Source organism: Enterobacter sp. Taxon_2 (genome assembly GCF_058355295.1).
Genome location: NZ_CM178024.1, coordinates 1,545,635 through 1,775,048 on the forward strand (window position 1 = coordinate 1,545,635; position 229,414 = coordinate 1,775,048).

Genomic DNA, 229,414 nt, shown 5'->3' on the forward strand with positions numbered 1-229,414 from the left:
GGGTGCAAACCCGTTCTCGCTGTCTGATTTTGAATTCTCGCCGATGAAGGATCTGGTGGATGATGGCCCGAGCGAGCCTTTATTTACCCCGAGCGTGATGCCGGAAGCAGAGCCTGTGCGCCAGCAGCCAGCATCACAGACATACTCGCAGCCTCAACAACCTGTTCAGCAGCCGTATGCGCAACCGCAGCAGGCACCACAGCCGCCGCAGTTCCAGCAGCCTGTGCCTCAGCCGCAGGAGAGCCTGATTCACCCGCTGCTGATGCGTAACGGTGACAGCCGTCCGCTGCAGCGTCCAAGCACGCCGCTGCCGTCTCTGGATCTGTTAACGCCGCCGCCGTCAGAAGTGGAACCGGTCGATACCTTCGCGCTCGAACAAATGGCGCGTCTGGTCGAAGCCCGTCTGGCTGACTTCCGCATCAAGGCGGACGTGGTGAACTACTCGCCGGGTCCTGTTATCACCCGTTTTGAACTGAATCTGGCGCCTGGCGTTAAAGCCGCGCGCATTTCCAACCTGTCCCGCGACCTGGCGCGTTCTCTGTCGACCGTGGCGGTACGTGTGGTGGAAGTGATTCCGGGCAAGCCTTACGTTGGCCTGGAGCTGCCGAACAAGAAGCGTCAAACCGTCTACCTGCGTGAAGTGCTGGATAACACCAAATTCCGCGATAACCCATCCCCGCTGACCGTGGTGCTGGGTAAAGATATTGCGGGTGATCCGGTGGTGGCAGATCTCGCGAAAATGCCTCACCTGCTGGTCGCGGGTACTACCGGTTCCGGTAAGTCTGTCGGTGTGAACGCCATGATCCTCAGCATGCTGTATAAAGCGCAGCCGGAAGATGTGCGTTTCATCATGATCGACCCGAAAATGCTCGAACTGTCGGTCTATGAAGGCATCCCGCATCTGCTGACCGAAGTTGTGACCGACATGAAAGATGCTGCCAACGCCCTGCGCTGGAGCGTCAATGAGATGGAACGCCGCTACAAGCTGATGTCTGCGCTGGGCGTGCGTAACCTGGCCGGTTATAACGAGAAAATCGCCCAGGCGGTGCGCATGGGACGTCCGATTCCGGATCCTTACTGGAAACCGGGTGACAGCATGGATGCCCAGCATCCGGTGCTGGAAAAACTGCCTTATATCGTCGTGCTGGTCGATGAATTCGCTGACCTGATGATGACCGTCGGTAAGAAGGTGGAAGAGTTGATTGCCCGTCTGGCGCAGAAAGCGCGTGCGGCCGGTATTCACCTTGTGCTGGCGACCCAGCGTCCTTCCGTGGACGTTATTACCGGCCTTATCAAAGCGAACATTCCGACGCGTATCGCCTTTACCGTATCAAGTAAAATTGACTCCCGTACCATTCTTGACCAGGGCGGCGCAGAGTCGCTGCTGGGTATGGGTGACATGCTCTATTCCGGCCCGAACTCCACCTCTCCGGTGCGTGTCCACGGTGCGTTCGTCCGCGATGAGGAAGTTCACGCCGTCGTGCAGGACTGGAAAGCGCGCGGTCGTCCACAATATGTTGACGGCATCACCAGCGATACGGAAAGCGAAGGCGGCGGCGGTGGCTTCGACGGCGGCGAAGAGCTGGATCCGTTATTCGATCAGGCGGTTAGCTTCGTTACCGAAAAACGCAAAGCGTCCATCTCTGGGGTGCAGCGTCAGTTCCGCATCGGCTATAACCGCGCGGCGCGTATCATCGAGCAGATGGAAGCGCAGGGCATTGTGAGCGAGCAGGGGCATAACGGTAACCGCGAGGTGCTGGCACCGCCGCCGTTTGATTAACCTTCAGCGATTGCAAAGAAGGGTAAATCAGCCAAAATTAAGCATTTTCTTCTGTCGCCTGCCTTCGGGCAGGTCCAGAATAGAAGACGGAAACCCCATATCGGGAAGACGTATTTTAAGGAATAACAATGAAAAAAATCGCCATCGCCTGTGCATTACTCACCAGTTTTGTCGCCAGCAGCGTCTGGGCTGATGCAGCCAGCGACCTTAAAAGCCGACTGGATAAAGTAAGCAGCTTCCACGCCAGCTTCACGCAAAAAGTGACTGACGGCAGCGGCAACGCGGTGCAGGAAGGCCAGGGAGATTTGTGGGTAAAACGCCCGAATCTGTTCAACTGGCACATGACCCAGCCGGATGAGAGCATCCTGGTGTCTGACGGCAAAACCTTATGGTTCTTCAACCCGTTCGTTGAGCAGGCTACGGCGACCTGGCTGAAGGATGCCACCAGCAATACGCCGTTTATGCTGATTGCCCGTAACCAGGCCAGCGACTGGCAGCAGTACAATATTAAACAGACGGGTGACGAGTTTGTCCTGACGCCGAAAGGTAGCAACGGCAACCTGAAGCAGTTCACCATTAACGTAAGCACCAACGGTACCATTAATCAGTTCGGCGCGGTTGAGCAGGACGATCAGCGCAGCAGCTACCAGCTTAAATCTCAGCAGAACGGCGCCGTTGATGCATCGAAATTCACCTTTACCCCGCCGAAGGGCGTAACGGTGGACGACCAACGCAATAAGTAAGAGGCGTGAGTGGGCAATCTGTCGCTCGATTTTTCAGATAATGCGTTTCAACCTCTGGCCGCTCGCATGCGGCCAGAAAATTTAGCGCAGTACATCGGCCAGCAACACTTGCTGGCTGCCGGTAAGCCATTGCCGCGCGCCATTGAGGCCGGGCATCTTCACTCCATGATCCTCTGGGGGCCTCCTGGCACCGGCAAGACCACGCTTGCAGAAGTAATCGCCCGTTATGCCAACGCGGACGTCGAACGCATCTCGGCGGTCACCTCCGGTGTGAAAGAGATCCGTGAGGCGATCGAGCGTGCGCGGCAGAACCGCAATGCCGGGCGGCGCACCATCCTCTTCGTGGACGAAGTCCACCGCTTCAACAAGAGCCAGCAGGATGCCTTCCTGCCGCATATTGAAGACGGCACGATCTTCTTCATCGGCGCGACCACCGAAAACCCGTCGTTTGAGCTGAACTCGGCGCTGCTTTCCCGCGCGCGCGTTTACCTGCTCAAATCGCTGACGACCGAGGATATCGAAAAGGTTCTTACTCAGGCGATGGACGACAAAGCGCGGGGCTACGGCGGGCAGGATATCGTTCTGCCTGACGACACGCGTCGTGCGATTGCCGAGCTGGTCAACGGCGATGCGCGTCGGGCGCTGAATACGCTGGAAATGATGGCCGATATGGCCGAAGTTGACGATGCCGGGAAGCGGGTGCTGAAGCAGGAGCTGCTCACCGAAATTGCCGGGGAGCGCAGCGCGCGTTTCGATAACAAAGGCGACCGTTTTTACGACCTGATCTCGGCGCTGCATAAGTCCGTGCGCGGCAGCGCGCCGGATGCGGCGCTTTACTGGTACGCGCGCATTATCACTGCGGGCGGCGATCCGTTATACGTCGCGCGTCGCTGCCTGGCGATTGCATCAGAAGATGTCGGCAATGCCGATCCTCGCGCCATGCAGGTCGCGCTGTCGGCCTGGGACTGCTTCACCCGCGTTGGACCCGCGGAAGGCGAACGTGCCATAGCGCAGGCGATTGTCTATCTGGCCTGCGCGCCGAAAAGCAATGCGGTTTATACCGCCTTCAAAGCGGCGATGTCCGACGCGCGCGAACGCCCGGACTACGATGTGCCGGTTCATCTGCGTAACGCGCCGACCAAGCTGATGAAAGAGATGGGTTACGGGCAGGAGTATCGCTACGCTCACGACGAACCCAATGCCTACGCTGCCGGGGAGGAATATTTCCCGCAGGAGATGGCACAAACGCGCTATTATCGCCCCACAAACAGAGGTCTTGAAGGCAAGATTGGTGAAAAGCTCACCTGGCTCGCCGGACAGGATCAAAATAGCCCTATAAAACGCTACCGTTAGTTCAATCGTTGCGGTAATGTTGGCAATGTATCCTTGTGGCCGCAGGCTGTGGTCACATTTTCCTATTTTAATTCGATAAGCACAGGATAAGCATGCTCGATCCCAATCTGCTGCGTAATGAGCCAGACGCAGTCGCTGAAAAACTGGCACGCCGGGGCTTTAAGCTGGATGTAGATAAGCTGCGCGCTCTTGAAGAGCGTCGTAAAGTTCTGCAGGTACAAACTGAAAATCTGCAGGCAGAGCGTAACTCTCGATCGAAATCCATCGGCCAGGCGAAAGCGCGCGGGGAAGATATTGAGCCATTACGCCTGGAAGTGAACAAACTGGGTGAAGAACTGGATCAGGCGAAAGCTGAGCTGGACGTTCTTCAGGCCGAGATTCGTGATATTGCCCTGGCTATCCCGAATATTCCTGACGACAGCGTGCCTGTCGGCAAAGATGAAAACGACAACGTTGAAGTGAAACGCTGGGGCACGCCTCGTGAGTTTGACTTCGAGGTGCGCGATCACGTGACGCTGGGCGAAATGCACGCGGGCCTGGACTTTGCGGCAGCGGTTAAGCTGACCGGTTCTCGCTTCGTGGTGATGAAAGGCCAGATTGCCCATCTGCACCGTGCGCTGGCGCAGTTCATGCTGGATCTGCACACCGAGCAGCACGGTTACAGCGAAACCTACGTACCGTATCTGGTTAACCACGATACGCTGTACGGTACGGGCCAGCTGCCGAAATTTGCCGGCGATCTGTTCCATACCCGTCCGCTGGACGAGGAAGCAGACAGCAGCAACTACGCGCTGATCCCAACCGCGGAGGTGCCGCTGACTAACCTCGTGCGTGATGAGATCATCGACGAAGACGACCTGCCAATCAAACTGACGGCGCACTCTCCGTGCTTCCGTTCTGAAGCCGGTTCTTACGGTCGCGACACGCGCGGTCTGATCCGTATGCACCAGTTCGACAAAGTTGAGATGGTGCAGATCGTTCGTCCTGAAGAGTCCATGGACGCGCTGGAAGAGATGACCGGCCACGCTGAGAAAGTGCTGGAGCTGCTGGGTCTGCCGTACCGTCGTATGGCGCTGTGTACCGGTGATATGGGCTTTGGCGCCTGCAAGACCTTCGATCTGGAAGTGTGGGTGCCCGCGCAGAACACCTACCGTGAAATTTCCTCCTGCTCTAACGTCTGGGATTTCCAGGCGCGCCGCATGCAGGCTCGCTGCCGCAGCAAATCTGACAAGAAAACCCGTCTGGTGCATACCCTGAACGGTTCTGGTCTGGCTGTAGGCCGTACGCTGGTTGCCGTGCTGGAAAACTACCAGCAGGCAGACGGTCGTATTGAGATCCCTGAAGTGCTGCGTCCATACATGAAAGGCCAGCAGTACATCGGCTAATATTTGTCTTAAAACAAAAAAGCGCCTCAGGGCGCTTTTTTTATGCCTTTGATTTGATACGAAGCAATAACCTCTCCCTCTAAAGTAGTAATACTCCTCCGAATGAAAGTCAGCACAAAAAGCTGATAACGAAGACATTCGTTATATATAAAACTACATAGCGGTATGCACCGCCTCTCTTTTCTTTGTGAGCAACCAAAGTGAGTCTCTATGAAAATCAACGCGCCTGAAGCATTAATGGCTGCCGAGGTCACTCGCCGTGGGTTGATGAAAACCACGGCCATAGGCGGCCTGGCCGTAGCCAGCAGTGCCTTCACGCTCCCCTTTACCCGACTGGCGTCGGCGGCAGAGGCTCTGTCTCCGGCCACTTCGCCGGAAAAAGTGGTGTGGAGTGCCTGTACCGTCAACTGCGGTAGCCGTTGTCCGCTACGTATGCATGTGGTGGATGGTGAAATTAAATATGTCGAAACCGACAATACCGGGGACGATAATTACGAAGGGTTACATCAGGTCCGTGCCTGCCTGCGTGGTCGCTCCATGCGTCGTCGTGTCTATAATCCGGACCGCTTGAAATACCCGATGAAGCGCGTCGGTAAGCGCGGGGAAGGGAAGTTCGAGCGAATTAGCTGGGACGAAGCCTACGACATCATCGCCACCAACATGCAGCGTTTGATTAAAGAGTACGGTAATGAATCTATCTACCTGAACTACGGTACCGGGACGCTTGGCGGCACGCTGACCCGCTCCTGGCCACCGGGTAAAACGCTGGTGGCGCGCCTGATGAACTGCTGCGGCGGTTATCTCAATCACTATGGCGACTACTCCTCGGCGCAGATCGCGGCAGGGTTGAACTACACCTACGGCGGCTGGGCTGACGGCAACAGCCCGTCCGATATCGAAAACAGTAAGCTGGTCGTGCTGTTCGGTAACAACCCGGGTGAAACCCGCATGAGCGGTGGCGGAGTAACCTACTACCTCGAACAGGCTCGCGCTAAATCCAATGCCCGCATGATCATCATCGATCCGCGCTATACCGACACCGGTGCCGGACGCGAAGATGAGTGGATCCCCATTCGTCCGGGCACTGATGCGGCGCTGGTCTCGGCGCTGGCGTGGGTGATGATCACCGAAAACCTTGTCGATCAACCTTTCCTGGATAAATACTGCGTCGGCTATGACGAGAAAACCCTGCCCGCCAGCGCGCCGGCTAACGGTCACTACAAGGCGTATATCCTCGGTCAGGGCAGCGATGGTGTAGCAAAAACGCCGGAATGGGCGTCCACCATCACCGGCATCCCGCCAGAGCGTATCGTTCAGCTTGCGCGTGAGATTGGCTCAGCCAAACCGGCCTACATCAGCCAGGGCTGGGGGCCGCAGCGTCATGCGAACGGTGAAATCGCGACCCGAGCCATCTCCATGCTCTCCATTCTGACCGGCAACGTCGGCATTCACGGCGGTAACACCGGCGCGCGTGAAGGCTCATATGAAGTGCCGTTCGAACGTATGCCGACGCTGGATAACCCGGTTCAGACCAGCATCTCCATGTTTATGTGGACCGATGCGATCGAACGGGGTCCGGAAATGACCGCCCTGCGCGACGGCGTACGCGGCAAAGACAAGCTGGACGTGCCGATCAAGATGATCTGGAACTATGCCGGTAACTGTCTCATCAACCAGCATTCAGAAATCAACCGCACCCATGAAATCCTGCAGGATGACAAGAAGTGCGAGATGATTGTAGTGATCGACTGCCACATGACCTCCTCGGCAAAATATGCCGATATCCTGCTGCCGGACTGCACCGCCTCTGAGCAGATGGATTTCGCGCTGGACGCCTCCTGCGGCAACATGTCCTACGTGATCTTTACCGACCAGGCGATTAAACCGCGCTTTGAGTGCAAAACCATTTATGAGATGACCTCTGAGCTGGCGAAACGTCTTGGCGTTGAGCAGCAGTTTACCGAGGGACGTACTCAGGAAGGGTGGATGCGCCATCTGCATGAACTCTCCCGTAAGGCGATTCCTGACCTGCCGGACTTTGATACCTTCCGCAAGCAGGGGATGTACAAACAGCGCGATCCGGAAGGGCACCACGTGGCGTACAAAGCGTTCCGTGAAGATCCGCAGGCGAACCCTCTGACCACGCCGTCGGGCAAAATCGAAATCTACTCCGAAGCACTGGCAAACATTGCGTCAACGTGGGAGCTGCCGGAAGGGGACGTCATCGATCCGCTGCCGATCTACACGCCGGGCTTTGAAAACTACAACGATCCGCTGACGGCGAAATTCCCGCTGCAGCTGACCGGTTTCCACTACAAAGCGCGCGTGCACTCCACCTACGGCAACGTCGACGTGCTGAAAGCCGCCTGCCGTCAGGAGATGTGGATCAACCCGATGGATGCGAAAGCGCGCGGCATCAGCAATGGCGATCGCGTACGCATCTTCAACGGTCGCGGCGAGGTGCACATTGAGGCCAAAGTGACGCCGCGCATGATGCCAGGCGTGGTGGCGCTGGGGGAAGGGGCCTGGTACAGCCCTGATGCCAACCGCATCGACCAGGCGGGCAGTATTAACGTGCTGACCACGCAGCGTCCGTCGCCGCTGGCGAAGGGCAACCCATCCCACACAAACCTTGTCCAGGTTGAAAAGGTTTAAGGAGTAGCCGATGACAACCCAGTATGGATTTTTTATTGATTCCAGCCGTTGCACCGGGTGCAAAACCTGCGAGCTGGCCTGTAAAGATTACAAAGACCTAACCCCGGACGTCAGTTTCCGCCGCATCTACGAATACGCCGGAGGTGACTGGCAGGAAGATAACGGCGTCTGGCATCAGAACGTCTTTGCGTACTACCTGTCGATTGCCTGTAACCACTGTGAAGATCCGGCCTGTACCAAGGTCTGCCCGAGCGGAGCGATGCACAAGCGCGAAGACGGTTTTGTGGTAGTGGATGAAGATGTCTGTATCGGCTGCCGCTACTGCCATATGGCCTGTCCGTATGGCGCGCCACAGTACAATGCCGCTAAAGGCCATATGACCAAATGCGATGGCTGCCACACCCGCGTAGCGGATGGCAAAAAGCCGATTTGCGTCGAGTCTTGTCCGCTGCGCGCGCTGGACTTTGGTCCTATTGAAGAGCTGCGTCAAAAACATGGTCAGCTTGCCGCCGTGGCGCCGCTGCCGTCTGCGCACTTCACGAAGCCAAGTATTGTGATTAAACCTAACGCCAACAGCCGTCCTACAGGTGACACCACCGGCTACCTGGCAAATCCGAAGGAGGTGTGAGATGGGAAGTGGATGGCATGAATGGCCGCTGATGATCTTCACGGTCTTTGGTCAGTGCGTGGCGGGTGGCTTCATTGTGCTCGCGATGGCGCTGTTGAAGGGTAATCTCAATGCTGAACAGCAGCAGCGTCTGGTACTGAGCATGTTTGGCCTGTGGGTACTGATGGGGCTTGGCTTTATTGCTTCTACGCTGCACCTCGGTTCACCAATGCGCGCGTTCAATTCTCTGAACCGCGTGGGGGCCTCGTCACTGAGTAATGAGATTGCCAGCGGGGCAATTTTCTTTGCCGTCGGTGGGCTAGGCTGGCTGCTGGCCGTGCTGAAGAAATTACCTGCGGGTCTGCGCAGCCTGTGGCTGATCGTGACCATGGTGCTGGGCGTGGTGTTCGTGTGGATGATGGTGCGTGTCTATAACACTATCGATACCGTTCCAACCTGGTACAGCGTCTGGACGCCGATGAGCTTCTTCCTGACGATGTTTATCGGCGGGCCGCTGCTGGGCTACCTGCTGCTGCGCGTGGCGGGCGTAGACGGGTGGGCAATGCGTTTGCTGCCCGCTGTTTCGCTGCTGGCGCTGGTAGTGAGTGCGATGGTCGCCCTGATGCAGGGTTCTGAACTGGCAACCATTCACAGCTCTATCCAGCAGGCCTCTGCCCTGGTGCCGGACTACGGTTCTCTGATGGCCTGGCGTATCGTTCTGCTGGTCGCCGCGCTGGTATTCTGGATTGCCCCTCAGCTCAAAGGTTATCAGCCTGCGCTACCGCTGCTGTCACTGGCTTTTGTGCTGGTACTGGCGGGTGAGCTGATTGGTCGCGGCGTGTTCTACGGGTTGCATATGACCGTAGGTATGGCTGTCGCCAGTTAACGGTGTATTGGGTTATATCAAGCCGGGCCTGAGTGCCCGGCTTTTGCTTTTTTCGATCATGAAATTTTTCGACTGTCGTTTTGTTTTAATTTTGCCCATTAATAAATGAAAACAGAGACATAATTAATATCTATAGCAGGCGTGGCATTAGCAGGATAAGTTTTTTAAATCGACAGGGAACATATTGTGCGAGGCGGCTAAATCAGTGGATTGACTTTGTTTTTGCCAGTGGCATGATGCGCACGAAATCTGAACTTCCTCACGGTTTTTAATCCATGACCACCTATACCCGGCCAGTGCTGCTGTTGCTCTGTGGCCTGCTTCTGTTGACCCTGGCGATCGCAGTGTTAAATACGCTCGTCCCGCTGTGGCTCGCCCATGAAAACTTACCGACCTGGCAGGTGGGTATGGTCAGCTCGTCCTTTTTTACCGGGAACCTGCTGGGTACGCTGGTGACCGGGAGCCTGATTAAGCGCTTTGGCTTTAATCGCAGCTATTATCTGGCATCGCTGATTTTCGCCGCCGGGTGTGCCGGGCTTGGCCTGATGGTCGGCTTCTGGAGCTGGATGGCATGGCGCTTTATCGCTGGCGTAGGCTGCGCGATGATTTGGGTGGTGGTTGAAAGTGCGCTCATGTGCAGCGGCACCACCCGCAACCGCGGTCGGCTGCTGGCGGCCTATATGATGGTTTACTACGTCGGCACCGTGCTGGGACAACTGATGGTCAGCAAGCTGCCAACCGACCTGATGAGCGTTCTGCCGTGGGTAACGGGCATGGTGCTGGCCGCGATCCTGCCGCTGCTCTTTACGCGCATTGTGAACCAGAACAGCGAGCATCAGGAAGCGACACACGTCTGGCCAATGCTCAGACTCCGTCAGGCGCGTCTGGGCGTTAACGGCTGCATTATCTCGGGGATTGTACTGGGCTCGCTCTATGGCCTGATGCCGCTCTATCTTAATCATCAGGGCGTCAGCGATTCCGGAATTGGCTTCTGGATGGCGGTCATGGTAAGCGCGGGTATTGTCGGGCAGTGGCCGATTGGCCGTCTGGCGGATCGTTTCGGTCGTCTGCTGGTGCTGCGCGTTCAGGTCTTCGTGGTGATCATGGGCTGTCTTGCCATGCTCAGCAACGCCGCGATGGCGCCTGCGCTGTTTATTCTCGGGGCCGCCGGCTTTACGCTCTATCCGGTTGCGATGGCCTGGGCCTGTGAGAAAGTAGAACATCACCAGCTGGTGGCAATGAACCAGGCGCTGTTACTGAGCTATACCATCGGCAGTTTATTAGGGCCGACGTTTACCGCGATGCTGATGCAGAATTACTCTGATAATTTATTGTTTATCATGATCGCCAGCGTATCGTTTATTTATCTTTTAATGCTGCTGCGCAAAGCGGGAGAGCACCCAACGCCTGTGGCTCATGCCTGATGAATTAAAAGTCTGTCGATGACAGGCTTTTTTGTCCCCACCACAACTCAGAGTTTTACTTATTGTTTGTTTATTGTGCCGGACGATAATTCAGGTGACTCCTACCACAATAAGGCAGCAATCATGTCTATTCGTCGTTTTTCCACTACCGCACTGGCCGTAGTGTTGTCTTTAACGTTTGCAACGGCTCCGGTCATGGCTAATCCTGGCAACGGGAACGGCAATGGTCACGGAAACGGAGGCGGACAGGGTAACAGCGGCAATCATGGTAACGGGAATTCTGGTAATGCTGGTAACCATGGTAATAAGCAAAATAACGGTCAGGATAACCCTGGTAAATCGGATAAGAACTTCAAAAACAGCAAAGATGTCGGTAATGACGTTGATGCTCGCGTGAGCTTCGATCATGCCCGCCATCTGGCCGTGAATTACGGCTTAACGGGCTATAAGTCTCTGCCTCCGGGGATCGCAAAAAACCTGGCGCGCGGTAAACCACTGCCTCCAGGTATTGCGAAGAAGGCCGTGCCGGCCTCAATGCTGGACCAGCTTCCTTCCTATCCCGGCTATGAATGGCGCGTAGTGGGTGACGACCTGGTCTTAATTGCGCTGAGTACTGCGATTGTGACGGCCGTTATTAACGGCGTCTTTAAATAGAATATAAAAAGGCCCGGTTTTTACCGGGCCTTTTCTTTAATACATCACTTTGTGACCGTACTGTTCAAGAATACCTTTGACGCGTTCCATCGTCTCTTTTTTCGGCGGCTTCACGCCATCGAGTTTGTACTCTTCACCCATTGCTACCCACTTATGTTTACCCAGCTCGTGATAGGGCAGAAGCTCGATTTTCTCGACGTTGCCCATATCGCGGGTAAATTCCCCGAGGCGGTGCGCGGAGTCGTCGTCGTCTGACCAGCCAGGCACCACCACGTAGCGGATCCAGGTTTTAATGCCTTTATCGGCAATGTATTTGGCAAATTCCAGCGTGCGGTGGTTTGAAACACCAACGAGGTTCTGGTGGATCTCATCGTTCATCTGTTTGAGATCGAGCATCACCAGATCGGTCACTTCGAGCAGCTCGTCGATAACCGGATCGTAGCGACGTACAAAGCCGTTGGTATCGAGACAGGTATGAATGCCTTCTTTGCGGCAGGCGCGGAACCAGTCGCGGACAAATTCAGCCTGCAGAATGGCTTCACCGCCGGATGCGGTGACGCCGCCGCCGGAGGCGTTCATAAAGTGGCGATAGGTCACCACCTCTTTCATCAGATCGTCGACGGTGACTTCTTTACCGCCGTGCGTGTCCCAGGTGTCACGGTTATGGCAGTACAGGCAGCGCATCAGGCAGCCCTGGAAAAAGGTGATAAAGCGGATACCCGGGCCATCGACGGTGCCACAGGATTCAAAGGAGTGAATACGACCAATAGTTGACATTGCGGTGATATCTCCATCATCGGCCCGTCCCGGGCCTGTGTATGCACAGCTCAAAGCCGGCTGTGTTAAGTCTGTTTTGGCTGTTATCCATTCAGTATAGATAGCGGACAAAAGAGACTGAGGTGGAGAGGGTGCTAAAAAGGCCCCACTGACGTGGAGCCTTTATTGTACGCTTGTTAACGCGTGATTTCAGTCAATTCCACTTACATGGACTGAGTGAAAGTACGGGTGATAACGTCCTGCTGCTGTTCTTTAGTCAGGGAGTTAAAACGTACTGCGTAGCCAGATACGCGGATGGTCAGCTGAGGATATTTCTCAGGGTGTTCCATCGCGTCGAGCAGCATTTCACGGTTCATAACGTTCACGTTCAGGTGCTGACCACCTTCGATGGACGCTTCGTGGTGGAAGTAACCATCCATCAGACCCGCGAGGTTAGTTTTACGCACTTCGTCGTCTTTACCCAGCGCGTTTGGCACGATAGAGAAGGTGTAAGAGATACCATCTTTCGCGTAAGCAAACGGCAGTTTAGCAACGGAGGTCAGAGAGGCAACCGCACCTTTCTGGTCACGACCGTGCATTGGGTTAGCACCTGGGCCGAATGGCGCGCCAGCACGACGACCGTCTGGGGTGTTACCGGTTTTCTTACCATACACAACGTTAGAGGTGATGGTCAGAACAGACTGAGTCGGGATAGCGTTACGGTAGGTAGTCAGTTTCTGAATTTTCTTCATGAAACGTTCTACCAGGTCAACCGCCATGTCATCAACGCGAGAGTCGTTGTTACCAAACTGCGGATATTCACCTTCGATTTCGAAGTCTACAGCCAGGCCGTCTTCGTCACGAATTGGTTTAACTTTCGCATATTTGATTGCAGACAGGGAGTCAGCAGCAACGGACAGACCAGCGATACCACACGCCATGGTGCGGATAACGTCACGGTCGTGCAGCGCCATCAGAGAGGCTTCGTAGCTGTACTTGTCGTGCATGTAGTGGATAACGTTCAGTGCAGTGACGTACTGTTTAGCCAGCCAGTCCATGAAGTGATCCATGCGGTCCATGACTTCATCGAAGTTCAGAACGTCGCCTTTGATCGGCTCAGACTTAGGACCAACCTGCATTTTCAGTTTTTCATCAACACCGCCGTTGATTGCGTACAGCATGGTTTTCGCCAGGTTTGCACGCGCACCGAAGAACTGCATTTGTTTACCAACAACCATTGGGCTTACGCAGCAAGCGATAGCGTAATCGTCGTTGTTGAAGTCCGGACGCATCAGGTCATCGTTCTCGTACTGCAGAGAAGAGGTATCGATAGACACTTTAGCGGCGAATTTCTTGAAGTTCAGAGGCAGTTTTTCAGACCACAGAACGGTGATGTTCGGCTCCGGAGAAGGACCCATGGTGTACAGGGTGTTCAGGAAGCGGAAGCTGTTTTTGGTTACCAGAGTACGGCCGTCAACGCCCATACCGCCGATGGATTCAGTTGCCCAGATTGGGTCACCGGAGAACAGCTCATCGTATTCTGGAGTACGCAGGAAGCGAACCATACGCAGTTTCATGACCAGGTGGTCAATCATTTCCTGAGCGTCTTGCTCGGTGATTTTGCCTGCTTTGATATCACGCTCGATGTACGCATCCAGGAAGGTGGATACGCGACCGAAGGACATTGCTGCACCGTTCTGAGACTTAACTGCGGCCAGGTAGCCGAAGTAGGTCCACTGGATAGCTTCCTGAGCGTTGGTAGCAGGACCAGAGATATCGCAGCCATATTTAGCCGCCATCTCTTTGATCTGACCCAGCGCGCGGTGCTGTTCAGCGATTTCTTCACGCAGACGGATAGTCGCTTCCAGGTTTACGCCGTTTTCCAGATCGGACTGCAGAGACACGAACTGAGCGTATTTGTCTTTCATCAGGAAGTCGATACCGTACAGCGCAACGCGACGGTAGTCACCGATGATACGGCCACGGCCATACGCATCTGGCAGACCAGTCAGAACGCCAGATTTACGGCAGTTCAGAATGTCTTTGGTGTAAACATCGAATACACCCTGGTTGTGGGTTTTGCGGTATTCGGTGAAGATTTTTTTCAGCATTGGGTCCAGCTCGCGGTTATACGCTTTGCAGGAACCTTCAACCATTTTGATGCCACCGAACGGGATGATTGCGCGTTTCAGTGGTGCTTCAGTCTGCAGACCAACGATTTTCTCAAGGGCTTTGTTGATATAGCCAGCATCGTGAGAAGTGATGGTGGAAGCAACGGAGGTGTCAAAATCAACTGGCGCGTGAGTGCGGTTTTCCAGTTTAACGCCTTCCATTACGCTGTCCCACAGCTTGGTGGTCGCGTCAGTTGCGCCAGCCAGGAAGGATTCGTCACCTTCATACGGGGTATAGTTTTTCTGAATGAAGTCACGTACGTTTACTTCATTCTGCCAGTCACCTTTCGCAAAACCTTCCCAGGCTGTGGCTAACTTTTCATTAAGCTCGGACATGTAACACCTACCTTCTTAAGTGGATTTTTTATTTACTGCCTGAGAAAACCATCAATGATGATCATCGCCACGCAGGTAAATGACCCAGTATGTCAACCCAACTAACAGACCCCCACCGATAATGTTCCCGATAGTGACAGGGATCAGGTTATCAGTAATGAAATTCATAATAGTCAGGTGAGAGAAACTTTCCGGGGATGAACCAACTGCGGTCCAGAACTCCGGGCTCGCAAAGTCGCGGATAACAATGCCCATTGGGATCATGAACATATTCGCGATACTGTGCTCAAAGCCGCTGGCAACGAACATCGCAACCGGCAGAACCATAATTAAGGCTTTGTCCATCAGGCTACGACCCGAGTAGCTCATCCATACAGCCAGGCAGACCATCAGGTTAGCGAGGATGCCGAGAGCAACGGCTTCGATAAATGTGTGGTGCATTTTGTGGTCGGCGGTTTGCAGGACGTTAAGGCCCCAGCCACCGTTGGCGGTCATGTACTCGCCAGAAAGCCACATCAACAAAACAAAGAGCAGACAGCCAACCAGGTTACCCACGTAGACGTTAAGCCAGTTACGTGCCAGCTGACCCCAGGTAATTCTTCCGCTGGCCTTGGCCACGACAATCAGCACCGTTGAGGTGAAGAGGTCGGCGCCGCAGATGACGCAGAGAATCAGACCCAGTGAGAAGCAAATGCCGCCAATCAGTTTGGCCATGCCGAAAGGCATTCCGGCAGTACCGGTGGTGGCGGTGATATAGAAGACGAAAGCGATAGAGATGAACACACCAGCCGTGATCGCCAGATAGAACGTCTTCATCGGGTGTTTCGTTGCTTTATAGACACCCGCTTCTTCGGCAACTTTAGCCATTGCAGCGGGGAGTAAAAGATCAAAAGGGTTGTCAGCTTTCACACTAACTCTCTCTTTATTAAGTCGGCGACGAGATACTAACAAAGCATTATAGAAGAGAAATTGATATAGATCATATCTCGCCTGGCTTATAGGCCCGCAGTGTGTATGGTTTTACGACAAATGCGGAGTAAGTATTTGATTATCCGTATAAAAATAAATTTTAAAAGTTATGAAAAGAGTTGAATTTTTTCGTTCAGCCACCTCTGAAGCAGTTAATTAATATGGAGTATTAACCATAAAAAGTAACAGTAAAGCCCAGATCAATATTATTATATTTACCCGTATTTAACTTTATTATTACAATCAACAATCATTGCCGAAGAAAATAAAAAACGGGGCAATGAAATTGCCCCGTAATATAGCCCAGACGATTGAATACGCCTACTGCTGGTAATGTTATATGCGCTTATTTTGACCAGTAAGCGGCTTTAGCTTTCTGCAGCTTTTCGTAGGCCTTCAGCAGCGACTGATGCGCCGGGAAGGCTTTCAGATCGCTATCAACAGCCTGCAGGCCATAGAACGGCGCTTCGCCGCTCAGGGCCGCGCTGGCTGCTTCTACGGCTTCAGCGCCGTACATGCGCACGAAAGCATTCAGGTATTGCAGCGGTTCGCGATCCTCTTCCTGTGCAAGCAGCAGCAGGGTTTGCAGGCAGCGGTAATAATTGGTGCGCTCGGCAGAGAAGACCGACTGGTTGAATTCCATGGTCCACTCGGTCCAGGCCAGAGCCTGATCCAAATCGCCACCCGCCAGGGCCAGCATTGCTTTCAGCTCACCGATACGCAGGGTATACCAGCCGTTGTCTTTACCGGTCGCCAGACCCAGCAGTTCGCGTACGCGGGTGAAGTCATCGTGGCCTTCTTCGTCCAGTTGAGCGATCAGGTTCAGATAATCTTCTTTCTCCCATTCGCTGCCCGGCAGTGCCAGCAGCGTTTCGCGCAGGTGCGCACCCATGCTGTTATTCGCCAGCCAAAGATCTTCAGCAGGGTAGATGTCGGACATGCCCGGAACAATAATGCGGCACGCGTAGACGCCAAGATGCTCGTAATCGGCAATGTACACTTCCTGATCTTCCGCATTGAAGATCGCCATCAGCGTAGCGAACTCTTCTTCCGTGGTTCCGGCAAAGCTCCAGTCCACGAACGGATAGTCGGCGTCCTGCTTGAACATATCCCAGGAAATTAAGCCGCTGGAATCGATGAAGTGGGTTTCAAGGTTGGTATGCTCGGCCACTTCTTCGTCGTCAAACGTTGGCGGCGTAAACACGTCGAGATCTTTCAGGCTACGGCCCTGCAGCAGCTCGGTAACGGTACGCTCCAGCGCCACGCCGAAGTCCGGGTGCGCGCCGAAGGAGGCGAAGCAGGTGCCGTTGGTTGGGTTAAACAGCACGACGCAGATGACCGGGTACTTACCGCCCAGAGAGCCGTCATAGGCAAAGATTGGGAAACCTTCTGCTTCCAGCTTGGCGATGGACTCCACTACGCCCGGGTAGCGTGCCAGCACGTCTGCCGGAATTTCAGGCAGGCTGATGGATTCAGCGATGATGCGGTTTTTGATGTGACGTTCAAAGACTTCAGACAGACCCTGCACGCGCGCTTCATTGCGGGTATTACCGGCGGACATACCGTTGGACACATACAGGTTGCCGACGATGTTCATCGGGATATAGACGGTCTGCTCGTCAGACTGACGGGTAAACGGCAGGGCGCAGATACCGCGATCCTCGTTACCGGACTGCAGATCGATCAGCATGCTGGCGGTCAGTTCGTTGTCCGGATCGTAGAAGGCACGCAGGCGAGCGTCGAGAATACCTTTCGGCAGTTCGTCATCTTCGGTCAACGGGAACCATTTTTCATTTGGATAGTGAACGAACGGGCCGTTAGCGATGGTCTCGCCCAGCCAGAAGTCAGCGAAGAAATAGTTGGTGGACAGACGCTCAAAATACTCACCCAGCGCAGAGGCCAGTGCCGCTTTTTTTGTCGCGCCTTTACCGTTGGTAAAGCACAGGGCACACTCTTTGTCGCGAATATGCACGGACCAGACATGAGGCACCGGATTGAGCCAGGAGGCTTCTTCGATGTTAAAACCCAGGTCGGTCAGTTTCTGCTGGAAGCGAGCGATGGAATCTTCCAGGGCGGCGTCTTTGCCGGGGATAAACGTTTGAGTCATGGCGGTCACTTTTATCGTACGTAAAGCGCGCAATGATACGGGTTTTGCGTGACGGGTGCTATCTTCGGCGAAAATAAATGGCTGGACTATGCTTAGTGGCAGTAACTGACTGTTAAGGCATAGAAAAATGAAAGCATTTGATCTCCAGCGGATGGCGTTTGATAAAGTTCCTCCTGAATTTCTGGGCGAAGTGGCGCTGCGCAGCCTGTATACCTTCGTACTTGTCTTCCTGTTTCTTAAAATCACCGGTCGTCGCGGCGTAAGGCAGATGTCGCTCTTTGAGGTGTTGATTATTCTGACGCTGGGTTCCGCGGCGGGGGACGTCGCCTTCTATGATGATGTGCCGATGGTGCCGGTGTTTATCGTTTTTGTCTCACTGGCGCTACTTTACCGTCTTGTCATGTGGCTGATGTCGAAAAGTGAAAAGCTGGAAGATCTGCTTGAAGGGAAGCCGGTCGTTATCGTCGAGGACGGACAGCTGGCCTGGGAAAATGTACAAAGCGCCAATATGACCGAGTTTGAGTTCTTTATGGAGCTACGCCTGAACAGCGTTGAACAGCTCGGGCAGGTGCGTCTGGCGATCATGGAAACCAACGGGCAGATCAGCGTTTATTACTATTCTGACGACGAGGTGAAGCCGGGACTGTGTATCCTGCCGGATATGCTGGTCGAGCGTTTCAGAACCGTACCTGAGTCAGGCGAGTATGCCTGCGTGAGATGTAGCCATGTCGTCGCGATGCAGCCGGGGGATCGTCAATTATGCCCCCGCTGTGCAAATCCGGAATGGACGAAGGTTAGCCGGGCCAAACGCATCACCTGACAGCCATTTTGTCGGTTTTGTCTTAACGAGGCGGCAGATTGTTTTGTGTGACGTGGGGCACATTTCACGGGTCATAAGTTTTAGACATTGCGGCGCGTGTCACTGAATGATAAAACCGATATCCACAGTTATAACTTATGGCTTTTAGCGTGGTGAGGGGAAATGGCTCAAGTCTTTAATTTCAGTTCAGGTCCGGCAATGTTACCGGCAGACGTGCTTAAACAGGCTCAACAGGAACTTTGTGACTGGAACGGTCTCGGTACGTCGGTGATGGAAATCAGCCACCGGGGTAAAGAGTTTATTCAGGTGGCAGAAGAGGCAGAAAAGGATTTTCGCGATCTGCTGAATATTCCCTCGAACTACAAAGTATTGTTCTGTCACGGCGGTGGACGCGGCCAGTTTGCGGGTATTCCGCTGAATATCCTCGGTGACAAAACGACGGCTGACTACGTTGATGCGGGTTACTGGGCAGCAAGCGCCATTAAAGAAGCGTATAAATACTGCACGCCGAATGTGATCGACGCCAAAGTGACCGTTGACGGTCTCCGCGCTGTGAAGCCAATGCGCGAGTGGCAGCTTTCTGATAATGCAGCGTATCTGCACTACTGCCCGAACGAAACCATTGACGGGATTGCCATCGACGAGACGCCAGACTTCGGCAGCGATGTCGTGGTTGCCGCCGACTTCTCCTCCAGCATTCTGTCTGCCCCAATTGATGTCAGCCGCTACGGCGTTATCTATGCGGGCGCGCAGAAAAATATCGGTCCGGCCGGTTTGACTATCGTCGTCGTGCGTGAAGATCTGCTGGGTAAAGCACATAAATCCTGCCCGTCGATTCTTGATTACACCGTGCTGAACGACAACGATTCTATGTTCAACACCCCACCGACGTTTGCCTGGTACCTCTCCGGCCTGGTCTTCAAATGGCTGAAGCAAAACGGCGGCGTGGCGCAGATGGACAAAGTAAATCAGCAGAAAGCTGAACTGCTGTATGGCGTGATCGACAAGAGCGATTTCTACCGCAACGATGTAGCGAACGCTAACCGTTCCCGCATGAACGTACCGTTCCAGCTGGCGGACAGCAACCTGGACAAAGTGTTCCTGGAAGAGTCCTTCGCGGCAGGTCTGCATGCGCTCAAAGGTCACCGTGTCGTTGGCGGCATGCGTGCCTCCATCTATAACGCGATGCCGCTGGAAGGCGTTAAAGCCCTGACGGATTTCATGATCGACTTCGAACGTCGTCACGGTTAATTTGCTGTTTTTCACCCCCGCAGCGCCCCTGCGGGGTTTTTATTATGTTGAGTTGAGAGTTTAGTTTTCATGGAATCCCTGACGTTACAACCTATCGCGCGGGTAGATGGCACCATTAATCTGCCTGGTTCAAAAAGTGTCTCGAACCGCGCTCTGCTGCTGGCAGCTCTGGCAAACGGCACCACCGTCCTTACAAACCTGCTGGACAGCGATGACGTGCGCCATATGCTCAATGCGCTGAAAGCGTTGGGCGTTCATTACACTCTCTCCGACGATCGTACCCGCTGCGAAGTGACCGGCAACGGCGGCGCGCTGCGCTCGGGTGAAGAGCTTGAGCTTTTTCTGGGTAACGCGGGTACCGCGATGCGTCCGCTGGCGGCGGCCCTGTGCCTGGGAAGCAACAATATTGTGCTGACCGGCGAGCCGCGCATGAAAGAGCGCCCGATTGGTCACCTGGTGGATGCCCTGCGTCAGGGCGGCGCGCAGATTGACTATCTGGAGCAGGAAAACTATCCGCCACTGCGTCTGCGCGGCGGTTTTACCGGCGGTCACGTCGAGGTTGACGGCAGCGTCTCCAGCCAGTTCCTGACGGCACTGCTGATGACCGCGCCGCTGGCCCCGCAGGATACAGTTATCACGATTAAAGGCGAGCTGGTCTCCAAACCGTACATTGATATCACGCTGCACCTGATGAAAACCTTCGGTGTTGAGGTAGAAAACCAGTCTTATCAGCGCTTCGTGGTGCGCGGGGCACAGCAGTACCAGTCTCCGGGCAACTACCTGGTTGAAGGGGATGCGTCATCCGCGTCCTACTTCCTGGCCGCGGGTGCGATTAAGGGCGGAACGGTAAAAGTGACCGGTATTGGCCGTAACAGCGTGCAGGGCGATATCCGTTTTGCGGACGTGCTGGAAAAAATGGGCGCCATTGTCACCTGGGGCGATGACTTTATCTCCTGTACCCACGGTGAGCTGAACGCCATCGACATGGACATGAACCATATCCCGGATGCGGCGATGACCATTGCCACGGCGGCGCTGTTCGCCAAAGGCACCACCACGCTGCGTAACATCTACAACTGGCGCGTAAAAGAGACGGACCGCCTGTTCGCGATGGCGACAGAGCTGCGAAAAGTCGGTGCCGAGGTGGAAGAGGGCGAAGACTACATTCGCGTCACGCCTCCTGCAAAACTGCAGTTTGCGGAAATCGGAACCTACAACGATCACCGTATGGCGATGTGCTTCTCGCTGGTGGCGCTGTCAGATACGCCTGTCACGATCCTTGACCCGAAATGTACCGCGAAAACCTTCCCGGACTACTTCGAACAGCTGGCACGCATTAGCACGTTGGCCTGATAACGCCTTGCCGCATCGCCCGATGCGGCATTTGCTTACGCTTCATTACGAACACCTCCGCTCATTTCTTCTACACTCTGCTTCAATCATTCCGTAATTTGCACGCAAAGGTAACAGTTGCGCACGTTGGCGCGTATAATGCGCGGCGTTCATGTAAACGGTATGCCTTATTTAAGGAGAAAAAGATGACGGCAATTGCCCCGGTAATCACCATTGATGGGCCGAGTGGCGCAGGGAAAGGGACTCTGTGCAAAGCGATGGCGGAAGCATTGCAATGGCATCTTTTAGATTCGGGAGCAATCTATCGCGTGCTGGCGCTGGCCGCGCTGCATCATCACGTGGATGTCGCGTCTGAAGAGGCGCTGGTTCCGCTGGCTGCGCATCTGGATGTGCGCTTCGTGTCAACCGATGGCAACCTGGAAGTCATCCTTGAAGGGGAAGACGTGAGCGGGGAAATCCGTACTCAGGAAGTGGCGAATGCGGCCTCGCAGGTCGCGGCCTTCCCGCGCGTTCGCGAGGCGCTGTTGCGTCGTCAGCGCGCGTTTCGTGAAGCCCCGGGTCTGATCGCGGACGGACGTGATATGGGAACCGTGGTCTTCCCTGATGCACCTGTGAAAATTTTCCTTGACGCCTCTTCGGAAGAACGTGCGCAACGCCGCATGCTTCAGTTGCAGGAAAAGGGGTTTAGTGTTAACTTTGATCGCCTTTTATCCGAGATAAAAGAGCGCGATGACCGCGATCGTAACCGCGCCGTCGCCCCACTTGTTCCAGCAGAAGATGCATTAGTTCTGGATTCAACCAGTTTAACTATTGAGCAAGTGATTGAAAAAGCGCTACAATATGCGCGCCAAAAACTGGCACTCGCGTAATCGCGACCGATTTAGCAGTACCCCCGCTGCAATGGATTGACGGCGGGTATGTGAAACAACCCCATCCGGCACGGAGCCAGGTGGACGTTAATATTAACCTGAAGATTAAACATGACTGAATCTTTTGCTCAACTGTTTGAAGAATCCTTAAAAGAAATCGAAACCCGCCCGGGTTCCATCGTTCGCGGTGTTGTTGTTGCTATCGACAAAGACGTAGTACTGGTTGACGCCGGTCTGAAATCTGAGTCCGCCATTCCGGCAGAGCAGTTCAAAAACGCCCAGGGCGAGCTGGAAATCCAGGTTGGCGACGAAGTTGACGTTGCTCTGGACGCAGTAGAAGACGGCTTCGGTGAAACCCTGCTTTCTCGTGAGAAAGCGAAACGTCACGAAGCATGGATCACGCTGGAAAAAGCTTACGAAGAAGCTGAAACTGTGGTCGGTGTTATCAACGGCAAAGTTAAAGGTGGCTTCACTGTTGAGCTGAATGGTATTCGTGCGTTCCTGCCAGGTTCTCTGGTAGACGTTCGTCCAGTTCGTGACACTCTGCACCTGGAAGGCAAAGAGCTTGAGTTCAAAGTAATCAAGCTGGACCAGAAGCGTAACAACGTTGTTGTTTCCCGTCGTGCCGTTATCGAATCCGAAAACAGCGCAGAACGCGATCAGCTGCTGGAAAACCTGCAGGAAGGCATGGAAGTCAAAGGTATCGTTAAGAACCTCACTGACTACGGCGCATTCGTTGACCTGGGCGGCGTTGATGGCCTGCTGCACATCACCGACATGGCGTGGAAACGCGTTAAGCACCCAAGCGAAATCGTGAACGTGGGCGACGAAATCACTGTTAAAGTGCTGAAGTTCGACCGCGAGCGTACTCGTGTATCCCTCGGCCTGAAACAGCTGGGCGAAGATCCATGGGTAGCTATCGCTAAGCGTTACCCAGAAGGTACTAAACTGACTGGTCGCGTAACCAACCTGACTGACTACGGCTGCTTCGTTGAAATCGAAGAAGGCGTTGAAGGTCTGGTGCACGTTTCCGAAATGGACTGGACCAACAAAAACATCCACCCATCCAAAGTTGTTAACGTTGGTGATGTAGTGGAAGTGATGGTTCTGGATATCGACGAAGAACGTCGTCGTATCTCCCTGGGCCTGAAACAGTGCAAAAACAACCCATGGCAGCAGTTCGCGGAAACCCACAACAAGGGCGACCGTGTTGAAGGTAAAATCAAGTCTATCACTGACTTCGGTATCTTCATCGGCCTGGACGGCGGCATCGATGGCCTGGTTCACCTGTCTGACATCTCCTGGAACGTTGCAGGCGAAGAAGCAGTTCGTGAATACAAAAAAGGCGACGAAATCGCTGCAGTTGTTCTGCAGGTTGACGCAGAGCGTGAGCGTATCTCCCTGGGCGTTAAACAGCTCGCAGAAGATCCGTTCAACAACTGGGTTGCACTGAACAAGAAAGGCGCAATCGTAAACGGTAAAGTAACTGCAGTTGACGCTAAAGGCGCAACCGTAGAACTGGCTGACGGCGTTGAAGGTTACCTGCGCGCTTCTGAAGCTTCACGTGACCGCGTTGAAGATGCCACTCTGGTTCTGAACGTAGGCGACGACGTTGAAGCTAAGTTCACCGGTGTTGACCGTAAGAACCGTGCAATCAGCCTGTCTGTTCGTGCTAAAGACGAAGCTGATGAGAAAGATGCAATCGCAACTGTTAACAAACAGGAAGATGCAAACTTCTCTAACAACGCAATGGCTGAAGCTTTCAAAGCAGCTAAAGGCGAGTAATATCAGGTTCTCAGCATCATTTGCGCTGTAACGCATTTACAGCGCGAAGGATGAGGAGCAAACTTGACAGATTGCAGGATTCGTCCTGTAATCAATAACAAAGGGCGGCTACGGCCGCCCTTGTTTAATGAGCTGTTCAGCTAATTGGTTTGAAAGGAACCGGAGGAATCATGACCAAGTCAGAATTGATTGAAAGACTTGCCAGTCAGCAACCGCATATCCCTGCCAAGGCAGTGGAAGATGCCGTAAAAGAGATGCTGGAGCATATGGCCTCCACTCTTGCCCAGGGCGAGCGCATTGAAATCCGCGGTTTCGGTAGTTTTTCTCTGCACTATCGTGCTCCACGTACCGGGCGTAACCCGAAAACTGGCGATAAAGTCGAGCTGGAAGGTAAGTACGTTCCACACTTTAAGCCGGGTAAAGAACTGCGCGATCGCGCCAATATTTACGGCAACTGAGTTTAGCCAGCCGGTTAAACTGGGTTCGAAAGAAAGCACCTGCGGGTGCTTTTTTTGTCTCTGTCGCTTTCATTCTGAATGTGTCCCGCATTTTTCGTTTCGTTTTCTGCAACCCGTTAAATACCTTGCTGCGCTTGCTGTAAATCGCATCCTTCACACCTGACGACCCGCTCAACCTGCTTGCATACTGCCACCCTGAAACAGGGAGGAAGCAATGGGAATTCCCGCGCTTAGCGTCTGCGCCATTCTGGCGATAGTTCCGTTACTCTGGTTACCTGAACTGCCATCACCTTACACCGTGTGGGTCATGGTGGCTGGCGGGATAGTCCTTGCTGCATGGCAAAACCATCGAGTGAAGTATGCTGGTATTACGCTGTTATTTTGTGCGTGGGGCATTCTGGCCGCGCAGGAGAGCGTCTGGCCGATGCAGCATTTAACAACAGGAGCTGTGCAGGCTGAGGTAGAGCTCACCGCGACCGACGGCGCTACTCTGCATCAGGGAAACATTCGCAGCGTCGATGGCAAGCGCTGGTGGGCCTCCACCGGCGTAACGCTGTATGGCAATTATCTGCCCCAGAAATCGTGCGCCGGTCAGCGCTGGACCATGACGCTCAGGCTCAGGCCTGCCCATGGCGAACTGAACGAAGGAGGATATGATTCTCAGCGCAGCGCTTTTGCCCAACATCAAACGCTAAGCGGGCGCTTCACCCGCGCTGAACTCGTCGATGGCCGCTGCAGCCTGCGAGCGCAATACCTGATGTCACTGCAGAACCGACTTTCGGCTTACCGCTGGGGGGCGGTTATCCTCGGACTGGGAATGGGAGAACGTCTGGATGTTCCCCGGGAAATAAAAGACCTGATGCGTGAAACCGGCACGCTGCATTTGATGGCGATTTCGGGTCTGCATATCGCGCTGGCGGCATCCCTCGTCTGGTTACTCGCACGTGGGCTCCAGTTTTTATTACCCAGCCACCGGGTCCACTGGCAGATGCCTCTCCTGGCCGGGTTGTGCTTTGCCGCTTTCTACGCCTGGCTTACCGGTCTGCAACCTCCTGCGCTACGAACGGCCATCGCGCTTGCTGTGCTTGCCATATTGCGAATCGCTGCCCGTCAATGGTCTCCCTGGCAGGTATGGGTGTGCTGTATCGCGGCGATCCTCATAAGCGATCCCCTAGCCGTACTTTCGCAGAGTCTGGCCCTGTCCGCATTTGCCGTCGCCGCGCTGATTTTCTGGTTCCAGTGGCTGCCTCTTCCTGACTGGCACCGGGCACGACGTATACGGCCGCTACTAAACCTGATCCATCTGCAGGTCGGCATGCTGATGTTGCTCATGCCGTTACAGGTCCTGATTTTCCATGGCTTCAGTATCTCCTCCCTGGTCGCGAATCTCTTCGCCGTTCCCCTGGTGACGTTTGTCTCCGTGCCGCTGATCCTGCTCGGTATGCTGCTTCATCTGCTGCCGCTGGCGGCACTGGAAAGCGTCGTCTGGTTCGCAGCCGATAAGTCACTGGCGGGGTTGTTCTGGCTCCTCATGCGCCTGCCTGATGGCTGGCAGAGTGTCGACCAACGCTGGCAATACATGACATTACTGCCGTGGTTGAGCATCATTGCCTGGCGTTTTCGCGCATGGAAAACCCTTCCTGCCGTTTGTCTTGCAGGAAGCGTCTTACTGGCATTTCCTCTCTGGCGAACGGCAAAAAGCGAGAGCTGGACGCTGCATATGCTGGACGTGGGGCAGGGGCTGGCGATGGTTATTGAACGGCAGGGGAAAGCCATTCTCTATGATACCGGGCTCGCCTGGCCGGGCGGGGATAGCGCGCAGCGGTTAATTATTCCGTGGCTGCGCTGGCATCATCTGCGGCCTGAAGGCGTAATTCTCAGTCATGAACACCTCGACCATGCGGGAGGCCTCGCATCGTTGCAAAAAACGTGGCCTGACGTGTGGGTAAGAAGCCCCTTGCGCCAGTCGGGACATCGTCCCTGTTTTCGCGGGCAGAGATGGCAATGGCAGGGACTCACCTTCAGCGTCCACTGGCCCCCTGAAAATTACCCGGCTCAGGGAAACAACCGTTCCTGCGTGGTAAAGGTGGGCGACGGCGAGCAGAGTGTTCTGCTCACAGGGGACATTGAAGCGCAAGCGGAACAGGCTATGCTTAGCCATTACTGGCGTTATCTGACGTCCACGCTCATACAGGTGCCCCATCATGGCAGTAATACCTCGTCTTCATTGCCGCTGGTAGAGCGGGTGGAAGGCGAGATCGCTCTGGATTCAGCGGCACGGTATAACGCATGGCGATTCCCGTCGGCAAAAGTTGTCCGACGTTATCGAAAAGAGGGGTATATCTGGCACGATACTCCCCATTCTGGACAAATATCGGTGACATTCTCGCAACATCACTGGCAAATCCGGCGCTTGCGAGAGCAATTTTTACCCGTTTGGTATCATCAGTGGTTTGGCGCGCCCGTCGATAACGGGTAGAATATGCGGCTATTTCAACGAATGCTGGTTTTTTGAATGCATAACGACAAAGATCTCTCCACGTGGCAAACCTTCCGCCGACTCTGGCCGATGATTGCGCCCTTTAAAACAGGCCTGATCGTGGCGGGAGTAGCGTTAATCCTCAACGCAGCCAGCGATACTTTTATGCTATCGCTTCTCAAACCGTTACTGGACGACGGTTTTGGTAAAACGGATCGCTCAGTGTTGCTATGGATGCCTCTGGTGGTTATCGGACTGATGATCTTGCGCGGCATCACCAGCTATATCTCCAGCTACTGTATTTCCTGGGTATCCGGGAAAGTGGTGATGACCATGCGCCGTCGCCTGTTCAGTCACATGATGGGGATGCCGGTCTCATTCTTTGATAAGCAGTCTACCGGGACGCTGCTATCCCGTATTACCTACGACTCCGAGCAGGTTGCCTCCTCGTCATCAAGCGCACTGATCACCGTCGTGCGTGAGGGCGCATCGATCATTGGCCTGTTCGCAATGATGTTCTATTACAGCTGGCAGCTGTCGATCATCCTCATCGTTCTGGCGCCGATAGTTTCTATTGCTATCCGCGTCGTCTCAAAGCGCTTCCGCAATATCAGTAAGAATATGCAGAACACGATGGGACAGGTAACGACCAGCGCGGAACAGATGCTGAAAGGACACAAAGAAGTCCTGATTTTTGGCGGTCAGGAAGTCGAAACCCACCGCTTTGACAAAGTCAGCAACAAAATGCGTCTGCAGGGGATGAAAATGGTCTCGGCCTCTTCCATCTCTGACCCGATTATTCAGCTGATTGCCTCCCTGGCTCTGGCATTCGTCCTGTATGCGGCAAGCTTCCCGAGCGTCATGGAGACGCTGACGGCGGGTACCATCACAGTGGTCTTCTCCTCTATGATCGCCCTGATGCGTCCGCTGAAATCACTGACGAACGTCAATGCCCAGTTCCAGCGCGGGATGGCCGCCTGCCAGACGTTGTTCAGCATTCTGGATTCCGAGCAGGAAAAAGACGAAGGTACACGCGAAATTGAGCGCGCCCGTGGCGATGTCGAATTCCGCAACGTTACCTTCGCCTATCCTGGTCGTGAAACGCCGGCGCTGCGTAATATCAATCTGTCCATTCCGGCGGGTAAAACTGTGGCGCTGGTGGGGCGTTCCGGCTCGGGTAAATCGACCATTGCCAGCCTGATCACCCGTTTCTACGATATTAACGAAGGTGAGATCCTGTTAGACGGTCATGACCTGCGGGAATATACCCTGCAGTCGCTGCGTAATCAGGTGGCGCTGGTTTCCCAGAACGTGCACCTGTTCAACGATACCGTGGCTAACAACATTGCCTATGCGCGCACAGATGAGTACAGCCGCGAGCAGATTGAGAACGCCGCGCGGATGGCCTACGCAATGGACTTTATCAACAAGATGGATAACGGTCTGGATACGATAATCGGTGAGAATGGGGTACTGCTCTCCGGTGGTCAGCGTCAGCGTATCGCCATTGCGCGTGCGCTGCTGCGCGACAGCCCGATTCTGATTCTGGACGAAGCGACTTCGGCGCTGGATACGGAATCTGAACGCGCTATTCAGTCGGCACTGGATGAACTGCAAAAGAACCGTACCTCGCTGGTGATTGCGCACCGCCTGTCGACTATCGAGCAGGCTGACGAAATCGTCGTGGTTGAGGACGGCATCATTGTTGAACGCGGAAGCCATGCTGATTTGCTGGAACACCGCGGCGTTTACGCCCAGCTTCATAAGATGCAGTTTGGCGAATGATTGCACGCATCTGGTCCGGTAAATCCCCGCTGTGGCTGCTGCTTTTGCCGCTCTCCTGGCTATACGGCCTGGTGAGCGGCACAATCCGTCTGCTTTACCGTCTGGGGCTGAAGCGTGCCTGGCGCGCGCCGGTTCCGGTTGTGGTTGTCGGTAATCTTACGGCGGGTGGCAACGGTAAAACGCCGGTGGTGATCTGGCTGGTGGAGCAATTGCAAAAACGCGGCATCCGCCCGGGGGTGGTATCGCGCGGATATGGTGGTAAAGCGGCGCGTTATCCGCTGCTGCTGACGGCGGAAACCACGACCGCCGAAGCGGGTGATGAACCGGTATTGATTTTTCAGCGTACCGGCGCACCGGTTGCGGTCTCCCCGGTGCGCAGCGACGCCGTTCAGGCACTGCTTGCCGAACACGCGGTGCAAATCATTATCACTGACGATGGCCTGCAGCATTACGCCCTGGCGCGTGATAAAGAGATTGTGGTCATCGACGGCGTTCGCCGTTTTGGTAACGGCTGGTGGCTGCCGGCTGGCCCCATGCGCGAACGCGCTTCGCGTCTTAAGTCCGTTGATGCGGTGATCGTGAACGGGGGGGAGGCAAATGCGGGTGAAATCCCGATGCATCTTCAGCCGGGTCTGGCGATCAACCTGGTGACGGGGGAACGCCGGTCGGTTGCGGAGCTGCCTTCACTGGTGGCGATGGCGGGGATTGGCCATCCGCCACGCTTCTTTACGACGCTGGAACAGTGTGGTGCCCGGCTGGAAAAACGCGTTCCGTTGGCCGACCATCAGGCGCTGGTGGAAGGGCAGGTAGACGCCCTGACCGTACCCGGACAGGCGCTGATCATGACCGAAAAAGATGCGGTGAAATGCCGTGCCTTTGCGAAAGATAACTGGTGGTATCTGCCGGTTGACGCTGAACTCAGCGGCGAGCAGCCGGAACAATTGCTCAAGGAACTGATTGCGTTGGTGCAGTAAAGGCTTACGCGGTTCTGGTGGCGCTTTGACTGACAGGAAAACGCATGTCTTTACCGCAACTCTCGCTTTCAGCCGCACGTCATTTACACCTTGCCGCGCAGGGGCTGCTCAAAAAGCCCCGCCGCCGCGCGCAGCCTGCCGATATTCTCTCGACCGTTCAGCGCATGTCGCTACTGCAAATCGACACCATTAACATTGTGGCCCGCAGCCCTTACCTGGTCCTGTTTAGCCGCCTGGGGAGTTATCCTTCTCAGTGGCTGGATGAGGCGCTCAGCAAGGGGGAGTTAATGGAGTACTGGGCGCACGAAGCCTGCTTCCTGCCCCGCAGCGATTTTGCCCTGGTTCGCCACCGTATGCTTGCCCCGGAAAAGATGGGCTGGAAATACCGACAGGCGTGGATGCAGGAACATGCGGCCGAAATTGAGCAGCTTATCGCGCATATTCAGGAAAACGGTCCCGTACGCTCCGCCGATTTTGAACACCCGCGCAAGGGTACAAGCGGCTGGTGGGAGTGGAAGCCGCACAAACGTCATCTCGAAGGGCTGTTTACCTCTGGCAAAGTCATGGTGATTGAACGGCGTAATTTTCAGCGCGTCTACGACCTGACGCATCGCGTGATGCCGCACTGGGACGACGAGCGCGACCTGCTTACCCTGGAGGCGGCCGAGGCCGTTATGCTGGAGAACAGCGCCCGAAGCCTGGGGATTTTTCGCGCGCAGTGGCTGGCAGATTATTATCGCCTGCGTCAGCCCGCGCTAAAACCGCTGCTGGACATGTGGCAACGCGAACAGCGCGTCATCCCCGTCACGGTGGAAACGCTGGGCGAAATGTGGCTGCATGCGGATCTCCTCCCGTTATTGCCTCAGGCTCTGGAGGGGAAACTTCAGGCAACCCACAGCGCGGTATTGTCGCCTTTCGACCCGGTTGTCTGGGACAGAAAACGCGCCGAGCAGCTCTTTGATTTCAGCTACCGGCTGGAATGTTATACCCCGGCCCCAAAGCGCCAGTATGGTTACTTTGTTTTACCGCTGCTGCATAAGGGACAGCTGGTCGGGCGCATGGACGCCAAAATGCACCGCAAGACCGGCACGCTTGAAATCATTGCGCTTTATCTGCAAGAGGGCGTCAGGGTGACGGCGAGCCTGGAAAAAGGATTAACGTCCGCCATTAGCGAATTCGCGCGCTGGCAGGGTGCCGACGACGTGACGCTGGGACGGGTACCCGACGGACTGTTTACGTCCTGTCGAAGTGGCTGGGAAACAGGCACGCCCTGAAAAGGGAATGTGTTAAGCTTTAGCGATTACCCATACGGAGGAACTATGGATCACCGTTTACTTGAAATTATTGCCTGCCCGGTATGCAACGGCAAACTCTACTACAGCCAGGACAAACAGGAGCTGATTTGCAAGCTGGACAGCCTGGCTTTCCCGCTGCGTGACGGCATTCCGGTACTGCTGGAAAATGAAGCGCGTTCACTGGTGGCAGAAGAGAGCAAACCATGAGTTTTGTTGTCATTATTCCTGCGCGCTACGCGTCTACGCGTCTGCCGGGTAAACCGCTGGTGGATATCAACGGCAAGCCAATGATTGTGCATGTCCTTGAGCGTGCAAGGGAATCCGGTGCCGACCGCGTGATTGTTGCAACCGATCATCCCGACGTCGCCCGTGCGGTTGAGGCGGCAGGCGGTGAGGTATGCATGACCCGCGCCGATCACCAGTCCGGCACCGAGCGTCTGGCGGAAGTGGTTGAGAAATGTGGTTTTAGTGATGATACGGTCATCGTTAACGTGCAGGGTGACGAGCCGATGATCCCGGCGGTGATTATCCGTCAGGTGGCAGAAAACCTGGCGCAGCGTCAGGTCGGTATGGCGACGCTCGCGGTGCCTGTTCACCATGCGGAAGAGGCTTTCAACCCGAATGCGGTGAAGGTGGTCATGGATGCCGAAGGCTATGCGCTCTATTTCTCCCGCGCCACGATCCCGTGGGATCGCGATCGCTTTGCGCTCTCTAAAGAGACCATCGGTGATACCTTCCTGCGTCATATAGGGATCTACGGCTATCGGGCCGGTTTTATTCGTCGATATGTGACCTGGGCACCGAGTCCGCTGGAGCATATCGAAATGCTGGAGCAGCTTCGCGTGCTCTGGTATGGCGAAAAAATTCACGTTGCCGTTGCCAGCGAAGTGCCTGGTACGGGCGTTGACACGCCGGAAGATCTTGAGCGCGTTCGCGCTGAGTTGCGCTAATACCGCCTGCATCCCTCCTGACGGGGGGATGTTCCTCTCCTCGTTAATTTCCCTTTCTTTTCCCTAATTGATCTCTTCCGGGTGACATCTTCCTTCAGGACGCTCATTATAAAAGCAGTAGTCTTAATGGGGGTAATCTCATATGGAACAGCTGCGTGCCGAACTTAGCCATCTGCTGGGTGAGAAATTAAGCCGTGTCGAATGCGTGAGTGAAAAGGTCGATACCGCGCTTTGGTCGTTGTATGACAGTCAGGGCAACCCAATGCCGCTGATGGCCAGAAGTTTCACCTCACCGGGTGTGGCCAGGCAGCTTGCCTGGAAAATGTCGATGCTGGCGCGGGAGGGAACCGTCCGTATGCCGACGGTGTACGGTGTGATGACCCATGAGGAACATCCCGGCCCGGATGTGCTGCTGATTGAGCGCTTGCGCGGCGTGCCCGTTGAAGCGCCCGCGCGCACGCCGGAGCGCTGGGAGCAGTTAAAAGATCAGATTGTCGAGGCGCTGCTCGCCTGGCACCGTCAGGATAGCCGCGGACTTGTCGGTCCGGTCGACAGCACTCAGGAAAACCTGTGGCCGCTGTGGTATCGCCAGCGGGTTGAGGTTCTGTGGGGGACGCTTAACCAGTTCAACAATACCGGTTTAACCATGCAGGATAAGCGAATTCTGTTTCGCACCCGCGAGTGTTTACCGGCGCTGTTCGACGGTTTTAATGACAACTGCGTGCTAATCCACGGTAATTTCACCCTGCGCAGCATGCTCAAAGACTCCCGCAGCGATCAGCTTCTGGCGATGCTGGGGCCGGGGATCATGCTCTGGGCTCCGCGCGAATACGAGCTGTTCAGGCTCAGCGACAGCGGGGCGGCGGAAGGTTTATTGTGGCATTACCTTCAACGCGCGCCCGTTGCAGAAGCGTTTCTCTGGCGGCGCTGGCTTTATCTGCTCTGGGACGAAGTTGCGCAGCTGGTCAATACCGGACGTTTTAATCGCGCAAACTTCGATCTGGCAACAAAATCACTCCTGCCCTGGCTCGCCTGACGATCCTTTCAGCCACTGCCAGAGGCGTCCGAGCGTCTCATAACCGACGCGATCGCTATGCATCAGCCACGCCGGGGACGGTATCGCCCGTTCCCACGGGTTGAGCGGCGCGTCGATAGCCATCTGGTTTGCCGGTGCGGGAAGCGGGTGCAGGCCTTGCTTCTCAAAGAAAATCATCGCGCGTGGCAGGTGCGAGGCGGAGGTCACCAGCAAGAACGGAACATCGCCAATTGCCTGCTTCACTGCGACAGCCTCTTCTTCGGTATCTTTTGGGCTGTCCAGGGTGATGATGGAGGAACGTGGCACACCGAGCGATTCCGCGACTCTGGCGCCCGCTTCAGCCGTACTCACCGGGTTCGTTTTGGCCGCCGCGCCGGTGAAGATCATTTTTGATCCTGGATTCGCCAGCCACAGGCGAATGCCTTCGTTTAGCCGTGGTAGGCTGTTGTTGATCAGGTTTGAACTGGGGGCCCAGTCAGGATCCCAGGTATATCCGCCTCCCAGTACCACGATGTACGCCACTTTCTGATTTCCCTGCCATGTCGGGTACTTGTTTTCGATGGGGCGTAACAAACCATCCGCGACTGGTTGCAGGCTCAACAGCAGCAGGATAAACCAGCCGAGCGTGATAAGCGTTTTGCCACTCTTCTGAAAGCGACTGAACCACACCAGCGCCAGCCCCAGCGCGATGATGATGAGCAGCAGCGGAAGGGGAAGCATCATCCCTCCAATGTATTTCTTAAGGGTAAAAAGCATCCTTTTTGGTTCCTTTTTTGACCATATAGCAGGTGATTACCGGTGATATTACACCAGAGAGGTTCATTCTCCGCGCGGGTGTGACAAAATAGCGGTTTTGCAGTTAGCGAGTGGAACTCTCCCAATGCGGGATCGCAATTTTGATGACATCGCGGAAAAGTTTTCGCGCAACATTTATGGCACCACGAAAGGGCAGCTCCGTCAGACGATCCTCTGGCAGGATCTGGACACCATTCTGGCTACCTTTGGCGGTCAAACGTTGCGCGTGCTGGACGCTGGTGGCGGTGAAGGGCAGACGGCGATAAAAATGGCCGAGCGCGGCCATCACGTCACGCTTTGCGATCTTTCTGCTGAAATGGTCGCCCGCGCGACGCGTGCGGCAGAAGAGAAAGGTGTGAGCGACAACATGCATTTTATACAATGCGCCGCTCAGGACATCGCGCAGCATTTGGAAACCCAGGTTGATCTGATATTGTTTCATGCGGTGCTGGAGTGGGTTGCCGATCCGCAAAGCGTGTTACAAACCCTGTGGTCGATGTTGCGCCCGGGCGGCACGCTGTCGCTGATGTTCTACAATGCTAACGGCTTCCTGATGCACAACATGGTTGCGGGAAACTTCGACTATGTTCAGGTCGGGATGCCCAAAAAGAAAAAGCGCACGCTTTCCCCGGACTATCCGCGCGATCCACAGCAGGTTTATGGCTGGCTGGAAGCGATTGGCTGGCAGATTGTCGGGAAGACGGGCGTCAGGGTGTTTCATGATTATCTGCGTGAAAAACACAAACAGCGTGACTGTTTTGACACCTTAACAGAATTGGAAACGCGGTATTGCCGTCAGGAGCCTTTTGTCAGCCTTGGCCGCTATATTCACGTCACCGCGCACAAGCCGCAGATGCAAGGATAACCTATGAGTGAATTTTCCCAGACAGTCCCCGAACTGGTTGCCTGGGCCAGGAAAAACGATTTCTCCATCTCGCTGCCGGTAGACAGACTCTCTTTCCTGCTGGCGGTCGCCACGCTGAACGGCGAGCGGCTGGATGGTGAAATGAGCGAGGGTGAACTGGTGGATGCGTTCCGCCACGTCAGTGATGCGTTTGAGCAAACCAGCGAAACCATTAGCGTGCGTGCCAACAACGCGATCAACGATATGGTGCGTCAACGTCTGCTGAACCGCTTTACCAGCGAGCAGGCGGAAGGAAACGCCATCTATCGCCTGACGCCGCTGGGCATCGGCATCACCGATTACTATATTCGCCAGCGTGAATTTTCCACGCTGCGTCTTTCCATGCAGCTGTCGATCGTGGCGGGTGAGCTTAAGCGCGCCGCCGACGCGGCGGATGAAAACGGTGACGAATTCCACTGGCACCGTAACGTCTACGCGCCGCTGAAATATTCGGTGGCCGAAATCTTCGACAGTATCGATCTCACCCAGCGCCTGATGGACGAACAGCAGCAGCAGGTGAAAGACGATATCGCGCAGTTGCTGAATAAAGACTGGCGAGCGGCTATCTCCAGCTGTGAACTTCTGCTGTCAGAAACCTCCGGCACACTGCGCGAACTCCAGGATACGCTGGAAGCCGCAGGGGACAAGCTGCAGGCTAACCTGCTGCGCATCCAGGACGCGACGCTGGCGCATGACGATCTGCATTTTATCGACCGTCTGGTATTCGATCTGCAGAGCAAACTCGACCGCATTATCAGCTGGGGCCAGCAGTCGATCGACCTGTGGATCGGCTACGACCGACACGTGCATAAATTTATCCGTACCGCGATTGATATGGATAAAAACCGCGTCTTTGCCCAGCGTCTGCGTCAGTCGGTGCAGACCTATTTCGATGCGCCGTGGGCGCTGACCTACGCCAATGCCGATCGTCTGCTGGATATGCGCGACGAAGAGATGGCGCTCCGCGATGAAGAGGTGACCGGTGAACTGCCACCGGATCTGGAATACGAAGAATTTAACGAAATTCGCGAGCAGCTTGCGGCGATGATCGAAGAACAGCTCGCTGTCTACAAAACCAGACAAGTGCCGCTGGATCTTGGGCTCGTGGTGCGCGACTATCTGGCGCAATATCCGCGCGCGCGCCACTTCGACGTTGCCCGCATTGTGGTAGACCAGGCGGTGCGCCTGGGCGTCGCGCAAGCAGATTTCACCGGACTGCCGCCGAAGTGGCAGCCAATTAACGATTACGGAGCCAAGGTACAGGCGCATGTCATTGACAAATATTGAACAAGTGATGCCAGTTAAGCTGGCACAGGCGCTGGCGAATCCGTTATTTCCGGCGCTGGACAGCCAGCTGCGTGCCGGTCGTCACATTGGCTTAGACGAGCTGGATAATCACGCCTTTTTGATGGACTTCCAGGAGTACCTGGAAGAGTTTTACGCACGCTACAACGTGGAGCTTATTCGCGCGCCGGAAGGTTTTTTCTACCTGCGTCCACGCTCCACGACGCTGATTCCGCGTTCCGTGCTCTCGGAGCTGGATATGATGGTTGGCAAAATTCTTTGCTACCTCTATCTCAGCCCGGAACGTCTGGCGAATGAAGGGATCTTCACCCAGCAGGAACTTTACGACGAGCTGTTGACGCTGGCAGATGAGAGCAAACTGCTCAAGCTGGTGAACAACCGCTCCACGGGGTCGGATCTTGACCGTCAGAAATTACAGGAAAAGGTTCGCTCTTCCCTGAACCGTCTGCGTCGCCTGGGGATGGTCTGGTTTATGGGCCACGACAGCAGCAAATTCCGCATCACGGAATCTGTCTTCCGCTTTGGCGCCGACGTGCGTGCGGGCGATGACGCGCGTGAAGCGCAGCTTCGCATGATCCGCGACGGTGAAGCGATGCCGGTGGAAAACCATTTGCAGCTCAATGATGAGCATGAAGAGAATCTGCCGGATAGCGGGGAGGAAGAGTAATGATTGAACGCGGTAAATTTCGCTCACTGACGCTGATTAACTGGAACGGCTTCTTTGCCCGAACGTTCGATCTGGATGAGCTGGTCACGACGCTCTCCGGCGGTAACGGAGCGGGTAAATCCACCACCATGGCGGCCTTTGTCACGGCGCTGATCCCTGACCTGACGCTGCTTCACTTCCGTAACACCACCGAAGCGGGGGCCACAAGCGGTTCCCGTGATAAAGGCCTGCACGGGAAGCTGAAGGCCGGCGTCTGTTATTCGGTTCTGGACGTCATTAACTCCCGTCATCAGCGTGTGGTGGTGGGCGTACGCCTGCAGCAGGTTGCCGGTCGCGACCGTAAAGTGGATATCAAACCGTTTGCGATCCAGGGGCTGCCAACGTCCGTGCAGCCAACGGCGCTGCTGACGGAAACACTGAACGAACGTCAGGCGCGTGTGCTGACGCTGCAGGAGCTGAAAGATAAGCTCGAAGCGATCGAAGGCGTACAGTTCAAACAGTTCAACTCGATTACCGACTACCACGCTCTGATGTTCGATCTGGGCGTGGTAGCGCGTCGTCTGCGCTCGGCATCAGACCGTAGCAAATACTACCGCCTGATCGAAGCGTCTCTGTATGGCGGTATCTCCAGCGCCATCACCCGCTCCCTGCGCGACTACCTGCTGCCGGAAAACAGCGGCGTGCGTAAGGCTTTCCAGGATATGGAAGCGGCGCTGCGTGAAAACCGCATGACGCTGGAAGCGATTCGCGTTACCCAGTCTGACCGCGACCTGTTTAAACACCTGATCAGCGAAGCCACCAACTACGTGGCGGCGGACTACATGCGTCACGCCAACGAGCGACGCGTGCATCTCGATCAGGCATTAGAATATCGCCGCGAGCTGTTTACCTCCCGTAAACAGCTGGTGGCCGAGCAGTACAAGCACGTCGAAATGGCGCGCGAGCTGGGTGAGCACAACGGTGCAGAAGGCGACCTGGAAGCCGATTACCAGGCCGCCAGCGATCACCTGAACCTGGTGCAGACTGCGCTGCGTCAGCAGGAAAAAATCGAGCGCTATGAAGCGGATCTCGACGAGCTGCAAATTCGTCTCGAAGAGCAAAATGAAGTGGTGGCCGAAGCCGCCGACATGCAGGAAGAGAACGAAGCCCGTGCCGAAGCGGCCGAGCTGGAAGTGGATGAGCTGAAAAGCCAGCTTGCCGATTACCAGCAGGCACTTGACGTGCAGCAGACACGAGCGATTCAGTACACCCAGGCATTGCAGGCATTACAGCGTGCGAAAGAGCTGTGCCATCTGCCTGACCTGACGCCGGATAGCGCCGACGAGTGGCTGGATACCTTCCAGGCCAAAGAACAGGAAGCCACCGAGAAGCTGCTCTCCCTCGAACAGAAAATGAGCGTCGCGCAAACGGCGCACAGCCAGTTTGAGCAGGCTTATCAGCTGGTGGTCGCAATTAACGGCCCGCTGGCGCGTAACGAAGCCTGGGACGTTGCCCGTGAACTGCTGCGCGACGGTGTGAACCAGCGCCATCTGGCCGAACAGGTTCAGCCGCTGCGGATGCGTCTGAACGAGCTGGAACAGCGCTTGCGCGAGCAGCAGGAGGCCGAGCGTCTTCTGGTGGAATTCTGCAAGCGTCAGGGAAAAAATTACGATTTCGACGAGCTTGAGGCCCTGCATCAGGAGCTGGAAGCGCGTATCGCGGCCCTGTCCGATACCGTATCAAACGCCAGCGAACAGCGTATGACGCTGCGTCAGGAGCTGGAGCAGATTCAGTCCCGTTCGAAGACGCTCTTGCAACGAGCGCCGGTCTGGCTGGCGGCTCAAAGCAGCCTGAATCAGCTCAGCGAACAGTGCGGCGAGCAGTTCGAATCCAGCCAGGAAGTGACCGAATACCTGCAGCAGCTGCTGGAGCGCGAGCGCGAAGCCATTGTTGAGCGTGACGAAGTCGGCACGCGCAAGCGTGAAGTCGACGAAGAAATTGAACGCTTAAGCCAGCCGGGCGGTGCGGAAGACCCGCGCCTCAATGCCCTGGCGGAGCGTTTTGGCGGCGTGCTGCTGTCCGAGATTTACGACGATGTCGGTCTGGACGACGCGCCATACTTCTCCGCGCTGTACGGTCCATCCCGTAACGCGATTGTGGTTCCGGATCTGTCGCTGATTTCTGAGCAGCTTGCCGGCCTGGAAGATTGCCCGGAGGATCTCTACCTGATCGAAGGGGATCCGCAGTCGTTCGATGACAGCGTCTTCAGCGTCGACGAGCTGGAAAAAGCGGTGGTGGTGAAAATCGCCGACCGTCAGTGGCGTTATTCCCGCTTCCCTGAGCTGCCGCTGTTTGGCCGCGCCGCGCGCGAAAGCCGCATCGAAAGCCTGCACGCCGAGCGTGAAACGCTGTCTGAACGTTTCGCGACGCTGTCGTTTGACGTGCAGAAAACCCAGCGTCTGCACCAGGCGTTCAGCCGCTTTATCGGCAGCCATCTGGCCGTGGCCTTTGAAGCTGACCCGGAAGCGGAAATTCGCAAGCTCAATACCCGCCGTGGCGAGCTGGAGCGGGCGATTGCCAGTCATGAAAGCGACAACCAGCAGAGCCGCGTCCAGTTCGAGCAGGCGAAAGAGGGCGTCGCGGCCCTTAACCGCATTCTTCCGCGCCTGAATCTGCTGGCGGATGACACGCTGGCCGATCGCGTGGACGAGATCCAGGAGCGTCTGGATGAAGCGCAGGAAGCCGCGCGTTTCGTTCAGCAGCACGGCAATCAGCTGGCGAAGCTGGAGCCCGTCGTGTCTGTTCTGCAGAGCGACCCGGAACAGTTCGAGCAGTTAAAAGAAGATTATGCCTGGTCGCAGCAGGTGCAGCGCGAAGCGCGTCAGCAGGCGTTTGCCCTGACGGAAGTGGTGCAGCGTCGGGCCCACTTTGGCTACTCCGATTCGGCAGAAATGCTGAGCGGTAACAGCGACCTGAACGAAAAGCTGCGTCAGCGCCTTGAGCAGGCGGAAGCGGAACGTACTCGCGCCCGTGAAGCTATGCGCAGCCACTCCGCTCAACTGAACCAGTACAACCAGGTGCTGGCCTCGCTGAAAAGCTCCTTCGACACCAAGAAAGAGCTGTTAAACGATCTGCAGAAAGAGCTTCAGGACATCGGCGTGCGTGCCGACAGCGGGGCAGAAGAGCGCGCGCGTATTCGTCGTGACGAGCTGCATTCGCAGCTCAGCAATAACCGTGCGCGTCGTAATCAGCTGGAAAAAGCGCTGACCTTCTGCGAAGCGGAAATGGATAACCTGACCCGTCGCCTGCGCAAGCTGGAGCGCGACTACTTTGAGATGCGTGAGCAGGTTGTGACCGCGAAGGCGGGCTGGTGCGCGGTGATGCGCATGGTGAAAGACAATAACGTTGAGCGTCGTCTGCACCGCCGTGAACTGGCATATCTCTCAGCCGACGAACTGCGTTCCATGTCGGATAAGGCATTGGGTGCGCTGCGTCTGGCGGTGGCGGATAACGAACACCTGCGCGACGTGCTGCGTATGTCGGAAGATCCAAAACGTCCGGAACGTAAAATCCAGTTCTTCGTAGCGGTTTACCAGCACCTGCGCGAACGTATTCGTCAGGACATCATCCGTACTGACGATCCGGTCGAGGCCATCGAACAGATGGAAATCGAGCTGGGTCGCCTGACGGAGGAGCTGACCTCCCGCGAGCAGAAGCTGGCGATCAGCTCCCGCAGCGTAGCGAATATTATTCGTAAAACCATTCAGCGCGAACAGAACCGTATCCGCCAGTTGAACCAGGGCCTGCAGAGCGTGTCGTTTGGTCAGGTGAACAGCGTGCGCCTCAACGTCAACGTGCGTGAAGCCCACGCGACGCTGCTGGAAGTGCTGTCTGAGCAGCACGAGCAGCATCAGGATCTGTTCAACAGCAACCGTCTGACCTTCTCCGAAGCGCTGGCGAAGCTGTATCAGCGCCTGAATCCACAGATTGATATGGGCCAGCGTACGCCGCAAACCATCGGTGAAGAGCTGCTGGATTACCGTAACTACCTGGAAATGGAGGTAGAGGTAAACCGTGGCTCAGACGGCTGGCTGCGTGCGGAATCCGGGGCGCTCTCTACCGGTGAAGCGATCGGTACCGGGATGTCAATTCTGGTGATGGTTGTCCAGAGCTGGGAAGATGAAGCGCGCCGTCTGCGCGGCAAAGACATCTCGCCATGCCGACTGCTGTTCCTGGATGAGGCGGCGCGTCTTGATGCCCGCTCCATAGCCACGCTGTTCGAGCTTTGCGAACGTCTCGATATGCAGCTCATTATTGCGGCGCCGGAGAACATCAGCCCCGAGAAAGGCACTACCTACAAACTGGTGCGTAAAGTGTTCCAGAACAGCGAACACGTTCACGTTGTGGGGCTGCGTGGCTTTGCGCCGCAGCCGCCAGAGTCATTGCCGGAAACCACAGCCGACGCTTCCTGAAGTATCTTCTGACCCGAAGCGGCGCCCTGGCGCCGCTTTTTTTTTAAACTTAACTTGTGCTTAGGGCTGCGTTATCTTTAAACTTCTTTACATAAGGTAAGGCAACAGCTTAGCCGTCTACCTATAATGAAAGAAAGCCCCAACGTGATGGGCATGTCGTGAAAACAGGGGGCAAGGGATGTTGCTTAAGAAAGAATGTGGTCGTCAGCTGTCGGCGCTAAGTTTATGCCTGGCAGTGATGTTTGCTCCACTGTTAACCGCCCAGGCCGACGAGCCTGAAATTGTGCCGACTGACAGCTCGGCAACGACAGGCGCACAGCCTACGTCGTTGTCCCAGCCGCTGGACCAGTCTCCGGCGACGGCTGTCATGGCCGGTATTAAACCGCTGCCGGAAGGCATCGACGCCGAATCGCTCAGTCAGCAGCTGCAGTCAGGGCTGCCGTCAGGCTACACGCCTGTCTATATCAATCAGCTCACGCTCCTCTATGCTGCCCGCGATATGAAACCGATGTGGGAAAACCGCGATGCCGTGCGCGCCTTCCAGCAACAGCTGGCGGAGGTCGCGATTGCAGGGTTTCAGCCGCAGTTTACAAAATGGGTTGAGCTGTTAACCGATCCTGCCGTCACCGGGCAGGCGCGGGACGTGGTGCTTTCCGATGCCATGATGGGCTACCTGCAGTTCGTGGCGGGTATTCCTGTCAATGGCAACCGCTGGCTGTACAGCGATAAACCTTACAAACTGGCGACGCCAGCGCTATCGGTGATTAATCAATGGCAGCTAGCGCTGGATAATGGCGAACTGCCGCGCTTTATCGCCAGCCTGGCACCGACGCACCCACAATATGCCACTCTGCACCAGTCGCTCCTCGCGCTAGTGGGGGACACGCGTCCGTGGCCGCAAATGCGCGGTACCGCGACGCTGCGTCCGGGGCAGTGGAGCAGCGATGTGCCCGCCCTGCGCGAGATCCTGGTGCGTTCCGGTATTCTGGAAGGCGGGCCAAAGATTGCTCTCCCGGGTGATGATCCACAAAACGTCGCCGTCAGCCCGTCAGCTCCCGTGAAAGAGAAGAAAGCCGATGTCCTGAGCAGCAAACCCGCGGCTTACGATCGCGAGCTGGTTGCGGCTGTTAAGCAATTCCAGGCCGCTCAGGGGCTGGGGGCCGATGGCGTCATTGGCCAGACGACGCGTGACTGGCTGAACGTATCGCCTGCGCAGCGGGCAGGGGTGCTGGCGCTCAATATCCAGCGTTTGCGCTTGCTGCCGGGAACGCTCTCTACCGGGATTATGGTTAACATTCCGGCGTATTCCCTGGTCTATTACCAGGACGGTAGCGAAAAACTGGCATCGCGCGTGATTGTCGGGCGTCCGGATCGTAAAACACCGATGATGAGCAGCGCGCTGAATAACGTGGTGGTAAACCCACCGTGGAACGTGCCGCCGACTCTGGCGCGAAAAGACATTCTGCCGAAGGTCTGGAACGACCCGGGTTATCTGGAACGTCATGGCTATACGGTGATGCGTGGATGGAACAGTAAAGAGGCCATCGATCCTTATATGGTCGACTGGTCGACGATCACAGCGTCAAATCTGCCGTTCCGTTTCCAGCAGGCTCCCGGGGCGCATAACTCTTTAGGGCGCTACAAATTCAATATGCCGAGTTCAGAAGCTATCTATCTGCACGATACGCCGAACCACAACTTGTTCCAGAAAGATACCCGCGCGCTGAGTTCTGGCTGCGTGCGCGTGAACAAAGCCTCGGAGCTGGCCAATATGCTGCTTCAGGATGCGGGCTGGAACGATACGCGTATTTCGGATGCCCTGAAGCAGGGGGATACGCGTTACGTTAATATTCGCCACAATATTCCGGTCAATCTTTACTATCTGACGGCGTTTGTGGGTGAGGACGGGCGTACCCAGTATCGCACAGATATTTACAATTATGATCTCACCGCGCGATCCGGCGCACAAATTTTGCCAAAAGCGGAACAATTAATCAGGTAAATGAAGCAGTTCGGGAAAAATGATTGTCGTAAGTTATGGTGAATAAGCGGCTATATCGCTGCAAGCCGCGTATTCACTGGGGTTGGGCGCCTTGACGTACCTGGTTTTGCCAGTTATGGTGCCCTTCGTGCGCTAAGCATATTACGATTTCTTTTACCTGTAGACCTGATTATCATGGACAAATTTGACGCTAATCGCCGCAAACTGCTGGCGTTAGGTGGCGTTGCGCTCGGCGCAGCGGCCATCCTGCCGACGCCAGCATTTGCCACCCTCTCGACACCTCGTCCGCGAGTTTTAACGCTCAACAATCTTCATACCGGTGAGTCGCTAAAAGCGGAGTTTTTCGATGGCAGAGGCTATATTCAGGATGAATTAGCAAGACTTAACCATTTTTTCCGTGATTTCCGCGCGAATAAAATAAAAGCCATCGATCCAGGACTGTTTGATCAGATTTTCCGCCTTCAGGGCCTGCTGGGCACCAGCAAGCCGGTGCAGCTCATTTCTGGCTATCGCTCGATTGATACCAACAATGAACTGCGCGCCCACAGTCGCGGGGTAGCGAAAAAAAGCTATCACACGAAGGGACAGGCAATGGATTTCCATATTGAAGGCGTTTCGTTAGCCAATATTCGCAAAGCTGCGTTATCTATGCGCGCAGGTGGTGTAGGATATTACCCCAGCAGCAACTTTGTACATATTGATACCGGTCCGGTTCGGCACTGGTAATAACGAAACACAGGAGCAGTATGAACTATCGTATTATTCCGGTTACCGCGTTCTCCCAGAATTGTTCACTCATCTGGTGCGAACAAACTAAACTGGCCGCGCTTGTCGATCCCGGTGGCGACGCTGAGAAAATCAAGCAGGAAGTCGCTGACAGCGGTGTCACGCTGATGCAAATATTGCTGACGCATGGTCACCTTGACCATGTTGGCGCAGCGGCAGAACTGGCACAACATTATGGTGTGCCGGTGATTGGTCCGGAAAAAGAAGATGAGTTCTGGCTGCAGGGGTTACCCGCCCAAAGCCGCATGTTTGGCCTTGATGAGTGTCAGCCCCTGACGCCCGATCGCTGGCTGAACGAAGGAGAGCGCGTTAACGTAGGGAATGTGACTTTACAGGTGTTGCATTGTCCTGGACATACGCCAGGCCATATTGCCTTCTTTGATGACCAGTCTCGTCTGCTGATTTCCGGCGATGTGATTTTCAAAGGCGGCGTAGGACGCAGTGATTTTCCTCGCGGCGATCACGGGCAACTGATTCAGTCGATTAAACAGAAGCTATTGCCGCTGGGTGATGATGTGACGTTTATTCCTGGACACGGTCCGATGTCGACGCTGGGCTATGAACGGCTCCATAACCCGTTCCTTCAGGATGAAATGCCTGTCTGGTAACCCGAATAAAAAAAAGCCTGCATAACGCAGGCTTTTTTTATGGGCGCAAATTACAGTACGGCGACAATCGCTTCGCACAGTGGCGCCATGTTGTCAGGCGTCATGCCTGCAACGTTCACGCGGCCAGAGGCCACGGCGTATACGCCAAACTCTTCACGCAGACGCAGAACCTGCTCTTTGGTCAGGCCGCTGAACGAGAACATGCCGTTCTGTTTGATGATAAAGCTGAAGTCGCGGTCTGCGCCTTTCTCAGCCAGGGTGTTCACAAACAGCAGGCGCATGCGCTGAATACGCTGGCGCATATCGTTCAGCTCTTGTTCCCAGATAGCGCGCAGCGCATCGTTGCTCAGGATAGTGGCAACAACAGACGCACCGTGTGCCGGTGGGTTAGAGTAGTTAGCGCGGATAACCGATTTCATCTGGCTGAACGCACGATCGACGGTCTCTTCGTTAGCAGCAACCAGCGTACAGGCACCCACACGCTCATTGTACAGACCGAAGTTCTTGGAATAAGAGCTGGCGACAATCAGCTCCTGATGCACGGCTGCGAACGCGCGCAGGCCTTCGGCATCTTCTTCCAGACCACGGGCGAAGCCCTGGTAGGCAAAGTCAAACAGCGGCAGCCAGCCTTTCTCTACGGACAGCTTCGCCAGGTGTTGCCACTGCTCAAGCGTCGGATCGATACCGGTTGGGTTGTGGCAGCAGCCGTGGAACAGCACCACGTCACCTGCCTGCGCTTCGCCGAGGCTCGCCAGCAGGCCGTCAAAGTCCAGAGAGTGGTTTGCCGCGTCGTAGTAGGCGTATTCACGCACTTCCAGACCCGCAGAGTTAAACACGCTCTTGTGGTTCGGCCAGCTTGGGTTGCTCACCCAGACACGCTTAACAGAGGTGTTTTTCGCAAGGAAATCCGCCGCCACGCGCAGCGCACCGGTACCGCCCGGAGTCTGTGCTGTACGGGCACGTTTGTCACTCACAATTGCACTGCCTTTACCGAACAGCAGCTCCTGGGTGCAGCGACCAAATTCAGGGATACCATCAATACCGAGGTAGTTTTTGGTGGTTTCGTTTTCCAGCAGATACTGCTCGGCTTTCTTAACGCTGGTCAGTACCGGAGTTTTGCCGGTTTCATCTTTATATACACCAATACCCAGGTTGATTTTGCCAGGGCGGTCGTCGGCACGAAACAGATCGGCCAGGCCCAGAATAGGGTCGGCAGGAGCGGCGGTAATGTTCTCAAACATGACGAAGTTCCATTGTGATTACAGAAGTGAAATCCGCTATCAGGTTAACGGTAGATTTACAAAATGCCAACCGTTTGCGACGAAAAGCGTGCGGCTTTTCAAAAGTCGCCATTATTTTCTGTCACGCATAAAAAAACAGGGCCGAAGCCCTGTTCATTAAGCATATAACAAAGTGGTGTTCTGATTAGAACTGGTAAACAGCAGCCAGACCAACCTGGTCGTCGGTACCAACCCAGCCGCCGCCAGTGCGCTTGGCCTGATCTTCGTCGATCAGGTTGATGCGGTAATCAGCAGACACGTTGAAGTTTTTGTTGAAGTAGTAAGTAGCGCCAACTTCAACGTATTTAGCCAGATCTGCATCGCCGCCAGATACAGTGTTCAGGTTTTTACCTTTACTCTGGACGTAGGACAGGGATGGACGCAGACCGAAGTCGAACTGGTACTGAGCGATAACTTCGAAGTTCTGGGTTTTGTTCGCTACGTTGAACACGTCACCAGAAGCATCAGGGGTGTTGGAACCGGTGGTGTTAGCCAGGAGGCTCAAATTGCGGGTTTCTGCGTATACAGCAGCCAGATACAGGCTGTTTGCATCGTATTTACCGCCAATTGCCCATGCTTCGGCTTTGTCGCCTTTACCATCGGCCTTCTGGTCAAGAGTACGGTTAGCATTGCTGTACGCGCCAGTCAGAGCAAAGCCACTGCCGAAGTCATAAGCTACAGAGTAACCAACACCGTCGCCATTCGCACGACGCAGGTCAGCGCGTTCGTTTTTAGCCTGGTACTGGAGGCCGAAGCTCAGACCATCAACCAGACCAAAGAAATCGTTATTACGGTAGGTCAGCAGGCCAGTAGAACGGCTGGTCATGTAGTTATCAACATTGCCGCCGCCCCATGTTTCGCCGGACCAGGTTGGCGCCATGTCGGTGTAGGATTCTACATCGTATACGATGCCGTAGTTACGGCCGTAGTCGAGGCTGCCAGCGTCAGCCATTTTCAGGCCAGCGAATGCCAGACGAGTACGAGTAGAGTTGTTTGCAGACTGTTCACCTTCCGCAGAACTGGCCAGTGCACGGTATTCCCACTGACCATAACCGGTCAGTTGGTCGTTGATCTGAGTTTCGCCTTTGAAACCGATCTGTGCGTAGGTTGAGTCTGAGTTGTTGGTGTTATCGCCATTGGTAACGAAGTCACGCTCAGCATTAACTTTTCCGTACAGATCAAGTTTGTTGCCGTTCTTGTTATAGATTTCTGCAGCGTTAGCTGCACCGGCTACCAGCAGGGCAGGGATTACCACTGCCAGAATATTGCGCTTCATCATTATTTATTACCCTCATTGGTTTTTTTATGACACTCGCCACTGCCGTCAATAAATTCTGTCAATAAATATTTCCGGAACTATTGATGAGAGTTTGGTGTCTTTATGTATCTGACAGGCATCTTTCCATTCGGCGAAGCGTTTCGCTAGCCTGAAAGTGCTACAATTCTCAAGATTAAGTAACCGAAAGAAAATATGTGTAACCAAATGTGTATTTTTGGGAACTTTGTGAACCACCTCAAACTTCAGAGCGCTCTGGCGAATTAAACAACAAAACCTATCCTATATATATGAATTGCTTATGATTAATTGAGATAAAGGCGATTCATATAAACAGACGTTAAACGACTCTGTTTTTCTTATGACCCCAAAAAGACTTCTGGACGGCTGAAAAAGTGGTTGAAATTTGTGCTATCGCTTGAGGATGTAATAATCGCAATAAGAATGGGGTTTATTTTTTGTGGCTGGATATTTCGCGGAAACAAAACGTAACAGGTAGTGGTTGTGACGGGGTGAAGGTTTAAAGATGCTGACTTTACGCTGACGAAAACTGACAATGCAGAATAAAATAATGGCCAGCACAGGCTGGCCATTTTAGTTTTTACCGATTAGAAGCTTGCGTTACGTGGTGTACGTGGGAATGGAATCACGTCGCGAACGTTCTGAACGCCGGTAACGTAGGCGATCAGACGCTCGAAGCCGAGACCAAAACCGGCGTGCGGTACGGTACCGTAACGACGCAGATCGCGGTACCAGCTGTAGTCAGCTGGGTTGAGCCCCATCTCTTCCATACGCGCGTCCAGCACGTCAAGACGCTCTTCACGCTGAGAGCCACCGATGATTTCACCAATGCCCGGCGCCAGGACGTCCATCGCTGCCACGGTTTTACCGTCTTCGTTAAGGCGCATATAGAAGGCCTTAATGTCTTTCGGGTAGTTTTTAACGACAACCGGCGCTTTGAAATGTTTCTCGGCCAGATAGCGTTCGTGCTCAGACGCCAGGTCAACGCCCCAGTAAACCGGGTTCTCGAAAGTCTCACCGCATTTCTCGAGGATCGCCACCGCGTCGGTATAGTCCACCTGCGCAAAGTCGGCAGAAACAAAACGCTCCAGACGCGCCACAGCATCGCTGTCTACGCGCTCGGCGAAGAATTTCATGTCGTCAGGACGCTCTTCCAGCACCGCTTTGAACACGTACTTCAGCATCGCTTCCGCCAGACCCGCAACATCGTCCAGGTCGGCGAACGCCACTTCCGGCTCCAGCATCCAGAATTCCGCCAGGTGACGGCTGGTGTTGGAGTTTTCGGCACGGAAGGTTGGGCCAAAGGTGTAGATCTTAGACAGCGCACAGGCGTACGTTTCGCCGTTGAGCTGACCAGATACCGTCAGGAAAGCTTCTTTACCAAAGAAGTCTTTGTCATAGTCCACTTTACCTTCCGGCGTGCGCGGCAGGTTTTCCATGTCCAGCGTCGAGACGCGGAACATCTCACCCGCACCTTCTGTGTCGGACGCGGTGATCAGCGGGGTAGACACCCAGAAGTAACCCTGCTCGTCGAAGAAACGATGCAGCGCCTGCGCCAGCGTATGACGCACGCGCGCCACCGCACCAATCAGGTTGGTACGTGGACGCAGGTGCGCCACTTCACGCAGGTATTCAATGCTGTGACGTTTTGCTGCCATCGGGTAGGTATCTGGATCTTCAACCCAGCCGGTGACTTCAATGGCTGAGGCCTGAATTTCGAAACTCTGACCCTGGCCGGGGGATGCCACAACCACGCCGGTGACAATAACGGAACAGCCCGTCGTCAGGCGCAGAACGTCATCATTGTAATTGGGCAGAGAATTATTAATGACGGCCTGTACAGGATCAAAGCAGGAACCGTCATAGACGGCAAGGAAGGAGATGCCAGCTTTAGAATCTCGGCGGGTACGCACCCATCCGCGCACGGTGACCTGTTGGTCAACGGCGACACGGCCCTGGAGTACGTCGGCTACAGGCACAACGCTCATAATATTCTCTCTGTTAATAGTCGGAAAAAATAAACACTTGTCCACCCTTATGGGGGGATATCTATGTTACCTGCCATCCGCTATCAGACAAGTAAATTTCGCAGTCAAAAGAGAAGAATTAAGAAATAAATAAGAAGAGGGGAGCCATAAAGGCTCCCGTAAGCGCTTAACTGGCTTTTTTGATCTGAGGAAGATCGAAGGCTTTGCGCAACGCGCGAACAAACGCTTTGTCATGGCAGATGGTTTTGCCCGGGCTGTCGGAGAGCTTCGCCACCGGCTTGCCGTTACATTCCACCAGTTTGATGACAATATTCAGAGGTTTTACCTGAGGAATATCGCAGGTCAAACGGGTACCAATGCCGAAGCTCAGGTTCACCCGGGTGTTGAAATGGCGATAGAGTTCGACTGCTTTCGCCAGGTCGAGATTATCGGAGAAGACCAGCACCTTGCTCATCGGATCAATGCCGAGTTTCTCGTAATGGGCAATGGCCTTCTCGCCCCATTCAACCGGATCCCCGGAGTCGTGGCGTAATCCCTGGTAACGTTCAGCGAACTCGGGACCAAAGTCGCGCAGGAAGGCATCCATCGTAATACAGTCGGTGAGGGCGATCCCGAGTTGATTCGGGTACTCCTCAAGCCATGCGGCCAGTGCCGCGCGCTGGCTGTTAGCCAGATCGGGGCTGATCTGCTGATGCGCCTGGAACCACTCGTGCGCCTGGGTACCCATTGGCGTCAGGCTGAGGCGACGCGCCAGATCGTAGTTACTGGTGCCCACGAACCACGGTTCCTGCTGCAGACGTTTAACGATGGCCTCCTGAACGTCGCGCGAGAAACGACGACGGGTGCCAAAGTCCATCAGGCGGAAGCGGGACATGTCTAACCCTTCGGTCAGCGTGGAGAAGGCAGTGAGTTTATTTTCCAGCGCGGCGACCGCCTGCTCGACGCCCGTTTCCGGCGAACGGTAGCGGTGAGCCAGTTCGCTGATCACCGCCAGAAGCGGCACTTCCCACATGATCACTTCCCGCCACGGACCTTCAAGGCGAATATCCAGCTTGCCGTTATCGTTAAGCACGGTGACCTGCTCCGGCTTATAGCGGAAATCGCGCAGCCAGTTCAGGTAGTCGGCTTTGAAGAAAGGCAGGCCAGAAAGCCACTGATATTCCTCGTCCTGCAGCGTCAGATGCTGCATAGCATTGACCTGTTCACGAATGGCGTCTGCGTAGATACCGAGCAAGTCGTCGCCACGGCAGCGGAATTCCGCCGCGACATGAACGTCATAGTAATGGTGGAAAACGGCTTGCTGCATATGCAGTTTATACGCGTCGGTATCCAGCAACGTATGCAGAACTGGAGAAGCGAATTGAGTCATAGTTGCGCAGTAGCATCCTCTCACAGGAGCGTTTAGTACAATAAACAACTCCGGAGTATACCTTGTTTAGTGATTTATTGAACCCCGATCACAACATAAGCGCGTTTTATGGTCGAGGGCATTTTGTGCCCCGTGTTATACAAATGTAGCAAAAAAAGGTTTTGACCCTGAAAAGATGAACATTCTGCATAGCGCGTTTTGCGCAACAGGAATATATTGAAACGTTACTCGACAAACGATGCATAAGGTTTTCTATGACACAACAGCCACAAGCCAAATACCGCCACGACTACCGTGCGCCGGATTACCTGATTAGCGAAATCGATCTGACTTTTGACCTGGATGCCACTAAAACCGTTGTCACGGCGGTAAGCAAGGTGACGCGCCACAGCGCAACTGCGGTGCCGCTGCGTCTGGATGGTGAAGACCTGACGCTGGTCTCCCTGCATATTAATGATGAAGCCTGGTCAGACTATAAAGAAGAAAACAACCAGCTGGTCATCGACAACCTGCCGGAACAGTTTACGCTGCGCATCGTGAATGAAATCAGCCCGGCCGCCAACACCGCGCTGGAAGGGCTTTATCAGTCAGGCGTGGCGCTGTGTACCCAGTGTGAAGCGGAAGGGTTCCGCCACATTACCTGGTATCTTGACCGCCCGGACGTCCTGGCGCGCTTCACCACCAAAATCATCGCCGATAAAACCCTCTATCCCTTCCTGCTCTCCAACGGTAACCGCGTAGGTGAAGGCGAGCTGGAGAATGGCCGTCACTGGGTGCAGTGGCAGGATCCGTTCCCGAAACCGTGCTACCTGTTTGCGCTGGTGGCGGGGGACTTCGACGTGCTGCGTGACACCTTCAAAACGCGCTCAGGCCGTGAGGTGGCGCTGGAGCTGTTTGTGGACCGCGGCAACCTTGACCGCGCGCCGTGGGCGATGACCTCCCTCATCAACTCCATGAAGTGGGACGAGGAGCGCTTCGGCCTCGAATATGATCTCGACATCTATATGATCGTCGCCGTCGATTTCTTCAACATGGGCGCAATGGAGAATAAAGGCCTGAACGTCTTTAACTCCAAATACGTGCTGGCGCGTACCGATACCGCAACGGACAAAGACTACCTCGATATCGAACGCGTCATCGGCCACGAATATTTTCACAACTGGACCGGCAACCGCGTCACCTGCCGCGACTGGTTCCAGCTCAGCCTGAAAGAGGGCCTGACCGTCTTCCGTGACCAGGAGTTCAGCTCCGATCTGGGTTCACGCGCGGTAAACCGCATCAACAATGTGCGTACCATGCGCGGCCTGCAGTTTGCGGAAGATGCCAGCCCAATGGCGCACCCGATCCGTCCGGATAAAGTCATCGAGATGAACAACTTCTACACCCTGACGGTGTACGAGAAGGGCGCCGAAATTATCCGCATGATCCACACCCTGCTGGGGGAAGAGAACTTCCAGAAAGGGATGCAGCTGTACTTTGAGCGTCATGACGGCAGCGCGGCCACCTGCGACGATTTTGTGCAGGCAATGGAAGATGCCTCTAATGTCGATCTCTCTCACTTCCGCCGCTGGTACAGCCAGGCCGGTACGCCGATTGTTACCGTCAAAGACGACTACAATCCGGAAACCGAGCAGTACACGCTGACCATCAGCCAGCGCACGCCGCCGACGGCAGAGCAGGAAGAGAAATACCCGCTGCATATTCCGTTCAGCATTGAGCTGTACGATAACGAAGGCAAAGTCATTCCACTGCAGAAGGGCGGCCACCCGGTACACCACGTGCTGAACGTGACCCAGGCCGAGCAGACCTTTATCTTCGATAACGTCTATTTCCAGCCGGTGCCTGCGCTGCTGTGTGAATTCTCCGCGCCGGTGAAGCTGGAGTACAAGTGGAGCGATCAGCAACTGACGTTCCTGATGCGTCACGCGCGTAACGACTTCTCCCGCTGGGATGCGGCGCAAAGCCTGCTGGCGACCTACATCAAGCTCAACGTAAACCGTCATCAGCAGGGCCAGCCGCTGTCGCTGCCTGTTCACGTAGCTGACGCGTTCCGCGCGATCCTGCTGGATGAGAAGATTGACCCGGCGCTCGCCGCTGAAATTCTGACCCTGCCGTCAGCGACTGAAATCGCCGAGTTGTTCGAGATTATCGATCCGATCGCGATCGTGGCGGTGCGTGAAGCGCTGACCCGTACGCTGGCTGCTGAACTGGCGGACGAGTTCCTCGCCATTTATAACGCCAACAAGCTTGACGCTTATCGCGTTGAGCACGCGGACATTGGTAAACGTTCTCTGCGCAACACCTGCCTGCGCTATCTGGCGTTTGGTGAAACCGAGCTGGCGAACACCCTGGTGAGCAAGCAGTATCACGAGGCGGATAACATGACCGACGCCCTGGCCGCGCTGGGTGCAAGCGTTGCCGCCGAACTGCCGTGCCGCGATGCGCTGATGCAGGAGTACGACGACAAGTGGCATCAGGATGGCCTGGTGATGGACAAGTGGTTCATCCTGCAGGCGACCAGCCCGGCGGCCGATGCACTCAGCAACGTACGCAGCCTGCTGAAGCATCGTTCCTTTACCCTGAGCAACCCAAACCGCGTGCGTTCGCTGATTGGCGCGTTTGCCAGCAGCAACCCGGCGGCGTTCCACGCCGAAGACGGCAGCGGTTATCAGTTCATGGTGGAAATGCTGACCGAGCTGAACAGCCGTAACCCGCAGGTGGCGTCGCGCCTGATTGAGCCGCTGATCCGTCTGAAGCGTTACGATGCGAAGCGTCAGGCGAAGATGCGTGCCGCGCTTGAGCAGCTGAAAGGGCTGGAAAATCTGTCTGGCGATTTGTACGAGAAGATTGCTAAAGCGTTAGCGTAATATAAGTTAACCCTCCCTCTCCCCGTGGGAGAGGGCCGGGTGAGGGCATCAGGCATTAGCCTTAGCTCGCTGTAACTCTATGCTCCCGCGCTTCATCACTCGATCTAATACCTCAGCTTCGAGCTCCGCCAGTCTTGCTGAGCCCACGCGACGAGGCCGCGGAAGATCCACCGTCAGATCCAGACCTATTTTCCCGTCCTCTATTAACAGCACCCGGTCCGCCATCGCGACGGCTTCGCTCACGTCATGCGTCACCAGCAGTACCGTAAAGCCGTGCGCCTGCCACAGGGATCCAATCAAATCCTGCATTTCGATTCGCGTCAGGGCGTCGAGCGCGCCGAGCGGTTCATCAAGCAACAGCAGGCCAGGACGGTGAATCAACGCCCGCGCCAGCGCTACGCGCTGCTTCTGCCCACCCGAGAGGGCGGCAGGCCATTCATCGGCTCGATTTTCCAGCCCAACGGCGGCCAGTGCCTGGCGGGCTTCATCCCGCCAGTTGCCCTTAAGACCGAGCCCGACATTGTCGATAACCGTTTTCCACGGCAGCAGCCGCGCGTCCTGAAACATCATGCGGGTATCGTCCTGAATATTCGAAAGCGGCGTTGTTCCTGCCAGAATGTCGCCGCCGTTGGGGGCTTCCAGTCCGGCCAGCAGCCTTAGCAGGGTACTCTTGCCGCCCCCGCTGCGCCCGACAACGGCCACAAATTGTCCGGCGGGAATATGCAGATCCAGCCCGTTAAGAATGGTGTTTTCGCCGTAGCGTTTGGTCACGCCGTTCAGCAGTAACGGTGTTCCCTGGTTCAGTCGTGCAGTATTCATGCTTTCGCCTCCTGAAGGGTGTAGGCCGGGTTCCAGCGCAGCCAGCTGCGCTCCAGCCACTGGGCGCTAACGTCGGCGAGTTTGCCGAGCAGGGCATACAGAATGATGGCAACCACCACCACGTCCGTTTGCAGGAATTCGCGGGCGTTCATCGCCAGGTAACCAATCCCAGAGTTGGCTGAGATGGTCTCCGCCACAATCAGCGTCAGCCACATCAGGCCGAGCGCGAAACGCACCCCGACCATAATGGAGGGCAGGGCGCCCGGCAGGATCACGTGTATAAAGAGAGAAAAACCCGATAAGCCGTAGCTGCGCGCCATCTCCACCAAACCGCGATCGATATTGCGGATCCCGTGCCAGGTGTTGATGTAGATCGGGAACAATGTGCCCAGCGCCACGAGGAAGATCTTGGCGCTCTCATCAATCCCAAACCACAGGATAACCAGCGGGATCAGCGCCAGATGCGGCACGTTGCGCAGCATCTGAATAGAGGTATCCAGCAGCCGCTCGCCCCAGCGGGAAAGGCCACTGATCAGGCCCAGAACCAGACCGATGCTGCCGCCGATGGAAAACCCAATCACGGCGCGCCAGGAGCTGATCGCCAGATGCTGCCACAGCTCACCGCTCACGCTCAGCGACCAGAACGCTTCTACAACGCCCTCCGGGGAGGGCAGAATACGGCTCGACAGCCAGCCGGTGGACGACGCGAGCTGCCAGAGTGCCACAATGCCGACGGGTAAAAACCACGGCGCGGCGCGCAGCAGCCATTTTTGTGAGGTGGCAGACATGGTCACTCCTTAGCTCTGTGCGGCTTTGCGTGGAATAAACTCGTTCGCCACGGCTTCGCCCTGAAGCTGAAGCCGCTGCGGCTGTGGAATTTCCGGAATGGCGACATCCAGATGCGGGAATAACAGCTCGCCCACCTTGTACGCCTCTTCCAGATGCGGATAGCCGGAGAGAATAAAGCTGTCGATGCCCAGCTCGGCGTATTCATTAATTCGCGCGGCCACGGTCGGGCCGTCGCCGACCAGCGCTGTGCCCGCACCGCCACGTACCAGGCCGACGCCCGCCCACAGGTTCGGGCTGATCTCCAGGTTCTCGCGCTTGCCGTTGTGCAGGGACGCCATTCGGTGCTGTCCGACGGAGTCGGTTTTGGCAAATGCGGCCTGGGCTCTGGCGATCGTTTCATCATCCAGATGCGAAATCAGGCGGTCCGCCGCCTGCCAGGCTTCTTCATTGGTTTCGCGAACAATCACATGCAGGCGAATGCCGAAGCGCACCTTGCGGCCATGGGCGGCCGCCTTAGCCCGGACCTGGGCAATTTTTTCTTTCACCAGCTCAGGCGGTTCGCCCCAGGTCAGATAGAGATCGACCTGCTCTGCCGCCAGATCCTGGGCCACATCCGACGATCCGCCAAAATAGAGCGGCGGGCGCGGCTGCTGCACCGGCGGGAAGTAGAGTTTCGCGTCGCGAACGTGGATATGCTTGCCTTCAAAGGTAACGGTTTCACCTTCCAGCAGACGTCGCCAGACGCGGGTGAACTCGGCGGAGGCTTCATAGCGCTCGGTATGGTCGAGAAATACCCCATCGCCCGCCAGCTCCTGCGGATCGCTGCCCGTCACCAGGTTAAACAGGGCGCGGCCGTTGGATAGTCTGTCCAGCGTTGCCGCCTGACGCGCCGCCACGGTGGGGGAGACAACGCTCGGGCGTAACGCAACCAGGAACTTCAGACGCTGGGTGACCGGGATCATCGACGCGGCCACGAGCCAGGCATCTTCACATGAACGTCCGGTCGGGATAAGCACCCCGGTGAAACCGATTCGGTCCGCCGCCTGCGCAATCTGCTGCAGGTAGCCGTGGTCAACCGGGCGCGAACCCTCTTCTGTACCAAGATAGTGTCCATCACCGTGGGTGGGTAAAAACCAGAAAAGATTCAGACTCATGATTTAGCTCCTTCTTTGCCTGCGGGCTGCCAGATGCGTTCGCGAATAGTGACCTGTTTCGGCACCAGGTGGTTTTGATAGAAAAGGTCAGCCGTTTGTTGCTGAAGCGCGGCGACGTGGGCGTCCACGGGCGTGATGGTGGTCGGTGGACGGTGGTTGAGATAGCTCGCGATCACCGGCTCAGGTAAGCCCATGGTTTTCGCCAGCAGGGTAATGCTCTCCTGGCGCTGGGTCTGGGTCAGCGCATCGGCCTGGGTAAAGGTATCCAGTACGCCCTGAATAAATGCGCCGTTCTTTTCCGCATAAGGACGCGCGGCCAGATAGAACGAACCGGTCTGCTTCAGCGTGGTGCCGTCTTTCAGCACGCGAACGCCGCCCTGCAGTAATGCGGCGGAGTAGTACGGATCCCAGATGGCCCAGGCATCAACGTTCTTCTGCTGGAATGCGGCGCGCGCGTCGGCAGGCGTCAGGTAAACAGGTTGAATGTCAGTGAACTTGAGTCCGGCTTCTTGCAGGGCACGCAGCAGCAGGTTGTGTGAGCTGGAACCTTTCTGGAAAGCAACTTTATGCCCTTTAAGATCGGCGACGCTTTTAATGTCGCTGTTTTCTGGCACCAGAATCACTTCGGCCTTCGGTTTGGGCGGCTCAACGCCAACATAGACGAGGTCCGCTCCCGCCGCCTGGGCGAATATCGGCGGAATATCACCCGTACTGCCGAGATCGATACTGCCGACGTTCAGGGCCTCCAGCATCTGCGGGCCAGCCGGGAACTCCACCCAGGAGAATTTGGTGTCCGGGAAGCGTTTTTCCAGAAGCTGGTGGCTTTTCGCCAGCACCATGCTGACGCTGCCTTTCTGATAGCCAATGCGTAAACTGTCCGGAGCCGTTTCTGCGGCATGGGCCAGCGAGGAAAGCGCCATCAGACCTGCCAGGCCGATACGGGTTAATGTTTTAAACATGTGCGACTCCTTGAGGCTGACCAAACGCCGGCGCCTGGATATCCCTGCGGTGCAGAGCATGCCAGAAGGTTTCCAGGGCAGTATCGAGGCGGGTTTGCAGGTTCGGCGTAAAATGAGGTTTATGTTGATAATCGATAACCTGGGAGTCATCGGCGAAAACGCCGTGGAGGATCTCCTGCGCTTTCAATGCGTTCAGCACCGGCTTCAGGGCATAATCCACGGCCAGTAAATGGGCAACCGTACCGCCCGTTGCCAGGGGCAGCACGACTTTGCCGTCCAGGGCACGTTCCGGAAGCAGATCGAGCAGCGTTTTCAGCGCCCCGGAAAAAGAGGCTTTATAAATGGGCGTTGCCACAATTAGGCCGTCAGCGCCGTTAAGCTGCTCGATGAGCGTTTTAAGCGCAGGGCTGTCGAAACGGGCATAAAGCAGATCTTCAGGTTCGAAGTTATGCAGGTTCCAGTGGCACACTTCCACATCCAGGGCATTGAGTTTTTCGCGGGCATATTCCAGCAGGGCGCTGGAGCGCGAAGGGAATCGTGGACTTCCGGCCAGGGTAATGACGCGCATACTTCCTCCTTATAACTAATTGTTTGCTTTTATCTAACATTCATAACAATTTTAAGGAGTGTGACACCGCGCGGTTATTCCACTAAATGATTTATCTGCAATTAAAATGCGAAAAAGTGCATAAGAAATAGACAGGGAGGTAAACGATTGCGTTTTACGCTGATTTTTTGCCGCAGGTCAATTCCCTTTCGCGCGTGGATCGCCCATAATCCCCTCCCGGTTTGCACACCGGGAATCCAGGAGAGTTCATGTACTACCCCTTCGTTCGTAAAGCTCTTTTCCAGCTCGACCCTGAGCGCGCTCATGAATTTACAATGCAGCAATTACGTCGTATTACCGGAACGCCGCTGGCCGCGCTGGTGCGTCAGCATGTCCCGGTAAAACCTGTGCAGTGCATGGGTCTGACCTTTAAAAACCCGCTGGGTCTGGCGGCTGGTCTGGACAAAAATGGCGAGTGTATCGATGCCCTGGGCGCGATGGGCTTTGGCTCCATTGAAATCGGGACCGTCACGCCGCGCCCGCAGCCGGGAAATGACAAGCCGCGACTGTTCCGCCTGGTTGAAGCCGAAGGGCTGATCAACCGCATGGGCTTTAATAACCTTGGCGTTGATCACCTTGTTGAGAACGTTAAAAAAGCCCACTTTGACGGAATTCTGGGCATCAATATCGGCAAAAATAAAGACACGCCGGTCGAGCAGGGTAAAGATGACTATCTGATTTGTATGGAAAAAGTCTACGCCTATGCCGGTTATATTGCGGTGAATATTTCTTCACCCAATACTCCGGGGTTGCGCTCCTTACAATATGGCGAAGCGCTGGACGATCTTCTGAGTGCCATTAAAAATAAGCAAAATGAACTCCAGACGATCCACCATAAATATGTTCCGGTCGCGGTTAAGATCGCCCCGGATCTTTCTGCCGAAGAATTGATCCAGGTTGCCGACAGTTTAGTTCGCCATAATATTGATGGTGTGATTGCAACCAATACCACCCTCGATCGCTCCCTCGTGCAGGGAATGAAAAACTGTGACGAAGCGGGTGGGTTAAGCGGACGTCCGGTACAATTAAAAAGCACCGAGATTATTCGCGCCCTGTCTGCGGAATTAAAAGGACGCCTGCCGATTATTGGCGTCGGTGGCATCGACTCCGTGATTGCTGCGCGCGAGAAGATGGCGGCGGGTGCGTCACTGGTGCAAATCTATTCCGGCTTTATTTTTAAAGGACCACCGCTGATTAAAGAAATCGTTACTCATATCTAATCTTTTCTCTTAATCAGACAACCAGGGCTTTATTTCCAGCCCTGGTTGTTTTATATTCCGTCACTGTTGCTTATTTAGACATTATAGTCTTTTATTAATGGTGTTATAAACGAAGCGGCGATCAGGACATTTTTAGTACAGGACGTTTCGGGGACGGGAGAGAAACATGCGAATTAAACCTGACGATAACTGGCGCTGGTATTTTTGCGACGAGCATGATCGAATGATGCTCGATTTAGCCAATGGCATGTTGTTTCGCTCTCGTTTCGCCCGCCGAATGTTAACCCCGGACGCGTTTTCCCCGTCGGGCTTTTGCGTTGACGATGCGGCGCTTTATTTCTCTTTCGAAGAAAAATGCCGCGATCTGGTGCTTTCTAAAGAGCAGCGTGCCGAGCTGGTATTAAATGCGCTAGTGGCTATCCGCTTCCTGAAACCGCAAATGCCGAAAAGCTGGCATTTCCTGCCGCACGGTATGAACTGGACCCCGGCAACAGGTGACGCGGCGAGCGTCAATCTGAGCGATACCGCAGAAGAGGTAAGCCTGCTGGTGGTTGAGCCTGGTGAAAATGCTGCGCTCTGCCTGCTGGCCCAGCCCGGCGTAACCATTGCCGGGCGGACGATGCAGCTTGGCGATGCCATTAAAGTGATGAACGACAGGCTGAAGCCACAGCTGCGCGTAGATTCTTTCAGCCTCGAACAGGCGGTTTAAGCTTCCAGCTGTACGGACGTTTTCGGTATGCAGCTACAGCACAGAATTGTGCCGTCATTTCCAATTGCCGATTTTTTCAACGCACTTACTTCGCCATCCACCAGCCTGATGCGGCAGCATCCGCAAATGCCTGCGCGACAGGAATAGGGGACGCGAATACCTGCCTGCTCCAGTTGCTCCAGTAATACCTGCTGGTTGTTGCCACGGATGATGTTTCCCTGCCAGTGAATATCTACCGCAGAGGCGACATTCGTCACAACGTCGACCATTTCTTCTTCCTGACCTGAGCCGTACACTCTTGCAGACCCTCGGGCAAGGATCTCTACCTCATCACCAACGCGGATTGCACCGCTGGAGCGCGGGATCAGGTTCTGGCCGAAATCCACATCGCCGTTGTCCTGCGCGGTGCGGAATGACTGCAGCGTCTTCAGCGGTTCGCCGGAAGGGTGCTTCTGGCCTTTCTCCGGGCTCACCGTGGTGAAAATGCAGCGGCTACAGGGTTTTACGACATCAAAGATGACGCTGCCAATGCGGATCACTTTCCAGGTGTCTTCGTCCCAGGCGTCGACACCGGTCACCACCAGGTTCGGACGAAACTGTTCCATCTGAACGCTGGCTTTGCAGCGGCGTTGTAAATCACGCAGCGAGGCTTCGTTAGTCAGCAGGAACGGGAAGCCATCGGCGAAGGAGAGGGGAACGGCGTCGTGGCGCTTCACGCGTCGCGTCAGTTCAGGCCCAACCCAGCGCAGCTGCACGTCGCGGGAGAAGAAGCCGCTCAGCCAGCGGTTAATCTCATCCGGGGCGATGCGCGCGGTAAAATGGTTGCCCCACACTTCCGTTGGCACATCGACGGGCGCAAAATCCGCAAAGCGAATCACCGCGCTGGAACCGTCCGGCGCGGTCAGGTGCAAACCGTCGTGAAGCGGGGAAGGGGTAAAGCGAACCATCTGAGGGAACTGGCGTGCGGTAATGAACGTACCGTCAGGCTCGGTGACCATAAAAATACGATCGAAGGCGAATCCGCTCATGTCGGCCAGCGCGTGAGAGACGCCGATTCCGCGCATGGATTTCACCGGATGAATAAAAAGCCTGGATAACGTCGCCACTGCACACTCCCACAAATGAAAATAAGCCTTCAACTTTATGACATACACGCCATATTAGCTATAATGCGCGACAATTTTCTAAGAGTAAAAGTGACGATATGAATTCTCTGTTTGCCAGTACGGCCCGTGGGCTGGAAGAGCTGTTAAAAACTGAACTGGAAAGCCTGGGCGCACAAGAGTGCCAGGTGGTTCAGGGTGGTGTCCATTTTGAGGGCGACACGCGGCTTATTTACCAGAGCCTGATGTGGAGTCGCCTGGCGTCGCGCATCATGCTGCCGATGAAGGAGTGCAAGGTTTATAGCGACCTTGACCTCTATACCGGCGTACAGATGATCGACTGGACAGAGATCTTTACCCCGAATGCCACCTTTGCGGTGCATTTCAACGGCGTGAACGACGAGATCCGCAACAGCCAGTACGGTGCCCTGCGCGTAAAAGACGCCATTGTGGACTGCTTCACGCGTAAAAATAAGGAACGTCCGAACGTCGATCGTGAAAACCCCGATCTGCGTATTAACGTCTGGCTGAACGGTGACACGGCGAGCATCTCTCTCGATATGAGCGGTGCAGGGCTGCATCTGCGCGGCTACCGCGATCGTACCGGTATGGCGCCAATTAAAGAAACGCTGGCGGCCGCCATTGTGATGCGCTCCGGCTGGCAGCCGGGTACGCCGCTGCTCGATCCGATGTGTGGTTCCGGTACGTTGCTGATTGAGGCGGCCATGCTGGCAACCGATCGTGCGCCGGGCCTGCATCGCGGTCACTGGGGCTTTAAAGGCTGGGCACAGCACGATGAAGCGCTCTGGAAAGAGGTCAAAGACGACGCGCAAACCCGCGCACGCAAAGGCCTGGCAGAGTACACCTCCCACTTTTATGGTTCGGACAGCGACCCGCGCGTCATTGAACGCGCGCGCAGCAACGCCCGTCGCGCTGGTATCGGCGAGCTGGTCACCTTCGAAGTGAAAGACGTGGCGAACCTGACCAACCCGTTGCCAAAAGGCCCGTACGGTACCGTGATCAGCAACCCCCCATACGGCGAGCGTCTGGACAGCGAGCCTGCGCTGATTGCCCTGCACAGCCTGCTGGGCCGCAATATGAAGGACCACTTCGGCGGCTGGAACCTGTCTCTGTTCAGCGCCTCGCCGGAACTGCTGAGCTGCCTGCAGCTGCGCGCCGATCGCCAGTTTAAAGCGAAAAACGGCCCGCTGGACTGCGTGCAGAAAAACTACCATCTGGCGGAGAAGGCGGCCGACAGCAAGCCGTCCGGCGTGGCGGAAGATTACGCCAACCGCCTGCGCAAGAACCTGAAGAAATTTGAGAAGTGGGCGAAGCAGGAGGGCATTGAATGCTATCGCCTGTACGATGCCGACCTGCCGGAGTACAACGTGGCGGTTGACCGCTACGCGGACTGGGTGGTGATTCAGGAATATGCGCCGCCGAAAACCATTGATGCGCAAAAAGCGCGTCAGCGCATGCTGGACGTCATTGCCGCCACCATCGCCGTGCTGGGTATTGCCCCAAACAAGCTGGTGCTGAAAACGCGTGAACGTCAGAAAGGCAAAAATCAGTACCAGAAGATGGGCGAGAAGGGCGACTTTATCGAAGTGGGCGAATACAACGCGCGCCTGTGGGTCAACCTGACCGACTATCTGGATACCGGTCTGTTCCTCGACCACCGTATCGCCCGCCGCATGCTGGGCCAGATGAGTAAAGGCAAGGACTTCCTGAATCTCTTCTCCTATACCGGCAGCGCCAGCGTGCATGCCGGTCTGGGCGGCGCGCGCAGCACCACCACGGTGGATATGTCCCGCACCTATCTGGAATGGGCGGAGCGCAACCTTCGTCTTAACGGCTTAACCGGACGTCAGCATCGCCTAATGCAGGCTGACGTGCTGGGCTGGCTGCGCGACACCGACGAGCAGTTTGACCTGATCTTTATCGATCCGCCGACCTTCTCCAACTCCAAGCGTATGGAAGATAGCTTTGATGTACAACGCGATCACCTGCGCCTGATGACCGACCTGAAGCGCCTGCTGCGCAAAGGCGGCACCATTATGTTCTCGAACAACAAACGCGGCTTCCGTATGGATCATGACGGCTTAGCAGCCCTGGGACTGAAAGCACAAGAAATCAGCCAAAAAACGCTGTCTCAGGACTTTGCCCGTAACCGTCAAATCCATAACTGCTGGTTGATTACCGCGGTCTGAAAGGAAAAATAAATGTCTTTAATTAGTATGCACGGCGCGTGGCTCTCTTTCAGCGACTCACCGCTTCTCGACAATGCAGAACTGCACATCGAAGATAACGAGCGCGTCTGTCTGGTGGGCCGTAACGGCGCGGGTAAATCCACGCTGATGAAAATCCTCAACCGTGAACAGGGTCTGGATGACGGGCGTATTGTTTACGAGCAGGATCTGATTGTCTCCCGCCTGCAGCAGGATCCACCGCGTCACGTGACCGGCAGCGTTTACGATTTCGTGGCGGAAGGGATCTCCGAGCAGGCTGAATACCTGAAGCGCTATCACGAGATTTCGCATCTGGTGATGACCGATCCGAGCGACAAAAACCTCAACGAACTGGCGAAAGTGCAGGAGATGCTCGATCACCACGGTCTGTGGCAGCTTGAAAACCGCATTAATGAAGTACTGGCGCAGCTCGGTCTGGAACCCGATATGGAGCTGTCGGCGCTCTCCGGCGGCTGGCTGCGTAAAGCGGCTCTGGGCCGCGCGCTGGTCAGCGGGCCGAAGGTGCTGCTGCTGGACGAACCGACCAACCACCTGGATATCGAAGCGATCGACTGGCTGGAAGGTTTCCTGAAAACCTTCAGCGGCACCATCATCTTTATCTCGCATGACCGTTCGTTTATTCGCAACATGGCGACGCGCATTGTCGACCTCGACCGCGGCAAGCTGGTGACCTATCCCGGCGATTACGATACGTATCTGCTGGAGAAAGAAGAAAACCTGCGCGTGGAAGAGCTGCAGAATGCCGAGTTCGACCGCAAGCTGGCGCAGGAAGAGGTCTGGATCCGCCAGGGCATCAAAGCCCGCCGTACCCGTAACGAAGGCCGCGTACGTGCCCTGAAGGCGATGCGTCGCGAGCGCAGCGAACGCCGTGAAGTGATGGGCAGCGCCAAAATGCAGGTAGAAGAGGCTTCCCGTTCCGGCAAGATTGTCTTCGAAATGGAAAACGTCAACTATCAGGTTGACGGTAAAGTGCTGGTGAACGATTTCTCCGCGCAGGTGCAGCGTGGCGATAAAATTGCGCTCATCGGCCCGAACGGCTGCGGTAAAACCACGCTGCTGAAACTGATGCTGGGCCAGCTGCAGGCCGACAGCGGACGTATTCACTGCGGGACCAAGCTGGAGGTCGCCTACTTCGACCAGCACCGCGCGGAGCTGGATCCGGACCGTACGGTGATGGACAACCTCGCCGAAGGTAAGCAGGAAGTGATGGTGAACGGCAAGCCTCGCCACGTGCTGGGCTACCTGCAGGACTTCCTGTTCCATCCGAAACGCGCCATGACGCCGGTGCGCGCGCTGTCCGGCGGTGAGCGAAATCGTCTGCTGCTGGCGCGCCTGTTCCTGAAGCCAAGCAACCTGCTCATCCTCGATGAACCGACGAACGACCTGGACGTCGAAACGCTGGAATTGCTCGAAGAGCTGATTGACGGCTATCAGGGTACCGTGATGCTGGTCAGCCACGATCGTCAGTTCGTGGATAACACCGTGACCGAGTGCTGGATCTTCGAAGGTGAAGGGCGAATTGGACAATACGTAGGCGGTTATCATGATGCAAAAGGGCAGCAATTGCAGTCTCTGGCGCAGAAACAGTCAAAGTCCAAAATAAGTTCTGAACCTGCTGTAACAAAAGCAGAAACTGTCAAGAAAACCTCGGCTAAACTAAGCTATAACCTGCAGCGCGAACTGGAGGGGCTACCGCAGCGTCTTGAAGAGCTGGAAGCCGCGCTTGAGGATCTGCAAAAACAGGTTGCTGATGCGTCATTCTTTACTCAATCGCATGACTATACTCAGAAAGTACTGTCAGAAATGTCCGCGGCTGAAAAAGCCCTGGAAGAAGCATTTGAGCGCTGGGAGTACCTTGAGTCTCTGAAAAACGGCGCATAAACAGGGATAACATATGTGTGACCAGCACCATGCCGACAGGCATATTTTATGCTCGCAATGCGATATGCTCGTGGCGTTGCCAGAGCTTGGTCACGGACATAAAGCCCTGTGTCCACGTTGCGGTGCGACGTTGACAACTGAGTGGGACGCGCCGCGGCAGCGTCCCACTGCTTACGCGTTGGCAGCATTGTTCATGCTGCTGCTCTCCAATCTCTTCCCCTTCATCTATATGAAGGTGGGGGGGATCACCAGCCAGGTAGATTTGCTTGAAATCCCGGGCGTGATGTTCTCGGAAGATTACGCCAGCCTCGGTACCTTTTTTCTCCTGTTTGTCCAGATAGTCCCGGCTTTTTGTCTGGTCGTCATCCTTTTGCTGGTGAACCGCGTCAGGATGCCGGCACCGCTGAAAATCCGACTGGCGCGTATCCTTTTTCAGCTAAAAAGCTGGGGGATGGCCGAGATTTTTCTGGCGGGGATTCTGGTCAGCTTCGTGAAGCTCATGGCATACGGCGACGTGGGGATTGGCAGCAGCTTTATTCCCTGGTGTCTGTACTGCGTTCTGCAGCTGCGCGCCTTCCAGTGCGTGGACAGGCGCTGGGCGTGGGACGATATCGCGCCAGCGCCGACGCTTGCACAGACGGTGAAGGTCGGCGTACCCGGTATTCGTCAGGGGCTTCGCTCGTGCCCGTGCTGTACCGCCGTGCTGCCTGCCGATCTCGACGTTTGTCCGCGCTGCGAAACGAAAGGGCACGTACGCCGTAAAAATAGCCTTCAGTGGACGATGGCGCTGCTGGTTACATCCATCATGCTGTATCTGCCAGCCAATATTCTGCCGATCATGATCACCGATTTGCTCGGTGACAAAATGCCCTCGACAATCCTCGCCGGGGTGATACTGCTCTGGGGCGAAGGTTCTTATCCGGTCGCCGGCGTCATCTTTATCGCCAGTATTATGGTGCCCACCTTAAAAATGATTGCCATTGCCTGGCTCTGTTGGGATGCGAAAGGGCATGGAAAACGCGATAGCGAACGCATGCACCTGATTTATGAAGTGGTCGAGTTTGTCGGACGCTGGTCAATGATTGACGTGTTTGTCATCGCCGTTCTCTCTGCACTGGTGCGGATGGGCGGTTTGATGAGTATTTATCCCGCGATGGGGGCTTTAATGTTTGCACTGGTCGTGATTATGACCATGTTTGCGGCCATGACCTTCGACCCTCGTTTATCGTGGGATCGTGAGCCTGAATCAAGCCATGAGGAAGAGTAAGAGCATGGAAAATAAGAGTGGAGAGGCGAAAGTGCAGAAGGTCAAAAACTGGTCGCCGGTGTGGATTTTTCCCATCGTGACTGCGCTGATCGGTGCATGGATCCTGTTTTATCATTACAGCCATCAGGGACCGGAAGTCACGCTGATAACCACCAATGCCGAGGGGATTGAGGGCGGTAAAACGACTATCAAAAGCCGAAGTGTGGATGTGGGCGTGGTGGAAAGTGCAACCCTGACCGACGATTTAACCCATGTGGAGATCAAGGCGCGCCTTAATGCCGGCATGGAAAAACTGCTGCACGGCGATTCCGTTTTCTGGGTCGTTAAGCCGCAGGTGGGGCGTGAGGGAATCAGCGGCTTAGGGACGCTGCTTTCGGGCGCTTACATTGAGCTGCAGCCCGGCGCTAAGGGTAACCAGCCAGCCAAATACCAGCTTCTGGATTCCCCGCCGCTTGCACCACCTGATGCCAAGGGTATCCGCGTGATCCTCGACAGTAAAAAAGCAGGTCAGCTTACGGCGGGCGACCCGGTCCTGTTCCGCGGCTACCGCGTGGGATCGGTTGAGAAAAGCACGTTTGATCCGCAGAAACGCGCGATCAGCTATCAGCTCTTTATCAATGCGCCAAACGATCGGCTGGTCACCAGCAATGTCCGTTTCTGGAAAGACAGCGGGATCGCGGTGGATCTGACCTCGGCAGGTATGCGCGTTGAAATGGGTTCGCTGACCACGCTGTTTGGCGGCGGCGTAAGTTTTGATGTGCCGGAGGGCCTGGATTTGGGCCAGCCGGTTGCAGAGAACACCGCTTTCCGTCTCTTTGACGATCAAAAAAGCATTCAGGATGCGCTCTATACCGATCACGTCGACTTCCTGATGTTCTTCAAAGATTCTGTCCGCGGTCTGCAGCCGGGGGCACCTGTTGAGTTCCGCGGTATTCGTCTCGGTACGGTTGGACAAGTTCCGTTCTTCGTCCCGGGCCTGAGCCAGATGCTGGATGATGACTATCGTATTCCGGTGCTGATCCGCATTGAGCCGGAGCGTCTGCTAAACCAGATTGGCGAAAATCAGGATATTGCTGCCCATATTTCTCAACTGATGGAACGCGGCCTGCGTGGATCGTTGAAGACGGGTAACCTGGTGACCGGTGCGCTGTATGTGGATATGGACTTCTACCCGAAAGCACCGCCGATTACCGGTATTCGTGAATTCGGTGGCTATAAGATCATCCCAACGGTGAGCAGCGGCCTGGCGCAGATCCAGCAGCGTCTGATGGAGACGCTGGATAAGATCAACAATCTGCCACTGAACCCGATGATTGAAGCGGCGACCGGGTCGTTACATCAGAGCCAGGAGACAATGCAGCGTCTGCAAACCACGCTGGATAACATCAATAAGATTACGGCGAGCCAGAGCATGCAGCAGCTTCCGCAGGACATGCAGAAAACGCTGCGTGAGCTGAACCGCAGTATGCAGGGCTTCCAGCCGGGTTCAGCGGCCTACAACAAGATGGTGGCAGATATGCAGCGTCTTGATCAGGTCTTACGTGAACTGCAGCCGGTGCTGAAAACGCTCAACGAGAAGAGCAATGCGCTGGTGTTCGAAGCGAAAGATAAAAAGGATCCTGAGCCGAAGAGGGCAAAAGAATGAAAAAGTGGCTATTGATGATTGGTGCTCTGCTGTTAACGGCGTGCAGTTCAGGAGTAGATAATAAAAGCTACTATCAGCTGCCTGTGGCGACCCACAGCGGTGGGCAAAGCACGGCCAGCCAGGGAAACCGTCAGCTGTGGGTTGAGCAGGTTGCGGTGCCGGATTATCTGGCAGGAAACGGCGTGGTCTATCAGACCAGCGACGTTAAATACGTGATTGCGACGAACAACCTGTGGGCCAGCCCGTTGGATCAACAGCTGCGCAACACGCTGGTGGCCAATCTGGGCAGTCAGCTACCGGGTTGGGTTGTCGCGTCGCAGCCGTTGGGTAATGACCAGGATACGCTGAACGTTACCGTAACGGGCTTCCACGGCCGTTATGATGGTGCGGTGGTGATCAGCGGGGAGTGGTTGCTGAATCATCAGGGACAGCTGATTAAGCGTCCTTTCCATCTGGAGCTGAAGCAGCAGAAAGATGGCTATGACGAAATGGTGAAAGTCCTGGCTCAGGGTTGGGCACAGGAGTCGGCCAGCATCGCGAGGGAAATTTCCCGGCTGCCATAAGTAAAATTCATCATCAAAAACCGCAGTTGGCATCTCGCTGATTGCGGTTTTTTTTTCGTTTTCACTTCAGTTTGTTACTTGTGCTGCATCACAATTTTTGTACAAATGAACTTCCAGGTAGCTCACAAATATGACACCCGTATGAATTTTGAACATTGACGATGGGGCTAATTCGGGGTATTCGTTATCTGTGCCTGTACATTGAGTGCAGACACTGTTTTCTTTCCACCAGACAAAAGAATGAGGGAAACGAGGCATGAAGAGACAGAAACGAGATCGCCTGGAACGGGCTCATCAACGTGGTTATCAGGCCGGCATCGCTGGACGTTCTAAAGAAATGTGTCCTTATCAGACGATAAATCAAAGGTCACAATGGCTTGGAGGCTGGCGAGAAGCCATCGGCGACAGGGCACTCATAGCCTGATAACGTCTCTTTCAAAAAAGAAACCTCCGCATTGCGGAGGTTTCGCCTTTCCGGGAGTGCGAAAAGTACAATCAGAACGCAGAAGTATCCTGGAACAGGCCAACTTTCAGGTCGCTTGCGCTATAGATCAGACGCCCGTCGACCAGCACTTCGCCATCTGCCAGGCCCATAATCAGGCGGCGGTTAACGATGCGCTTGAAGTGAATACGATAGGTCACTTTCTTCGCTGTAGGCAGAACCTGGCCAGTGAATTTGACTTCGCCCACGCCCAGTGCGCGGCCTTTACCTTCGCCGCCCAGCCAGCCCAGATAGAAGCCAACCAGCTGCCACATGGCATCCAGGCCCAGACAGCCAGGCATTACCGGATCGCCAATAAAGTGGCAACCGAAGAACCACAGGTCCGGGTTGATATCGAGTTCTGCTTCTACGTAACCCTTATCGAAGTTGCCGCCGGTTTCGGTCATTTTCACGACACGGTCCATCATCAGCATGTTCGGGGCCGGTAACTGTGGGCCTTTTGCGCCAAACAGTTCGCCGCGACCAGAGGCAAGAAGATCTTCTTTTGTATAGGATTCGCGTTTATCTACCATGTTCTCAGTAAGCCTTATTTTAGTGAAGGACGCAGGATAGCTAACACGTGTACGCTGAACAAGTCCGATCAGTTCGAACTAAACCAGCCCAGCCAGCGTAACGGCCATGGATAACGATGACGAGCATCCTGCTGTGTCGCCTGAGCAATGCGCTCCTGGATAGTTTGCATCAGGGTGGTTTGCCCTTCGCCGTCCCATACCAGGTTTGTCAGTAAGGGTAGTGCATCCTCAATCCCTTCGATGGCCCAGATAGCGAACTGCTCTTGTTCCACCGCATCCAGAATCTCCTGACTGAGGCTTAAATGGCGTGCGTTGGGAGCCGGGATAATCACACCCTGCTTGCCGTTTAAACTGCGCTGCTGACAGATAGAGAAGAAGCCTTCAATTTTCTCGTTGAGGCCTCCCACTGGCTGGGCGCGGCCGAACTGGTCCACCGAACCGGTGATCGCGATGTTCTGATTGATGGGCACTTCCGCCAGGGCGCTGATTAAGGCGCACAGCTCGGCCATAGAGGCACTGTCGCCATCCACTTCGCTGTAGGACTGCTCAAACGTCAGCGAGGCGGAGAAGGGGATCTGCTGCTCAAGCTGCAGCTCTGACATCAAAAACGCCTGCATGATCATCATGCCTTTGGCATGAATGTTTCCGCCCAGCTCGGCTTTCCGTTCAATATCGGTGAACTCGCCATCGCCAATGTGCACAACGCAGCTGATACGTGATGGCTCCCCGAATGCTCGCGGATGGCCAGGAAATTCAATCACAGACAGGGCGTTAATCTGCCCGACGCGTTCGCCTTCGGTTTCCACCAGAATTTGTTCGAGCAGAATTTCATCCTGCATACGGTCAGCAAGATAGCCTTCTCGCCACTCACGCTGAGCCAGCATCTGAGTGAGCTGTTCACCGGTGAACGCCCCGTCACCGCTGATCACACCCACTTCACGCAGCTGTTTGCCGATCCAGAGCGGGCAAAGCGGCAGCGTTTCCTGGTCACCGGTGTAGCGTACCGCTTCGCGGATTAAGCCCGGCCACGCGTCAGCCGCAGGGGTTGGCAGCGCAGAACGTTCAGCAACGGCCATCACCCACTGGCACCACTGCGCCATATCGTCGGCATCAGCAATCTGGATGTTGTCTTCGTATTCACTATACACGGCCTGCTCAGCCAGTTCCGGCTCCATTTCCTGGAAGTCCGCCAGCGATTCACGGTCGCCCGTCAGCACGACGGTCAGCGACAGCGGCATAGACGGAACAGAGACGGGCAGAGGACGAGACTCATCGTAGCCGACCCAGTCGAAACGCTGCTGGCGCACGATGGTTTTCAGACGCATCCACAGCAGCGGCTGCGAGAGCAGGGTACGCAGTGAGATGATCAGAACACCGCCATTTGCGCGATGTACCAGCCCAGGCTGCAGCGAAAGCTCGCCGTTAAACTGGCGCAGACAACCAAAGAGTTGTTCAGCCTCAACCCAGTTAGCGGTAATCACCTCGCCCTTAGCGGCAAAATGGCCGTCGGCCTGTGCCGCCGGTTCGAAAGTGACATCATGTCCCGCGATACGATACTGGCCGCCAAAAACGGCGTTCGCTTCCGGCTTTAACTGACGCACGGCATCCCCGAACAACGTCAGGTATTCCGCTTCTTCCGGGGCTTTGAGCAGCATGAAAGGTGCAGTTGCCCATGGGCTTAAGACCTGCTCCAGCGCGTAATGCAAACGGGGCTGCGTATCGCTAAGGATGAATTCGTGTTCTTTTGCGAGTTCGGGCTGTGCAAACAGTTCCTGATAACTTTCGGTATCCGGAACAAGGTCACGCCATGCAAGTTTCGTAATGGTCAAAGTTGATGTTTTTTAGTCAGATGTAAAAGCGTGGAGTATACCGTAAGCGGGGGGCTGTACCCAAGCAGGATTGGGTATTTCGACAGGGCGATTGGCTGCATTCACTCACAGGATATGATTTCTTTTCAGCAGATTGCTAAAAAACTGATATTCTGAACAGAGTTACGTGGTAACACTGAGATCGCAATGAAATATCAACAACTGGAAAATCTCGAAAGCGGCTGGAAATGGAAGTACCTGGTCAAAAAGCACCGTGAAGGGGAGCTGATCACCTGCTACATCGAAGCCAGCGCTGCGCAAGAAGCCGTGGATATTTTGCTGACCCTCGAAAATGAACCGGTACAGGTTAACGGCTGGATTGAGAAACACATCAATCCTGCGTTGTTAAACCGGATGAAGCAAACGATCCGCGCGCGACGCAAACGGCATTTTAATGCTGAGCATCAGCACACTCGCAAAAAATCAATCGACCTGGAATTTGTTGTCTGGCAGCGCCTGGCCGGGCTGGCGCAACGACGGGGCAAAACGCTGTCCGAAACCATCGTGCAGCTGATTGAGGATGCCGAACATAAAGAGAAGTACGCCAACCAGATGTCGACGCTGAAGAACGACCTTCAGGCTCTGTTGGGTAAAAAATAGATTTTTCTTTTCTTCAGACAATAAAAAACCCCGCATTGCGGGGTTTTTTTATAAGACGATAACTTATGCCGCTGGCTGAGTTACAACGTCTTTGATGCCTTTAACTTCGATCTCTACGCGACGATCTGGAGCCAGGCAGTCGATCAGTGCAGCGCGAGCTTTCACGTTGTCACAGGTGTTGCCAGTAACTGGGTTAGATTCGCCCATACCACGTGGGGAGATCTTGTTAGCTGGGATACCTTTAGAGATCAGGTAATCAACAACAGACTGAGCACGTTTCTCAGACAGTTTCTGGTTGTAAGCGTCAGAACCGATACGGTCGGTGAAGCCCAGAACCACTACAGAACCGTCTTTAGGATCCAGGTTGCTCAGCTGAGAGTACAGCTGATCCAGTGCCTGCTGACCTTCTGGTTTCAGAGTCGCTTTGTTGAAGTTGAACAGAACGTCAGACTTCAGAGTGAAGTGCTTGGTCTGTACTTCTGGAGCTGGAGCCGGCGCTGGAGCAACAACTGGTGCTGCTTCTTCCTGCTGGCCGAAACGGTAGGAAACACCTACGCTCAGCATGCCGTTGTCTGGACGAACACCAACGGTGTTGCCGTCGCCGATGTTGTTAACCCACTGGTATTCCAGACGGGTAGCGATGTCACGGGTCATAGCCCACTCAACGCCACCAGCGAATACTGGGGAAACACCGGTATCATGGTTGTCACCAGCGATGTTGTTGCTGGAGTCTGCGCGCCATACCATGCCGCCCAGACGGGTGTACACGTCCAGATCGTCAGTGATTGGGTAGCCCAGTTTAGCGGTCAGCTGAACGCCCTGTGCTTTGAAAGCGCCGTTGATGGTGTCGCCTTTGTATGGCATACGACCTAACCAGTCGTAACCCATTTCAAAACCAACATACGGGTTAACCTGATAGCCACCGAACGCACCTGCACCAAGCTGGCTCTCGTGAGTAGGGCCATCATTGTTCAGGCTGCTGTTGTACCAGCCGGTGTCGTGGAACTGAGACCAGCCCAGTTTACCACCTGCATACCAGGTATTATCTTTCGGAGCGGCCTGCGCTACGGTAGCGAAGCCAGCCAGTGCCACTGCAATCGCGATAGCTGTCTTTTTCATTTTTTGCGCCTCGTTATCATCCAAAATTCGCCATGAAAGTCTCAAGAGAGAATCACGGTTAAATCCTTCACCGGGGGGCGTGGTCAAATATAAATCTACCGATATCTTCGGCTTAGGCCGAGCACCCCTGGCGATGTAAAGTCTACAACGTAGCTGAAAACTTACAAGTGTGAAGTCTGTCAGGCATATGAAAAAAAAAGTTCCGTATACCGATTATTTAACATTTTTAGAACGAATTTTGTGCAATAAAATGAAGGAGAACCGCACCAGACAAGCCTTGCCGCAATTTTCAGACCGGGAACTTTAGTGCCATCTTGTGGTCGAAAAAAATTCCAGGAAAAATCTTAATTTCACTCAATGATACAAATTTGAGTGAATTTTTAGCCCAGAAAGTTGTCCTCTGCGGTAAGAATCCGAACGAACCGGACGCATAATGAACCCGATCGCACTCCCTTCTTCAGCGGCTTCAGTCAGACGGAAATGTTCCTCTTCCGTCAATTCTTCTGATAACCATCCAATTACCACGCTGTAATTTCCGGTGCGTAACGCGCGGATCATCGACTCAACGGTATCGCACGGCGAGAGCTGATTAATCTGCATGACCTTGGTCAGCGGAAGGCCAGCGGACTGAACCCACTCACGGCTCAGTTTTTGCTGAGGGGTGAGCCAAAGCTGCCAGCGCGATTGCTGACCAAGCTGTTGTAATAACGGCAACAACAGAAGTTGCGTCAACAGGGGCTGGTCTTCACGATAAACCACTTCACTGATAAGCCCTGTGGAAACACGCTCGACGGAATTCTGCGCGACATTGCCTGCGGCAGAAGAGAGAGAGATTGCGCGATTTGCATAGCCTGAAGTGTGCATATTCATTCCAGCCCTGTAGTTACTGTATGAATATACAGTAACCCCTGTATGCATAAAGATCAACCTCATTTTCGGAAAGCGACTCGCAAAATTCATTCAATCTTGATGCCCCTGGAAAAATCATCTTGCTCAACGGCGATAAGTTGCCTATTTTCCTGCTAACGGATCCGCTAGTAAGAAATTTCGTTGTTACTTTATGATTTTGAAGGGAAATATCATGAAAAAGATATCTTATGAACGGATTTATAAATCCCAGGAATACCTCTCCCCGTTGGGCGAGATTCATCATCGCGCGCTGTTTGGCGGCTACACCCTGGCGGTGGATGATGCGGTTTTTGCCATGGTGTCTGATGGCGAGCTTTATCTTCGGGCTTGTGAGGAGAGTGCGAAATACTGTGTAAAGAATGCCTCCTCATTTTTGACGTTGATGAAGCGAGGCCGCCCGGTGCTGCTTAACTATTATCGTGTGGATGACGGATTATGGCAGGACAGGGAGCGGTTGCTTCAGCTCTCCTCGTTTGCGCTCAGTGCGGCAAGAAAAGAGCGCTATCAGCGCCACCAACGAAACCGACTCAAGGATCTACCAAACCTGACCTTTCAGCTTGAAGTCTTGCTTTTTGAAGCCGGTATCACTAATGAGGAAACGCTGCGGGCGCTGGGCGCCAGAGCCAGCTGGCTGAAGATGCGGGCGAAAAATAAAGCGCTCAGTATTAAAGTCCTCTTCGCACTCGAAGGGGCTATCGAGGGGCTGCATGAGGCGGCACTCCCGGCAGGCATTCGCCGGGAGCTGACGGAGTGGTTTAATGCGCTGCCTGAGCCACAGGAGAATCACTCCTCCAGGTAGCGATTTGCTGTTGCAGCCGGCAAATTTCAGGCAGCAGAGCGATAAGCAGGCCTATCTGCTGAAGAACCAGCGGCGCTTTGCTGTCGTTTCCCGGGTCAAGATGCGCAATGCGTTGCGCCAGTTCATTCAGCGCCTGTTGTACGCGCGGCTCATCGGCTGGGCGGTGATGAAGCGCGTCATCGACATAACAGACGGCGTCATCGAGCAGGTTGAGAATACCCGGGTTGGTGAGCTTCTCACGGTGGGCACCCAGCGTCGAAATATAGCTGGTGAACGTATGGTTCAGGCAGAGCAGGCGGAACGCGGTCTCACGAATTTCCGCCGTGGCGCGAGGCTCCGTTGACATGTTAGAGACAACGGAGGCCAGTTCTGCATCACTGTTGTGCGCATCACGACGTGCTATCCGGTAAGCCAGGCGGTTATCGCGCCCCTGGTGGTACTGCTCCAGGATAGCGTCAAGGTATCGACAGTTGGCATTCATCGCCCTGTCGACCACGCGCGGCAAATTGCGGAAACGCCAGTCCGGCCAGATAAAGCTGACCGCGGCCCAGGCAATCGCGCAGCCAATCAGGGTATCGATCACGCGGGGCAGGGCGACTTCAAACCCTTCACCCAGCAGGTTAAAGCAGAGCAGCACCAGCAGCGTGATGAACATGGTGGCGTGGGCATACTGCACGTTGCGAAACGCGAAGAACAGCACGCCGGTGATCACGATCAGAATCAATTGACCTTCGACGGAAGGCACGAAATAGAGCACCGGAAGGCCGATCGCGACGCCAACCAGCGTACCGATAATACGCAGCGCAAGACGATGTCGGGTGGCGTTATAGTTTGGCTGGCAGACGAACAGGCTGGTGAGCAGGATCCAGTAGCCGTGGTGCAGTCCGGTTATCTGAATAAAGGCATACCCCACGCACAGCACCAGCGACATTCTCACCGCGTGGCGAAAGAGAGCCGACTCCGGCGTAAAGTTGCGGCTCAGGCGTAGCCACATATCGCTAACGCCGTGCACGCTGTCATCAGCAAGCTGGTTTTCAACCTCACTGCCCGGCAGTGCCATCGCCTGTTCGGACTCAATGGTCGCCAGCTGTGCATCAATCGCCCGCAGGTTGTTCAGCAGAAAGCCCAGCGCTTTGATGTGTTCCGGTGACGTTCCGCTGGCCTGAACGCGGTCGAGCGCCGCATCAAGGTGGCTGAATACCCGTTCAAAGCGGGGATCATGCTGATAGGGCGTGCGCAGCAGAATGGAGCGCGAGAGCCGCTGACACGCCTGAGACTGCATGGAGAGCAGGCGCTGGAAGCGGAACATCACGTCGCTGTAGCGGAACTTCTCGCGCAGGGCGGCATACTGAACGTGCGAGGAGCTGGCACGTTCATGAATATCCTGGGCGGCAAAATAGTAGTGTAAGGTCCTTCGCGTTCCGCGCTGACCGCGATCGCCACGCAGACGGGTAAGTAGAGAGGCTTTTGTCTGGTTAAGGGTGGCAACCAACTGGCCGTTTGCCAGCGCCAGATCGTAGAGCGGAGCCTGGCTTTCTTCCTCGATATCCGGGTCGAACAGCCGGGATTTCAGTTCCAGATAGTGGGCTAACTGCTCAAAGCTGCGGGCAAGGTTATCCTGCAGAGGGCGAACCGGGAAGATCAGATGACCGGTTAGCGTCAGCAGGTTATACCAGATGGCACCCAGCAACAGCAGAACCGGCTGCTGGTACCACTGGTCGTACAGGGAAACGCCCAGCATAGTGTAGATGGCGATCAGCAATGCACCAAAAGCGATGGTGGCATAGCGCTGCCCAAGGCCACCCAGCAAAATAAACCCGCTGGTTGAGAGGGTAAGACCCAGGGCAAACAGCCATGGCCAGGGGAAAAGCAGCTCAACGGACGCTGACGCAATAAAAAAGCAGATAAGCGTAATAACCAGATTACGCAAACGCCCGGCCAGACGATCGTCCAGGTCCGCCAGCGCCCCGGCCACCACTCCCAGCGTGAGCGGAATAGTGAGTTTGACATCATTCAGCCACCAGGGCAGAGCAACCGTGCCGCAAAGCGCGATGAATATCCTGACGTTATAAAGCCAGGTGCTGTTCCAGGTATAACGGCGAAGCAGTGGGCTTAGCATAAATGCGGCCAGTCCTTATTTACTGAAAACGACGACGAGCGTTTGCTTCACGCGCCGCCTGGGCCACTTCTACCGGAACAACCCTGCGACCGACGGGCCAAAGGGCGATAGCGGCGATCTTAAAGTTCGCGATCCCCACCGGAATACCAATAATCGTGATGCACTGTGCAATACCGGCAAAAATATGCATGATGCAGAGCCACCAGCCGAAGAAAATGAGCCACAGAATGTTCAGCAGGGTTCCGCCCGTATTCATCAGGGCGTTTTTGTTCTCCGGATTCAGCTCGTCAACGTGGATGGCTTCATTCCCGTAGGGGATTAAGGAGAGTTTTGTGATTTCCCAGCAGGAGCGGGTCAGGGGGAGCGTAAAAATCAGGACGATACTCACCAGCGTGGCAAAAAGCCAGGAAAGGGTGGTGGCAAAACCGCCCAGCACAAAATTCAACACATTCAGAACGGTACGCATAAACCCTCACTTCCTTTCGATAAAATTAACGCCCAATGATTGTAACGTTTTTTTAGGCTGGAGCACCTTAAAACTGGCAGTTACACTGTCAGGTAAATTATCTCTTCGTGGATTTGGCGGAACATGGAACTGAAAGCAACGTCGTTAGGCAAACGTCTGGCGCAACACCCATACGACCGGGTGGTTCTCCTTAATGCCGGGGTGAAAGTCTCCGGGGAACGCCACGAATACCTTATTCCGTTTAATCAGCTTCTGGCTATCCACTGCAAACGCGGGCTGGTGTGGGGCGAGCTGGAGTTCGTTCTCCCTGACGATAAAGTCGTGCGTCTTCACGGCACCGAGTGGGCGGAAACTCAGCGTTTCCACCATCACCTGAACGCGCTCTGGCAGCAGTGGAGCCAGGATATGAGCGTGATTGCCGCCCAGGTGCTCCAGCAGGTGCTGGACGATATCGCGCAAAGCAACGCGCAACACGCGTGGCTGACCCGTCAGCAGACCGCCGGGCTGCAGCAAAAGATCCGACAGGCACTCTCGGCGCTGCCGCTCTCCGTGACGCGTCTCGACGAGTTTGACAACTGTCGCGACGCCTGGCGCCAGTGTCAGGCCTGGCTGAATGATAAGGATAAAAGCCGTCTCGCCCATAATCAGGCCTGGACGGACGCCATGCTCACCCAATATGCCGACTTTTTCAGTACGGTGGAATCGTCACCGCTCAATCCGGCCCAGGCGCGCGCGGTGGTCAACGGCGAGCAGTCGCTGCTGGTGCTGGCGGGGGCCGGTAGTGGTAAAACATCGGTGCTGGTGGCGCGTGCCGGCTGGCTGCTGACGACCGGGGAAGCGGTAGCCGATCAAATTCTGCTTCTGGCTTTTGGCCGCAAGGCTGCCCAGGAGATGGACGAACGTATCCAGGAACGCCTGCACACCCGGGATATCACGGCCAGAACCTTTCATGCCCTTGCGCTGCATATTATTCAGCAGGGCAGTAAAAAAGTACCTTCCATCAGTAAGCTGGAAAACGACGCGCAGGCGCGTCAGGCGCTGTTCATCAAAACGTGGCGCCAGCAGTGCAGTGAGAAAAAGGCGCAGGCAAAAGGGTGGCGTCAGTGGCTGGAGGAGGAGCTCAGCTGGGACGTGCCAGAGGGTAGCTTCTGGCAGGATGATAAGCTGGCGCGTCGGCTGGGTTCGCGACTTGACCGCTGGGTCAGCCTGATGCGAATGCACGGTGGATCGCAGGCAGAGATGATTGAAAGCGCGCCGGAGGCGATCCGCGATCTGTTTTCGAAGCGGGTCAAGCTGATGGCTCCGCTACTGAAAGCCTGGAAAACCGCGCTGAAAGCGGAAAATGCCGTTGATTTCTCCGGCCTGATCCATCAGGCCATCATCATTCTTGAGAAGGGACGTTTTGTCAGCCCGTGGAAACATATTCTGGTGGACGAGTTCCAGGACATCTCTCCGCAGCGTGCAGCGTTGCTCTCAGCGCTGCGGGCGCAAAATAAGCATACCTCTCTGTTTGCGGTGGGGGATGACTGGCAGGCCATCTATCGCTTCAGCGGGGCACAGCTTTCGCTGACGACCGCATTCCACCACTATTTTGGCGAAGGCGATCGCAGCGATCTGGACACGACCTACCGCTTCAATTCACGGATTGGTGAAATCGCCAACCGCTTTATCCAGCAGAACCCGCATCAGCTGGCAAAGCCGCTCAATAGCCTGCGGCCAGGGGATAAAAAAGCCGTGACCCTGCTGGCGGACGATCAGCTGGAACCGCTGCTGGACAAGCTCAGCGGCTATGCGAAGCCCGATGAGCGTATCCTGGTGCTGGCGCGTTACCATCATCTCAAACCCGAGGCGCTGGAAAAGGCGGCCACCCGCTGGCCGAAGCTGCAGCTTGAATTTATGACGATTCACGCCAGCAAAGGGCAGCAGGCCGACTATGTGATTGTCATGGGGCTGAAAGAGGGCAGCGACGGTTTCCCGGCTCCGGCCCGCGAGTCGGTAATGGAACAGGCCTTGCTGCCGGTGCCGGAAGACTTCCCGGATGCCGAAGAGCGGCGTTTGCTGTATGTGGCTATGACCCGCGCGCGCCATCGCGTGTGGCTGCTGTTCAATAAAGAGGAGCCATCCGTGTTTGTCGATATCCTGAAGAGTATTGATGTGCCGGTAGCGCGTAAACCATAACGACGTCAGGCAAGGTTTTGTAGGCCGGGTAAGGCGTAGCCGCCACCCGGCAAAAAAGCTACTTCAATCTGTCGGAAAGATAACGCTGATAGTCCGGAATAAGGATATCAACCGGCGAGTTAAACTGCGGCGATTCGATGATGAAATCCGCCGTCGACAGGTTTGTCGCCACCGGAATATTCCACACCGTCGCCAGACGCAGCAGGGCTTTGACATCCGGGTCGTGCGGAACCGCGTTCAGCGGGTCCCAGAAGAAGATCAGCACATCAATCTTCCCTTCGGAGATCTGCGCGCCGACCTGCTGATCGCCGCCCATCGGGCCGCTCAGCATGGCATTCACCTGCAGACCCGTTTCGCGCTGGATCAGGTTACCGGTGGTACCGGTCGCCGACAGGGCGTGCTTTTCCAGCGAAGACTGATGGCGGCGAACCCAGTTAAGCAGCATTTGTTTACAGTGATCGTGCGCCACCAGTGCAATGTGTTTGCGTTCAGGTAGCGTGCGTGTTGTCAGTTCCATAATCATATCCATCAGGTTAACTGCCTACACGATGACGGGAACCGTCTGACGCTGCAAGAGAAAGGCGTAAAAAATGTGGCTTATGATGAAGGTTGTTGTTTTGCCCACTGTAAAAACCGGGCCCGCGTGTCGGGATCGGCCTGCTGGAACCAGAATTTTAGGCGCTGTTCCGTCAGGGTCTGGGACTGGGGAGGAATGACGTCCAGTTCAGAGACGCCGGAAAGCAGCGTGCTGTCGTCAGCCATCATGGTGGCAAACTGAGGAAGCGACGCGCGTTTACCCGCTTTGTTATAGGTCTGGGTCGCGGCCTCGTAGTCCGGACCTTTTGGTGAGGTCGTCAGCGCCAGAATATCCAGCTTCACCGGAATCGGCATCGCATCCCCGTCCAGAAGTTCAATGCGGGGAGACGCGTCGAAGGCCGCCGATTCTTTCTCCGTTTCAAGCCGAGGCAGGGTAATATTGACCTGACTGATTTGCCGGGTATTAAAGCTGACGATCAGCGGCGGCGAGATATACATCCTTTGCTCGTGATTCGCCAGACCGATCGATTTTTCCACCCGGAATACCAGCTGATGCGGCCCGTTATCCAGCTCGATGCTGTCCGCACCGCGCAATAACGAACTGGAGACCTTTTTTCCGTCCAGTACCAGGAGATCAATATCGGTAGAGAGCCGGAGCGTGGTAGCAAAAACGCAGACCGGCATCACTAACGCAATCAGAGCAGTGGCAATACCGGTTTTCATAGAAGGCTCCCGTCAGAAATCCTGTCGCCGCATTAATGTATCTAAATTTTTCGAGAATCATGTTTACTAACATATAGACATATTTCGCCGTTTTGCCCTCATGCATCGGTATGGGATGGATGGTTGAGATGTGCGGTTTGGCGTACACTTTTAAAAAAGCCAGGAGAAAAACCATGAAAGAGAACGATATTGCCGAGATTCTGACATCCACGCGTACCATTGCGCTGGTGGGCGCGAGCGATAAACCCGATCGTCCAAGCTATCGGGTAATGAAATACCTTCTCGATCAGGGCTATCACGTCATCCCGGTCTCGCCAAAAGTGGCGGGGAAAACCTTACTGGGCCAGCAGGGTTATGCCACGCTCGCTGACGTGCCGGAAAAAATTGATATGGTTGATGTCTTCCGAAACTCCGAGGCGGCGTGGGAAGTGGCGCAGGACGCTATCGCCGTCGGGGCGAAAACGCTGTGGATGCAGCTGGGCGTGATTAACGAGCAGGCTGCGGTGCTGGCGCGGGATGCGGGGTTAAACGTCGTCATGGATCGCTGTCCGGCGATCGACATCCCCCGCCTGGGGCTGGCGAAGTAATAAAAAAAAGCCCGTTCATCGGGCTTTTTTTACACGCTTAGTTCCGCAGGCGCGGAGCCTGTAACTGTTTGCGGATAGTCTGAGCAAGTTCATCCATAGTGGGTTGCTCCGGATGCTCTTCCTGCAGCTCGCTGCTCAGCTGCGCTTCAGCAAGATAGGTGTGAACGGGTTGTCCATCATCACCTTCCATCACCACATGGTACCAGGGCGCGGCGCGAAGCTCTGCATTCACCGCCAGCTCGTCTGCTGACGGTTCATCAAGGGAATACTCCGGGTCGATATCCACGACCACACCCAAATACCCGAGCAAAGTGTGGCGGACCTGCTGGCCGATACCGAATTTGCTGGCAATCATAGTCACCTCCCGGGAAATACGACTTACACGTTATGTGCGGGCAATATTTCTCTTTTCAAGTTACATGACGCGACAGGCAAACCCTTTCAGATACAGTCCTTCCGGGTAGGTAGCAATCACGGGGTGATCGGCTGCCTGACGGAACTGCTCTATAAATTGTACATCACGGCCAGCATCTATTGCGGCATCGGCGATGATTTTCTGAAATAAATCTGTGGTCATCAGGCCTGAGCAAGAGAAGGTGAGGAGAATCCCGCCCGGATTCAGCAGCTGGATAGCCAGCATGTTGATATCTTTATACCCACGGCACGCGCCCATCAGCTGGCTTTTGTTTTCCACAAACTTGGGTGGATCCATCACGATGACGTCGAACTTCTCGCCCTGGTCGCGATATTTACGCAGCAGCTTGAAGACGTCATCACGCACAAACTCCGCTTTGCTCAGATCCAGCTTATTCAGCTCGACGTTCTGTTTTGCCACGTCGAGCGCTTCCTGTGAGGTGTCCACGCTCACCACCTGGGCACAGCCGCCCATCAGTGCCGAAACGGCAAAACCGCCGGTATAGGAGAAGCAGTTCAGCACGCGTTTGTCGGCAACGTACTGACGCGTAGCCAGACGGCTGTCGCGCTGGTCGAGGTAGTAACCGGTTTTGTGCCCGCCCTGAATATCCACCAGCAGCTTCATGCCGTGCTCTTCAATCGGCAGCAGGGCAGGCGGCAGTTCACCCGTGACCGGACCCTGCGTCAGCTCCATGCCCTCTTTTTTGCGCACCGCCACATCGCTGCGGTCGTAAATGGCGCACTGTGGGAACAGCGTTTGCAGCGCGCTAATCAGCGCGGCACGCTGGTATTCCGCTCCGGCGCTCAGGAGCTGCAGCACCAGGAAGTTACCGAAACGATCGATGGTCACGCCCGGCAGACCGTCGGACTCACCAGCAATCAGGCGGTAGCTGTCCAGCCCGTCGCGTTTTGCCAGCCACTCACGCCACTGCTGCGCCTGCTGCAGACGATGCACGAAGAAGTCGATGTCGATGGTTTCGTCTTTATCGAAGGTCCAGACGCGCGCGCGGATTTGGGACGCTGGCGAGTAAGCGCCTCGCGCTAACCATTTCCCCTGATGGTCAACGATATCAATGGTTTCACCGAGGCTGGCTTTGCCTTCCATACGGGCAACCGCGCCGGAAAAGACCCAGGGATGACGGCGCAGTAATGATTTCTCGCGCCCTTTGGCTAACACTAAACGTACACTCATAATTTGCTGTTCTGTCGATTTCAGGGAAATGGCGCGTAGATTACCACATTCAGCAAGGCGCAATCATCTGCGGATGCCGTTGAGCGTTTCGGCACAAAATCGAATCGCTTAGGCACATTACGGCATTGCAGCAGGCTTTACAGTAGGGCCTCCAGTTCAGCAGAGGAAGCACCCATGAAAAAGCGCAGTGTCATCACAATAGCCGCTCTGACGGCAATGAGTTTTCAGGTTTTCGCAGCAACGTCTTTCAGCATGACCAGCCGGGATATTTCCGGCGATCGGCGGTTGGCGCAGCAGCAGGTATTTGAGGGATTTGGCTGCCATGGTGGGAATACCTCTCCCCAGCTGGCATGGAAAAATCCGCCCGCCGGTACAAAAAGTTTTGCCGTTACGGTCTATGACCCTGATGCGCCCACCGGCAGCGGCTGGTGGCACTGGACCGTAGCCAATATACCGGCGAATACAATGACGCTGCCCGCTGATGCCGGTAACCCGAACGGCGAGAAATTACCTGCCGGCGTGGTGCAGGGGCGCAATGATTTCGGCTATTCTGGATTCGGCGGCGCATGTCCACCTGCCGGGGACAAGCCTCACCGCTATCAGGTGACCGTCTGGGCGCTGGATGTGGATAAACTGCCCGTCGACAAAAATGCCAGCGGCGCGCTGGTCGGTTTTATGATCAATAGTCACGTTCTGGCAAAGGCTCAGTTAACAGCAACCTACAGCAGATAAGGATGGCCGGGTGCAGGAGTTCCATTTTAGACATAAACATCTTACTGCGGGTGAAGTGACTGCCAGCAAAATGCATCGCCTGCACCAGGTTAAACTCTTCTTTCCGGCTATTTGTCATATCACTCACGGCAGTAAGGTGATTGTTCAGGACGATAACCGCCTGGAGGCGACACGGGATCAACTCATCATTATCCCTGCCAATACGGTGATGGAGATTATCAATCAGCCCGCGAACGGCATGTTTCGATCGGACTTGCTCATGTTATCTCCGGAGATCGTTGCCGAGTTTAAAGCGCATTACCTGAAATCCTGGCCGCGCACGACGTTGCATTCGCTCTGCGCGCCGCTGAGCGAGGGGCTGGCGTTTATGTGGGATAACCTGCTACACGCCGTGCGTCAGGATTTACCGGAGGCGTTACAAAAGCATCAGGCCTTCGGTCTGTTGCTGGCCTTGCTGCATGACGGCGTGGCAGGTCCGCTGCTTATTGAGCGAAACAGTAACCTGACCGAGCAGGTGCGGCAGTTCATTATGCTGTCGCCCGCCAGAGCCTGGAGCGCGCAGGACGTCGCCAGCCGTCTGGCCTTAAGCGTACCGACGCTGCGCAGGCGGTTACGCGAGGAGTCACAGAGTTTTCGCCAGATTGTGGAGGAGGTGAGGATGGCCGTTGCTTTGTCACAGCTACAGTCAACCCGATTACCGATTGGCGAAATCGCATTACAATGTGGGTATCTTTCCAGCTCTCGTTTCACCGCCCGTTTCCGGCAACACTACGGCTGTTTACCGAAAACGCTACGTTAAGGAGAAGAAATATGTCTAAAGTCTGCACCATCGCCTGGGTTCACGGCGTCGTTCAGGGGGTCGGATTTCGCTACAGCACCCAGCGCGAAGCAATTGAGCTTGGACTAACGGGATACGCGCGCAACATGGACGACGGCAGCGTTGAGGTGGTCGCCTGCGGCGAAGCGGAGCAGGTCGACAAGCTGGTGGCGTGGCTGAAAGCGGGTGGGCCGCGCAGCGCACGGGTTGATAAGGTCTTAACGGAACCGCATCAACCCGGCCGGGAATATATGAACTTCGGTATTCGTTATTAAATACACTTCACCGGTTTAGGCAGGCCGGCAATTTTGGTGGCCTGTTTTGCCGGGCCTTTCGGGAACAGACGATACAGATAGCGGCTGTTGCCTTTCTCTTCACCGAACTTATTGGCCATGGCTTTGACCAGCATGCGGATGGCCGGAGAGGTGTTGAATTCGAGGTAGAACTCGCGGACAAAACGCACCACCTCCCAGTGTTCGGGGGTGAGGGTAATCCCTTCTTTCTCAGCAATCACTTTTGCCAGCGCTTCGCTCCACTGGCCACTCTCTTTCAGATAACCGTCGTTATCGGTCTCGATCTCTTTGCCTTCAAAACTCAACATAGTCATTCACGCGTCAGTCAAAAACCGCAGCAGTGTACCAAAAAACAAAGCCCCGCATAAGCGGGGCCAGGTTCACAGCGCGGTGGTTTAATCGCGACTGGCGAAGCCCAGGATGCTCAACAGGCTGACGAAGATGTTGTACAGCGACACATAGAGGCTCACGGTGGCGCGGATATAGTTCGTCTCACCGCCGCGAATGATGTTGCTGGTTTCAAACAGGATCGCGCCGGAAGAAATCAGAATAAACACGGCGCTGATCGCCAGATGCAGGGCAGGCAGCTGCAGGAAGATGTTTGCCACCATACCCACCAGCACAACTACCACACCCGCCATCAGCATACCGCCGAGGAAGGACATGTCCTTACGGGTGGTCAGCACGTAGGCCGAGCAGCAGAAGAACACCAGCGCGGTACCGCCCAGCGCCATGCCGATAAGGTCACCCATACCGGCAGACAGATACGCGTTCAGGATCGGCCCCAGGATGTAGCCCAGGAAGCCGGTGAAGGCAAACGCAGACAGAATACCGACCGGTTTGTCAGCGGTTTTGTAGGTCAGGAACATCAGACCATACATGCCCACCAGGGTCAGGATCAGCCCCGGAGACGGCAGCATCAGCACGGTGCTGGCGGTGGCGGTGATCGCCGAAAACGCCAGAGTCAGGCTAAGCATGAAATAGGTATTGCGCAGCACCTTGTGGGTGCTGAGTAGCGACGTGCGGTCGCGCGAAGAAGTAATTATACGATCCATGAGTCACTCTCTTATGACAGATGTAATTAACGGAAAGAATAGGAAACGGCGCGCCAGACTCAAAGTGGTTTTACCCATCTTTACTCAGCACCTTAGCGCCAGAGGTGGTTGTTTCTTCTGCGAAAGTTCATTTCACCAGTATGAACAGCGGTTTGAAAGTATTTACCAGATCAAGCTCTTATAGGTTACTGAAAAATATTGCGTTATTACCGTTCGAGCGCTAAGAGTTATTTCCGGATCGTCATAAAACAGACAATAAGGCGAAGGAAATGAAACCACAAACACGCACTCACTTTACGCTCTCTTTACTTACCGCCGGGATCCTGTGCGCCAGCACGGCATCCTGGGCGGCTAACGTGCCGGCAGGAACCGCGCTGGCCGATAAGCAGGAACTGGTCAGGAATAACGGCAGTGAACCGGCTTCGCTCGACCCACACAAAGTCGAAAGCGATGTCGAATTCAATATTATCAGTGATTTATTCGAAGGGCTGGTCAGCGTCTCTCCTGCAGGAGAAGTCCAGCCCCGACTGGCGGAAAAATGGGAGAACAAGGACAACACCGTCTGGACGTTCCATCTGCGCCCGGGCATCACCTGGAGCGACGGCACTGCCATCACCGCGGAAGATGTAGTCTGGAGCTGGCAGCGTCTGGTTGATCCTAAAACCGCTTCTCCGTATGCCAGCTATCCAGGCAACATGCACATTGTGAATGGTGCGGATATTGCGCAGGGGAAAAAAGCTCCCGATACGCTGGGCGTGAAAGCGATAAACGACACCACGCTGGAAGTCACATTGACGCAGCCTAATGCGGCATTCCTGGCCATGCTGGCGCACCCGTCGCTGGTGCCGGTGGATAAAGTGCTGATTGGCCGCTTTGGCGACAAGTGGACCAAGCCGGAACATTTCGTCAGCAGCGGGGCGTATAAGCTGTCCCAGTGGGTGGTCAACGAACGCATCGTGGCGGAGCGCAACCCGCGCTACTGGGATAATGACCATACCGTGATTAACAAGGTGACGTATCTGCCTATCACCTCCGAGGCCTCGGATGTGAACCGCTATAAAGCGGGCGAAATTGACATTGTCTACACGGTGCCGATTAACCAGTTTGCCCAGCTCAAGAAAACCCTGGGCAGCCAGCTGGACGTTTCACCTCAGCTTGCGACCTATTACTACGAATTCAATACCACCCGTCCGCCGTTCAACGACGCGCGCGTGCGCAAGGCGCTGAACATGGCGCTCGATAAAGACATCATTGCCGGAAAAGTATTAGGGCAGGGGCAGCGCCCGGCGTGGCTCATCAGCCAGCCGGATATTGGCGGCGTTAAGCTCCAGAACCCGGATTACGCCAGTTGGCCGCTGGACAAGCGCATCGCGGAGGCGAAAAAGCTGCTGAACGAGGCCGGATATAATGCCAGCCATCCTCTGAGCTTCAACCTGCTCTATAACACCTCTGAATCGCACCAGCGCATCGCGATTGCGGCCAGCTCCATGTGGAAGAAAAACCTCGGCGTGGACGCGAAGCTGCAAAATCAGGAGTGGAAAACCATGCTGGATACCATGCACACCCACAATTTTGATGCGGTGCGGTACGCGTGGATTGCCGATTACGACGATGCGGCGACCTTCCTGAACAACTTCCGCACCGGCGACAGCGAAAACACCAGCCAGTACAGCAATCCGGAATATGACCAGGCGCTGCTCAATGCCGCAAAAGCCAAAACAGCGGAAGAGCGGGGTAAGTACTACCAGCAGGCGGAAGATCTACTGGGGCGCGATGTGCCTGCCATTCCGGTTTATCACTATGTCCGCACGCACCTGGTTAAACCGTGGGTCGGTGGATTTACGCCGGATAAGCTCGGGTACTATTACACGAAAGACATGTACATCAAAAAACACTAAGCCTGTGCTGATAAAATCGTCGATGTGTCGTCAGTTCAACCGATTAAACACGTTTTGACTATTTTTACAGCGAACGAGTGCTGCCACTCTTTACAGCACGCGGTGAGGTGTTTATAGTTCGCCTCACTTAGGAAGTGTGGCCGAGCGGTTGAAGGCACCGGTCTTGAAAACCGGCGACCCGAAAGGGTTCCAGAGTTCGAATCTCTGCGCTTCCGCCAGATATAAACCCCAGGTTACTCGTTAACCTGGGGTTTTTCTTTTTGTCTTAACGCGGATTTGCCCTTCACCAGACTCTGGCCATCCCTTCGCTTGACGGGCGCACGAGCGTAAAACCAAATTTTGCATAAAGCTCAGGAACATCCGCCATTAAACAAACGTAGGCACCTTTGCAGGCATGGTTATCCAGCCAGGCAACAAGCGTTTCCATAATGATTCTGCCTAGCCCTTTCCCCTGATGAAGCGGATCAACCGCGACGTCGACAATATCAAAATTCAACGCACCATCCCCCACGATGCGCCCCATACCGACCGGTTTTCCCTGAAACACTATATGCATGCCATAGCAGCTGCCGGGCAGCGCTTTTTGTGCCGCTTCCAGCGGGCGAGGGCTAAGACCCGAGATTTCGCGCAGCCGGCAAAACGCTTCTGCAGTGGGGACGGTTTCAACCACGGTATAGTTATCAGGCATAAGAGGAGCTCCAGACGGTGTTCAGTAAAGGGGTTCAGTCTGGCAGTAAAATTGACGAAAGACGATTTTACGGACCGATCCCGTTCACACTTTTAACTTCCCGCTATTCCCCTGTAAAAAACTCGCGTTATCATTCACCCCATAAATACCTTTTCATCTCTTACTGAGGCTTTGATGCTGGAGAATGTTTTCATCAGATAATCAGCTTCCCGCCCTTTTCAGGACGGACTGGTTATCGCTGCGCTTAAACCTTACGCACGCACCTGCGGGTGTGGGCTCGTTTTTACGCATGATGATTACACAGGTTCTCCAGTATGAATTTATCCCGTCAGGAACAACGTACCTTACACGTTCTCGCCAAAGGTGGACGTATTGTGCACGTCCGCGACAGTTCTGGCCGCGTCACGTCCGTTGAGTGCTACACCCGCGAAGGGCTGGTGCTGAGCGACTGTACGCTCAGCGTCTTTAAAAAACTCCGCACCAAAAAGCTGATCCGTTCCGTGAACGGGCAGCCTTACCGCATCAACACCACCGGGCTGAACAACGTTCGCGCCCAGCTGGATAATCGCTGAGCAGAATAAACAACGCCACCCTCGGGTGGCGTTCATGCATTGAACGGGATATCGTGGCGGAATGTAGGCCGGGTAAGCGCAGCGCCACCCGGCAAGAAACGCGGCGTTATGAGCGAATAAAAGCCAGAATGTCCGCGTTGATGGTATCCGCATGGGTGGTATGCATCCCGTGCGGGAAGCCCGGATAAATTTTCAGCACGCTGTTCGCCAGCAGCTTGTCCTGCAGCAGGGCAGCATTTTTATACGGCACGACCTGATCGTCATCGCCCTGCAACACCAGAACAGGAACCGTGATGGTTTTCAAATCTTCCGTCTGGTCGGTCTCTGAAAACGCCTTAATCCCCTCGTAGTGGGCCTTGGCGCTCCCGATCATCCCCTGACGCCACCAGTTCTGGATCGTGCCCTGTGAAACGTCCGCGCCATCGCGATTAAAGCCGTAGAAAGGACCGCTGGCAACGTCGAGGTAAAACTGGGCGCGGTTAGCCGCCAGCGCTTTGCGGAAGTCGTCGAAGACCTCGATGGGAGTTCCGCCGGGATTCGTCTCCGTTTTGACCATCAGAGGCGGGACGGCGCTCACGAGCACCGCTTTGGCGACGCGCCCCTGTGGTTGTCCATACCGCGCAACATAGCGGGCGACCTGGCCGCCCCCGGTGGAGTGGCCGACGTGCACGGCATTACGCAGATCCAGGCTTTCAACCACGGCTGACGCATCGGCCGCATAATGATCCATATCGTGGCCTTCACTCACCTGGTCCGATCGTCCATGTCCGCGGCGATCGATAGCGATAACGCGATAGCCTTCTGCAAGGAAGAAGAGCATCTGGTTATCCCAGTCATCGGCACTTAGCGGCCAGCCGTGGTGGAAAACAATCGGTTGGGCCTCTTTTGGGCCCCAGTCTTTGTAGTAAATGTTGACGCCGTCTTTCGTGGTTACGAATGCCATACTGCAGACTCCTCTGTTAAGAACAACACGACCCCTAAAGTGTAGGAGAAATCACAAAAGCGGTTGGTTTAATTCCGGTGATGGATATTCATTTTGCGTCTGGGCTCTGGCGCGATGCGCCAGAGCCTTCAGGACAGGATTAACAGCAGGGGCGTTTAGCGGTTTTCTTCAATATAGCGGGCCAGGTCCGCCGGGGTCTTCAGCACCGTCGCCACGTCAGTTGGCGGGATCATACAGCCATAAACGTCCTGAACTTCCAGCACCATATCGACTGCCAGGATGGAGTCGAGAATGTCGGATTCAATCAGTTCATCGTGAAAGCCCACCTTACGGGATAACACTTTTTCGAACAGGGCGAGAATTTCTTGTTCCATAATTTTTCCTGGAGTCATTAATTTGTGCGGGCGTAAGCGTCCAGCAGCTTGCGGTCAATTTTGCCGTTAGGATTCAGCGGCAAAGCATCTTTTACGATAATTTGTGAAGGCACCATATAGTGCGGAACCACCTTCGACAGCGACGTTTTGATGGTATCCGGCGCCATATCCGTCACGCAGAACGCGGCAATGCGCAGCACGCTGCCGCAGGATTTCATCAGCGGCAGAACCACCGCTTCGTTGATACCGGACATGGCCAGCAGGCGGTTTTCAATCTCATTGATTTCAATACGGTAGCCATTCAGTTTGACCTGGCTATCGTTGCGGCCCTGGCAATAGATAAGCCCCGCTTCATAGCCCAGATCCCCTGTCCGGTAGCCGCGAAATGCTTCATTTTCCCGACGGAGTAATTTTTCTGCGTTCTCCTGCGGCAGGCCGAGGTAGCCGCGCATGACGTTTTTACCCCAGATAATCAGCTCGCCCTCAGCGGAAATTTCCATTCTGCTCTCAGGCATCATGACTCCCACCGGCAGCACGGCGCTGTCGCTGTTCAGGATCTCATCCGTGATTTCAACGACAGTTGTTGCGATGGTCGCTTCCGTCGGGCCATAGGAGTTGATGATTTTGGCCTGCGGGAAACGGCGGCGCAGCTGTTTAACCAGCGCCTTATTTAACACTTCACCAATGAAGATAAAGACGTTGAGCGCAGGCAAATACTCGCTGTTGAACTGCGGGGAAAGCAGCTGCTGGTATGCAAAAGAGGGGGTGGAAACCCAGGCGGAGACCGCGTTGCTTTTCAGTCGCTCCAGCCAGTTCTCTTTCTGAATATCCTCTTTGGCGTTCAGCACAATGTGTCCGCCCATCGCCAGATTCGCCAGCAAAGGGATCAGGGAGAGGTCAAAACTGAACACCGCGTGGTTCATCAGCACCGGTTTTTCCGGCAGCGAAAAGTCCTGGCTGACCCATTTCATGAAGTGCCATACGCTTTCACGCCCAATCTGCACCCCTTTAGGCTTGCCGGTGCTGCCTGAGGTAAACATGATATAGGCCAGATCCTGCTCCTCCAGCACCTTGCCTGGTTCACCCGTGGCGATGAACTGCCGGGTCGCGACGTCGTAATAGTAAGGGGCATTGGCCAGATGGCAGATCTCCCGCAGGCGCTCCTGTGGGTAGATGCAGTCCACCGGGATGTACGGAATGTTGTGCAGCAGACAGCTATAAATCGCCACGGCGAACTCGGCCTGCTGGTGTCCGTACAAGACGACCGGCGTACCGGCAACAGGCTGGCAACGCTGATAGCGCTGTGCCCAGTCCGTCACGGCAGCAGAAAGCTGTAGCCAGCTTAAGGCTTCGTCGCTGCCGCTGATGGCCAGTTGCTGCGGGGAGGCGGGATCGCATAATGCCGCACGTAAGAAATCCTGCAGTTCCTGAAGATCGGAGTGATTTTTCATAGAGGTGACATTCCACTAAAGATGTAAAGGGATCCCGCGGCGCTTCCCAGCGTCAGAATTCTCCCTAAAAACGCAACGGCCGGATACTGCAAACCGCGGTGCAATGCCGGGCTGCGCTTGGCTGACCACAGCAGCATGTTATGAGTAACGGAAATCGCGCCAAACAGCGCGCCGCTGATGACGTAATGGCGTTCCAGGCCATTCCATGCCCCCATGCAGAACAGGGTGCAAAAAATACCGATATTTTGCGCCAGCGTTTTGTTCTGACGGAAAAAGTTGAACTTCATCAGGTTCATATAGACGGGCATAAAGACCACATCGCGCAGCCATTCAGACAAACTGATGTGGAAGCGGCGCCAGAAGTCCTGCGGGTTCTTTGCCAGAAGGGGCATATTGAAGTTTGCCGGAATGTTCAACCCAAACAGGCGGCCCGCACCGATGGCCATATTGCTGTAGCCCGCAAAATCAAAGTAGAGGTAGGCGCTATAGGCAATCGACATCACCACGCCCACGGTCAGCGTAAACGGCTTATGGCTCCAGGGCTGCACGACAAGTGAATCAACCAGCATGGCAAACAGGAACTTCTGGATAATGCCGGTAATGATTTGCTCTAACGCGACCAAAAACTGTTCACGGTTAAGGGCAAACACGGGCTTGCTGACGTCACTCATCCATGTCCGCCAACGGTACATCGGGCCTGCCAGGATGATAAAGGGCATAAACAGATAGCAGAAATAGTGCAGGAAATTCTGGCCTTCTTTTTTACTGCGATAGAGCAGCACGTCTACTGCGCGGAACGTCATAAAAGAGAGGCCGATCATGCCGAGATGATGATTAACGTGCAATTTCACTAAAAATAAAGGAAGCAGCGTTAATACAATAGCTTGCCAGGTTTTTAACCATCCTTTTTCTTTTAACGCGGCGACAAGGTAAAAACTGATAAAAACGACCGCGGGAACACGGTAATCACCCTGAAAAATATAGCCCCAGCCTAATGCAGCCAGGACAGATAAGGCCGATAAATAAGTCAGGCGATGACGTAATACGCGATTGACCAGCGCAAACACCAGAGCGGATGAAAACAAATAGACAAAAAACATTCCTGAGCTATACATCATTCGGCCTCAGAACTTTTGATATTCAAAATGCAGCTGCATACTCATGCTGTCATCGACAGAGGTCCACGCGACGATAGTGATCGCCAGCAGGAGATAAAGGAAAAAAAGACGGATCGCGATTTTCATTATTTAAAGCTCTGTGCAATAAAGCGAATCATAGGAACCCAGGCCAGTTCGGAAGGATGCAAACGATCCCAGTTCCAGCCATTCTGATAAGGCATGGCGTACATATCTAAATAAGGGATCTGGTTTTTTTCCAGAATGGTTTTAATTTGCTTATCAACCGGGCGGAAGGTATCGGTATTGTAAAGCGCCCAGGGGTTAACCGGGTCGACGATAGCAATGACCTGCACGTGACGTTCCTTCAGCAGCTGGACGGTTTTACTGAACGCGGCGATTTGCGCAGGCACGACCGGCGTGTCATCCCACTGCTGCCGCGTACCGTCCTCTTCGTAAATCGTTTTGTCCATCCACAGCGTGGCCGCGCTCTGCTGGCGTTTTTTATTTAACTCGCGCGCGTTCGCCAGCTCTTTATCCCAGTCAGGGGTAATGTGGGCAGTGGGCTGCTGCGGCCACGGCTGTACCGTCTGGGGCGTGACGTTGAGCAGCGCCAGCCAGTCGTTTTTTATCATGGTACAGACGTTCGCAAACTGGAAACTCACCTCGTCCCATATCAGATCGGGGTGCCAGCCAAAGACGCGCATTTGGCCAAAGGTTAAATGGCTTATCTCTTTACTATTAATATGCTTTAAATAATTAACCAGCAGCGGGCGCGCCTGCGGGTCCTTCATCAGCGGATTAAAAATAGAACCGGGGAAATTATCGGCATAGATAGCCGGTGGCAGCCCTTTTGAGTAAAAGCTGTCAGGTGCCAGAAGTAAAACAACTTTACTGTTTGCGTTAAGGCTATTTTTAAAACGTGAGAACAGTAAAAACTGCGTTTCGTCATCGACAAACGCATCGCCATACGCCACAACGGGTGTGTGCAATTGCTTATTAAAGTAATTATATACAGCGTAATGTTCATCTTCTGAGGTGGCAACCTCAGACGCGCCAATGAAGAAAATCGCATTACCTTGTAAGGCATGGGAAATAGTCGCAATTTTTTCCGCTTGTTCTTTCGGCGTGCCCTCCATTGATTTAATCAGCGGCTGGAAGGTAAGGGGCGGATCGAAGCTCGTCACCAGCGGGTGAACACACAGGAACAAAATGGCCAGAGTCGCCATCAGGATATGTAAGCAAAGCGTATTTTTGATTTTCATCATCAACCAGTAACACTGCATGGCAGTAATTTCTAAAATCTGTCGGTACTCAGATTTATAACAATTACACAACAAATGGCCGTCTATTTTTGTGGCATTCTATACCAGAGCGATTTAAAAGGATGAGCGTTGCTGTGTAACGGTATGTACAAGGGAGCAGAGACCGATGCGCGGTAAGCGTCTGGGTGATTTTTGCGCAGTCAAACGCCGGTGGCTAAAAATAGAAAAATTCCTGCTTTACAAGGCGCTAATAGATGTTTATAGTGCGCCTCACTTTGGAAGCGTGGCCGAGCGGTTGAAGGCACCGGTCTTGAAAACCGGCGACCCGAAAGGGTTCTAGAGTTCGAATCTCTACGCTTCCGCCAAATTCGAAACCCAGATCGTTATGCGATCTGGGTTTTTTGTTTTGAGCCGGTTTCTGCTTGCGTGCTGAAGAGGCGCTGGAACGGTGCTCTGGCATCCGTCACGCGGGTGCGCCGGTGATCAAAAGACGTACACAGAACCCTGTTCTATTTTTAGCACAACGTTTTGTTTTATATTTTTTAACGTCCAGCCCTATGCTATTCCTGTTTTTAATGGCCATATGATTTTTCATATAATAAGACGCTGTCTCCATTACACGAGGCACAAAAGAGAACAGGTTCTTAATAATCTTTCATGTTTCATTTCATTTTCTGCAAGTAGTTTGGCCTGACGCGCAAAACTGATTAAATCATGGTGTGGATCACTGCCGACAGAGCATAACTAAAATATAATGGCGGTATCGTTCTGAAGCAGGGTTTATTCGCTTCAAAAAATTACTGTTACCCACCATGAATGGAAGACATGATGAGAGGAAAAATCCCCAAGAGCGAGTTGCTGGTGACGTTCGAAGTTGTGGCGCGTCACGAAAGCTATACCCGCGCGGCAGAAGAGCTGGCGTTAACGCAGAGTGCAGTGTTCAGACAGGTGACGGCCCTGGAGGAGTTTTTACACACCTCATTATTCAATCATGCCAAAAAGCGGATTTTTCTGAATGCAGCAGGCAAGCATTATTTGAATATCGTCAAAGAGACGCTTAATAAGCTGGAACGCGATACAAATATGATAATGTCCTGGCAGCCTGCCGTTCAGGTTGTGGAGCTGGCGGTAAATCCCACCTTCAGTACGCATTGGCTGATCCCTAATTTATGGGAGTTTAATAAATTAAATCCTGATATTATTGTTAACATTCACTCGCTGGCCAATATCGGCGATTTTTTAAATCGCGAATACGATGCGGCTATTATGCGCGCCGATTTTTGTCCTCCGTGGTCGGAGGTTGATTATTTATTTGAAGAGGAGATCCTGCCGGTCTGCAGCCGAAGCTTGCTCCCCAGCGCGGAGCAGAAGCTGGGGGTTGAAGAGCTGCTCAGTGAGTTTCCGCTGTTACACCAAAGCACTCGCATCAATGGCTGGCAGGAGTGGTTTGCGCTGTCCGGTATCACCAGTCCGGACGTGAATCTTGGCCCGCGTTTTGACCTCCTCTCGATGCTGATTGCCGCAGTACGATCGAATCTTGGGGTCGCGCTGCTTCCCCGCTTCGCCATCCAGCATGACCTGGACTGCGGCGAGATGGTGATCCCCTGTGATGTTCCTATCCGCACCGGCAACCGCTTCATCATGACGTGGCGGGAGGAAAAGGCTCAGTCCCTGCCGTTACAAACTTTCCGCGAGTGGCTATTACAAAAATCAGTGGTATCGCCTGCCGCGTAATAACACCGGATGGCGGCAGTGCGGCGCGCCATCCGGTACCGACACGCTTACCAGTCAATGCCCTCCTGCGCCTGAATACCGCTGTCAAATGCGTGTTTTACCGGGCGCATTTCGCTGACCGTGTCGGCAAGCGCCAGTAACTGCGAGTGACAGCCGCGTCCGGTGACGATCACGGTCTGCTGCGCCGGACGGTTCTCAACTGCCGCGATCACCTCCTGAGTATCCAGATAGTGATAAGCCAGCATATAGGTGAGCTCATCCAGAACCACAAGGTCGTAACTCGGGTCAGCCAGCATGCGCTTGCTCTCCTGCCACACCGCCGTTGCGGCCTGAATATCCGTCTCCCGGTTTTGTGTCTCCCAGGTAAAGCCGGTGCCCATAATGTGGAATTCGACGCCGAGCGGATGCAGGGTGTTGTATTCACCATTATCCCACTGGCCTTTAATAAACTGCGCGACGCCAACGGTTTTACCGTGGCCGACGGCACGCGTCGCCGTACCGAAGGCGGCGGTGGACTTGCCTTTTCCGTTGCCGGTGAAGACGATCAGAATGCCTTTCTTCTCTGTTGCCGCCGCCACGCGGATATCAACCTGCTCTTTGCGCTTTTGCTGTCGTTGGCGGTGTTTTTCTGCGTTAGCTCGCGCTTCCATAGTGGCTCCTTAATGTCCGGCAGGGCAGGATGCACAGCGATGCTGCTGCTCAAACTGGCTGAAGAAATTATTCCCTTTGTCGTCAACCAGCACAAAGGCGGGCAGATTCTCGACCTCCATCATCCATACCGCCTCCATGCCCAGTTCGGGATACTCAAGGCAGCGCAGGCTTTTCACATACTGCTGCGCCAGCAGCGCCGCCGCACCGCCGATGCTGCCGAGGTTGAAGCCGCCGTGCTTATGGCAGGCATCGGTAACCTGCTGGCTGCGGTTGCCCTTGGAAAGCATGATCAGGCTTCCGCCCGCGGCCTGGAAAGCATCGACGTAGCCGTCCATGCGCCCGCCGGTGGTCGGACCGAGGGAGCCGCAGGCCTGATTCTCCGGTGTTTTCGCCGGACCGGCGTAATAGACGATATGGTTTTTCATGTACTCCGGCATCGGCTCGCCGTTATCCAGCCGGGCTTTGATTTTTGCGTGAACAATATCGCGTGCGACCACGATAGGGCCGCTTAACGACAGCCGGGTGCCGATCGGCAGGGCAGACATATCGCGCAGGATCTCGCGAAGCGGGCGGTTCAGGTTGATCTGTACGGTTCGGGCGTCGTGTTCCTCACGGCTGGCGTCGGGGATATATTTCCCTGGGTTATGTTCCAGCTTCTCCAGCCAGATACCGTGCTTGTTGATTTTCGCTTTGATATTGCGGTCGGCGGAGCAGGAGAGCGCCATGGCGACAGGGCAGGAGCCGCCGTGACGCGGCAGGCGGATGACGCGAATATCGTGCGCGAAATACTTGCCGCCAAACTGGGCACCGATGCCGAATTCGCGGCTGGCGTTGAGCAGCGTGGCTTCCAGCGCCGTATCGCGGAACGCCTGGCCCAGCTCGTTCCCGCTGGTGGGCAGGTTGTCATAATATTTTGTTGAGGCCAGCTTCGCCACCTTCAGCGCCTGGTCGGCAGAGAGGCCGCCGACCACAAAGGCAATGTGATACGGTGGACAGGCCGCGGTACCGAGCGACTTCATCTTCTCGATCAGGAACGCGGTGAGCTTCTCCGGCTGCAGAATCGATTTCGTTTCCTGGAACAGCGCGGCTTTGTTAGCCGATCCGCCGCCTTTATTGACAAACAGGAAGCGATATTCGCTCCCCGGCGTCGCACTGATGTCTATCTGCGCCGGCAGGTTGGTTTGGGTATTAACCTCGGTATACATGTCCAGCGGTGCGTTTTGCGAGTAGCGCAGGTTACACTCGCTAAAGGTGGTATAAATCCCTTTGCTCAGCGCTTCGGCATCATCACCGCCGGTCCAGACGTGCTGGCCTTTGCTCGCCACAACGGTGGCCGTGCCGGTATCCTGACAGTTTGGCAGGACGCCTTTTGCCGACACTTCGGCGTTGCGCAGCAGCTGCAGGGCGACATACTTATCGTTACTGCTGGCCTGCGGGTCGTGCAGGATGCTGGCTATCTGCGTTAAATGTCCGGCGCGCAGGAAAAATGAGGCTTCATAAAAGGCCTGCTGGGCCAACAGGGTCAATGCCTCAGGCGCCACCTTAATGATCTCCTCGCCCTCTAACTCCGTCACCGTAACGTGCTGTGTGCTGAGGAGTTCATATTCCGTCGTATCGTTACTCTGAACAAACAGTTCCTGCCAGACAAATGGTTTAGACATAGTACTTCTCACTTTGTGGTTGTTTTTGCCGGGCGCTGGCGCAGCTGCCGCGCCCGGCTGACAAAATCACAGTCAATGGGCTAAAAAGAGGCTGGCCTGCGTCGCCCCGGCAACATACGCAATCGTCTGCTGGGCGCGGACGCTATTCCCGGCGGCATCCAGCGGTGGCGAGTAGACCGCGATGGCGTATTGACCGGGCACGATGGCAACCATGCCGCCGCCGACGCCGCTCTTCGCCGGGATCCCAACGGTGTACAGCCATTTGCCGCTGCCGTCGTACAGCCCGGCAATCGCCATTTCCGCCAGAACCTGCGGCACGTAGCGTTCATTCAGCAGTTGCTTACCGTTGAAAGGCGATTTGCCCTTGTTCGCCAGCACCGCGCCCATTTTGGCGAGCTGCTCAACGGTGATGTCTACGGAACACTGGCGGGTGTAGATTTCGACGGCTTCACGGGTATCGCCATAAAAGCTGTTATAGGAGGCCATCAGCATCGCCAGCGCCTGGTTATGCTGATTGGTCTCCATTTCCGATTTGAACACCGGCTCGTTGACGGTCAGCGAGGCATCGGCCCACGCGTTCAGGTTATTGAGGATCGTGTTCCAGCGGTCGGTCTTATCTTTCGCCTCAATCAGGCTAACCGTGCTCATCGCCCCCGCATTCACCAGCGGGTTTTCCGGCGCACCTTTGTTCAGTTCAATGGCTAAACCGGAGTTGAAGGGCAGACCGGTCGCACTGGCGCCGAGTTTATCCAGCACCTCCTGCGGACCGCGCTGCTCCATCGCCAGCGCCAGGGTGAAAACCTTGCTCAGCGACTCCATTGGAAACGCTTTTTTCACGTCGCCAACCTGGTAAATCTTGCCGTCGACCGTGGCGAGGGTGATGGCGAAATTGTCGGGGCTATAGGTCGCCAGGGCAGGGATGTAGTCGGCGACCTTCCCCTCATGATTACCTTTGAATTTTTGGTGAGCCTGTTCAAGCAGCTGCGCATAGTCCGGCGCGGTTTGCGCCAGCGTGGCAGCGCTAAACATCAGGCTGACGGATAAAAGGCTGACGCCGAAAATGTTTATCTTCATGGGGCTTTCCTGTACATCGGAAGACGAAAGGCCAACCACGGTTGGCCTTTGTAATCAATACATGGCGATTTCAGTTTCTGAAGCAGTGCTTTCTTTGGCCGGAACCTTGCCGCGGCAGCCGGCGCCGAAGTGCTCGCCTTCCCAGCGACCGACGATAGCGGCCCCCATTGCGTTACTCATCACGTTGGTGGCGGAACGGCCCATGTCGAGGAACGGATCGACGCCCATCAGCAGAATCAGACCCGCTTCCGGAATGTTGAACTGGTTGAGCGTGGCGGCAATAACCACCATCGATGCGCGCGGCACGCCCGCCATCCCTTTAGAGGTCAGCATCAGGATCAGCAGCATGGTGATCTGCTCGCCAATGCTCAGTTCGATGTTGCACGCCTGGGCGATAAACACGGTCGCAAACGAGCAGTAGGCCATTGAGCCGACCAGGTTAAAGGAGTAGCCGATGGGCAGGACAAAGCTGGCAATCCTGGAGGAGACGCCGAATTTTTCCAGTTTGTTCAGCGTGCCCGGGAAAGCCGCTTCTGAACTTGAGGTCGTAAAGGCCAGCAGCGCAGGTTCGAGAATCGCTTTAGTCAGACGACTGATGCACGGACCGACAATCATCGTGGACAGGCCAATCAGAATCGCCCACAGCAGGCCGAGCGTCATGTAGAACTCACCCATGAAAATACCGGCGCTGACCATCACGCCCAGACCGCGTTCGGCAATCAGTCCGGAGATCGCGGCAAATACGGTCAGCGGTGCAAACAGCATGACGTAACCCGTCAGCTTCAGCATCACATGCACCAGAGAGTCGAGCACCTTAATGATGGGGTCGGCTTTCTCACCAATGGCTGCCAGGCTGCAGCCGAGGAAAATCGAGAACACCACGATTTGTAGAATCTCGTTGCGGGCCATCGCATCAACGATGCTGGTCGGTACCGCGTGAGAGATAAACACTTTCAGCGTGAACGGCTCGGACTGAACGGCCGCAACGGCCCCGGCGTCATGGGGGACAAAGTTAATGCCTGCGCCAGGCTGGAAGATGTTGACGATAACCAGCCCCAGGGCGATGGACAGCAGCGAGGCGCAAATAAAGAGGAAAAAGGTTTTGGAGAATATACGGCCAAGCGTTTTAGCATCACCCATTTTGGCTATGCCAACCACCAGGGTGGAAATGACCAGCGGGGCGATAATCATTTTCACCATGCGTAAGAATATGGTAGTGAAAATAGAGATATCCTGTGCGTACGTTTTTGCTGTATCTGCTGATGCCATATTATTAATGACCACCCCGGCAATCATGCCGAGTATCAAACCTAATATGATCATTTTCGTTAAGCTTATTTTTTTCATGTTTACTCCATCGGATAAAGGTTGGTTAATGTGTAGGGTCGCGTGCGCCTGAGCCCTGATGAACTGCTCAGACGCACGTTTGTTGTGACCAACCGCATGAATTATCTGGAATACAGTGATACAGCAAATATCTATATCCCAATGGACGTTGTTGTATTTGTAGTGTTACAGATCAAACTCGATACTTAATAACGGTGCATGCTGCTGGGCACCATAGACATCATTGTCACCGACGTTGCCGGAGATAATATCGCGAGGCATGACGATTTTGACCGCATTGGCCGGATCGAACCAGATAATGCGATGAATAAAGTCAGGCTTAACGTTATATAAACGGGCAATAAGCTGCGGCGTTAATTGCTCCGAGGCTTTTACCCGCTGATAGTCTTCACGCGTTTTAAATAAAATATCCAGAACCAGCTCATACGGTCCGGCGTTTTTAGAACGAATGACCTGCGCCAGTGAGCAAATACCCTGTTTCATAACTGAACTCCTTCTGGCGTGACCTGCTCGAGGTGGAAATCAAAACGCAGCGCGTCGCTCGCTTCGATCAGGTGGTAGATTGAGAACTCATACACCGGGCCGCTCTGAATGTCGGAAGGGGAGAACGGGAACGCGAGGTTGCCCGCTGTTGCGATCCGGTTTTCATAGCCGTAGTGCAGCAGGGTAGAGCGCACCAGCGAACAGACGCTGTTGGCGATATCCTGGGTGGGGGCCACTACGTCCAGCAAAATACCCAGTTCGTGCCCGGCGGACTGCATCGGCTCATGGTTGCCCATCACGCCATTCTTTCCGTACAGGTGGAACGTCATGCGGATGCTGTCGTCATTCAGCGAGAGGTTGCGCTTCACGCTGACCTGCACTTCTTCGAGGATATTATCGATCCCGGCAATCATGATCGGGTCGCGCGTACCGGCAATGGTCAGGCAGCGGAAGCCGACCCGGCGGGCGCCTTCCAGCTTCAGCGCGTACGGCGTTTCTTCGTGGCGGGAACCGCTGACGTACACTTCGCCCTCGTTGACCGCTTTGAAGCTGCACCCTTTCAGGTTCAGAACGCCGCCCGGCCCCGGCAGGAAGTACGGGTCAGATTTCTCGTACAGGGTGTGCGCCGCCGCAGACGTTTCGGTGAATTTACGCTTCGGATTAAACGTTTTCAGCGTAAAGCCGTTATCGTCAATGATGCCCATCGCGCAGTCGGAGCCGGACCCCGGCGTAGCGGCAATCGCCGCGCACTCGAGGATCTTACCGCAGTGCAGAGCCAGACCTTCATCGAAGCCCTGCATGATGGGCAGCGCGGCAAAGCAGGCCGGATCGTACGCCCGTCCGCCCAGCACCACCTGCGCCCCGGCCGCCAGCGCCCGCTGGAAAGGCTCGATACCCATCTGTGCCACGATATAGGTGCTCTCTTCGATAGCCTCGTGGGTCAGTTCCGGGACGAAATCCAGGGCGGTGATTTTCCCGTCATCCAGCGCCTGATGCACGGTGGCTTTATCGACATCCGACGGGATCAGCGCCATGGAGAATGAGAGTTTCTCTTCCTGAGCAATCTCAAGGATTATCTGGCGGCACCACTCCAGATGAGGCGCGGCGCCGGACCCACCGGCGGTACCGATCACCACCGGAATGTTGTGCTTAACGCCAGCCACGATCATATAGCGCAGATCGCGTTTTACCCCCGCCCGGTCGGTGAAAGGCTTACCTGCCCCCAGGTAGTGGGGGCCAGGGTCGGAAGAGCCTGCGTCGACCGCAATAAGATCCGGCGACGCTTCCATGGCCTTCCGAAAGCTCTCTTCCGGGAAGCCATAGCCCAGGATAGCCGTTGGCGATAAGATCTTAAATGTACGTGCCATCTTTTAATCCTTAGTCTGCAACAGTGCGATGGTGCGGTTCATTTCGTTAAACACGATGTTAAGACCTTCATCGAAGCCCATGCCCGGTTTGATCAGCATGCGCATCGGGCGAGCGGCGAGGGCCACGTGCACGCAGGTGCGGGCGCTGATTTCCGTTTCGTTACAGGTACCGCCCTGATAGGCTTCCATGCCGTGCTTGTTGCAATACAGCACCGCATCAACGATGTTGTGAATACCGCCCAGGTCCGGGGTTTTAATCTGCACCATGTTGCAGCTGCCCGCATCGGTGAAGTCCACAATGTCCTGATAGGTGTTACACCACTCATCGGCAACGATTTTCACGCCGGAACCCAGACGCATCAGCTCGTGGGTGATGGCGGTCAGCAGGCGGATCTGATCCGGCTTGTTACCCGCATCCACCGGCCCTTCAATGTACAGCGGCAGGCCCTGGGCTTCTTTTTCGAGGCTGGCGATATAGGCGGCGCAACGTACCGGATCCATATCGAAAATCAGACCGATGGTGCCGTACACGTCAATGTGCAGCGTCGGGCGATAGCGCGGGCTGGTGCGCAGGCTCAGGATGCGGTCGGATAACCAGCGCACATACTCCCGCAGTTTTTCCCCTTTCAGGCCCAGCTTCTCTTCCACGTTGTTGATAAGCGCATGTGGCAGTACGTCAACGCCTTTGAGGATCATCTTGTCGACGGCGATATAGCGGTCGTCGCCGCTCTGACCAAATAACGGAATGGCCTCCGGAACGCACGGTAGCTGCCATTCATCACACACGACTTCCGTTTTCAGACGGCCGGTCGCCAGTGCCGCCGCGTCGAGCAGCGCCTGCGAAAGACCATAGCGTACGGCGGTATGCAGCAGATGGCCGTCTATACGCAGTTCGTCAAAGAAACGGGCATTCGTCAGGAACCGGTCAACGTCACGGCCTTCCAGCAGCGGCTTGATGTGATCGTTGAGGAACGGAATGAAGTGTTCAGCCAGGAACAGCGGATCACGACCGCCTGCCCCTGAATATTGCACCGCTGCACAATCGCCCACCGCCACCGCGCCGTTTTCCAGAATCAGCTGTACGGATACGCATTCACCCGCCTGACGAACGGACGTAAATCCAGGCGTTACCGGATTGCCGGTATAGATAAACCCGTCATGACCGGCGCCGTTTTTGATGGCCTGCTGATCGTCGAAATAGAACGAGGAGTAGCCTGCGGTGAAAAGGGCCTGCTTAATTTTCATTATGGTCTTCCTATTAATTTACTGTGGGATACCGCGTTGATGTCATCAACAACCATCTGGAATGAGGGCTTACGGCCTTCAAAACGCGCGCGCTCGGCGACGTAATCGTGATGCAGGGCGAGGATATCTTTCGGCAGCGGAACCGCACCGGCTTCCAGCACGCGAATGGCACCGGCGTTATCACGCACCGGCAGAATTTTGCCTGCGTTGCAGGAGGCAGGGGCGAACGGTACGTCCAGCACGCCCGCTTCAAACGCCAGCACCGTCCCGCGCGCGACATCGCCGTTGCCCAGTTCGAAGACTTTCTTCAGCACGGCGCGGACTTCGCTCTTAATAAGCTCGACTTCCTGCTCGACGGCGGCGCACGGCGGGAATTTCTGATCGCTGACCATGTTGAGCATCTGACGCGAGGCCTTCAGCCCCTGGGCGTTTGCGGCGGCGGTCGGAATACCGAACGCCTCGTGCGGGCTCTTGGTGATCACTTTGGTCGCCCCGGACATACCGGCAACCGCTGCGCCCCAGGAGATAATGGCAAACGCTTTCGACTCATCTTCCGGGAAGCCGCCCATCCACTGGTGGAAGACGGTACTCAGCTCGTAATCGTCAAAGCCGTGGTTGTGGAAATATTCGTGGGACAGCTCGCGCAGAGCCTGAATCGCGGCGATATCCTGCGTCAGGCTACCGACCTGGCCGTAGCCGACGGTAATTGACTTCACGCCCTGTTCCAGCGCCAGCAGACCTTCGATAATCGCCACCGAGTGGGACACAAACGGCGGGATCAGGGTGCCGGTCAGCGGGCCAAACGGTTCACGGTTAATGCGAATGCCGTTCTCCTCGTACAGGCCCATCAGGCGGTCGCAGTACTGCCAGTCGCGGATAGATTTTTCCAGAGTGACGCGCTTGGCGTACGGAATGTTGTAGGAGATACCGCCGCCTTCATAGCTGGTAAAGCCGCTGGCCATCGCGATCTCCGCCAGCAGGCGCGCATCCGGCGTGCCGTGACGTACCTGAATCGGTTTCTCCAGCGCTTCAGTCATGCGGCGGCAGGCGGCGACGCCGTGGTTGACGACCGGTAAGCCGTTAAGTTTGGAGGTGCCCGCTTCGATGGATTTTTGAATCCCTACCGCCGCCTCTTCATAGCGATTCAGACGGGTGTAGGCATCGATGGTGCTGGGCAGCAAATCGCAATCTTCCTGCAGCGTTTTGAGCAGGGCGATATGTTCATCCATCAGCGCTACGCCTGCGCGCGGCTGGCTCAGGGTTTTACCTTCCTGGTCCGCCTTCAGTAGGGCGTGAGAAAAGCGTTTTTGCTCAGGAATGGTTTGCTGGTACTTCACGCCATCTTCGAAGTTCTCAACGTCCTTGCCGGTTTGCCAGGTCTGCAAGACCTGTTGCCGCTCAGTCATGAATTCGTCATGGGTTAGCTTTTTATTTCGAAGTTCCATTCGTTGCTGCCTTAGGTTTTATAGGGTTAAACATTGAATACTGGTGCGAGCCGCCGCCTGCGGGTCCAGCCTGGCGACGTTCGCCAGCAGAGGAAGCAGACCTTTTGCATCGCGGTAATAGTCAAACTGCCCGGGTAAAAGAACGCGTCTGCTGCTGTCGTCCAGCTCGCGGTACTTCAGCCAGCGGTGAATGTCGAACTGGCTGGCGCGGGAGAGCCATCCTCCGGAACCCACCACTTTGCGCACGGTGGTCAGATCGCGCCCCATCTGCAAATCGACGTTGCCTACGCAGGTACAGACCTGTTTTTTGGTGCCGGCATGGCGCTCGCTGGCGTACCCCACGCACAGCCCGGCCAGCAGCGTGTCGAAATGCTTTTCTTCTTCGGTAGCAGGGAGGTAGTCCGGATGCGCGACCAGATGGCGCAGATAGCCATAGAACGCTTCCCTGCGCTGAGGCTGGTGGGCGAACACCGCGTTCACCAGTTCCTGCGTACTTTCGCCAACCACCACCGCCGAGACGCGCATGCCGAGGTCGCCCTCTACGGTGCGTTTCACAAACGGCTCAGGCACGCCGTGCAGGACGGTATCCGGGGAGAGCATGTTGGCGCTGGCGGAATAGACGTCGGTGGTGGCTCCGCCCATGTCGATCAGCATGAATTCTTTCCACGCGCTGTCGACATCGCTGATCGCTTTCACCAGCTCGTAGACGGTCCACGGCGTGGGCATCGGCTCTTCGCCAGTTTCCCCGACGATAACGTCCAGCCCTTTCCCCTTCACGATGCGGGAGAGAAAGACATCGCAGATAGCCTTGCGGGCGGCATACGGATTCGGGTGATCGAGGTCAGGCAAAACGTTGTCGACCACGATCAGATCTTTGTGGCCAAGAATGGCCTGCACGTCGTCCTGAATATCGCGATTTCCGGCGTAAATAATGGCGCAGTCCAGCGTTGACGCAGCCAGCGCGCGGGCATTGGCCAGTCCGTAGCTCTCTTCGCCGCCGTCCGTACCGCCCGTGAACAGCAGAATGTCCGGCGGGGAGTCCTCCAGCGCCTGGATATCGTGACGGTTCAGTTTGTACGAGTAGTACTGGGCGATTTTGGCACCCGCTGAATGGGCGGTGACTTTGGCTGATTCCAGGGTTATTGACGGCACCAGACCCATTGCGGCAACGGCGAGCCCGCCTTTCGCCGACGACGAGTATTTCAGCGTAACGTCCCCGCTGTTCAGCAACGGTCGCGCATCGGCAACGTTTAGCACCTGGTTCAGGCTGGTAAAGAAACCCTCCGCCAGATGGTGGGTCGTCGTCGGGGTCAGAACGTGGTTGACCAACGTTAACGCATCACCCTCCGGCGTGAAGAGTGCGGCTTTGGTCCACGTCGAGCCAATGTCGACTGAGACGATTTGCATCAGAAGCCCTCTTCAAGACAGAGCTCTTCAACGCGCTGACGCTGTTGTATATCGTTCGCCATCAGCTGACAGACGTCTTCCAGGTCGTGGCTCGGAGCGAACACGCGGTTGAAACCCATCTCTTTGAATTTGGCTTCGACATCGGCGAAATCGTGCTTACCCACCACAAGGTTACCGCCAACAAAAAGCAGAATGTCGCCGATACCGCGTTCGATGCAGCGCTCGCGCAGCCCCAGGCAGTCGATGTCGCCATGGCCGTAGATGGATGAAACGACAATAGCATCAGCACCCGTTTCGATGGCCGCATCAATATATTCATCCTGGCTCACCATCACACCAAGATTGATGACGTGAAAATCATGGGAAGTAAAAACACGATCCAGAACTTTATTGCCTACCGCATGGCAGTCAGCACCAATGACGCCAATAACAAGTGTTGATTTTTTCATGGGTAATCCTCTGTAGGGCTGATAGTGAAAATAAAATGGGTATTAAAAACGGTTAATGTACATTGGGTCTGTTAATGGTGTTGGAGTGTGTTTTGAAGACGAAGTGGATGCAATTGATCTATTTTCAAAAAATCCTTCCAAAAATGATGATGGTAATGATGTCGCATTGAAACGTGTTTCATATCAGTTACTTGTGTGCGCTTTATTTTAGGGTTGATATTTATCTGTAAACGTCGCTGACAAAACCGTTTTAATATTTGTGATCGCGCGCCTGTTTTATTGCTGAAGGCGATTTATATGTTTTTTTTAGCATGATGACCAAAGCAATAATGTCGTAATGGCAGAGGGAAGGCGGTATTCACTGTTTTATTGATATTGGTCATAAACGCCATTCGTAAAATTAAGAAAGAGTGATAAATACATCAAATTTTTGACGTGTGGAGGGGATGTATAATTCAGCACTAATTTTAATTACCCGCTTTCTTGCGTCTTTAAATATTTAATCTGAGGATATAACGATGAGTAAAGGGAAGGTTTGGCTTGTAGGGGCAGGGCCTGGCGATGCGTCTTTGATTACGGTAAAAGGTCTGCACTGTATCCGCCATGCGGAGGTGATTGTTCACGATCGCCTGGTAAACCCTGAACTTCTGGCTCAGGCTCCGGCAGGCTGTCTGATTATTGATGTCGGTAAAACCCCAAGCCATCATCCGGTGCCTCAGGAACAAATCAATGCCCTGCTGGTCAAGCATGCCGGGGAAGGGCGGCAGGTGGTGCGCCTGAAAGGCGGGGACCCCTACGTTTTTGGCCGCGGGGGCGAAGAGGCCGAGCAGCTGGCGAAAGACGGCCTGACGTTCGAAATTGTGCCGGGGATCAGTTCCGCAATTGGCGGACTGGCCTATGCCGGGATCCCGGTCACGCACCGTCATTACGCCTCCAGCTTTCATATTGTGACCGGTCATATGTGCCAGGGGAACGACCCGCAAAACTGGCATGCCCTGGCGCAAATCAACGGAACGCTGATCGTTCTGATGGGAATGACGCGGCTGACGGAAATCTGCCAGCAGCTCATCGAGGGAGGCATGTCCGCTGAAACGCCGGTGGCGGTGGTAATGTATGCCAGCCAGTCTCGTCAGCAGATCGCCAAAGGTACGCTGACCGATATTCACCTCGAGGTTGAACGTCAAAAACTGCATGCTCCGGCGCTTATCGTCATTGGTGAGGTGGTCAGCCTGCAGGAGATACTGGCATTTACCGCATCACATATCGCGCTGAATCAGGTTGTTGTCTGATGTTATCCTGACATTTTCGAAATGGACGAGTGAAACGAATGAGTGAGCATGGTGGTAACGTTCTGGAAACGGGGCTGCAGTTGGGGATCGATCCCGAGCTGCTGGTGGACTTTAGCGCGAACATCAATCCGTTAGGGCTGCCCGATCGCGTCAGGTCGCTCATTGTGTCCCATCTGGATATCATCATGCAGTACCCGGACGTTGAATACCGCCATCTTCATCAGGCGCTGGCCAGCGCCAGTCAGTGTGACTATGACCAGACGATTGCCGGGAATGGCGAAACGGAGCTGATCTATGGCCTGGTGCGAACGCTTGCCCCTCGCCGGGCGATGCTGCTGGTACCGGGCTTCGCCGAATATCGCCGGGCATTACAGCAGCAGGGTTGCGAGATAATTGACCATGCGCTGAGTGAGCAGAACGGGTTCCAGGTGGATGTTTCCATACTGGACGCCGTTCGCGCGCACAGGCCCGATTGCCTGTTCATCGCGACGCCAAACAACCCTACCGGACTCATGCCTGATGCCGGTCTTCTCGACCGGCTGGCCTCGCTGTGCGAATCGCTGCAGATTGCGCTGATTGTGGATGAGGCGTTCATCGATTTTCTGCCGCAGGGCTCCACGCTGGCGCCGCGGCTGGCGGAGGCACGCTATCTTTACCTGCTGCGATCCCTGACCAAGTTTTTTGCTATTCCCGGGCTGCGCCTTGGGTATCTGCTGAGCGGCAATACGCAAACCATTCGCCAGCTGAAACGCACCCGTGAGCCCTGGTCCGTGAATGCCTTCTCGGCGCTTGTGGGGCAACATTTGCTGTCGGATGAGGACTATATTGCTCGCAGCCACGCCTTTATCGCCCGGGAGCGGGATTTCCTGTGGCAGGCGATGGCGCGCTTTTCATCGCTGGCGGTCTGGAAGCCGCAGGCCAACTTTATTTTCTTCCGCTGTCTGCGTCCGGGTTTCGACCTGAAGGCGGCGCTGCTCGGCCATCACATCCTTATCCGCCACTGCGAAAACTATCCAGGGCTCGATCGCGACTACTACCGGATTGCCGTGCGTACCGAGGCGGAGAACCGCCGGTTTATTGACGCGCTGACTCACGTTTTACAAGGCTAAGGCGATGGACTATTTCCCGATTTTTTGCAACCTGAAGGGGAAACGCTGCCTGATCGTCGGTGGCGGGCAGGTGGCGACGCATAAGGCGAAGGGGCTGCTGGCCGCCGGGGCTGTGCTGCATCTGGTTGCGCCCACCCTGACGCCGGAACTCGCCAGCCTGCACGCGAGCGGTGACATCGAGTGGTTTCCGGTGATGTTTTCGCCGCAGTATCTGCAATCGTGCTGGCTGGTCATTGCCGCGACCAGCGATCCGCAGGTGAACCGTCAGGTCGCCGCGGCCGCCAGCGCGGAGCGTATCTTTTGCAATGTCACGGACGACCCTTCTGCTGCCACCTTTATCTCACCGGCCATCATCGACCATTCGCCGGTCATTATTGCGCTGAGCTGCGGGGGCAACGCGCCGGTGTACAGCAAGATCCTCAAAGCGCATGTCGCCGCCCACCTTCCTCCGGGCATGCGGGAAAGCGTGCGGCTGGCGGGGACGCTGCGTGAACGGATTAATCGCGCTTGCGGTGACCGGGAGCGCAAGCGTGCATTTTGGGCCGCGTTCTTCCGGCATGCTCCGCTGCAGCAGGCTTTAGCGCAGGAGCACGAGCAAGAGGTCAGGCAGCAGGTTGAGTGGCTCATTCAGCACTGGCTGCTGTCAGAGTAGCGTCACGCCGCCTTTTACCATCCGCAGCAGGTGTTGTTCAGGCCAGTGGCGGGTGAGCTGTTTTTTTACCAGCAGCCATTTCACATAATCGACATCGTCTTTATTTCTGTCCAACATCAGACCCACGACGCTACCGCTGTGCGCCACGTTCACCCCGTAAATACCGCACTCCTCCACCAGTGAGAGCAGTGCGTCAAAATCCGGTTTAGGCAACAGCGTCTGGCTGGCAATGGCGCTGAGGGTGGCCGCTTCGCCCATCCGATAAGGGTTTTGCGTTATGCAGGACTCCTGGACTTTTTCCCACGCGCTTTTCAGCGCTGGCGCACCGGCCAGTAGCCCCGCCTGACGCGGGATGCGGTGGTAATCTGCCGTACGCAGCGTTTGCGGACTTTCCAGAACGAGCAGGTCGAGAGCGGGCTGGGCGTTGCAGGCGATCTGCGTGGAAGCGTCGTTATGGTCGAAAAGGGTCAACTGGCGAAACACGGTGCTGTCGGTGGGTTCGAGCGAAACGCAAAGCGTTGCCAGCGTGCTTTCGTCGAGCTGACGCCCCAGATGGTGGGCGGTGGCGACGGCGGTGGCGGCAATATCCGCGGTGCTGCTGGCCATCCCTTTGGCAACCGGGATGGTCGAGTGCACGTCAATGCGGATATCCTGGCTTAGCTGCGCCGGGTAGTGCCAGTGCTGCAACAATCGCTCGACCATCGCGCGCGACAGCGGGCGTTCATCCGCCACGGGTGAGCCGTGGCTCACCTCAACGGTGCTGTACCATTCGACAGGGCAGGAGACCAGCTTCTCACTGTCCAAAATCCAGCCCTGGATAAGCTCACCGCACGACGCGGGGCATTGCGCAACAGCCACGTTTCCACCTTACTGGTCAGAAATTTCTGGAGCATAGTGTCATGAGGATATTCCTCTTACCTTGATATACCGCAAATTATAGCCTCCATATTATTCTGCGAACCTGCTGAACGCGTAATGCATCAATGAAATCACACTGACTTACGTTGAACAGCAATATTATGTTTTTGCCGGGCTTTAATATCCTGATGAATTTTGATCACAATAAAATGAAAAAATATCAAGTAGTGCAATAACTTGTCATAGAACAATAAATATTGAGATTTTAAGCGTGATTATCTTTGCTTTTTATTTTTTGTGATAAAACGTTGAGTTATTGAGAAAGGCGTCAATTATTCTGGCGCCACGTTTTACTCAGCATGGTTTTCATTTGCGGTTAAGTAATTGCCTAAGGTGAATTGAAACGCCGTAAATAGCATTGCTGTTTTGAGAACGAACTCTTTCTCATAATGTAAGCCGACAGGTTTTGCCACATTTGTGGCAGGGAAGGGGGTGACAATCCCCCGCAGCCCCCGCTGCTGTGATGCTGACGACCCCGTAATGACCACTGATCGCGAGATTGGGAAGGACGGGCGAGGAAGACGCTAAGCCAGAAGACCTGCCTGTCGGGAACGTTCAACAACTTCGGTGGGAAGTGGGTTGTACTGATGCATCATACAGTCGAAAGACTGGGACGACGTGTATCTATACCTCCCAACCACCCTGGACAGGATCGGGGTCATGGCGGCAAAGCAGTACGCGTTTGTTCTGGCAGGTACCGGAAGCGGTTGTGGTAAAACCACGGTGACGCTTGGCCTGTTGAGTCTGTTAAAACAGCGTGGATTACGCGTCCAGCCGTATAAAGTGGGCCCTGACTATCTTGATACCGGCTGGCATACCAAAGTCAGCGGCACCTCCTCCCGCAACCTCGACAGCTTCATGCTTCCTGAGCCAATACTCAACGCGCTGTTTTGCGAGCATATGCAGCAGGCGGATATCGCGGTCATTGAAGGCGTGATGGGGCTGTATGACGGCTACGGCACCGATCCGAACTATTGCAGCACCGCCGCGATGGCAAAACAGCTGGGCTGTCCGGTGGTTCTGCTGGTGGACGGCAAGGCGGTATCTACGTCGATTGCCGCGACCGTAATGGGCTTTCAGCGGTTCGATCCTACCCTCAATATTGCCGGGGTGATTGTCAATCGCGTCAACAGCGAATCACATTATCAGCTGCTCAAAACGGCCATTGAGCACTACTGCACGCTACCCGTCCTGGGCTATGTGCCGCACGTTGAGGGCGTCGGTTTGCCCGAGCGCCATCTTGGGTTGGTCACCGCCCGGGAGTCGGCCGCGGACCCGCAGACCTGGCAAAATTTTGCCGCCATTCTCGAACGTACGCTGGATATCGAACAACTTCTCGCGCTCAGCCAGATGGCGTCGCTGCCGCAGGGCGCCTGGCCCGTGCGCCCTGACGGGGACGCCGGGCGCGGGTTAACGCTCGCGATGGCCGATGACGAGGCCTTCAACTTCTATTACCCGGATAACATCACGCTGCTTGAACGTTCCGGGGTCGACATTATCCGCTTTAGCCCGCTGCGCGATAGCCGCTTACCTGACTGCCAGATGGTCTGGCTCGGGGGCGGTTACCCGGAGCTGCATGCGGCACAGCTTGCGGAAAACACCGCGATGCTCGCCAGCCTGCGGGAGGCGCATCGGTGCGGGGTGGCGATCTACGCCGAGTGCGGTGGGCTGATGTACCTCGGCAGCACGCTGGAAGATAGCGAGGGGGTCACCCACCGGATGGCCAATATTATCCCCGGCCACAGCAGGATGGGTAAACGGCTGACCCGTTTTGGCTATTGTGAGGCGCAGGCGCGCCAGCCCACGCTGCTGGCCGATAGCGGGGAGGTGCTGCGTGGGCATGAGTTTCACTATTCCGATTTCTCCCCCCAAACCCCTGCGGTACTGGCGTGCCGCAAAGTGCGCGATGGCGTGACGATGCAGGAATGGGCGGGTGGCTGGCAGGTTGGCAACACGTTCGCAAGCTACCTGCACCTCCACTTTGCCCAACGCCCCATGATGCTCAGCCGCTGGCTGACGGCGGCGAGGGGGGCGCTATGACCCTGATGGCATGGTGCGTCGCGTGGTTGCTCGATGTCATCATCGGCGACCCGCAACGCTGGCCGCATCCGGTGCGCTGGATAGGCAACCTGATCAATGCGGTGCAGCGGGGTGTTCGCCGCTGCTGCCATAGCGACGCGGCGTTACGCATTGGCGGCGGCGTCATGTGGCTGGCCGTCGTGGGGCTGACCTGGGGCATAGCCTGGGGCGTGCTGGCGTTCGGACGGTGGGTGCATCCCTGGCTGGGCTGGGCGATTGAGGTGTGGATGATGTTTACCGTGCTGGCCGGGCGCAGTCTGGCAAACGCCGCGCAGGACGTTGAACGCCCGCTGCGGGCAGGCGACCTTGATGAAAGCCGCGAAAAGCTCTCCTGGATAGTGGGGCGCGATACCTCTCAGCTTCAGCCGGAACAGATCAACCGGGCGGTGGTGGAGACCGTCGCGGAGAACACGGTCGACGGCGTTATCGCCCCGCTGTTCTTCCTCCTGCTGGGCGGTGCGCCGCTGGCGATGGCCTATAAGGCGGTGAATACCCTCGATTCAATGGTGGGCTACAAGCATGAAAAATACCGCGCGATCGGCATGGTCAGCGCCCGTATGGATGACGTGGCGAACGCTATCCCCGCGCGCCTGAGCTGGCTCTTGCTGAGCGTTGCGGCGTGGCTATGCCGCGAGGATCCCTCCCGCGCGCTGCGCGTCGGCTGGCGCGACCGCTATAACCACAGCAGCCCCAACTGCGCGTGGGCTGAAGCGACGGTTGCCGGTGCGCTGGGCATCCGGCTTGGCGGACCCAACACCTATTTTGGCCAGCGCGTGGAAAAGCCGTGGATCGGCGACGCGCTGCGCCCGATTGCGGTAGACGACATTTCCCGAACGATTCGACTGATGTGGGTTTCCTCCACCCTGGCGCTGGCGCTGTTTATCGCAGCACGCTGGCTGATGGCTGGCGTGGCCTGAGGAGAGTAAAAAATGCAATACATCCAGCAACCCCAGGCGATTGAAGCCAAAAGTTTCGACATCATTGGCGAGATCGTTCGCGAAACGCGGCCGGAGTACCGGTTCGCCAGCCCGCTGCATGAGGCGATCGTCAAGCGGGTGATCCATACCACCGCAGATTTTGACTGGCTGGATATTCTCTGGTTTTCAGATGACGCGCTGGAGCAGCTTTGCGCGGCGCTCCGTCGCCCGTCCGTTATCTATACCGATACCACGATGGCGCTCTCCGGGATCAACAAAACGCTGCTGTCCACATTCGGGGGCGAATGCCGCTGCTATATCAGCGACCCGCGGGTGGTGGCGCAGGCAAAGGCCCAGGGAATCACCCGCTCGATGGCGGCCGTGGATATCGCGGTGACGGAAGAGAGCGAGAAGATCTTTGTCTTTGGCAATGCGCCCACGGCGCTGTTTCGCCTGCTTGAGCATGATGTTGCCGTCAGCGGCGTGGTGGGCGTCCCGGTGGGGTTTGTGGGGGCGGCGGAATCGAAAGAGGCGCTGACGCACAGCCATCTGCCCGCGATTGCGGCACTCGGGCGCAAAGGCGGCAGCAATGTGGCGGCGGCGATTGTGAACGCCATGCTCTATTACCTGCAGGGGGCGCGATGAGCGATTCCACCTTCGATGCCCCGGTATGGCATAACGGGAAGGCATTACGTAAAGGCTACACCACCGGCTCCTGTGCGACCGCGGCAGCGAAAGTCGCCGCACTGATGGTGCTGCGCCAGCACCTGATTCATCAGGTCTCCATTGTGACACCCTCCGGCGTCACGCTGTGTCTGAACGTGGAATCGCCGCACATTGAAGGGCAGCAGGCGATTGCGGCCATCCGCAAAGACGGCGGTGATGACGTTGACGCCACCCACGGCATGCTGATTTTCGCCCGTGTGACGCTCAACGACAGCGGTGAGATTACGCTGGCGGGCGGCGAAGGCGTGGGGACCGTGACGCGCAAAGGCATTGGCCTGGCTATCGGCAGCGCGGCGATCAACCGCACGCCGCGTCACACCATTGAGTCCGCCGTGCGCGAGGCGATTGGCCCGACGCGCGGGGCCAACGTGGAAATCTTCGCCCCTGAAGGCGAAGAGCGTGCGCAGAAAACCTACAACTCACGCCTCGGGATCCTGGGCGGTATTTCGATCATCGGCACCACCGGCATTGTCACGCCGATGTCAGAGGAGAGCTGGAAACGCTCGCTTTCTCTGGAGCTGGAGATTAAACGCGCGGCCGGGCTGGAGCGGGTCGTGCTGGTGCCGGGCAATCATGGCGAGCGCTTTGTGCGCGAGCAGATGGGCATTGATCAAGATGTCGTGGTCACCATGAGCAACTTTGTCGGCTACATGATCGAAGAGGCGGTGCGGCTGGGGTTTCGCCAGATAGTGCTGGTCGGCCATCCCGGCAAGCTCATCAAAATTGCCGCCGGGATATTCCACACCCACAGCCATATCGCCGATGCGCGCATGGAAACGCTGGTGGCGCATCTGGCGCTGCTCGGTGCGCCGCTGGAATTACTCACCGTCGTCAGCGAGTGCGATACCACCGAAGCGGCGATGGAACACATCGAAACCTGGGGTTTTCAGGCGCTTTACAGCCATCTCGCCGAACGGATCTGCCTGCGCGTAATGCAGATGCTGCGCTTTACCAAAAATCCGCCGACCTGTGACGCCATTCTGTTTTCCTTTGATAACCAGGTGCTGGGCAGCAACCGCCCGGTCGAGGCGATTGCCCGGGCGCTGCAATGTTAACGGTCGTGGGAATGGGGCCTGCGGGATTGCGCCTGATGACGCCCGCCGCGCGTGAAGCTATCGATCGCGCCGATGCGCTGGTCGGCGGAAAACGCCATCTGCTGCAGTTCCCGGCGTTTTGCGGCGAGACGTTTGTCCTGGGGGCCAACATTCCGGCGCTGCTGGCCTGGGTTGAGGCGCGTCAGGAGAAAAAGGTGGTGATTGTGGCCTCCGGCGATCCGCTCTTTTACGGCATCGGATCGCGGATGGTGGCGCATTTCGGTATGGCGCGCGTGCGCATTATTCCTGGTATCAGCGCGGTGCAGTACCTGTGCGCGCAGGCGGGCATTGATATGAATGAGATGTGGCTCACCAGCAGCCATGGCCGCAGCGTGAACGTTGACGAGCTGGCACGGCATCGCAAAGTGGCGATGGTCACCGATAGCCAGTGCGGGCCGAAAGAGATTGCCGCGCAGCTGGTGGCGCGCGGGAAGGGCCATCGCTGGATGGTGATTGGTGAAAACCTGGCGATGGAAAATGAACGGATCCACTGGCTGCCCGTCAGTGAGGTCAGTGCCGACTATGAGATGAATGCGGTGGTGATCCTCGATGAAAGATGAACTGTTTCTGCGCGGCGAAACGGTGCCGATGACCAAAGAGGCGGTACGCGCGCTGGCCCTCACGAAGCTCGAGCTGCATCGCGCCAGCCACCTGATTGACGTCGGTGCGGGAACCGGGAGCGTGTCGATAGAGGCGGCGCTGCTGTTTCCCTCGCTGCACGTGACGGCCATAGAGCGTAACCCTGCGGCTCTGCAGCTGCTTGCGGAAAATCGCCAGCATTTTGCCTGTCGCAATATCGCGATTTTGCCGGGCGTTGCGCCCTTACCCGTGGCGGATAAGGCCGATGCGGTCTTTATGGGCGGCAGCGGCGGCCATCTGACCTCGCTTATCGACTGGTCCCTGCGCCAGCTACATCCCGGCGGACGTTTGGTGATGACGTTTATCCTGCAGGAAAACCTCACTACCGCGCTGGCCCATCTGCAGCAGATCGGCGTCCAGAACATTGATTGCCTGCAAATGCAGGTCTCCGCGCTGACCCCGCTCGGCAGCGGTCACTATTTCAAACCGAATAATCCCGTTTTTGTTATCGCCTGTCAGAAGGAAGAACACCATGTCTGAGACGTTTGATTCCCGTTGCGTGTGGTTTGTCGGTGCCGGTCCCGGTGACCGTGAGCTTATCACGCTCAAGGGCTACCGGCTGCTGCAGCAGGCGCAGGTGGTTATCTATGCCGGTTCGCTGATCAATACCGAACTGCTGGCGTATTGCCCGCAGGGAGCCGAATGCCACGACAGCGCGGAACTCCATTTAGAACAGATAATCGACCTGATGGCGGCGGGCGTGAAGGCCGGAAAAACGGTGGTACGTCTGCAGACCGGCGATGTCTCGCTCTACGGCTCCGTCCGCGAGCAGGGCGAAGAGCTGACCAAACGCGGCATTGCCTGGCAGGTGGTGCCCGGCGTCAGCGCTTTCCTCGGCGCCGCGGCGGAGCTTGGGGTGGAATACACCGTGCCTGAAGTCTCACAGAGCCTGATTATTACCCGCCTCGAAGGCCGCACGCCGGTGCCGGCGCGTGAACAGCTGGAGTCATTTGCCAGCCATCAGACCTCCATGGCGATTTATCTCTCGGTCCAGCGTATTCACCGGGTGGCGGAACGCCTGATTGAAGGCGGTTATCCGGCCACCACGCCCGTTGCCGTCATTTATAAAGCGACCTGGCCGGAAAGCCACACCGTCCGCGGCACGCTGGCGGATATCGCCGACAAAGTACGCGAGGCGGGGATCCGCAAAACGGCGCTCATTCTGGTCGGGAAGTTCCTGGGCGAGGAGTATCACTACTCAAAACTCTATGCCGCGGATTTTAGCCATGAATACCGTAAAGCCTGAGCCCATCGCGCTGTTTTGCCTGACGCCGGGCGGCGTGCGGCTGGCGAAGCGTCTGGCGGCAATGCTGCCGGTCACCTGCTTTACCAGCGAGGGCCTGCGGGAAGAGGGCTTTATCTCCTTCGACGGCGGCTTTGCCCCGGCGGTGCGCGAGGCGTTCACGCGCTACCCGGCGCTGATTTTTATCGGCGCCACCGGCATTGCGGTGCGCGTTCTGGCGCCACTCATCCACGACAAGCTGAGCGACCCGGCGGTGGTGGTGATCGACGAGCGTGGGCAGCACGTGATTAGCCTGCTTTCCGGCCATGCTGGCGGGGCGAATGCGCTGACCCGCTATCTGGCGGAAATGCTGGGGGCGGATCCGGTGATTACCACCGCCACGGACGTCAACGAGATGGCCGCGCTGGATACCCTTGCCTTCCAGCTGAATGCCCGAATGCGCGATTTCCGAACGACGGTGAAAATCGTCAACCAGATGCTGGTGAGCCATCAGCGGGTAGGGCTGTGGTGGGATGCGGAACTCGACGACGACGTCAGCCGGTGCGATCGGCGCGGGTTTATCACCGTGAGCGACCTGCAGCACCTCCCGGAACTGGATGCGCTGGTGTGTATTACGCTGCGCAACACGATGCCGGAACTGCCGTTACCGCACTGGACGCTGGTTCCCCAGCGGGTCGTGGCGGGCATCGGCTGTCGACGCGACACGCCGTATCCGCTGCTGGCGACCCTGTTGATGCGACAGCTTGCGGCGCAGCAGTTCGACCCGCTGGCGCTGAAAGCGATTGGCAGCGTCTCCCTTAAAAAAGACGAAGCGGGCCTGCTTCAGCTTGCCGCCTGCTGGGGTGTGCCGTTTGAAACCTTTACCGCTGACGCGCTGCGTGAGCACGAACACCGCTTTCCGACTTCACCGTTTGTACGCCAGACGGTTGGGGTGGGGAGCGTCTCGGGACCGGCAGCGTGGCTGCTGAGCCATGGACAACTACGAGGAGAAACCCTGCGCGAACAGGGCGTCACTATCACTTTGGGAGTTTCACACTGATGTTAACCGTAATTGGAATCGGCCCGGGCTCGCAGGCCATGATGACCATGGAAGCCGTAGACGCGCTGCAGGCGGCAGAAATCATCGTTGGCTACAAAACCTATACCCATCTGGTGAAGGCCTTCACCGGCGACAAACAGGTGATCAAAACCGGGATGTGCAAAGAGATTGAACGCTGTCAGGCGGCGATCGAGCTGGCGCAGGCCGGGCATAACGTCGCGCTTATCAGCAGCGGCGACGCCGGTATTTATGGCATGGCGGGGCTGGTGCTGGAACTGGTCAGCAAACAGAAGCTGGACGTTGAGGTTCGCCTGATCCCCGGGATGACGGCCAGTATCGCCGCCGCTTCTCTGCTTGGCGCGCCGCTGATGCACGATTTTTGCCACATCAGCTTAAGCGATCTGCTGACGCCGTGGCCGGTCATTGAAAAACGCATTGTTGCTGCGGGAGAAGCGGACTTCGTCATCTGCTTCTATAACCCGCGCAGCCGGGGTCGCGAGGGCCATCTGGCACGGGCGTTTGAGCTGCTGTCCGCCAGCAAAAGCCCGCAAACGCCGGTAGGGGTAGTGAAGTCTGCCGGGCGCAAAAAGCAGGAGAAGTGGCTGACCACGCTGGGCGACATGGACTTTGAGCCGGTCGATATGACAAGCCTGGTGATCGTCGGAAATAAGGCCACCTATGTGCAGGAGGGGCTGATGATCACACCCCGGGGCTATGTGCTGTGAACTATGGCGACGTGCTGGTCATGGGCGGCACCAGCGATGCCCGCGGGATCTGCCAGCAGCTGGATGCGGCCGGCGTGGCCTACACCCTGTCGGTGGCGACGGCCACCGGGCAGCGACTGGCGGGCGACATTAACGGCCGGGTGCGCTGTGGCCGCCTGGAGCCGCAGCAGATGGTTGACTGGCTTGCGCAAAACAGGACCCGCTGGGTGATTGACGCATCGCATCCCTACGCTGAGGTGGTCAGCCGCAACATCCTGGCGGCCTGTGAAACGGTGGGCGTGTTGCTTAGCCGCTATCAGCGCCCCGAACAGCTCAGCGAGCTGACGCATCCGCTGCTCTACAGCGTGCCGGGCATAGAAGAGGCCTGCGACATCGCGCGGCGGCTGGGCGAACGCGTGCTGTTGACCACCGGCAGTAAAGATCTGGCGCGCTGGCGCGCCGGGCTGCCGGAGAAAACGCTGCTGGCCCGGGTGCTGCCGGTGCCCGAGGTCCTTGAGCAATGCGTCGGGCTTGGCTTTGGCGTTACCGAGATCTTCGCGATGTGCGGGCCATTCAGCGCTGAATTTAACGCGGCGTTTTATCGCCAGTGCCGGGCTGACGTGATGATCACCAAAGCGTCCGGTGCGGAAGGCGGCTATCGGGAAAAGGTTCAACCCTGTCTGGATGCGGGCATCCCCTGCATCGTGATTACACGCCCGGCGCCGCTGGTGACGGGAGAGGAGTTACTGGAAAGTCAGGCCGCATTCGCCGGGCGCTTAGCCCGCTGGCTGGCCGCTGATTAAGGAGTTAGAGATGAAAAAGGCGCTTCTGGTGGTCAGCTTTGGTACCAGCTACCACGATACCTGCGAGAAAAACATTGTGGCCTGCGAGCGTGCGCTGGCGGAAAGCTGCCCTGACCGCGAGCTGTTTCGGGCATTCACCTCCGGGATGATCATTCGCAAGCTCAAACAGCGTGACGGCATTGAGATCGATACGCCCCTGCAGGCGCTGAAAAAGCTTGCGGCTCAGGGATACCAGGAGGTGGCGATCCAGTCCCTGCACATCATCAACGGCGATGAGTACGAGAAAATCGTCCGTGAAGTGCAGAGCCTGCGCCCGCTGTTTACCCGCCTGACGCTGGGGGTACCGCTGCTGAGCAGCCACGACGATTACGCGCAGCTGATGTGCGCCTTGCAACAGCAGATGCCGACGCTTGGGGCCACGGAAAAAGTGGTGTTTATGGGCCACGGCGCCAGCCATCACGCCTTTGCGGCCTATGCCTGCCTCGACCACATGATGATGGCCCAGGGCTTCCCGGCCCGCGTCGGCGCGGTGGAGAGCTATCCGGAAGTCGACATCCTGATTGAGAGCCTCTGTAAACAAGGCGTCACCGCCGTGCATCTGATGCCGCTGATGCTGGTGGCGGGCGATCACGCCATTAACGATATGGCCTCTGATGACGAGGACTCCTGGAAGACGCTGTTTAACGCTGCCGGGATCCCGGCAACGCCGTGGCTGAGCGGGCTGGGCGAAAACCCGGCGGTGCGCGCGATGTTCGTCGCCCATTTACAGCAGGCGCTGAGCGTGGCGATGGAGGAGGCAGCATGAGCGGCAAACTGTACGCCCTCAGTACCGGGCCGGGCGCGTCTGACCTTATCACCGTGCGCGCCTCACGGATCCTCGGTTCGCTGGATATTCTCTACGCCCCGGCGGGACGAAAAGGGGGCGACAGTCTGGCGCTTTCTATCGTTCGTGAATATGTCGGTGAGCAGACTGAAATCCGCTGCTGCCACTTTCCCATGAGCGCCGACAGCGCTGAAAAGGAGGCGGTGTGGGATGCGGTGGCCGACGCGTTAGTAACGGAGGTGAACAACGGAAAGCTGGTTGGCTTTATCACCCTGGGCGACGCGATGCTGTTCAGTACCTGGGTGTTCTTACTTCAGCGCATCGGCAGCCCGGACTGGCTGGAGATTGTGCCCGGCGTGACGTCGTTTGCCGCGATTGCCGCGCGGTCCAAAACGCCGCTGGCGATGGAACAGCAGTCGCTGGCGGTGATCGCATGCACCGCGCCGGAAGCGGAGATTGCGCAGGCGCTGCAGCAGCACGACAGCCTGGTGCTGATGAAGGTCTATGGCCGGTTTGCGCGCATCAAAGCGCTGCTGACGCAGGCCGGGCTGCTGAACTGCGCGCTGATGATGTCAGAAGCCACGCTCCCCGGCGAGCAGTGCTGGCGGCATCTGGATGAGGTTGCTGACGACCAGCCGTTACCCTATTTCTCGACCATTCTGGTCAACAAACAGTGGGAGTATGCGCAATGAAACTCGAACAACAGCTTAAACAGCTGTCATTAAGTGGCCTGGCGGCGGCGCTATTGCTGATGGTGGTGCCGGAGCAGGCGTTCGCGATGCACATCATGGAAGGCTTTTTACCACCCATGTGGGCGCTGGCGTGGTGGCTGATCTTCTTACCGTGTCTGTGGTATGGACTGGTGCGCCTGCGCCGTATCGTGCAGGAGGATAGCCACCAGAAAGTGCTGCTGGCGCTGTGCGGGGCGTTTATTTTCGTGCTGTCGGCGCTGAAGATCCCCTCGGTGACCGGCAGTTGCTCGCATCCGACCGGCGTGGGGCTCGCCGTGATTCTGTTCGGGCCGGGCGTCGTCGCCATTCTCGGCGCCATCGTGCTGCTGTTTCAGGCGCTGCTGCTGGCGCACGGCGGGTTAACCACGCTTGGCGCGAACGGCATGTCGATGGCGGTGATTGGGCCGGTTGTCGGGTACATGGTGTGGAAAATGGCCTGCCGTGCCGGGCTCCGTCGTGACGTCGGGGTATTTTTGTGCGCGATGCTGGCGGATCTGGTGACCTATTTTGTCACCTCAGTCCAGCTTGGCGCGGCGTTCCCGGACCCGGCGACAGGTGCAACGGGGTCGATTGTGAAATTCATGGGCATTTTCTGCCTGACGCAGATCCCCATCGCCATCGCGGAGGGACTGTTAACCGTCATGATTTATGACCAGTTGACCAAACGTCAGCTGATTACCGCACAAGGACACTGAGATGAAAAAGACGCTGATGCTGTTGGCGATGGTGCTTGCTCTGATCGTACTGCCATTTTTTATCGATCACGGGGGGGAATTTGGCGGCTCGGATGGTGAAGCCGAAAATCAAATTCAGGTTGTGGCGCCGCATTACACGCCGTGGTTCACGCCGCTCTATGAACCCGCCAGCGGCGAAATTGAAAGCCTGCTGTTTACGCTCCAGGGCTCCATTGGCGCAGCGGTGATTTTCTATATTTTGGGCTACACCAAAGGCAGACAGCGCCGTGATGACCGGGCTTGACAGGCTAAGCTATCAGAGCCGCTGGGCTCACGTTGCGCCGGAACGCAAGTTTCTGCTCTGGCTGGCGCTGATGACGCTGGCGTTTGCGCTGCCGCCGCTGGGGCAGGGGATCGTCCTGGCGTTGACGGCGGGACTGACCTGCTGGCTGCTGCGGATGACCTTCTGGCGCTGGTGCCGCTGGATGGCGCTGCCGTTTGGCTTTCTGCTGGTCGGCGTGCTGACGATCCTCTTTAGCGTCACCCGTGACCCGAACACGCTGGCGGCAGGCGTCCCGGTGGGGCACTACTGGTTGGGGATAACCGCGTCCGGGCTGACTGCCGCCAATGAAACCTTCTGGCGCAGCCTTGCCGCGCTGGCGGCGACCTTCTGGCTGGTGCTGAACCTGCCGTTTCCGCAGCTGATTGTGCTGCTTAAGCGGGCGCGCGTGCCGCGCCTGCTTACCGAGCAGATCCTGCTGACCTGGCGCTTTATTTTTATTCTGTTAGACGAAGCGCTGGCAATTCACCGCGCGCAGACGCTGCGTTTTGGCTATCGTAGCCTGCCAAAAGGCTATCGCTCGCTGGCGATGCTGGTTGGTTTGCTGTTTACCCGGGTGCTGATTCGCTATCAGCAGATGGCGACCACGCTGGATATTAAACTCTACCAGGGTGATTTTCCCCTGTAAGGAATCGCACCATGCTTACCACCGCCGATCTCTGGTTTCGCTATCAGGAGGCGCAGGTGCTCAAAGGGCTGACGCTGGATTTTTCGACCCATCCGGTCACCGGGCTGGTCGGAGCTAACGGCTGCGGAAAGTCGACGTTATTTATGAACCTGAGCGGCCTGCTGAAGCCGCAGCAGGGTGCGGTGCTGTGGCAGGGGAAGCCGCTGGGCTACAGCAAGCGCGGACTGCTGGCGCTCCGCCAGCAGGTGGCAACGGTGTTTCAGGATCCCGATCAGCAGATCTTTTATACCGATATTGATAGCGACATCGCCTTCAGCCTGCGCAATCTGGGCGTGGCGGAACCGGAGATTGCACGGCGCGTCGACGATGCGCTGACGCTGGTTGACGCGCAGCGTTTTCGCCAGCAGCCGATCCAGTGCCTGAGCCACGGGCAAAAGAAGCGCGTCGCCATTGCCGGGGCGCTGGTGCTGGGCGCCCGCTATCTTCTGCTGGACGAGCCCACGGCCGGGCTTGATCCTTCAGGACGCACGCAGATGATCGAGATCATCAGGCGCATTGTGGCGCAGGGGAACCACGTGGTGATCTCCAGTCATGATATTGACCTGATATACGAAGTGAGCGATGCCGTCTACGTGCTGCGTCAGGGAGAAGTGCTGGCGCACGGCGCGCCGGGTGAGGTCTTTGCCCGCGGCGAACTGATTGAACGGGCCGGATTAACGCAGCCCTGGCTCGTCAAGCTGCACGCGCAGCTTGGCCTGCCGTTATGTAAAACCGAAGATGAATTTTTCAGCCGTATGCGACAAAAAAACGTAATGAAGGAGGCCTCATGACGCAGGCAATTATGTTGCAGGGCACCGCTTCTGACGTGGGTAAAAGCGTCCTGGTGGCGGGGCTGTGCCGGATTTTTTATCAGGATGGCCTACGTACCGCACCGTTTAAGTCGCAGAATATGGCGCTCAACTCCGGTATTACGCCGGAGGGAAAAGAGATGGGCCGCGCGCAGATTTTTCAGGCTCAGGCGGCGGGGATAACGCCGGACGTACGGATGAATCCGGTGCTGTTAAAACCGACCAGCGATCGTAAAGCGCAGGTGGTGCTGATGGGGCAGGTGGCAACCGATATGGACGCGGTCAGCTACCACGAGTACAAACCGCGCCTGCGGGAGCAGATCCGAGACGTCTATAACAGCCTGGCCGGAGAGTATGACGTGGTGGTGCTGGAAGGCGCGGGCAGCCCGGCGGAGATTAACCTGCGCGATCGCGATATCGTCAACATGGGGATGGCCGAAATGGCGCAGTGCCCGGTGATCCTCGTGGCGGACATTGACAGAGGCGGCGTGTTTGCCGCCATCTACGGCACGCTGGCGCTTTTGCACGATCGCGAGCGGGCGCGGGTGAAAGGGGTCATCATCAATAAATTTCGTGGCGATGTTGCGCTGCTTTACTCGGGTATTGAGCAGATAGAAAACCTGACCGGCGTGCCGGTGCTGGGCGTGATGCCATGGCTGGATGTGGATCTGGAAGATGAAGACGGCGTGGCGCTGCAAAAGGGAAAATACCTGCGAACGGCCCAGCGCGATATCGACATTGCCGTGGTGCAGGTACCGCATATCTCCAACTTCACCGATTTTAACGCCCTGGCGGCGCAGCCCGATGTTCGCGTGCGCTATGTCCGTTATCCCCAGGAGCTGGCGGGGGCCGATCTCGTGATTCTCCCGGGCAGTAAAAATACGCTTGGCGATCTGGCCTGGCTGCGGGAAAGCGGCATGGCGCACGCGGTGCTCCAGTCCCACCAGCAGAACGTGCCCGTCATGGGCATTTGCGGCGGCTACCAGATGCTTGGCGACACCATCATTGATGAGGTGGAGTCGGGGCTGGGAACCCAGCCGGGGCTGGGTCTGCTCCATACCGTGACCCGCTTCGCGCAGCGAAAAACCACGACGCAGGTCTCGGCGCAGATGGCGTCGGCGCTCCCGGCGTGGCTTAAGTCGGCAGCGGGCATTAAGGTACAGGGCTACGAGATCCATATGGGAGAGACCCAACTGACATCCGACGGTAGCCCGGCGCTGTTTCTGGAAAAAGAGGGCGAGCGCATCGCGGACGGTGCCATCAGCGCTGACGGGCAGGTGATAGGGACCTATCTCCACGGGTTATTCGATAACGATGCCTTCACGCGCGCGATGGTGGACGGCTTGCGCCAGCGCAAAGGACTGGCGCCCTTAGACGTTGCGGTAGATTACGCCGCCTGGAAAGCGCAACAGTTGGATATCCTGGCGAGCGCGATGAGAGAACATATTGATATTAAAAAGATCTATCAAATAATGCGGGAGCATCAGGAGGAAGGCGCATGATTTTGGTCACCGGAGGCGCGCGCAGCGGGAAAAGTGCGCACGTCGAACAGCTGGCGGCGCAGCAGTGCGAGCGCGTGCTGTATATCGCGACGTCGGTGATTACCGATGAAGAGATGGTGCTGCGCGTTGACAAGCACCGCGCCCAGCGTCCTGCGCACTGGCGAACCTGGGAAGGGTATCGCGATCTGGGCGACGTGATTCGCCACCAGGTGCAGCCGGGCGAAGGTGTGGTTCTGGAATGCGTCACCACCCTGCTGTCAAACCTGCTCTATGACGCCAGCGGCGGCGCGTCGCCGGAGACCCTCGATTTTTCCGCGCTTGAGGCGGTGCTGCAACAGCAGGTGGACGACCTGATTGCGGCCTGCCAGCAGTCGGCGGCGCCGGTTTATATTGTGACCAATGAGCTGGGGATGAGCATCACGCCAGAGAATCGGCTGGCGCGTCATTTTGTCGATATTGCCGGGCGCGCGAACCAAAGGCTGGCGCAGGCGGCGCAGGAAGTGTGGCTGGTTGTCTCGGGAATTGGAGTAAAGATTAAATGCCGTTAAAAACGTTGTGGGCGACGCTAGGATTCATTACCCGCATTCCGGTGCCGCAAAAGTGGAGCGACGGCGTTGAATTTTCGCAGTATGGCCGTGGCGTCCCCTGGTTCCCGGTAGTGGGCCTGATCGTTGGCGTGCTGGCTGCCCTGGGCTATCTGGCGGTGAGCCAGACCGGCGGTGGGATCTATATCGGCGCGGTCGCCTGGGTTCTGGCGCTGGTGCTGCTGACCGGCGGGTTTCATCTGGACGGTCTGGCGGACACCTGCGATGGCGTCTTTTCTGCCCGCACCCGCGAACGGATGCTGGAGATTATGCGCGATAGCCGGTTGGGAACCTACGGCGGTCTGGCCATCGTATTCTGCATTCTTATCAAAGTCGCTGCGGTAATTTCCCTGGCCCACCTTCCGGTTAATACCCTGTTTGCGCTGCTGGTCTGCGCGCCGATCGTCGGGCGAACGGCAATGGTGTTGGCCATGTACCGGCAGCGCTATGCGCGCGAAGGGGCTGGAATGGCAAACGCCTATCTCGGCCATATCAGCGGCAAAGAGACGGTCATCACCCTCTGCATCGGCGTGGCGCTCGTGGGGCTATTGGCCGGGGCGCACGGGCTTATCGCCAGCGTCATCACCTGGATTGTCGTCAACGCGGTAAAGACATTTTTAAGCCGCCGACTGAACGGGCTGACGGGGGATACCCTGGGCGCGATGGAGGAGATCGGCGAAATGGTCTTCCTGCTGTCGCTACTGTGGGTCTGATGTATGCGTCTTTTTCTGGTTCGTCACGGTCAAACAGCCGCTAACATCAGCGGCGTATTTTACGGGAGTACCGATCTGGCGCTCTCGCCGCAGGGCATTGCCCAAAGCCAGCGTGTTGCCGGGTACCTGTCCGGGGTCGCGTTCGAGCACGCGCGCGTCAGCGCGCTGCAGCGTTCGCAGCAAACGGCGCGGCTTATCGTGCCGACAGCCCATGATGTCCACGTCGATGCGCGGCTTAACGAGCTGGATTTTGGCGAATGGGAGATGCGTCACTTCAGCGACATCGAAAAAGAAAGTCCCGCGTCGTGGCAGCGCTGGATGGATGACTGGCAAAACGCAACGCCAGACGGTGGCGAGGCCTTCCCGCATTTCGCCGCGCGCGTCAGGGCGGCGGCGGATGAGATGAGTCAGCTGCAGCAGCGCGAAGACATGCTCATTGTGGCGCATCAGGGCGTGCTGAGCCTGCTGCTGGCAACCTGGTTAGGGATGCCCGTGGCGGCGATGTGGCATTTCCCGTTCAGTCACGATGCCTACACGGTCGTTGAAAATCGGGGCGGGCATTGGGTGTTACGGGTATTTAATGGCAGAAGCGTTTGGCAAACAGAAGAGTGAGGGTGATGAGGATGGGGACAGTGAAGGCGCTGGCGGCGGCCATCAGACCGCTTGATAAACAGAAGATTCAGGCGGCCTCAAGGCATGTTGATGGCTTAATAAAGCCGACAAACAGCCTGGGTCGGCTGGAAAGTCTGGCAATACAGCTTTCGGGAATGTGGGGCATCGACAGGCTCGATAATCTGCAAAAAGAGATTATCGTCATGTGCGCCGACCATGGCGTGTTTGATGAAGGCGTGGCCGTAACGCCGAAAGTGGTGACCTGGCTTCAGGCCGTCAATATGCAAAAGGGGTTGACCGGAGTGTGCGTGCTGGCCCGCAATAGCCAGACGTCGGTACTGCCCGTTGACATCGGTATTGACGGCGAGCCTATCGACAATATGCTCAGCCTTAAACTCTCGCGTGGCTGCGGGAATATCGCTCAGGGTCCGGCGATGAGCCGTCAGGATGCCGAGGACCTGCTGCTGGCGAGTGCCAGCCTCGTTAAAAAACGCGCGCAGGAGGGGATCTCCGTCTTTGGCGTAGGCGAGCTGGGTATTGCCAATACGACGCCGGCCTCGGCAATCATCAGCGTGCTGACCGACAGCGATCCGCATGATGTGGTGGGGATTGGAGCCAATTTGCCGCAGGACCGGGTGCAGCATAAGGAAACCATCGTCCGGCAGGCGATACGCATAAACCAACCGGATGCGCGCGATGCGGTTGATGTGCTGGCCAAAGTCGGCGGCTATGACCTGGTGGGCATGACCGGGGTGATATTGGGCGCTGGCGCATGCGGACTGCCCGTGGTGTTAGACGGTTTTCTCTCGTATGCCGCCGCCATCGCCGCCTGTCAGATTGCGCCAGAAGTGAAGAACTACTGTATTCCCTCTCATTTTTCCGCCGAAAAGGGGGCCAGGCGCGCGCTGGAGCACCTTGGGCTGGCGCCGTTTATCCATCTTGACATGCGTCTTGGCGAAGGGAGCGGTGCCGCGCTGGCAATGTCTATCGTCAGCGCGGCCTGCGCAATGTACTGCGAGATGGGGCAACTGGCGCAAAGCGGCATTGAGTTGCCCGTTCCGGCATGACGGAAAGGCAAAAACCCCAGCCAGGCTGGACGCCGGAAAGCGTCCAGCTTTGGGCCAGTGGTCAACACCCCCTTAACAGGGCATTCTGGTGCAGCGGATACGACGTCGATACTGCAGCGGCGTCTGACGCATCATCTTTTTAAAGCAGGTAATGAAATAGGTCACCTCGCTAAACCCGACTGCCAGCGCAATAGCGTCAATTGGCTCATCGCTGTACCGCAACAGCTCGCAGCTGCTTTTTATCCGCCGGGTCAGCAAATATTCGTGGATGCTACCGCCGGTCTGCTGGCGAAAAATGCGTGAGGTATAGCTGCGCGAAAGCCCCAGGTCGTGGGCTAGCTGGTCGAGTGAAAACTTGCTGGCATAGTGGGCTTCGACCCAGCTCATAATCCGCGAGGCGACGGTCTGCTGGCGCGGCGGGTAGGGCTGCGGCTGCTCGGGCAGAAACGTCATGAGCTGCATCATCAGAAAGGCCACCTCGCAGGCCTCGGTCTGCTCGCTGCCCTCCAGGCGCTGAAACTGTTCAAGGATCCTTTCGATAAACGCCGCGTGCTCGCTGAGATCGTAGATTTGCGCAGGCAGATTGCTGGCGGCCAGCGCGGCGAACCGGGCCTGATGGCGTGGGAAGGCGCCGAGCGCACTTTCGACCACCGATTGCTCAATGTGCATGGTGGTGCGGTGATAGGGATTCTTATCGCTATGATCGACCTGCACTTTGTGCAAACGGAAGGGCGGGAAGATAAATAATCGCCCCGGACGGGCGGTGTAGTGCTGATTATCCACCACCACGATGCCGTAGCCGCTGGAGATATAGAGCAATTCAACGCATTGATGCCAGTGGTAGTAAATTGCGCTGGTGGTGGACATGCGGTTAAAAGAAATGGCCTGCCGATCGAGCGTAATCCGTTCCAGCAGCTGCGTTTCACCCATATTACCTCCAGGACAACAGATTTAAATTTTTAGGCCATCATTTGTAATTTATCCCCCTCGCGTTCGACAAAATCCAGCAAAAATGAAATGGCGGTTTAATTTTGTGAGTCTGCTCACTCAGCGCCGGGAATAAAAGCAGTTACTCTTCATTCAGACGTCGCGCTCGTGGCTTTAAAAAGCCTAATAACAATAACTTATCTCTACCCTCGTGTAATGCGGGAGGACCCTGTGCAACCTGAAAATATTCATCTGGATAATCCACTGACAAGCCGGGAAGAGGTGTTACGGCTGGTTAACGACATGCTGAATGCGGTGTCGCCCTGGTTTAAAAAAGACGCCAGCCGCATTGATTTAGCGAACTTTACCGCTCACTACGGCCAGCAGGTGGCGAGCATGGAAACGTTTTCCCGCCTGCTGTGGGGCGTGACGCCGCTGTTGGCTGGCGGCAGCGAGCCGCAGCACTTCTCTTTCTATTTACAGGCGATAAAAAACGGCACCGATCCGCAGCATGCCGATTACTGGGGAGACGTCGGGCCTTACGATCAGCGAATCGTCGAGATGGCGGCCTACGGGCTGCTGCTGGCGCTGGCGGGTGAAACCGTACTGGCACACTTCACTGAGACGGAGAAAGAGAATTTATGGCGCTGGCTAAAGCAGTGCGAGACCCAGGAAATCCCCGATAACAACTGGCACTTCTTCCCGATTCTGGTGCAGGTCGGCTTCCATTATTGCGGCATGCCGACCAACCCGCAGGCGCTGGAAGATCATTTTGCTGCCATGGAGCACTACTACCTCGGCGATGGCTGGTACTCTGATGGTCCGGGCCGACCGCGCGACTATTACATCTCGATGGGCTTCCACTTCTATGGCCTGATTTACGCGAAGCTCATGGCCGGGGTCGATCCACAGCGTTGTGCAACGCTGCGTCACCGGGCCGCGCGTTTCTCCTCTGACTTCATCCATTTCTTTGCCGAAGACGGCGCGGCGATCCCGTTTGGCCGTAGCCTGACCTACCGCTTTGCCGAGGCGGCGTTCTGGAGTGCGGCGGCCTTCGCCGGGCTGGAGGTCTTTTCGCCCGGCGTGATGAAGGGCATCGTTCTGCGTCATCTGCGCTGGTGGCTCAAGCAGCCGATATTCGACCGCGACGGCGTACTCAGCGTCGGTTACAGCTACCCGAATCTGGCGATGGCGGAAGACTACAACGCGCCGGGTTCACCGTACTGGGGCCTGAAGACCCTGCTGGTGCTGGCATTAGATGAGGGAGATGCTTTCTGGCAGGCGGCCGAGTTGCCGCTGCCGCCGTTGCCCGCCCGGCACACGATAGCCCACGCGGATCAGGTGGTAGTGCATCAGGCCGATCACCTGTGGATGCTGACCTCCGGCCAGCTGGAGCTGAACAACTTCGTGAATACCGAAGCGAAATACTGCAAATTTGCCTATTCCACCCGCTTTGGCTTCACCATCGAACGCGGGCGCTACGGCCTGAACCATGCCTCGCCCGATTCGATGCTGCTGCTGGCCGAAAAGGATAACTACTGGCGTGGCCGCCGCGAATGCCAGCACGTGGTTACCGCTGACGGCACCATTTACAGCCGTTGGCTGCCGTGGCGCGACGTGGAGATTGAGAGCTGGCTGCTGGCGCTGGGCGACTGGCAGCTACGCGTCCATCGCATCAATACCCGGCGCGCGCTGGACTGCGCGGAGGGTGGCTTTAGCCTGGCGAACCGCCCGCAGCCGCAGGTACACGAGAGTGACGGTGCCTGCTGGTTACGCAGTGCCCGGGATGTCTCAACCATTTTCTGTCTACATCCGCACGCTCGCCGCGGCGAGACGGTGGTGACGCCGCCAAACAGTAATCTGCTGTTCGCCGAGCGCGCGGCGGTGCCGGTGCTGCGCGGCGAGCTTGACCCCGGCACGCATATGTTAATCAGCGCGGTGTGGGCGGGAAATGCCGCCGACTTCGAACCGCAACATTGCCCGCAGGCCTTCATTAGCGATGACGCGGTACGCTTCGTGACGGCACGACAAGAAACGACGCTCGTTCTGGCTCCGGAGGCATCGCTATGAGCACATCATCGTCCGTACGCGCCGCGCAGTACAAAATGAGTACCTTTATTTTCCTTTACTTCTTCACGTGGTCATCCAGCTTTGGCCTGTACGCCCTGTGGCTGAGCCAGAAAGTGGGCCTCGATAGCGTCACCATCGGCAGCGTGTTCGCCATCAACGGTGTCTTCGCGGTGGTTCTGAAACCAGTGTACGGCTACATCATGGACAAAATAGGTATGAGCAAATGGCTGCTCTATTTTGTCTGCGCCATTTCCGCGCTGATGGCGCCGTTCTTCGCGCTGGTGTACCAGCCGCTGCTGCAAAGCCATGCGATGGCGGGGATTATCATCGGCGCGCTGTATCTGAGCCTGGGCTGGTACGCTGGCGTGGCGGCGTCTGAATCTTATGCCGACCGCTTTAGCCGCCTGTACGGGCTGGAGTTTGGCCGCATCAGAATGTGGGGGTCATTGGGCTGGGCGATGGCGGCGTCGGTCTCCGGGCTGTTGTTTAACGTCACCCCGCTGGCCAATTTTCTGCTCAGCAGCGGGACCTCGGTACTGATGCTGCTGGTGCTGATTAGCCTCAAAATCGGCGATGAGCAGCTGCGCAATAACAGCGTTATTTCCGCAAATAAGATCGTCTTCGCCGATGTGCTGATGCTGCTGAAAAACCGCAAGTTCTGGATGTTCAGCCTCTACGTCGCCGGGGTGGCGTGGATGATGTTTATCGCTGAACAGCAGTTCCCGCGCTACTTCGTGTCGTTCTTCGCCACCAAAGAGCAGGGTAATGCCTGGTACGGCTACCTGAGCACTGTCCAGTCGGGGATGGAGTTCGTGATGATGATGTTTATCCCGTGGCTGGTGAACCGCTACGGCGCCAAGCGCGGCCTGCTGTTCTGCGGCTGTGTGGTCGGAGCGCGGCTGATCGCCTCCGGGCTGACCAGCGACCCGATTGTTATCTCCATCATCAAACCGTTTTATGGCGTCGAGATCGCGCTGCTGCTCATCTCGGTCTTCAAATACATCGCGGAACATTTCCATCGTCGGGTTAACGCCACGATGTACCTGCTGGGCTACCAGGCGATGATTTACGTGGGTTCGATTGTGGTCGCTCCACCTGCCGGCTATCTGTACGACAGGATTGGCTTTGAGCATACCTATCTGCTGATGGGCTGCTGCGCCCTGGTATTTACGCTGATTTCCGCCTTTACGCTGTCGCGCTGTCAGTCGACGCGCGATGACTCACGATCCTTTGCTCCGGCTTTAGATACCGCCCCGGTTGAACCGGCCAAACATTAATTCAGGAGTTGTTATGACCAAATCTGTTATCACCGAAGCGCTGCGGCCAATCGAACTGCATCAGGTCGATCGCCTGGCACTGAGCCAGAAGCTGGAAGCGGCGTTAACCCGCGTCACGCGCAAGCTCGACAAAAATATTGTCGCCTTCGGCGATAAGTTCCCCGGAGAGGCCTGTGAGAAGGGGGTCTGGCCGCGCACCGATAACGTGGAGTGGACCACCAGCTTTTGGCCTGGCCAGCTGTGGCTGGCGTGGGAGATGACCGGCAAAGCGCACTATCGCGAAGCCGCAGAGCGCTATTTACAGTCGTTCGCCCGGCGTATTGAGCAGCGCATCGACACCGCCACGCACGATCTCGGGTTCCTCTATTCGCTCTCCTGCATAAGCGCCTGGCGGCTCACCGGCAACGAAGCCGCTCGTCAGTCGGCGCTGCTGGCTGCCGATCGCCTGATGGAGCGCTTTAATCCGACGGCCAACATTATTCAGGCGTGGGGTGATTTAAACGACCCGGAGCAGCAGGGAAGAATGATCATCGACTGCAATATGAACCTGCCGCTGCTGTACTGGGCCAGCGAACAGACCGGGGATCCGCGCTATGCGCAGGCGGCGACGGCGCACGCAGGACAGGCAGCGAATTATATCGTGCGTGAAGATGCCTCGACTTATCACACCTACTATATGGACGTGCAGACGGGCGAGCCGCGCTTTGGCAACACCCATCAGGGCTACAGCGATACCTCGTGCTGGTCGCGCGGCCAGGCATGGGGCATTTACGGCTTCCTGCTCAGCTATCAGCACACCGGCGATAAGCAGATGGTTGAGCTGTCGCGCAGCCTGGCGCATTACTTCCTCAACCGTCTGCCGGAAGATGATGTTTGCCACTGGGATCTGGCGCTGCTCGGTACCGACGCCGTGCGCGACAGTTCAGCGGCGGCGATTGCCGCCTGTGGCCTGCTGGAGCTGGTTAAGGCGCTGCCGACGCTCGACGCAAACCGTGCATATTATGAAGAGATGGCGCTGCGTATCGCGCTGTCGCTGACCGATAACTACCTTGCTCATGACGACGATCCGACCGAAGGGCTGCTGCAGCACTCGGTTTATCATATGGGCAGCGGTAAGGGGGTCGATCAGTGCTGTAGCTGGGGGGACTATTTCTATCTTGAGCTGCTGGCGCGGCTCCGACAGATTTGGCACCCGTACTGGTAACCCTGAAGCAATGGAGAGCAAAATGAAAAGCGTAGCCGTGCTATTAGCCCCCGGTTTTGAAGAGGGGGAAGCGATCGTCACTATCGATATCCTGCGCCGCCTGAATATTACGGTGCAGACGATTGCCTGCGGCGAGCGTCGCGAAGTGGTGAGCTATCACGCCATCTCAATGGTTGCGGACAGCACCCTGAAGGCCAGCTTTGATCGGACCTTTGACGCCGTGGTGTTACCGGGCGGCCCGCAAGGCAGCGTTAGCCTGGCAAAAAGCGCGGAGGTCATTGCTTTCGTCCGCCGCCACGATGAAGCGGGCAAATATATCTGCCCGATTTGCTCCGCCGCTGCCCGCGTGCTGGGCGGCAATGGACTGCTGAAGGGACGTCGTTATGTCTGCTCCGGCGATCTGTGGAAAACCGTCAGCGATGGCATCTACGTCGATGCCGACGTGGTGGAAGACGGCAATCTGCTGAGCGGCCGTGGGCTGGGTAAAGTATTTGATTTCGCCTTTACCCTGGTGGCGCGATTGCAGGGCGATGACGCGTTGTCGCGCGAGCAGGCCAGCCATATTGATTATGCGTGGCAGCCAGGACGCGTCTGATAACAAAGCCTTACTGGCATATCTGAAAAACCTCCGGCTGTGCCGGAGGATATTTATGGTGGGAAGACGGTAAGGATTAATCCAGGCCTCTGGCCCCGGTGAGGTCATACAGAGAATAACGTTTTTGCAAAGGCTGTCCGCCATCTCGGGTCAGCGGTTCCCAGTTGAGTTTCGCGCGGGTGTTGGTAGGGCGTGTACTCATCAAGTCCAGGGGAACAGAAATATAGAAGCCTTTGGTAAAGCTGCCTTCACCATAGTCATGAGACGAGACGTTGGTGAGGGTGGCATAGGCTCCGACCGTTATGCCGCTGGCGAAGCGCCGCGAAATATCCAGCGTTCCGCCTTTGTCGCCAGCGAGATAACGCCCAACGCTCGCCTTCAACAAAAACTCATCGGCAAACCATGGCTGCCAGTACCCGGTCACCTGTCCGGTCGTGACGCTGTAATCCGCCATTTTCATCGGATCGTTCCAGTCCCGCTGTTTCACCCGGTTGATGTCGGCTCCGACGGCCCACTGCTTTTTCAGGGGGCGATAGAGCACTTCGCTGCCGACGCCAGCAAACATCATTTCAAGATAGCCGCCGTAGTTTTGCATGTACCAGCCGTTGCCCAGTGCACTGGTATGCGTCAGCTGTAAATTGTTCAGATAGATATCGCTGGTGCTGACGTAAGAACGAATATGGGTTCTGACCTGCGGGATATGGCTGTCAGCAGGAGGGGCGGTGTAGTTGAATTTGTCGTAGTTATTGTGAAGATTGAGTAAGCCCACGCCACCGACTTTCCAGTTATCGGAAATCTGATAGCTGGCGCTGCCGCTCAGGGCAATCTGGTACATATAGAACGACTCAGGCCCGCCAAAGGACTGGTTAAGCACCGGCGACCAGCTGAACTGCCAGGGGGATTTTTCCAGGGCATAGCCCGCTTGTGCGAATGCAGGTTGCTTCGGCTCATCTACCCTGTTCACATTCTGGGGCTCCGGGACGCCAGGCGGCATGCCGCGCATAACATCTGCGAGGGATGACGTTTCGCTGTGGTAGCATGCCATCGGGATATTATCACGCTCTTCCGTGATGATAATCTCACGGGTGCCCGCCGGCAGGGCGTTCATTATGATGCGGTTAGCGCGATCCACGCCTTCAGCGCGATTGCGATAGTCGGTCTGCTCGCCTGTGACGTACACGGTATCACCCACGCGCGCGATGCGCGGAGAAGAAAAACCGGCATTATCGCGCAGGGCCGTTAACTGGGTAGCGGCGGTATGAGGGGCAAAGTTTGCCGGTTGTTCCGAAGGACGGTAGGCCGGTTTGGGGGGGATATATGCCTGACTGCGCAGCGTTTCGAAATTGGTGTTGAGCGTGATACCGAAGGTTAAGGTATTTCCACGCTCGTAGCCAACGGAGAGGTCACTCCAGTCGTTCAAACGGTACAACACCCCGACGTTCACCGGTGAGTCTTGCTTTAGCCGACCGGCCCGATCGTTACGATAGTCGTTGGAATCATATTCAGCTTTGATGCGCAGAGGTTGCCAGGGCGTCTGGTACTCCACGCCGCCGAACATCGCTGTCGGGCCGTGGAAAAAGCGATCGGCATCAACCGAGCCGCCGCGGCCACTGTAGCTTTCGCTACGCTGGCAAAAACGGTTGCTTGCCCGGCAAAATGGGTTAGCGATGTTGCCGCTGTTGGCGAGGTAGCCCCAGCCTGCACCCACCGTGAAATCGAAGGGGCCGGCGGCTTTGCTGGCAACCAGATATTCACTATCAAAGAGTCCTGTGCCACCAATATCCCGAAACCCCAGCGAAATATCGGGCGTCCAGCGCGTCTCCTGCCACAGCCGGGCTTTGAGGTCGATGGCTTTGTCTTTGTACGTTTGATCGCCGCTAAAATTTTTATCACCGTACTGTCTGGTGCGAACATCAGTATAACGAATCGTGGTTTCCAGCCACGGCATGAGCTGCAGTGACAGGGCCCAGAACCGATACTGGTCATTATCCCGATAATTCAGGCTGAATTCCCCTGACGGGGCCATTCGCGCGGTCGGGGTTTGCAGCAATCCCACACCGCCAAAGTCGGACTGGGAAGGGGAGACATAGGGAAGATACCGTGGTGTGCCGATATCTGCGCTGGCAACCGTGCTGATGCCGCTAAATAACAGCGCGATGCTGTAGCTAAGAGGGGTGAATTTCATGGTTTGTCAGTCCGTTGGCTCAGCAACTGAACGATACGTTGGTTCAGTGTCTGATAGTGCGGTGATAATGCGTCGAGCTGCAGGTTCAGCCAGATTTGGCCTCCGGGCTGCGGTTCATGGTACCGGCGATTCCAGTAGCCGGTTGGTACCGTTGTGACAGTACCGTCCGGCGCGATGACCACGACATGATCCGGGTCGATACCGGGCTGCCGCCGATCTGCTGCCGTCAGGGTGGTTGTTTGCTGGCCGGCAATCCACGGCGTGTTCTCGAGGCTGCCGTTCCATATTGTCAGGTTTTGCGCCGGGAACGTGCGGAGGTACAACCGATAGCTACCCTGGAGTCTGACTGAGTGCTCAGGTTTCAGGCGCACCCAGTCAGGATCCAGCTGCAACGCAAAGCCGCCAATGATATTCAGCCCCTGGAGACGCTGGCTTAACCGTGCGACACGCTGGGCCTGGCGCGTATCGCCCTGGTCCTGTAATTCCTGCGCTGCTGAAGTGAGTGCCTTCAGAATCTGCTGCTGACGAAACTGCTGCTCAGCATCGTTTGCCGGTGTGGAAAGGCGTGCGCTCTTCCAGTCGATGTTTTTGGGGAGTGCTGGATGGGTTACCAGCTCGCTCAGGCTATCGGCGGTGACTTCAGCCGCGGCGCAGGCTGGCTGGCAAATGAGCGCGATTTTCCCCTGGCCGTAGCCCAGCGGAGCCGCAGCCAGAAGCGTGGCGGCAAGGATAAGGTTTATTTTCATCAGGAATACGGTTTAAGCAGGGTAAGGGACCACGTCTGGCCATGAGGATGCAGAATTTGCTTGCTGTGCACGATGCGGCCGGATTCTGGGTCGACCCAGTAACGCTGTTTCCAGGTCGTCCCGTCGGTATCAGCCGTCATGACTTCTTCCAGCACGCGGTAGCGACGCGTCACGCCCGTTACGGTAAAGTCCTGCGAGCCCGCCCATGAGAATCGCGACGTTATGTTGGCTGCAAAGAATCCATTCTCCTGCCACCGTGCCTGCGCATGCCATCGCAGGCCTTCCTGAACGGTGAGCGGAGCCGCGAGCGGATCGGGCGCGTTGCTCTCCAGGCTCAACAGATTAGCGCTGAAGCCGAGGGTTTTTATGAGGCGTCCATTGCGCGTGGCGATCATTTTTGCATCCGCGGTCAGCCACTTTTGGGTGTTGTTCTCATTCCAGGCGAGCACGATAAACGCCTGCGGACCATCGGCAACGGTGAGTGCCATCGAGGCATACGGCACCTGGTCGACCTTAGCACGGTCGATGAAGGCATCCTGGGAGGAAAGAGACTGGATAATCGTCTGGGAGAGGATCCCTGGGCGATGCTGGCTGCACGCGCTGATAAGTATTACCGTACCGGCCAGACAGAATTTTTTGTACATAATAGACTTTACAGAGAAACAGGAAAAATGGGGCTCAGAGGAGCCCCATGAAGGTATTGTAATTAACGCGTAGACGTGGTGGTTCCCGTGTTGCCGCTACCGTTGCTGCTGTCGCTTGCTGCAACGGCCGCGATAGCGACGGCACCCACGACGCCGGCACCTACGGCAACGGCTGTACCGGTCGCCATGCCCGCTGCGGCAGCAGACGAGCCCGCGGCAGTGCCTGTTGTGCTACCCACCGCAGCGGTTTCGACTGCGGCAAAAGAAGCCATAGGTGCGGACAGGGCACAAATCAGCAGAGCAGATAATTTAACAAATTTCATGTTATTTCCTTATTGGTTATGACAGTGATGTATTCCTCAAAGGGCAAATAATTGCCGTGCAGAGAAATAAGGGGAACCTCAAACGGTGGATGTTTGTAGGTAAATACTTTCAGGGATGCATGTTTTCAGTTATCGCCAAAAATATCGCGCGTATAGACTTTACTTTGTACATCGATGAGCTCATCGGCCATACGGTTGGATATAATGACATCGGCGCTGTTCTTAAATTTATTGAGATCGTTAATCACCCGGGAATGGAAAAATTCATTTTCCTTCAGCGCTGGCTCGTAAATAACAACCTCAACGCCTTTAGCTTTAATGCGCTTCATAATGCCCTGAATGGAGGACGCGCGGAAATTGTCCGAGTCGGCTTTCATAATCAAGCGGTATATGCCCACGCGTTTCGGTGAACGACGGAGAATAGCTTCGGCAACAAAATCTTTACGCGTGCTGTTAGCCTCGACGATCGCGCCGATAAGCTTGTTAGGTACATCACGGTAGTTGGCCAGAAGCTGTTTTGTGTCCTTGGGTAAGCAGTAGCCGCCGTAGCCAAATGACGGGTTGTTATAGTGATGGCCGATGCGAGGATCCAGACACACGCCCTCAATAATCTGACGTGTGTTGAGACCGTGAGTTTCGGCATAGCTATCGAGCTCATTAAAGTAGGCGACGCGCATCGCCAGGTAGGTGTTGGCAAAGAGCTTTATGGCTTCGGCTTCCGTCGAGTCCGTGAAAATCACTGGACAGTGTTTTTCAACCGCGCCTTCAAGCAGCAGGCTGGCGAAGAGTGAGGCGCGTTCGGAACGTTCACCTACGACAATTCGCGATGGGTAAAGGTTATCGTGCAGGGCTCGCCCTTCACGCAAAAACTCCGGTGAGAAGAGGATGTTTTGAACCCCCAGCGACGCCTTGATGTGCCGTGTGTACCCCACTGGAACGGTAGACTTAATAACCATCACCGCCTGCGGGTTAATGGTGACGACATCTTTAATCACCGCCTCTACGGAGGCGGTATTAAAGTAGTTTGTCTCTGGGTCGTAATCTGTCGGTGTCGCAATAATCACGAAGTCAGCATTACGGTAGGCGTCGTGTTTATCGGTTGTTGCCCGAAAGTTCAGATTCTTATTTTTTAAATACTGCTCAATATCATGATCGATGATCGGCGATTTCTTCTCGTTCAGTAAATCAACTTTATGCTGAAGGATATCAAGGGCGACAACTTCATAATGCTGAGCAAGCAGAATACCGTTGGACAGTCCAACGTAGCCTGTACCGGCGATGGCAATTTTCATAATCGTTTAACTCTAAGGTTGAATAAGTAACGTGCTGCGATGCCGGGTCACCTGACTGATGGATGATAAATATTTATTGATGACGATGGCTTCATCAAAATGGCTGGCAATATGCTTACGGCTATTTTTTCCTAACTGAGCAAGCTCGTGTTCAGTCGACGTAATAATTTTTTCGATAGCTTCAACCAGGCTTGTCAGACAGCCTGGTTCACAGAGATAGCCGTTAAATCCGTCCACAACGGTTTCACGGCAGCCGACGTTGTCCGTCGTGATGATCGGTTTACCCATAGCGCCGGCCTCAAGCAGCGACCTGGGCACACCTTCCCGGTAATAAGAGGGCAGGACCACGCAGTGAACGTCTTTGAGTACGTTTTCGACCTTATCCGTCACGCCCAGATAATTGATAATGCCTTCTTCAACCCAGGTATTGATTTCATCGATGTTCACGCCCGAAGGGTGTTGAGCATCGCAAAAACCTAAAAGGGAGAAGTCGACTTTATTGCCGTATTTTTGTTTAAAATGCCGTGCTGCATCGGCAAACAAATAAATGCCTTTTTCCTTCAGCATTCTGGCCGACAGAAGGAACTTGATGGTCTTTTTTTTCTGCACTGGCGTGAAAGAAAAACGTGTGAGATCGGCACCTGAACCCGGTATTCTTTTTTTAATCGCCGCTGTGCCAATATGATGCTTACGGAAAATAGCCATATCTTCTTCGTTCTGGAAGAAAATATACGCTGCTTTCCTTTGGCTTATTTTATAGAGTGCGCGAACGATTTTGTTTAAAAAACCATCGCTAATAAATGCATGACCCAGTCCGGCGATGTTATTAATGACAGGGATACTGAGTGGTGCTGCCGCAAGCGAACTATAAATATTGTTTTTGGGAGTGAAGTTTAAAATCGTTTGTGGTTTTATTTTTAGAAACAAACGCAAGAAACTAAGACACGTACAGGCATCAGTAATGGGGTTCATTCCCCGCCCGTCAATTTTTATATCATGCACCAGGCAGCCTAACGCACGGAGTTTATCCGTATAGTCATCGAAAGGGGATATAACATGAACATTGATTCCTCTTTTAAGGAGTTCAATAATCGTGTTTTTTCTGAAATTATAAATATACCAACTTGTGTTGGCCGTAATGGCAATATTATTCATGATTTAACTGCAGTTTAGTCAGAGGTATTTCTGTGGTGGTTAAAGAGAGCGATATAATGCAATCCATTTTTGAGTAATAGCACTCATCGAGAAATGTTGTTCAACGTGGTCTCGGGAAGCTTTGCCCATTTGTCGAGCTTCTTCAGGAGAAAGCTCCAGCGCCGTGCTAATTGCCTCGGCCAGGTCTGTGGAAGAGTGGGGAGGAACTAAAAAGCCATTGCCGTCCAACACTTCTTTTATTCCTCCGCAATCAGTTGCTACCACCACTCTTTCAGCGCACATTGCTTCAGCCACGACAAGACCAAACCCTTCCCAGGCTGAAGACAGGACAAAAATGTCTGCTGCGCTCATCCATTCGTTAACGTTAGTTTTGATACCAGGCCAGTGCACACGGTTAGCAACGCCAAGCTCGATTGCCAGCGCTTTCAGTTCAGCTTCTAGTGCGCCGCCGCCGATAATGGCTAACTGCGGCTCGACTGGTGTTCTGCCTTTGATAGCGGCAAAAGCGCGTAATAAGTTGGGATAATCTTTTGCTGGAGCAAGTCTGCCGACGGAAAGTAACAAAGGTGTTTGCTGGTCAAGACCCATCTCGCGGCGTAATTTTTCCCTGCTAAGTTCACTAAAACGGAAGTTTTCGACGTTGATACCGTTGTGAATGGTCGTGACTTTATTTTTGTTGACGCTTCCACGTTTGATAATACTGTCAGTCGCTTCCTGACTGACATTGGTTGAGATCGTTGATAAAGGATCGGTTATACGACAGATAAAGGCCCGAAGCGAGTTTCCTTCGTAGGAATTATGGGAAGTGGAGATTAGCTTAGGTATCGGTGTTAAGATTCTAAGTAATCGGGAAAAAATATTGGCATGTACCATATGGCTGTGTACGATGTCTGGAAGAAAATCAATGATTTTCTTCCGGGCCTTAAAGTAAACCATGAGGAAGGAAAAAGGATTTCGCTTCATCGAAAGTTCAACGAACTCAACTGATTTATTTTGGGGGCGAAGAATAGTTTTGCCGGAAAGTGAGATGAGCTGAATGTTGTGTCCATGGGAGGATAACTCATCTGCAAGATCGCAAACTTGTTTTTCGGCACCTCCCATCTGTAACCCTGTGGTGACCAGACTAATACGCATAAAAATCCTTTAAAGGTTAAAAAAGAACATCGCTAAAAATATGTGAGGAAATATTATTTATGTGGTGATTGAGAGTGAAGAAACAGGCTATTTTTTTGCTTCGATGTTATCGATTAAATGCCGTAAAGATATTTCTCTTAATTCACTAAGTTTTTGATTGACAGAATGATAGTCAATGCCTTCATTAATAATGGAGAGAGGGGCCTTTTTTACATCAGTGACTAAACAATGTTCCAGGTTAAAGAGTTTTAACAGTGACGTAAATCTAGCTTTACCACGTTCTTCATTAGCGATAGCAATAAAAGGTTTGTTGAAGATTATTGAGAATACTGTTCCATGAAAAGAATCTGTAATGATAAAGCTTGCTTTATGGAATCCACACAGCCATTCATTAACTGACGGGTAGATATAATTATCAAGGTCATCAATTAAATGGGTGTTTTTTATTGTCTTTTTCGGGTAGGCGGTAAATGTTTTCGCTCCAAGGCGTGCTGCTACGTTTTCAATAAATTCATTTTTATCCCGAGTTTTGTCTAAGCAATAATAAAATAATTCACCCTCGTTATTTGTATTGGTTTCGTCCTGGAGAAAGTTCAGGTACACACTTTTGTCGAGCAGCAAAGTCGGGTCCAGAACGTGGATAGCTTTAGTGTTCAATTTTTTTTCACAAAGTGAGACAGCAGATTCTTCTCTGACGGAAACAAAATCGAATTGTTTAAGCAGAGAGGAAAAACGGATTGTCTGCAGTGGGTTGAACTCCCATTCATCTGTACCAAAAGAAGCCGCATAAGACAGCTTGCGTATATGTTGATTTTTCTTCAGGAAATCGAGGAAAAAAGTATCGATTCGGGGTGAGTACTTTGGTCGCCATGTCTGATCACTTCCAACGATGACGGAATGAAAACTATTATTTTTAAAGTAATCCCTTAATTGTTTTACGCAATACAAGACCGGTGAGTAATTAACATTTTCACGAATGAATGAATTGTGATGTTGACTGATAACACAATTTTCTGAGTCTGAGAATGGATATATTCTCTTTCGCCTTAATAATGTTCTTTTGATCCTGGACAGCACTGGTCTGACGGAGTACATCCTGGATGGTCTTTTTCGATAATTAATTGTTAATGGTGTATATCCATGTTCTCGGAGAATATATTGCAAAGCAAATGCTTGCAGATTACCACCATAATTTGTTCGCAGGGGTTGGGTCAAAATAGCGATCTTCATTTCTTAATACCAATGATTTTATAAAAACGATTTATCCTGTGGTTAATACTTGTGGTTTTGCGTAAAACATAAAGATAAGGATTGAGTTTGTTGTTAAATGAGGCGAGTGTTGGGTTTTCATACCATATATTAAGACTTTTTGCACGTACCATCATTCGGAGTTTTTGGACCAGATTATTGATGGCATGCTGTTTTTTTATAAAGCGAGCTCTCTTTTGAGGAGCAGATATACCTCGCTTTTTTGCATCCTGAAGGCGATAATACAAACCACTGTGTCGATGATTAAAACTACCTTTCTGTGACTTTTTTATTTGATCTAATGTTGCCAGATTTAAATTAAGCTCGCCTGCATCTACTCCGGCTATTAAAAGATCATCAGCAAGCTGACTTCTGGCGATAATGATATTATTCCCTGCGCCATCTGAATCGTAAGGCTTGAGCCATGCATCACCGAGAGAGATATCAGCAAGCTCAGTAGTGACGTCATCACAAAAGTCACAGGCATTTGATTTAAATAACCCACTACCCCACATGTCGCCTAAACTCCGCATGGCGACACTGTATTCGCGTTTGTTACTTCTATCTTTGCAGGAGAAACTATAATCTAGCGCGTAACTCTTGATATTTTTGACTCTGTATTCTGGATGGATATACTCGTCAACGCAGCCTGAATTTTGAGCAAGGTAATCACTGTAATATCGGCTTTTGAGTCCACCACATATGATCCCTGTAAGAAAAGGGATTTTCTCTTTGAGTTCAGGGTCAAAATGTTGCTTCAATCTTATTGCTTTAATGAAACATGCCACACCAGAGATAGCAACAGTGCCTTCTATTGTTTTTAACGTTGTAAAGAGAGAGGCCAGGGTTACGGGGTAATATCGGGTTTTTGAGATATTGCTTATCTCATTAACATCATTGAATAATTGATATTCATACCGTCCATTACGTTCCGCGACAACGAATATATTATTAACAATTTTTTTCTTGAGAAGTTGCTCAAATATATACGTTGCAATGCCACCTGATGAAGAGGTATGCCTGTACTTCAACGAGTAGCCAACATATAAATTGTTGTACAATCCGATTTTTTCATCGGATGCAACTGATGTTTTTAAAAATTCAATAGCGAGGTGATCTTCGTCTAACTCTTTGCCATTAGTTAAACTAAATGGACATACCCGGTCTACAGGCTGGTCTTTTACCTGCTCTCTGAATATTAAATTTGGCTCAAGAAAACCGTCTTTATTCCAGATCATTTCTGAATTGGAAGTAGTAGATTCTGATATGCAGAGGCCACAGCCAACACACAGGTTTTGATTAATAATTGTGTTAATACTCATAACGTTCTCTGAAAAAAGTGAGTTAGCACCCATTTTTTTTCTTCTTTTGTTATTGCCAGAATGGCAAATATTAAAAAAGTCAGCAATGAATGCATGGCTGCAGATAAAAAAACAAACAAAGTGCTGGCTCCAGTAAAACCGTTATCTATAAACAGACCTGCGATAACGGATATGAATGCAGGTAATAAGCATTTGGCAATAACAGTTTTTAGATACAAAATCGCATCAAAGTTAGATGATTTTGATAAAAAATAAACGCGCAGGAAAAAATTTAAAATGGAGATAGAAATCAACGGTAAAAATAAAAAATAAACAGATAAACCTGCTTTAAATAGATGATATATAACAGGCAAGTTTAAACAAATCAACGTGCCAACAACGAACTGGTAAACTCTAATGTGGCCAGTGGCCTGCATTCCGGCGATCAAACTGGAGGAAAAACTGTCAATGAGAGTAACGATGATCAGAAGTCTTACAAACCAGACAGTATAAGCCGGCACATTTGTAAGCCATAAAGAAAGAATATCATGGGTTTTAAATAAGACTGGGCTACACAAAGTAAACAGAAACATGAATGCGTACTTTGAACCGAAATATATCATTGCATTATATCGTTGAGTATTCTCTTCCGCATAGGCTTTAACAATTTGCGGCTTTATAGCTGTAGTTAAAGACTGGGCCAGGGAATTAATAGCGTGAGAAATAATATTTGCTAAAGCATAGGCCGCATTGACAGTGACAGCAAAAAACAGGTTGATACATATAATAATTCCTTGAGAGCGACACGCATAGGCAAAATTTCCAAATGTATTCCACAGTGAGAATGCAGATAGCTCAGAAACAATCTTCCAGCTTGGTTTCCCTCCCGTCATGGTCGTGGTGAACATCTTAAAACAATATCCTGCATATATAATAAATATAATCAAACTGCTCAGTAATAATAATGCAGAGTATACTAACACTTTCTCGGAGGAGATTAACGTTAGCACCAGAGATAGCGACAACTTCGCAACGGATTCAAAAACAGTAAGGTATGCATAAAAAGACATGTTTTCATTTGCTAAAACCAATGCACTAAGCGGGACTTGTAAAGTAGAAATAAATACTGAAGCCAACGCAATAGCGAAGAGTGTATTACCTTCTTCTATTGATGATGTCGGTATATTTAGAACGTATTGTGTAATATATTCTCTAATGGAATACAGAATTATGACGATGATGAATGCCAGGGTTGCGCAAATTAATGCGGCATTTGCAAATGTATTTTTTAGAGCGTTATCAGATTGTCTCCCTATTGCTACAGAAAAATACCTTTGGATAGATTCGCTGAATGAACCGGTTAAAAATGTGAAAAAGGTTACGACGCTAAAGATAACGCTAAAAAGGCCATATGCTTGCGTACCCAATTCACTTAGTATTATTCTGGTTGTGTAGAATGATATTAATATCGTGATGATAACTCTTGTTGCTAAAAAAATGGTGTTAGCGAGCACGCGTTTATTATTTGACATTTACTGATATCATTATTCCCAGTTACACGAAAACAATTAAGTCAATTAGGGGGTTGATTTTCTATTTTTTATTAAGATTAATTTATTGTTGAGGTATAAAATCAAGTTGCACAATGTTTGCGGCAATAAAAGATAAACAAGTCTTTTAAAATCAGATGGCTTGATTTTTTTGTAATTAATATCTCTGGCAATAGCGTATAAAATTTTTTTAAATTCATTATTTCTGCTGCTTCGATTAAGTTTTTGATACATTATCTTTAAAGATACAGCAATTCGAATAATAGTTAATGAACATAGGTGCATCTTTTCCCTGTGGTATTTTGCGAAATATTTATGGATGTGATTTATGGCATGTATTATGTCATTGGTATCGCTATCATTAACGTTGTTTACAATGCTGGCAGGGTTGTCTCTGTAATAAATTAGGGCATTTTCGAGCGTTTTAATGCTGCTAGCTCTCATATATATTACAGGAATGATTGCTATATCTTCATATCTGCGACCAGTAGGGAATTTTATATTTTCCCATAGTTCTTTTTTATATGCTCTTGAGAATGTGAACCATCTTGATAGTCTGAAAACTCGCTCTAGCTTATCATCTCCAGGTAAATTTAAATGGTGTATTTTAACAGTGGTAACTATTTCATCTTTGTCGATAATAAATCTATTAACCCCATACTCAATGATGTCGTAGCCTTCTTGCAATGGCGTGGACATTACCTCAATGTAATCATCACTCCAAAAATCATCACTGTCTATGAATGTAATGTATTCACCACTAGCATGTTTCACACCTTCGTTTCTGGTAAACGCTATTCCGTGATTATCTTGTAATAAATAGGATATGTTTTTATTTTTATACTTCGATATGGTTTCTAAAATCCTTTCATCAGTATTATCCGTGGAACCATCGTTGATAATTATCAGTTCAGCGTAGTCAGGCAGTTGTTTACAAACACTTATCAATGAATCTCTGACATATCGTTCGACGTTATATGCAGGCATGATGATGGAAAGTTTTATTTTTTCTTCTGATTTACGATTGATTTTTTTCATGTTTTCTTTGGTTTTCCTGCTGAAATAGATGGCGTATTAAATTTAATCTAGAGTGTGTTCATTATGAAAGCCATTCAGCAATATAGCCATGATAAATATAATCAGGGATGTATCTGCTTTTGACCACCCATACAGACAGTGACGATACTGAAATCAGGAATGTCATGATTAAATACATTGTGGCACTATTATTTTTATTTTTAATGGAAATCTGCAGTGTTACAAGCGTAACAAGAACGATGAAATAATATGAAACCCTGTCAGCTATTGTACTGCTTATCAATGCTAACATCAGCATAACCAGAGGGGAGCTAATACAAGCCAGATATATTCTTTTTGTTAAGCGACTTTGCTCTTTCCAGTCAGCATAACTGAATAATAAGTACAGCACTGGCGCAATGAGATAGGCAACGCGCAGATACAGACCTGCACTTTCCATATTAGAGGTAATGTAATTTTCATACCGGTCTATTGGTAGGTAGAGGATAATACCCAGCAATGATATTAATCCGGGGATAATAAAAAGTAAGTTAAAATCTATAATGGCAAAGAAAACTAAAAGCATCGCCGATGTATGAAACAACCCGGCCAGTAAAGTGTAGATAAAGAATTTTATCTTCTCACCATTTAGAAGATGAGCGAATGCGATAACCATAACGGCCAGTGCAACACCCTGGCGAATATAGTTCACTCCCGCCATAACAAAAATATAACCGCCGCTTAAGGCAAAAAAATAATAAGGGTTTATTTCTGCTGTTTCTGCCCCTTTTATTATGGCCATGATGAAAATAGCAGATGTAACGAATATAACAAAGCCAAACCCTATATCAGAATGAAAACCGAGTATGTTGACTAGTTTATAAAGAAGTTCATGTGTATCATAACGCCATGGATCGGAATTGAACCTGTTATACATTCTGACATAGTTATACCAGTCGACCCCCACCTTGTCTCTCAATCCAATGATTAACGTAAAGTAAAGAGTGAAGAGGGCGTTCATTACCGCTCGAGCGTCTTTATCTATTTTATCGTAGATATAGCCTAAAATACCCGCCGTGAGTATTATTACAAAATAAATGGTCATTGCGTTATCCAGGTCTTTTATTGCTGTGAGCGGTATATAACAGAGAAATCTGACTAGCTATACGAGTAAGCGTTATACTCATAAGCGTTGCTTGCTGTTTTTTCTACACCATTCAGGATTACACCGTTGACGGTAATATCGTTTTGTACGAAGCGTTTCACTGAAACTTCAACTTCTTTTATCGAGTTTTTCTGGAAACGAGTAACAAGCATAACGGTACCAGCGTATTTTGCGGTGACACAAGCATCACTCACCGCTAATACTGGAGGAGTATCGACAATCACCACATCATAGTGATCCTGTGCCCACTCCATCAGGTTCGCGAACGCTTCGGTCATGAGCAACTCCGATGGATTTGGAGGAATATGGCCGCGCGAGATGAAATCGAGGCTTTCGATATCAGTCTTCTGAATAACCTTTTCATATTCGCTCGTGCTATGCAGGATTTCGGAAACACCGTGATCGATCCCACGACCCAGAACGTGATGCATTTGGCCTTTTCGTAAATCAGCATCAATTAGCAACACGCGTTTTCCGGATTGCGCAATCACTGTCGCAAGGTTACAGCTGACAAATGTTTTACCGGCTTCTGGCGTCGCCCCTGAAATCAGCAAAATGTTGTTTTTGGCCTGCATCATCGCAAAGTGAAGGCTGGTCCTCAGGCTGCGCATCGCCTCAACGGCCAGGTCTGAAGGATTATCTCTGGCAAGCAAATGCACGGAGCGCATATGCTCTCGTTTACTTCGGGTTATAGTCTGGTTTTTATTACTCAGCCATTTTGATACCGGTATGGTGGCGTAAACGTTCACCCCTAAGTTTTCAATTTGTTCGCTGTTTTCAATGCCGGTGTGCAACAACTTGCGGAAAATGCAGTAGGTGACAGACGCAAACAGACCGAGCATAAAGCTGATTAAAACAATCAATGGCTTAACGGGCGCGACGGGCTTTTTCTCAGTGACTGCGTGGTCAATGATTCGCACGCTGCCAATAGCGCTGGCCTTGTTGATGTTCAGCTCCTGCTGTTTGCTCAGAAGCTGCATGTAGACTTCCTGGCCGGCCTGAACGTCACGGGTCAGGCTCAGAACTTCCTGCTGCGTCTTCGGCATAGCGCTAATGCGCCCATTAAGCTTATCGCGTTCCTGAGTCAGCACCGCTTTTTGTTCCAGAAGGGTGCGATAGGCCGGGTGATCGCGAGTGTAAAGTTTTGATATTTCGGCTTCTTTGAAAGTCAGCTCATTAATTTGTGCCTCAATGCCGACGGCCGTCTCCAGAATGGATTTGGCCTCCAGCGATAAATCGACAGAATCATTTTTCTGACGGAACTGATGCAGGATATTCTCGGCTTTATTCAGATTGTTCAGTACCAGCGGAAGCTGCTCTTTAAGGAATTCCAGACTTTTGGCCGCTTCTTCTGATTTGCGCTCAATATTCTGCTTCAGGTAATTGTTGCTGATGCTTCTTAAGATCTCCGCCGTTTTCTTTTTATCTTCTCCGCGATAAGCCAGCTGCAGCATGCCGCTGTCGTTACCCATATCTTTTGCAGTGAAACTATTCAGGAGCTGATTCACGGCTGTCAGCTTGTCGAGCTTAGTCAGCGTAAAGTCCGTTCCTTCGTCGGCATGAATGTCCCTGATAACAAAGCTGATGCCATTTTGAGAAAAATGTTCTCCGGTTTTGCCAGTGTATGCCGTGCCGTCGATCTCGATTTGATAGGTGTGTGAAGACGTCACGGTAAGCGGAAGTGGGATATCTAAAAAGTCTTCCGGGACGGTCAGATTTTCCACGCTAATAGTGCCGTCCCGAGTCCCCAACAGGTTGGCTATCGCTTTGCCGATGACCGGGAAGTGCTTTTCCTGTACGGCGGTATCGAGATGTAAATCGTCCACCGTCTGACCCAGGACCATTCGCGATTGCAACAGGCCAATTTGCGGCTGCGATTCCTGTTTGCCACCCGGTATTGCATCCGACAACTGGCTGAAAATGCTTTTGCCAGCATCTTTTTCAACCTGGACTAATGCTGTTGCCTGATAAATCGGCGTCGCCATAAAGACATACGCCACGCTTACCAGGCTGAAAATGGACGTAATGGCGGTAATCTTCCATTTGCCATCGCGCAGAATGCCGATGACGTCGGCCAGGCTCAGTAGCTTCTCTTTCTCGCTGGCGTTCTTTGAAATGTGGTATGAGTCAGACACGTTATCGAATCTCTCTTCTGTTCTTATTCAAAGCCAACTCCCAGCGTGCGGCGCCCTGAGCCAGCTGCTTATAAACCAGTTCAAACATTTCGCGGCTTTTTTTGTAGGGATCGGCAATTTCAAGCTGATCCTGCCAGTGGCCGAAGAGCATCGCTTTCCCGCTCACTTCCGGATAGCTTCTTTTAATCCGCTCAAGGTGGGATTTTTCCATGACCAGAATCAGGTCGTACTGCCTGGCGAGTTCGGAGGTGAACGCCTGTCCGCGATGCCCGCCAAGCGATACGCCATGCGCTGCCGCGACGTCCGTTGCGGTAGCGTCGGCTTCTTTTCCCACCAGCGCACCTAATCCGGCAGAATCAATTTTCTTATCCGGAAGAGCCCGGCGTAATAACCGCTCCCCGGTCGGGGAGCGACAAATATTGCCAATGCAAACGACTAAAATTGAGTCAAACATAGTTACCACTGCTTAATCATTCGGGCGGTATTGGTCATATCGTTGATACCGGAAATGGTAGGGACCAACTGGCTTAACACGCGGTTCCAGCGGGTGACTGGCGCCGTGGTGACATACACAACGTCATAAGGTTGAAGTTTGAATTCCGTTCCCATCACCAGAGCGGTGGCGTCGGAAATATTGAGCTGATAGACGTTGGCCAGCTTGCCGTTGGCATCTTTACCGCCGGTTGAGCGAATGACAAAAATGCCGGTTGCGTCGGCGCTCATCTGGTCGATGCCTTCGGCGTTGCCCAGTGCCTCGGTCAACGTCATCCCGCTACGGTCCATCTTCAGGGTGGCTTGCTTTTTCACTTCGCCCATCACGAACACTTTCAGATCGTCGTTGCGGGGCACGAAAAGGATGTCGCCGTTATAAAGCAGACGGTTTTGCTGCAAATCGCCGTTTTTCATCAGCGCCTGAAGCGAGATTCGCTCATCTTTACCATTGTGCGTCAGCACAGCGTTATTCCAGTCGGCACCTTCGGCCAGACCGCCCGCCTGGTTAATGGCATCCATGATAGTCAGCGGAATATTGGTGATCGCCTGCTGACCGGAGCGGGTCACTTCACCGGTGATGTAGGCCTTTTGCGACCGGAAGGCGGCAACGTTGACGTCTACCTGTGGCGACTCAATAAAGGTTGCCAGTTTTCGGGTTAATTCGTCGCGTACCTGGGCCAGCGTTCGGCCCGCGACTTTGATCTTGCCTGCGTACGGGTAAAAAATAGATCCGTCGGACTTTACCCAGTTCCCGGTGTCAGAGGCGCTGCGATATTGCCCGGCAGGTGTGGTGAGCTCCGGGTGATCCCACACCGTGACCATTAAGACGTCGCCGACGCCAATGCGATATTCGTAGCGGCGGATCTCGTCGGCCAGATCGGTATTTGGGCGAGCGACAACCGGAGACGGTTTCAGCGATTCAATTAATTTGGGTGTGACGCGATAGACGTTCACTTTGTCGCTAATATCTGCGCTGGCGTCATTCGCATTAATAATGGTTTTGCCTGAGGTCGACAGGTGACTGCCGGGCGTGAGGGTGCATCCGCTGAGCAGTACAGCAGACAGGGCTATCGCCCCAAACTTAACGGTCATCATAGTGAAAACTCAATTCTTCAAAGGAGGTCAAAGCGCGGCAGGCACGCTTTGAATAACAAAACATGAGGACTTATGGCTGCAGGCTTACGTGGCCGATGTTATTCCCGGACGGCATGGGCTTGCGGATCGGGATTCCGCTGCTGCAATGCGTTATTCATCAACACGTAAATACCGAAAATGGCAATATACAGGGTCATGGACACACTTTCTGTGGCGCCAAACGTTGCCAGCGTCAGCCCCATTCCGGCCAGCGTGGCGGTGAGCAGGACCATCACAAAGACAGTCTGGCGACTCGTCAAACCGCAGCGTAATAAAATATGGTGCAGGTGATCGCGGTCAGCATGAAACGGGCTTTGCCGACGGCGCAGGCGGCGGATCATCACGGTGACCATATCCATCAGCGGCAGGGCGATAATCCAGAGTGCAGTCACCGGTGCCATGATGGCATTACGACCCTGGCTGGCATTCAGAATTAGCCAAAGCAGGGTAAAACCGATAACCATACTTCCGGCATCGCCCATAAAGACCTTTGCGCCCGCCAGGCCAAAATTGCTGATCAGGTAAGGAAGCAGAGCCATTATCATCAGCAGACACCACAACGCGGGCTGCTCTGCACCAGCAGACAGGAAGGAGAGCATGAGCGCTGCAAATATGACAATGGAAACAGAGCCTAACAGCCCGTCAATCCCATCAATCATATTGAACGCGTTGATTGCCGCCCATCCGGCCAGCAGTGTGATCACATATCCAGCCGAGCCCAGCAAAAACTCATACTCACCGAGGACAAACCCAAACGTATTGAGGTAGACATCATCAAGGATAATAACAAGTGCAGCTAACGCCTGCGCCAGTATTCGCGGTGTAACCGGGAGATCGTAATAATCATCCGCGATACCGACTGCCAGCAATAAAGAAATACCGACAATGTATGCGCCGAGACTTGCGTCGATAAACGGGGTAACATCGATGTGCAGTAAATGAAATATAATTATCCCGCAATACAGTGAAATGCCGCCAATTAAAGGGATGTCGCCATTATGCTGTTTGCGGCCCCCAGGCTTATCCACCAGACGGTATTTTTTGGCCAAAGGTTGAACGATAAGTAAGGCGGTTAAGGCTATTAAAAACATAGTGATAGCTTCAGTCATAACGGCTCCTGTAACCTTCGCCCCACGCTACCGCCCATGGTGAACAGGAAACATGCCCTGTGCCATTCAAATAAATCATTTCATTTATACTTCCTGGGTTTCATTGTTTCCGTCGCGATAATATCGGGCGCGGAAAATAACCGGTATAGTATATTTGCCTTGCTGGAAATATTTAAAACACGATAAGCCATCATAAATGACCGTAAAGAGGGGAGTGATTTGAGGTCGATTTGTTTTATTTTAGGAATTGGCGTCATTATTGTGCGTAATTCTATTTCTTGTTACCGGTGTGCTAATTATTTGTTTCAGGAATAAAGAGGGTCATGACATATTTGATAAGGGAGAGGGCGTACGCAGTAATAAAGAAAAGGTTAAGGGTTGTGCCAAATTCGATAACCCTGCGATAGCAATATCGCAGGGTTTTTCATTCTAGAGGGCTATCACCAGCTCCCCGGAATGGCTCCGCGAACAGCACAGCGCCACCTGCTGGTCCGCTGCGCTTTTTTCCGCCTCCGACTGAACGCTGTCCCGGTGATCCACCACGCCGTCAATCACCGGCGTCAGGCACGCGCCGCAGATCCCCATTTCACAGGACAGCGGTACGTCTACACCGTTTTCCTGTAACACCCGGGCGATGGTCTTATCCGCAGGCACCGGCCAGCGCTCCCCGGTGGAGGCCAGCTTGACCGTAAAGATCTCGCCCGCGACACCGCCTGCGGCAGGGGCGGCGGGCTGAAACGCCTCGCTGTGAAGATGGGCGTCATCCCATCCCTTCGCCTTGGCGACCTCACGCACTTTTTCCATAAACCCCGCAGGTCCGCAGACCCAGGCTCGCAAACCCGCTTCAGGCATGGGGAGATGCTCTGCCAGCGCTGTGCGCGGGCTGGTGGTATGAATGAGGCACTCACCGAGCCGGGAGAGTTCGCGCGCAAACGCCGCGCTTTCCCGGTTTCTGACGTAATAGTGCAGCGTAAACGGCGTTCCGGCCGCCTTCAGCTGCAGGGCCATTGCATACAGCGGCGTAATGCCAATCCCCGCCGCCAGCAGCAATACCCGCTCTGCCTGACCAAGCGGAAACAGATTGCGCGGGGCCGAGATCGTCAGCCTCTGCCCGGGACGCAGCGTCTCGTGAACATAGCGCGACCCGCCGCGCGAGGCGGGTTCCCGCCCCACGCAGATAAGATAGCCCTCTTCCTCACAGCCCCCGGTCAGGGAATACTGGCGCACCACGCCGCAGGGCAGGTGGACATCAATGTGCGCGCCGGGCTGCCACGGCGGCAGCGCTTCGCCGTCTTCAGCCACCAGCCTGACGGCGAGGCTTTTGTCGCCCTCGCGCCACAGCCCGTCAACAATTACGCTCAGCATAGCGGCCTCCGTCATACCAGGAAAAATTCGCCAAAGCCCATCTTCTTCAGTCCCCGACGGTAGGCAATTGAGCTTTTATCGGCGGGAATATGGGCTTCCAGGGTCAGGTCCAGCGGCAGGCTTTCCGGGCGCTGGGTTTCGACCATCAGACGGTCCTCTTCAAAAATGCGCAGATTGAAGGCATGCACATCCTCCACCGGTATATGCAGGTCAAAATTACGGGCGATAGGGGCGAACATGCGGGTCACGCGCGATGACACCGGCGAGGCGGCGTTCATGATCACCAGTCTCGACGCTCCCGGAAAATGAATGGTCAGGGTGGCGGTAAACGGCAGATGCATTTCAAAATGTCGAAGCCACTGGAAGCCTTCTGGCGCCTGCACGGGGGAACTGGCGGGATAGTTGCTCACTGAACTCCAGTAATCCGCCACGAAGCCGAACGGCGTCTCCTGCGGCTGATAGGCGGGCACAAGCTGATTATTGGGATCGGCAAAGGTATCGGTGTGGATCCACGCAAAGTGCGCCACGTCCAGAAACCCCTCCACCTGTCGCCCGGCAAAGCCATTCACCTCAAACGCCGGGCAGTTAATCTGCTGAAATCCGTCGTCATCCCAGTGCGGCATGGCGGGCAGCGGCACGGGGTTTTCCGGGTCAAAGGCCAGGCAGGTCCAGATCAGGCCGAAGCGCTCCTCCACGGCGTAGTTAATCAGGTTAAGCTTCGCCGGAACGGGCTGGTCGGGGCTGGAGGGAATACGGTTGCAGCGCCCGTCCTCCCCAAAGCGTAAGCCGTGATAGGGGCAGATAATCCCGTGCTCGTCGTGAAAGCCGAGCGTCAGCGGCACGCCGCGGTGCGGGCAAACGTCACGGGCGACCACGACCTGGTCGTTAATCCGGTAAATCACCAGCTGTTCATCCAGTAGCGTCGCTTTGACCGGCGCCGGACCGACGTCGCAGGCGCGCGCGACCGGATGCCAGCATTTCGCCAGACGCAGCCAGTCCTCTGGCTCAAACGTGCAGTGGGCGGGTGGAGTCGGTTCTCTTTTCATCGTTGTCCCTCTTACGTTCAGCCTAACGGGCCGCCCTGAATGGTCTCGCACAGACCGTTGATGATGCGCTCTCCGGTCTCCTCTCGAAGCTCCTGATACCAGGCCTGCGTCAACGCCATGTCTTTCCCGTGGGTGACGTCGCAGCGCTTACGCGCCTTCAGCACCAGGTCGCGCACCCGGTCGCAGCGCAGCGCCTCGTACTGCCGCAGCGCCAGCGTGATGCTGTGGTTTTCACGCAGGCATTCCCCCAGCACTACCGCATCTTCCATGGCCGCACAGCCGCCCTGGCCGATATCCGGCGTGGTGCTGTGAGCGGCATCGCCGAGCAGCGCGACGTTGCCGCGCACCAGGCTGTCGAATGGCTCGATGTCGTGGATCTCAATGCGGTTGGTGGTGTCAGGATCCAGCGCGGCGATAAGCGTCTGCACAGGCGGCGCCCAGCCGCGGAAGTAGCCCGTGAGGTCTGCGCGCAGGGTGGTGCGATCCTCCGCCAGTCCCGCAGGGAGCGGCACGTCAAAAAAGAAGTAAAAGCGTCCGCCGGAGACGGGCATCAGCGACACGCGCTTGCCTTCGCCAACGAAGGTGGTCCACTGGTGCGCCGGGGCGATCTCTTCGTCAATCTTCACCAGCCCGTTCCAGTTCACGTAGCCCGCGTAGCGGCGCTCGGGGGTATACCCCAGCACGTACGGGCGAACCGCCGAGTGGCTGCCGTCGGCGGCAATCAGGAAATCGCCGGATGCCGTGGTACCGTCGGTGAAGGTCACGCTCACGCCCGAGTCGTCTTCATTTACGCGTTCGACGCGCTTGCCGAACTGCACTTTGTCGCGCCCCCAGAAGTCCAGCATTTCGCGCTGAAGCTCAGCGCGCGAGACGGGGCAGGGACGCCCGCCGGTACGCTCAACCAGCGGAGCAAGGCTAAAGCGGGTCAGGGTATCGCCGCGCCGGTAATCCTTATAGGCCATAAAACGCATCGGTCCGCCGTAGGTCTCGATGATGTCGCCCATGCCGAGGTGCTGCATGCATTTCACGCCGTTAGGCCAGATGGAGATGGCCGCCCCGACGGGCCTGATCTCCTTTACGGCTTCAAATACGGTACAGTCGATGCCCGCTTTTTTCAGCGCGACGGCGGCGCTCAGGCCGCCAATACCCGCACCAATAACGATTGCTCTCATGCTTCTCTCCTTTTGCAGGGTGTAAAGATGTTCAGCAATTTGCGTACCAGGCTGCAGAGTGGCGAAAACGGCGTTGTGAGTGAGAGGTTTGCACTGCTAAGGTGCGCAAACGCGGTGAGCGTGCCTTTTTTTGAATCAAAAATTTCCTGGTCAGCCATCCGGAATCGACTGTTTCACGTCTGCTTCAAGAGTGGCGTAGTTTGTGCAATAAGCCGGAGGAGGATAATCAAGGAGAACCTATGATCGCACTGCACGACTTCAATCAGCTTCCTGAGAAAGACGCTCTTACGCTGCTTCAGCCCTGCGTGGCGATACCCGGCTGGGCCGACGCGTTGGTTGACGGACGGCCTTATTCGAGCCGGGAAGCCTTGTTCATTGCGGCGCAGGCCCTGGCGCAACGCTGGGATGAAGCAGCATTAACGCAAGCATTGAGCGCCCATCCGCGCATCGGGGAAAAGCCCGCGGGCGGGCGGGCGGAGGCGGCGCTGTCGCGGCAGGAGCAGGGAGCGGTGAACGATCGCGATGCCGCCCTTGCGCAGGCGCTGCGTGAAGGCAATGCCCGCTACGAGGCCCGCTTTGGGCGCGTCTTTCTGATCCGCGCGAAGGGCCGCAGCGGCGAGGAGATATTACAGGCCCTGCACGCGCGGCTGGAAAACAGTGACGCGCAGGAAATCCGTGCCGCGCTGGAACAGCTGCGGGAAATTACGCTGCTACGGCTGGAAGGAGTCATTAGCGAATGAGCACACTCAGCACCCATATTCTTGATATTTCGACGGGCAAACCCGCAGAGGGCGTAACGGTTCATCTGCAACAGGACGGGAAGACGCTGGCCACGGGGGTGACCAACGCCCAGGGGCGCATCGCCGCGTTCGTTCCCTCTCTGCCCGCGGGCCACTATCGGCTGGTGGCGGAGATCGGCGCGTGGTTTCGCGAAACCGGTCGCGACACGCTCTACCCCTGCGCGCAAATTGATTTTGTGACGGGAGAAACGGCAGACGAGCATTTTCATCTGCCGTTTGTGATTGCGCCCGGCGGGTGGTCAACCTACCGGGGCAGTTGACCATACCCGCTCGCCGTTGACCCAGGTCTCGCTGATGTTGCGCTCGTCGCCGAGGGTCATCAGCACAAAGAGCTGCTCGTAGATATCCTGACAGCGGCGATTGCGCAGGCGCTGCAGCGGCGTTACGTCGGGGTCGATAACCACGAAATCCGCCTCTTTGCCGGGCGTGAAGTTGCCAATCTTATCGTCCAGCCGGAGAGCGTGCGCGCCGCCCAGCGTGGCGTGATAAAAGGCCTCGCTGGCGCGCAGGCGGTAGCTCTGAAGCTGGCCCACCTTGTAGGCTTCCCCCAGGGTGCGCAGCATGCTGAAGGTCGTGCCCGCCCCGACGTCGGTGCCGATGCCCATCCGCACCCTGTGCTGCCAGCAGGCGGGCAGGCGAAACAGCCCGCTGCCGAGAAACAGGTTAGAGGTGGGGCAAAACGCCACCGCCGAGCCGGTGTCATGCAGGCACTGCCACTCGCTGTGGTGAAGGTGAATCGCGTGGGCAAACACGCTGCGCTCGCCGGTCAGGCCGTAGTGGTGATACACGTCCAGATAGCGCTCGTGCTCCGGCCAGAGGTCGCTTACCCAGGCCACTTCGTTGGGGTTTTCGCTCAGATGGGTCTGCAGCCAGGTATCCGGAAACTCCTCTCTGAGCAGGCTGACCGCCGCAAGCAGCTCGGGGGATGAGGTCGGGGCAAAGCGCGGCGTAATGGCGTAGCCCAGGCGTCCACGGTGATGCCAGCGCTGGATCAGCGCCCGCGTCTGTCGGTAGCTCTGCTTCGCGTCTTCACTCAGGTAGTCCGGCGTGTGTCTGTCCATCATCACCTTTCCGGCGATAAGGCGCATGTTCAGGCGCAGGGCCTCGGTAAACAGCGCCTCGACCGATTCCGGATGCAGCGTGCAAAACACCAGTGCGGTGGTGGTGCCGTTGCTCACCAGCTGCTGTATGAAAAATTCGGCGATCTCTTTCGCGTAGGCTTCATCGGAAAACTGGCTCTCCACCGGGAAGGTGTAGGTGGTCAGCCACTCCAGCAGCTGTTCGCCGAAGGCGCCGATCATCTCCGTTTGCGGATAGTGGACGTGGGTGTCAACAAAACCGGGCAGCAGCAGCCTGCCGCGCAGGTCGGTATAGCCTATGTGCGGGTCAAGATACTGCTCGCCCTCCTGCCACGGCATCTGTGCCAGAATTTTTCCATTCTGGATAAACAGCAGTCCGTCCTCAAGGTAGCGCGCGTGCTCGGCAATAGCGTCTGCGCTGTCGCAGACCCGGGCAATATCAAAAAATGCACCGCGTATCGCAGTCTGGTATTCCATCATGGTTCCTGCCTTCGTGTTTGCGTAGCGGGGGTAAGAAGGCTCAGCAAGAACGGTGCCAGAATGAACGGGCCGCAGATACGCTGCGGCCGGAGGGAGGGGTTACTCTTTTTGCGTCGCCACGCGGGAGCTGAACGACGTCGCGCCTGCCGTCTCGCGCTCTTCCCGCGCCAGCCAGCGGTAGGTGACGCCGCCCAGGAAGACGCCGATAAACCAGCTGAAGTTCGCCACCTCATGCAGGGCCGGGATAAAGCTGATGATCAGGCCCACGGCAACGGACGGGATCAGCGCCCCAATGGCTTTCGGGTTAAAGCCGTTGCGGTACCAGTATTTGCCCTTTGGCGTGTCGTCGAACAGATCGTCGACCGACACCTTGCCGCGCTTAATCAGGTAGAAGTCGGCAATCAGAATGCCGAACAGCGGGCCGATAAACGCCCCGAGCACGTCCAGGGTGTAGTGGATAAGCTCCGGCGAGTTGAACAGGTTCCACGGGGTGAGCAGGATCGAGCCGACGGCGGCAATCATGCCCCCGGTGCGGAAGCTGATCTTCTGCGGCGAGCAGTTCGAGAAATCAAATGCCGGCGAGACGAAGTTCGCCACGATGTTGATCCCGATGGTGGCGGTGATCATCGTCAGCAGGCCAATCGCCACGGCCAGATCGTTGCCCACGCGGCTGACGGTCTCAATCGGGTCGGTGATCATGCGGCCAAACAGCGACTGGGTGCCGGAGACAATCACCACGGTGACGATGGAGAACAGCAGGAAGTTAAACGGCAGCCCCCAGCGGTTGCCGCGGCGGATCTCACCCATGCTTTTGCCGTAGCGGGAGAAATCACCAAAGTTGAGCAGCGGGCCAGAGAAGTAGGAGACCACCAGCGCCGTGGCGGTGATCATCTGCCAGGTCTGCTCGCCCGCGCTCAGGGATTTGCTGGCGAGGGTAAAGGAGATCCCGTCAAAACCGGTCTTGTATACAATCCAGCCGGCGAGGGCCAGCATCACCACATAGACCGCCGGACCGGCGATATCAATAAAGCGCTTGATGGCGCTCATGCCGTGCCAGAAGACCATCGCCTGCAGGACCCACATAATGGCAAAGCAGATCCAGCCCAGATGCGACAGGCCCAGGAACGCGCCGGTGGTGAGCGAAGAGAGCGACGGCCAGAACTTCAGCGCCACCAGCATCAGCGCGTTGGCGGCGAGATAGGTCTGAATCCCGTACCACGCAAAGGCGATAAGCCCGCGGATCACCGCTGGAATATTGGCCCCGAAGACGCCAAACGCCTGACGGCTGATCACCGCGTAGGGCACGCCCGCCATCTGGCTCGGTTTGGCCACCAGGTTGGCGCACAGCTGCACGATGCAAATCCCCACCAGCAGGCAGAGCAGCACCTGCCAGCTTGCCAGCCCGAGCGTAAAGAAGCTCGCGGCGACAACATAACCCCCCATGCTGTGAACGTCCGACATCCAGAACGAAAAGATGTTGTACCAGCTCCAGTTCTGGTCACGCGTCGGTGCCAGATCCTCATTGCAAAGACGTGGGCTGTAAACTGCACCGGAATCAGCGGCCGTACCCTGCTGCGCGTTTTGACTGTTTGGCATGAAACCTGCTCCTGTGAATGAAAACCCGTTAAGTGGGAGTGCAAACGGTGTTGCAGGATCCAGGCCAAAATAATAAATCTTGTATGCAATATTTTATTTTTATGTATACGATTCGATAACGGAAAGTAAAATTCGGAGTGGTAAATGAACAACATAAACGCCCTGCAGACCGCGCCAGACCTGCATGACAAAGACGAATCGATCTTTCAGGCGCTGATGACCGCGATTGTCGAACACCAGCTGCTGCCGGGGAGCAAACTGCCGGAAGAGGCGCTGGCCGAGGTCTTTGGCGTGAGCCGCACGGGCATCCGCAAGGTGCTTCAACGACTCGCCGCTGTGCAAATGGTCACCCTGACGCCCAAGCGTGGTGCACACGTCGCCAGCCCGACGGTGGAAGAGGCGCAGCACATCTTTCGCACCCGCGCCCTGCTGGAGGTCGCCAACCTGCCGGACGTGCTGGCGCACTGCCAGCCGCCGCATCTTGCCGCGCTGGAGACCATTATTCGCCAGGAACAGCAGGCGCACGAGGCCTATGACGGTCCGGCGGCGATTCGCCACTCCGCCAATTTCCACATTCAGCTGCAGGCCATCTCCGGCAACCAGGTACTCACTGAGATGGTGACCGGCCTGAGCCAGCGCTCGTCGCTGGTGATCGCCACCTGGGGCGCGCCGTGGCGTCAGGGTTGCCGCTGCAACGATCACGAAAAGCTGGTGGATCTGCTGCGCCAGAAAGCGCTTGAGCCATTAAGCGATGCCCTAATGCACCATTTTGAACATATTGTCGCCAGCCTCTGCTTCGAGCGGGCGGGCGAGTGCCTGCCTGATTTTGCCCGGCTGTTTGCCGGCCACAAGGAGTCGTAATGTCTGTCTGTATACAAGTGATCAACCCCAACACCAGCCTCGCGATGACGGAAACCATCGGCGCGGCGGCCCGCGCGGTGGCAGCCCCCGGGACGGAGATCCTCGCGGTCTGCCCGAGCGCGGGCGTGCCGTCTATAGAAGGCCACTTTGATGAGGCCATCGCCGCCGTTGGTGTCCTGGAGCAGATCAAAAAAGGCAGGGAGCAGGGCGTGAACGGTCACGTGATCGCCTGCTTTGGCGATCCGGGCCTGCTGGCGGCGCGCGAGCTGGCGCAGGGGCCGGTTATCGGCATCGCCGAAGCCGCTATGCATATGGCGACGCTGGTCGCGACGCGCTTTTCGGTGGTCACCACGCTGCCGCGCACGCTGATTATTGCCCGTCATCTGCTGCACCAGTATGGCTTTCAGGACCATTGCGCGGCGCTGCACGCCATCGACCTTCCGGTACTGGCGCTGGAAGACGGTAGCGGTCTGGCGCAGGAAAAAGTGCGCGCGCGCTGTATACAGGCGCTGAAAGAGGACGGCTGCGGCGCCATCGTGCTGGGCTGCGGCGGCATGGCGACGCTGGCGCAGGAGCTGACCCGCGAGCTGCGCGTGCCGGTGATCGACGGTGTCAGCGCGGCGGTGAAGATGGTGGAATCGCTGGTGGCGCTGGGGTTGTCGACCAGCAAGCACGGGGATCTGGCGTTCCCGGAGAACAAAGCGTTAAGCGGGCATTTTCAGGCATTGAATTCATTTTAATTTTTGGGGGTGGCAATGGGGCATTTCGAACAGGATTATCCGCGGGATCTGCGCGGCTACGCGGGCAACCCGCCGCACGCGCGGTGGCCGAATCAGGCGCGCATCGCCGTGCAGTTTGTGCTCAATTACGAAGAAGGGGCGGAAAACCACGTTCTGCACGGCGATGCCGGTTCCGAGCAGTTCCTGTCGGACATCATCGGCGCGGCCAGCTACCCGGACAGACACATGTCGATGGACTCCCTCTACGAATACGGCAGCCGCGCCGGGTTCTGGCGGATCCACAATGAATTTGAGAAACGCGGCCTGCCGCTGACGGTCTTCGGCGTGGCGATGGCGCTGGCGCGTCACCCGGAGATCGTCGAGGCAATCAAGGCGGCTGATTACGACGTGGTCAGCCACGGCTGGCGCTGGATCCACTATCAGCACATGGATATCCAACAGGAGCGCGAACACCTGCACAAAGCGGTACAGGTGCTGACCGACCTGTTCGGCAAGCCGCCGACGGGCTGGTACACCGGGCGCGACAGTCCCAACACCCGCCAGCTGGTGGTGGAGCACGGCGGCTTCGACTACGACAGCGACTACTACGGCGACGATTTGCCCTTCTGGACGGAAGTGGTCTGCGGCGACGGCGCCCGCAAACCGCACCTGATTGTGCCCTATACGCTGGATGCGAACGACATGCGCTTCGCCACCGCTCAGGGGTTTAACACCGCCGAGCAGTTTTATACGTACCTGAAGGACAGTTTTGACGTGCTGTACGAAGAGGGGGAAAGCGCCCCGAAGATGATGTCCATCGGCATGCACTGCCGCCTGCTGGGGCGACCGGGGCGTTTTCGCGCGCTGCAGCGGTTCCTGGATTATGTGCAGCAGCACGAGCGGGTGTGGGTCTGTACCCGCCAGCAGATTGCCGACCACTGGCGGGAGGTGCATCCGTTTCAGAAGTAATTGAGCCGTGTTTTGCCGGGTGGCGGCTGCGCCTTACCCGGCCTACGACATCAAACTCACCTGCGCTGCCACGATCCGCCACCCATAGGCAAACCGTACCCACGTCTGCTGCTGGCGGCCAATGCGTTCCGTGCTCTCCCGTGTAAACTCGGTGCTGCACACGGCATAATCCTCTCCGAAGGTGGTGATGACGGTGTGGCGCAGCGTCCGCTGCAGCCCGGCGGCGGGGCGCGCCGCACGAAAGGCGCGGATTTCATCAATCCCGTACAGGTTTTCACCCGCCCCCAGCCGCACCGTGTTTTTGTCGTGCCAGAACAGCTCGTCCAGCACCGCAACGTTGTTGCTCACCAGCGCGTCCTCATAGCGGTAAAACGCGGCCGTCACCTCGGCAACCACCCACGGGAGGTTAATATCATCGTGATTCATCATGCTGCTATCTCCGCCGGACGGGCATCGGTGATGCCGCTCTCCTCCAGAACCCGCGCGACGCGCAGGCAGGCCTGCTCGTTAAACGGCGCGGCAATCAGTTGCAGGCCGATAGGCGCACCCTGCGCGGTACGCAGCGGAACGGTGGTCACGGGTAGGCCCAAAAACGAAATTGGCTGAGTCAGCATCCCCATGCTGGCGCGAATGGGCAGCAGCTGACCGTTAATTTCCATGGTCTGCTCGCCCGCCAGCGTGGCGCTGCGCGGGGTGGCCGGGGCGATCAGCACGTCGGCCTGCGCGAACAGGGTTTTAAACGCCTGCCGGGCGTGAGCGCGAAACCGCTGGGCCTGAATGTACCAGGCGGAGGGGATCATCGCCCCGGCCAGCAGGCGTTCGCGGGAGTGCGGCTCAAAGCGCTCGGGCTCGCGGCGAAGCGCGGGCAGGTACTGGTTTCCCCCTTCCGAGGCGCTGATGATAAACGCCGCAGAGCGCGCCAGCTCGGCGTCCGGGAACTGCAGCTCATCCTGCACGTCGAGCGCCTTCGCCACCCGCGCCACGGCGTCTCTGGCGTCCGTGTCGCACCAGGTGGTGAAGTAGCCGCCGAGCACCGCGCAGCGCAGGCCGTCAAGCCCGCGATCGAGCAGGGGGCGCGTCTGCTCGCGGGAGCTCTCTGCCTGAAAACCGTCGCTGCTGTCCCGCCCCTGCAGCGCGTCGTACACGGACGCCAGGTCGCACACGCGGCGGGCAAAGGGGCCGATATGATCCAGGCTTGCGACAAACGGATGGCTGCCGGATCGCGACAGGCGGCCAAAGGTGGGCTTCAGGCCATAGATGCCGCACAGGGAGGCCGGAACGCGAATTGAGCCGTTGGTGTCGGTGCCGAGCGAGAAGTGCACCAGCCCGGCGGCCACGGCGGCGGCTGAGCCGCCGGACGAACCACCCGCAATCCGCGCCTGGTCGTGCGGGTTACGCGTCGTGCCGTAGTGGCTGTTTTCGGTGGTAAAGCCGTAGGCGTAGGCGTCCATATTCACCATCCCGGTCAGCAGCCCGCCCGCGCTGCGCAGCTGGCGCACCGCGAAACTGTCAGCGGCGGCAGCAGGGCGCTGGCTGAACAGCTCGGCCCCGGCGAGAGTGGTGTGGCCGGCAACGTCGAACAGGTTTTTCACCGCGTAGGGCACGCCCGCCAGCGGCGGCAGAGGGCGCTTCTCGCGGCGCAGAGTGTCGATGTTCTCGGCTTCGGCGAGCATGCGTGCTTCCGTCACGGCGGTCCAGGCGTTGATCTGCGGGTTAACGCGCGCAATCCCCTCCAGCGTCTGGCGGGCAATCTCGCTCGCGCTCAGCTCGCCTGCGTTCAGCGCATGCTGGATCGCGCCGATACTCATCTCGTGTAGCCTCATGCTTTATACACTCCTGCAATCTCCAGACGGTCGTCGAGCGGCAGCGCCATCAGCGGGGCGGCCATGCTGGCAATGCGGCTGAACTGCAGCTGCAGCTCGGCGCGCCGGGCGTCATCCAGCTCAACGCCGAGTACGGTTTCCATTTGCGCCAGATAGGCCTGCCAGTCGGGTTGGTGTATCGTCATTTTTTTCTCCTCAGAATCCGGCGGTCGCGCCGTTGCTGCGCGGGTCAAATGCCCCTTCGAACAGCCCGTTGGGGTGGCGAACAATGGCACCCGCGTGGCCCATGGCTTCACTAAAGTCAGGGAAAAGCTCCACCTCGTGACCGAGTACCTGCAGGCGCGCGACCGTCTCGGGTGAAAAACGCCCTTCAAGCTTTAAGGTGTCCGAGGTTTGTCCCCAGGTACGTCCCAGCAGCCAGCGCGGGCGGGTGATGCTCTCCTGCAGGGGGACGCCCTGAACAACGTAGCGGGTAAAGAGCGCGGCCTGGGTTTGCGGCTGCCCGTCGCCGCCCATCGATCCGTAGACCATCACGCGACCGTCCTTCAAACGCGCCGCCGCCGGGTTCAGGGTGTGGAACGGCTGTTTGCCCGGCGCGAGGGCCAGAAGATGGGCGGGATCGAGACTGAACGATGCGCCCCGGTTCTGCCAGACGATGCCGGTATCGGGCAGCACCACGCCGCTGCCGAACTCGTGATAGATACTCTGGATAAACGACACGGCGAGCCCGCTTTTATCCATTACCCCCATCCACACCGTATCGCCGGGGCCTTTGCCGGCTCCCCACGGCGCGGCGCGGCCGTCGTCAACCCTGTCGGCAAGCGCCTGCAGGGCGGCGGGATCCAGCAGACCCTGAATATCGGTTTTCAGCGCGCGCGGGTCGGTGATGTGGGCATCCCGCAGGCCAAAGGCCAGCTTGGTGGCTTCAACAATGCGGTGAAGGGTTTCGGCGTCGTCGGCTTCCGCCATATTCAGGCGGTCGGTAATGCCGAGTATCGCCAGCGAGACCAGCCCCTGCGTCGGCGGGGCGTGGTTAAAGATCTCCCCCTGCTGATGCTGCAGCTTCAGCGGCGCGGTGCGTCGGGCGGCGTGGGCGTTGAGATCGGCCAGCGTCACGGGGAGATCCAGCGTCTCCATGCCGCGCGCCAGGACTTCCGCCAGCGGGCCGCGATAAAAGCTGTCCAGGCCGTCCTCCACCAGGCGCGTGAGGGTCGTGGCCATGGCGGGCTGATAAAAACGGCTCCCGACCTGCGGCGGCTTGCCGTCCACCAGCCAGGTTTCCGCGAAGCCGGGAACATCCTTCAGCTCGTCGAATTTACTGGCCGTGGCGTGGGCCTGAGAGGCCGTGACCGGCGTGCCGTTTTGCGCATAGTCAATGGCGTCGGCCAGCAGGCGAGCCAGCGGCAGCGCCCTGTCGGTCATCTCGCGCGAGACCTTCAGCGCCTCGTCCCAGCCGCTCACCGTGCCAGCGACGGTTAGCGCCGCACGGGGGCCGCGATGGGGGATCTGCGTGAGCCCGTCGTAGGCGGCCAGCGTCGCGCGCGATCCCGCCGCGCCGCTGGCATCAATGGCGACAGGTTCGCCTTCCGGCGGCACGATAAGCCAGAAGCCATCGCCGCCCAGCCCGTTCATATGTGGGTAAACCACGGCGATGGTGGCCGCCGCCGCGACCATTGCCTCTATCGCGTTGCCGCCTTCGCGCAGCACGGCCAGCGCGCTCTGGCTGGCGAGGTGGTGGGGCGCAACCGCCATACCGTGTGTGGAGACATTACTTTGCATGAGGAATCCTCGTAACCCTGAAGGTCACAAGGTGCTGCAAAAGCTGTTCCAGTTCTGAAAGAAAAGTTTCAGTAAACTGGCACGTATAATGAAAGGTAGAATGAAAGGCAAAATGTGATGAAACAAAAGTTACAGAGGCGCTATGGAACAACTGGATGAACGTCTGAAAGCACAGTACCCGTCGCTGTCGCCGCAGGAGCAGCGGGTGGCGGACTTTATTTTCGACCATTTTGACGATCTCATTAGCTACAACAGCGCCGAGCTGGCGCAGCTGAGTGGGGTGTCGAAAGCCACGGTCAGCCGTCTGTTTAAGCGTCTGGGCTATGAGAAATATAAAGACATGCGCGACGAGCTGCGCACCCTGCGCCAGAGCGGGATGCCGCTCACCGATAACCGCGATGCGGTGCAGGGCAATACGCTGCTGGCGCGTCACTATAAGCAGGAGATGGCGAACCTGACCCAGTGGGTCAATGCCCTCGACGCGCAGCAGTTTGCCGACGCCATGGCCTGCATGGTTAAGGCGCGGCGCATCGTCATTATCGGCATGCGTAACGCCTATCCGGCGGCGCTGCACCTGCGCCAGCAGCTGCTGCAGGCGCGCGGTCAGGTGCTGGTCCTGCCGCAGCCGGGGCAGAGCCTGGGCGAGGAGCTGGTGGATTTAACGCCGGACGATCTGGTGGTGATGATGGCCTTCCGCCGCCGCCCGCGCATTATCCGCCCGCTGATGCAGCAGCTTCAGAGCAGCGGTATTCCGGTGCTGCTGATGTGCGAGCCGCAGGCGCACAGCCTGTTCCCGCTGGCGAGCTGGCAGCTCTGCGCCCCGCTGGACAGCGTCTCGGCCTATGACAGCTACTCCTCGGTCAACAGTCTGATCAACCTGCTGGCGAACGCCTTCCTGCATGAAATTCTCGATAAAGGCCGTCCGCGCATTCACGAGATTGCCTCCCTCTACCAGCAGCTGGACGAACTCGAACAGCGATAATGGGGCATCAGGCTGGTGCTTTGCATTGAAATGGTGCAATTGAACGGGGCGAAAATAGAGAGTATTTTCGCCCCGTCCACGTTTTATCAGGCTTTAAGAGAAAATTCCCCGCTTCGCCTTATCTGGCACATTAGTTGCAAAATCACATTCAAAGAATCTTTTGTTTCATGTTAACGTTACGGGGAAGCACCATGAAAAAATTGTTGATTGCACTGGCCGGGGCCGCATGCCTCTTCACACAGCTGCCGGCAAAGGCTGACCAGCTTCAGGATATCGAGAAGCGCGGCACCATTCGCATTGCCGTGCCGCAGGACTTCCCGCCGTTTGGCTCGGTGGGGACCGATCTGCAGCCGCAGGGCTACGACATCGATATGGCGCGCTACCTGGCCCAACAGATGAAGCTCAAGCTGCAGCTGGTGCCGGTGACCAGCGCCAACCGCGTGCCGTACCTGCAAACCGACAAGGTGGACCTGGTCATTTCCAGCCTCGGTAAAAACCCGGAGCGCGAGAAGGTAATCGACTTCAGCCGCGCCTACGCGCCGTTCTTCCTCGGCGTGTTTGGTCCGAAAGGGGCTGAACTGAAGGATGCCGCCGCGCTCAGCGGAAAAACCATCGGCGTGACGCGCGGGGCGGTGGAGGACATGGTGCTGACCGGCCTGGCGCCGAAAGACGCGGAGGTGAAGCGCTACGAAGACAACAACACTACGCTCTCCGCTTACCTCTCCGGACAGGTGCAGTACGTGGCGACCGGCAACCTCGTGGTGGCGGCCATTTCGCGCCAGAACGCGGCGAAAGCCCCGGTGCCGAGCTTTATGCTGAAAGACTCGCCGTGCTTTATTGGCCTGAAGAAGAACGAACCGGCCCTGAAGGCAAAAGTGGATGCGCTGATTGAGCAGGGCATCAAGGACGGCACGCTGAACGGCCTGTCTGAGCAATGGCTGAAGGCCCCGCTGCCGGCAAACCTTGGCGCCTGAGCCGATGACTGAGCAACTTGATTTTTCAGCCCTCTGGCCGCACTGGCCGGAGCTGCTGGCCGGGATGTGGGTCACCGTTCAGCTGACGGTGATGGCCACCGTCGGCGGGCTGGCAACGGGGATTTTCGGGGCGGCGATCCGCAGCGGACGCACGACCTGGTTCAGCCGCATCTGGGGCGCATACGTGGAAATTATCCGCAACACGCCGTTTGTGGTGCAGCTATTTTTCATCGTCTTCGGCCTGCCGAATCTGGGGCTGAAGATGACGGCGGGGGAAGCGGCACTGCTGGCCATGGTGGTGAACCTGGGCGCCTACAGCACCGAGATTATTCGCGCGGGCATTCAGGTCACGCCGAAAGGGCAGTGGGAGGCCGGTCGCGTGCTGGGGCTGACCCGCCTGCAGACCTTTATTCGCGTGGTGCTGCCGCCCGCGCTGCAGCGCATCTACCCGGCGCTGGTGAGCCAGTGCATCATCGTGATGCTCGGCTCGTCGGTGGTGTCGCAGGTCTCCTATGAAGAGCTGACCTTCGCCGCCAACCTGATCCAGTCCAGAACGTTTTTAAGCTTTGAGGTCTATCTGGTGACAACCGGGATTTACTTAGCGCTGTCTATTACCCTGCGCCAGCTGATGATGGCGGCAGGACGGAAATGGCTGGGGGTGCAGGCATGATGACCACCTTTACCGACTGGGACATTATTCGCAATCTGCTGCTGGCCGGGCGCTGGACGGTGCTGCTGTCGCTGGTGGCGTTTGTCGGCGGGGCGGCGGTGACGCTGCCGCTCCTGCTGCTGCGCCTGACGGGCGGGCGCACGGTGAAGCGCATTATTCGCGGCTATATTGAGCTGTTTCAGGGCACGCCGCTGCTGATGCAGCTGTTCCTGGCCTTCTTTGGCGTGGCGCTGTTCGGCATCGACGTCTCGCCGTGGACCGCCGCCTCGCTGGCGTTAACCTTCTACACCAGCGCGTTTCTGCTCGACATCTGGTTTGGCAGTATTCTCGCCTTGCCAAAAGGGCAGTGGGAAGCGTCGCGCTGTCTGGGGCTGACCTTTGGCCAGACCCTGTTTCGCGTGGTCGTCCCGCAGGCGCTGCGCATCGGCATTGCGCCGACGGTCGGCTTTGCCGTGCAGGTGATCAAAGGCACCGCGCTGGCGTCGATTATCGGCTTTATCGAGCTGACCAAGGCCGGGACCATGCTGACCAACGTGACCTATCAGCCGTTTAAGGTCTTTGCGCTGGTGGCGCTCGGCTACTTTATTCTGTGCTATCCGCTGTCGCGCTACAGCCGCTATCTGGAGACGAAATTCAATGCCTCTCATCACCATTAATCAGGTGCAGAAGTACTACGGCGATAACCACGTGCTCAAGGGCGTCGATCTGGATATCGACATGGGCCAGGTGATCTCCATTATCGGGCGCAGCGGATCGGGCAAAAGCACGCTGCTGCGCTGCATCAACGGACTGGAAGGCTATCAGGACGGCAGCATCAAGCTGGGCGGCATGACCATTACCGATCGGGATTCCCAGGCGCGTGAAATCAGCCGCTCGGTCGGGATGGTGTTCCAGAGCTTCAACCTGTTCCCGCACATGACGGCGCTGGAGAACGTGATGCTCGCCCCGCGTCGGGTGCTGAAGAAAAGCGCCGCCGAATGCCGGGCGCTGGCGCAGCAGATGCTGGAGAAGGTTGGCCTCGGCGATCGTCTGGATTACTACCCGTCGAGCCTCTCCGGCGGCCAGCAGCAGCGCGTGGCGATTGCCCGCGCGCTGGCGATGTCGCCGAAAGTGTTACTCTGCGACGAGATCACCTCCGCGCTGGATCCGGAGCTGGTGGGCGAAGTGCTCAAAGTGCTGGAGCAGCTGGCGGCCGAGGGGATGACGCTCATACTGGTTACCCATGAAATGAATTTTGCCCGCGAAGTGGGCGACCGCGTGGTGTTTATGCACCAGGGGAAAGTCTGGGAGCAGGGCGACAGCAAAACGCTGTTCGCCAACCCGCAGACCACGGAACTGAAGCAGTTCATCTCCTCCGTGCGCGGCCTCAACTGATAAGGACTTAACAATGGATATCGCACGCTTTCCGCAAATCAACCCGCCCCAGCGCCTGCTGATGGGGCCCGGCCCGATCAACGCCGACCCGCGCGTGCTGCGCGCCATGTCGAGCCAGCTGATCGGCCAGTACGATCCGGCCATGACCCACTACATGAACGAGGTGATGGCGCTCTACCGCGGGGTGTTCCGCACCGAAAACCGCTGGACGATGCTGGTGGACGGCACCTCCCGCGCGGGAATTGAGGCCATTCTGGTCTCCGCCATTCGCCCGGGAGATAAGGTGCTGGTGCCGGTCTTTGGCCGCTTTGGCCATCTGCTGTGCGAAATTGCCCGCCGTTGCCGCGCGGAGGTGCATACCATCGAGGTGCCGTGGGGCGAGGTGTTTACCCCGGACCAGGTGGAGGATGCGATTAAGCGTATTCGTCCGCGCCTGCTGCTGACCGTGCAGGGCGACACCTCCACCACCATGCTGCAGCCGCTCGCGGAGCTGGGCGCCATCTGCCGCCGCTACGACGTGCTGTTTTACACCGATGCCACCGCGTCGCTCGGCGGCAACGCGCTGGAGACCGACGCCTGGGGGCTGGATGCCGTTTCGGCCGGGATGCAGAAATGCCTCGGCGGCCCGTCGGGCACGTCGCCGATCACCCTGAGCGCGCGGATGGAAGAGGCGATCCGCCGCCGCAAGTGCGTGGAGGAGGGCATTCGCACCGACGCCCACCGCGACGGCGACGAGGAGATGATCTACTCCAACTACTTCGATCTCGGCATGGTGATGGACTACTGGGGGCCGGAGCGCCTGAACCACCACACCGAAGCCACCACCGCGCTGTTTGGCGCCCGCGAATGCGCGCGGCTGATCCTGCAGGAAGGGCTGGATAACGGCATCGCCCGCCACAGGCTGCACGGCGATGCGCTGCTGAAGGGCATTCAGGCGATGGGGCTGGAGACCTTCGGCGACCTGAAGCACAAGATGAACAACGTGCTGGGGGTGGTGATCCCGCAGGGCGTCAACGGCGACCAGGTGCGTAAGCTGATGCTGGAGGATTTCGGGATTGAAATCGGCACCTCGTTTGGCCCGCTGCACGGCAAAGTGTGGCGCATTGGCACCATGGGCTATAACGCGCGTAAGGACTGCGTGATGACCACCCTGAGCGCGCTGGAGTCGGTGCTGAACTACCTCAAATTCACCACCACGCAGGGGGCCGCCATGCAGGCCGCGTGGGACCACTATCGCCGCGAGACGCCGCAATGAGCCCGGCGGCAGAACGGGTGATGGCGCGCGCCGACGCGCTGGCCGCCATCAGCGAAACCCCGGATGCGCTGACAAGGGTATACCTCTCGGCGCAGCATCTGCAGGCCAACCAGCTGGTTGGAGAGTGGATGCGCCAGGCGGGCATGACCGTCTGGCAGGACAGCGTGGGCAATATCTGTGGACGCTACGAAGGGGCACAGGAGGGAGCCCAGGCGGTGCTGCTTGGCTCGCATCTGGACACCGTACGCAACGCCGGGCGCTACGACGGCATGCTCGGGGTGCTCACCGCCATTGAGGTGGTGGACAGCCTGCACCAGCAGGGTCTGCATCTGGCGCAGGCCATAGAAATTGTCGGCTTTGGCGACGAAGAGGGAACCCGTTTTGGGATCACCCTGTTGGGCAGCCGGGGCATCACCGGCACCTGGCCGCAGGGCTGGCTGGAGACGTGCGATGCTCAGGGCATCAGCGTGGCGCAGGCGATGGTGCAGGCGGGGCTCGATCCTGCCCGCGTGGCGCTCGCGGCACGTCATCAGGACGATTTCAGCGCCTGCCTGGAGCTGCACATCGAACAGGGACCCTGTCTGGAGCAGGAAGGGCTGGCGCTGGGCGTGGTAGAAGCCATCAACGGCGCGCGCCGCCTCAGCTGCCGCTTCACCGGCGAGGCCGGGCATGCGGGTACCGTGCCGATGAATCACCGCAAGGATGCCCTGGCCGCCGCCGCCGAGTGGATGGTGCTGATCGAAAACACCACCCGACAGCAGGGCGGCAACCGGGTGGCGACGGTCGGTGAGCTGCGCTGCGTGCCCGGCGCGGTCAACGTGATCCCTGGCGAGGTTGCGCTCTCGCTGGATATTCGCGGCCCGCAGGATGCCCCGCTTGACGCGCTGCTCGCTGAACTGTTGGCGCAGGCGCAGGCGATTGCCGCGCGTCGCGGTCTGCGCTTCAGCGCCGAGGAGTTTTACCGGATCGCCGCCACGCCGTGCGATGCGCGTTTGCAGGATCTGCTGGGACAGGCCGTTGAGTCGGTGCAGGGGCGCTCATTATCGCTGCCGAGCGGCGCCGGGCATGACACCATCGCCCTGGCAGAACGCTGGCCGGTCGGCATGCTGTTTGTGCGTTGCAAAGGGGGCATCAGCCACCATCCGGCGGAATCGGTGATGGCTGACGATGTTGCCCTGGCGATTGAGGCGTTTGGGCGGGCGGTGAGAAAGCTGGCTGACGGTGGCGCGCGTTAAGCCACCGAACGCACCGCATCTTCGATATCCGCGCTCACCCGGACATCCTGCTCGTCAAAGACCATGCAGTGGCGATCGTCGAAGGCCACGTCTATCTTCTGCCACGGGGCGAACTTAACGTCGCCCGGCAGCAAGATTTTGACGTTGTCGTGGCCGTAGCACTGGCCAAAGAGATAGGTGTTGTTCCCGAGTCGTTCAACCACTTCGCAGTGAAACTCCAGCGGCGTGCCCAGGCGAAGGTCAGTGGTTAAATGTTCCGGACGGATGCCCAGCGTGACCTGACTGCCCGGCTGCAGCGGCGTGGTGGTCACGGCGAGCGTCAGTGACTTCTGCTGCGATAGTCTCACCGTCAACGCGCCCGGCTGCCAGGCTTCAACCGTGGCCGGCATGAAGTTCATCTTCGGCGAACCGATAAAACCGGCCACGAACCTGTTCACCGGCTTGTAGTAGAGATCCATTGGCGCGCCCATCTGCTCCACTTTGCCATAGTTCATCACCACAATTTTATCGGCCAGCGTCATGGCCTCAATCTGGTCGTGGGTGACATACACCATGGTGGTTTTCAGCTCCTGGTGCAGGCGAGCGAGGTGCAGGCGCATCTCCACGCGCAGTTCGGCATCCAGGTTGGAAAGCGGCTCATCGAACATAAAGACGCGCGGGTTACGCACGATAGCGCGGCCAATCGCGACGCGCTGGCGCTGGCCGCCGGAGAGCTGTTTGGGCTTGCGGTCCAGCAGGTGAGAAAGCTGCAGCGTTTTGGCGACCATCTCGACCTGATGGCGGATCTGATCTTTCGGCACTTTATTCACCTTCAGCCCGTAGCCCATGTTTTCGGCCACCGTCATGTGCGGATAGAGCGCGTAGGACTGAAAGACCATCGCCACCCCCCGGTGGGAAGGGGCGATGTCGTTCATCACCTCGTTACCGATCAGCACTTCACCCTCGCTTATCTCCTCCAGCCCGGCAATCATGCGCAGCATCGTGGATTTGCCACAGCCGGAAGGCCCGACGAATACGGCAAACTCACCGTCCTCTATATCAAGATTAACGTTGTGGAGCGTGACGGTGTCGCCAAAGCGCTTGGTGACATTCCTCAATTGTATGTTCGACATCAGTGTTCCCCAGGTAAACCGCCGGGTATGTTTTACGTATAACAATCACGTTCAACGTGGCCGGACGGTGCAATTTGTCTGCCTTGACTATAACTTCCAGCATTCATGCGCCCTATACAGATATTCCATTAATGTTATGACGATCACACAACTTGCAGTTTTATGTAGAGTTATCATGATGTGAAGGGTAGCGTATAGCCAACCAAAGGCATTTGATGTCATACGTACAGCGCCAGTTTTAACAGGATGTATAGCGGGGTTTGTAGGGCGTTAGATGCAATAACAACCATAAAATTGTTATACCTTCACATGAGGTTGATAATGAAAAAGAACATACTCGCTGCTCTGATCCTCTCTACGCTCGCGGTTCAGGCTCACGCTACCGCGCAGCTTAACGTCTGGGAAGACATCAAGAAGTCGTCCGGTATTAAAGATGCGGTCGCGGACTTTGAAAAACAGTACGACGTTAAGGTCAACGTGCAGGAAACCCCTTACGCACAGCAGCTGGAAAAACTGCGCCTGGACGGCCCGGCAGGCATTGGCCCGGACGTGCTGGTCATTCCTAACGATCAGCTGGGCGGCGCCGTCGTACAAGGGTTATTGACCCCCCTGAATCTGGACAATAAGCAGACCGAACAGTACACCCCGGCCTCGATTAACGCCTTCAAAATGGATAACGCCCTCTACGGCGTGCCGAAAGCGGTTGAGACGCTGGTGCTGATCTACAACAAAGATCTCATCGACAAGCCGCTCAACTCGCTGCAGGACTGGTATGACTTTTCTAAACAGCAGCGCGCAAAAAACCAGTACGGTCTGCTCGCCAAGTTCGATCAGATTTACTACAGCTGGGGCGCGATCTCCCCGATGGGAGGCTACATCTTCGGTCAAAACGATAAAGGCGGCTATAACGCCAGCGACGTCGGCCTGAACAAGCCGGGCGCGGTAGAAGCCGTGACGTACCTGAAAAAATTCTACGCTGACGAGATTTTCCCTGCCGGGATAGTCGGCGACAACGGCCTGAACGCAATCGACTCCCTGTTTACCGAAAAGAAAGCGGCAGCCGTCATCAACGGCCCGTGGGCGTTCCAGCCTTATGAAGCGGCAGGCATCAACTACGGCGTGGCGCCGCTGCCCACGCTGCCGGACGGCAAGCCAATGAGCTCCTTCCTCGGCGTGAAAGGCTACGTCGTTTCCACCTGGAGCAAGGACAAAGCGCTGGCGCAGAAATTTATCGAATTCATCAACAAGCCGCAGTACGTGAAAACCCGCTACGTGGCCACGCGGGAGATCCCGCCGCTGACCGCAATGATCGACGATCCGGTAATCAAGAACGACGAGAAGGCGAGCGCCGTTGCGGTGCAGGCCGCGCGAGCCACCGCCATGCCGGGTATCCCTGAAATGGGCGAAGTCTGGGGGCCGGCCAACGCCGCGCTGGAGCTGAGCCTGACCGGCAAACAGGATCCCAAAGCCGCGCTGGACGGCGCAGAGAAACAGGTCCAGATGCAAATCGAAGCCATGCAGGCCAGCAACCAGTAATTTTCTGACGTCGCAGAACGGGAGGCCACTCTCCCGTTTTATTGAAAGGAGTTGTCTGTGAGTATCATCCCGGAAAATTTTGCCAGACCGCACGGGGCCGGGCGTCACGCCTGGACCGGCCTGCTGCTGGCGGTCATCCCCGGCTTCGGCCAGTTCTATCACCGCCAGTGGCTGAAGGGCGTTATCTTCCTGGTGCTGCTGGCCAGTTTTATCGGCGTTTTTGCCGATTTCCTGCGCGAAGGGCTTTGGGGGCTGGTGACGCTGGGGGAGGAAGTGCCGCGGGATAACTCCATCTTCCTGCTGGCAGAAGGGATCATTAGCGTACTGATCGCCGCCTTTGGCGTGATGGTGTATTACCTGTCGATGCGCGATGCCTGGGTTAACGGTCGAAAACGTGATGAAGGGCTGGGGCTAAACAGCGTGCGTAAGCAGTATCAGATGCTGCTAAGCGACGGCTTTCCGTATCTGATGATCACGCCGGGCTTTATTCTGCTGGTGTTTGTGGTGGTTTTCCCGATCCTGTTCGGTTTTGCCATCGCCTTTACTAACTACAATCTTTACCACACGCCGCCGGCTAAGCTGGTGGATTGGGTTGGGTTTAAGAACTTCGTCAATATTTTCACGCTCTCCATCTGGCGCTCAACCTTCTTCGACGTCCTGCAGTGGACGGTGGTTTGGACGCTGCTCGCCACCACGCTGCAATGTACCGTGGGCGTGCTGCTGGCTATCCTGGTGAACCAGAAAGACCTGCGCTTTAAGCCGCTTATCCGCACCATTTTCATTCTGCCGTGGGCGGTGCCGGGTTTTGTCACCATTCTGGTGTTTGCCGGAATGTTCAATGACTCTTTCGGTGTGATAAACAACGCCATTCTGGCCTTCTTCGGCATTGCGCCGAAAGCCTGGATGACCGATCCGTTCTGGACCAAAACGGCGCTGATCCTGATGCAGACCTGGCTCGGCTTCCCGTTTGTTTTTGCTATGACCACCGGCGTGCTGCAGGCGATCCCTGACGATCTGTACGAAGCCGCCACCATGGACGGGGCCAGCAGTGCGACCAAGCTGCGCACCATCACGCTGCCGCTGGTGCTTTATTCCATTGCGCCAATACTGATTACCCAATACACCTTCAACTTCAATAACTTCAACATCATCTACCTGTTCAATAACGGCGGACCAGCGGTGGTGGGGTCCAATGCGGGTGGGACAGATATCCTGGTGTCGTGGATCTACAAGCTCACCATGTCGTCGTCGCAGTACGCGATTGCGGCGACCATCACTATCCTGCTGTCGATCTTTGTCGTCGGTCTGGCGCTGTGGCAGTTCCGCGCCACCAAATCTTTCAAAAACGACGACATGGCGTAAGGGACGTAACAATGGCTCAATCACAAAGTATTAAACGTGAGAAGTGGGTACGCCTCTCGCTCTCCTGGCTGGTTATCGTGCTGGTGTCGACGATTATCATCTACCCGCTGGTGTGGACGGTCGGCGCGTCGTTTAACGCGGGTAATAGCCTGCTCAGCTCCTCAATTATTCCTGAGAACTTTTCGGTGCAGCACTATGCCGACCTGTTTAACGGCCAGGTGAACTACATGACCTGGTACTGGAACTCGATGAAAATCAGCTTCCTGACCATGGTACTGACCCTCATCAGCGTCAGCTTTACCGCCTATGCCTTTTCGCGCTTTCGCTTTAAGGGACGCCAGAACGGGCTGATGCTGTTCCTGCTCCTGCAGATGATCCCCCAGTTCTCGGCGCTGATTGCCATTTTCGTGCTGTCGCAGCTTTTGGGCCTCATCAACAGCCATCTGGCGCTGGTGCTGATCTACGTGGGCGGCATGATCCCGATGAATACCTACCTGATGAAAGGTTACCTCGACGCCATCCCGAAAGATCTGGATGAATCCGCGCGCATGGACGGGGCCAGTAATTTCCGGATTTTCATCGAAATTATCATGCCGCTTTCGAAGCCGATTGTGGCGGTGGTGGCGCTGTTCTCCTTCACCGGGCCGCTGGGGGATTTCATCCTCTCCAGCACGATTCTGCGCACCCCGGACAAATACACCTTACCCATCGGGCTCTATAACCTGGTGGCGCAAAAAATGGGTGCCAGCTACACCACCTACGCGGCAGGCGCGGTGTTGATTGCGGTGCCGGTAGCGATCCTCTATCTGGCATTACAAAAATACTTCGTCTCCGGCCTGACCTCCGGGAGTACCAAAGGATAATCATGAAAAGACTCAAACCTGCTTTACTTGCCGTTTGCCTCTCCTGCGGCCTTGCCGCGAGCGCGTTTGCGGCGGACGGGGTGAAAACGCGTCCTTTTAACGCCATGCCCGCGGACTTTATCAAGGGCGCGGATATTTCGACGCTGCTGGAAGCGGAACAGCACGGCGCCAAATTTTATAACAACAGCGGCCAGCAGCAGGACGCGATTGCGATCCTGAAGGCTAACGGGGTGAACACCGTGCGCCTGCGCCTGTGGGTTGACCCGCAGGATGCCGACGGCAACACCTACGGCGGCGGCAGTAATAATCTCGAAAACACCCTCGCGCTGGCGAAGCGCGTAAAGGCGCAGGGCCTCAAGCTGCTGCTCGATTTCCACTACAGCGACTTCTGGACCGATCCGGGCAAACAGTTTAAGCCAAAAGCCTGGGAGAAGATGGGCTACCCGCAGCTGAAAACGGCAATTCATGACTACACCCGCGACACGATTGCCCGCTTTAAGAAAGAGGGCGTATTGCCGGACATGGTGCAGATAGGAAACGAAATTAACGGCGGCATGCTGTGGCCGGAAGGGAAAAGCTGGGGGCAGGGCGGCGGCGAATTCGACCGCCTGGCCGGGCTGCTCAACGCCGCGATTGGTGGACTGAAGGAGAACCTGACCGACGGCGAGCAGGTGAAAATCATGCTGCATCTGGCTGAAGGCACCAAAAATGACACCTTCCGCTGGTGGTTTGATGAAATCACGAAGCGCGGCGTGCCGTTCGATATCATCGGCCTGTCGATGTACACCTACTGGAACGGCCCGATTAGCGCGCTGAAGACCAACATGGATGACATCAGCAGGCGCTATAACAAAGACGTGATTGTGGTGGAAGCGGCCTATGGCTATACGCTGGAGAACTGCGATAACGCCGAGAACAGCTTCCAGGCTAAAGAGGAAAAGGACGGCGGCTATCCCGGCACCGTTCAGGGTCAGTACGACTATATTCACGATTTAATGCAGTCCGTGATTGATGTGCCTGACCGTCGCGGCAAGGGCATCTTTTACTGGGAACCGACCTGGATTGCCGTTCCGGGCACCACGTGGGCCACCAAAACCGGCATGAAATATATCCATGACGAGTGGAAAGAGGGTAATGCCCGTGAGAATCAGGCGTTATTTGATTGCCAGGGCAAAGTGCTGCCGTCAATCACGGTATTTAACTAGTTTTTATCTTCATTCAGGACGTTTTAAATATGAATAAATTTGCGCCTTTAAGTCCAAAGGTCGCGGCGTTATTGCATGGCGCCGACTATAACCCGGAGCAATGGGAGAATTACCCCGGTATTATTGAAAAAGATATCGCCATGATGCAGCAGGCGAAATGTAATGTCATGTCGGTGGGGATATTTAGCTGGGCGAAACTGGAGCCTCAGGAAGGGGAATATGATTTTGCCTGGCTGGACAGCATTATTGAAAAACTCTATGCGGCGGGCATTCATATATTTCTCGCTACGCCGAGCGGCGCGCGTCCGGCATGGATGTCGCAAAAATATCCTGAAGTGCTGCGCGTCGGACGCAACCGCGTCCCCGCGCTGCACGGCGGGCGTCACAACCACTGCATGTCGTCTCCGGTTTACCGCGAAAAGACGATGAAAATTAACAGCCTGCTGGCGGCGCGTTATTCGCATCATCCGGCGGTGCTGGGCTGGCATATCTCCAATGAGTACGGCGGCGAATGCCACTGTAGCCTGTGCCAGGAACGCTTCCGCGACTGGCTAAAGGCGCGCTACAAAACCCTCGACGCGCTGAACCATGCGTGGTGGAGCACCTTCTGGAGCCATACCTACACCGACTGGTCGCAAATTGAGTCCCCCGCGCCGCAGGGGGAAGTGTCGATTCACGGCCTGAATCTCGACTGGCGCCGCTTCAATACCGCGCAGGTCACCGATTTTTGCCAGCATGAAGTGGCGCCGCTGAAGGCCGCCAATGCCGACCTGCCGGTAACGACCAACTTTATGGAGTATTTCTACGATTATGACTACTGGCAGCTGGCGAAAGCGATCGACTTCATCTCCTGGGACAGCTACCCGATGTGGCACAAGGAGAAAGACGAAACGCAGCTGGCCTGCTATACCGCCATGTACCACGACATGATGCGCAGCCTGAAGGGCGGTAAACCCTTTGTGCTGATGGAGTCCACGCCGAGCACCACCAACTGGCAGCCGACCAGCAAGCTGAAAAAGCCGGGGATGCATATTCTCTCCTCTGTTCAGGCGGTGGCGCACGGGGCGGATTCGGTGCAGTACTTCCAGTGGCGTAAGAGCCGCGGGTCGGTGGAGAAATTCCACGGTGCGATTATCGATCACGTGGGGCATCTTGATACCCGCGTCGGGCGCGAAGTGACGCGTCTGGGGGAGATGCTGGCCCGTCTGCCTGAGGTGGTGGGGTGCCGCACCGACGCGCGCGTGGCCATTATCTTTGACCAGCAAAACCGCTGGGCGCTGGACGATGCCGAAGGCCCGCGCAACATGGGGCTGGAGTACGAAAAAACCGTCAACGAACACTATCGTCCGTTCTGGGAAAAGGGCATCGCGGTCGACGTCATCGACGCTGACGGCGATCTGAGCCGCTACGCGCTGGTGATTGCCCCCATGCTCTACATGGTGCGCGAAGGTTTCGCCGAGCGGGCGGAAGCCTTTGTGGCCGCGGGCGGGCATCTGGTGACGACCTACTGGAGCGGGGTAGTGGATGAGACCGATCTCTGCCACCTCGGCGGTTTCCCGGGCCCGCTGCGCAAGCTCCTCGGCATCTGGGCGGAAGAGATTGACTGCCTGGGCGAGGGGGAGCGAAACCTGGTTCAGGGGCTGGCGGGCAATGCGGCGGGCCTGCAGGGGCCGTATCAGGTCAGGCATCTGTGCGAGCTGATCCATACTGAATCCGCGCAGGCGCTGGCGACCTACCGGGATGATTTCTACGCAGGTCGCCCTGCGGTGACGGTCAACCGCTTTGGCAAAGGCAAGGCGTGGCACGTGGCGTCGCGTAACGATCTGCCGTTCCAGCGCGATTTCTTTGCCGGGATTATCGACGAGCTGGCGCTGCCGCGCGCGGTCGAGGGGGATTTCCCGCCGGGCGTGGTCGCGACGGCGCGCACGGATGGCGAAACCGCCTGGGTGTTTGTGCAGAACTACACGGCCCAGCAGCAGCTCATCACGCTGCCGCAGGGGTATACCGACTGCATGACCGATGCCGCCGCTGCGGGCGATGTCGTGCTGCTCCCCTGGGACTGTCGGGTGCTCAGGCGTAAAGCGTAAGAACCGCCCGGCGGCGCTGCGCTTGCACGGGCCTACAAAACCCGTAGGCCGGGTAAGCGCAGCGCCACCCGGCAACAAAGCACAAAACGCCTGCTCCCCGAGCAGGCATTTTTTTATCTGCATAACAGAGAGGCGTATTATGGACAGTCAAATTACCCAGCGTTTAATTCCGGCATTTGGCGGCGACGATAATATCGAGCACGTCGAAGCCTGTATTACCCGCCTGCGCGTGACGGTAAAAGATTTAAATAAGGTCGATTCCCAGGCGATACAGAATGAGGGGGCGCTGGGGGTGATTATTATCGGCCAGCAGGTGCACGCTATATTCGGCAGGCAGTCTGATACATTACGGAAATTATTAGACGAACATTTTAATCAGTAAATATAAAAAAGGGATAGCCAAAGTAATGGCTATCCCAAAGCAGTAAAATAGACTGCAGGTTGCTGGAGATACGATAACGATTAACGCAAATTATAAATTAAGACTTACCACCAGGCCTCGACCTGCACACCGAAGTTCCAGGTATTGTTGGCCGTGCCATCCTCGAAGGATTGCCCTTTTTCGGAGTCATTCAGATAGGAGGCGAACACGCGCAGTTCAGGACGTGACATAAACTCAGGACCGTCTGCCAGGCCCAGCGCGAGGGTGTACTTCTCGCCGCTCTGCTTGTACTTAGTGCCGTCGGTATAAGTATCTTCCTGGTAGAATCCGCCCACTTCGCCAATCAGACGCACGTACTCGGTGAACTGATACTGCGCGCGCCCCACCAGCGATACCAGGCGTGATTTGTCCGTGTACTGCGTGGTGTCGTCTGCCGAGCCCCATGTCAGAACGTGGTTAAAGGAGAACTTGTCGGTAATCGGAATTAAGCCGGTGTTAATCACGCGGTAGCCGGTGGCGTCGTTCACGTAGTTCCACATGTCGTACCAGCCCCCACCCTGTGACACCATGTTCTGGGCCAGACCTTTATTGGCGTACTGCAGCACCAGCTTGTTATAGCCGCCAAACATATCCTGGCTGATCTCACCGGTGACCATTACGCCGTTATCGGCCTCGTACAGCCCGCCGTACTCTTTCTGCTTGTTGGTCGGGTTTGGCATGGCGTAATCAATACCCACTTCCGTCCACGCGCCCGCCCACGGCTTCCAGCCCGCATAGCGAAGGTCGATGTAGTTGATGTTAACGTCGCTGTCGCCATCCACGCGGTAGTCCACGTCGTTGGCATCGCCGCGGATCCACGCAACGGAGACTGCGCCCGGGCCAAGCGTGTAGTTCTCGATACCCGCACCGGAGCCCGAAATATTCCAGTATTTGGTATCAATGATGTGCAGGTCATGGCGCTGGTAGTAGCGCTTACCGCCCCAAATCACCGCATTGGGATCCCCGGGGATCAGCCCCTTGATCTGCAGGTTAAGCTGGCGCAGGCCGAACTGGGCATCGTCATCTAAGGTGGTTTCATTGTCGTTGGAGCCGTCTGAGACCATGCTCACCATGCTGTCGAGATAGAAACTGACGTCGTTCTTTTTGTATACCTCGGAGCCCAGCTCCAGCTCGCCGTAGGTGTCGGCCTCGTTACCCAGACGGCCAATTTTGTTTTTTTGCCACTCCTCCATCCCACCATCCCGTGAGACGCCCACGCCGGAGCGAAGATATCCATGAAAATCAATCGGTACTGAAGACGCTGCAAACAGCGAAGGCGATGCCAGCGCGGCAGCCAACGCAACAGATACAGAGCGGATCGTCGTGTTCATTGTAACCCTCTTATTGTTTTGTAATACGTTCACAAATCCGCTGTCATAAAATGCCTAAACCCGTTAACTGGCAATTACACGATCCGAAATGTGTGATTAACTGCAAATAAAATAGACAATTTTGTTACGAGTAATGAGATTGGACACAAATTATGGCATTGTGAGCGTAATACTTTTTGATGGTGTTGTGCCCACGGCGAGAGGGTGGTAAGCGTTTTTTTTCAGCACCCCTGTTACAATCAGCGCATAACAACATAAGGAACCGGACCATGAAGTCGAAAAGCGCAACGTTAGAGGACGTGGCACGCCATGCGGGCGTCTCCTATCAGACCGTGTCCAGGGTACTGAATAAATCTGCCAATGTATCCGACGCCACGCGCATCAAGGTGGAGAAATCCATAGAATTATTGCGGTATGTACCCAACCGACTGGCTCAGCAGCTGGTGGGCAAGCAGAGCCAGACCGTTGGGCTGGTGACCATTTCGCTGGCGCTGCACGCGCCTTCGCAGGTTGCGGCGGCGGTGAAACGCTATGCCAATGTGGAAGGCTACCAGGTACTGATCTCAATGATTGATGAGAACGTCAACCACAGCATCCAGGATTCCATCAACGAGCTGAAATCCCAGCTGGTGAGCAAAGTGATCATCAACGTGCCGCTGGAGGCTGAAGCGGCGCAGAAAATCGCCGCCGACAACGACGACATTGTCTGCCTGTTCCTCGACGTTGACCCGTACAGTTCCGTGTTTAACGTTTCGTTTAATCCGGCGGACGGCACCCGCGCCAGCGTCAAATATCTTTACGAGCTGGGGCATCGCGACATTGCCCTGCTGGCGGGGCCGGCGTCTTCCGTGTCGGCGCAGCTGAGGCTGAAAAGCTGGATCGAGACCCTGAAGGGCTACGGTCTGGAGCCAGCATCGGTCATTCGCGGCAACTGGGATGCGCAAAGCGGTTATTCGGGAGCGTTGCAAATGCTGCGGGAAACGGCGCAGTTTACCGCCGTGCTGGTGGCGAACGACCAGATGGCGCTCGGCGTGCTGAGCGCGTTCCATCAGCAGCAGATTTCAATTCCGGGCGAGAAGTCGGTGATTGGCTACGATGACACCTATGAAAGCTCATTCTTCTACCCGGCGCTGACGACGGTATCGCTGGATTTAGATCTGCAGGGTAAAGAGGCGGTGCGCCGCATTCTCGACAGCGGTGAAGAGAGTGTCCAGCGCATGTCCTCGATTTTACCTGCCCGTCTGGTGGTGCGTCAGTCCACCGGGCCGAAAGGGGAGAAAGGGAAAAACCTGCAGGCGCTTGCCCAGCAGCTGCGTGAGATCGCGCATCAGCTCGGCGATGCGTAGCGAAGTGAGCACCTCAATCACGTGCGTGAATGAGGTGCTCGCAAGCTTACTCCAGCCCCAGCGTGTACTGGGCAATTTTGAAGTAGATAATCAGCCCGGTACCGTCGATAAGCGTCGCGATAAACGGCGCGGAGACGACCGCCGGGTCGATGCCGCAGCGCTTGAGCACCATTGGAATCACGGACGAGACAATCGCACTCCACAGCGTAATGCATACCAGCGTCAGGCTGACGATAAGCGTGATTTCCAGCCCAATCCCCATCATCCAGGCACGAATGCATCCGGCCAGACCCAGCGTGGCGGCAATCATCAGCGAGGTGGTCATCTCTTTACGCAGCACGCGGCCAACGTCGCGCAAACGCACTTCCCCCAGCGCCATGGCGCGCACCAGGGTGGAGGTGATCTGCGTCCCGCTGTTGCCGCCCGTGCCGATCAGCAGCGGAATAAAAAACGCCAGCGCGATGGCGGACTCCAGCGCCTCTTCAAAATGCTGGATCACCGAGCTGGTGTAGGCCTCCGCGACAAACAGCAGCAGCAGCCAGACGGAGCGTTTTTTCCACAGGCTATACGGGCTGGTGTCCAGATAGGGCTTCTCCAGCGGCAGCGTCGCCCCCTGAAGCTGAGCATCTTCGGTGACGTCATCCTCCAGCAGATGGGCGATTTCGCGCTCGGTCAGACAGCCGACGAGCTTGCCGTGGGTGACCACGGGAACCACGTCCGCGCCGCCGTGCGCCAGCAGCCCGGCAACGTCGGCACGTTCATCCTCCGGTTTGACCTGCAAAAACTGCGAAATCATCAGCGATTTCACCGGCTGTACCGTGTCGACGGTCTGCAGCAATTTACGCACGGCAATCATGCCCGCCAGGCGGCCATTGTCCTCAATAAAAATATGAGACGGAATATCGTCGTCTTTTAATTTTTCGAAAAATTGCTCGCGCGCCAGCGCCACGCATAATGAAATATCGAGGACAATAAAATCGGTATTCATATATTGCGCGATCGCGCTGTCATTGAATGCCAGGTTTTGGTTGTGAATAGCGTAAGACATAGTGAATTCCCTTTGAATAATAAAATCTCTCAGGGGCGAGCAAGACAGGGCATGTCGAAGAGGAGATCCCCACGTCCTGGGTTCAGCACTGTACACCGTATCCCGTGAGGGAAGTTATACTGACAAAGCCTTGATTCGACAGTGCCTGTTTTACCCTGTGTCGATTCTCTCGAACCTACCAGAGCGATAACGTGTATTTGTACAGGAGCCTCGCCATAACGAGATCGTTGTAAAACGAGGGAAATAATACGCTTATTTGATATTGCCGCTCGGGAAATTAAATAATGTTTAAGAACGGTTTAGGAGAATCTTATTTAATAAAGCGTTGATGGTTTATTTAAGGTCATTCATTTCTAATGGAGGATTATATAATCAACGGAGGAGAGGAAAATGGCGTGGTTTGATAATCTGCTGAATCATTTTGCGCTGTATCCGGCACATCTGTTCGCGCTGTTATTTATGATGGCGCTGAGCAAGTCGACGGTGCTGATCTCCTCCGTGCTGCCGCCCGCCTCGGTGATGCTGCTGGCGGGCATGACCGTCAGCCAGGCGAGCATGCATCCTGCGCTGGCGTGGCTGGCCGTGGTGATGGGGGCAACGGCGGGTTCGGTGCTGAACTACCATATCGGCCAGATGATGGGGCACACCCGGCTGGTCACGCGTTTTACCTCAAAGCATGCCGACAAGTTCTTGCGGGTACAGCACCAGCTGCAAAAGAACGGTGTCATCGTGCTGTTTACGTCGCGATTTCTGGCGGTGTTGCGTTACATCGTCCCGCTGGCGGCGGGGATGCTCAGGCTGAATGCAGCAAAGGTCTACGCCGTCAGCCTGATTTCCGCCTGCGTATGGGCGGCGCTGTATGTCGGCATCGTCACCGGCATCAGCGCCTTTTGAGTTACAGGCTCCCCATTCCGCCGTCCACCAGCAACTCCGTTCCCACCGTGTAGCTCGACTCGTCGGAGGCCAGATAGAGCGCGGCTTTTGCCAGCTCCGTCGTCGAGCCCATTCTGCCAAGCGGCACCAGCTTGATGATCTCCGCCATCATCGCGTTAAGCGCCTCGTCGCTTAAGCCCGTTTTCGTAAAGGCTGGGGTTTCCACCGGGCCGGGGCTCAGGCCGTTGACGCGGATCCCGCGCGGCAGCAGCTCCGCCGACAGCGTGCGCGCCAGCGACAGCAGGGCGGCCTTGCTCGCGGCATACACGCTGCTGGTGGGCAGGCCGATGCGCGCGCTCACGGAGCCGCAGAGGATCACCGACGACGGGTTATTCAGCAGCGGCAGCAGCGCCTGGATTAAAAAGAACGGTCCCTTCAGGTTGATGCCCATCAGGCGATCCCACGCATCCTCCTGCCAGGCTTCCAGCGGCGCGTGCGTTACGTCGCCGGCGTTGAGAAACACCGCGTCCAGGCGCGGCCAGCGGGCGGCGAGGGTTTCCGCCAGCGCTTTCTGCGACGCGATATCGCCCGCATCGGTTGGGATCACCCAGGCCTTATCGCCCAGAATGCGCTCTGCTTCGGCGAGGGTGTCCGGGTTGCGTCCGGTCACGGCGACGCGCGCCCCTTCGGCGATAAACGCCTGCGCGGTGGCAAGACCGATGCCGCTGGTGCCGCCGGTAATCAACGTATACTTATCGGTTAAACGACCCATGTTCTTCTCCTGAAATGTCTCTGGAGAAAGCACTATAGAAACGTTAGTATCGAAAGGAAACCAGGTACCAAATGGATACTAAAGAGGCAAGAGGTGTGCTATGGCAGAAATGCTGGAGGAGTGCTGTGAAAAAAAATCTGAGGCGAATACCTGCCCGATGACGCAGTTTGTGAACCTGATTTCCGGCAAATGGGCGATCCCCATTCTCTATCGCCTGATTGTCTTTAATACGCCCGTACGCTTTGGCGACCTGCTGCGGGCGGCTGCACCCATCACCCAGAAAGAGCTGACGAAGCAGCTGCGCCTGTTTGAACAGCGCGGGCTGGTGACGCGGACGGTCTACCCGGAGATCCCGCCGCGCGTGGAGTATCAGATCACCGGGCTGGGGTTAACCCTGCAGGATGCACTCTCGCCGCTGGCCGCCTGGATGAGCGAGTACGGCGACCAGCTCCAGCGTTAGGCTACTGTTTTACGTAGCGCGGTGCCGGAATGCCGGTGCGTGCGCTGCTAAACAGCTCAAGGCGCGCCGCTTCGTAGCGCTCCCACAGGCCTGCATCATGCATCGGCGGGATGGTGATCGGTTCGCCCTGATCCAGACCCGCCAGCGACGCATCCACCATATCGTCGGTGGTCATTACCGATCCTTCCGGCAGATCGTCCACCGTGACGCCTGAATGGCTCCAGATTTCCGTTGCGGTGGCGGCGGGCAGTACGGCCTGAATACGCACGCTGCTGTCGGCAAATTCTTCCTGTAACCCACGGGTAAAGCTCAGTACCCACGCCTTAGTGGCGCTGTAGAGCGCGCTGCCCGCCCGGACGTGCAGGGCCAGCACGGACGCGATATTGATCAGCGTGCCGCGGTTATTCTGCGCCAGACGGGGCAGGATGGCGTAGGTCAAACGCATCAGCGCCGTGGTGTTCAGGGTGTTAATGGCCTGATGCTGCGCTACCTCGCCCGCGAGGAACGGTGCCATTTGCGCGGTGCCCGCGTTGTTGATGAGCGTATCAATGGCGGCATTGCTGCGCAGTTCCTCTTCCACGGCGCGGATCCCGGCTTCATCGGTAAGATCGGCCACCAGAATATCGACGGCCACGCCATAGCGCGCGCGCAGGTCGGCGGCGAGGGTTTTCAGGCGATCTTCGCGGCGAGCGACCAGCACCAGGTTGGCACCGCGCGCGGCAAGACGATCGGCATAAACGGCGCCAATCCCGGAGGAGGCACCCGTGATCAGGGCGGTGGTGATTTGCGTAGTCATCGTGTGTTACCTCAAAGCAAAGTGGGTTATTTGGTTTCAAGATGAAACTGAATTAACTCTCTGCTATTTGGTTTTATAATGCAACCATATTGGCGATCATTTTGTGCTTTTGCCGTCGGGAACGGTCAGGAGGGGAGTTTAGCCACGATCTCTTCAGGCGTCAGTTCGCGCCCATCGTCGGCGATAAGCGCCAGTTTGCGCAGGGGTTTGCGCTGTTCGGAATCGACCAGCACGGTGCCGCATTCGTTTTCAGCAAACAAAAATTCATTCCCCCACTGGGACAGGGCAACCAGCACGGTTTGCAGGGCGCGCCCCTTTTCGGTCAGGACGTATTCCTGCCAGGCGCTGCCGTCGGATGCGGGCTGAAGCCGGAGGATGCCTTCATCAACCAGCAGTTTTAGCCGCGTGGTCAGCATGTTTTTCGCGATACCGAGGCTTTTCTGGAACTCGCCGAAGCGTTTAATCCCGCGCAGCGCATCGCGAACAATCAGCAGCGACCACCAGTCGCCGATGATATCCAGCGAACGGGCGACGGGGCAGGTGCTCTCTTCAAGGCGGGTACGTTTCACAGCGAATTCTCCAGCAGGGTGTGGTTTTATTATAAAACTAATCCGTACCCACCGTAAGCACGTTAATCATCAGTTTGAGAAATGCTTCCCGGAAAATTGTGACGAATCTGTCACACTGAGCGCGACATTTTAAAACGAGTGAGGAATTAGGGATGAGAAAAGCACTACTCGCGCTGGCAGTCGCCGGTTCCATTTCAGCAACGTTTGGCGTGCAGGCGCAAGAGACGCCGGAAGGGTATCAGCTGGAGCAAGTTTTAATCATGAGTCGCCATAACCTGCGCGCGCCGCTCGCCAACAACGGCAGCGTGCTGGAGCAGTCCACGCCGAAACAGTGGCCGGAATGGGAAGTGCCGGGCGGCCAGCTCACCACCAAAGGCGGCGTGCTGGAAGTGTATATGGGCCATTACATGCGCGAGTGGCTGGCGCAGCAGGGGATAGTGAAGACGGGAGAATGTCCAGCGGCGGATAGCGTTTACGCTTATGCCAACAGCCTGCAACGTACCGTCGCCACCGCACAGTTCTTTATCACCGGCGCGTTCCCGGGCTGCGACGTTCCTGTGCACCATCAGGAAAAAATGGGCACCATGGATCCGACCTTCAATCCGGTGATTACCGACAACTCACCTGAATTCCGCGAAAAAGCGCTGAAGGCGATGGAGGCCGAGCGGCAGAAAATGCAGCTCGCAGACAGCTACAAGCTGCTGGAGCAGATGACAAACTACGCCGACTCGCCGTCGTGCAAGGAGAAAAAAGTCTGCTCGCTGGCGGATGCGAAAGATACCTTCAGCGCCGACTATGAAAAAGAGCCTGGCGTATCCGGGCCGCTGAAGGTGGGTAACTCGCTGGTGGATGCGTTCACGCTGCAATATTACGAAGGCTTCCCGGCCGACCAGGTCGCCTGGGGTGAAATCAAGACCGACCAGCAGTGGCGCGTGCTGTCGAAGCTGAAGAACGGCTATCAGGATTCGCTGTTTACCTCCACCGAGGTGGCGCAAAACGTGGCGAAGCCGCTGGTGAAATATATCGATAAAACCCTGGTTACCGACCAGGCGAAAGCACCTAAGATCACCCTGCTGGTGGGGCATGATTCGAACATTGCTTCCCTGCTCACCGCCCTGGATTTCAAACCCTATCAGCTGCACGACCAGCAGGAGCGCACCCCGATTGGCGGCAAAATTGTCTTCCAGCGCTGGCACGACAAAAATGCCAACCAGGAGCTGATGAAAATTGAGTATGTCTACCAGAGCTCAGAGCAGCTGCGTAACGCCAGCGTGCTGTCGCTGCAGTCTCCGGCGCAGCGCGTGACGCTGGAGCTGAAGGGCTGCCCGGTAGATGCGAACGGCTTCTGTCCTGTCGACAAATTCAATGCGGTGATGAATAACGCGGCGAAATAAAAGAGAACCCCCCGCGTGATAGCGGGGGGAAACGCTTAGACGTTTTTACGTTCTATGGTTTGCTCGCCCCAGAAGAGCGAGTCTTTGTCCGTTTTTTCGAAGGCGCGCACCAGCACCTCATCGTTACCTTCCTCCCAAATCTGCTCGGCCAGCTTTTCATCGTACTTCGCGACTTCAAAGATAGCTTCGGCAATCTCCGGAGAGGTGTTGCGTAAACTTGCCCATTCGCCCACGTGGTGAGCTTTGGATTCTTGAGTTGGCATGCTTGTCCTCCTGTTGGGTATTAGCCGTTCAGTTTTTTGGCCAGACCCGCGACATATTCACCCTGATAGCGGGCAATAGACAGTTCTTCATTGCTTGGCTGACGTGAGCCATCCCCACCGGCAATGGTGGTTGCGCCGTACGGCGTACCGCCGCGCACCTGGGAAACGTCAAACAGCTCCTGTGCGCCGTAGCCAATCGGCACAATCACCATCCCGTGATGAGCAAGGGTAGTCCAGGTTGAGGTAATCGTCTGCTCCTGGCCGCCGCCGGTCCCGGTAGAGCTGAATACACTCGCGAGTTTGCCGTAAAGCGCCCCGGATGCCCAAAGTCCGCCGGTTTGATCGAGGAAGGTGCGCATCTGGCCCGACATATTGCCGAAGCGGGTCGGGGTGCCGAAGATAATGGCATCATAATCCGCCAGCTCCTGCGGGGTGGCGACCGGGGCGTTTTGTGTTTTACCCCCGGCTTTCAGGAAGGCTTCCGCCTGCATGGTTTCCGGTACGCGTTTGACCACAACCTCAACGCCATCAACCCTGTTTGCACCTTCTGCTACCGCGTGAGCCATGGTTTCAATGTGTCCATACATGGAATAATAGAGCACCAGAACTTTTGCCATTTTGCATCACTCCTCGTTGGTTTTTCTGACAGCGGATCGCTGCGTTCTTTTAAAGATATGTCATCACAGCCAGACTGCAAAAATGAACGCCATTTATTTGATTTATAACAACATGCGTAGAAAAATGACTTTGTAGCAAAATGATACAACTTTCCCGGTGCGGATTTTTAAAATGATAAGAAAGGTTTATGCATCCCCGTCGCGTCATCTCACCCGAAAGGCTGAGTTCATGTTGCAGAATATTACCTGCGGCTTGCCGGATAGCGGCATTCCACTAAGCTTAGTTTCACGCAGCACAGATAAAGGCTCTGCCCTTGTGTTGCGAGGTGAAAGAATCCTCTTTTACTGAATGCAATATGATGTCTAATGTTTCACATTCTGGAGGTTAGAGATGGCAAACCATCGTGGTGGTTCAGGTAATTTCGCAGAAGACCGTGAAAGAGCATCAGAAGCAGGCCGTAAAGGTGGCCAGCATAGCGGGGGCAACTTCAAGAATGACCCGCAACGCGCATCTGAAGCTGGCAAGAAAGGGGGTAAAAACAGCCACGGCAGCAGCAGTAAGTAACACGCCGGGTTGAACCCCTGCCGCCGGGATCTCCCGGCGGTTTTTTTATTTCTGCAACATTGAACTGTAACCAAAGGCAACGCACACTACAGAATTGTTCTCACTTGCTGGTGCCGCATGTCTGTCTCACGCTTTAAATTCTCCGTAAAACCGCAGGAAGCCATCCTCATTCTCATCACCATGTTCTGGGGCGGGACGTTTCTGGCCGTTCAGTACGCGGTGACCCTCAGCGATCCGTTCTTCTTCGTTGGTCTGCGCTTTGCGACGGCGGCGCTTGCCGTAGGGCTGATTTCGCTTAACACGCTGCGGGGTCTGACGCTCAAAGAGCTGAAAGCCGGCGTGGCCATTGGTGTCGCGATAGCGATGGGCTACAGCCTGCAGACGTGGGGATTGCAGACCATCTCCAGCAGCAAATCCGCGTTTATCACCGCGATGTATGTGCCGCTGGTGCCGCTATTGCAGTGGCTGTGCCTGGGGCGGCTGCCCGGTCTGATGTCCTGTATTGGCATCGTGCTGGCGTTTATCGGTCTGATCTTACTGGCCGGGCCGGAAAACAACCTCCTGGCGCTGGGGCCAGGCGAAATCATCACCCTGATTGGGGCGATTGCCATTGCGGCGGAAATTATTTTGATTAGCGCCTGGGCGGGCAAGGTGGACGTCAAGCGGGTTACGGTAGTACAGCTCGCTACCGCGTCGCTGGTGGCGTTTGCGACGATGGTTCCGGCAGGCGAGTCCATACCGCCGATGTCCACCGGTCTGGTGGTGGTCGCACTGGGGCTGGGTATCTTCAGCGCCATTATCCAGGTCACCATGAACTGGGCGCAGCGCAGCGTATCGCCAACCCGCGCGACGGTGATTTATACCGGTGAACCGGTCTGGGCGGGCATTTTCGGGCGACTGGCCGGGGAACGTCTGCCGCTGCTGGCCCTGGTGGGCGCAGCGTTTATTGTCGCCGGGGTGCTGGTGAGCGAGTTGAAGTTAAAAAAACGACGTAAGGCGATTGCCGGGTTGGGCGTAGAACAAGGGGCAGATCGCTAGCAGCGCGCTGCCCGTTTTGCCCGGCGGCGCTTCGCTTGCGCGGGCCTACAACAGGCATGTAGGCCGGGTAAGCGTAGCGTCACCCGGCAAGAAAGCGGCATTTATTTCAGGTGGAGGGGCTGATGGCTTCTCCTTGCGTTTCATCCCCTTTCCGGCGGCTCAGCAGGGCGTTAAGCAGGATCGCGCCGAAGGTCGCTGTGCCAATCCCGCCGATCGTAAAGCCGCCCAGCGTCAGGGCAAAATCGCCCGCACCCAGCACCAGCGTGACGGCCACCATAATCAGGTTACCGTTCTGGCTGAGATCGACCCGATGCTGCACCCAGATGCGCGCGCCGGCCACGGCGATCAGCCCAAACACAACAATCGATGCCCCGCCGATAACCGGTGACGGAATGGTGTGGATCAGCGCGCCGAATTTCGGTGAGAAGCCGAGCAGCATCGCCATTACCGCCGCCGCCACGAAGACCAGCGTCGAGTAGACTTTGGTCACCGCCATTACGCCGATGTTTTCGGCATAGGTGGTGACGCCGCTGCCGCCCACGGAACCGGAGAGCATGGTTGCCAGCCCGTCACCGACGAACGCGCGGCCCATGTACGGATCCATGCTGCGCCCGGTCATTCCCGCGACCGCCTTCAGGTGACCTAAGTTCTCTGCCACCAGGATCACCGCCACCGGTGCGATAAGCATCATCGCCTGGGTGTTAAAGGTGGGCGAGGTCACTTTCGGCAGGCCGAACCAGGCGGCCTGATGCAGCAGCGTAAAATCCACCGGCTTGCCGAGACCAAAAACGTTCGCCAGCAGGGCATACACCAGACAGGCAACAATCAGCCCGACCAGAATCAGCAGCCGCTGGATCATGCCTCGCGTGAACACCGCCACCAGGCCGATGCACAGCACGGTGATCACCGCCATCCAGCTTTCAAACGGCGAGGCGGAGACGCTTCTGACCGCAATCGGGGCGAGGTTCAGGCCAATCGCCATCACCACGGCGCCCGTCACGACCGGGGGCATCATGCGCTCGATCCAGCGCGTGCCAATCTTCATCACTACCAGACCAATCAGGGTATACACCAGACCGCAGGCGATGATGCCGCCGAGGGCCACGCTCAGGTTGGGGTTGATCCCTTGGCCGTTAAACCCGGTGGTGGCGATAACCACGCCGACAAAGGCGGCGCTGGATCCCAGATAGCTGGGCACGCGCCCGCCGGTGACAAAAAAGAACAGCAGGGTGCCGATACCCGACATCAGAATCGAGAGGTTGGGATCGAGCCCCATCAGCATCGGCATCAGCACCGTGGCGCCAAACATCGCAACCGCATGCTGGACGCCCATCACCATCGTCTGCCCGAGCGGGAGGCGTTCATCCGGCGCGACCACGCCTGCTTCTGTGGAGGTCGATTTCAACTGCCAATGGGGAAATCCGAACATGGTCTGTCTCCTTAAAGCGGGTTAACAGGCGGGGCGCATAAGCGCGTGGTAGCTGCGGTCAAACCACACCAGACCTTGCGGCGCGGGGTGGCGAATAATCGAAACAATGTCGCAAAACAGAATGTCATGGGTACCGACGCTCACCACCTGGCTGATGCGGCAGTCAAACGAGGCCAGCGCATCCTCCAGACGCGGGCAGCCGGTGTCGCCCCTCTGCCAGCGGGCGGCGGCGAAGCGTTCTTCCATCGGCGTTTTGCCGCCAAACAGGTTTGAGAGCGGCTCCTGCCCGGCGCTCAGGGTATTCACGCACAGCGTGCGGTTTTCGCTGAACGTTGGCCAGACGGACGCGCCGCGGTTCAGGCACACCAGCAGGGTGGGCGGGGAATCCGTGACGCTGCACACCGCGCTGGCGGTGAAGCCTGCCATCCCCGCGGGACCGTCGGTGGTGATGATATTCACCGCCGCGCCGACGCAGGCCATGGCATCGCGAAAGGTTTGTTTATCCGGTGTCGTCATCATCGCTCCTTACGCCAGCCCGCAGGCATCGTCGAAGGTCAGGCGCGGCAGGCGGCCGTAAAGTTTGCCCGGGTCGCCGTAGCCAATGTTGATCAGCAGATTGCTTTTAAGCGTCGTGCCGGTGAAAAAGGCCTCGTCGACCTTTTGTCGGTCAAAGCCCGACATCGGGCCGGTGTCCAGCCCCAGCGCGCGACAGGCGAAAATCAGGTAGCCGGCCTGCAGCGAGCTGTTGCGAAAGGCGGTCTCTTCCGCCAGTGCGGGGCTTGCGGTAAACCAGCTTCTGGCATCGCCGTGCGGGAACAGTTCAGGCAGGCGCTCGTAGAATTCACTGTCCCAGGCGACAATCGCCGTGACCGGAGCGGTGAGCGTTTTCTCCAGGTTACCGCTGGAGAGCGCCGGGCGCAGCTTCTCTTTTCCCTCCGCGCTTCGCACAAACACAATTCGTGCCGGGGAGCAGTTGGCGGAGGTTGGCCCCCATTTCATCAGGTCGTAGATTTCGCGCAGCGTCTCGTCGCTGACGGCAATATCCTGCCAGCCGTTATGGGTGCGGGCGCCGGTGAACAGCGTTTCCAGCGCGGTGGGATTAATGGCTTCGCTCATTACAGCTCCTTATAAAGCGTGTTCATGACTGTGCAGCAGGCTGGCCAGCCCGTTCAGCAGCAGGGTGTTAAAGGTGTCCGGCTCGGTGACGTTGCAGGCATGTCCGCCCTGGCGCATCACCGCGCTGTGGCTGTGCGGGATCGCTGCCTGCAGCTCACACGAGCAGACAGAGGGCACCAGCATGTCGTCGGCGGAACAGATGATCTGGACCGGGCAGCGGATGCGTGCGGCGTGGCGGCTGAAATCGGCCTTTTTCAGGGCGCTGAGCCGGTGCAGCAGGTTGGTTTTTCCCTGAAAGTGGGCCAGCGCCAGGGCCTCTTCGGCCTCGAGACGGGGGGCGCGAGCGGCCATCCAGTCTGCCGGGTAGAGAAACAGCGGCTGCGCCTCAACCCACGCCTGCGGGCCACCGTAATGCAGCAGGCGCTCGCGGATCTGAAAGCAGCGACGGGTGTGGGCGTTGAGGGTCAGCCAGCCGTTGACGCACACCAGCGCGGTGAGGGCGTCGGGCCTGTCGAGGGCCAGCTGCAGGCCGACCAGCGCCCCCAGCGCGTGGCCGACGATGCTGTAGCGCGCGATCCCGGCCTCTGCCAGCGCCTGGGCCAGTTCGTCCGCCATCTGTGCCAGGCTGTAGCCTTCCGGCAGGGCGTCGGGGTTATTGCCCGTTCCGCGCTGGTCATAGCACACCACCTGATACTCCGGTTCCATCGCGGCCAGCTGGGGCAGCCAGTAGCTGCCGCTGCCGCCGAGACCGGAAATAAGGACCACCACGGGCGCACCCTCATACGGGGGCGGTGAGACGGAGAGTTTCATGGCCGCCTCACTTCGCGATGTGCGCAACGGTGGCGATTTCAACCAGCGCGTCCGGCTTCACCAGCCCGCACTGAATGCAGAAACGGGCCGGTTTATCGCCGGGGAAGAACTCCGCGTAGATTTCATTAATCGCGGCGTAGTTTTTCCAGTCGGTGATAAAGATGCTGTTGAAGGTCACATCCTCCATCGTGCCACCCGCCGTTTCGATCACGGTTTTGATCGTCTCCAGCACGTGGCGGGTTTGCGCCTTTGGGTCGTTGATAAACACCACGTTGTTGTCTTTATCAAACGGCAGCGTGCCGGAGACATACACCACGCCGTCGGCAAGGGTGCCGGGGACAAACGGGGCGATGGGCGTGCTGGTGCCCGGCGGGATAATTACGGATTTCGGCATCGTGTGTCTCCTCAGGCGATACGGGCGAGCGGGGGATTCAGGGCATCGCAGAAATCCGCAACGTTACTGACCCAGCCAAAAAAGGTTTCGATATTGAACAGGGCCGCCTTCTGGGCGAAATCCGGCCCGGCCTGATGGGTCGCGTCTTCCAGCACCACGCCGAAATACTCGAGGAAAAAGCCGTCGCGCAGGGTCGACTCCACGCAAACGTTGGTGGCAATGCCGGTGAAGACCAGGTGGCGAATGCCCCGGCTGCGCAGCAGGCTGTCGAGCGGCGTGTTGAAAAAGCCGCTGTAGCGCGGTTTCGGCAGGACGATATCACCCGCCTGCGGGACCAGTTCATCCACCAGCTGATAATCCCAGCCGCCCTTCGCCAGCAGTTTGCCCTGCAGTTCGGGCCGTTTACGCATGGTTTTCAGGGCGTTCGACTTGTGGAAGTTGGGCGAGCCGGGGCCGCCGGCCTCGACGTACTGATCGTCCCAGCCGTTCTGGAACCAGATGATGAGCATGCCCGCGGCGCGCGCGGCGGCGACGGCGGTTTTAATGTTCTCAATCACCGGTCGGGTGGCGGAGACGTCGAACCCCGCCAGATCCAGATAGCCGCCCTGGCTGGCGTAGGCGTTTTGCATGTCCACCACGATCAGCGCGCTCTGCTCCGGCGCAAAGGTGATGGCTTCCGGGCGTGCGTTAAGGGTTGTCATTACGCCACCTCCTTCGTGACGGCAGGAATGTGGGCGCGGCACTGCATCAGCGGCTGGATGCGCTCGCCGAAGGTCTCCACGCCGGTGAGGAAGTCATCGAAGGTCAGCAGGACGCCTTCCGCCCCGGGAACGGCCGCCACTTCATCGAGCATTCTCGCAACACTGGCGTACGAGCCGACCAGGGTGCCCATGTTGATATTGACGGCGGAGGTCGGGTCGGCCATCTGACGAACGTTGGTATCCGCCCCGGAGCGGGTATCCTTCTGGCTCTGCTCGGTGAGCCAGCTCAGGGCTTCCTCGTCGGCGCCGTCCTTATAGCGTTCCCATTTCGCGCGCGCGGCGTCGTCGGTTTCGTCGGCAATCAACATAAACAGCACGTAGGAGCCCACGTCGCGCCCGGTTTTGTCGGCGGCTTCTTTCATGCGCGCGGCGGTCGGAGCGAAGGCGGCAGGCGTGTTTACACCTTTACCGAAGCAGAAGTTAAAGTCGGCGTATTTCGCCGAGAATTCCATTCCCGCGTCGCTCTGCCCGGCGCAAATCACCTTCATCGGCACCGACGGCTGCGGGCTGACGCGGCAGTCGTTCATGGTGAAGAAGTCACCCTTGAAATCGCTTTTGCCGGTACCCCACAGATCGCGCAGCACCTGCACGTACTCGGTCAGGTAGTCGTAGCGACGCGAGAAGTAATCGTCCCCTGGCCAGAGCCCCATCTGCTCGTACTCCGGTTTTTGCCAGCCGGTGACCAGGTTGACGCCAAAGCGCCCGCCGGAGATGGAGTCGATGGTGGAGGCCATGCGCGCCACGATCGCCGGGGGCAAGGTGAGGGTGGCGGCGGTGGCGTAGATTTGGATCCGCGAGGTGACCGCGGCCAGCCCGGCCATCAGGGTGAAGGACTCCAGGTTGTGGTCCCAGAATTCGGTTTTGCCGCCAAAGCCGCGCAGCTTGATCATCGAAAGCGCAAAGTCGAAATGGTAGTGTTCCGCTTTCTGCACGATGGCTTTATTCAGCTCAAAGGTCGGCATGTATTGCGGTGCAGTGGTCGAGATAAGCCAGCCGTTGTTGCCGATGGGTACAAATACGCCAATTTTCATCACGAACCTCTCTTCATTACGTCGCAGGTGTAACGGTGTTTTTGCAAAGGCAGTGCCAGTTTTGAAAATGGCTGTGTTATTAATGTGTTAATCAGAAGTTGGTGGATTGATGCGGCTAAATGTGGACTAACTGGTCAAAAACATTGCACAGAAAACAGGCATTCATGCGCGATCGGAGTGCAGGATGTCGTGGCGAGACGGGGGTTTTGCTATGCTGAGGGCAACGCAGAATAAGGAGAGCGGGAATGACACAAGGCGCAGTGAAAACACCAGGTAAACGTTCGCAGGCGGTGAGCGCTAAGAAACAGGCGATCCTCAGCGCGGCGCTGGAGACCTTTTCGCAGTTTGGTATTCACGGCACGCGCCTGGAGCAGGTGGCGGAGCAGTCCGGGGTATCCAAAACCAATCTGCTCTACTACTACCCGTCGAAAGAGGCGCTCTATGTCGCGGTGATGCAGCAGATCCTCGATATCTGGCTGGCGCCGCTGAAAGCGTTCCGCGAAGAGCTGGCCCCGCTGGTGGCGATCAAAGAGTACATTCGCCTGAAGCTGGAGGTGTCGCGCGATTACCCGCAGGCTTCACGACTGTTTTGTCTTGAGATGCTGCAGGGGGCGCCGCTGTTGCAGGCGGAATTAACCGGAGATTTAAAACAGCTGGTGGACGATAAGTCGGCCATTATCGCCGGATGGGTGGCCAGCGGAAAACTGGCTCCGGTCGATCCGCATCATCTGATCTTTATGATTTGGGCCTCCACCCAGCATTACGCTGACTTTGCGGCCCAGGTCGAGGCGGTGACTGGAAAAACGCTCCAGGACGAAGCGTTTTTCCACAGCACCCTGGAAAACGTGCAGCGGATGATTATCGAAGGGATCCGCCTGCGTTAGTTCCCCGGTGGGAGAGGGCAGCTTAAGTCGCCCTCTTCGCACTGCATCAGCGAGGCCAGAAACGCTTCGCGCTCCACGGTTTTTTCCGCCAGGCACTGGTTAACAATCATTGGCTGGACGCTCCCGCCTTCCGTCCCCGAACCGATAAACGCACAGTCCGCGTCGCGCAGGGCAATCCACGCCTGCTGCGCCTTTTTCAGCAGCTCGCGCTGGGGGGCAGCCGCACGCTTGATGGCGGCCTGATAGGTCTGGTTGAGCTTTTTATCGGCAGTCTGGTACTGCTGCGCGCTACAGGTATTCAGCTCAAGCTGGGTAGTCGCTTTGTCGCACTCGTCGGCCAGCGCGCTAGCGCTCAGCAGCAGCGCTGCGCCTGCGAGAAATACTCTTTTCATCATCCCCTCCGTGTAAAAAAGCCGGATGCGCTGCGCTTATCCGGCCTACGGTTGTTTTGTAGCCCCGGTAAGCGTAGCGCCACCGGGGAAAGTTTACACGATTAACCGATGGTCATCAGGCTGGCGTTACCGCCTGCTGCCGCGGTATTGACGCTGAGAGAGCGCTCTACATACAGGCGTTCCAGCAGCAGGTTGGTTTCCCCGCGCGCGAAGCCCTGCACCGAAACAATTGCCCCGCTGCGGGCCGCCACCTGCTCGCAGAGTTCGCGTAGCTGGTCGGAATCACCGTGATAAATCACCGCATCAAACGGCTGCGTCATCAGCGCATCGGCTTTCGCGAAGTGAATGCGGGCCGAGACCGCTTTCGGCAGCTGTTTGGCGAGATCGCGATGCAGCGCATCGTCCGGCCACAGCACTTCACAACCGGTTGCCATCGCGGCAGCCAGCTGCACCAGCGCGTCCTGCTCGTTATCGGCCACGCACAGTACGCGCTCGCGCGGCATCAGCGTCCAGGTGTTGCGCTCGCCGGTCGGCCCCGGCAGCAGACGCTGCGTACCGGCCTGTGCCAGCTCGCCGTACTGCTGCGCAACGGCACGCAGTACAGGACGTTTCTCCGCCCAGGCGATCAGGGCCTCCAGCGGCTGCGTCAGCACGGTTTTCAGCTGTGCATCGACCGGATATTCCGCATCCTGACGTGCCAGGGTGACGCCCAGTGCGTTCTCAGGACGGTTCGCCAGCAGACGGTACAGGTAGAGCGGACCGCCCGCTTTCGGGCCGGTGCCGGAGAGGCCTTCACCGCCGAACGGCTGCACGCCCACGACCGCGCCAACCATGTTGCGGTTAACGTACAGGTTGCCCACTTTGGCGCTGCCGGTGACCTGCGCGATGGTCTCGTCGATACGGGTATGTACGCCGAGCGTCAGGCCATAGCCGGAGGCGTTGATCTGCTCAACCAGCTCGTTGAGGTTGTTACGGTTGTAGCGCACCACGTGCAGTACCGGACCGAAGACCTCTTTTTTCAGCTCGTCGAAGCTCGCCAGCTCGATAAGCGTAGGCGGCACAAAGGTGCCGGTACGCCACTCGCGGGTATCTTCGCTGTTTTCACGCACCGCCTGGAACACCGGACGGCCTTTCGCGCGCATGGTCTGAATGTGGTTTTCGATGTTGGCTTTGGCTTCCGCGTCGATCACCGGCCCGATGTCGGTGGTGAGACGGCCCGGGTTGCCCATACGGCATTCGGCCATCGCGCCGCGCAGCATCTTCAGCGTGTGGTCCGCCACGTCGTCCTGCAGGCACAGCACGCGCAGGGCGGAGCAGCGCTGACCGGCGCTGTCGAAGGCGGAGGCTAGCACGTCAACCACCACCTGCTCGGTGAGGGCGGAGGAGTCAACGATCATGGCGTTCATGCCGCCGGTTTCCGCGATGAGCGGCGTAGGACGCCCCTGCGCATCCAGACGGGTGGCAATGTTGCGCTGCAGCAGCGAGGCCACTTCGGTCGAACCGGTAAACATCACGCCGCGCACGCGGTTATCAGAGGTCAGTTTGGCGCCCACGGTTTCACCGCGGCCCGGCAGCAGCTGGACCACGCCCGCCGGTACACCGGCTTCCAGAAGAATGTTGATGCCCTGCGCGGCAATCAGCGGGGTCTGCTCTGCCGGTTTTGCCAGCACGCTGTTGCCTGCGGCAAGCGCGGCGGCAATCTGGCCGGTGAAGATCGCCAGCGGGAAGTTCCACGGGCTGATACAGACGACCGGACCGAGCGGACGGTGGGTTTCGTTGTCGAAATCATCGCGCACCTGACCGGCGTAGTAGTGCAGGAAGTCGACCGCCTCGCGCACTTCGGCGATGGCGTTACTGAAGGTTTTACCCGCTTCGCGCACCAGAATACCGATGAGCGACTGCATCTGATCTTCCATCAGCACCGCCGCGCGCTCCAGAATGGCGGCACGCTCCTGTGGCGGCGTGGCGAACCAGATAGGGGCGTTATTCACCGCGCTGTCCAGCGCCTGATCCACTTCCGCATCGGTGGCTTCACGCACGTAGCCGACGATATCTTTTGGCTCTGCCGGGTTGATAACAGGCTGCATGTCGCCGTCAGCAGCGGGCTGCTCCAGCATCGGTTTGGCCTGCCACTTCTGCAATGCGCTGTTGAGCAGGGCAGAGGAGAGGGATGCCAGACGGTGTTCGTTGGCGAGATCCAGGCCCGCCGAGTTAACGCGGCCTTTGCCGTACAGCTCGCGCGGCAGGGCAATCTTCGGATGCGGCAGACCAATCTGGCCTTCCTGGGCCGCCATCTTCTCTACGGCCTGCACCGGGTCGGCCACCAGCTCGTCCAGCGGCAGGGTGGTGTCAGCGATGCGGTTAACGAAGGAGGTGTTCGCGCCGTTTTCCAGCAGGCGACGCACCAGGTATGCCAGCAGGGTTTCGTGGGTACCCACCGGAGCATAGATACGGCACGGGCGGTTCAGCTTGCCGTCCGCCACTTTACCGGTCACCTGCTCATACAGCGGTTCACCCATGCCGTGCAGGCACTGGAATTCGTACTGGCCCGGGTAGTAGTTCTGCCCGGCCAGGCTGTAGATTGCCGCCAGGGTGTGGGCGTTGTGGGTAGCGAACTGCGGATAGATCAGGTTCGGCACGCCGAGCAGCTTTTTCGCGCAGGCGAGGTAAGAGACGTCGGTATAGACCTTGCGGGTATAGACCGGATAGCCTTCCAGCCCTTCCATCTGGGCGCGTTTGATTTCGCTGTCCCAGTAGGCCCCTTTCACCAGACGGATCATCAGGCGACGGCGGCTGCGGCTGGCCAGGTCAATCAGGTAATCAATGACGAACGGGCAGCGCTTCTGGTAGGCCTGGATAACGAAGCCGATGCCGTTCCAGCCCGCCAGCTCCGGCTCGAAGCACAGTTTTTCCAGCAGGTCGAGGGAGATCTCCAGACGGTCGGCCTCTTCGGCGTCGATGTTGATGCCGATGTCATACTGGCGCGCCAGCAGAGTCAGGGACTTCAGGCGCGGGTAGAGCTCTTCCATCACCCGGTCGTACTGCGCGCGGCTGTAGCGCGGGTGCAGGGCGGAAAGCTTAATCGAGATGCCCGGGCCTTCATAAATACCGCGACCGTTGGACGCTTTACCGATGGCGTGGATCGCCTGCTGGTAAGAGACCATATAGGCCTGCGCGTCGGCGGCGGTCAGGGCCGCTTCGCCGAGCATGTCGTATGAGTAGCGGAAACCTTTATCTTCCAGCTTGCGGGCGTTCGCCAGCGCTTCGGCAATGGTTTCCCCGGTGACGAACTGCTCGCCCATCAGGCGCATTGCCATGTCCACACCTTTGCGGATCAGCGGCTCGCCGCTCTTGCCGATGATGCGGTTCAGGGAGCGTGACAGGTTGGCTTCGTTATGGGTCGAGACCAGCTTGCCGGTAAATAGCAGGCCCCAGGTCGCCGCGTTGACGAACAGCGACGGGCTGCGGCCAATGTGGGAATGCCAGTTACCGTTGCTGATCTTGTCGCGGATCAGCGCGTCGCGGGTGGCTTTATCCGGAATACGCAGCAGCGCTTCCGCCAGGCACATCAGCGCCACGCCTTCCTGTGAGGAAAGGGAGAACTCCTGAAGCAGACCCTGAACCATCCCGGCGCGGCCGGTGGCGGTCTTCTGGTTACGCAGTTTGTCAGCCAGCTGGTACGCCAGGCTGTGCGCCTGGGCGGCAACGGCTTCCGGCAGGCGAGCCTGCTCCAGCAGCATCGGCACGGCGTCGGTTTCGGCGCGACGGTACGCGCCGGTGATGGCGGCACGGCTGACGGACTGCGGCAGGATCTGCTCGGCAAATTCAAGGAACGGCTGATGGCTCTCGTCGCCAGCGGCTGGCGCTTCCTCGCTTTCGTTCGCTGCACCGGCGAGCAGGGCAGGCAGCTCCGGCAGCCCCTCGTCGCTCTCGAGTCTTTCGAGATAGTTAAAAATCGCCTGCTTAATTAACCAGTGCGGCGTGCGGTCAATGCGGGTTGCTGCGGTCTTAATCCGTTCGCGGGTTGCGTCATCCAGCTTAACCCCCATGGTGGTCATACCCATGCCAAAGCTCCTGTTGTGCTTTCATCGTGTTTGGTCGTTAGCGTGAAATATCCACCATGTTGCAACTTTGTGCAACCGTGTTAAATGTGACCTGGTTTGCAACCCGGGAAATGAATGAATTGTTAACGGATGGTTAGCTGGAAAAACGTGCTGCCTTTGTCCCGGGAAGCCTGTTTTTATGCGGGAGTTAACACTTTTAAAAGGTGCAACCCGTAAAAGCGTGAGCGAGTGCAACCTATAGGAAACTCGTATCAAGCCGGGGATGAAATTGATGTAAATGCAGTGTTAAATCGTTTGTCAGCGGAGGGCGCATACGGCAGGATAGCGCGCCTCACCGAAACACAAGATACCGTCACCACGTTCCGGTGATCATATAACAAGGCAACCCGGACGGTTGTCGCTCGACACTTTTGGAGAATTTGAATGGCTATTAGCACACCGATGCTGGTGACATTTCTCGTTTATATATTTGGCATGATCCTGATAGGGTTTTTGGCATGGCGTTCAACAAAGAACTTTGACGACTACATTCTGGGCGGACGCAGTTTAGGCCCAATGGTGACCGCACTCTCTGCGGGCGCTTCCGACATGAGCGGCTGGCTGCTGATGGGGCTGCCAGGTGCGATTTTCATCTCCGGTATCTCGGAAAGCTGGATTGCCATCGGTCTGACCGTCGGTGCATGGATCAACTGGAAGCTAGTGGCAGGCCGTCTGCGCGTGCACACCGAGGCCAACAACAACGCCCTGACGCTGCCGGACTACTTCACCGGACGCTTTGAAGATAACAGCCGCGTGCTGCGTATTATCTCGGCGGTGGTGATCCTGGTGTTCTTCACCATCTACTGTGCCTCCGGCATCGTGGCCGGTGCGCGCCTGTTCGAAAGCACCTTCGGCATGAGCTACGAAACCGCCCTGTGGGCCGGTGCTGCGGCGACCATCCTCTATACCTTCGTGGGCGGCTTCCTGGCCGTCAGCTGGACCGACACCGTGCAGGCGAGCCTGATGATCTTCGCCCTGATCCTGACCCCGGTGATTGTGATTTTCACCGTTGGCGGCTTTGGCGATTCGCTGGAAGTGATCAAGCAGAAGAGCATCGAAAACGTCGACATGCTGAAAGGGCTGAACTTCGTCGCTATCGTCTCCCTGATGGGCTGGGGTCTGGGCTACTTCGGTCAGCCGCACATTCTGGCGCGCTTTATGGCGGCGGATTCTCACCACACCATCGTTCATGCGCGCCGCATCAGTATGACGTGGATGATTCTGTGTCTGGCGGGCGCGTGTGCGGTCGGCTTCTTCGGTATTGCCTACTTCAGCAATAACCCGGCGCAGGCGGGCGCGGTAAACCAGAACGCCGAGCGCGTGTTTATCGAGCTGGCGCAGATTCTGTTTAACCCGTGGATTGCCGGTATTCTGCTCTCCGCGATCCTGGCGGCGGTAATGTCCACCCTGAGCTGCCAGCTGCTGGTCTGCTCCAGTGCGATCACCGAAGACCTCTACAAAGCCTTCCTGCGTAAAAACGCGAGCCAGAAAGAGCTGGTGTGGGTAGGGCGCTTTATGGTGCTGGTGGTGGCGCTGATTGCCATCGCGCTGGCGGCCAACCCGGAAAACCGCGTGCTGGGTCTCGTGAGCTACGCGTGGGCGGGCTTTGGTGCGGCGTTTGGTCCGGTCGTGCTGTTCTCCGTCATGTGGTCACGTATGACCCGTAACGGCGCGCTGGCGGGAATGATTATCGGTGCGCTGACCGTTATCGTCTGGAAACAGTTCGCGTGGCTGGGCCTGTACGAAATCATCCCAGGCTTCATCTTCGGCAGCATCGGTATCGTGGTCTTCAGCCTGCTGGGTAAAGCACCGTCTGCCTCCATGCAGAAACGCTTTGCGGAAGCAGACGCGCACTACCACTCCGCACCGCCGTCTAAGCTGCAGCCGGAATAATTCTCCCCTCACCCTAACCCTCTCCCCAAAGGGGAGAGGGAATAAACCTCTCTTGCTAAATTCTGCAATTTACGTTGATATCGCTGCACTTATAACAATGAGGATAGCGAAGCATGACAATCAAAACAGGGTTAATGGCGGCGGCATTATTGATGCTGGCGGGCTGCAACGCGCCATCGCAACATGCGGCGGTAGAAACCTGCAAAGCGGATAACCAGATGCAGCAAACCACGCTCTATTTCGGCTTAAACCGTCCTGCCGGGGCGCAGATCACCAGCAACGAATGGCAGCAGTTTGTTGACCAGGACGTGACGCCGCGTTTCCGCGATGGCTTAACGGTGTTTGATGCCCGCGGGCAGTGGCTGGGGAACGACGGGAAAGTGGCGCGTGAACCGAGCAAGGCGTTGATGCTAATCCACGGTAAAGATGCGCAGAGCGAGAAGAACATCGAAGCGTTGCGCGGGATTTATAAGTCACGCTTCGCGCAGGAGTCGGTAATGCGTGTCGATCAGCCGGTGTGCGTGCAGTTTTAATGAAAACGGCGGGATAACCCGCCGTTGTTGTATCGTAGGCCCGCGCAAGCGAAGCGCCGCCGGGCACAAACGGCACAAAACTTACAGCACCAACCCCGCAAAGCTCGCCGACAGCAGGCTCACCAGGGTCGCACCGTACACCAGACGCAGACCAAACCGCGACACCACGTTACCCTGCTGCTCGTTCAGGCCCTTAATCGCCCCGGCCACGATGCCGATGGAGGCGAAGTTCGCGAACGACACCAGGAATACGGATAAAATGCCCAGCCCGCGCGGGGACATCTGGTGCGCTATTTTTTGCAGCTCAATCATCGCCACAAATTCATTCGCCACCAGCTTGGTTGCCATAATGCTGCCCGCGTTTAAGGCATCGCTCAGAGGAATCCCTACCAGCCATGCCAGGGGATAAAATACATAGCCGAGGATTTGCTGGAAGCTCATGCCAAATACGCTGGAGAAGAGGGCGTTAACGGCACTAATAAGCGCGATAAAACCAATCAGCATCGCCAGTATAATCATCGCCACTTTAAAACCGGCCAGAATATACTCGCCAAGCATCTCGAAGAAGCTCTGCGATTCATGCAGTTTTTCCAGTTTGATATCCGGCTCCGCTTCCGGTCGCGTCGGGTTGATGACCGTGAGAATAATAAAGGTGCTGAACATGTTCAGAATCAGCGCCGCGACGACAAATTTAGCGTCGAGCATGGTCATATATGCCCCGACAATTGACAGGGAGACCGTCGACATGGCCGTGGCTGCCATGGTGAAGAGACGACGAGAGGAGAGATCGCCCAGCACGCCTTTGTAGGCAATGAAGTTTTCCGACTGACCGAGGATCAGCGAACTCACCGCGTTAAAAGATTCCAGCTTGCCCATACCGTTCAGTTTTGACAGCAGCGTACCGATTACCCGAATAAAAATCGGCAGGATCCGCCAGTGCTGAAGAATACCAATCAGCGCGGAAATAAAAATAATCGGGCAAAGTACGCCGAGGAAAATGAACGCCAGCCCTTTTTCTCCCATGCCGCCAAAGACGAAATTGGTACCTTCACCGGCAAATTTGAGCAGCGACTCAAAAAATCCTGAGACGTATTTAATCAGGAATAACCCGCTTTCGGCGTGCAGGAAAAAGAACGCCAGAGCAATTTCTATGACAATCAGCTGTAAAACAAAACGAATGCGAATTTTTCGGCGGTCGAAACTCACCAGCCAGGCAAGCGCGAGAATAATGACCAGCGCCAGCAGGAAATGGACAATTTTAAACATAATTTAATTTCACCAGGTGTTTGAGGCGGTTATTTAGCCACAGCCCTGAATCAGCGTAAATGGGCATTTTCGTTATAACTTATAAACTTAACGATAACACCTGAAACTATTATCAGGCTGGGCGTTTACAACTCGTTATCAAAACACCGCACATTTCGCTTGTGTTTCTTTCTGCCGTAATGATAATCACTATCACAAGAATTTACCTTTCTTTGCATCAGTTGACCTCGATAAACATTTAAGGTGTCGGCATGTTTGTTCCATTTCTCATTATGTTACGTGAAGGGCTCGAAGCCGCCCTTATCGTGAGCCTCATCGCCAGTTATCTGAAGCGAACCCAGCGCGGGCGCTGGATTGGCGTCATGTGGGTCGGGGTATTCCTTGCCGCGGCGCTCTGCCTGGGCCTCGGTATTCTCATCAACGAAACCACCGGCGAGTTTCCGCAGAAAGAGCAGGAGCTGTTTGAGGGTATCGTCGCCGTGATTGCGGTGGTGATCCTCACCTGGATGGTGTTCTGGATGCGTAAAGTCTCCCGTAACGTGAAGGTGCAGCTGGAGCAGGCGGTGGATAACGCGCTGCAAAAGGGCAATAACCACGGCTGGGCGCTCATTATGATGGTCTTTTTCGCCGTCGCGCGCGAAGGGCTGGAGTCTGTTTTCTTCCTGCTGGCGGCGTTTCAGCAGGATGTGGGGATCTGGCCGCCGCTGGGGGCCATGCTGGGCCTCGCCACGGCCGTGGTGCTCGGTTTCCTGCTGTACTGGGGCGGTATCCGCCTGAACCTGGGCGCCTTCTTCAAGTGGACCAGCCTGTTTATTCTGCTGGTGGCCGCAGGTCTGGCGGCAGGGGCGATTCGCGCCTTCCATGAAGCGGGCCTGTGGAACCACTTCCAGGACGTGGCGTTCGACCTCAGCAACGTCCTCTCCACGCACTCTCTGACCGGCACCCTGCTCGAAGGTATCTTCGGCTATCAGGAAACGCCGAGCGTCAGCGAAGTGGCGATGTACTTTATTTATCTGGTTCCGGCGCTGGTGCTGTTCGCTATGCCGCTGCGTACCGGCACGCAGGCGTCGCGCGTTGCGCCGTAATAGTTGATTTAGTTACAACATACTTTTAAAGGGAAGAGTCATGGCAATTCAGTTCCGTCGTAGTGCGTTATGCGCAGGCATTGCCGCGCTGTTCGCTTCTGCATTCTCCGCCTGGGGCGCGGATGTTCCACAGGTTAAGGTCACCGTCAACGACAAGCAGTGTGAGCCGATGACCCTCACGGTGAACAGCGGAAAAACCCAGTTTATTATTCAGAACCACAGCCAGAAGGCGCTGGAGTGGGAGATCCTGAAAGGCGTTCTGGTGGTGGAAGAGCGTGAAAATATCGCCCCTGGCTTCAGCCAGAAGATGACCGCCAACCTGCAGCCGGGCGAGTATGAGATGACCTGCGGTCTGCTGACCAACCCTAAAGGGAAGCTGATCGTCAAAGGTGAAGCGACGGCCGATGCGGCGAAAGGCGCTGCGGTGCTGAGCCTGGGCGATGCGATTACCGCGTATAAAGCCTACGTCACGAAAGAGACGGCGGACCTGGCGACGGCAACCAAAGCCTTTACCGATGCGGTGAAGGCCGGTGATATCGAAAAAGCGAAATCCCTCTATGCGCCAACCCGTCAGCACTACGAGCGCATCGAGCCGATCGCCGAGCTGTTCTCTGACCTTGATGGCAGCATTGATGCCCGCGAAGATGATTTCGAGCAGAAAGCCGCCGATCCGAAATTCACCGGCTTCCACCGTCTGGAGAAAGCCCTGTTCGGCGATAATTCTGCCAAAGGGATGGAGAAGTATGCCGACCAGCTGAACAGCGACGTGCTGGAACTGCAAAAGCGCATCAGCGAGCTGGCCTTCCCGCCGTCAAAAGTGGTGGGCGGCGCGGCCGGGCTGATTGAAGAAGTGGCCGCCAGCAAAATCAGCGGCGAAGAGGATCGCTACAGTCATACCGATCTGTGGGACTTCCAGGCCAACGTCGACGGCGCGCAGAAAATTGTTAACCTGCTGCGTCCTCAGCTGCAGAAAGAGAACGGCGAACTGCTGGCCAAAGTGGATGCCAACTTCAAAAAGGTCGACACCATTCTGGCGAAGTACCGCACCAAAGACGGGTTTGAAACCTACGACAAGCTGACCGATGCCGACCGTAATGCGCTGAAAGGCCCGATTACCGCCCTGGCGGAAGATCTCTCTCTGCTGCGTGGCGTACTGGGTCTGGACTAAGCACGATGAATAAGCATAGCGAGAACGACGTGGTTGAGCCTTCACGTCGTCGGTTGTTAAAAGGGGTAGGGGCGCTGGGGGGCGCGCTTGCTCTGGCCGGTGGCTGTCCGGTGGCGCATGCGGCGAAACCGCAAAGCGCGCCCGGCACGCTGTCACCCAATGCCCGCATGGAGACGCAGCCGTTTTATGGCGAGCATCAGTCGGGCATCCTGACGCCGCAGCAGGCGTCTATGATGCTGGTGGCCTTTGATTCGCTGGCCAGCGATAAAGCCGATCTGGAACGCCTGTTCCGCCTGCTGACGACGCGCATCGCGTTTCTTACCGCCGGTGGACCGGCGCCCGATACGCCGAACCCGCGTCTGCCGCCAATGGACTCCGGCATTCTGGGGCCGTTTATTGCCCCGGATAACCTGACCATTACCGTTTCGCTCGGTGAATCGCTATTTGACGCGCGCTATGGGCTGGCAAAACAGAAGCCGAAGGCGCTGCAAAAAATGACGCGTTTCCCGAATGACTCCCTGGATGCGGCGCTGTGTCACGGCGACCTGCTCCTGCAAATTTGTGCTAATACCCAGGACACGGTGATCCACGCCCTGCGCGACATCATCAAGCACACGCCGGATCTGCTGAGCGTGCGCTGGAAGCGGGAAGGATTTATCTCGGACCACGCCGCCCGCAGCAAAGGGAAAGAGACCCCGGTGAACCTGTTGGGCTTTAAGGACGGTACGGCCAACCCGGACAGCCACGATGGCGCGCTCATGAAGGAGGTGGTGTGGGTCACTGCCGATCAGGGCGAACCGGCATGGGCGGTGGGTGGAAGCTATCAGGCGGTGCGGATTATTCAGTTCCACGTGGAGTTCTGGGACCGCACACCGCTCAAGGAGCAGCAGACAATCTTTGGTCGGGATAAGCAAAGCGGGGCTCCGCTCGGCATGAAGAACGAGCATGATGTGCCTGACTACGCCCGCGATCCCAATGGCGATGTAATTGCGCTGGACAGCCATATTCGTCTGGCCAATCCGCGCACCAAAGAGACGCAATCGAGCCTGATGATGCGTCGGGGCTACAGCTACTCGCTCGGCGTGACCAACTCCGGTCAGCTCGATATGGGGCTGCTGTTCGTCTGTTATCAGCACGATCTGGAGAAAGGTTTCCTGACGGTTCAGAAGCGTCTGAACGGTGAAGCGCTGGAAGAGTACATTAAACCTATCGGCGGCGGCTATTTCTTTGCCCTGCCAGGGGCGCGCGACAGTAACGCGTACCTCGCTCAAGGGCTGATCGAAGCCTGATAATCGTCCCTGCGATAGTTCGCGGGGACATTATTTTTTCATATGACTATCTTGTTGTTATATTTCTGTAATATTTCTATATAAGACTGAATCCACTGCAGGTGCAGTCTTAAAAGTTGCATTCAGGTAAAATAAATGTTGCATTTGTGATAACTCCTGATGTACTTAAGATAAGACAGCGGTAGTTCCCGGCAGTGATGCTGAATCACTATGGAGATCGCGAATGGTTGCGTCCTGTACTGGACAAGGTAAACATAACAACCGCAGCACCCGGCGCGGAGGCTCAGACTCCGGCAGCGATTTCCTCACCACTAAATTCTCCCCCCTTCCTCAAGAATCTGATTCGACCGACGTGCAGAACGGTGCGCGTAGCTGTTCCGTATCGTCATCCGATAAAGCAAGCAATGGCTTACAAGGAAGCCAACCCTCTGATGTTCGTGCGCATAATCGTGCCGAAGCTGGCGCGTGTGATGAATACCAACAACTCAAGGTGCTATCCATGGGAAGACAAAAAGCAGTGATCAAAGCTCGTCGCGAAGCAAAACGTGTGCTGAGACGGGATTCACGTAGCCATAAACAGCGTGAAGAAGAATCGGTCACCTCGCTTGTGCAGATGAGTGGCGTAGAAGCAATTGGCATGGCCCGAGACAGCCGTGATAATTCTCCAATTGTGGCGCGCAATGAGGCTCAGGCGCACTACCTGAATGCTATCGAGAGTAAACAGCTCATCTTTGCTACCGGTGAAGCCGGATGCGGGAAAACCTGGATTAGTGCAGCCAAAGCGGCGGAAGCGCTGATCCATAAGGACGTGGAAAGAATCATTGTTACCCGTCCGGTACTGCAGGCTGATGAAGATCTCGGCTTCTTGCCCGGAGATATTTCGGAGAAGTTTGCCCCGTACTTCAGGCCCGTCTATGACGTGCTGGTGAAGCGGCTGGGCGCATCCTTCATGCAGTACTGCCTGCGACCAGAGATTGGCAAGGTGGAAATCGCGCCGTTCGCCTATATGCGCGGACGTACATTTGAAAATGCGGTCGTCATTCTTGACGAGGCTCAGAACGTGACCGCTGCGCAAATGAAGATGTTTTTAACGCGCCTCGGGGAGAACGTGACGGTTATCGTTAACGGCGATATTACCCAGTGTGACCTGCCATCCGGCGTGAAATCCGGGCTGAGCGACGCCATGTCACGTTTTGAGGAAGATGAGATGATTGGGGTGGTACGCTTCACCAAAGAGGACTGCGTGCGTTCGGCGCTCTGCCAGCGCACGCTGCAAGCGTATTATTGAGTTTGCTGTTGTGTTCAAGGCCCGGGAAACCGGGCTTTGTTTTTTGTGCGGACATGTGTCGGGTGGCGCTGCGCTTACCCGACCTACAATACCCGTAGGCCTGGTAAGCGCAGCGCCACCAGGCATAAAGAGCGCAGGGAGTCTCAAGGTTCGAACCCCCAGGTGCGATCCAAAAGAAAAAAGCCCGCATTTTCATGCGAGCTCTTCTTCAAATATGGCGGTGAGGGGGGGATTCGAACCCCCGATACGTTGCCGTATACACACTTTCCAGGCGTGCTCCTTCAGCCACTCGGACACCTCACCATATTGTTTTGCTGCCTGACCGCTTGGGGGGCAACGGGGCGCTACTATAGGGAGTTGCGCTAAAACGGTCAAGCAGATTTTCTGTATTCGTGTGCGTTCGGTTAAGCCTTAATCAGCTCTTGTCGCAGCACGGGTTATTAACGCTGAGAATCGAGCACTTCGCTGTTTTTAACCACTTCCTGTGCTTTGCCGTAGCTTTCGATCAGCAACTGGTAAGCAGGGAAGATGTGGGTGTATACCTCAGCCCACTCCGCCGCGTCCTCACGGTTCCAGGTTCGCTGGATCTCAGAGGCCACCGCCGCCGTATCCATCGGAACCACACCGGCCTGCACCACGCGCGCCAGGGTGATCTCCTGCGCCATCTTGCTGTAGGTGCCGGAGGCATCAATCACCGCAAATACTTTATACCCGTCCGCCACCGCGCTAATTGACGGGAAGGCCATGCAGACGCTGGTGATAGTGCCCGCGATAATCAACGTTTTGCGCCCGGTGGCTTTTACCGCAGCCACGAACTCCGGGTTATCCCAGGCGTTGATTTCACCTTTACGGGCAACATATTGCGCATGCGGCGCGTTGGCGTGGATCTCCGGGATAAGCGGTCCGTTCGGTCCCTGTGGAACGGACGCGGTGGTGATCACCGGGATCTTCGCCAGGGTCGCGATCTTCGCTAACGCTGCCGCACGAGCGCGCAACTCTGGCATTGGCATATCTCCGACGGTCTGGAACAGACCGCTCTGGTGATCGATAAGCAACATCACCGCATCGTTCACATCAATAACCGGACGGGTGCCATTAAAATTCGCAGGTGTAGACATCTTCTTCTCCTTTATTACGTTCAGATCTGGCCGAAGCGGCCGGAGTTGAAATCACGAATGGCTTCGTTGATTTCGCTTTTACTGTTCATCACAAATGGGCCATAGCCCACGATGGGTTCATTCAGCGGCTCGCCGGCCATCAGCAGCACTTTTGCATCGCTGTTCGCCTCCAGGTGCAGTTTGTCGCCTTCCTGACTCAGTACGACCAACTGGGCTTCACCTGCCTGAGTGGTACCGTTCACCGTGATGCTGCCCTCAAGTACCACCAGCGCGGTGCTCCAGCCTTCGGGCTGATTGAGCGTCAGATGGCTTCCCTGGTTCAGCGCGATGTCCCAGACGTTGAGCGGTGAGAAGGTGTGCGCCGGGCCGGTAACCGTGTCGTAGCGACCGGCAATAACCCGCAGCGTTCCACCGTTGTCAGGCAGCGTCACCACCGGGATGTCGGCTTTCGTGATGCTCTGGTAGCCCGGTGCGGCCATCTTGTCTTTCGCAGGGAGGTTGACCCAAAGCTGCATCATTTTCAGTTCTCCGCCTTTCTGCGAGAACGCGCTTGAGTGGAACTCCTCGTGCAAAATACCTGCGCCTGCGGTCATCCACTGCACGTCGCCGGGGCCAATCACACCGCCTTTACCCGTGGAGTCGCGATGCTCCACTTCACCGGAATAGACGATAGTGACCGTTTCAAAACCCCGGTGAGGATGCTGGCCTACGCCGCGTTTCGCACCATCTGCCGGAAAGGTGTACGGGCCTGCGTAGTCCAGCAGCAGGAACGGACTCAGCGGCTCGCCGTGGGTTTGATAAGAGAACATTGAACGGACCGGGAAACCATCGCCAACCCAGTGCTGACGAGGAGCGGTATAAACGCCTGTTACGTTTTTCATGATTAACTCCTGATGTTCTGTTGATGTAATTAGCTTATATTCAGGGTTAATATCCCGGTAGATAGTGAAAATGGCATTCACTGTTCCGAAAATAGAACAATGAGGACTTATGCAGGATCTCAATGACTTCGTCTGGTTTGTGAAGGTGGTGGACTACGGGGGGTTTGCGGCGGCGGGAAGGGCGCTTGACCAACCCAAGTCCAAACTGAGCCGCAGGATCGCGCAGCTCGAGGAGCGGCTTGGCGTACGGTTGATACAGCGCACGACGCGGCAGTTTACGGTGACGGAAGTGGGGCACACTTTCTATCAGCACTGTAAGGCCATGCTGATAGAAGCAGAAGCGGCAGAGGAGGCCGTTGCTGCGCTGCAGGCTGAGCCGCGCGGCGTCGTCAGGATCACCTGTCCCGTCACGTTACTGCACGTCCACGTGGGACCGATGCTGGCGCGGTTTATGGCGCGCTACCCCAGGATTAATCTCCAGCTTGAGGCCACCAATCGTCGGGTCGATCTTGTTGGCGAAGGTATTGATGTCGCTATCCGCGTGCGTCCGCGTCCGTTTGATGACAGCGATCTGGTCTTAAGGGTGCTGGCTGACAGGGGGCATTGCCTGGTGGCAAGTCCGCAGTTGATTGAACGTATGGGTAAACCGCGAATGCCTTCCGAGCTCAATGAATGGCCTGGATTAAGTATGGGGGCCGGTAAACAGGTGCATAAATGGGAGCTCAGTGGGCCAGAAGGGGTGAAAGCGGAGATCCACTACGCACCGCGCTTTATTACCACCGACATGCTGGCACTGCGGGAAGCGGCGATGGCGGGCGTGGGCGTTGTACAGTTGCCGATATTAATGGTGAAGGATCAGCTTGCGTCAGGGGAACTGGTACGGGTGCTGGACGCGTGGGAACCCCGACGGGAAGTGATTCACGCGGTTTATCCTTCGCGGCGCGGCATGCTGCCGTCGGTCAGGACGCTGGTGGATTTTCTGACTGAAGAGTATGCGAAGATGGTGGAAGAGTAGCTTTTTGTAGGTCGGGTAAGCGTAGCGCCACCCGACATAAAGAGCGCAGGGAGTTTCAAGGTTCGAATCCCCCCTTTCGGAGAATATAAAAGAAAAAAGCCCGTACTTTCGTACGAGCTCTCATCTCGAATATGGCGGTGAGGGGGGGATTCGAACCCCCGATACGTTGCCGTATACACACTTTCCAGGCGTGCTCCTTCAGCCACTCGGACACCTCACCATATTGTCATCCCGTTGTTGCCGGGACGGGCGCTAATGTAAGGAAAAGCCGAACGGCCGTCAACCCACTTTTTCAGTAATTTAGCGCGTTTAGACAAACTTCAGGCAACATGATTCTTAAATGTGCTGAAAGCGTCTTTTTTATCAGCAACACAGTTACGCAATAAATTTGTTATGCTGGCAATCCACTTGAAAATGAAAACAAAACAGCGCAATAAAAGGCAGGAATAACTATGGATATACTCTTCTATCACCCCACGTTTGATACGTCATACTGGATCAAGGCGCTTACGGCGGCGTTACCCGGCGCACGCGTTCGCGAGTGGAAGCGTGGCGATAATGAACATGCTGACTATGCGCTGGTCTGGCATCCTCCGGTCGAAATGCTCCAGGGTCGCAAGCTAAAGGCCGTTTTTGCCCTGGGAGCTGGGGTGGATTCCATTCTGAGCAAACTGAAGGCACACCCTGAAATGCTGCCGGAAGAGATCCCTCTGTTCCGTCTCGAAGATACCGGAATGGGCCAGCAAATGCAGGAATATGCCGTGAGCCAGGTGCTGCACTGGTTCCGCCGCTTTGATGACTATCAGGCCTTTAAACAGCAGGCCCACTGGGAGCCGCTGCCTGAGTACCGTCGCGAAGACTTTACGATCGGCATCCTCGGTGCGGGCGTGCTGGGCTCAAAAGTGGCTGAAGCTCTCGCTCCGTGGGGCTTCCCGCTGCGCTGCTGGAGCCGCAGCCGTAAGGACTATCCGGGCGTAGAGAGCTTTGCCGGAACGGATGAGCTTCCGGCCTTTCTGAACGGCACGCGCGTGCTGATCAACCTGCTGCCAAACACGGCGGAAACGGTAGGGATCATCAATGAAACCTTGCTCAATCAGCTCGTCGATCAGAGCTACCTGATGAACCTGGCGCGCGGAGTCCATGTTGTGGAAGGCGATCTACTGAAGGCTCTGGACAGCGGAAAGCTAAAAGGCGCTATGCTGGATGTCTATAGCCGTGAACCGCTCCCCGGGGAAAGCCCGCTGTGGAAGCACCCGCGCGTCGCGATGACGCCACATGTGGCTGCCGTGACGCGTCCGGCAGAAGCGGTGGCCTACATATCCCATACCATCAGCGAAATGGAAAAGGGTCATGCGGTCACCGGGCAGGTCGACAGGCAGCGCGGCTACTGAGAGAAACCCGGCGTTCGCCGGGTTTTTGCTAATATTCGCCGCTGATAACTGCTATCCTTTGGAAAAACCGCAGAGGAGTAAGAGATGTATCCCGTTGACCTGCATATGCACACCGTCGCCAGCACCCACGCGTACAGCAACCTCCATGATTATATCGCCCAGGCGAAGCTTAAAGGTATTAAGCTGTTCGCGATCACCGATCATGGTCCGGACATGGCGGATGCCCCGCACTACTGGCATTTTGTGAATATGCGGATCTGGCCACGTCTGGTGGACGGCATTGGGATACTGCGCGGCATTGAGGCGAACATCAAAAATATCGACGGTGAGATCGACTGCACCGGCCCGATGCTGACGTCTCTGGACCTTATCCTCGCCGGTTTTCATGAGCCGGTTTTCCCGCCTCAGGATAAAGAGACCAACACCGCGGCGATGATTGCCACTATTGCCAGCGGCAATGTGCACATTATCAGCCACCCCGGTAACCCGAAGTATCCGATTGATATTCAGGCTGTCGCGCAGGCGGCAGCAAAACACCGCGTGGCGCTGGAGATTAATAACTCCTCCTTTGTTCACTCGCGTAAGGGCAGCGAAGACAACTGTCGCGCCGTGGCGGCCGCCGTGCGTGATGCGGGTGGCATGGTGGCGTTGGGCTCAGACTCTCATACCGCGTTTACGCTGGGTGATTTCAGCGAGTGCCTGAAAGTGCTGAATGATGTTAACTTCCCGGAAGCGCAAATCCTGAACGTGACCCCACGCCGCATGCTCGATTTCCTCGAGTCGCGCGGAATGGAACCGATTGCCGAATTTGCCGATCTTTAATTGTGTAATGGAATAAAAAAAATGAACGAGTTTTCCATCCTCTGCCGCGTGCTGGGTACGCTCTATTATCGCCAGCCGCAAGACCCGCTGCTGGTGCCACTTTTTACGTTAATTCGTGAAGGTAAACTGGCGCAGAACTGGCCGCTGGAACAGGATGATTTACTGGAACGTCTGCAAAAAAGCTGCGACATGCAGCAGATTGCGACCGACTACAATGCGCTGTTTGTCGGCGATGAGTGCCGCGTTTCGCCATACCGTTCTGCCTGGCAGGAAGGGGCGACGGAAGCGGAAGTCCGTGCTTTCCTCTCCACCCGCGGTATGCCGCTGAGCGATACGCCAGCCGATCATATCGGTACGCTGCTGCTGGCAGCGTCCTGGATCGAAGATAACGCCGGTGATGATGAGAACGAAGCCATTGAAACCTTGTTCGAAAGGTACCTGCTGCCGTGGGTCGGGATGTTCCTGGGTAAAGTTGAAGCGCATGCCACCTCGCCATTCTGGAGAACGCTGGCGCCGCTGACCCGCGACGCTATCGCGGCAATGTGGGATGAGCTGGAAGAAGAGAACGAAGAGTGATTTAAGTCACATAAATTATGCAACTCATCAATTCATTTTGCATGTAATGTGCTGATGATCTCATTTCTATGGTGCGCTTCTGCTAAGATGCGCGCCATGAACATATTACTTTGTATCGCAATAACGACAGGTATTCTCTCCGGGCTCTGGGGATGGGTAGCCGTGTCTCTCGGATTGCTCAGCTGGGCCGGATTCCTCGGCTGTACCGCCTATTTCGCCTGTCCGCAGGGGGGAGTCAAAGGGCTCTTTATCTCAGGCTGCACGCTGATGAGCGGCGTTATCTGGGCGCTGGTGATCATGAAAGGCAGCGCGCTGGCACCGCATCTGGAGTTGCTGGGGTATATCATGACGGGCGTCGTCGCCTTTTTAATGTGCATCCAGGCTAAGCATCTGCTGCTTTCATTTGTGCCGGGAACCTTTATGGGGGCGTGCGCGACCTTTGCAGGGCAGGGTGACTGGAAGCTGGTGGTCCCTTCACTGGCGCTGGGGTTGCTGTTTGGCTATGCCATGAAAAACAGCGGCTTATGGCTGGCGTCGCGGCGGGAAAAAGCGCAAAACATCACGGCAGTGAGTGAATAAAAAAAGGCGAGATAATCATCTCGCCTTTTTTATGCGCTTCCTGTCAGGATTCCGGAGGGACTGACATATCGCGGTATTTCACCAGTATCGGGTTCTGCACGTCTGCTTTGTTTTGCAGATCCCACAGCCCGCGGTCGATACCGTCGTTGATTAAGTAGATCACGCCGGTTTCAATGGCTGACATCAGACACATCATGACCGGCTCGTTAGAGGTGTAGCCAATTTCACCTTCCAGTAAACGCTGGTAATCGATGAAGCGGAATACCCCAGCCTGAACTTCATAAGACAGAATGGTTTTGCTGGTGTTCACTGAAGAGAGCACTTCGCCTGTACTGACGTTGACCACACGCAGGTTAACGGCGATCTGGTCAAGCTGGTACTGGGTATCCGCACCGATACCGAAGTACCGCGCGCCCGCACCACCCGATTTAACGTTACTTTCGTAACCAATAATCGATCCTTCAATCATTACGTTCGCTGCCGCCAGAGATTCCAGAGGCGTGCGGTTATTCGCCGCGACGGTACCATTTTCCTGTGCGGCACGAATGATTTTTCGTTCATTCAACAGGTTCTGAAGACCCTGACGTTCCAGCGGAATAAACCAGTGCGAATCCTTGAGCGCGGTAACCAGCATCGCGGTGGCGCTCTGCGGCACTGCCGTGGAGAAGTTACTTGCCGGGTAAGGTTTGAATTGCCCGGTTTCATCCTGAATATTGTATACGGAGACAAATATTTTCCCCGTTGGAGCAGGTAAATGCGTTAAATCACGATAACTCTGGGCCCGAGGCATTAATGTTGGTTTTGCAGCTTCTTTAGGTGGAGCAGTTAAACAACCGCTCAATAAGCACACTGCAACAAATATCAGGAAGCGCTGCATGATCGTTGTCCTTATTTAGCTATTGTTTAAAAGTCAGTTGAATTACTTTGAAGACCGGAAACCTGAATGGTGGAGATCCTTCCGGTTTTACGATCGGTCACGTTCAGCTGTAGCTGTCCGTCCGTGTTGGCGATATCAACGATAAAATCGTTGGTCACCATTCGGCCGGGTTTACCGGTATTAATGTTGGTCAGTAACCCGCCTAAAATCTGCGACTGGATAGCCTGCGTGAAGTTGTCCAGGGCGGATGGGGTATCAATGCTAAAATCCTTTAAGCTAGGGTCCTTATAGGAGTTTTGCGCCTGAGCTTCATTCAGCAGGAACGCACCGTTGTTAGGGTTACCGCCAAAGTTAGGGTTACGGAACTGAAACGTCATGTTTCCGGCCCAGCTGATGGGTGTGATCAGCATTATCGAAACAACTGCATATGCAATACGCATGACAGCCTCCGCATATCGGTTCGCTAGAACTCGTCTTTTGCTAAATCGCTGGTGCTTAATAGGGCTTTATCTATTTGCAGGCGATTAATAGCGTCTTCTGATTGTGCCAGTGCTAAGACTACGTTTTTATCGAAGTCTATTTTGGTCGGGAATAAAAACGTTTGATAAATAACGTACTGATTAGCCGTTATTGTTATCCAACTTCCCCATCGTGCACTGGGCCGCTCGTTGATTGTTATATTACCCGTGTAGGTGCTGTCCCATTTGTCGCTGAAGGCACGGTAAAAACTGTGCCCGACCGATGAGACAGTGTGGTCTGTTAACAATCCGGGAACTTCGACCTCGACGGCCTTCAGATTCCCAGCAGCGAGCAGGAAACTCGCTGCGGCGATCCAACTCAACGTGCGCTTCATGTGATTAACGCCTGAGGTTATCGTTTGCCCACGAAACCGCCTGAGTTCGGTTTTTCACAGCTATCTTCTTGAAAAGATTATAAAGGTGCGTCTTTACCGTATTTTCGCTGATAAATAACGAACGGGCGATTTCAATATTTGAAGCACCAATGCGTAACTTATTCAGGATCTCTTTCTCACGGTGCGTGAGCAGTGCTGACTCTGTGCTGTTATAGCGATAATTTCCGGAGTGTGTGATGAGATAGCTGGCAAGCTTTTGCGAAAAATAACACTCTCCGCGCAATATACCTTGCAGCCCCTCTACCACCCGGTCTTCTTCTTCCGTGACGTAGAACACGCCATTGATATGCGGCCAGCTTTCAATATCTCTGAAAGGATATTCATCAGGCGTATTCAACAATAGCACGCGGATATTATTGTTTTTCCTGCTTAAAATATCCTGCCAGTAATGGATAAGCTTTTTATCAGCTTCCATCATATCGAAAAGAATGATGCTGCCAGGTGCAATATCATCAAAAGAACGTTGAATATTATGCAATTTCCCGTTCAGTGATAAAGATTGCTTTAAATGTTGTAATAATGCTGTCGCTTGCAAAGAAGGTTTTGTGATCAACAGTAATGTATGACCATGTAAACTATGGACTTCATTATACATGATGAAACCCCACTTTATTTTGGCACCTGACAGCTGTCCTCCTGTTTAAAAGAGGACACCAGAAGTACTGACAGATGTTGCACTGCTGTGTGTAGAATCAGACCATAACCTCCACAGGGAGGTAAATATAAAACCAATTTCGTACATCTAATTTCAATCTAGCTTTTACGAAGTTTAAAGCAAGTGTTAAACATGTAACAGGATGTAAAAATCAATATTAATTTGTGAAATTAGGTTGTTTGTAATGGCAATAATTGATGAGAAAGTTGTACACCTAAATAGATGTGCACAGATTTTAAAAATCATACAAATATTTTTAATTATTTGATTTTTAATGTTATTTGTTATTTTTGTAAAGCAGTAATTAAGTATGAGTTTCAGATGATTTCTAAGCCCGAGAATGAGCGACTGTCTGGCTTAAGAAAAGAAGCTCCGTGTCACGCGATGAGAAAAATGTTCTCCTGCCGTTACGTTTAAACAACCCGGGAGGAAGCGTGGACAGCCTTCGTCTCGTTGTACAACCCTTTCGCAACACACCTTTAATAAAAAATATAAGCTGGCCTGATTAAAGTGATTTTTGATGCAAATTACGACTTTGTGGTGACCCGATAAATAAAAATAAGCCACGCGGGTGAGATATTTAAAATGTTTCAGCGGACATACTCTTCACCGTAACGACGCGTTAACACAATACGAGTCGTTTAAACATGGAGTGATTAAATAGCCAGGTCCAGGGTGACAACATGAAAAACGCATCGTTAATTATGATGTTTACATTACTGGGTGCGCCTGGATTTGTAGCCGCAGCGAATTCAGATTTGGCAAATTCTGAATATAATTTTGCGGTTAACGAATTAAGTCTTTCATCACTAAATCAGGCAGCCATTATTGGTCAACAGGGCGTTTTCAATAACGCTGAGGTTCGCCAGGACGGTTCAAGACTCTTATCCATTGTTTCCCAGGATGGGGCAGGCAACAGAGCGAGGGTTGATCAATCAGGGAGTTACAATTTAGCCTGGATCGATCAGAGCGGTAACGCGAATGATGCAGGTATTACGCAAGATGGATACGGTAATAGCGCGAAAATTATCCAGAAAGGGTCGGGTAATAGAGCAAATATTACGCAGTACGGTACGCAGAAAACCGCAGTTGTAGTGCAGAAACAGTCGCAAATGGCTATTAACGTTATTCAACATTAGCGCTTTCGCGACGACTTTAATCAATCCGATGGGGGTTTACCATGAAATTTATCAAAGTGGCAGCACTTGCAGCAATCGTAGTTTCTGGTAGTGCTATGGCGGGTTCTATTAATCAGGGCGGTTGGGGTCATGGACATGGTCACGGTGGATACAGTGGCCCTAATTCAACCCTGAATATTTATCAGGACGGTGGCGGTAACTCCGCGGTTGCTCTGCAGACAGACGCCAGAAATTCCGTGCTGAATATTAGCCAGAAAGGTGGCGGTAACGGTGCTGACGTTGGTCAGGGTTCTGATGACAGTAAAATCAACCTGACCCAGAAAGGATTTGGCAACAGTGCGACACTTGATCAGTGGAACAGTAAAAAATCCGTCATGAATGTTAGCCAGACCGGCGGCTTTAACGGTGCACTCGTAGACCAGACTGCGTCCAACTCAACTGTTAACGTTACCCAGATCGGTTTTGGTAACCACGCGACAGCTCATCAGTACTGATACTGAAATCTGTGCTACAAAAAACAGGGCATCAGCCCTGTTTTTTTTCGGGAGTTCATCATGAATACCTTAATTCTACTCGCCGCGCTTTCCAGCCAGATAACCTTCAAAACGTCGCAACAGGAAAATATGACCACCATTATTCCGCAGGTCACTTTGGCGCAATCGTGTGATTGTCAGGTTCAAATTGTTTCTGTTCGGGAAGGGCAGGGGGGACAAAGTTCGTCCCGACAGCAAAATACCCTTTTTATACCCGCTAATCAGACGATTGATTTAATGCGCCTGAGTTTAAATATTAACGCAGGAGACACGGTAAAAATCGTGGTCACCGTTTCAGATGGAAAATCGCTTCATTTATCACAACAGTGGTCACCAGCGGGAAGTTCGATCTAAATATTCATGAAATCAATATGTTGCGAATGTGGCGGGTCTGTGCCGTTGAGCTATGCTGATATCAGGGACCTGGTCGTTATGTTCCTTAACGTGAGACTTCGTTTGCCGTAATAAATGAAGCGCGTTTACCCCTCATGGACGATTTTCATTGAGGAGTACCTATAATGAACAACTATTTTGCTCGACTCGCGGCAGGCCTGGGTCTGGTCGTCTCTGCTTTGAGTATCCCGGCTTATTCGGCCACAGTTGTTAACGGTGGTGTCATTCATTTTCGCGGTGCCATTGTTGCAGACCCCTGTGAAGTCACTCCCCAGAAGCAACAGTTTGCAATGTCATGTCCAGATAATAACCGTATGCAAACGCGTATGGTGAGCTATGAAGAGGCGCTTAACGGGAAAGTGAGCGACTCAAACCTGGCGACGCTCAATATGAAATACCTTAACCCTGAAAAAACGCTCGCGGTTGTCGAAATCCAGTATCGCTAATGCGCACTCTCCCGCCCTGCGGTGGAAGAGGTTTTTTTCTGATAGTTTTTTCTCCCGGTCTCCTCTGCGATACACTTAAGAAAAAGGCGGGTTGCAGAGGGGCTTTATGAAACCGCAAATTGACATTATTCATGGCGATATTACGACCATGCACGTCGACGTTATCGTCAATGCGGCCAATCCCTCCCTGATGGGGGGAGGCGGCGTGGACGGGGCTATCCACCGGGCTGCCGGACCGCAGCTGCTGGAAGCCTGTAAAACCGTGCGGCAACAGCAGGGCGAATGTCCTCCCGGTCACGCGGTGATTACGCTTGCGGGCAATCTGCCTGCCAGAGCGGTTATTCATGCCGTAGGGCCCGTCTGGCATGGCGGGGACCAGCACGAAGCGAGTATTCTGGAAGAGGCTTACCGGAACTGTCTGCGGCTGGCCGCCGACAACGGCTATAAAACGATGGCGTTCCCGGCCATCAGCACCGGGGTGTATGGTTACCCTAAGGCCGCCGCCGCAACGATCGCCGTAGAAACCGTTTACCGCTACCTGTCGTTAAAACCGCTGCCGGAGAAGGTGATTTTTGTCTGTTTCGACGACGACACCACGCATCTTTATCAGCGGCTTCTGACTCAGCGCAGACAAGAGCTGGAAAGCTGAAACAAACGCGGCGCATCTGGTGCGCCGCGTGTTCTAAGAGGCTTTCGCCTGCGGTTTTCCTGAAAAGAGGAAACGCAGAAGCGGGATCCGCAGATGGATTTCGTAGAGTACGATCGCCACCCCCACAACGAACACCAGCCCGGTAAAGAAGCCCAGCGTGTTGGAGGCGATGTGCGGTGTGATGTAAGCCCCGAAGAAAAGCGTCAACGGGTGATGCACCAGATAGATAAACAGCGAAGCATTAACGAAGTAAGTCACGCGGTGGGACTTAAAGTTCAGCAAACGGTGGCCCAGCGCGAATACTACGTTCACCATCCACAGGCCCAGCAGCATCGTGATCACGCTTTCCGTTTCATACATCCAGGCGTCGCCGCTTCCGTAGCGCTGATTCAGCAGATAGGCCGCGAACGCGAGGGTGGCTCCCAGCGCGCACCACGGTGACGGGGTGACAAACAGCGATTTAAGCTTCGGATGAATAAACGCCAGCGCGCCGATTAAAAAGAACGGAATGTAGAACAGCGACTGCATCACCACAAAATTAAATAACCCGTCGCTCAAAATCGGCGGGTAGACGATAAGCAGGGTCCGTCGCACGGCGGCATAGGCAATCCCCAACAGCAAGAAGAGCACTGACAGTTTGCCCATCGTAACGTTGGCGAAAAAGACGTCGGCCTTCGTACTCAGATGGTGGCGCAGGCGGCTGAAAATCAACAGACTCACCGTGGTGAGCACCACCAGGACCAGCAGGAACCACAGGTGAGACACCAGCTCCCAGACCAGCGTGTTGTACTTTTCATACAGCGTCAGATTCGGCCAGTTCTCCGCTTTACCCTTCACGTACTGCAACATAATGAACTGGGGCAGCGTCAGCAGCGGAATGGCGGTCAGCATGGGGATCCCCACGCGCTCTACGCGCACTTTCCACCAGCGCTTGAGCGGGTATCGCAGAAACAGCATGTAAGAGAAATAGCCGGATATGACAAAAAACACCTGCATACGGAAGGCGTGAATTAAGTCATTAAACAGCGTCAGCCACCAGGAGGGCATCTGGCTATTCACGTGCCAGGTGTGGCTGGAGTAAATCAGTGAAATGTGAAAGGGGATCCCCAATAGCATCAGCCATGCCCGGATCGAGTCGAGGAAATATTCACGTTCTGTTGGTGTTGTGCTCATATAACGTTGTGCATTCTCAGACTTTTCGTCTTATCCCTAAGACTCATAATGGTTACATTCGAAGGCAACCCTACACCAAGACCGACACCCTGTCTCCAGGATAAGCACGCAAAGTGAATAGCGGGTTCTTTCATTTGCTTAATCCCTGAGCCAGCAGCTGAACAAAGCAGTGATAATGTTGTCGGATTGCCTGAGTTTCCATTAAAATGGATCGGATCGATATAAGCACACAAAGGGGGAAGTGCTTACTTATTATGAAACATAAACCACAGATGATGAAAATGCGTTGGTTGGGTGCTGCAGTGGTGTTGTCACTGTATACCTCATCGGCACTGGCCTTTAACATCGACGATGTCGCAAAACAGGCAAAATCGATGGCAGGCAAGAGCTACGAAGCGCCGAAAAGTAACTTGCCCTCCGTTTTCCGCGACATGAAGTATGCGGACTATCAGCAGATCCAGTTCAATCACGATAAAGCGTACTGGAGCAATATCAAAACCCCGTTCAAGCTTGAATTTTATCATCAGGGTATGTACTTCGACACGCCTGTTGCCATCAATGAAGTGACGGCGACAGCGGTTCGTAAGATTAAGTACAGCCCGGATTACTTCAATTTTGGCAATGTGCAACACGATAAAGATACGGTGAAAGACCTGGGCTTCGCAGGCTTCAAGGTGCTTTACCCGATCAACAGCAAAGATAAAAACGACGAAATCGTCAGCATGCTGGGTGCCAGCTATTTCCGCGTCATTGGCGCGGGGCAGGTATACGGGCTTTCTGCGCGTGGTCTGGCTATTGATACCGCGCTGCCATCAGGTGAAGAGTTCCCACGTTTCCGTGAGTTCTGGATTGAGCGTCCAAAACCAACGGACAAACGTCTGACCATTTATGCGCTGCTGGATTCCCCGCGTGCAACCGGCGCCTATCGCTTTGTGATTATGCCGGGTCGTGACACGGTGGTTGACGTGCAGTCCAAGGTTTACCTGCGTGACAAAGTAGGCAAACTGGGCGTTGCGCCACTGACCAGCATGTTCCTGTTTGGGCCGAACCAGCCGTCTCCGGCAACCAACTTCCGCCCGGAACTGCATGACTCCAACGGTCTGTCTATTCATGCCGGTAACGGTGAGTGGATCTGGCGTCCGCTGAATAACCCGAAACATCTGGCGGTTAGCAGCTTCGCAATGGAAAACCCGCAAGGTTTCGGTCTGCTGCAGCGTGGTCGTCAGTTCTCCCGCTTTGAAGATTTGGACGATCGCTATGACCAGCGTCCAAGCGCCTGGGTCACGCCAAACGGTGACTGGGGTAAAGGTAAAGTCGAGCTGGTAGAAATTCCAACCAACGACGAAACCAACGATAACATCGTCGCTTACTGGACACCGGATCAGCTGCCGGAAGCCGGTAAAGAGATGAACTTCAAGTACACCATTACCTTCAGCCGCGACGAAGATAAGCTGCATGCGCCGGATAACGCGTATGTGATGCAGACTCGCCGCTCAACGGGTGATGTGAAGCAGTCAAATCTTATCCGTCAGCCTGACGGGACCGTGGCGTTTGTCGTGGACTTCACCGGCCAGGATATGAAGAAACTGTCGCCGGACACCGCCGTTGCCGCTCAGGCCAGCATCGGTGATAACGGTGAAATCGTTGAGAATACCGTGCGTTACAACCCGGTAACCAAAGGCTGGCGTCTGACCCTGCGCGTGAAAGTGAAAGATCCGAAACAGACCACTGAAATGCGTGCTGCGCTGGTCAGTAACGATCAGCCGCTGAGTGAAACCTGGAGCTATCAGCTACCTGCCAATGAATAATACATCTGAATATATTGATGCCATGCCGCTGACGGATATCGAAAAAGCGGCACTGCCTAAGAGCGACATCCGCGCGGTTCACACCGCGCTGGATGGTGAACATCGTCAGTTTTCCCGTGATGATGATACGCCGCTCGGGTCAGTCAAGGCGCGTCTGGAGCAGGCCTGGCCGGACTCGCTGGCGGAAGGGCAGTTGATTAAAGACGATGAAGGGCGCGATCAGCTTCAGGCGATGCCGAAGGCCACGCGTTCCTCAATGTTCCCCGATCCATGGCGCACCAACCCGGTGGGCCGCTTCTGGGATCGCCTGCGCGGGCGTGATGTTACGCCGCGCTATCTGTCGCGCCTGACAAAAGAAGAGCAGGCGTCCGAACAGAAATGGCGTACCGTGGGGACCATCCGTCGCTATATCCTGCTGCTTCTGACGCTGGCGCAGACGGTCGTCGCGACCTGGTACATGAAAACCATCCTGCCTTATCAGGGCTGGGCGTTCATCAACCCGACGGACATGATGGGCCAGGATCTCTGGGTCTCCTTCATGCAGCTGCTGCCGTATATTCTGCAGAGCGGCATCCTTCTGCTGTTCGCGATTCTCTTCTGCTGGGTCTCGGCCGGTTTCTGGACCGCGCTGATGGGCTTCCTGCAGCTGCTGATGGGGCGTGACAAATACAGCATTTCGGCGTCAACGGTCGGGGATGAACCCCTCAATCCCGAGCACCGTACCGCGCTGATTATGCCTATCTGTAACGAAGACGTTGACCGCGTATTTGCGGGCCTGCGTGCGACCTGGGAGTCCGTAAAGGCGACCGGCAACGCGGAGCATTTTGACGTTTACATCCTGAGCGACAGCTACAATCCGGATATCTGCGTTGCAGAACAAAAAGCGTGGATGGAGCTGATTGCAGAAGTGCAGGGCGAAGGGCAGATCTTCTACCGCCGTCGCCGCCGCCGTGTGAAGCGTAAAAGCGGTAACATCGATGACTTCTGCCGTCGCTGGGGTAACCAGTACAGCTATATGGTGGTGCTGGATGCGGACTCCGTCATGAGCGGTGACTGCCTGAGCGGTCTGGTGCGTCTGATGGAAGCCAACCCTAACGCGGGTATCATTCAGTCCTCGCCGAAAGCGTCCGGCATGGACACCCTTTACGCGCGCTGCCAGCAGTTCGCCACCCGTGTTTACGGGCCGCTGTTCACGGCGGGCCTGCACTTCTGGCAGCTGGGTGAATCCCACTACTGGGGTCACAACGCCATCATCCGCGTGAAGCCGTTCATTGAGCACTGTGCGCTGGCGCCGCTGCCGGGTGAGGGTTCGTTTGCCGGTTCTATTCTGTCGCATGACTTCGTGGAAGCGGCTCTGATGCGTCGTGCTGGTTGGGGCGTCTGGATTGCCTACGACCTGCCGGGATCGTACGAAGAGCTGCCGCCAAACCTGCTGGACGAGCTTAAGCGTGACCGCCGCTGGTGTCACGGTAACCTGATGAACTTCCGTCTGTTCCTTGTTAAAGGGATGCACCCGGTTCACCGTGCGGTGTTCCTGACGGGCGTGATGTCTTATCTCTCCGCACCGCTGTGGTTTATGTTCCTTGCGCTCTCCACTGCGCTGCAGGTCGTCCATGCCCTGACGGAGCCGCAATACTTCCTGCAACCGCGCCAGCTGTTCCCGGTGTGGCCGCAGTGGCGTCCGGAGCTGGCGATTGCGCTGTTTGCCTCCACCATGGTGCTGCTGTTCCTGCCTAAGCTGCTCAGTATCATCCTGATCTGGTGCAAAGGCTCGAAAGAGTACGGCGGTTTCTTCCGCGTGACCCTTTCACTGCTGCTGGAAGTGCTGTTCTCCGTGTTGCTGGCACCGGTGCGTATGCTGTTCCACACCGTATTTGTGGTCAGTGCGTTCCTGGGCTGGGAAGTGGTCTGGAACTCGCCGCAGCGTGATGACGACTCCACGCCGTGGAGCGAAGCCTTTATGCGCCACGGTTC

At 55.8% G+C, this 229,414-nt stretch carries 213 protein-coding genes, 4 tRNA genes, 1 pseudogene and 2 riboswitches (2 of these 220 cut by a window edge); of the genes and pseudogenes, 121 read left to right on the top strand and 97 right to left on the bottom strand.

Translation table 11 applies throughout. The features are described from left to right. From AC4IC4_RS07215 to AC4IC4_RS07255, 9 genes are all read left to right on the top strand, one after another. Positions 1-1,780: the 3' portion of a DNA translocase FtsK 4TM domain-containing protein gene (locus tag AC4IC4_RS07215; RefSeq protein WP_491472449.1), read on the top strand. It extends 1,910 nt beyond the left edge of the window; 1,780 of the gene's 3,690 nt are visible here — the last part of the coding sequence; its start codon lies off the left edge, out of view; its stop codon occupies positions 1,778-1,780. A 128-nt stretch (positions 1,781-1,908) separates the two neighbouring features. Next, positions 1,909-2,523: an outer membrane lipoprotein periplasmic chaperone LolA gene (lolA, locus tag AC4IC4_RS07220; protein ID WP_024907806.1), complete on the top strand. Its 615-nt coding sequence runs from the start codon at positions 1,909-1,911 to the stop codon at positions 2,521-2,523. A gap of 9 nt (positions 2,524-2,532) precedes the next feature. Continuing rightward, entirely contained in the window at positions 2,533-3,876 is a 1,344-nt protein-coding gene (gene rarA / locus AC4IC4_RS07225) for a replication-associated recombination protein RarA (protein WP_491472450.1), read from the top strand. A 92-nt stretch (positions 3,877-3,968) separates the two neighbouring features. Next, positions 3,969-5,261, top strand: a complete 1,293-nt coding sequence (gene serS / locus AC4IC4_RS07230) for a serine--tRNA ligase (protein ID WP_008499983.1) — start codon at positions 3,969-3,971, stop codon at positions 5,259-5,261. Between the two features lie 210 nt (positions 5,262-5,471). Next, positions 5,472-7,916, top strand: a complete 2,445-nt coding sequence (gene dmsA / locus AC4IC4_RS07235) for a dimethylsulfoxide reductase subunit A (protein ID WP_491472451.1) — start codon at positions 5,472-5,474, stop codon at positions 7,914-7,916. A 10-nt stretch (positions 7,917-7,926) separates the two neighbouring features. Next, entirely contained in the window at positions 7,927-8,544 is a 618-nt protein-coding gene (locus AC4IC4_RS07240) for a DMSO/selenate family reductase complex B subunit (protein WP_021240882.1), read from the top strand. Position 8,545: 1 nt separating this feature from the next. Beyond that, on the top strand, positions 8,546-9,409 hold the full coding sequence (locus AC4IC4_RS07245) for a dimethyl sulfoxide reductase anchor subunit family protein (protein WP_491472452.1): 864 nt from the start codon (positions 8,546-8,548) through the stop codon (positions 9,407-9,409). A 275-nt stretch (positions 9,410-9,684) separates the two neighbouring features. Further along, positions 9,685-10,833 (top strand): MFS transporter, encoded by a 1,149-nt coding sequence (locus AC4IC4_RS07250; protein WP_048990991.1) that lies wholly within the window; start codon positions 9,685-9,687, stop codon positions 10,831-10,833. Between the two features lie 123 nt (positions 10,834-10,956). Next, positions 10,957-11,487, top strand: coding sequence for an anti-virulence regulator CigR family protein (locus AC4IC4_RS07255; protein ID WP_032649196.1), 531 nt, complete (start codon positions 10,957-10,959; stop codon positions 11,485-11,487). Between the two features lie 36 nt (positions 11,488-11,523). Here AC4IC4_RS07255 and pflA read toward each other — a convergent pair whose 3' ends face one another. The 4 genes from pflA to ycaO all read right to left on the bottom strand — a co-directional run bounded on the left by pflA (position 11,524) and on the right by ycaO (position 17,826). After that, entirely contained in the window at positions 11,524-12,264 is a 741-nt protein-coding gene (gene pflA / locus AC4IC4_RS07260) for a pyruvate formate lyase 1-activating protein (protein ID WP_024907799.1), read from the bottom strand. 203 nt (positions 12,265-12,467) lie between these two features. After that, complete coding sequence (gene pflB / locus AC4IC4_RS07265) at positions 12,468-14,750, bottom strand: formate C-acetyltransferase (RefSeq protein ID WP_024907798.1); 2,283 nt, start codon at positions 14,748-14,750, stop codon at positions 12,468-12,470. Positions 14,751-14,801: 51 nt separating this feature from the next. Further along, positions 14,802-15,659, bottom strand: a complete 858-nt coding sequence (gene focA, locus AC4IC4_RS07270) for a formate transporter FocA (protein WP_008499974.1) — start codon at positions 15,657-15,659, stop codon at positions 14,802-14,804. 406 nt (positions 15,660-16,065) lie between these two features. Further along, positions 16,066-17,826, bottom strand: a complete 1,761-nt coding sequence (ycaO, locus tag AC4IC4_RS07275; protein ID WP_290094673.1) for a 30S ribosomal protein S12 methylthiotransferase accessory factor YcaO — start codon at positions 17,824-17,826, stop codon at positions 16,066-16,068. Between the two features lie 127 nt (positions 17,827-17,953). Between ycaO and AC4IC4_RS07280 the strand changes: the two genes are divergently transcribed. The 13 genes from AC4IC4_RS07280 to AC4IC4_RS07340 all read left to right on the top strand — a co-directional run bounded on the left by AC4IC4_RS07280 (position 17,954) and on the right by AC4IC4_RS07340 (position 32,881). Next, positions 17,954-18,646 carry a DUF421 domain-containing protein gene (locus tag AC4IC4_RS07280; protein WP_048990996.1) on the top strand — a complete coding sequence of 231 codons (693 nt, stop codon included), beginning with the start codon at positions 17,954-17,956 and terminating at the stop codon, positions 18,644-18,646. 162 nt (positions 18,647-18,808) lie between these two features. Beyond that, complete coding sequence (serC, locus tag AC4IC4_RS07285; protein ID WP_491472453.1) at positions 18,809-19,897, top strand: 3-phosphoserine/phosphohydroxythreonine transaminase; 1,089 nt, start codon at positions 18,809-18,811, stop codon at positions 19,895-19,897. Between the two features lie 69 nt (positions 19,898-19,966). After that, positions 19,967-21,250 (top strand): 3-phosphoshikimate 1-carboxyvinyltransferase, encoded by a 1,284-nt coding sequence (aroA, locus tag AC4IC4_RS07290; RefSeq protein WP_024907795.1) that lies wholly within the window; start codon positions 19,967-19,969, stop codon positions 21,248-21,250. Positions 21,251-21,435: 185 nt separating this feature from the next. Further along, positions 21,436-22,119: a (d)CMP kinase gene (gene cmk / locus AC4IC4_RS07295; protein ID WP_024907794.1), complete on the top strand. Its 684-nt coding sequence runs from the start codon at positions 21,436-21,438 to the stop codon at positions 22,117-22,119. 111 nt (positions 22,120-22,230) lie between these two features. After that, positions 22,231-23,904, top strand: coding sequence for a 30S ribosomal protein S1 (gene rpsA / locus AC4IC4_RS07300; RefSeq protein WP_008499966.1), 1,674 nt, complete (start codon positions 22,231-22,233; stop codon positions 23,902-23,904). Between the two features lie 170 nt (positions 23,905-24,074). Continuing rightward, on the top strand, positions 24,075-24,362 hold the full coding sequence (gene ihfB / locus AC4IC4_RS07305) for an integration host factor subunit beta (protein ID WP_008499965.1): 288 nt from the start codon (positions 24,075-24,077) through the stop codon (positions 24,360-24,362). Positions 24,363-24,576: 214 nt separating this feature from the next. After that, entirely contained in the window at positions 24,577-26,841 is a 2,265-nt protein-coding gene (locus AC4IC4_RS07310; protein WP_491472454.1) for a ComEC family protein, read from the top strand. 36 nt (positions 26,842-26,877) lie between these two features. Further along, positions 26,878-28,626, top strand: coding sequence for a lipid A ABC transporter ATP-binding protein/permease MsbA (msbA, locus tag AC4IC4_RS07315; RefSeq protein WP_491472455.1), 1,749 nt, complete (start codon positions 26,878-26,880; stop codon positions 28,624-28,626). Then, entirely contained in the window at positions 28,623-29,600 is a 978-nt protein-coding gene (gene lpxK / locus AC4IC4_RS07320) for a tetraacyldisaccharide 4'-kinase (RefSeq protein ID WP_491472456.1), read from the top strand. Before msbA ends, lpxK begins: the two co-directional genes overlap by 4 nt. Positions 29,601-29,644: 44 nt before the next feature. After that, positions 29,645-30,874: a winged helix-turn-helix domain-containing protein gene (locus AC4IC4_RS07325; protein WP_491472457.1), complete on the top strand. Its 1,230-nt coding sequence runs from the start codon at positions 29,645-29,647 to the stop codon at positions 30,872-30,874. A 45-nt stretch (positions 30,875-30,919) separates the two neighbouring features. Further along, positions 30,920-31,102, top strand: a complete 183-nt coding sequence (ycaR, locus tag AC4IC4_RS07330; protein ID WP_006174474.1) for a protein YcaR — start codon at positions 30,920-30,922, stop codon at positions 31,100-31,102. Beyond that, positions 31,099-31,845 (top strand): 3-deoxy-manno-octulosonate cytidylyltransferase, encoded by a 747-nt coding sequence (gene kdsB / locus AC4IC4_RS07335; protein ID WP_090417527.1) that lies wholly within the window; start codon positions 31,099-31,101, stop codon positions 31,843-31,845. The genes ycaR and kdsB overlap by 4 nt, the downstream gene beginning before the upstream one ends. Before the next feature lie 142 nt (positions 31,846-31,987). Beyond that, positions 31,988-32,881 carry a YcbJ family phosphotransferase gene (locus AC4IC4_RS07340; protein WP_148768953.1) on the top strand — a complete coding sequence of 298 codons (894 nt, stop codon included), beginning with the start codon at positions 31,988-31,990 and terminating at the stop codon, positions 32,879-32,881. Here AC4IC4_RS07340 and elyC read toward each other — a convergent pair. Then, on the bottom strand, positions 32,858-33,637 hold the full coding sequence (gene elyC, locus AC4IC4_RS07345) for an envelope biogenesis factor ElyC (protein ID WP_032649176.1): 780 nt from the start codon (positions 33,635-33,637) through the stop codon (positions 32,858-32,860). The genes AC4IC4_RS07340 and elyC overlap by 24 nt on opposite strands. Positions 33,638-33,761: 124 nt before the next feature. Between elyC and cmoM the strand changes: the two genes are divergently transcribed. From cmoM to AC4IC4_RS07380, 7 genes are all read left to right on the top strand, one after another. Then, positions 33,762-34,541 (top strand): tRNA uridine 5-oxyacetic acid(34) methyltransferase CmoM, encoded by a 780-nt coding sequence (gene cmoM, locus AC4IC4_RS07350; protein ID WP_032649174.1) that lies wholly within the window; start codon positions 33,762-33,764, stop codon positions 34,539-34,541. A 3-nt stretch (positions 34,542-34,544) separates the two neighbouring features. Then, positions 34,545-35,867 (top strand): chromosome partition protein MukF, encoded by a 1,323-nt coding sequence (mukF, locus tag AC4IC4_RS07355; RefSeq protein WP_024907787.1) that lies wholly within the window; start codon positions 34,545-34,547, stop codon positions 35,865-35,867. Then, on the top strand, positions 35,848-36,552 hold the full coding sequence (gene mukE / locus AC4IC4_RS07360) for a chromosome partition protein MukE (protein ID WP_008499954.1): 705 nt from the start codon (positions 35,848-35,850) through the stop codon (positions 36,550-36,552). The genes mukF and mukE overlap by 20 nt, the downstream gene beginning before the upstream one ends. Continuing rightward, on the top strand, positions 36,552-41,003 hold the full coding sequence (mukB, locus tag AC4IC4_RS07365; protein WP_491472458.1) for a chromosome partition protein MukB: 4,452 nt from the start codon (positions 36,552-36,554) through the stop codon (positions 41,001-41,003). Before mukE ends, mukB begins: the two co-directional genes overlap by 1 nt. A 178-nt stretch (positions 41,004-41,181) precedes the next feature. Then, complete coding sequence (ldtD, locus tag AC4IC4_RS07370; protein ID WP_491472459.1) at positions 41,182-43,005, top strand: L,D-transpeptidase; 1,824 nt, start codon at positions 41,182-41,184, stop codon at positions 43,003-43,005. 174 nt (positions 43,006-43,179) lie between these two features. Next, positions 43,180-43,731 carry a peptidoglycan L,D-endopeptidase MepK gene (gene mepK, locus AC4IC4_RS07375; RefSeq protein WP_023335137.1) on the top strand — a complete coding sequence of 184 codons (552 nt, stop codon included), beginning with the start codon at positions 43,180-43,182 and terminating at the stop codon, positions 43,729-43,731. A 20-nt stretch (positions 43,732-43,751) separates the two neighbouring features. Continuing rightward, positions 43,752-44,399: an MBL fold metallo-hydrolase gene (locus AC4IC4_RS07380; protein ID WP_024907784.1), complete on the top strand. Its 648-nt coding sequence runs from the start codon at positions 43,752-43,754 to the stop codon at positions 44,397-44,399. Positions 44,400-44,449: 50 nt separating this feature from the next. On the opposite strand, the gene aspC is transcribed toward AC4IC4_RS07380, so the two are convergent. The 4 genes from aspC to pncB all read right to left on the bottom strand — a co-directional run bounded on the left by aspC (position 44,450) and on the right by pncB (position 50,333). Further along, positions 44,450-45,640, bottom strand: a complete 1,191-nt coding sequence (gene aspC, locus AC4IC4_RS07385) for an amino acid aminotransferase (protein ID WP_248273083.1) — start codon at positions 45,638-45,640, stop codon at positions 44,450-44,452. 184 nt (positions 45,641-45,824) lie between these two features. Next, positions 45,825-46,958: a porin gene (locus tag AC4IC4_RS07390; protein ID WP_032649165.1), complete on the bottom strand. Its 1,134-nt coding sequence runs from the start codon at positions 46,956-46,958 to the stop codon at positions 45,825-45,827. A 605-nt stretch (positions 46,959-47,563) separates the two neighbouring features. Beyond that, the gene (gene asnS, locus AC4IC4_RS07395) at positions 47,564-48,964 is read right to left on the bottom strand and encodes an asparagine--tRNA ligase (protein WP_024907781.1); all 1,401 of its coding nucleotides are present in this window, start codon (positions 48,962-48,964) and stop codon (positions 47,564-47,566) included. A gap of 166 nt (positions 48,965-49,130) precedes the next feature. Beyond that, a complete protein-coding gene (gene pncB, locus AC4IC4_RS07400; protein WP_491472460.1) occupies positions 49,131-50,333 on the bottom strand; it encodes a nicotinate phosphoribosyltransferase in 1,203 nt (400 codons plus the stop codon). 254 nt (positions 50,334-50,587) lie between these two features. Here pncB and pepN point away from each other — a divergent pair, with 254 nt between their 5' ends. Further along, entirely contained in the window at positions 50,588-53,200 is a 2,613-nt protein-coding gene (gene pepN / locus AC4IC4_RS07405) for an aminopeptidase N (RefSeq protein ID WP_090417513.1), read from the top strand. Between the two features lie 48 nt (positions 53,201-53,248). On the opposite strand, the gene ssuB is transcribed toward pepN, so the two are convergent. Genes ssuB through ssuE form a run of 5 tightly spaced genes read right to left on the bottom strand, consistent with a single transcriptional unit; the run spans position 53,249 to position 57,489 of the window. Next, complete coding sequence (ssuB, locus tag AC4IC4_RS07410) at positions 53,249-54,019, bottom strand: aliphatic sulfonates ABC transporter ATP-binding protein (RefSeq protein WP_491472461.1); 771 nt, start codon at positions 54,017-54,019, stop codon at positions 53,249-53,251. Beyond that, positions 54,016-54,807: an aliphatic sulfonate ABC transporter permease SsuC gene (ssuC, locus tag AC4IC4_RS07415; RefSeq protein WP_023311016.1), complete on the bottom strand. Its 792-nt coding sequence runs from the start codon at positions 54,805-54,807 to the stop codon at positions 54,016-54,018. Before ssuC ends, ssuB begins: the two co-directional genes overlap by 4 nt. A 9-nt stretch (positions 54,808-54,816) precedes the next feature. Further along, complete coding sequence (gene ssuD / locus AC4IC4_RS07420; RefSeq protein ID WP_032658175.1) at positions 54,817-55,962, bottom strand: FMNH2-dependent alkanesulfonate monooxygenase; 1,146 nt, start codon at positions 55,960-55,962, stop codon at positions 54,817-54,819. Beyond that, complete coding sequence (locus AC4IC4_RS07425; RefSeq protein WP_032649154.1) at positions 55,959-56,921, bottom strand: sulfonate ABC transporter substrate-binding protein; 963 nt, start codon at positions 56,919-56,921, stop codon at positions 55,959-55,961. Before AC4IC4_RS07425 ends, ssuD begins: the two co-directional genes overlap by 4 nt. Next, the gene (gene ssuE / locus AC4IC4_RS07430) at positions 56,914-57,489 is read right to left on the bottom strand and encodes an NADPH-dependent FMN reductase (protein ID WP_023335146.1); all 576 of its coding nucleotides are present in this window, start codon (positions 57,487-57,489) and stop codon (positions 56,914-56,916) included. The genes AC4IC4_RS07425 and ssuE overlap by 8 nt, the downstream gene beginning before the upstream one ends. 248 nt (positions 57,490-57,737) lie before the next feature. Between ssuE and pyrD the strand changes: the two genes are divergently transcribed. Both pyrD and zapC read left to right on the top strand, forming a co-directional pair. Continuing rightward, complete coding sequence (pyrD, locus tag AC4IC4_RS07435) at positions 57,738-58,748, top strand: quinone-dependent dihydroorotate dehydrogenase (protein WP_032649152.1); 1,011 nt, start codon at positions 57,738-57,740, stop codon at positions 58,746-58,748. A gap of 166 nt (positions 58,749-58,914) precedes the next feature. Beyond that, entirely contained in the window at positions 58,915-59,457 is a 543-nt protein-coding gene (gene zapC, locus AC4IC4_RS07440) for a cell division protein ZapC (RefSeq protein ID WP_024907772.1), read from the top strand. Here zapC and AC4IC4_RS07445 read toward each other — a convergent pair. Then, entirely contained in the window at positions 59,454-60,563 is a 1,110-nt protein-coding gene (locus AC4IC4_RS07445; protein ID WP_491472462.1) for a YcbX family protein, read from the bottom strand. The genes zapC and AC4IC4_RS07445 overlap by 4 nt on opposite strands. A gap of 98 nt (positions 60,564-60,661) precedes the next feature. Here AC4IC4_RS07445 and rlmKL point away from each other — a divergent pair, with 98 nt between their 5' ends. From rlmKL to rmf, 6 genes are all read left to right on the top strand, one after another. Beyond that, entirely contained in the window at positions 60,662-62,770 is a 2,109-nt protein-coding gene (gene rlmKL / locus AC4IC4_RS07450) for a bifunctional 23S rRNA (guanine(2069)-N(7))-methyltransferase RlmK/23S rRNA (guanine(2445)-N(2))-methyltransferase RlmL (protein ID WP_491472463.1), read from the top strand. Between the two features lie 12 nt (positions 62,771-62,782). Then, the gene (locus AC4IC4_RS07455) at positions 62,783-64,690 is read left to right on the top strand and encodes an ABC transporter ATP-binding protein (RefSeq protein WP_024907770.1); all 1,908 of its coding nucleotides are present in this window, start codon (positions 62,783-62,785) and stop codon (positions 64,688-64,690) included. A 13-nt stretch (positions 64,691-64,703) separates the two neighbouring features. Beyond that, positions 64,704-65,957 (top strand): membrane integrity-associated transporter subunit PqiA, encoded by a 1,254-nt coding sequence (pqiA, locus tag AC4IC4_RS07460; RefSeq protein WP_024907769.1) that lies wholly within the window; start codon positions 64,704-64,706, stop codon positions 65,955-65,957. A 4-nt stretch (positions 65,958-65,961) separates the two neighbouring features. Further along, a complete protein-coding gene (pqiB, locus tag AC4IC4_RS07465; RefSeq protein ID WP_024907768.1) occupies positions 65,962-67,602 on the top strand; it encodes an intermembrane transport protein PqiB in 1,641 nt (546 codons plus the stop codon). Continuing rightward, positions 67,599-68,165 carry a membrane integrity-associated transporter subunit PqiC gene (gene pqiC / locus AC4IC4_RS07470; protein ID WP_032649140.1) on the top strand — a complete coding sequence of 189 codons (567 nt, stop codon included), beginning with the start codon at positions 67,599-67,601 and terminating at the stop codon, positions 68,163-68,165. Before pqiB ends, pqiC begins: the two co-directional genes overlap by 4 nt. 256 nt (positions 68,166-68,421) lie before the next feature. Continuing rightward, a complete protein-coding gene (gene rmf / locus AC4IC4_RS07475; RefSeq protein WP_013097261.1) occupies positions 68,422-68,589 on the top strand; it encodes a ribosome modulation factor in 168 nt (55 codons plus the stop codon). 71 nt (positions 68,590-68,660) lie between these two features. On the opposite strand, the gene fabA is transcribed toward rmf, so the two are convergent. Together fabA and AC4IC4_RS07485 are read right to left on the bottom strand one after the other, a co-directional pair. Beyond that, positions 68,661-69,179 (bottom strand): 3-hydroxyacyl-[acyl-carrier-protein] dehydratase FabA, encoded by a 519-nt coding sequence (gene fabA / locus AC4IC4_RS07480; RefSeq protein WP_008499931.1) that lies wholly within the window; start codon positions 69,177-69,179, stop codon positions 68,661-68,663. A gap of 68 nt (positions 69,180-69,247) precedes the next feature. Beyond that, the gene (locus AC4IC4_RS07485) at positions 69,248-71,008 is read right to left on the bottom strand and encodes an AAA family ATPase (RefSeq protein WP_491472464.1); all 1,761 of its coding nucleotides are present in this window, start codon (positions 71,006-71,008) and stop codon (positions 69,248-69,250) included. Between the two features lie 186 nt (positions 71,009-71,194). Between AC4IC4_RS07485 and matP the strand changes: the two genes are divergently transcribed. Further along, complete coding sequence (gene matP, locus AC4IC4_RS07490; protein ID WP_008499929.1) at positions 71,195-71,647, top strand: macrodomain Ter protein MatP; 453 nt, start codon at positions 71,195-71,197, stop codon at positions 71,645-71,647. Between the two features lie 63 nt (positions 71,648-71,710). On the opposite strand, the gene ompA is transcribed toward matP, so the two are convergent. Continuing rightward, complete coding sequence (gene ompA / locus AC4IC4_RS07495; protein ID WP_148242612.1) at positions 71,711-72,766, bottom strand: porin OmpA; 1,056 nt, start codon at positions 72,764-72,766, stop codon at positions 71,711-71,713. 354 nt (positions 72,767-73,120) lie between these two features. After that, on the bottom strand, positions 73,121-73,630 hold the full coding sequence (gene sulA, locus AC4IC4_RS07500) for an SOS-induced cell division inhibitor SulA (protein ID WP_032649134.1): 510 nt from the start codon (positions 73,628-73,630) through the stop codon (positions 73,121-73,123). Positions 73,631-73,847: 217 nt separating this feature from the next. On the opposite strand from sulA, the gene AC4IC4_RS07505 reads away from it, so the two are divergent. After that, positions 73,848-74,474 carry a TfoX/Sxy family DNA transformation protein gene (locus AC4IC4_RS07505; protein ID WP_023311030.1) on the top strand — a complete coding sequence of 209 codons (627 nt, stop codon included), beginning with the start codon at positions 73,848-73,850 and terminating at the stop codon, positions 74,472-74,474. On the opposite strand, the gene yccS is transcribed toward AC4IC4_RS07505, so the two are convergent. Further along, positions 74,431-76,593 carry a YccS family putative transporter gene (gene yccS / locus AC4IC4_RS07510; protein ID WP_491472465.1) on the bottom strand — a complete coding sequence of 721 codons (2,163 nt, stop codon included), beginning with the start codon at positions 76,591-76,593 and terminating at the stop codon, positions 74,431-74,433. The genes AC4IC4_RS07505 and yccS overlap by 44 nt on opposite strands. Before the next feature lie 19 nt (positions 76,594-76,612). After that, entirely contained in the window at positions 76,613-77,059 is a 447-nt protein-coding gene (locus tag AC4IC4_RS07515; protein WP_032649128.1) for a YccF domain-containing protein, read from the bottom strand. Positions 77,060-77,182: 123 nt separating this feature from the next. On the opposite strand from AC4IC4_RS07515, the gene helD reads away from it, so the two are divergent. Beyond that, positions 77,183-79,237, top strand: a complete 2,055-nt coding sequence (gene helD, locus AC4IC4_RS07520; protein ID WP_491472466.1) for a DNA helicase IV — start codon at positions 77,183-77,185, stop codon at positions 79,235-79,237. A gap of 58 nt (positions 79,238-79,295) precedes the next feature. Here the strand turns inward: helD and mgsA are convergent, their stop codons facing one another. Both mgsA and csgI read right to left on the bottom strand, forming a co-directional pair. After that, positions 79,296-79,754, bottom strand: a complete 459-nt coding sequence (gene mgsA, locus AC4IC4_RS07525; protein ID WP_023311034.1) for a methylglyoxal synthase — start codon at positions 79,752-79,754, stop codon at positions 79,296-79,298. A gap of 80 nt (positions 79,755-79,834) precedes the next feature. Continuing rightward, on the bottom strand, positions 79,835-80,497 hold the full coding sequence (gene csgI, locus AC4IC4_RS07530) for a curli synthesis inhibitor (protein ID WP_032638793.1): 663 nt from the start codon (positions 80,495-80,497) through the stop codon (positions 79,835-79,837). A 173-nt stretch (positions 80,498-80,670) separates the two neighbouring features. On the opposite strand from csgI, the gene AC4IC4_RS07535 reads away from it, so the two are divergent. Beyond that, on the top strand, positions 80,671-81,084 hold the full coding sequence (locus AC4IC4_RS07535; protein WP_008499920.1) for a CoA-binding protein: 414 nt from the start codon (positions 80,671-80,673) through the stop codon (positions 81,082-81,084). Positions 81,085-81,121: 37 nt separating this feature from the next. On the opposite strand, the gene hspQ is transcribed toward AC4IC4_RS07535, so the two are convergent. Both hspQ and rlmI read right to left on the bottom strand, forming a co-directional pair. Continuing rightward, complete coding sequence (gene hspQ, locus AC4IC4_RS07540; protein ID WP_008499919.1) at positions 81,122-81,439, bottom strand: heat shock protein HspQ; 318 nt, start codon at positions 81,437-81,439, stop codon at positions 81,122-81,124. 60 nt (positions 81,440-81,499) lie between these two features. Next, positions 81,500-82,690, bottom strand: coding sequence for a 23S rRNA (cytosine(1962)-C(5))-methyltransferase RlmI (gene rlmI / locus AC4IC4_RS07545; RefSeq protein ID WP_248163791.1), 1,191 nt, complete (start codon positions 82,688-82,690; stop codon positions 81,500-81,502). Between the two features lie 174 nt (positions 82,691-82,864). Between rlmI and AC4IC4_RS07550 the strand changes: the two genes are divergently transcribed. The 3 genes from AC4IC4_RS07550 to yccX are packed head-to-tail and all read left to right on the top strand — an operon-like array spanning position 82,865 to position 84,514. Beyond that, a complete protein-coding gene (locus AC4IC4_RS07550) occupies positions 82,865-83,422 on the top strand; it encodes a kinase inhibitor (RefSeq protein ID WP_370883923.1) in 558 nt (185 codons plus the stop codon). A 10-nt stretch (positions 83,423-83,432) separates the two neighbouring features. Then, positions 83,433-84,221: an AraC family transcriptional regulator gene (locus AC4IC4_RS07555; RefSeq protein WP_024907756.1), complete on the top strand. Its 789-nt coding sequence runs from the start codon at positions 83,433-83,435 to the stop codon at positions 84,219-84,221. Positions 84,222-84,232: 11 nt separating this feature from the next. Continuing rightward, a complete protein-coding gene (gene yccX / locus AC4IC4_RS07560; RefSeq protein WP_059310384.1) occupies positions 84,233-84,514 on the top strand; it encodes an acylphosphatase in 282 nt (93 codons plus the stop codon). Here the strand turns inward: yccX and tusE are convergent. Both tusE and yccA read right to left on the bottom strand, forming a co-directional pair. Beyond that, positions 84,511-84,840, bottom strand: a complete 330-nt coding sequence (tusE, locus tag AC4IC4_RS07565; RefSeq protein WP_491472467.1) for a sulfurtransferase TusE — start codon at positions 84,838-84,840, stop codon at positions 84,511-84,513. The two genes, yccX and tusE, sit on opposite strands and share 4 nt — an antisense overlap. An 87-nt stretch (positions 84,841-84,927) precedes the next feature. Continuing rightward, on the bottom strand, positions 84,928-85,587 hold the full coding sequence (gene yccA, locus AC4IC4_RS07570; RefSeq protein WP_248198528.1) for an FtsH protease modulator YccA: 660 nt from the start codon (positions 85,585-85,587) through the stop codon (positions 84,928-84,930). A gap of 269 nt (positions 85,588-85,856) precedes the next feature. Between yccA and AC4IC4_RS07575 the strand changes: the two genes are divergently transcribed. Both AC4IC4_RS07575 and AC4IC4_RS07580 read left to right on the top strand, forming a co-directional pair. Further along, positions 85,857-87,485: an ABC transporter substrate-binding protein gene (locus AC4IC4_RS07575; protein WP_491472468.1), complete on the top strand. Its 1,629-nt coding sequence runs from the start codon at positions 85,857-85,859 to the stop codon at positions 87,483-87,485. A 130-nt stretch (positions 87,486-87,615) separates the two neighbouring features. Further along, a tRNA-Ser gene (locus AC4IC4_RS07580) sits at positions 87,616-87,703 on the top strand. 65 nt (positions 87,704-87,768) lie between these two features. Here AC4IC4_RS07580 and AC4IC4_RS07585 read toward each other — a convergent pair. After that, on the bottom strand, positions 87,769-88,173 hold the full coding sequence (locus AC4IC4_RS07585; protein ID WP_491472469.1) for a GNAT family N-acetyltransferase: 405 nt from the start codon (positions 88,171-88,173) through the stop codon (positions 87,769-87,771). A 314-nt stretch (positions 88,174-88,487) separates the two neighbouring features. On the opposite strand from AC4IC4_RS07585, the gene AC4IC4_RS07590 reads away from it, so the two are divergent. After that, positions 88,488-88,745, top strand: coding sequence for a YjhX family toxin (locus AC4IC4_RS07590; RefSeq protein WP_021240841.1), 258 nt, complete (start codon positions 88,488-88,490; stop codon positions 88,743-88,745). Between the two features lie 106 nt (positions 88,746-88,851). Here the strand turns inward: AC4IC4_RS07590 and AC4IC4_RS07595 are convergent, their stop codons facing one another. The 5 genes from AC4IC4_RS07595 to AC4IC4_RS07615 all read right to left on the bottom strand — a co-directional run bounded on the left by AC4IC4_RS07595 (position 88,852) and on the right by AC4IC4_RS07615 (position 93,893). Next, a complete protein-coding gene (locus AC4IC4_RS07595; RefSeq protein ID WP_491472470.1) occupies positions 88,852-89,688 on the bottom strand; it encodes an alpha/beta fold hydrolase in 837 nt (278 codons plus the stop codon). Positions 89,689-89,843: 155 nt separating this feature from the next. Then, positions 89,844-90,062, bottom strand: a complete 219-nt coding sequence (locus AC4IC4_RS07600; protein WP_008499867.1) for an acyl carrier protein — start codon at positions 90,060-90,062, stop codon at positions 89,844-89,846. Positions 90,063-90,079: 17 nt separating this feature from the next. Next, positions 90,080-91,513, bottom strand: coding sequence for an AMP-binding protein (locus tag AC4IC4_RS07605; RefSeq protein WP_061715614.1), 1,434 nt, complete (start codon positions 91,511-91,513; stop codon positions 90,080-90,082). Continuing rightward, positions 91,510-92,628, bottom strand: a complete 1,119-nt coding sequence (locus AC4IC4_RS07610) for an MBOAT family O-acyltransferase (RefSeq protein WP_024907744.1) — start codon at positions 92,626-92,628, stop codon at positions 91,510-91,512. The genes AC4IC4_RS07605 and AC4IC4_RS07610 overlap by 4 nt, the downstream gene beginning before the upstream one ends. Positions 92,629-92,756: 128 nt before the next feature. After that, on the bottom strand, positions 92,757-93,893 hold the full coding sequence (locus AC4IC4_RS07615) for a D-alanyl-lipoteichoic acid biosynthesis protein DltD (protein WP_491472802.1): 1,137 nt from the start codon (positions 93,891-93,893) through the stop codon (positions 92,757-92,759). Positions 93,894-94,170: 277 nt separating this feature from the next. On the opposite strand from AC4IC4_RS07615, the gene AC4IC4_RS07620 reads away from it, so the two are divergent. Both AC4IC4_RS07620 and AC4IC4_RS07625 read left to right on the top strand, forming a co-directional pair. Then, positions 94,171-94,258: transfer RNA gene (locus tag AC4IC4_RS07620), tRNA-Ser, on the top strand. A 463-nt stretch (positions 94,259-94,721) separates the two neighbouring features. Further along, a complete protein-coding gene (locus AC4IC4_RS07625) occupies positions 94,722-95,627 on the top strand; it encodes a LysR substrate-binding domain-containing protein (protein WP_048989940.1) in 906 nt (301 codons plus the stop codon). A 47-nt stretch (positions 95,628-95,674) separates the two neighbouring features. On the opposite strand, the gene cobO is transcribed toward AC4IC4_RS07625, so the two are convergent. The 10 genes from cobO to glmS all read right to left on the bottom strand — a co-directional run bounded on the left by cobO (position 95,675) and on the right by glmS (position 106,756). Beyond that, positions 95,675-96,277, bottom strand: coding sequence for a cob(I)yrinic acid a,c-diamide adenosyltransferase (gene cobO / locus AC4IC4_RS07630; protein ID WP_491472471.1), 603 nt, complete (start codon positions 96,275-96,277; stop codon positions 95,675-95,677). Positions 96,278-96,286: 9 nt separating this feature from the next. Next, positions 96,287-97,939: a class I fumarate hydratase gene (locus AC4IC4_RS07635; protein WP_491472472.1), complete on the bottom strand. Its 1,653-nt coding sequence runs from the start codon at positions 97,937-97,939 to the stop codon at positions 96,287-96,289. A gap of 72 nt (positions 97,940-98,011) precedes the next feature. Continuing rightward, positions 98,012-99,013: a glutaminase A gene (glsA, locus tag AC4IC4_RS07640; RefSeq protein WP_370883917.1), complete on the bottom strand. Its 1,002-nt coding sequence runs from the start codon at positions 99,011-99,013 to the stop codon at positions 98,012-98,014. A gap of 54 nt (positions 99,014-99,067) precedes the next feature. Next, positions 99,068-100,360 (bottom strand): dicarboxylate/amino acid:cation symporter, encoded by a 1,293-nt coding sequence (locus AC4IC4_RS07645; protein WP_024907738.1) that lies wholly within the window; start codon positions 100,358-100,360, stop codon positions 99,068-99,070. Between the two features lie 165 nt (positions 100,361-100,525). Next, positions 100,526-100,843, bottom strand: coding sequence for a DUF4387 domain-containing protein (locus AC4IC4_RS07650; RefSeq protein ID WP_024907737.1), 318 nt, complete (start codon positions 100,841-100,843; stop codon positions 100,526-100,528). Continuing rightward, positions 100,840-102,210, bottom strand: coding sequence for an acyclic terpene utilization AtuA family protein (locus tag AC4IC4_RS07655; RefSeq protein ID WP_048989929.1), 1,371 nt, complete (start codon positions 102,208-102,210; stop codon positions 100,840-100,842). The genes AC4IC4_RS07650 and AC4IC4_RS07655 overlap by 4 nt, the downstream gene beginning before the upstream one ends. A 3-nt stretch (positions 102,211-102,213) precedes the next feature. After that, a complete protein-coding gene (locus AC4IC4_RS07660; protein WP_491472473.1) occupies positions 102,214-103,455 on the bottom strand; it encodes a methylaspartate ammonia-lyase in 1,242 nt (413 codons plus the stop codon). Next, the gene (locus tag AC4IC4_RS07665; protein WP_024907734.1) at positions 103,455-104,900 is read right to left on the bottom strand and encodes a methylaspartate mutase subunit E; all 1,446 of its coding nucleotides are present in this window, start codon (positions 104,898-104,900) and stop codon (positions 103,455-103,457) included. Before AC4IC4_RS07665 ends, AC4IC4_RS07660 begins: the two co-directional genes overlap by 1 nt. Before the next feature lie 18 nt (positions 104,901-104,918). Continuing rightward, a complete protein-coding gene (glmL, locus tag AC4IC4_RS07670) occupies positions 104,919-106,307 on the bottom strand; it encodes a methylaspartate mutase accessory protein GlmL (RefSeq protein ID WP_208763710.1) in 1,389 nt (462 codons plus the stop codon). Continuing rightward, on the bottom strand, positions 106,307-106,756 hold the full coding sequence (gene glmS / locus AC4IC4_RS07675) for a methylaspartate mutase subunit S (RefSeq protein ID WP_024907732.1): 450 nt from the start codon (positions 106,754-106,756) through the stop codon (positions 106,307-106,309). The genes glmL and glmS overlap by 1 nt, the downstream gene beginning before the upstream one ends. Before the next feature lie 518 nt (positions 106,757-107,274). Between glmS and cobA the strand changes: the two genes are divergently transcribed. The 3 genes from cobA to AC4IC4_RS07690 are packed head-to-tail and all read left to right on the top strand — an operon-like array spanning position 107,275 to position 109,806. Next, positions 107,275-108,045, top strand: a complete 771-nt coding sequence (gene cobA / locus AC4IC4_RS07680) for a uroporphyrinogen-III C-methyltransferase (protein WP_024907731.1) — start codon at positions 107,275-107,277, stop codon at positions 108,043-108,045. 38 nt (positions 108,046-108,083) lie between these two features. Then, positions 108,084-109,154 (top strand): threonine-phosphate decarboxylase CobD, encoded by a 1,071-nt coding sequence (gene cobD / locus AC4IC4_RS07685; RefSeq protein WP_491472474.1) that lies wholly within the window; start codon positions 108,084-108,086, stop codon positions 109,152-109,154. A gap of 4 nt (positions 109,155-109,158) precedes the next feature. Then, positions 109,159-109,806: a precorrin-2 dehydrogenase/sirohydrochlorin ferrochelatase family protein gene (locus AC4IC4_RS07690; RefSeq protein WP_491472475.1), complete on the top strand. Its 648-nt coding sequence runs from the start codon at positions 109,159-109,161 to the stop codon at positions 109,804-109,806. On the opposite strand, the gene AC4IC4_RS07695 is transcribed toward AC4IC4_RS07690, so the two are convergent. Next, on the bottom strand, positions 109,798-110,664 hold the full coding sequence (locus AC4IC4_RS07695; protein WP_491472476.1) for an L-threonine kinase: 867 nt from the start codon (positions 110,662-110,664) through the stop codon (positions 109,798-109,800). The genes AC4IC4_RS07690 and AC4IC4_RS07695 overlap by 9 nt on opposite strands. Positions 110,665-111,108: 444 nt before the next feature. Next, positions 111,109-111,284: riboswitch (cobalamin riboswitch) on the top strand. A gap of 100 nt (positions 111,285-111,384) precedes the next feature. On the opposite strand from AC4IC4_RS07695, the gene AC4IC4_RS07700 reads away from it, so the two are divergent. Genes AC4IC4_RS07700 through cobT form a run of 21 tightly spaced genes read left to right on the top strand, consistent with a single transcriptional unit; the run spans position 111,385 to position 128,490 of the window. After that, the gene (locus tag AC4IC4_RS07700) at positions 111,385-112,764 is read left to right on the top strand and encodes a cobyrinic acid a,c-diamide synthase CobB (protein ID WP_491472477.1); all 1,380 of its coding nucleotides are present in this window, start codon (positions 111,385-111,387) and stop codon (positions 112,762-112,764) included. Further along, entirely contained in the window at positions 112,761-113,720 is a 960-nt protein-coding gene (gene cbiB, locus AC4IC4_RS07705) for an adenosylcobinamide-phosphate synthase CbiB (RefSeq protein ID WP_491472478.1), read from the top strand. The genes AC4IC4_RS07700 and cbiB overlap by 4 nt, the downstream gene beginning before the upstream one ends. A gap of 12 nt (positions 113,721-113,732) precedes the next feature. After that, entirely contained in the window at positions 113,733-114,365 is a 633-nt protein-coding gene (locus AC4IC4_RS07710; protein ID WP_316498431.1) for a cobalt-precorrin-8 methylmutase, read from the top strand. Then, positions 114,362-115,501 (top strand): cobalt-precorrin-5B (C(1))-methyltransferase CbiD, encoded by a 1,140-nt coding sequence (gene cbiD / locus AC4IC4_RS07715; RefSeq protein WP_491472479.1) that lies wholly within the window; start codon positions 114,362-114,364, stop codon positions 115,499-115,501. The genes AC4IC4_RS07710 and cbiD overlap by 4 nt, the downstream gene beginning before the upstream one ends. Beyond that, entirely contained in the window at positions 115,495-116,100 is a 606-nt protein-coding gene (locus AC4IC4_RS07720) for a cobalt-precorrin-7 (C(5))-methyltransferase (protein WP_090417456.1), read from the top strand. Before cbiD ends, AC4IC4_RS07720 begins: the two co-directional genes overlap by 7 nt. Further along, the gene (locus AC4IC4_RS07725; RefSeq protein ID WP_024907722.1) at positions 116,090-116,659 is read left to right on the top strand and encodes a decarboxylating cobalt-precorrin-6B (C(15))-methyltransferase; all 570 of its coding nucleotides are present in this window, start codon (positions 116,090-116,092) and stop codon (positions 116,657-116,659) included. Before AC4IC4_RS07720 ends, AC4IC4_RS07725 begins: the two co-directional genes overlap by 11 nt. Next, entirely contained in the window at positions 116,652-117,425 is a 774-nt protein-coding gene (locus AC4IC4_RS07730; protein ID WP_208763720.1) for a cobalt-precorrin-4 methyltransferase, read from the top strand. Before AC4IC4_RS07725 ends, AC4IC4_RS07730 begins: the two co-directional genes overlap by 8 nt. After that, complete coding sequence (gene cbiG, locus AC4IC4_RS07735) at positions 117,406-118,461, top strand: cobalt-precorrin 5A hydrolase (protein ID WP_491472480.1); 1,056 nt, start codon at positions 117,406-117,408, stop codon at positions 118,459-118,461. Before AC4IC4_RS07730 ends, cbiG begins: the two co-directional genes overlap by 20 nt. Continuing rightward, positions 118,461-119,186, top strand: a complete 726-nt coding sequence (locus AC4IC4_RS07740; protein ID WP_024908221.1) for a precorrin-3B C(17)-methyltransferase — start codon at positions 118,461-118,463, stop codon at positions 119,184-119,186. Before cbiG ends, AC4IC4_RS07740 begins: the two co-directional genes overlap by 1 nt. Next, complete coding sequence (locus tag AC4IC4_RS07745; protein ID WP_491472481.1) at positions 119,183-119,968, top strand: cobalt-precorrin-6A reductase; 786 nt, start codon at positions 119,183-119,185, stop codon at positions 119,966-119,968. The genes AC4IC4_RS07740 and AC4IC4_RS07745 overlap by 4 nt, the downstream gene beginning before the upstream one ends. 10 nt (positions 119,969-119,978) lie before the next feature. Next, entirely contained in the window at positions 119,979-120,773 is a 795-nt protein-coding gene (gene cbiK / locus AC4IC4_RS07750) for a sirohydrochlorin cobaltochelatase (protein ID WP_491472482.1), read from the top strand. Next, on the top strand, positions 120,770-121,483 hold the full coding sequence (locus AC4IC4_RS07755; RefSeq protein ID WP_032649051.1) for a cobalt-factor II C(20)-methyltransferase: 714 nt from the start codon (positions 120,770-120,772) through the stop codon (positions 121,481-121,483). Before cbiK ends, AC4IC4_RS07755 begins: the two co-directional genes overlap by 4 nt. Further along, complete coding sequence (cbiM, locus tag AC4IC4_RS07760; protein WP_024908225.1) at positions 121,480-122,217, top strand: cobalt ECF transporter S component CbiM; 738 nt, start codon at positions 121,480-121,482, stop codon at positions 122,215-122,217. Before AC4IC4_RS07755 ends, cbiM begins: the two co-directional genes overlap by 4 nt. Before the next feature lies 1 nt (position 122,218). Continuing rightward, positions 122,219-122,500: an energy-coupling factor ABC transporter substrate-binding protein gene (locus AC4IC4_RS07765; RefSeq protein ID WP_024908226.1), complete on the top strand. Its 282-nt coding sequence runs from the start codon at positions 122,219-122,221 to the stop codon at positions 122,498-122,500. Next, a complete protein-coding gene (locus AC4IC4_RS07770; protein ID WP_024908227.1) occupies positions 122,487-123,164 on the top strand; it encodes an energy-coupling factor ABC transporter transmembrane protein in 678 nt (225 codons plus the stop codon). The genes AC4IC4_RS07765 and AC4IC4_RS07770 overlap by 14 nt, the downstream gene beginning before the upstream one ends. A gap of 11 nt (positions 123,165-123,175) precedes the next feature. Next, on the top strand, positions 123,176-123,994 hold the full coding sequence (locus tag AC4IC4_RS07775; protein WP_491472483.1) for an energy-coupling factor ABC transporter ATP-binding protein: 819 nt from the start codon (positions 123,176-123,178) through the stop codon (positions 123,992-123,994). Next, complete coding sequence (locus AC4IC4_RS07780; RefSeq protein WP_491472484.1) at positions 123,991-125,514, top strand: cobyric acid synthase; 1,524 nt, start codon at positions 123,991-123,993, stop codon at positions 125,512-125,514. Before AC4IC4_RS07775 ends, AC4IC4_RS07780 begins: the two co-directional genes overlap by 4 nt. Continuing rightward, positions 125,511-126,062, top strand: coding sequence for a bifunctional adenosylcobinamide kinase/adenosylcobinamide-phosphate guanylyltransferase (gene cobU, locus AC4IC4_RS07785; protein ID WP_491472485.1), 552 nt, complete (start codon positions 125,511-125,513; stop codon positions 126,060-126,062). Before AC4IC4_RS07780 ends, cobU begins: the two co-directional genes overlap by 4 nt. Continuing rightward, positions 126,053-126,811 carry an adenosylcobinamide-GDP ribazoletransferase gene (gene cobS / locus AC4IC4_RS07790; protein WP_491472486.1) on the top strand — a complete coding sequence of 253 codons (759 nt, stop codon included), beginning with the start codon at positions 126,053-126,055 and terminating at the stop codon, positions 126,809-126,811. Before cobU ends, cobS begins: the two co-directional genes overlap by 10 nt. Positions 126,812-126,814: 3 nt before the next feature. Then, the gene (locus tag AC4IC4_RS07795; protein WP_491472487.1) at positions 126,815-127,423 is read left to right on the top strand and encodes an adenosylcobalamin/alpha-ribazole phosphatase; all 609 of its coding nucleotides are present in this window, start codon (positions 126,815-126,817) and stop codon (positions 127,421-127,423) included. Positions 127,424-127,434: 11 nt separating this feature from the next. Beyond that, complete coding sequence (gene cobT / locus AC4IC4_RS07800) at positions 127,435-128,490, top strand: nicotinate-nucleotide--dimethylbenzimidazole phosphoribosyltransferase (RefSeq protein ID WP_491472488.1); 1,056 nt, start codon at positions 127,435-127,437, stop codon at positions 128,488-128,490. A gap of 72 nt (positions 128,491-128,562) precedes the next feature. Here the strand turns inward: cobT and AC4IC4_RS07805 are convergent, their stop codons facing one another. Beyond that, positions 128,563-129,420 carry a helix-turn-helix domain-containing protein gene (locus AC4IC4_RS07805; RefSeq protein ID WP_491472489.1) on the bottom strand — a complete coding sequence of 286 codons (858 nt, stop codon included), beginning with the start codon at positions 129,418-129,420 and terminating at the stop codon, positions 128,563-128,565. Between the two features lie 228 nt (positions 129,421-129,648). On the opposite strand from AC4IC4_RS07805, the gene AC4IC4_RS07810 reads away from it, so the two are divergent. The 4 genes from AC4IC4_RS07810 to AC4IC4_RS07825 are packed head-to-tail and all read left to right on the top strand — an operon-like array spanning position 129,649 to position 134,563. After that, a complete protein-coding gene (locus tag AC4IC4_RS07810) occupies positions 129,649-131,487 on the top strand; it encodes a DUF2264 domain-containing protein (protein WP_491472490.1) in 1,839 nt (612 codons plus the stop codon). After that, a complete protein-coding gene (locus tag AC4IC4_RS07815) occupies positions 131,484-132,764 on the top strand; it encodes an oligosaccharide MFS transporter (RefSeq protein ID WP_024908236.1) in 1,281 nt (426 codons plus the stop codon). Before AC4IC4_RS07810 ends, AC4IC4_RS07815 begins: the two co-directional genes overlap by 4 nt. A 13-nt stretch (positions 132,765-132,777) precedes the next feature. After that, the gene (locus tag AC4IC4_RS07820; RefSeq protein ID WP_491472491.1) at positions 132,778-133,968 is read left to right on the top strand and encodes a glycoside hydrolase family 88 protein; all 1,191 of its coding nucleotides are present in this window, start codon (positions 132,778-132,780) and stop codon (positions 133,966-133,968) included. A gap of 22 nt (positions 133,969-133,990) precedes the next feature. After that, the gene (locus tag AC4IC4_RS07825; RefSeq protein ID WP_491472492.1) at positions 133,991-134,563 is read left to right on the top strand and encodes a DJ-1/PfpI family protein; all 573 of its coding nucleotides are present in this window, start codon (positions 133,991-133,993) and stop codon (positions 134,561-134,563) included. Between the two features lie 76 nt (positions 134,564-134,639). Here the strand turns inward: AC4IC4_RS07825 and AC4IC4_RS07830 are convergent, their stop codons facing one another. From AC4IC4_RS07830 to hpxO, 19 genes are all read right to left on the bottom strand, one after another. Next, entirely contained in the window at positions 134,640-136,748 is a 2,109-nt protein-coding gene (locus tag AC4IC4_RS07830; protein WP_491472493.1) for a YjbH domain-containing protein, read from the bottom strand. Further along, positions 136,745-137,494, bottom strand: a complete 750-nt coding sequence (locus AC4IC4_RS07835; protein ID WP_491472494.1) for a capsule biosynthesis GfcC D2 domain-containing protein — start codon at positions 137,492-137,494, stop codon at positions 136,745-136,747. The genes AC4IC4_RS07830 and AC4IC4_RS07835 overlap by 4 nt, the downstream gene beginning before the upstream one ends. Beyond that, positions 137,494-138,138 carry a YjbF family lipoprotein gene (locus tag AC4IC4_RS07840; protein WP_491472495.1) on the bottom strand — a complete coding sequence of 215 codons (645 nt, stop codon included), beginning with the start codon at positions 138,136-138,138 and terminating at the stop codon, positions 137,494-137,496. The genes AC4IC4_RS07835 and AC4IC4_RS07840 overlap by 1 nt, the downstream gene beginning before the upstream one ends. Before the next feature lie 62 nt (positions 138,139-138,200). After that, positions 138,201-138,461, bottom strand: a complete 261-nt coding sequence (gene yjbE, locus AC4IC4_RS07845) for an exopolysaccharide production protein YjbE (protein ID WP_491472496.1) — start codon at positions 138,459-138,461, stop codon at positions 138,201-138,203. A gap of 125 nt (positions 138,462-138,586) precedes the next feature. After that, positions 138,587-139,753, bottom strand: a complete 1,167-nt coding sequence (locus AC4IC4_RS07850; RefSeq protein ID WP_491472497.1) for a nucleotide sugar dehydrogenase — start codon at positions 139,751-139,753, stop codon at positions 138,587-138,589. Positions 139,754-139,765: 12 nt separating this feature from the next. Next, entirely contained in the window at positions 139,766-140,908 is a 1,143-nt protein-coding gene (locus AC4IC4_RS07855) for a glycosyltransferase family 4 protein (protein ID WP_491472498.1), read from the bottom strand. A 39-nt stretch (positions 140,909-140,947) separates the two neighbouring features. Next, on the bottom strand, positions 140,948-142,042 hold the full coding sequence (locus tag AC4IC4_RS07860; protein WP_491472499.1) for a glycosyltransferase: 1,095 nt from the start codon (positions 142,040-142,042) through the stop codon (positions 140,948-140,950). Positions 142,043-142,129: 87 nt separating this feature from the next. After that, on the bottom strand, positions 142,130-143,272 hold the full coding sequence (locus tag AC4IC4_RS07865) for a polysaccharide pyruvyl transferase family protein (RefSeq protein WP_491472500.1): 1,143 nt from the start codon (positions 143,270-143,272) through the stop codon (positions 142,130-142,132). Then, positions 143,269-144,612: a Coenzyme F420 hydrogenase/dehydrogenase, beta subunit C-terminal domain gene (locus AC4IC4_RS07870; RefSeq protein ID WP_491472501.1), complete on the bottom strand. Its 1,344-nt coding sequence runs from the start codon at positions 144,610-144,612 to the stop codon at positions 143,269-143,271. Before AC4IC4_RS07870 ends, AC4IC4_RS07865 begins: the two co-directional genes overlap by 4 nt. Next, complete coding sequence (locus tag AC4IC4_RS07875; RefSeq protein ID WP_491472502.1) at positions 144,609-146,123, bottom strand: oligosaccharide flippase family protein; 1,515 nt, start codon at positions 146,121-146,123, stop codon at positions 144,609-144,611. The genes AC4IC4_RS07870 and AC4IC4_RS07875 overlap by 4 nt, the downstream gene beginning before the upstream one ends. Before the next feature lie 45 nt (positions 146,124-146,168). Next, on the bottom strand, positions 146,169-147,179 hold the full coding sequence (locus AC4IC4_RS07880) for a glycosyltransferase family 2 protein (RefSeq protein WP_491472503.1): 1,011 nt from the start codon (positions 147,177-147,179) through the stop codon (positions 146,169-146,171). A gap of 61 nt (positions 147,180-147,240) precedes the next feature. Further along, positions 147,241-148,263, bottom strand: a complete 1,023-nt coding sequence (locus AC4IC4_RS07885) for an EpsG family protein (RefSeq protein WP_491472504.1) — start codon at positions 148,261-148,263, stop codon at positions 147,241-147,243. A gap of 53 nt (positions 148,264-148,316) precedes the next feature. Then, positions 148,317-150,458, bottom strand: coding sequence for a polysaccharide biosynthesis tyrosine autokinase (locus tag AC4IC4_RS07890; RefSeq protein WP_491472505.1), 2,142 nt, complete (start codon positions 150,456-150,458; stop codon positions 148,317-148,319). Position 150,459: 1 nt separating this feature from the next. Then, on the bottom strand, positions 150,460-150,912 hold the full coding sequence (locus AC4IC4_RS07895; protein WP_491472506.1) for an arsenate reductase/protein-tyrosine-phosphatase family protein: 453 nt from the start codon (positions 150,910-150,912) through the stop codon (positions 150,460-150,462). 2 nt (positions 150,913-150,914) lie between these two features. Then, complete coding sequence (locus tag AC4IC4_RS07900; protein WP_491472507.1) at positions 150,915-152,045, bottom strand: polysaccharide export protein; 1,131 nt, start codon at positions 152,043-152,045, stop codon at positions 150,915-150,917. A 98-nt stretch (positions 152,046-152,143) separates the two neighbouring features. Further along, on the bottom strand, positions 152,144-153,193 hold the full coding sequence (gene wecA, locus AC4IC4_RS07905) for a UDP-N-acetylglucosamine--undecaprenyl-phosphate N-acetylglucosaminephosphotransferase (protein WP_491472508.1): 1,050 nt from the start codon (positions 153,191-153,193) through the stop codon (positions 152,144-152,146). Positions 153,194-153,622: 429 nt separating this feature from the next. After that, complete coding sequence (locus tag AC4IC4_RS07910; RefSeq protein WP_491472509.1) at positions 153,623-154,558, bottom strand: PDR/VanB family oxidoreductase; 936 nt, start codon at positions 154,556-154,558, stop codon at positions 153,623-153,625. An 11-nt stretch (positions 154,559-154,569) separates the two neighbouring features. After that, on the bottom strand, positions 154,570-155,604 hold the full coding sequence (gene hpxD / locus AC4IC4_RS07915; protein WP_491472510.1) for a molybdenum cofactor-independent xanthine hydroxylase subunit HpxD: 1,035 nt from the start codon (positions 155,602-155,604) through the stop codon (positions 154,570-154,572). Between the two features lie 17 nt (positions 155,605-155,621). Next, entirely contained in the window at positions 155,622-156,776 is a 1,155-nt protein-coding gene (hpxO, locus tag AC4IC4_RS07920; RefSeq protein ID WP_267216735.1) for an FAD-dependent urate hydroxylase HpxO, read from the bottom strand. Between the two features lie 239 nt (positions 156,777-157,015). Here hpxO and uraD point away from each other — a divergent pair, with 239 nt between their 5' ends. Beyond that, the gene (uraD, locus tag AC4IC4_RS07925) at positions 157,016-157,516 is read left to right on the top strand and encodes a 2-oxo-4-hydroxy-4-carboxy-5-ureidoimidazoline decarboxylase (RefSeq protein ID WP_491472511.1); all 501 of its coding nucleotides are present in this window, start codon (positions 157,016-157,018) and stop codon (positions 157,514-157,516) included. Further along, complete coding sequence (gene uraH / locus AC4IC4_RS07930; RefSeq protein ID WP_024908242.1) at positions 157,513-157,836, top strand: hydroxyisourate hydrolase; 324 nt, start codon at positions 157,513-157,515, stop codon at positions 157,834-157,836. The genes uraD and uraH overlap by 4 nt, the downstream gene beginning before the upstream one ends. On the opposite strand, the gene guaD is transcribed toward uraH, so the two are convergent. Further along, positions 157,816-159,132 (bottom strand): guanine deaminase, encoded by a 1,317-nt coding sequence (guaD, locus tag AC4IC4_RS07935; protein ID WP_491472512.1) that lies wholly within the window; start codon positions 159,130-159,132, stop codon positions 157,816-157,818. The genes uraH and guaD overlap by 21 nt on opposite strands. Before the next feature lie 102 nt (positions 159,133-159,234). After that, entirely contained in the window at positions 159,235-160,731 is a 1,497-nt protein-coding gene (locus AC4IC4_RS07940; RefSeq protein WP_061715586.1) for an NCS1 family nucleobase:cation symporter-1, read from the bottom strand. A 144-nt stretch (positions 160,732-160,875) separates the two neighbouring features. Between AC4IC4_RS07940 and AC4IC4_RS07945 the strand changes: the two genes are divergently transcribed. The 3 genes and pseudogenes from AC4IC4_RS07945 (at position 160,876) to puuE (ending at position 163,280) form a co-directional block, all read left to right on the top strand. Continuing rightward, complete coding sequence (locus tag AC4IC4_RS07945) at positions 160,876-161,592, top strand: GntR family transcriptional regulator (RefSeq protein WP_491472513.1); 717 nt, start codon at positions 160,876-160,878, stop codon at positions 161,590-161,592. Beyond that, positions 161,592-162,460 (top strand): annotated as a pseudogene (locus AC4IC4_RS07950) (aspartate/glutamate racemase family protein); the annotation flags it as partial. The gene AC4IC4_RS07945 and the pseudogene AC4IC4_RS07950, both read left to right, overlap by 1 nt. Beyond that, a complete protein-coding gene (gene puuE, locus AC4IC4_RS07955) occupies positions 162,348-163,280 on the top strand; it encodes an allantoinase PuuE (RefSeq protein ID WP_491472514.1) in 933 nt (310 codons plus the stop codon). The pseudogene AC4IC4_RS07950 and the gene puuE, both read left to right, overlap by 113 nt. Positions 163,281-163,322: 42 nt before the next feature. Here the strand turns inward: puuE and hpxZ are convergent, their stop codons facing one another. From hpxZ to hpxW, 4 genes are read right to left on the bottom strand one after another with little or no spacing between them, the layout of a single operon-like run. Beyond that, complete coding sequence (gene hpxZ, locus AC4IC4_RS07960) at positions 163,323-163,709, bottom strand: oxalurate catabolism protein HpxZ (RefSeq protein WP_032649007.1); 387 nt, start codon at positions 163,707-163,709, stop codon at positions 163,323-163,325. Continuing rightward, complete coding sequence (locus AC4IC4_RS07965) at positions 163,706-165,103, bottom strand: AtzE family amidohydrolase (protein ID WP_491472515.1); 1,398 nt, start codon at positions 165,101-165,103, stop codon at positions 163,706-163,708. The genes hpxZ and AC4IC4_RS07965 overlap by 4 nt, the downstream gene beginning before the upstream one ends. After that, positions 165,100-165,288: an oxalurate catabolism protein HpxX gene (gene hpxX / locus AC4IC4_RS07970; protein WP_491472516.1), complete on the bottom strand. Its 189-nt coding sequence runs from the start codon at positions 165,286-165,288 to the stop codon at positions 165,100-165,102. Before hpxX ends, AC4IC4_RS07965 begins: the two co-directional genes overlap by 4 nt. Before the next feature lie 10 nt (positions 165,289-165,298). Then, entirely contained in the window at positions 165,299-166,882 is a 1,584-nt protein-coding gene (gene hpxW / locus AC4IC4_RS07975; protein ID WP_491472517.1) for an oxamate amidohydrolase, read from the bottom strand. Between the two features lie 142 nt (positions 166,883-167,024). Here hpxW and hpxU point away from each other — a divergent pair, with 142 nt between their 5' ends. From hpxU to hpxK, 7 genes are all read left to right on the top strand, one after another. Then, on the top strand, positions 167,025-167,864 hold the full coding sequence (gene hpxU / locus AC4IC4_RS07980; RefSeq protein WP_023311063.1) for a MurR/RpiR family transcriptional regulator HpxU: 840 nt from the start codon (positions 167,025-167,027) through the stop codon (positions 167,862-167,864). Between the two features lie 191 nt (positions 167,865-168,055). Beyond that, entirely contained in the window at positions 168,056-168,838 is a 783-nt protein-coding gene (locus AC4IC4_RS07985; RefSeq protein WP_491472518.1) for a transporter substrate-binding domain-containing protein, read from the top strand. A 4-nt stretch (positions 168,839-168,842) separates the two neighbouring features. Beyond that, complete coding sequence (locus AC4IC4_RS07990; protein WP_491472519.1) at positions 168,843-169,508, top strand: amino acid ABC transporter permease; 666 nt, start codon at positions 168,843-168,845, stop codon at positions 169,506-169,508. Next, positions 169,508-170,164 (top strand): amino acid ABC transporter permease, encoded by a 657-nt coding sequence (locus AC4IC4_RS07995; RefSeq protein WP_491472803.1) that lies wholly within the window; start codon positions 169,508-169,510, stop codon positions 170,162-170,164. The genes AC4IC4_RS07990 and AC4IC4_RS07995 overlap by 1 nt, the downstream gene beginning before the upstream one ends. Next, positions 170,145-170,882, top strand: coding sequence for an amino acid ABC transporter ATP-binding protein (locus AC4IC4_RS08000; RefSeq protein ID WP_023327069.1), 738 nt, complete (start codon positions 170,145-170,147; stop codon positions 170,880-170,882). Before AC4IC4_RS07995 ends, AC4IC4_RS08000 begins: the two co-directional genes overlap by 20 nt. Positions 170,883-170,895: 13 nt before the next feature. Further along, complete coding sequence (locus tag AC4IC4_RS08005) at positions 170,896-172,137, top strand: pyridoxal-phosphate-dependent aminotransferase family protein (protein ID WP_199886402.1); 1,242 nt, start codon at positions 170,896-170,898, stop codon at positions 172,135-172,137. Beyond that, positions 172,134-173,372 (top strand): allantoate amidohydrolase, encoded by a 1,239-nt coding sequence (hpxK, locus tag AC4IC4_RS08010; RefSeq protein WP_491472520.1) that lies wholly within the window; start codon positions 172,134-172,136, stop codon positions 173,370-173,372. Before AC4IC4_RS08005 ends, hpxK begins: the two co-directional genes overlap by 4 nt. Here hpxK and AC4IC4_RS08015 read toward each other — a convergent pair. Further along, positions 173,369-174,484: an ABC transporter ATP-binding protein gene (locus AC4IC4_RS08015; protein WP_024909613.1), complete on the bottom strand. Its 1,116-nt coding sequence runs from the start codon at positions 174,482-174,484 to the stop codon at positions 173,369-173,371. The genes hpxK and AC4IC4_RS08015 overlap by 4 nt on opposite strands. A 321-nt stretch (positions 174,485-174,805) precedes the next feature. Here AC4IC4_RS08015 and AC4IC4_RS08020 point away from each other — a divergent pair, with 321 nt between their 5' ends. From AC4IC4_RS08020 to AC4IC4_RS08045, 6 genes are all read left to right on the top strand, one after another. Next, a complete protein-coding gene (locus tag AC4IC4_RS08020; RefSeq protein WP_024909614.1) occupies positions 174,806-176,020 on the top strand; it encodes an extracellular solute-binding protein in 1,215 nt (404 codons plus the stop codon). A 57-nt stretch (positions 176,021-176,077) separates the two neighbouring features. Further along, positions 176,078-177,382 (top strand): carbohydrate ABC transporter permease, encoded by a 1,305-nt coding sequence (locus AC4IC4_RS08025; RefSeq protein WP_061715575.1) that lies wholly within the window; start codon positions 176,078-176,080, stop codon positions 177,380-177,382. Between the two features lie 11 nt (positions 177,383-177,393). After that, positions 177,394-178,245, top strand: a complete 852-nt coding sequence (locus tag AC4IC4_RS08030; protein WP_042715482.1) for a sugar ABC transporter permease — start codon at positions 177,394-177,396, stop codon at positions 178,243-178,245. A gap of 2 nt (positions 178,246-178,247) precedes the next feature. Beyond that, positions 178,248-179,450, top strand: a complete 1,203-nt coding sequence (locus tag AC4IC4_RS08035) for a glycoside hydrolase family 53 protein (protein ID WP_024909617.1) — start codon at positions 178,248-178,250, stop codon at positions 179,448-179,450. Between the two features lie 29 nt (positions 179,451-179,479). Continuing rightward, positions 179,480-181,537, top strand: coding sequence for a beta-galactosidase (locus AC4IC4_RS08040; protein WP_491472521.1), 2,058 nt, complete (start codon positions 179,480-179,482; stop codon positions 181,535-181,537). Between the two features lie 139 nt (positions 181,538-181,676). Further along, positions 181,677-181,919 carry a PTS sugar transporter subunit IIB gene (locus AC4IC4_RS08045; protein WP_073961589.1) on the top strand — a complete coding sequence of 81 codons (243 nt, stop codon included), beginning with the start codon at positions 181,677-181,679 and terminating at the stop codon, positions 181,917-181,919. 104 nt (positions 181,920-182,023) lie between these two features. Here the strand turns inward: AC4IC4_RS08045 and AC4IC4_RS08050 are convergent, their stop codons facing one another. Further along, entirely contained in the window at positions 182,024-183,289 is a 1,266-nt protein-coding gene (locus AC4IC4_RS08050) for a maltoporin (RefSeq protein ID WP_010429455.1), read from the bottom strand. Positions 183,290-183,558: 269 nt separating this feature from the next. Between AC4IC4_RS08050 and AC4IC4_RS08055 the strand changes: the two genes are divergently transcribed. Next, positions 183,559-184,635, top strand: a complete 1,077-nt coding sequence (locus tag AC4IC4_RS08055; RefSeq protein WP_126543651.1) for a LacI family DNA-binding transcriptional regulator — start codon at positions 183,559-183,561, stop codon at positions 184,633-184,635. Between the two features lie 46 nt (positions 184,636-184,681). Here AC4IC4_RS08055 and AC4IC4_RS08060 read toward each other — a convergent pair whose 3' ends face one another. After that, positions 184,682-185,683 carry a magnesium transporter gene (locus AC4IC4_RS08060; RefSeq protein WP_491472522.1) on the bottom strand — a complete coding sequence of 334 codons (1,002 nt, stop codon included), beginning with the start codon at positions 185,681-185,683 and terminating at the stop codon, positions 184,682-184,684. A gap of 60 nt (positions 185,684-185,743) precedes the next feature. Beyond that, positions 185,744-185,913, bottom strand: a riboswitch (M-box (ykoK) riboswitch). Between the two features lie 160 nt (positions 185,914-186,073). On the opposite strand from AC4IC4_RS08060, the gene AC4IC4_RS08065 reads away from it, so the two are divergent. After that, entirely contained in the window at positions 186,074-186,577 is a 504-nt protein-coding gene (locus AC4IC4_RS08065) for a DedA family protein (protein WP_061715572.1), read from the top strand. A 1-nt stretch (position 186,578) separates the two neighbouring features. Here AC4IC4_RS08065 and AC4IC4_RS08070 read toward each other — a convergent pair whose 3' ends face one another. Beyond that, positions 186,579-187,328: an SDR family oxidoreductase gene (locus tag AC4IC4_RS08070; protein WP_029741836.1), complete on the bottom strand. Its 750-nt coding sequence runs from the start codon at positions 187,326-187,328 to the stop codon at positions 186,579-186,581. Positions 187,329-187,428: 100 nt separating this feature from the next. Between AC4IC4_RS08070 and AC4IC4_RS08075 the strand changes: the two genes are divergently transcribed. After that, complete coding sequence (locus AC4IC4_RS08075; protein ID WP_491472523.1) at positions 187,429-187,788, top strand: winged helix-turn-helix transcriptional regulator; 360 nt, start codon at positions 187,429-187,431, stop codon at positions 187,786-187,788. A gap of 1 nt (position 187,789) precedes the next feature. Here the strand turns inward: AC4IC4_RS08075 and AC4IC4_RS08080 are convergent, their stop codons facing one another. Then, complete coding sequence (locus AC4IC4_RS08080) at positions 187,790-188,584, bottom strand: SDR family NAD(P)-dependent oxidoreductase (RefSeq protein ID WP_491472524.1); 795 nt, start codon at positions 188,582-188,584, stop codon at positions 187,790-187,792. 125 nt (positions 188,585-188,709) lie between these two features. After that, the gene (locus AC4IC4_RS08085) at positions 188,710-189,153 is read right to left on the bottom strand and encodes a winged helix-turn-helix transcriptional regulator (protein WP_032648983.1); all 444 of its coding nucleotides are present in this window, start codon (positions 189,151-189,153) and stop codon (positions 188,710-188,712) included. A 152-nt stretch (positions 189,154-189,305) separates the two neighbouring features. Between AC4IC4_RS08085 and agp the strand changes: the two genes are divergently transcribed. Then, positions 189,306-190,547, top strand: a complete 1,242-nt coding sequence (agp, locus tag AC4IC4_RS08090; RefSeq protein WP_491472525.1) for a bifunctional glucose-1-phosphatase/inositol phosphatase — start codon at positions 189,306-189,308, stop codon at positions 190,545-190,547. Positions 190,548-190,582: 35 nt separating this feature from the next. Here the strand turns inward: agp and AC4IC4_RS08095 are convergent, their stop codons facing one another. Both AC4IC4_RS08095 and wrbA read right to left on the bottom strand, forming a co-directional pair. After that, the gene (locus tag AC4IC4_RS08095; protein ID WP_008499832.1) at positions 190,583-190,810 is read right to left on the bottom strand and encodes a YccJ family protein; all 228 of its coding nucleotides are present in this window, start codon (positions 190,808-190,810) and stop codon (positions 190,583-190,585) included. Between the two features lie 20 nt (positions 190,811-190,830). After that, positions 190,831-191,427: an NAD(P)H:quinone oxidoreductase gene (wrbA, locus tag AC4IC4_RS08100; RefSeq protein ID WP_024909629.1), complete on the bottom strand. Its 597-nt coding sequence runs from the start codon at positions 191,425-191,427 to the stop codon at positions 190,831-190,833. Positions 191,428-191,818: 391 nt separating this feature from the next. Between wrbA and AC4IC4_RS08105 the strand changes: the two genes are divergently transcribed. Continuing rightward, the gene (locus AC4IC4_RS08105) at positions 191,819-191,992 is read left to right on the top strand and encodes a con-10 family general stress protein (RefSeq protein ID WP_024909630.1); all 174 of its coding nucleotides are present in this window, start codon (positions 191,819-191,821) and stop codon (positions 191,990-191,992) included. A 117-nt stretch (positions 191,993-192,109) separates the two neighbouring features. After that, positions 192,110-193,030, top strand: coding sequence for a DMT family transporter (locus AC4IC4_RS08110; protein WP_491472526.1), 921 nt, complete (start codon positions 192,110-192,112; stop codon positions 193,028-193,030). A 106-nt stretch (positions 193,031-193,136) separates the two neighbouring features. Here AC4IC4_RS08110 and rutG read toward each other — a convergent pair whose 3' ends face one another. The 7 genes from rutG to rutA are packed head-to-tail and all read right to left on the bottom strand — an operon-like array spanning position 193,137 to position 198,571. Next, complete coding sequence (rutG, locus tag AC4IC4_RS08115; RefSeq protein WP_491472527.1) at positions 193,137-194,459, bottom strand: pyrimidine utilization transport protein G; 1,323 nt, start codon at positions 194,457-194,459, stop codon at positions 193,137-193,139. Positions 194,460-194,480: 21 nt separating this feature from the next. After that, positions 194,481-194,975: an NADH-dependent FMN reductase RutF gene (gene rutF / locus AC4IC4_RS08120; protein ID WP_491472804.1), complete on the bottom strand. Its 495-nt coding sequence runs from the start codon at positions 194,973-194,975 to the stop codon at positions 194,481-194,483. 9 nt (positions 194,976-194,984) lie between these two features. Further along, complete coding sequence (locus AC4IC4_RS08125) at positions 194,985-195,575, bottom strand: malonic semialdehyde reductase (RefSeq protein ID WP_048989850.1); 591 nt, start codon at positions 195,573-195,575, stop codon at positions 194,985-194,987. A 9-nt stretch (positions 195,576-195,584) separates the two neighbouring features. Then, positions 195,585-196,385 carry a pyrimidine utilization protein D gene (gene rutD, locus AC4IC4_RS08130; protein ID WP_491472528.1) on the bottom strand — a complete coding sequence of 267 codons (801 nt, stop codon included), beginning with the start codon at positions 196,383-196,385 and terminating at the stop codon, positions 195,585-195,587. 7 nt (positions 196,386-196,392) lie between these two features. Beyond that, positions 196,393-196,779 (bottom strand): pyrimidine utilization protein C, encoded by a 387-nt coding sequence (gene rutC / locus AC4IC4_RS08135; RefSeq protein WP_008499822.1) that lies wholly within the window; start codon positions 196,777-196,779, stop codon positions 196,393-196,395. An 11-nt stretch (positions 196,780-196,790) separates the two neighbouring features. Next, a complete protein-coding gene (gene rutB, locus AC4IC4_RS08140; protein WP_032648971.1) occupies positions 196,791-197,480 on the bottom strand; it encodes a pyrimidine utilization protein B in 690 nt (229 codons plus the stop codon). Beyond that, entirely contained in the window at positions 197,480-198,571 is a 1,092-nt protein-coding gene (rutA, locus tag AC4IC4_RS08145; RefSeq protein ID WP_491472529.1) for a pyrimidine utilization protein A, read from the bottom strand. Before rutA ends, rutB begins: the two co-directional genes overlap by 1 nt. Positions 198,572-198,816: 245 nt before the next feature. Here rutA and rutR point away from each other — a divergent pair, with 245 nt between their 5' ends. Further along, the gene (gene rutR / locus AC4IC4_RS08150; protein ID WP_008499819.1) at positions 198,817-199,455 is read left to right on the top strand and encodes an HTH-type transcriptional regulator RutR; all 639 of its coding nucleotides are present in this window, start codon (positions 198,817-198,819) and stop codon (positions 199,453-199,455) included. Here rutR and AC4IC4_RS08155 read toward each other — a convergent pair. Together AC4IC4_RS08155 and putA are read right to left on the bottom strand one after the other, a co-directional pair. Next, positions 199,452-199,847 carry a lysozyme inhibitor LprI family protein gene (locus tag AC4IC4_RS08155; protein WP_491472805.1) on the bottom strand — a complete coding sequence of 132 codons (396 nt, stop codon included), beginning with the start codon at positions 199,845-199,847 and terminating at the stop codon, positions 199,452-199,454. The two genes, rutR and AC4IC4_RS08155, sit on opposite strands and share 4 nt — an antisense overlap. Before the next feature lie 101 nt (positions 199,848-199,948). Next, positions 199,949-203,911: a trifunctional transcriptional regulator/proline dehydrogenase/L-glutamate gamma-semialdehyde dehydrogenase gene (putA, locus tag AC4IC4_RS08160; RefSeq protein ID WP_491472530.1), complete on the bottom strand. Its 3,963-nt coding sequence runs from the start codon at positions 203,909-203,911 to the stop codon at positions 199,949-199,951. 423 nt (positions 203,912-204,334) lie between these two features. Between putA and putP the strand changes: the two genes are divergently transcribed. Both putP and AC4IC4_RS08170 read left to right on the top strand, forming a co-directional pair. Next, positions 204,335-205,843, top strand: a complete 1,509-nt coding sequence (gene putP / locus AC4IC4_RS08165; RefSeq protein WP_024909642.1) for a sodium/proline symporter PutP — start codon at positions 204,335-204,337, stop codon at positions 205,841-205,843. A gap of 113 nt (positions 205,844-205,956) precedes the next feature. Beyond that, positions 205,957-206,376 (top strand): DUF3574 domain-containing protein, encoded by a 420-nt coding sequence (locus AC4IC4_RS08170; RefSeq protein ID WP_032648964.1) that lies wholly within the window; start codon positions 205,957-205,959, stop codon positions 206,374-206,376. Between the two features lie 81 nt (positions 206,377-206,457). Here AC4IC4_RS08170 and AC4IC4_RS08175 read toward each other — a convergent pair whose 3' ends face one another. Further along, complete coding sequence (locus tag AC4IC4_RS08175; RefSeq protein WP_024908972.1) at positions 206,458-207,642, bottom strand: NupC/NupG family nucleoside CNT transporter; 1,185 nt, start codon at positions 207,640-207,642, stop codon at positions 206,458-206,460. A 251-nt stretch (positions 207,643-207,893) separates the two neighbouring features. On the opposite strand from AC4IC4_RS08175, the gene efeU reads away from it, so the two are divergent. From efeU to phoH, 4 genes are all read left to right on the top strand, one after another. Further along, entirely contained in the window at positions 207,894-208,727 is an 834-nt protein-coding gene (gene efeU / locus AC4IC4_RS08180; RefSeq protein ID WP_491472531.1) for an iron uptake transporter permease EfeU, read from the top strand. Between the two features lie 40 nt (positions 208,728-208,767). After that, positions 208,768-209,895, top strand: a complete 1,128-nt coding sequence (gene efeO, locus AC4IC4_RS08185) for an iron uptake system protein EfeO (RefSeq protein WP_024908974.1) — start codon at positions 208,768-208,770, stop codon at positions 209,893-209,895. Between the two features lie 5 nt (positions 209,896-209,900). After that, the gene (gene efeB, locus AC4IC4_RS08190; protein WP_090417395.1) at positions 209,901-211,184 is read left to right on the top strand and encodes an iron uptake transporter deferrochelatase/peroxidase subunit; all 1,284 of its coding nucleotides are present in this window, start codon (positions 209,901-209,903) and stop codon (positions 211,182-211,184) included. Positions 211,185-211,683: 499 nt separating this feature from the next. Continuing rightward, on the top strand, positions 211,684-212,472 hold the full coding sequence (gene phoH, locus AC4IC4_RS08195) for a phosphate starvation-inducible protein PhoH (protein WP_024908976.1): 789 nt from the start codon (positions 211,684-211,686) through the stop codon (positions 212,470-212,472). 215 nt (positions 212,473-212,687) lie between these two features. On the opposite strand, the gene AC4IC4_RS08200 is transcribed toward phoH, so the two are convergent. The 3 genes from AC4IC4_RS08200 to AC4IC4_RS08210 form a co-directional block, all read right to left on the bottom strand. Then, a tRNA-Ser gene (locus AC4IC4_RS08200) sits at positions 212,688-212,775 on the bottom strand. 137 nt (positions 212,776-212,912) lie between these two features. Beyond that, on the bottom strand, positions 212,913-213,590 hold the full coding sequence (locus AC4IC4_RS08205) for an isochorismatase family protein (RefSeq protein WP_032638688.1): 678 nt from the start codon (positions 213,588-213,590) through the stop codon (positions 212,913-212,915). Between the two features lie 20 nt (positions 213,591-213,610). Further along, a complete protein-coding gene (locus AC4IC4_RS08210) occupies positions 213,611-214,471 on the bottom strand; it encodes a pirin family protein (RefSeq protein WP_491472532.1) in 861 nt (286 codons plus the stop codon). Between the two features lie 109 nt (positions 214,472-214,580). Between AC4IC4_RS08210 and AC4IC4_RS08215 the strand changes: the two genes are divergently transcribed. Beyond that, the gene (locus AC4IC4_RS08215; RefSeq protein WP_491472533.1) at positions 214,581-215,486 is read left to right on the top strand and encodes a LysR family transcriptional regulator; all 906 of its coding nucleotides are present in this window, start codon (positions 214,581-214,583) and stop codon (positions 215,484-215,486) included. Between the two features lie 132 nt (positions 215,487-215,618). Here the strand turns inward: AC4IC4_RS08215 and AC4IC4_RS08220 are convergent. Further along, positions 215,619-215,706: transfer RNA gene (locus AC4IC4_RS08220), tRNA-Ser, on the bottom strand. Between the two features lie 232 nt (positions 215,707-215,938). On the opposite strand from AC4IC4_RS08220, the gene ghrA reads away from it, so the two are divergent. The 4 genes from ghrA to AC4IC4_RS08240 all read left to right on the top strand — a co-directional run bounded on the left by ghrA (position 215,939) and on the right by AC4IC4_RS08240 (position 218,854). After that, positions 215,939-216,877, top strand: a complete 939-nt coding sequence (ghrA, locus tag AC4IC4_RS08225) for a glyoxylate/hydroxypyruvate reductase GhrA (protein ID WP_491472534.1) — start codon at positions 215,939-215,941, stop codon at positions 216,875-216,877. Positions 216,878-216,961: 84 nt separating this feature from the next. Further along, complete coding sequence (locus AC4IC4_RS08230) at positions 216,962-217,699, top strand: phosphatase (protein ID WP_024908981.1); 738 nt, start codon at positions 216,962-216,964, stop codon at positions 217,697-217,699. Positions 217,700-217,720: 21 nt separating this feature from the next. Then, positions 217,721-218,275 (top strand): TorD/DmsD family molecular chaperone, encoded by a 555-nt coding sequence (locus AC4IC4_RS08235; protein ID WP_491472535.1) that lies wholly within the window; start codon positions 217,721-217,723, stop codon positions 218,273-218,275. Between the two features lie 96 nt (positions 218,276-218,371). Beyond that, positions 218,372-218,854: a DUF1097 domain-containing protein gene (locus AC4IC4_RS08240; protein WP_139210879.1), complete on the top strand. Its 483-nt coding sequence runs from the start codon at positions 218,372-218,374 to the stop codon at positions 218,852-218,854. Positions 218,855-218,897: 43 nt separating this feature from the next. On the opposite strand, the gene csgG is transcribed toward AC4IC4_RS08240, so the two are convergent. Genes csgG through csgD form a run of 4 tightly spaced genes read right to left on the bottom strand, consistent with a single transcriptional unit; the run spans position 218,898 to position 221,239 of the window. Beyond that, complete coding sequence (gene csgG, locus AC4IC4_RS08245; RefSeq protein ID WP_024908984.1) at positions 218,898-219,731, bottom strand: curli production assembly/transport protein CsgG; 834 nt, start codon at positions 219,729-219,731, stop codon at positions 218,898-218,900. 26 nt (positions 219,732-219,757) lie between these two features. Continuing rightward, complete coding sequence (gene csgF, locus AC4IC4_RS08250; protein WP_023311106.1) at positions 219,758-220,171, bottom strand: curli production assembly/transport protein CsgF; 414 nt, start codon at positions 220,169-220,171, stop codon at positions 219,758-219,760. A 23-nt stretch (positions 220,172-220,194) separates the two neighbouring features. Beyond that, complete coding sequence (gene csgE / locus AC4IC4_RS08255; RefSeq protein ID WP_048991542.1) at positions 220,195-220,584, bottom strand: curli production assembly/transport protein CsgE; 390 nt, start codon at positions 220,582-220,584, stop codon at positions 220,195-220,197. 4 nt (positions 220,585-220,588) lie between these two features. Next, the gene (csgD, locus tag AC4IC4_RS08260) at positions 220,589-221,239 is read right to left on the bottom strand and encodes a biofilm master transcriptional regulator CsgD (RefSeq protein WP_090417387.1); all 651 of its coding nucleotides are present in this window, start codon (positions 221,237-221,239) and stop codon (positions 220,589-220,591) included. A gap of 743 nt (positions 221,240-221,982) precedes the next feature. On the opposite strand from csgD, the gene csgB reads away from it, so the two are divergent. The 5 genes from csgB to ymdB all read left to right on the top strand — a co-directional run bounded on the left by csgB (position 221,983) and on the right by ymdB (position 224,459). Continuing rightward, positions 221,983-222,438, top strand: a complete 456-nt coding sequence (csgB, locus tag AC4IC4_RS08265; RefSeq protein ID WP_395305932.1) for a curli minor subunit CsgB — start codon at positions 221,983-221,985, stop codon at positions 222,436-222,438. 41 nt (positions 222,439-222,479) lie between these two features. Beyond that, on the top strand, positions 222,480-222,932 hold the full coding sequence (gene csgA, locus AC4IC4_RS08270) for a curli major subunit CsgA (RefSeq protein ID WP_267214618.1): 453 nt from the start codon (positions 222,480-222,482) through the stop codon (positions 222,930-222,932). Positions 222,933-222,992: 60 nt separating this feature from the next. After that, positions 222,993-223,325: a curli assembly chaperone CsgC gene (gene csgC / locus AC4IC4_RS08275; protein ID WP_032650821.1), complete on the top strand. Its 333-nt coding sequence runs from the start codon at positions 222,993-222,995 to the stop codon at positions 223,323-223,325. A 164-nt stretch (positions 223,326-223,489) separates the two neighbouring features. Further along, complete coding sequence (locus AC4IC4_RS08280) at positions 223,490-223,810, top strand: YmdA family protein (RefSeq protein WP_024908991.1); 321 nt, start codon at positions 223,490-223,492, stop codon at positions 223,808-223,810. A 106-nt stretch (positions 223,811-223,916) separates the two neighbouring features. Next, a complete protein-coding gene (gene ymdB, locus AC4IC4_RS08285; protein WP_024908992.1) occupies positions 223,917-224,459 on the top strand; it encodes an O-acetyl-ADP-ribose deacetylase in 543 nt (180 codons plus the stop codon). Positions 224,460-224,492: 33 nt separating this feature from the next. Here the strand turns inward: ymdB and mdoC are convergent, their stop codons facing one another. After that, positions 224,493-225,632, bottom strand: coding sequence for a glucans biosynthesis protein MdoC (mdoC, locus tag AC4IC4_RS08290; RefSeq protein WP_491472536.1), 1,140 nt, complete (start codon positions 225,630-225,632; stop codon positions 224,493-224,495). Between the two features lie 254 nt (positions 225,633-225,886). On the opposite strand from mdoC, the gene mdoG reads away from it, so the two are divergent. Further along, on the top strand, positions 225,887-227,440 hold the full coding sequence (gene mdoG, locus AC4IC4_RS08295) for a glucans biosynthesis protein MdoG (RefSeq protein ID WP_021240787.1): 1,554 nt from the start codon (positions 225,887-225,889) through the stop codon (positions 227,438-227,440). Then, positions 227,433-229,414, top strand: the 5' portion of a protein-coding gene (mdoH, locus tag AC4IC4_RS08300; RefSeq protein ID WP_491472537.1) for a glucans biosynthesis glucosyltransferase MdoH. The gene runs 547 nt beyond the window's last position; only the first 1,982 of its 2,529 coding nucleotides appear in the window; it begins with the start codon at positions 227,433-227,435; its stop codon lies off the right edge, out of view. The genes mdoG and mdoH overlap by 8 nt, the downstream gene beginning before the upstream one ends.

Coding starts and splice junctions, on each gene's coding strand:
- lolA (WP_024907806.1), top strand. CDS start 1,909: ATGAAAAAAATCGCCATCGCCTGTGCATTACTCACCAGTTTTGTCGCC.
- serS (WP_008499983.1), top strand. CDS start 3,969: ATGCTCGATCCCAATCTGCTGCGTAATGAGCCAGACGCAGTCGCTGAA.
- dmsA (WP_491472451.1), top strand. CDS start 5,472: ATGAAAATCAACGCGCCTGAAGCATTAATGGCTGCCGAGGTCACTCGC.
- AC4IC4_RS07240 (WP_021240882.1), top strand. CDS start 7,927: ATGACAACCCAGTATGGATTTTTTATTGATTCCAGCCGTTGCACCGGG.
- AC4IC4_RS07245 (WP_491472452.1), top strand. CDS start 8,546: ATGGGAAGTGGATGGCATGAATGGCCGCTGATGATCTTCACGGTCTTT.
- AC4IC4_RS07250 (WP_048990991.1), top strand. CDS start 9,685: ATGACCACCTATACCCGGCCAGTGCTGCTGTTGCTCTGTGGCCTGCTT.
- AC4IC4_RS07255 (WP_032649196.1), top strand. CDS start 10,957: ATGTCTATTCGTCGTTTTTCCACTACCGCACTGGCCGTAGTGTTGTCT.
- pflA (WP_024907799.1), bottom strand. CDS start 12,264: ATGTCAACTATTGGTCGTATTCACTCCTTTGAATCCTGTGGCACCGTC.
- pflB (WP_024907798.1), bottom strand. CDS start 14,750: ATGTCCGAGCTTAATGAAAAGTTAGCCACAGCCTGGGAAGGTTTTGCG.
- ycaO (WP_290094673.1), bottom strand. CDS start 17,826: ATGACTCAAACGTTTATCCCCGGCAAAGACGCCGCCCTGGAAGATTCC.
- AC4IC4_RS07280 (WP_048990996.1), top strand. CDS start 17,954: ATGAAAGCATTTGATCTCCAGCGGATGGCGTTTGATAAAGTTCCTCCT.
- serC (WP_491472453.1), top strand. CDS start 18,809: ATGGCTCAAGTCTTTAATTTCAGTTCAGGTCCGGCAATGTTACCGGCA.
- aroA (WP_024907795.1), top strand. CDS start 19,967: ATGGAATCCCTGACGTTACAACCTATCGCGCGGGTAGATGGCACCATT.
- cmk (WP_024907794.1), top strand. CDS start 21,436: ATGACGGCAATTGCCCCGGTAATCACCATTGATGGGCCGAGTGGCGCA.
- rpsA (WP_008499966.1), top strand. CDS start 22,231: ATGACTGAATCTTTTGCTCAACTGTTTGAAGAATCCTTAAAAGAAATC.
- ihfB (WP_008499965.1), top strand. CDS start 24,075: ATGACCAAGTCAGAATTGATTGAAAGACTTGCCAGTCAGCAACCGCAT.
- AC4IC4_RS07310 (WP_491472454.1), top strand. CDS start 24,577: ATGGGAATTCCCGCGCTTAGCGTCTGCGCCATTCTGGCGATAGTTCCG.
- msbA (WP_491472455.1), top strand. CDS start 26,878: ATGCATAACGACAAAGATCTCTCCACGTGGCAAACCTTCCGCCGACTC.
- lpxK (WP_491472456.1), top strand. CDS start 28,623: ATGATTGCACGCATCTGGTCCGGTAAATCCCCGCTGTGGCTGCTGCTT.
- AC4IC4_RS07325 (WP_491472457.1), top strand. CDS start 29,645: ATGTCTTTACCGCAACTCTCGCTTTCAGCCGCACGTCATTTACACCTT.
- ycaR (WP_006174474.1), top strand. CDS start 30,920: ATGGATCACCGTTTACTTGAAATTATTGCCTGCCCGGTATGCAACGGC.
- kdsB (WP_090417527.1), top strand. CDS start 31,099: ATGAGTTTTGTTGTCATTATTCCTGCGCGCTACGCGTCTACGCGTCTG.
- AC4IC4_RS07340 (WP_148768953.1), top strand. CDS start 31,988: ATGGAACAGCTGCGTGCCGAACTTAGCCATCTGCTGGGTGAGAAATTA.
- elyC (WP_032649176.1), bottom strand. CDS start 33,637: ATGCTTTTTACCCTTAAGAAATACATTGGAGGGATGATGCTTCCCCTT.
- cmoM (WP_032649174.1), top strand. CDS start 33,762: ATGCGGGATCGCAATTTTGATGACATCGCGGAAAAGTTTTCGCGCAAC.
- mukF (WP_024907787.1), top strand. CDS start 34,545: ATGAGTGAATTTTCCCAGACAGTCCCCGAACTGGTTGCCTGGGCCAGG.
- mukE (WP_008499954.1), top strand. CDS start 35,848: ATGTCATTGACAAATATTGAACAAGTGATGCCAGTTAAGCTGGCACAG.
- mukB (WP_491472458.1), top strand. CDS start 36,552: ATGATTGAACGCGGTAAATTTCGCTCACTGACGCTGATTAACTGGAAC.
- ldtD (WP_491472459.1), top strand. CDS start 41,182: ATGTTGCTTAAGAAAGAATGTGGTCGTCAGCTGTCGGCGCTAAGTTTA.
- mepK (WP_023335137.1), top strand. CDS start 43,180: ATGGACAAATTTGACGCTAATCGCCGCAAACTGCTGGCGTTAGGTGGC.
- AC4IC4_RS07380 (WP_024907784.1), top strand. CDS start 43,752: ATGAACTATCGTATTATTCCGGTTACCGCGTTCTCCCAGAATTGTTCA.
- aspC (WP_248273083.1), bottom strand. CDS start 45,640: ATGTTTGAGAACATTACCGCCGCTCCTGCCGACCCTATTCTGGGCCTG.
- AC4IC4_RS07390 (WP_032649165.1), bottom strand. CDS start 46,958: ATGATGAAGCGCAATATTCTGGCAGTGGTAATCCCTGCCCTGCTGGTA.
- asnS (WP_024907781.1), bottom strand. CDS start 48,964: ATGAGCGTTGTGCCTGTAGCCGACGTACTCCAGGGCCGTGTCGCCGTT.
- pncB (WP_491472460.1), bottom strand. CDS start 50,333: ATGACTCAATTCGCTTCTCCAGTTCTGCATACGTTGCTGGATACCGAC.
- pepN (WP_090417513.1), top strand. CDS start 50,588: ATGACACAACAGCCACAAGCCAAATACCGCCACGACTACCGTGCGCCG.
- ssuB (WP_491472461.1), bottom strand. CDS start 54,019: ATGAATACTGCACGACTGAACCAGGGAACACCGTTACTGCTGAACGGC.
- ssuC (WP_023311016.1), bottom strand. CDS start 54,807: ATGTCTGCCACCTCACAAAAATGGCTGCTGCGCGCCGCGCCGTGGTTT.
- ssuD (WP_032658175.1), bottom strand. CDS start 55,962: ATGAGTCTGAATCTTTTCTGGTTTTTACCCACCCACGGTGATGGACAC.
- AC4IC4_RS07425 (WP_032649154.1), bottom strand. CDS start 56,921: ATGTTTAAAACATTAACCCGTATCGGCCTGGCAGGTCTGATGGCGCTT.
- ssuE (WP_023335146.1), bottom strand. CDS start 57,489: ATGCGCGTCATTACCCTGGCCGGAAGTCCACGATTCCCTTCGCGCTCC.
- pyrD (WP_032649152.1), top strand. CDS start 57,738: ATGTACTACCCCTTCGTTCGTAAAGCTCTTTTCCAGCTCGACCCTGAG.
- zapC (WP_024907772.1), top strand. CDS start 58,915: ATGCGAATTAAACCTGACGATAACTGGCGCTGGTATTTTTGCGACGAG.
- rlmKL (WP_491472463.1), top strand. CDS start 60,662: ATGAATTCTCTGTTTGCCAGTACGGCCCGTGGGCTGGAAGAGCTGTTA.
- AC4IC4_RS07455 (WP_024907770.1), top strand. CDS start 62,783: ATGTCTTTAATTAGTATGCACGGCGCGTGGCTCTCTTTCAGCGACTCA.
- pqiA (WP_024907769.1), top strand. CDS start 64,704: ATGTGTGACCAGCACCATGCCGACAGGCATATTTTATGCTCGCAATGC.
- pqiB (WP_024907768.1), top strand. CDS start 65,962: ATGGAAAATAAGAGTGGAGAGGCGAAAGTGCAGAAGGTCAAAAACTGG.
- pqiC (WP_032649140.1), top strand. CDS start 67,599: ATGAAAAAGTGGCTATTGATGATTGGTGCTCTGCTGTTAACGGCGTGC.
- rmf (WP_013097261.1), top strand. CDS start 68,422: ATGAAGAGACAGAAACGAGATCGCCTGGAACGGGCTCATCAACGTGGT.
- fabA (WP_008499931.1), bottom strand. CDS start 69,179: ATGGTAGATAAACGCGAATCCTATACAAAAGAAGATCTTCTTGCCTCT.
- matP (WP_008499929.1), top strand. CDS start 71,195: ATGAAATATCAACAACTGGAAAATCTCGAAAGCGGCTGGAAATGGAAG.
- ompA (WP_148242612.1), bottom strand. CDS start 72,766: ATGAAAAAGACAGCTATCGCGATTGCAGTGGCACTGGCTGGCTTCGCT.
- sulA (WP_032649134.1), bottom strand. CDS start 73,630: ATGCACACTTCAGGCTATGCAAATCGCGCAATCTCTCTCTCTTCTGCC.
- AC4IC4_RS07505 (WP_023311030.1), top strand. CDS start 73,848: ATGAAAAAGATATCTTATGAACGGATTTATAAATCCCAGGAATACCTC.
- yccS (WP_491472465.1), bottom strand. CDS start 76,593: ATGCTAAGCCCACTGCTTCGCCGTTATACCTGGAACAGCACCTGGCTT.
- AC4IC4_RS07515 (WP_032649128.1), bottom strand. CDS start 77,059: ATGCGTACCGTTCTGAATGTGTTGAATTTTGTGCTGGGCGGTTTTGCC.
- helD (WP_491472466.1), top strand. CDS start 77,183: ATGGAACTGAAAGCAACGTCGTTAGGCAAACGTCTGGCGCAACACCCA.
- mgsA (WP_023311034.1), bottom strand. CDS start 79,754: ATGGAACTGACAACACGCACGCTACCTGAACGCAAACACATTGCACTG.
- csgI (WP_032638793.1), bottom strand. CDS start 80,497: ATGAAAACCGGTATTGCCACTGCTCTGATTGCGTTAGTGATGCCGGTC.
- AC4IC4_RS07535 (WP_008499920.1), top strand. CDS start 80,671: ATGAAAGAGAACGATATTGCCGAGATTCTGACATCCACGCGTACCATT.
- hspQ (WP_008499919.1), bottom strand. CDS start 81,439: ATGATTGCCAGCAAATTCGGTATCGGCCAGCAGGTCCGCCACACTTTG.
- rlmI (WP_248163791.1), bottom strand. CDS start 82,690: ATGAGTGTACGTTTAGTGTTAGCCAAAGGGCGCGAGAAATCATTACTG.
- AC4IC4_RS07550 (WP_370883923.1), top strand. CDS start 82,865: ATGAAAAAGCGCAGTGTCATCACAATAGCCGCTCTGACGGCAATGAGT.
- yccX (WP_059310384.1), top strand. CDS start 84,233: ATGTCTAAAGTCTGCACCATCGCCTGGGTTCACGGCGTCGTTCAGGGG.
- tusE (WP_491472467.1), bottom strand. CDS start 84,840: ATGTTGAGTTTTGAAGGCAAAGAGATCGAGACCGATAACGACGGTTAT.
- yccA (WP_248198528.1), bottom strand. CDS start 85,587: ATGGATCGTATAATTACTTCTTCGCGCGACCGCACGTCGCTACTCAGC.
- AC4IC4_RS07575 (WP_491472468.1), top strand. CDS start 85,857: ATGAAACCACAAACACGCACTCACTTTACGCTCTCTTTACTTACCGCC.
- AC4IC4_RS07585 (WP_491472469.1), bottom strand. CDS start 88,173: ATGCCTGATAACTATACCGTGGTTGAAACCGTCCCCACTGCAGAAGCG.
- AC4IC4_RS07590 (WP_021240841.1), top strand. CDS start 88,488: ATGAATTTATCCCGTCAGGAACAACGTACCTTACACGTTCTCGCCAAA.
- AC4IC4_RS07595 (WP_491472470.1), bottom strand. CDS start 89,688: ATGGCATTCGTAACCACGAAAGACGGCGTCAACATTTACTACAAAGAC.
- AC4IC4_RS07600 (WP_008499867.1), bottom strand. CDS start 90,062: ATGGAACAAGAAATTCTCGCCCTGTTCGAAAAAGTGTTATCCCGTAAG.
- AC4IC4_RS07605 (WP_061715614.1), bottom strand. CDS start 91,513: ATGAAAAATCACTCCGATCTTCAGGAACTGCAGGATTTCTTACGTGCG.
- AC4IC4_RS07610 (WP_024907744.1), bottom strand. CDS start 92,628: ATGTATAGCTCAGGAATGTTTTTTGTCTATTTGTTTTCATCCGCTCTG.
- AC4IC4_RS07615 (WP_491472802.1), bottom strand. CDS start 93,893: ATGAAAATCAAAAATACGCTTTGCTTACATATCCTGATGGCGACTCTG.
- AC4IC4_RS07625 (WP_048989940.1), top strand. CDS start 94,722: ATGAGAGGAAAAATCCCCAAGAGCGAGTTGCTGGTGACGTTCGAAGTT.
- cobO (WP_491472471.1), bottom strand. CDS start 96,277: ATGGAAGCGCGAGCTAACGCAGAAAAACACCGCCAACGACAGCAAAAG.
- AC4IC4_RS07635 (WP_491472472.1), bottom strand. CDS start 97,939: ATGTCTAAACCATTTGTCTGGCAGGAACTGTTTGTTCAGAGTAACGAT.
- glsA (WP_370883917.1), bottom strand. CDS start 99,013: ATGAAGATAAACATTTTCGGCGTCAGCCTTTTATCCGTCAGCCTGATG.
- AC4IC4_RS07645 (WP_024907738.1), bottom strand. CDS start 100,360: ATGAAAAAAATAAGCTTAACGAAAATGATCATATTAGGTTTGATACTC.
- AC4IC4_RS07650 (WP_024907737.1), bottom strand. CDS start 100,843: ATGAAACAGGGTATTTGCTCACTGGCGCAGGTCATTCGTTCTAAAAAC.
- AC4IC4_RS07655 (WP_048989929.1), bottom strand. CDS start 102,210: ATGGCACGTACATTTAAGATCTTATCGCCAACGGCTATCCTGGGCTAT.
- AC4IC4_RS07660 (WP_491472473.1), bottom strand. CDS start 103,455: ATGAAAATTAAGCAGGCCCTTTTCACCGCAGGCTACTCCTCGTTCTAT.
- AC4IC4_RS07665 (WP_024907734.1), bottom strand. CDS start 104,900: ATGGAACTTCGAAATAAAAAGCTAACCCATGACGAATTCATGACTGAG.
- glmL (WP_208763710.1), bottom strand. CDS start 106,307: ATGCAAATCGTCTCAGTCGACATTGGCTCGACGTGGACCAAAGCCGCA.
- glmS (WP_024907732.1), bottom strand. CDS start 106,756: ATGAAAAAATCAACACTTGTTATTGGCGTCATTGGTGCTGACTGCCAT.
- cobA (WP_024907731.1), top strand. CDS start 107,275: ATGAGTAAAGGGAAGGTTTGGCTTGTAGGGGCAGGGCCTGGCGATGCG.
- cobD (WP_491472474.1), top strand. CDS start 108,084: ATGAGTGAGCATGGTGGTAACGTTCTGGAAACGGGGCTGCAGTTGGGG.
- AC4IC4_RS07690 (WP_491472475.1), top strand. CDS start 109,159: ATGGACTATTTCCCGATTTTTTGCAACCTGAAGGGGAAACGCTGCCTG.
- AC4IC4_RS07700 (WP_491472477.1), top strand. CDS start 111,385: ATGGCGGCAAAGCAGTACGCGTTTGTTCTGGCAGGTACCGGAAGCGGT.
- cbiB (WP_491472478.1), top strand. CDS start 112,761: ATGACCCTGATGGCATGGTGCGTCGCGTGGTTGCTCGATGTCATCATC.
- AC4IC4_RS07710 (WP_316498431.1), top strand. CDS start 113,733: ATGCAATACATCCAGCAACCCCAGGCGATTGAAGCCAAAAGTTTCGAC.
- cbiD (WP_491472479.1), top strand. CDS start 114,362: ATGAGCGATTCCACCTTCGATGCCCCGGTATGGCATAACGGGAAGGCA.
- AC4IC4_RS07720 (WP_090417456.1), top strand. CDS start 115,495: ATGTTAACGGTCGTGGGAATGGGGCCTGCGGGATTGCGCCTGATGACG.
- AC4IC4_RS07725 (WP_024907722.1), top strand. CDS start 116,090: ATGAAAGATGAACTGTTTCTGCGCGGCGAAACGGTGCCGATGACCAAA.
- AC4IC4_RS07730 (WP_208763720.1), top strand. CDS start 116,652: ATGTCTGAGACGTTTGATTCCCGTTGCGTGTGGTTTGTCGGTGCCGGT.
- cbiG (WP_491472480.1), top strand. CDS start 117,406: ATGAATACCGTAAAGCCTGAGCCCATCGCGCTGTTTTGCCTGACGCCG.
- AC4IC4_RS07740 (WP_024908221.1), top strand. CDS start 118,461: ATGTTAACCGTAATTGGAATCGGCCCGGGCTCGCAGGCCATGATGACC.
- cbiK (WP_491472482.1), top strand. CDS start 119,979: ATGAAAAAGGCGCTTCTGGTGGTCAGCTTTGGTACCAGCTACCACGAT.
- AC4IC4_RS07755 (WP_032649051.1), top strand. CDS start 120,770: ATGAGCGGCAAACTGTACGCCCTCAGTACCGGGCCGGGCGCGTCTGAC.
- cbiM (WP_024908225.1), top strand. CDS start 121,480: ATGAAACTCGAACAACAGCTTAAACAGCTGTCATTAAGTGGCCTGGCG.
- AC4IC4_RS07765 (WP_024908226.1), top strand. CDS start 122,219: ATGAAAAAGACGCTGATGCTGTTGGCGATGGTGCTTGCTCTGATCGTA.
- AC4IC4_RS07770 (WP_024908227.1), top strand. CDS start 122,487: ATGACCGGGCTTGACAGGCTAAGCTATCAGAGCCGCTGGGCTCACGTT.
- AC4IC4_RS07775 (WP_491472483.1), top strand. CDS start 123,176: ATGCTTACCACCGCCGATCTCTGGTTTCGCTATCAGGAGGCGCAGGTG.
- AC4IC4_RS07780 (WP_491472484.1), top strand. CDS start 123,991: ATGACGCAGGCAATTATGTTGCAGGGCACCGCTTCTGACGTGGGTAAA.
- cobU (WP_491472485.1), top strand. CDS start 125,511: ATGATTTTGGTCACCGGAGGCGCGCGCAGCGGGAAAAGTGCGCACGTC.
- cobS (WP_491472486.1), top strand. CDS start 126,053: ATGCCGTTAAAAACGTTGTGGGCGACGCTAGGATTCATTACCCGCATT.
- AC4IC4_RS07795 (WP_491472487.1), top strand. CDS start 126,815: ATGCGTCTTTTTCTGGTTCGTCACGGTCAAACAGCCGCTAACATCAGC.
- cobT (WP_491472488.1), top strand. CDS start 127,435: ATGGGGACAGTGAAGGCGCTGGCGGCGGCCATCAGACCGCTTGATAAA.
- AC4IC4_RS07805 (WP_491472489.1), bottom strand. CDS start 129,420: ATGGGTGAAACGCAGCTGCTGGAACGGATTACGCTCGATCGGCAGGCC.
- AC4IC4_RS07815 (WP_024908236.1), top strand. CDS start 131,484: ATGAGCACATCATCGTCCGTACGCGCCGCGCAGTACAAAATGAGTACC.
- AC4IC4_RS07820 (WP_491472491.1), top strand. CDS start 132,778: ATGACCAAATCTGTTATCACCGAAGCGCTGCGGCCAATCGAACTGCAT.
- AC4IC4_RS07825 (WP_491472492.1), top strand. CDS start 133,991: ATGAAAAGCGTAGCCGTGCTATTAGCCCCCGGTTTTGAAGAGGGGGAA.
- AC4IC4_RS07830 (WP_491472493.1), bottom strand. CDS start 136,748: ATGAAATTCACCCCTCTTAGCTACAGCATCGCGCTGTTATTTAGCGGC.
- AC4IC4_RS07835 (WP_491472494.1), bottom strand. CDS start 137,494: ATGAAAATAAACCTTATCCTTGCCGCCACGCTTCTGGCTGCGGCTCCG.
- AC4IC4_RS07840 (WP_491472495.1), bottom strand. CDS start 138,138: ATGTACAAAAAATTCTGTCTGGCCGGTACGGTAATACTTATCAGCGCG.
- yjbE (WP_491472496.1), bottom strand. CDS start 138,461: ATGAAATTTGTTAAATTATCTGCTCTGCTGATTTGTGCCCTGTCCGCA.
- AC4IC4_RS07850 (WP_491472497.1), bottom strand. CDS start 139,753: ATGAAAATTGCCATCGCCGGTACAGGCTACGTTGGACTGTCCAACGGT.
- AC4IC4_RS07855 (WP_491472498.1), bottom strand. CDS start 140,908: ATGAATAATATTGCCATTACGGCCAACACAAGTTGGTATATTTATAAT.
- AC4IC4_RS07860 (WP_491472499.1), bottom strand. CDS start 142,042: ATGCGTATTAGTCTGGTCACCACAGGGTTACAGATGGGAGGTGCCGAA.
- AC4IC4_RS07865 (WP_491472500.1), bottom strand. CDS start 143,272: ATGAAGATCGCTATTTTGACCCAACCCCTGCGAACAAATTATGGTGGT.
- AC4IC4_RS07870 (WP_491472501.1), bottom strand. CDS start 144,612: ATGAGTATTAACACAATTATTAATCAAAACCTGTGTGTTGGCTGTGGC.
- AC4IC4_RS07875 (WP_491472502.1), bottom strand. CDS start 146,123: ATGTCAAATAATAAACGCGTGCTCGCTAACACCATTTTTTTAGCAACA.
- AC4IC4_RS07880 (WP_491472503.1), bottom strand. CDS start 147,179: ATGAAAAAAATCAATCGTAAATCAGAAGAAAAAATAAAACTTTCCATC.
- AC4IC4_RS07885 (WP_491472504.1), bottom strand. CDS start 148,263: ATGACCATTTATTTTGTAATAATACTCACGGCGGGTATTTTAGGCTAT.
- AC4IC4_RS07895 (WP_491472506.1), bottom strand. CDS start 150,912: ATGTTTGACTCAATTTTAGTCGTTTGCATTGGCAATATTTGTCGCTCC.
- AC4IC4_RS07900 (WP_491472507.1), bottom strand. CDS start 152,045: ATGATGACCGTTAAGTTTGGGGCGATAGCCCTGTCTGCTGTACTGCTC.
- wecA (WP_491472508.1), bottom strand. CDS start 153,193: ATGACTGAAGCTATCACTATGTTTTTAATAGCCTTAACCGCCTTACTT.
- AC4IC4_RS07910 (WP_491472509.1), bottom strand. CDS start 154,558: ATGCTGAGCGTAATTGTTGACGGGCTGTGGCGCGAGGGCGACAAAAGC.
- hpxD (WP_491472510.1), bottom strand. CDS start 155,604: ATGAAAAGAGAACCGACTCCACCCGCCCACTGCACGTTTGAGCCAGAG.
- hpxO (WP_267216735.1), bottom strand. CDS start 156,776: ATGAGAGCAATCGTTATTGGTGCGGGTATTGGCGGCCTGAGCGCCGCC.
- uraD (WP_491472511.1), top strand. CDS start 157,016: ATGATCGCACTGCACGACTTCAATCAGCTTCCTGAGAAAGACGCTCTT.
- uraH (WP_024908242.1), top strand. CDS start 157,513: ATGAGCACACTCAGCACCCATATTCTTGATATTTCGACGGGCAAACCC.
- guaD (WP_491472512.1), bottom strand. CDS start 159,132: ATGGAATACCAGACTGCGATACGCGGTGCATTTTTTGATATTGCCCGG.
- AC4IC4_RS07940 (WP_061715586.1), bottom strand. CDS start 160,731: ATGCCAAACAGTCAAAACGCGCAGCAGGGTACGGCCGCTGATTCCGGT.
- AC4IC4_RS07945 (WP_491472513.1), top strand. CDS start 160,876: ATGAACAACATAAACGCCCTGCAGACCGCGCCAGACCTGCATGACAAA.
- puuE (WP_491472514.1), top strand. CDS start 162,348: ATGGGGCATTTCGAACAGGATTATCCGCGGGATCTGCGCGGCTACGCG.
- hpxZ (WP_032649007.1), bottom strand. CDS start 163,709: ATGATGAATCACGATGATATTAACCTCCCGTGGGTGGTTGCCGAGGTG.
- AC4IC4_RS07965 (WP_491472515.1), bottom strand. CDS start 165,103: ATGAGGCTACACGAGATGAGTATCGGCGCGATCCAGCATGCGCTGAAC.
- hpxX (WP_491472516.1), bottom strand. CDS start 165,288: ATGACGATACACCAACCCGACTGGCAGGCCTATCTGGCGCAAATGGAA.
- hpxW (WP_491472517.1), bottom strand. CDS start 166,882: ATGCAAAGTAATGTCTCCACACACGGTATGGCGGTTGCGCCCCACCAC.
- hpxU (WP_023311063.1), top strand. CDS start 167,025: ATGGAACAACTGGATGAACGTCTGAAAGCACAGTACCCGTCGCTGTCG.
- AC4IC4_RS07985 (WP_491472518.1), top strand. CDS start 168,056: ATGAAAAAATTGTTGATTGCACTGGCCGGGGCCGCATGCCTCTTCACA.
- AC4IC4_RS07990 (WP_491472519.1), top strand. CDS start 168,843: ATGACTGAGCAACTTGATTTTTCAGCCCTCTGGCCGCACTGGCCGGAG.
- AC4IC4_RS07995 (WP_491472803.1), top strand. CDS start 169,508: ATGACCACCTTTACCGACTGGGACATTATTCGCAATCTGCTGCTGGCC.
- AC4IC4_RS08000 (WP_023327069.1), top strand. CDS start 170,145: ATGCCTCTCATCACCATTAATCAGGTGCAGAAGTACTACGGCGATAAC.
- AC4IC4_RS08005 (WP_199886402.1), top strand. CDS start 170,896: ATGGATATCGCACGCTTTCCGCAAATCAACCCGCCCCAGCGCCTGCTG.
- hpxK (WP_491472520.1), top strand. CDS start 172,134: ATGAGCCCGGCGGCAGAACGGGTGATGGCGCGCGCCGACGCGCTGGCC.
- AC4IC4_RS08015 (WP_024909613.1), bottom strand. CDS start 174,484: ATGTCGAACATACAATTGAGGAATGTCACCAAGCGCTTTGGCGACACC.
- AC4IC4_RS08020 (WP_024909614.1), top strand. CDS start 174,806: ATGAAAAAGAACATACTCGCTGCTCTGATCCTCTCTACGCTCGCGGTT.
- AC4IC4_RS08030 (WP_042715482.1), top strand. CDS start 177,394: ATGGCTCAATCACAAAGTATTAAACGTGAGAAGTGGGTACGCCTCTCG.
- AC4IC4_RS08035 (WP_024909617.1), top strand. CDS start 178,248: ATGAAAAGACTCAAACCTGCTTTACTTGCCGTTTGCCTCTCCTGCGGC.
- AC4IC4_RS08040 (WP_491472521.1), top strand. CDS start 179,480: ATGAATAAATTTGCGCCTTTAAGTCCAAAGGTCGCGGCGTTATTGCAT.
- AC4IC4_RS08045 (WP_073961589.1), top strand. CDS start 181,677: ATGGACAGTCAAATTACCCAGCGTTTAATTCCGGCATTTGGCGGCGAC.
- AC4IC4_RS08050 (WP_010429455.1), bottom strand. CDS start 183,289: ATGAACACGACGATCCGCTCTGTATCTGTTGCGTTGGCTGCCGCGCTG.
- AC4IC4_RS08055 (WP_126543651.1), top strand. CDS start 183,559: ATGAAGTCGAAAAGCGCAACGTTAGAGGACGTGGCACGCCATGCGGGC.
- AC4IC4_RS08060 (WP_491472522.1), bottom strand. CDS start 185,683: ATGTCTTACGCTATTCACAACCAAAACCTGGCATTCAATGACAGCGCG.
- AC4IC4_RS08065 (WP_061715572.1), top strand. CDS start 186,074: ATGGCGTGGTTTGATAATCTGCTGAATCATTTTGCGCTGTATCCGGCA.
- AC4IC4_RS08070 (WP_029741836.1), bottom strand. CDS start 187,328: ATGGGTCGTTTAACCGATAAGTATACGTTGATTACCGGCGGCACCAGC.
- AC4IC4_RS08075 (WP_491472523.1), top strand. CDS start 187,429: ATGGCAGAAATGCTGGAGGAGTGCTGTGAAAAAAAATCTGAGGCGAAT.
- AC4IC4_RS08080 (WP_491472524.1), bottom strand. CDS start 188,584: ATGACTACGCAAATCACCACCGCCCTGATCACGGGTGCCTCCTCCGGG.
- agp (WP_491472525.1), top strand. CDS start 189,306: ATGAGAAAAGCACTACTCGCGCTGGCAGTCGCCGGTTCCATTTCAGCA.
- AC4IC4_RS08095 (WP_008499832.1), bottom strand. CDS start 190,810: ATGCCAACTCAAGAATCCAAAGCTCACCACGTGGGCGAATGGGCAAGT.
- wrbA (WP_024909629.1), bottom strand. CDS start 191,427: ATGGCAAAAGTTCTGGTGCTCTATTATTCCATGTATGGACACATTGAA.
- AC4IC4_RS08105 (WP_024909630.1), top strand. CDS start 191,819: ATGGCAAACCATCGTGGTGGTTCAGGTAATTTCGCAGAAGACCGTGAA.
- AC4IC4_RS08110 (WP_491472526.1), top strand. CDS start 192,110: ATGTCTGTCTCACGCTTTAAATTCTCCGTAAAACCGCAGGAAGCCATC.
- rutG (WP_491472527.1), bottom strand. CDS start 194,459: ATGTTCGGATTTCCCCATTGGCAGTTGAAATCGACCTCCACAGAAGCA.
- rutF (WP_491472804.1), bottom strand. CDS start 194,975: ATGACGACACCGGATAAACAAACCTTTCGCGATGCCATGGCCTGCGTC.
- AC4IC4_RS08125 (WP_048989850.1), bottom strand. CDS start 195,575: ATGAGCGAAGCCATTAATCCCACCGCGCTGGAAACGCTGTTCACCGGC.
- rutD (WP_491472528.1), bottom strand. CDS start 196,385: ATGAAACTCTCCGTCTCACCGCCCCCGTATGAGGGTGCGCCCGTGGTG.
- rutC (WP_008499822.1), bottom strand. CDS start 196,779: ATGCCGAAATCCGTAATTATCCCGCCGGGCACCAGCACGCCCATCGCC.
- rutB (WP_032648971.1), bottom strand. CDS start 197,480: ATGACAACCCTTAACGCACGCCCGGAAGCCATCACCTTTGCGCCGGAG.
- rutA (WP_491472529.1), bottom strand. CDS start 198,571: ATGAAAATTGGCGTATTTGTACCCATCGGCAACAACGGCTGGCTTATC.
- rutR (WP_008499819.1), top strand. CDS start 198,817: ATGACACAAGGCGCAGTGAAAACACCAGGTAAACGTTCGCAGGCGGTG.
- AC4IC4_RS08155 (WP_491472805.1), bottom strand. CDS start 199,847: ATGAAAAGAGTATTTCTCGCAGGCGCAGCGCTGCTGCTGAGCGCTAGC.
- putA (WP_491472530.1), bottom strand. CDS start 203,911: ATGGGTATGACCACCATGGGGGTTAAGCTGGATGACGCAACCCGCGAA.
- putP (WP_024909642.1), top strand. CDS start 204,335: ATGGCTATTAGCACACCGATGCTGGTGACATTTCTCGTTTATATATTT.
- AC4IC4_RS08170 (WP_032648964.1), top strand. CDS start 205,957: ATGACAATCAAAACAGGGTTAATGGCGGCGGCATTATTGATGCTGGCG.
- AC4IC4_RS08175 (WP_024908972.1), bottom strand. CDS start 207,642: ATGTTTAAAATTGTCCATTTCCTGCTGGCGCTGGTCATTATTCTCGCG.
- efeU (WP_491472531.1), top strand. CDS start 207,894: ATGTTTGTTCCATTTCTCATTATGTTACGTGAAGGGCTCGAAGCCGCC.
- efeO (WP_024908974.1), top strand. CDS start 208,768: ATGGCAATTCAGTTCCGTCGTAGTGCGTTATGCGCAGGCATTGCCGCG.
- efeB (WP_090417395.1), top strand. CDS start 209,901: ATGAATAAGCATAGCGAGAACGACGTGGTTGAGCCTTCACGTCGTCGG.
- phoH (WP_024908976.1), top strand. CDS start 211,684: ATGGGAAGACAAAAAGCAGTGATCAAAGCTCGTCGCGAAGCAAAACGT.
- AC4IC4_RS08205 (WP_032638688.1), bottom strand. CDS start 213,590: ATGTCTACACCTGCGAATTTTAATGGCACCCGTCCGGTTATTGATGTG.
- AC4IC4_RS08210 (WP_491472532.1), bottom strand. CDS start 214,471: ATGAAAAACGTAACAGGCGTTTATACCGCTCCTCGTCAGCACTGGGTT.
- AC4IC4_RS08215 (WP_491472533.1), top strand. CDS start 214,581: ATGCAGGATCTCAATGACTTCGTCTGGTTTGTGAAGGTGGTGGACTAC.
- ghrA (WP_491472534.1), top strand. CDS start 215,939: ATGGATATACTCTTCTATCACCCCACGTTTGATACGTCATACTGGATC.
- AC4IC4_RS08230 (WP_024908981.1), top strand. CDS start 216,962: ATGTATCCCGTTGACCTGCATATGCACACCGTCGCCAGCACCCACGCG.
- AC4IC4_RS08235 (WP_491472535.1), top strand. CDS start 217,721: ATGAACGAGTTTTCCATCCTCTGCCGCGTGCTGGGTACGCTCTATTAT.
- AC4IC4_RS08240 (WP_139210879.1), top strand. CDS start 218,372: ATGAACATATTACTTTGTATCGCAATAACGACAGGTATTCTCTCCGGG.
- csgG (WP_024908984.1), bottom strand. CDS start 219,731: ATGCAGCGCTTCCTGATATTTGTTGCAGTGTGCTTATTGAGCGGTTGT.
- csgF (WP_023311106.1), bottom strand. CDS start 220,171: ATGCGTATTGCATATGCAGTTGTTTCGATAATGCTGATCACACCCATC.
- csgE (WP_048991542.1), bottom strand. CDS start 220,584: ATGAAGCGCACGTTGAGTTGGATCGCCGCAGCGAGTTTCCTGCTCGCT.
- csgD (WP_090417387.1), bottom strand. CDS start 221,239: ATGTATAATGAAGTCCATAGTTTACATGGTCATACATTACTGTTGATC.
- csgB (WP_395305932.1), top strand. CDS start 221,983: ATGAAAAACGCATCGTTAATTATGATGTTTACATTACTGGGTGCGCCT.
- csgA (WP_267214618.1), top strand. CDS start 222,480: ATGAAATTTATCAAAGTGGCAGCACTTGCAGCAATCGTAGTTTCTGGT.
- csgC (WP_032650821.1), top strand. CDS start 222,993: ATGAATACCTTAATTCTACTCGCCGCGCTTTCCAGCCAGATAACCTTC.
- AC4IC4_RS08280 (WP_024908991.1), top strand. CDS start 223,490: ATGAACAACTATTTTGCTCGACTCGCGGCAGGCCTGGGTCTGGTCGTC.
- ymdB (WP_024908992.1), top strand. CDS start 223,917: ATGAAACCGCAAATTGACATTATTCATGGCGATATTACGACCATGCAC.
- mdoC (WP_491472536.1), bottom strand. CDS start 225,632: ATGAGCACAACACCAACAGAACGTGAATATTTCCTCGACTCGATCCGG.
- mdoG (WP_021240787.1), top strand. CDS start 225,887: ATGAAACATAAACCACAGATGATGAAAATGCGTTGGTTGGGTGCTGCA.